Genomic DNA, 226,308 nt, shown 5'->3' on the forward strand with positions numbered 1-226,308 from the left:
AGACGGCTGGTGCGCGCGGTCTCGATTTCCTGAAGGCGGCGCTGCTCTTCCGGGCTGATGCCGGGATTGGGCGTGGCCGTCCCGGGTGTGGGCACCGGCTGTCCGCGATCCTGGGTACTAAGGATCGGCCGGCCGAGGTCACCGGGAAGAGGGGGACCGAGCTGTGGCACGCCACTGTAATCTCGCGGCAGGCCGGCCAGTCCGTCAGCGGTCGAGCGGTTCTCGGTCGAATAGAGTTCGTCGTTCGGCCGACCGGCGTCGCGGGTCTGAAGCGCGTAGATCAGCGCACCTCCGAGCCCGACGCTGGCGACAAGACCGAGGCCGGCGAGAACCTTCCGCGACAACCGGGTGACGCGGGGCGGTTCGGCCCGCAGCCGCATCGGCGCAGGCCCGACCGGCTCGCCGGTCAGGGGCTGCGCATCGTCGTCCGGCACTTCCTCAATCCGGGGCGGGTTCTCGCTCACGAGGTCGGCCTCCCGTCTGTGCGGACGATCCTGACGCGCTTCTGCTCGCGGCCGGAGCCGAAGCGAAGTTCGGCAGCCGCGAACAGACGATCAACGATCATGTGGTGGCCGCGAACGCGATAGTTCACGAGCTCAGAGGTGTTGCCCTCGGGGCCGACGACGAAGAGTGGCGGCATCTCGCCCTGACCGATGCCGCGCGGAAACTCGATAAAGACCTGGCGTCCGTCGTCGAAGGCGCGCAGCGGCCGCCACGGCGCACGGTCGCCCTCGATCGCATAGCGGAAGTTGACGTTCGCGAGATCGACGCCGCTCGCCACCGGCTGGGCCGCCTGCGCCTCGGCGTTCTGACGGCGCAGCGCAATGAGCTGGTCTTGCGGATACTGCCATGAGACCGACGCCATATAGGTGCGCTCTGTCGAGCGCAGCTCCATGTGATAGGTGCGCATGTTGGTGTTGATGACGAGGTTTGTCATCAGGTCGGCGCGGGTGGGCTTTACTAGGATGTGGATCTGGCGCGTTGCCCCCGATCCGCTCTCGGTGTCGCCGATGATCCAGCGCACTGTGTCGCCGGCGGCCACCGGGCCTGCGCCGACAAGCTGCTCCCCGGGTTGGAGCGCGATGTCGGTGATCTGCCCGACGGCGGTATAGACTTGATAAAGCGCCCCTTGAGTCCACGGGTAGACCTGCATCGAGTTAATGAAGCCGTCGCGCACCGGCTGGACTCGTGCCGCCTCGTTTGCCTGGTTGACGCGAGCGGTCGGATTAGAAGGCTCCGGGGCACGCCGCGTCTCCTCCACACGCTGCAATTGGCCAGGCAGCGGCAGCGGCCGGGGCAGCTCGACCACGGTGACCGGCGCGGGTGGATCGACGGTCTGCACCGCCGGAGCCGCATTGTCGTAGGAAATCTCCGGCGGCGGATTGGTGGTCGCGCAGCCCGCGAGCGCGGTCGCCGCTAGCAGAACGACCGGGAATGCGGCTCTACGGAGAGCCGGGAGTACGTGTGTGTGTGAAGCCGGGTTTCCGGCTTTACGGAAATACGGCTTCATTGCCCAAGCTCCCGTGACCAGTTGATGGCGTTGACGTAGATGCCGAGCGGGTTCGCCCTGAGCCGGTCGGCGTTTCGGGGGATCTGCACGACGATCGTCAGGATCGCGGTCCAGCGCGTGGTCTCGGCGAGCTGGCCATTTTCGTATCGGCGCTCGACCCAGGCGACGCGGAAGCTGTCCGGGGACGCGCGGATGACGCTGGAGACGTCGACAGCGACCTGCTGCCGGCCGACCCGTGTAAAGGGGTCGTTGGAGCGGGCGTAGTCATTGAGCGCCATGGCGCCGCGGTCAGTCGTGAAGTCGTAGGCGCGCAGCCAGTTCTGCCGGACGATGATCGCATCGGCCGGAATGCTCCGGACCTGCTCGATGAAGCGCGCTAGGTGGAAGGCAATCTGCGGATCGGTCGGACGATAGTCGGCCTCGGCGGGCGCGACGGCCTGCGCCTGACCGATGCGATCGACTTGGACCACCCAGGGTACGATCGTCCCGCGTGCTGACTGCACGACGAGCGCGATGGCGAACCCGGCCGATAGGATCAGCGAGCCGAACGCCATGAGCCGCCAGTTCTTGGCCTGCACGCGCGAGGCGCCGATGCGCTCATCCCAGACCTGGGTGGCGCGTTGATAGGGCGTCGCCGGCTCGGGGGCCTTGCCATAATGGGTAGAGGGTCGTTTGAACATCAGCGATCGCCTTCGGAAAGATTGATGGAAGAGCCGCCGCCGTGGGCGTCGCCGGAGCGGACGGCATGGGCCGTGGCCTGGACGGCATGGGTCACGTGCTGGGATCGGCGCATCCGCTGCGCCCAGGCCGGCGGACCGCCGGCGTTCGCGGAACCGGCGGCAGCGGCGCCATCACCGGCCGCGTCACCGCCGATCGAGCCCATGGTGGAAGTGCCGCCTGTCGCCTCAAAGGCGGCCTTGCCGCCAGCGTTGAAGCTTGAGCGCATGCTTTCGGCGGCACGCGATGCGGCGCGACGCAGAGGTGAGACGGCGGCGCTGCCGCCGGCACGCACGACCCCGCCGAGACCGGAAGCGACACCGACCGCGCCGGCCTGCCCGGCTGAGCCAAGGCTGTAAGCGGTGGACGCGCCGCCGGCGATCGCAGCACCGCCACGAGCGGCGGCGGCGGCACCACCGGCCAGCGCAGCACCACCCGACGCAGCGGCGCCGACGGCGCCAGCGCCGAGCGCGACCATGCCGCCTGCGGCCAGGCCAGTGCCGACTGCTGCTCCGGCGCTGAGCTGGGGACCACCGGAGACGATGCCGCTTGCAATACCGGGACCGAAGATACCGAGGCCGAGCAGCGACAGCGCGGCGAGCACGATCGCCATCGCTTCGTCGATTGTCGGGTTCTGGCCGCCGAAACCGGATGTGAATTCTGAGAAGAGCGTCGAGCCGATGCCGATGATGACGGCCAGCACCAGCACCTTGATGCCGGAGGAGATGACGTTGCCGAGCACGCGTTCGGCCATGAAGGCCGACTTGCCGAACAGGCCGAACGGGATCAGCACGAAGCCGGCGAGCGTCGTCAGCTTGAACTCGATGAGCGTGACGAAGAGCTGGATGGCGAGGATGAAAAAAGCGAGCAGCACCAGCGCCCAGGCCAGGAACATGCAGGCGATCTGGATGAAGTTCTCGAAGAACGACCAGTAGCCCATGAGGCTGGAGATGGAATCGAGCAGCGGCCGTCCGGCGTCGAGCCCGGTCTGAGCGACCTTGCCAGGGCGCAAGAGGTCGGCCGTGGTGAACCCGGTGCCGCTAGCCTTCAGGCCGAGGCCGGCGAAGCTCTCGAAAATGATCCGGGCGAGGTTGTTCCAATTACCGATGATGTAGGCGAACACGCCGACGAACAGCGTCTTCTTCACCAGGCGGGCCATGATGTCGTCGTCGGCGCCCCAGCTCCAGAACAGCGCCGCCAGCGTCACGTCGATGACGATCAGGGTGGTGGCGATGAAGGCGACTTCGCCGCTGAGTAGCCCGAATCCGCTGTCGATGTAGCGGGTGAAGACCTCAAGAAAATGGTCAATGACGCCGGTGCCGCCCATGATCTTATCTCGCCTCGTCGAGCTGCGGCGGCGCGATCGGTGCGGCGGGCTCGAAGGCCGGCTGATCGGTGCGGTCCGATTGGGGTATGAGAGTGTTTCGCGGCGCTGGCGGGATGTCCGGCAAGCGCTCGGTAGGTCGCGCGCCGGGCGCGAGGAAGCGGTTGCGGTTTTCGGCCCAGGCCCGCAGGCACGCCGGATCGCGCGGCCCCGCTTCGCCGAGCACCTGGCAGCGGATCATTTCGTCGCGCAACGGATCGCCCTGCGCTTGGGTGGTCCGGTCGGACGGCCACGCCTCCCGCACTTCCTCTTTCCGGTTCATCTCGATCGCGGTCGCAGTGATCGCGACGGCCACGAACACCACAGCGCCGAGCCGTGCGAGCATCTTGCCGTCCATGGCCGCGCCCTCAGTTGCCGTTCGGGAACATGCGGGCGTTGCCGGGCTGATAGCCGGTGCCCGGCGTCAGGAACCGTCGGCGCTGTTCGCGACCCTGTTCGGCCGCGGCAGATCGCTCGGCCTCGGACAGGCTTTGCGCCCGGCCGTTGGCGGCAACGACGGCGGTGAGATCGGCAAGCTGCTGCGCTTGCAGCGCGAGAAGCTGGTTGCCGGCCTGCGTCGCCTGCAGCGCTCCCGTCGCGCCCTGGCTCTGGCCGACCAGTGACGACATCTCGGCGCGGTTGGTGTCGATGTTGCCGACCACGCCGGCCTGGACGCGCATGGCGTCCTGCAGGCCGCCGACCGTGTTCTGCCAGCGCTCCCGCGCCTGCGCCACGAGCGCCTGGTCGGAGGCGGACATGGAGGCGTTGCCGTAGGTCGACGTGAACGCCTGGTCGATGCGCTGGACGTCGTAGGCGATTCCCTGCGCCTGTTGCAGGAGCTGCTGGGTGCGCTGAACCGACTGCTGAAGCTGCTGGAGCGAGGAGTATGGCAGGCTGGCGAGGTTGCGGGCCTGGTTGATCAGCATCGTCGCTTCGTTCTGAAGCTGGGTGATCTGCTGATTGACCTGCTGGAGGGTGCGCGCCGCCGTCAGGACGTTCTGCGCATAGTTGGTCGGATCGTAGACGATCCATTGCGCAGCGGCGGGAGTGCTGAGGATCGGCGAAAGCGCGATCGGCGCGGCAAGCAGCGCTGCGGTGATACGCAGTGCAAGCGAGCGGGATTGAGTAGAACGGGTCATGGGCGTGTCTCCGGATCGGTTTGGGGGATGACATTGGTGAGGTCGGCGATGAGGTCCGCGGCCCAGGCAAGCCGGTTCTCGGCGAGCCACTCAGCGAGGAAGCCATCCGTGCCGCTGCGGGCGTGAACGTCCGCGATCAGCGCCTGGTGCTGCTTGGACGACGCGGCGCAGAGCGCGAGCGCCACGTCCGACAGCCCCAGCTCGAACAGCCGGTTGCCGCGCCGCGACTGGCAGTAATAGTCGCGCTTAGGCATCGCCCGCGCGAGGATCTCGATCTGGCGATCGTTGAGCCCAAAGCGGCGATAGATGGCGGTGATCTGCGGCTCGATCGCGCGTTCGTTCGGCAGCAGGATGCGAGTCTGACAGCTCTCGATGATGGCTGGCGCGATCGCTGAGCCGTCGATGTCGGAGAGCGACTGCGTCGCGAAGATGACGCTGGCGTTCTTCTTGCGCAGCGTCTTCAGCCACTCGCGGAGCTGACCGGCGAAACCCTCGTCGTCTAGCGCCAGCCAGCCTTCATCGACGATCAGCAGCGTGGGGCGACCGTCGAGGCGGTCCTCGATGCGGTGGAAGAGATAGGCGAGCACGGCGGCGGCGGCGCCCGTGCCGATCAACCCTTCTGTTTCGAAGACCTGGACATTCGCTTCGCCCAGATGCTCGGCCTCGGCGTCGAGCAACCGGCCATAGGGACCGCCGACGCAATAGGGCCGAAGCGCCTGCTTCAGGTCGTTGGACTGCAGCAGGACGGACAGGCCGGTGAGCGTCCGCTCGTTGATCGGCGCGGACGCCAGCGAGGAGAGCGCCGACCAGAGATGCTCCTTCACCTCGGGCGTGACCGGCATGCTCTCTCGCCCCAGGATCGCGACCAGCCAGTCGGCGGCCCAGGCACGTTCGGCGACATCGTCGATCCGGGCCAGCGGCTGAAGCGACACGCTGTCGTCGGCGCCTTCGGTCAGGCCGCCGCCGAGATCGTGCCAGTCGCCCCGCATGGCGAGCGCGGCTGCTCGGATCGATCCCCCGAAGTCGAAGGCGAAGACCTGGGATTGTGGATAGCGCCGGAACTGAAGCGCCATCAGCGCGAGCAAAACGGATTTTCCGGCGCCGGTCGGACCGACGATCAGCGTATGGCCGACATCGCCGACATGGATGGAAAGCCGGAACGGGGTCGAGCCTTCGGTTCTGCCGTAAAGCAGTGGGGGTGCATCGAAGTGCTCGTCCCGTTCCGGTCCCGCCCACACCGCCGACAGCGGGATCATGTGGGCGAGATTCAATGTGGAGATCGGAGGTTGCCTGACATTGGCGTAGACATGGCCGGGCAGCGAGCCGAGCCAGGCGTCCACGGCGTTGATCGTCTCGGGCATGGCGGTGAAGTCGCGGCCCTGGATGACCTTCTCGACCATCCGCAGCTTCTCGGCTGCAATGCGCGGATCATCGTCCCAGACGGTGATCGTCGCGGTGACATAGGCCTGGCCGGCGTAGTCGGCGCCCAGCTCCTGCAACGCCATATCGGCGTCGGCGGCCTTGTTGGCCGCATCGGTATCGACCAGCGCAGAGGCCTCGTTGGTCATCACCTCCTTGAGGATGGCGGCGATCGACTTGCGCTTGGCGAACCACTGACGCCTGATCTTCGTCAGCAGCTTGGTGGCGTCGGTCTTGTCGAGCAGGACGGCGCGTGTTGACCAGCGATAGGGAAAGGCCAGCCGGTTCAGCTCATCGAGGATGCCGGGCGTGGTCGCGGTCGGGAAGCCGACAATGGTGAGGATGCGGACATGTGCGTCGCCGAGCCGGGGTTCGAGCCCACCGGTCAGGGGCTGATCGGCCAGCAGCGCATCGAGATATATCGGCGTCTCGGGCACGCGGACGCGGTGCCGCTTGGTCGAGACGGTCGAATGCAGATAGGTCAGCGTCTCGCCGTCATCGAGCCAGGCGCATTCCGGCATGAAGGCGTCGATGAGCTGAAGGATGCGATCGGTGCGGTCTGCGAAGCCGCGCAGGATCTCGTGCGCATCGACGCCAGCGTGATCGCGACCCTCATAGAGCCAGGTCTCTGCGCGCGCCGCGTCTTCGGCCGGGGGAAGGTAGAGGAAGGTGAGGAAGTAGCTCGATTCGAAGTGCGCGCCGGCTTCCTCGAAGTCGGCTTTCCGTTCGGCGTCGACCAAGGCCGACGCGCTGTCGGCGAACACGCTGGCCGGATAGGTCGCGGCACCATGGCGCTGCGCCTCGACGAAGATGGCCCAGCCGGAGCCCAGGCGACGGAAGGCGTTGTTGAGGCGCCCGGCGACCGCGACCAGCTCGGCCGGAACGGCACTGTCGAGGTCGGGTCCGCGAAACCGTGCAGTTCGCTGCAAGCTGCCGTCCTTGTTCAGGACGATGCCTTCGCCGACCAGAGCGACCCAGGGCAGGAAGTCGGCGAGACGGGTATTGCGGTTGCGATATTCGGCGAGGTTCATCATCGGCGTCGCTCCTCAAACCGACAGGTGGCCGGGGATGCGCAGATGTTTGCGCACGACATCGACGAACTGCGGATCGCGCTTGGCCGCCCAGACGGCCGCGAAATGACCGAGAGCCCAAAGGCCCAGGCCGACCAGCCAGAGGCGGAGGCCAAGGCCGAGCGCGGCTGCCAGCGTGCCGTTGAGAATGGCGATCGAGCGCGGAGCGCCGCCGAGCAGGATGTGCTCGGTCAGCGACCGATGGACCGGGACCGAGAAGCCCGCCAGCTCGCCATGATGATCTGCGCCGTTGGCCATCAGACGAGCGCCCCGCCGCCGAACGAGAAGAAGGACAGGAAGAAGCTGGACGCAGCGAAGGCGATCGACAGGCCGAAGACGATTTGGATGAGCTTGCGCGCGCCGCCCGACGTGTCGCCGAAGGCCAGCGTCAGGCCGGTGATGATGATGATCATCACCGCGATAATTTTGGCGACCGGGCCCTCGATGGATTCGAGGATGGACTGTAGCGGGGCCTCCCAGGGCATTTGGGAGCCGGAAGCGTGAGCGGCAGGCGCGAGCGCCAGCGAGACGAAGGTGACGGATACCGCAGTCGCGATATGGCGGCGGAAACGCAGGGCATGCTGGATCATGACGGACCTCCTGTGAGGGGCTGGCTTGCGGGCGTGACGCGGTAGTCGCCGTCGGGGCCAAGGCCCTCGATGCGGGCGAGTTCGGCGAGGCGGCGCGACGTGCCCCGGCCGGAAAGCACGGCGACGAGATCGATCGTCTCGGCGATCAGGGCGCGCGGGACGGTGACGACGGCTTCCTGGATGAGCTGCTCCATCCGACGCAGCGCGCCGATGCCCGTACCCGCGTGGATGGTTCCGACACCGCCGGGGTGTCCTGTGCCCCAGGCCTTCAGCAGATCGAGGGCCTCGGCTCCCCGGACCTCGCCGATCGGAATCCGATCAGGGCGCAGGCGAAGAGAGGAGCGGACAAGATCGGAGAGCGAGGCGACGCCGTCTTTGGTCCGCATGGCGACGAGGTTCGGCGCGGCGCATTGCAGTTCGCGCGTGTCTTCGATCAGGACGACGCGGTCGGAGGTCTTCGAGACCTCAGCCAGCAAAGCGTTGGTGAGGGTCGTCTTGCCGGTCGAGGTGCCGCCGGCGACGAGGATGTTGCGCCGATCGGCGACGGCCTGGCGCAGCGTCTCGGCCTGATGCGCCGCCATGATCCCGGCGGCGACATAGTCGTCGAGCGTGAACACGGCGACGGCCGGCTTGCGGATCGCGAAGGCCGGGGCGGACACGACGGGCGGCAACAGCCCCTCGAACCGCTCCCCCGTTTCGGGCAACTCGGCTGAGACACGTGGGGCGCCGGGATGAACCTCGGCCCCGACATGATGGGCGACGAGGCGGATGATCCGCTCGCCGTCTGACGGCGACAACAGTTCACCCGTGTCGGAAAGTCCTTCGGAAAGCCGGTCGACCCAGAGCCGCCCAACGGGGTTGAGCATCACCTCGACGATCGCGGGGTCTTCCAGAAACCGGGCGATCGCCGGCCCGAGGGCCGTGCGCAGCATGCGCGCGCCGCGAAGGATCGCCTCCGATTTCTGGTGAGTGGCCGCCACGTCGTCCCCGTTCTCTTGCGGGACCGCGACATGCGGCCCTGGATCGGGGATGAGTAGAAGAGGCAGAAATCATGGCCTGACAACAACCATAATGTGGTCGTCGTACTGTAGCGTACAAATACAGGGAAACGGCGGAACGCCGGAATACTTGAAGTGGACGTGGCCGTGATTAATCCGCGTCGTGCGCGGGCGTGATGTCCTCGGAAATTTCCTGCCTAAGCTTCGGCCCGTGAGCGAGTCGCCGGCCGAGCGCGGTGACGAACGCTTCGTAGCGTTCGCCGGCTTTGGCGCGCGCCGCTGCCTGGGCGGGCTCGGGGAGCGGCGGGTTCGTCGTCAGCCAGAATCGGATGAAGACGGCCAGCGTTTCGACGGCGATTCCAAGGTCACGCTCCATACGCGCCATTCGCCGGTCGAGCTGGTCGAGCCGTTTCGTCGTAGCCGCCTCCTGCCGTTCGGCAGCGTCGGGCGACAGGAAGGAGGCGATGCCAGCTTCCGCGATCAGCGAGAGGGATTGATCGCGCCGGGCGGCGTGCGCGGCGAGCGCCTTCATGACGTCGGGTTCGAGATACACCGATAGCCGCTGCTTTTTGGGAGGCTTTGCCATGGTGCCTCCTAAAGCTCGATACCGTCGCCGGGATCGAGCGATGCTTGGCGTGCGACCTGGCGCATGGTCTGATTCATGCGCGAGAGGCGAGCGGCGTCCTCATCGGCATCGTCGCGGGGATCGATCTCGAATTCGTTTTCGATGGGCTGCATTGGCTCGACGGGCTTTGCGCGGCTCAGTTCCGGCTGATGCCGGCGCTCGGAGTCGGTCGTATCCTCATCCTCCGATCCGCGCTCGCCGTCGGTCGCGATCGACACGGTCGGCGCCGCTGGAAGCGGCAGCGCGCTCCAGTCATCGGGCCGTGCCGTTGTCCGTTTCACCAGGTTCGGCGGCGTTACGATGCGCTCCTGAAACCGGCGATCCTCATAGTACCGCGCTTTCTTCGCGCGGATCGGTGGCGTACCGGCGACCATGACGATCTCGTCGGCGGGCGGGAGCTGCATGATCTCGCCGGGCGTCATCAGTTGCCGCGCCGTTTCCGAGCGCGACACCATCATGTGGCCGAGCCAGGGCGACAGGCGATGGCCGGCGTAGTTCTTCATCGCCCGCATCTCGGTTGCGGTGCCGAGTGCGTCCGAGACCCGCTTGGCGGTCCGCTCATCGTTGGTGGCGAAGCTAACCCGGACATGGCAGTTATCGAGGATCGAGTTGTTCGGGCCGTAGGCCTTCTCGATCTGGTTCAACGACTGGGCGATGAGAAAGGCCTTGAGGCCGTAGCCCGCCATGAAGGCGAGAGCGCTCTCGAAGAAGTCGAGACGACCGAGGGCGGGAAACTCGTCGAGCATGAGGAGCAGCCGGTGGCGGTTTCCGTTCGCCTGCAGGTCCTCGGTCAGCCGGCGGCCGACCTGATTGAGGATCAGGCGGATCAGCGGCTTGGTCCGGTTGATGTCCGACGGCGGCACCACGAGGTAGAGCGTCGTCGGATGCTTGCCGCCGACGATATCCACGATGCGCCAGTCGCAGCGGCGTGTGACCTCGGCGACGACGGGATCACGATAGAGGCCGAGGAACGACATCGCTGTCGACAGCACGCCTGATCGCTCGTTGTCGGATTTGTTCAGCAGCTCGCGCGCGGCGCTGGCGATCACCGGATGCGGTCCGGCCTCGCCGAGATGGGCTGTCTTCATCATGGCGGCGAGCGTCGACTCGATCGGCCGCTTCGGATCGGAGAGGAACGCCGCGACGCCGGCAAGCGTCTTATCAGCCTCGGCGTAGAGGACATGCAGGATTGCGCCTACCAGCAATGCGTGGCTGGTTTTCTCCCAGTGGTTCCGTTTCTCCAGCGAGCCCTCCGGATCGACGAGGATGTCGGCGATGTTCTGGACGTCGCGGACCTCCCATTCGCCGCGGCGCACCTCGAGAAGCGGATTGTAGGCGGCAGATTTCGTGTTGGTTGGATCGAACAGCAGCACGCGACCATGACGCGCGCGATAGCCGGCGGTGAGCGTCCAATTTTCCCCCTTGATGTCATGGACGATCGCGGAGCCCGGCCAGGTCAGCAGCGACGGCACGACCAGGCCGACGCCCTTGCCGGATCGCGTGGGCGCGAAGCACAGCACATGCTCGGGGCCGTCATGGCGGAGATAGTCGCGGTCGAACTTCCCGAGCACGACGCCGTCCGCGCCCAGCAAGCCGGCGGCGCGGACTTCCGCGGCGACCGCCCAGCGGGCGGAGCCGAACGTCTCGGCATTCCTAGCTTCACGCGCCCGCCAGACCGACATGCCGATCGCGACGGCGATGGAAATGAAGCCACCGGACGCCGCGATATAGGCTCCCTCGATGAAAATCGGAGGTGCATAGGCGTCGTAGAAGTACCACCACCAGAAGAAGGCGGGCGGATAGTAGATCGGCCAGCCGGCCAGTTCGAACCACGGAAGTCCGAGCTGCGGCTGGAAGCCGAGCCGATAGGCCGTCCACTGCGTCGCCGCCCAGGTCGTCATCAGCACGATCAGGAAGACAGTGAGGATTTGGCCCCAGAGGATTTTGGTCGCCGACATGGCGGGCACTCCTTTCTTGATTGGGCTACATGCCGAGGCCGCGATTGCGGCCGAAGCTCCAGTCGACGCCACCGGCGCCGCGCGACACGCCGGAGACGTGCTGACCGATCTGACGCTCGATCGACGGCGACCAGGGCACGAGCTGGAAGCCGAGGCCGTCGTCGATCATGGCGAAGCGGCCCGACGCGAGCGCAAAGCGCTGGCGATAGGTGCCGGCCACATATTCGCCCGCCGCGGCCTTCGAGAATTGCCGACCGGTCTCGGCCGCAAGCTTCTCGCCAAGGGCGTCGACCTCGCGCTGGCGCAGCGTGTCGATCAGCCCGGGGGAGAAACTGACACCGCGCGTCTGCCGCTCGGCAAGGCCCTGACCAACGAGGTGCTCGGCCCGCCTGTCCATCGCGTGACGAACCTCCGCGCCGAATCCGCCGCCGCCGAGCGCGACGGGATCGCGGGCGATCGCCTGCCGGTCGAGCCAGGTGGCGCCGGTCGCATGGACCTGCCGCTCGATTTCGAGATCGGAGCGGACGGCGAGCGCGACGCGCCTGCGCCCCTGCGCGTCGTCAAATTTGCGCAGCTCCACGATCGAGCCCGGCGCGCTGTCGCCAGCGGCGTCGAGGTCGGGCAGCTTGATGTGATGGGTGCGTCCGTCGGTGCCGTCGACCACGGCATAGGCGGTGCCCTTCAACTCGTCGTCGAGACCACGGTCGACCAGCCGGCCGATGACCGGATCGTCGAGGCTCTCACCGGCAAGCACGTAGCTGGCCGCGCCGCGCTGGATGCCGCGCTCGGTCAGGCCACGGTGAATGCGCTTGATGATGTCGCCACGCTCGCCCAGCTCCCGCAGCGTCGCCTCGGCATTCTCGGACACGACCCATTGTCCGGGGCCGACCTGATCGGCGAGGCCGAGGGTCTCCAGCTTGCGGAGGCGGCCGACCTTCATCGCATGGAATTCGTCGGGCTGGCGGTCAGGGAGCGGGGCGAGATCGACGACGCCGGTGCGATAGCTGTCGCGGGCAAGCTGGCGGTCAAGATTGGTCCAGCGCTCCGCGTCGATCTGCCGTTCGAGATTGCGGCGGATCTCGTGATCGGTGCGCGGCCCCAGCTCCTGGGTGACGAGGTCCTGCGCGCGGGCGCGCATGCCTTCCTTGATATAGTCGCGCGAGATGACGAGGTCCTGACCGTCATCGGTGCGCCCGCGCAGGATGATATGGACATGTGGATTATCCGTGTTCCAGTGATCGACGCCGACCCAGTCGAGCTTGGTGCCGAGGTCTGTCTCCATCTGCCCCATCAGCTCGCGGGCGAAAGTCTTGAGGTCGGACATCTCGGTCGCGTCCTCAGGTGAGACGATGAAGCGGAAGTGATGTCGGTCGTCCTGAGTGCGCTCGGCGAAAGCCTTGGCGTCGGCCGCCTCCGTCTCCGGCCCGAACAACTTCGCCTTCTCCCCATCCCGGGTGACGCCTTCGCGCTGCAGATAGCTGAGGTGGGCGTTGAGCGGCGCCGAGCGAGCGGTGTGCCGGACGACGCGCGTCTTGATCACGGTGTTGCGCGATCGGTTGGTGAGCAGTCGATTGGCCTGGACGGTCGCTCGCTGGCCGCGCCCGAAACGCGAGCGGTTGCCCGAGCTGATCTTGCCGGAGCGCGAGACCCTGCCGCCGGCACGCTGGGCGGCGGCGAGGGCCTGGGCGATGAAGGGCCGCGTTTGCTGTGCGCGGGTGGAGCGGATACGGCCTGGCCGGATGCGGAAGTCGTCCTCGCCGCTCATGGCCGAGGCTCCGCACATCGCGCAAACGCGCGGAAATCCCTCGCGAAATGGCGAATGCGCAGGCTGCGTCGATCAGGCGCACCTCGCGCCAATTCGCCATAAGTCTCTGAAAACACACGACCGCACCAAGCCGCACATCGCGCGCTTTTATCTCGCCATCGTGCGGTTGTGTTGCCTGCTCTCCGTCCTCGGACCGCCATCCCTGCGCCAGAGCACGCCATTCCACGAAATGCCGCGAACACCGTCATCGCGGCCCCCGATCGGCGTTTCGGGCGACAAACAGGCCTGCGGATTGCGGAGCGATGGCTGTGACATCGCGCACCGGAATGGCGGCCGGAGTGTCCTCGGAAGCGCCATTGTTGGACGTCGGAACGGCGGTCGTCGCGTGTTCGGACTGCGCGATGAAGAGCGGAGACCGCGTCCAGGCGTTGGGATCGGCTGCCGCGACCGTAACGGGAGCAAGCGCGTCTGCGCCGCCGATGACGGGTGCGAGCGCGGCGACATAGGCGCGAGTTTCGGCCGGCAAAGGACGGCCGGCGAGATACTCTTCATAGCGGCCGGGACCAGCATTATAGGCCGCGAGAAACCCCGGCGAACCGTAGCGGTCGTGCATCTCGCGCAGATACGCAGTGCCCGCCAGAATGTTGTCGCGTGGATCGTAAGGATTCGCGCCGAGCCGGTGACGGACGCGCAGATCGGCCCATGTGGCGGGCATGACCTGCTTCAGTCCCATCGCGCCGGCCGACGAGATCGCCCGCACGTCGCCAGCGCTTTCGATGCGCATGACGGCACGAATCCAGTGCTCTGGAACGCCGAACCGTTGCGCTGCCTCGGTGATGAATGTGGCGTAGGAATCGGCGCGAGAGGGCCCCTCGACCGACACCGTCTGCGCAGTCGCGGTGGCGCAAAGCGGCGCGGAAAGCAGGAGGCCGGAAAGGAGAAGGAGGGCTGTGCGCCGGGCGGCGTTGGACCGCCCGACGACAGCTTTGAGGTGCGGAGCCGACATCGCTCAGTCCCGCTCGGCCCGCTTGGGCGGGCGGTTCCAGTGCAGGCCCCAGGCGGACTTGTCGTCGGCCGACTGGAAGAGGTTGGCGCGGATCGGATGCCCGAAGGTCGGATCATCGATCTGAAGCGAAACGTAGTCGCCGGCCTTCTCGCCGGTGCGCTTCCAGCCGGCGCCGATCTCCGCGCCGGTTTCGTTGTTCATGCTGTCGAGCACATGGACGCGGAAGTCGGGCGCGTTCTCGGCATCGGACGGTTCGGCCGGAACGATGATGATGTCCTGGTGCAGTGACAGCGTCGTCAGGTGGCCGACGAAGCCATCATTTTCGCGCGTGAATTGACCGATCACGGACATGGGTCGTCTCCTTCAGATTGCGGTGGACAAGGTCATGGGCGTGCCGTCACCGCGTCGGCGCGCGCCAGACGAAGCGGCCATCGCCGTCCTCGTCGGTGTAGAGGGGTGTGGCCCGGCCGATGACCGAGTTGGCGGGGAGAGGCCCGAAATAGCGGCCGTCGAGGCTGTCGCGGACCTGCCAGTTCATCAGGAACAGTTCGCCGTCCGCGACCATGCGGCAGCCCTGCCAGATCGGCAGCGAGCGACCGCGACGATCGCGGTCCAGCGCATCGCCCATCGGCACGGCATCGACCGTGATGGCGAGCCCGGTTCTGCACACACGTTGCCCGGGAAGCGCAGCAACGTGCTTCATCAGCGGAACGCCGCGCGGCAGATATCCGCCATCCGAAAGGAAGGTGGCGAGCGGCTCTGGCGCGCGCACGGCGACCAGATCCGTCACGTCGACCCGGCCGGGTTCGCCGATCGCATACAGACCGATCGGCGTGCTGGCCGAGGCATTCCAGACCAGCTTTGGTGCGAATGACGCGATCGACGTGATGCCGAGCAGCGATACGGCGGCAGTCGTCGCGAAGGCATAGCCGAGGCGGGTCATGCGCCAATCTCCCGGCGCAGGAGGAAGGCGCGATGCTGCTGCATGTCATAGGCGCGGGGCGCTTCACCGACCGTCAGACGGTTGTGGGGGAACCGCAGAATTCGGAAAAAATCGTACGCTAAGCTAACGGTGTTCTCGTGACAGCTCTTTGACTAAATAACTGATCCCAATAGTGCTACACCTTCGCTGTGCCATAGCCATTCCCCGGGAAAGGAGACACGGTATCCATGAAGTGTTTCACTCGGGCCAGCAGGTTTGCCATCCCTCTGCATTGATGATTGCGCGTGATGGTTTCATGTAACTTGTGCCATAGCCGTTCTATGTGATTAACCCAAGGGCTGTAAACTGGCTGGAACACCAGGCAGAACTTGGGATTCTTCTTCAACCATCGCTCGGTCTGTTTGCTTTTGTGAATGATGTAGTTATCGAGGATCAACGTGATGGTTTTGGCTCGTCGGTAGTGGTGGCGCAGCTTTTCCAGCATGGCAATAAACAGCGATGAGTTTTTCTTGATCCCGCTGACGTAAAGTACCCTTCCGTTGCCTGCGTGGAGAACGCCTGCCAGATAATGCTTGGCATTCTGCCCCGGTGTGACAACCCGCTTTTGCTGCGCTCTGAACATCCAGTCGGCTCCTAATTTGGGATTGAGGTCTATATCGACTTCATCCTCATAAAACACCGGATTATCGGCATCACAGCGGGCCAGCGCGGCGTCGATATTCGCCATTTTTTCCTGATAGGCTGGGTCTTTTATCCGCAAGGTCGGCACGGGCCTGCGCCAGACAATGCCCATACGAGGTAACCATCGGCGGAGCGTGGAGGCTGCCACATTGAGCCCTGTTAACCGATTGATTTTTATAGCCAATAGTTCAGTACACCAACGGCTGCGCTGATAACCAAAATCTTGCGGAGAAAACTGCATGAGCAGCACCAGTAGGGTGACAATCTTGGCGATAGGTAAGACTGGGGCACGGCCAGCCGGTAAGGCTTCTAGCGCATCTATGCCTTCATCTCGATACCACCGAAGCCAACGACCGATGGTCGAGCGCGCAGCGCCGGTAAGGTGATGAACATCGGTGATCGTGCGTCCTTCATGTAACAGCAAGATGGCCATCAAGCGACGAGCATGTCCTTTATCACGGGTGGCATGGATGATTTTGTGAATGCGGCGCCGTTGTGGTCGTGGCAGAGGTGGTAGGATAGGCATCAACTCAGTCCTTTGGGTGTGGCTTGTTTTGTTTAGCGACTAATCAGATCGCACAAACTGGACTGAGTTCCCTTCCTCCGGTGATCTACTATTCGGAACAGCTATTTAGGCTTTCTAAGGCCATTCTGATAGCCCTGACTTCCTGAAAAGCCATGGCTAAAATTTGTGCGGCTAAAAGGGATAACCGATGGTAAAGTAAGTTATCCCTGTCGAGATACTGAAAAGCGTTATCCTCGTTTTTCCCAAAACTGTTTTGCCAGTTCGCTCAGAGCGCTAGTTAACTGAGCGACAGATTTCGCACTTTGCAAATTATTCTGCCCGGTCTGTACATTGGTATCAGCAGCATCGCGTATATTGATAATACTGCGGTTTATGTCTTCACTTACTGCTCCCTGCTGCTCGACCGCAGTCGCTATTTGCGCGTTCATGTCGGTAATTTCGTTAACGCGTTGGCCAATTCCATCAAGAGCTGTAGCTGCTTCCTCTGCGTGAGCTACACTCGTGTGCGCTTGCCGACTACTTTGCTCCATGACTGTAACAGCGGATTGCGCTCGCTCTTGTAGAGCGCTGATCATGCTTTGAATATCCGTTGTCGATTGCTGTGTGCGAGCAGCAAGACTGCGAACCTCATCGGCGACAACAGCAAAACCACGCCCCTGCTCACCAGCACGTGCGGCCTCAATTGCTGCGTTGAGTGCCAACAAATTCGTTTGCTCGGCGATCCCTCGTATAACGTCAAGAACTTTTGATATCTCGTTACTTTGACCTTCAAGCTCATGAATAACCTGAGCGGCTTGCCTAATTTCACCTTCAAGGGCAGTGATTGACTGGCTTGTGTAGGCTACCAGACGCTGGCCAGATGCCGTCTCAGTGTCTGCTCTTCCGGCCGCATCTGCAGCATGCTGTGCATTGCTCGCAACCTCTTGAATGCTTGCCACCATTTGGTTTACTGCCGTTGCTATTTGATCTGTCTCTGCCTGCTGCTCAACTGTAAGTACATTGCTTGACTCAATATCCTTTAGTAGGCCTCGGGTGTGTTCGCTAAGCCGATTTGATGCATCACCTATGCGACCTACTATGGCGCCTGTTTCAGCTTGCATCATTCGTAAAGCAAACTCTATTTGGCCAAACTCATCGGTGCGCCCAGTGTAGAGGGATTGACTTAATGGGTTATTGGAAATATTCCTGGCTCTTTCAACCAGTCTTCCAAGAGGAGAGAGAATAGCCAAAACACTAACAGAGCTTAAGCTTCCTGACATTAAAGTGGCTAACAATAAGCTGCTTATTGATGTATCAGTAAGCATGCCGGCAGCCATTGCGCTTGATATAATACTACCCCATATGAGCAAGAGTATTTTCACGGAAAAGCTAGCAGCCAATTTCGGCCTCGCGGCCTTCCCGCTTCTCAATTGAGCATATAATTTTTCCGCAGCCAAAACCTGCTCAGGTTCAGGCTTGGTCCTTACAGACTGGTATTCAACAATCGAACCATTCTTAGCTATTGGCGTTACATAAGCACTTACCCAATAGTGGTCGCCATTTTTACAGCGATTTTTTACTAGCCCCATCCATGAGCGGCCAGATTTTAATGTACTCCACATATGCTCAAATGCAGCAGGCGGCATATCTGGGTGTCTTACGATGTTGTGAGGCTGGCCTAATAGTTCTTCCTCAGTGAAACCACTGATTTTAATGAAGTCAGGATTAACGTACGTGATATGGCTTTGAGGGGAGGTAGTCGAAAGAATATTGGCATCTTTTGGGAGTTCTAAGTTTCGACCCGTCACTGGTAAATTCTGGCGCATAAGAACCTCAAGGGTTGGCTGTTTTATTTTATTGTTTTCGGCATTAAGCCCAATTTCTTGAGCGTTACGATAAAGCTAGCATGGAAACGATAGGTGCAAGCAAGTTAAGGGTTGCATCGCGCATGTCAATCTAGGCTATACCCTAACTGGATGTCAGGCAGAACCGCGCAGCTCCGTCAGAATAGAGTCTTCTTTCGCATTCTTTGACACATGCCCGCAAAGGTCATAGATTTCAGCCTGACAAAAGCAGGGCTTGAGGCGCAACGGAACAGAAAGTGCACTTAGCCCCCTTGCTCACCTTCAACGCGGAGTTGTTCTGATGACCTTTCTATGGGTTGGATTAGGGTTGGTAGTCGCCGGGCTGTGGTGGGGAACGGTTGTCTGGCGGCGGGAGCAGGCAGACCCTTGGATAAATCCACCAACTCCCGAGGCGCGGCGTTTGCTTCGAGCCGCGAGCCTGCATTTGCATTGCCACATTCTCGGCAGGCCTGCGGTAGACCAGGACGCGCCGTCGTTCGTTGGGGTAGATGCCCTCCAGGCACTTTATCTACGTGACGGGGTGATCTTTTTCGAGAAGGGGATCGCCACCTTGCCGGATGGAACCCAAGTCGAGCTGGGGGCACTCACTCATGAAGTGCTCGAAGTGCTTCGAGAAACCTACAGCGCCTTGGATGCCGCTTCAGCAGTGATCACTGACTATGCCACCACCTTCAATACTCCCGAAGAGTTAGAGAAGAGCGAGAATGAAATCCTGCGAAAGATCGCTGGCTACGGGAACATGTACCCGATGCAGAGCGCGATCGCTCGACTGGCATTGTTACTCAATCTCGATCCCGACAAGAACGATGTTGGGATTGGCGGCAAAGTGTTGTGGGAGCGCATCCGCCGTTGGCGTTGGCCCGAGCGCCATTTCTCGGCGGAGCAGTAGGCGTGCAGGGACATCGCATTGGCTACGTCCGGGTCAGCAGCTTCGACCAGAACCCGGAACGCCAGCTGGAGGAGACCGAGGTGAGCAAGGTGTTCACCGACAAGGCCTCGGGCAAGGACACTCAGCGCCCCCAGCTCGAAGCGCTGCTGAGCTTCGTCCGCGAAGGTGACACCGTGGTAGTGCACAGCATGGATCGCCTGGCGCGCAACCTCGATGACCTGCGCCGCCTTGTGCAGAAGCTGACCCAGCGCGGCGTGCGTATCGAATTCCTGAAAGAGGGCCTAGTCTTCACCGGCGAGGACTCGCCGATGGCCAACCTCATGCTGTCGGTGATGGGTGCCTTCGCCGAGTTCGAGCGCGCCCTGATCCGCGAGCGGCAGCGTGAGGGTATCGCCTTGGCCAAGCAGCGTGGCGCGTACCGAGGCCGCAAGAAAGCCCTGTCCGATGAGCAGGCTGCTACCCTGCGGCAGCGAGCGACGGCCGGCGAGCCCAAGGCGCAGCTTGCCCGCGAGTTCAACATCAGCCGGGAAACCCTCTACCAGTACCTCCGCACGGACGACTGATACATGCCGCGTCGCTTGATCCTCTCGGCCACGGAGCGGGACACCCTGCTTGCGTTGCCAGAAAGCCAGGATGACATGATCCGCTACTACACCTTCAACGACTCCGACCTGTCGCTGATCCGCCAGCGGCGCGGCGACGCCAACCGCCTAGGCTTCGCGGTGCAGCTCAGCCTGCTGCGCTACCCCGGCTATGCGTTGGGCACCGACAGCGAGCCGCCCGAGCCGGTCATCCTGTGGGTGGCCAAGCAGGTTCAGGCCGACCCGGCGAGTTGGGCGAAGTACGGCGAACGCGACGTGACCCGCCGCGAGCACGCCCATGAACTGCGCACCTACCTGCAACTGGCCCCGTTTGGCCTGTCCGACTTCCGCAACCTCGTGCGCGAGCTGACCGAGTTGGCCCAGCAGACCGACAAGGGCTTGCTGCTGGCCAGCCAGGCTCTGGAGAGCCTGCGGCAGAAGCGGCGCATCCTGCCGGCGCTGAGCGTAATTGATCGGGCCTGCTCGGAGGCCATTGCGCGGGCTAATCGGCGGGTCTACCGCGCCCTGGTCGAACCACTCACGGACTCGCACCGTGCCAAGCTGGACGAACTGCTGAAGCTCAAGGCCGGCAGCAGCATCACCTGGTTGACCTGGCTGCGCCAGGCACCGCTGAAACCCAACTCTCGGCACATGCTTAAGCACATCGAGCGGCTGAAGACATTTCAGCTGGTGGACTTGCCCGAAGGGCTGGGCCGGCACATCCACCAGAACCGCCTGCTCAAGCTGGCCCGCGAAGGGGGGCAGATGACGCCCAAAGACCTTGGCAAGTTCGAGCCGCAGCGGCGCTACGCGACCCTGGCCGCCGTAGTGCTGGAGAGCACCGCGACTGTGATTGATGAGTTGGTCGATCTGCACGACCGCATCCTGGTCAAGCTGTTCAGCGGCGCGAAGCACAAGCATCAGCAGCAGTTCCAGAAGCAGGGCAAGGCGATCAATGACAAGGTGCGCCTGTACTCGAAGATCGGCCAGGCTCTGCTGGAGGCAAAGGAAAACGGCAGCGATCCGTACGCCGCCATCGAGGCGGTGATTCCCTGGGACGAATTCACCGAGAGCGTCAGCGAGGCCGAGCTGCTGGCCCGGCCGGAGGGCTTCGACCACCTACACCTGGTCGGCGAGAACTTCGCCACCCTGCGCCGTTACACGCCGGCCCTGCTGGAGGTGCTGGAACTGCGCGCTGCACCGGCCGCGCAAGGCGTGCTGGCGGCCGTGCAGACCCTGCGCGAGATGAACGCCGACAACCTGCGCAAGGTGCCGGCGGATGCCCCTACCGCCTTCATCAAGCCGCGCTGGAAGCCGCTGGTGATCACCCCGGAAGGCCACGACCGACGCTTCTACGAAATCTGCGCGCTGTCCGAGCTGAAGAACGCCCTGCGCTCCGGTGACATCTGGGTCAAGGGTTCACGGCAGTTCCGCGACTTCGACGACTACCTGCTGCCGGCAGAGAAGTTCGCCGCGCTCAAGCGGGAACAGGCCCTGCCCCTGGCGATCAACCCGAACAGCGACCAGTACCTGGAAGAGCGCTTACAGCTGCTGGACGAGCAGTTGGCCACCGTAACCCGGCTGGCCAAGGACAACGAGCTGCCCGATGCCATCCTCACCGAGTCCGGGCTGAAGATCACCCCGCTGGATTCTGCGGTGCCCAATACCGCGCAGGCGCTGATCGACCAGACCAGTCAGCTGTTGCCGCGCATCAAGATCACCGAACTGCTGATGGATGTGGACGACTGGACGGGTTTCAGCCGCCACTTCACCCACCTGAAGGACGGTGCCGAGGCCAAAGACAGGACATTGCTGCTGTCAGCAATCCTGGGCGATGCGATTAACCTCGGGCTGACCAAGATGGCCGAGTCGAGCCCCGGCCTGACCTACGCCAAGCTGTCCTGGCTGCAAGCCTGGCACATCCGCGACGAAACCTATTCGGCGGCCCTGGCCGAGCTGGTCAACCACCAGTACCGCCATGCCTTCGCCGCCCACTGGGGCGACGGCACCACCTCATCCTCCGATGGCCAGCGCTTCCGGGCGGGCGGCCGGGGCGAAAGCACCGGGCACGTCAACCCGAAGTACGGCAGCGAGCCGGGGCGACTGTTCTACACCCATATCTCCGACCAGTACGCACCGTTCAGCACCCGCGTGGTGAATGTCGGCGTGCGTGACTCCACCTATGTGCTCGACGGCCTGCTGTACCACGAGTCCGACTTGCGGATCGAGGAGCACTACACCGACACGGCCGGTTTCACCGATCACGTCTTCGCCCTGATGCACCTGCTGGGCTTCCGCTTCGCACCGCGCATCCGCGACCTCGGCGAAACCAAGCTGTATGTGCCGAATAGCGTCCAGGACTACCCGACATTGCGCCCAATGGTTGGTGGCACCCTGAACATCAAGCACGTCCGCGCCCATTGGGACGACATCCTGCGCCTCGCCAGCTCGATCAAGCAGGGCACCGTCACTGCCTCGCTGATGCTGCGAAAGCTCGGCAGCTATCCACGCCAGAATGGCCTTGCCGTGGCCCTGCGCGAGCTGGGCCGGATCGAACGCACCCTGTTCATCCTCGACTGGCTGCAAAGCGTCGAACTGCGCCGCCGCGTGCATGCTGGACTGAACAAGGGTGAAGCGCGCAACTCCCTGGCCAGGGCGGTGTTCTTTAACCGCCTCGGCGAGATCAGGGATCGGAGCTTCGAGCAGCAGCGCTACCGGGCCAGCGGCCTGAACCTGGTGACGGCCGCCATTGTGTTGTGGAACACGGTGTACCTGGAGCGCGCCACTCAGGGGTTGGTCGAGGTCGGCAAGCCGGTGAACGGTGAGTTGCTGCAATACCTGTCGCCGCTGGGCTGGGAACACATCAACCTGACCGGCGATTACGTCTGGCGGCAGAGCCGCAGGCTGGAGGACGGGAAGTTCAGGCCGCTACGGTTGCCCGGAAAACCTTAGCGTACGATTTTTTCCGAATTCTGCGGGCTCCCCATCTACAACCGTCTGCGCGACGAGTCGAGCTGGGGCACGGCCTTTGCCGAGCGACTGGATGATGATGTCCTGTCCCGCCTGCAAGCCTTGCCACCGCGCAGTGTGCGTCTGGTTCTGCAGCGGGCCTTGGGTTCGGCAGCTCGTGATGACCGAGGAATCGTCCAGGTGCAAGACATCAGACCGCTGGTCGAGATCAGCCGCCGTGGCGTTGGCTTTGTCAGCGAGGGATGGAATTGAGGTTGCTCAGCGTTGTCCGGATAGCCAGGCCGCACCGGCGGCCAGTGCATCGGCCACGCTGGGGTAAGTGGTCGATGGGCCGCTGATGATGCAGGGCTGGGTTTCGCCGTCGCCTTCCACCGTCCACAGCTCCCAGGTTCCATCGTTTTTCCAGCTGGGGATGGCGGTGTAAGGTTTGTCTTTCAGCGCAGCCAGCGCGGCATCCACTTCGGGGCGGATCTGCAGCTCACCCGAATAGATATAAGGTGTCGCGCAGCGGGCGTCAGATGGGTTCATGTTCCGTGCTCCAAAAAAGCGCCAGTAGTGCGCTCGCCTGCAAGTAAATACCGGGGTTGCGAGCTTCACTCGGGCCAGCAATGTTGAGAATAGCGATGGGATGGCTAACCAACCAGTCTTGCCATGCCGCCAACAGCTCTTCTGTAGGGGCATGCAAATCGCACAGCAGCAGCGGCTTGCCGTGTCCCGCCGCCAGATCGCGAGTGAGCAGGCTGCCACCTTCGAGCCTGTCCCAGTAAATGATCAGCGTGGCGTCAGCGTCCAGCACATTGCGCTTGGTACGCTGGCGATAACCGCTGGATTCGGTCTCCATCAACTGGTAGCGAGCATCCAGTACGCCATCAGCGGCCCGTCGGCCTGCCGGGCAACAGCCTCCATGCGGAATGTGCTGGGCAATGGCGAAATCCAGCGCAGCCCTGTCTACGCCGGTTTGGCCGCCGGAGATGATGCGCTGAATGTTCACCCTTGCCCCGTTGCGGTGACCGTGCAACTCACTTGAACCTCTGCGCCGGGCTGATCTGCCGAGAGCTGGCCGATGCGTCCGCGCTGGCTGGCAAGTGTCAGTTGCTTGCGCACCTGTGCCAGGCTGCGCTTTTCGATCACTGCGGTATAGCTCGCACCCAATTCACCATCCGGGTCGATGAACAGCTCGATCCGCTTCACCGGCAGGCCGAATGCCGTGAAGCTGCGCGCCGGCGTCAGCGACCAACTGCCGGGAGCATTGGGCGCAATGCCGTCCAGTACGTGCAACGGCAAGGCTTGACGGCATTCCACGGCGGCTACGATGGCTGGCTCGATCCGCAACCAGTGGTTGAGGTCTGGGGCAGTGCCATCCATCAGCACCACCGGCATGGCTGCCAGTAGCAACGCTTTCATCCCTTGATGTTCCTGATCCAGAAGCGGCGGTCATCGACCGTGAAGTTGGGGTCATAGCCGACCAGGGTCAGCAGCGAACCGACATAGTAAAGGCCGAACTGATTCATCAGCCAGCGCTCCATCGCCGGGTCGCTTGGCAGCTTACTGTACGGTGGGATTGGCCCGTCACTGCGAACCTGGCCGCTGGTTTTGCCGGAGATGGAAAAGCGCTTCCAGGTCAGCACGAAATTATTCGACTGTTTCGGCAGCTCCGGCGCGCAAAGCGACAGATTGCTGAAGCGCTCGGGGCGCTTGGCGTCGTGCCAGAGCACTGCGTCAAAGCGAATGCAATCACTGGCTTTGAGCGTGAGGCTACGGGTCAGGGTCATCTGATCAGCCGGAATTTGCAGATTGCTGATCACCACCTTGGGCCACTCCGGGGCGCGACCGTCGGTAGACAGATTCTGGCGCAAGGCGTTATGCAGTGGAGTGCCCAGCAAGCTGTTGCGGTTTGCCGCGCTTGCGGGCGTAGCCGCTTGCGACAGACTGGCCCCAATGGATTGTCCCAGTCCGTTCAGGGAGCCCAGCGCTCCCTGCATGTCAGTTGTGGCACAACCCGTCAATACAAAAGGCAGAAGCAATAAGCTCCGGTAGTGTTTCATCGCAGTTCCTCGCGAGGTTATCCGTTGAAGATGGTATTGAGCCGGGCGCACCAGGTTTCCGCCGCCCGACGGCTCATGGGAAAACTGAGTACTGGTCGTTGCGGATCGGCGGTTTGCAGCTCGATGGCGAAGTCTTTCGCGCGTACCGTGCGCTCGAAGGTCGGCACGCTCATGCCGCTGGCGTTGACCTGACGGCTACCGCCGTTCATCTCCATGCTCTCGACCTCGCGCCAGGTCATCCGCCAACCAAGCAGCCAGGAGAAGTCGTGCAGTTTGTATGCGTCATTAACCACATCACAGGCCGCGATCTTGCGATTCTGAGAGTCAAAAACAAGGAATGCCGGTGCGGGATAACCCAGGAGATGTCCAGCATCGAATGACAGGCCCTGCTGGCCGTTGATCCTGGCGACAAGGGCCTGGCAGCGGGCCTGCAAGCGCGCGAGAAAGCGGAAGGACAGCGTGAAGATCGCCAGCGAAATCAGTAGATACAGCGCCCATTCGCTGGTCATCAAGGCCCACCAACTTGGCCTCCCCCACAGAGAGCCAGCTGGCCCCATGTTGGATAGCCCAGCCTGCACGATGATGAGCACAAACACCGCCGCCATCAGCCCAGCTATTCCCGCCACCGGAACTGCCAGCCCCGCCGCCGCGCCCATCCCCGCAGACTTCCAGACGCTTGCCATACGTCATTCCCTCCATTTTGCTACTCATAGAGGTCATTTTATGGCACATGCATTCAATTGTCACTCATAGTGCGGGTACTTATCGGGCGTAGCCCTATAGAGGGGGTACTTATAGAGTCATTTCTCTTTAAGAAGAGAAAAATATGGCCCTTGATCCCCGACTACGCTTCGGCCTGAAGCTGATAGAAATCAGAAAGACCAGAGGGTGGTCGCAAGAACGCCTGGCACTGGAAAGTGGCTTGGCACGCAGCTATCTGGGGGGTGTTGAGCGTGGGCAGCGCAACATCGCATTGCTCAACATTTTCAAGCTGGCCGAGGCGCTGGGGGTGGAGCCTTCAGTACTGCTGGAGGCACCGGCGGCTGGACAGGAACCTGCACCCTAACATCGTAGCGTTACGATGCCAGATAGTTGTCTCCTCAGGCCACATGGTGTAGCACCGTGAGTGCGTGGAGGTGGAGTCGTCTTGCCAATCGCTGACTGCAGGTGGTTGATGCGTCCCAGATTCCGGTTTTTCCACAGAATGCAAGGCTTTTATAGGCTACTCATTTAAAGGAAATATCTTAAAGGCAAGAACTACAGGTTTTGGGAGGTGCCGATTCAGCATGGTGCAGGGTTCCGATTCGGCACGCTTTCTGGGGGGCTTGGGGTTCCGATTCGGCACACGGCAGGGGTGCCGAATCGGCATGAATAAGTGCGTTATCCACAGGCATATCTGGCTCCTTGCTCACAGCCCTTACGGCGCGGCTAGGTTATCGTGCAGGCACTCTTCAAAACTCGTTCTCTCTGATTTGCGCCTCGCGCCACTACTGTCGCCTCATTGGTTATTCAGGTTCAGTGAGGAGCACGATGGACGATCAGCAAGGGCAAGAGGTTGCCATTCTTCGCAGGCCGCAGGTTGAAAAGAGAACCGGCCTTACCAAATCAGGCATCTATTTTCTGATCAGGGAGGGTGATTTTCCTCGTCCAGTACGGTTGGGGAAGCGGGCTGTCGGGTGGATTGAGTCGGAGATCACGACTTGGCTTCGCGAGAAGACCAGCCATCGCTCGTTGGTCGTTCGGGGTTGAGTTGTTTCCGCATGCCGAGCCCATCCTCCAACAGTGCCCGCCTTGCGCTGGCAGAGCTACGACGGATCGTTGATCCGAGCCCCAGTGGTCAAGCAGCGAGGAGTGAGCCTCCTGTTCGCAGAAAGGAGTGCGTCCTCTCGATTCGTGACCGCAAGCTGCTTGACTCTGCCGCCGACATTGCTCTCGGCTCAACGTCTGAGAACGCGGTGTTCATGCATACTGTTCTCTGCCAGGTTGGCTTGCCGCGCCGTGCTGTTGATGGCACTTCATTTGAGCGACGATCAGGAGGGGCGGCACTCCTTGTCGAGGCTGGAAAACTGTGGGATGGCGAAAAGTTTGTGCAGCAGCCGATTCCGTATGGCACAAAGCCTCGACTCATACTTGCCTACTTGAATACCTATGCCGTTCGCCATCGAACGCAGGAGATCGAGGCGGGGAAGAGTGCGTCGGCATTTCTGAAGATGCTTGGCATTCAACCGAATGGCGGCAAACGCGGGAGCTATACCGAGTTCAAGAAGCAGATGACTGCACTGGCCGCCTGCAAGGTGACCCTGGGATTGAATGTGGGAAATAGTCCCACTACACGATATGCAAACCCGATAAATGAGTTTCAGGCATGGGCATCGAATGATGGCTGTCAAAACAATTTATGGCCAAAAAAAATCATTCTATCGCCAGAATACTTTGACGCTCTGGTAACTGATCGGCATGCCGTTCCTATGGACATTCGAGCGTTTCACGCGCTATCAGGCTCCGCGCTAGCGATGGACATCTATGTCATGCTCGCGGAAAGGCTGCACAGAATAGGAAGCAGGCCAGTGAGGTTGAATTGGGCAAATTTGCGCGAGCAGTTCGGGCAGGAGTATGCGACTGACACCAATGGAAAGAAAAACTTCAAGACGAAGTTTTTGAAGGCGCTTGTTTCTGTTCAGGCCGTCTACCCCAAGGCGAAAATCAGTCAGGTTAGGGGCGGGATTCAACTGTTTTCTTCGCCGCCTCCGATCCCCAAACTGGTATAAATTATGTCTGCCCAAGGCCGATTTCCAGTTCTGGGTAGCGCTTTCTCAGGGCGGCGTATGAAGCCATCAACCTCGTATGCTCACGCTGCTCAATTGCTTCCAGTGCAGAGAAGAAGCTCTGCTTGGCTGCATCGAGCAAGGCAAAGCTCTCGCCAGACGACAAAACCTCACAGAAAGCTTCCCAGGCGTTGATCTGCGACCAAAGTGGCATCAAGACCATTTCATGTCTTAGCAAGGCCCTGACGAGTTGTCGGCCACGATTCTGCTCGTCATTGATTCTTGCTGCGTCTTCAAGTGCCTTTTGAATGAGTATCGCAGACCAGCGCTTTACTATTTCCCGCAATAATCCAAAGCTCATGGCTCGGCCATCATGGGGCAGTGCCTTCATCAACGGTCGATTTGGCTCGGAGGGGGGCGGCATTGGTGGCGCGGCTTCCGTCGGTGGCAGCGGCGGAGCCTGAATGCCGAAAGCATCTTCTACCGGTCTTGGAGGGATGGTGTCTTTCTTTCCATGTCTTCCGTACCATGTTCGCCACAGCCTTTTCTCCGTGACGCTGCGATGTCGGTGAGCCACGTAAGCGCGCCATTCTGCACCTGCGTGGTCGCTCCCTAGCAACATTCGCTCCAACTCATACTGAGAAGTTCCCGCCATCGAATTCTCGATATGTCGAAGAACTTCGGCAACCAGCGCTCCGGGTACGCTTTTGTGCAGTCGGCTACGGCCTTCGTTCAATAGGGCCTGCCCATAGCGCAAGCCCTCAAGGAACCGCGCGTCGTCATTTCCCATCATCGTCTGCGCTCTTGATCTCATCAGCAGCTCTCAGATAATCGGCCCATGCCTGCATGATCTCGCGCCGCTCATTCAGCAGCAGGGCCTTGTTGTAAGTAGCTCGCACCTTGTTGCTTTCGACGTGGGCGAGCTGGCGTTCAATGGCATCTGGCCTGAACCCCTGTTCATTGGCCCACGTCGAGAAAGTGGTACGCCAGCAGTGAGGTGTTGTGCGCTCTCCGAGCTTCATGTCACGCATGGCGTAAGTGAGCCTATTCGGCGTCGTGAACCCTTCCCCGCTGCGATGAGGGAAGAGGTAGCGTCCAGCCCCTGTGATTGGTCGCAGGGTTTCCAGCAGTTCCAAAGCCTGCTCTGACAGCGGTGACACGTGGTCGCGGCGTGCTTTCATCTTGGCCGCAGGCCGTCGCCAGAGCTTCGCCTCGATGTCGAACTCGCTCCACTCAGCATCGGCAGCTTCTCCGGGGCGGCAAGCTGTGAATGCGATCAGGCGCAGGCATATAGCGGTCTCGGGATAGCCGCGATAGGCGCGAAGAGCGCGGTAGAAGGCGCGGATTTGATCAGCGGTCAGTACGGCTTTGCTTTTGCTGACCGGAATTTTCAGCAGGCCGCGAAGTCCCGGAATCGGGTTGGAATCGACCAATCCGCGGATAACCGCATACTGGAAAATAGCCGATAGGTCGCCTTTGACGTGGATGCCTGCCCACGCCCCGTGGTCTTCGCACGCTTCTGCGTATTCCGGCGAAGTTGAACAGCCATTCCGGCCAACGTGAACACCCTGATCCTTAACGCGCTCACGTCATCCCGTTTCTAACTCGACTGTTCAGATTGGGTCAACTCACTTCTCCTCTTTCTCATCGATTCTCCCTTCAGTGACAGCCGGTGAGCGTTGTGCATCAGCCGGTCCAGGATCGCATCTGCCAGGGTGTTGTCCCCCAAGCTCGCGTACCACTCTTCCGTTGGCAACTGACTGACCACGACCGTCGAGTATTTCCCATACCGATCATCCATGATCTCCAGCAGTGCGTTGCGTTGCTCGGCATTCACCGCTTCCAGTCCCCAGTCATCAAGGACCAGTAGCTCTATCCTTGCCAGTTGACCCAGCAGTCTGGCGTAACTGCCATCTACCTTGGCCTGGCTCAGTTCAAGCAGCAGACGTGGCAGCCGGTAGTAACGAGTGCTATGCCCTTGCTGACAGGCTTGGTAGCCCAGCGCACAAGCCAGGTAGGTTTTTCCACAGCCACAGGGGCCGGTAATGAGCAGGTTCTGGCCTCGGCGCAGCCACTCTCCTTGGGCCAGGTTTGCAACCTGTGACCGCTCCAGGTTGCGTGCAGACTGGTAGTCCACCTCTTGCACCGTGGCTTGGAGTTTGAGCCGCGCCTGCTTGACTAGCCGAGCTTGTTTACGTTGCTCCCGGCTCAGTTGTTCGTGTTCGACCAGCAGGCTTAGACGCTCGATGAAGGGCAGCCCTTCGTAGGTACTGGCCTGTTCCAGTTGTTGTTGCACTGCATCCGCCATGCCGGTCAGTTTCAGGTTTCTCAGGCGGGTCAGGGTTTGTTGGGTCATGGGGCGTATCCTCTTTAGTGGAAGCTCTGGGGGCCACGGATGTTCTCGTGCTCTTGCGATAACTCTGGGTAGCTCAGCGGGCTTGCGGGCAGTTTGTCGCGGCCACTGCTCAGCACCGACTTGAGCTGTTTGAGTCGCACCAGTCCTTCCCGATTAGCCAACTGGCAGCAGGCCTCGACCCGTGATGGCGGATACTCCCGGCTAAGACTCAGTAGCCCCAGGCAGAGTCGGTATGCCTGCTCGGCATGGGCTTTCTCTTCCAGCCGTTCGCTAACCCAGCACAAGGTGCCCGGTCCGATGTCAGCAGCCCATTGCTTGAGACGGCCTGGCGTCCAGCGTTGCTGTTTGCTGTGGCGTTCCGGCATATGTTCCGGGAGCGTGCTCATCCCCGGGATGGTTTTACGCGGATGGCTCGCGACCAGATGTTGCTGGTGATAGACCTGAAGCAAAGTGTCGCCAGCATGGAGCTCCAGTTGCTGGCCCACATACTGGTGTGGCACCGAGTAGTGGTGCTGCTCATAGCTGACGTGATAGTCGATGTTGACCTTGACCGTTTTGATGGCGACATAGCGATAGGGATGCACCGGCAGTGGTCCCAGCGCCGGGCGGTCCAACTGCTCAAACGCCTCGCGCCGGTTACCGGGCAGTTGCTTGAACGGGCGCTCGTTGAGTTCGTCCAGCAAGGCCCGGATGCACTGGTTGAGCTCGGCCAGCGAGAAAAAGGTCTGGTGGCGCAAGCGGGCGAGGATCCAGCGCTCGACGATCTGCACACCCACCTCAGCCTTGGCTTTATCCTTGGGCTTGTAAGGGCGAGCTGGCATCACTGCCACCTGATAGTGCTCGGCCAACTGCTGGTAGCTGGGGTTGAGCTCGGGATCGTATCGGCAAGCCTTGCTGACACCGCTTTTGAGGTTGTCGGGGATCAGCAGTGCCGGTGTACCGCCGAAAAACTCAAAGGCACGGACATGGCTTTGCAACCAGTCCGGCAGTGACTGTGACCAGGTAGCCTCGGCAAAGGTGTAGTTGGACGCACCAAGCACGGCGACAAAGATCTGGGCCTGACGGACCTCCCCCGTGGAGGGCGAGGCGATGGGCACCGTGGGCCCGCAGTAGTCGATAAAGAGCTTTTCCCCCGCCTTGTGGATCTGGCGCATGGAGCGCTTTTGCAACTGACACCAGGATTTGTAACGGTCGCAGAACTGGGAGTAGCTGTAACAGCTGTTGGGATAGCGCTGGGTGTACTCCTCCCAGAGCAGTTGTTTGGAGACCCCCTTACGCTTGAGCTCCTGATGGACAGAGGGCCAATCCGGTACAACATGGCGGGCCGAGATGGTGGTATCGGCCTGCGGATAGAACAGGGCCGCCAGTTGGCCATCATCAAGCTGGCTAGGTAAGGGCCAGGTCAGGCCGAGCGTCTGGGCACTTTTGAGGAGTTTCTGGATGGAGCCAACGCTGACCTTGGTGCAGCAACTTATCTGGCGAACAGAGAGGTCAGCTTCCAGCCGCAGTCGCAGCACTTCACGAATTTTACGCATTGCAATCCTCTTGGCAGACATAGGCTCTTCCCTGGCAAAAGGGAGAGCGTATCAAAGGTTGTTAAATCAATGCGTTAAGGATGATTCCGGTGAATGTGAACAGTGATTCCGGGATGTTGAACACTGTTTCCGGAAAGGAGGAGCAAAGTGTTCAGGTTGAGCCGGAATGAGCGTTCACATTGGTCCGGAAATGGTGTTCACGTTGAACCGGAATCGGTGTTCATGATCGGCCGGAATATGCACTTCTAAGATCGGGCGGATTTCCTTGGGACCGATCTCGGTGATCGGGAGCGTGTCGAGCTTGGGGGACAGGTACTTTCTGATCCGTGATTCCTTCGACCGATAGGAGCCGGGGGTGTAGTCGGGCTTCACCTTGGCCAGATAGGCTGCTGACACCTTGGCGAAGGACAACTCCTGAGCCAGTGCCTCTGCATGCTTTCGCGCTGCTGCGGCTTTGATGTTCCGCTGCCGTTCATCTTTCCGGTGCTGAGAGGGATTGATTCCTTGCTTGACGAGTTCGCGGGCTGCATCTCGGGCCGCTCTGGCTTCAGCAAGGCTTACTTCGGGGTAGGAGCCAATGGCAAAAAGGTTCTCTTTCCCGTCGAGTCGGAACTTCCAGCGCCAGAGCTTGCTACCCGTCTTTTCGACGGAGAGAAAAAGCCCGCCGCCATCGCCGAGTTTGTATCGGTTGGCTGCGGGCTTGGCTGTCCTGATCTTGGCGTCAGAGAGAAGGTCTTTGGGCATCTGGGTATCCTGCTAGCGAGTGGGATACCCCCACTCATAACATCACATACCCCGAATCCTACCCCATGTTTTTCTGGAATTCCATGAACTCTACTGAACCACCATGAGCAATATGGCATTTCTCAATCCCTTGTGCAGCCTGGGAAAATCATGGGCTGCGGCTTGTTGATTGTTCACCATGGTTCAGTGAGGTTTAGGCGGATAAGTCAGACGTTAAACAGGAAGTTTGGCTGAAAAGCATTTGTAGAAGCGGCATCCACCTTGTTTTCTCTAATCTTGTAGTCACTTCTATATACACTTTGGCCGCTGCTACCCGGAACGAGGCCCGCGTATCGCTTGCCTGTCCCGCATCGCCGCCTTCGGATTTTTTGCTGCAAAAATTCTCTTCTGGGAATCCGTGACCTAGACCGGCCCGCCGTCCGAGACTGCCTGCATTCAGTCGAAATGCAGGAGTGAAGACGATGAAGATTTTACGCAAGAAGGCAGTCTGCGAGAAGCTGGGCGACATCAATGAGACGACTCTCTGGCGCATCTCGCGTGGTGATCCGTCATTTCCTGTATCCATCCAACTCAACAAACGAGTCGTTGGCTGGCTTGAACACGAGCTTGATGCGTGGCTCGAACAGAAGGCCGCTGCCGCCCGCGCTGCCAACAATAACGTTGTCTATCCCTGATCGCCGCGATCCCGTAGGTCAAGGTTCAGGGTTCGATGATGCGCAGCTTGGGCAACTTGCTGGATGCTGGCGTGGCAGAAGCCACGGCCAAGCGCGATCCGCTGGCGTGGATCAAGCAGAAAGCTGCCGAGGTAGCAGAGCAGGCAGAGCAGCGGGCAGCAAATGAACCCCGCCAGATGTTCTTGCCCGGCTTCGATATTGGAGCCTTTCCAAACCATTTGAACAGATCAAGCCTCATTGCTCCCATCGCACGAGGGAAACGCAAATTCCATCGGCAAGCTGTGATGGTGACGCGGCGGGATTGCGTGCTGGAGTACACCGGGGAGCAACTGGACGAAGCAGACGGCGACCTCATCATGGCATTGATCGCTTTCGCTCAACCGTTTCCGCTAGGTACACCTGTGCCGCTGAACCGCAAGGAGCTGTTGAGAAAGATCAAACCGGGCAGTATTGGCAGCACCCAATACGATTGGCTCTATCGGAGCATGAAGCGACTGCGCGAAGGCATCTTGTTCCTTGAGGCACGCAAGCGAGACGGTTCAACCCGCTACACCGTGGGCAAGATGGAGTCCTTCAATGTCCTGAAAAGTCTCAACTACGACGGTGGGAGCGAGACGTACACCTACATTCTTGACCCTCGCTGGGTAGTGATGTTTGGCAACCGGGAATACAGTCTGATCGACTGGGACAAGCGGATGCAGATCGGGCGCGGGCTGGACATGGCCAAGACCTTGCAACGGCTGATCGCCACCAGCGCCGACCCGGTTCAACGGTACGGGCTGGACAGACTCAAAACGCAGATGGAATACGCTAGCCCCATGCGCAAGTTCAAGGAGTCGCTAACCTCTGCCTGCGCCGAATTGGAGCGACTGGAGATCATCACGACACACAAGATCGAAGAAAGCACACGGGGCAAGCCGCAGCTTGCTTTATGGCTCCAAGAAGCAGTGGCATAGCGTTCCGCCCTCAGTGGCATAGCGTTCCGTTTCGGTGGCATAGCATTCCGCTTTAGTGGCATAGCATTCCATCAAGGTGCTACAACCGTTTGATTTATAAGTATAAAAACGGCGTTTTTCCGCTTCTACCTTTCTTCTACCCTTCTTCTACCAGCAGAGCACTGTGGATAACTCGCAAGCGAGTTCCCCACAGTCTTCGCTCCCTCCGGTCGCTGCGCGTCAGCCCGTGGATAACGGCGAGCCGTTACCCACCGGCCTCCTTACGGCTACTCGTCATTCAAAGAATGACAGGGGCTACTTGGCGTCGGCTGTTTTCAAATATGCCTCCGGCGGCCCTGCCGGGAGCCACTCGCCGCCGTGAGGCTCGGGGAGCAGGGGTGGCGGGCTTCGCCCTTCGTCCCTGCCCCCACTCGCTCAGGCTGTCCGCTACGGTTCAGCGTCAAGGGGCCGTGTCCTCGCCCTTTGGGCTGCGGGCCGCACCAACCCCTTGACCCTGCCCCTTCGCTGAAACACCTCAGAAAAGCCCGTAAACGCACGATATGGCGTTTTTTGGTGAAAGCCATGCCTACCCCACTGCCTGCGCAGAATTGATTGTTGTGGGTCGTTTACGGCTGTTTCCCAGTGGAGCCGGTCGGCAAGGCGGGAATGCGCAGCTTTCCGCGCTTGTCGGCTGGCCGACAACGAGCGCAGCGAGGCGTCAGCAAGTAGCCCATCCAGCATTTGAAAAATGCGAGTAGCCCCAGCAAGGGAGCCGGTGGGCATACCTGCGCACCCGCCATCGGCGGGCCGTCCATAGCCTTGCGCTGTGGGCGGGCAGGTTGTCCACGGGCTGACGCGCAGCGACCGGAGGGAGCGAAGGCTGTTCCACCTTGGCCTTCCCTTATCGTTACGTTATCATAACGTAACACGTTACGATGTTACGATAAAAAGGAGGGAGCCATGCAGCAGGTCGTCACTCAACAAGCGGTTGATGCAGCCGCTGACGCCATCGTCGCCGCAGGTGGCAAACCCACCTTCCGGCTGATCCAGCAGCGGGTCGGCGGATCATTCACCACACTCAAGCCGATGCTGGCCGACTGGGAAGCACGGCGCGAGAAAGGCGAAGAAACTGCCGTGGAAGTGCCTGATGCCCTGCTGGTACGCGGCGCAGACCTCGTGCGCAGCATCTACGCCGAGGTAGCCCAGCAGGCGCGGGTGGAATCCGAGGCTGTGCGCAAGGATGCCGAAGCCCGCGTGAGCACGATGAAGGCCGAACTGGCCGAAGCAACCGAGGAAATCGTCCGGCTGGAGGCGCAGGACGCCGTCCGCACCGATGAACTTGTCGGGCAACGAGAGGCGAACCGGGCGCTGGAATTGAAGGTTAGCCGTCTGGAAGAGCGTGCCGAGCACGCAACGCGCATGGAGGCCGAACTGCGGGAAGCCCGTGCTGCTCTTGCCAAGGCTGAGCAGCAGGTGATCGACCTGCAAGGCCAGCTTGCCAAGGCTGGCGATGTCCAGCAGCAACTTGCCAGTCTCGAAGCGCGGCTGGCAGTGGCTGGCGTTGCGCCGAAGGCTGTCAGGAAAAGCAGGAGCGAGTGATGCCGACCGCCGCCGAATATCAGAAGCTCGCTGACGAATTGCGCCAGTTGGGCGCGGTGTTCACTCAGGCTATCAATCTGGGCGATCAGGAACTTGCATTGTGGGCAGCCGGGGCGCTGTCGAGTGCTGCCGCCCAGCCAGCTTGGTGGGCGCGTGAGGCTGCCGACAACGAAGCGGCGGCTGTTGCTGCCGCCGCCATCGAGAAAGCCCGGCTGGAGTAGGCTTACCGCCCCTCCATAACAGCCTGTTCGATCCGCATCTGGAGCATCGAGATGTACGCCAGCAGCGTGATTTTCTCGACGAGATCAAACTGGTCGCAGCAGATAACCAGTTCCTCGCGGCGGTATTCCCTCTGCCGTCGGCAACTGGACGGAATCAGCACAATCCGAGGCTCCGGCCTGCGCTTTCTGGGCGCGAAGGGTAGCATTTCCAGAATCACGCCGGGGCACGAGCGCATCGCCTGGACAAACCTCTGCCGTTCTTCCTTCTCCATGCAGAAACGCTCCATTACGTCAGGGTGTAGAAACACAAACATGTTGCCTCCCTCTTCCGCTACTGGATGTTGCGCGACACACCGCCGCGTTGCGCCCGATCATGTGCTGCGGCAGTCTGCTTGCGCAGCCGCTCAGTCTTCTGTGACGTGTAGATAGCTAGCAGGGCTTCGACGCGCTCCTTTTTCCGATAGATCGCTTCGGCCATGTAGTTGCTGACGCCTACTGCGCGGTTGTAGTCAACCCAGAGCGCACGGCTCGATACCTTGGTGATGTTGTTGTTCCATTCGGCGTCGCTGAACCGACGCCCCGCCTCTGTCAGTAGCATTTCGTGAGTGGACATCGTGTCGTAACCACCAATCGGCGCGGTCGGCAGCGTGCCGTAGCCATCCTTGTCAGACAGCCACTCGGCGGGAGACTTGCCCTCGGCAGCGGCCAGCGCCGCGTCCGCATTCGCCGCCGCGACTTGTGCTGGCTCGAACTTGACGTTCGGGGCCACGCCGCCCGGAGGGACGCTACCAAACAGGATCGCGTGCTGTTCCTTGGTGTCCTTGCCCAGAATCGGGTAGTGCTGCGGGTTGCCGTCTTGGATCGGGAAAGTCGCGCAGAAATACGGGGCTGGGTCGGTCTTCCAGCCGATCCCCTGTTGCTGGTTGAAGGCGGACGGGAGTTGGCCGGGGTTGAAGGTGCCTTTCGATGCGCTCTGAGTGAAAGCCTTGGCGCGGGCCTCATCTTTCTGAGCGGTGCCGTAGGTGAAGTGCAGGTGCTTCACCATCGCGTCGCTGGGTGTGTTGCCGGACAGGCCGATGTACTGCCCGGCTTTGACCTCCATCCCCTGTTTCAAGCCGGTGGCAAAGCCGCTCATGTGGTAGTACGCCACCACGTCGCCATTGCTGCGCTCGATGAGGATCGCGTTGCCTGCCGAGCGCCGGTTGCCGATGAAGGTGATCTTGCCGTCCGTGGTGGCGTACAGGGGCTGCGATGCGCCGCTGGTCGAGAAGTCCAGACCATCGTGCATGTGCGGCTTCTGGTTGGCGCTACCGAAGTTCCCTGCACCGCCGCCCCGGAATTTGCCGAAGCGCCCGGAGACGGTCTGTTTCTCGGTGGGCGGCACCATGCAGGTGTCGGCCAGTGCCGGAGTCACGGCCACCAGTGCAGCCAAAGCAAGTAGCTTGTTGCGCATGGTCATGGCTCCCGGTACTCGTTTTCGTGGGCGGCGTAGCTGCCGTCAATGGTGCAGGTCAGTTGCACCGATACCGGCCCGAAGGGCTGATCGGCCATCAGGCCACCCATCGGGGTTTTGCGGTTGGGGAAGCTCTTGCCCTTGTTCAGCTTGGCAGCCTTGGCGACCTCGGCCAACGTCTTGCCTCGGATGTGCGAGGTGTAGCCGTGGCCCAGTTCGCCGCTGCCGTCATCGACCCAGACCTCAATCTCGGCCACAGGCAGGCCGAATACCTTGAACCCGCTGGGCGGTGTCAGCCGGTAGTGCTGTTCCTCGCCTGCCAGTTTGCGTGGCAGCAGGGCGCGGGTGGCTGGATGGTCGGGCAGGTCTTCGCGGCATTCCAGCGCCGCTTGCAGCATCGGGCCAGCCACGGCCCAGAGTGCTGCGTTGGGTGCGGCTGGCTCGTTGTCGAGCAGCGGGACGGGCATCTGGGCGCAGACGATGCTCGACAACGCCGCCGCAGCAATTGTGATGAAGTGCTTGCTACGCATGGGCATGGCTCCTGATGTCGCTGTTGTGCTGTGCCCTGATGCGCATGGGCTTGGTGGGCTTGGGGGCAGGCTGCTGCTTGGCCTGCCGGTCGAGCCACAGCTCGACCAGCTCGCCGATGGCCTGATCGTGCTCGCGCAGCCACGAGACACGCAGTACGAGATAGCTGTCAGCGGTTTTCATGGGCGGGCCTCACTAGGTAGCGGTAAACGAGCCAAACAAGCGGTGTCAGGTAGAGGATGGGGACAGCTATGGCGAGGCTGATCGTTCCGAGCTGGGTAGCGGGTGGGCCATTCATCAGCGCATCGCGCTCGACGAACAAGGCGAGACATGTCCCGAGTACGCAGCAGATGTTGGTGACACGCTCGCGGCCAAGGCGAAGTAGGAGGGAGTGGATCATCTGGGCCATCACTGAATCCCCCGAATCCAGAGCATGTCGCGGACGTAGCGGCCAAACGCGCCTTCAACGAACAGCGTGCCGGAGCGCACTTGCCACGCCCGATAGCTCCAGCGGATTGCATGGACAGAGAACGGCAGGCACATGCACAGCACGCTCAGGACAACCATCATTGGAGCGCCTATAGCCAGTTGCCATGCGGCCATCAAAAAGACGAGGGCGACCACCACCCAATAGGCGCGGGACTTGCGCAGATGGCTGGTGATGAGCTTGTCGCGCTCAGGGTCGCCGAGAAACGCCAGTCGCTGCTTGCCGCGTGTCTCCGATCGCGCCTGCACGATGTGGCGAATCTCTGCCGGGTCTTGCGGGGCCAGTACGCCGAACCCACATTTGGCGGAGCACACCCACGGATAAAGCGCCTTTTCGTCGGGTTGAGCGTCGGCGGGCAGGTGCATGACGCCACGACCGCACTCGGGGCATTGTGGGTGACGCAGCGTGCGCCACAGGTCGCGGATGTAGCCGTTGTTGGCCTTGAGTTGTCGCCAGCCGAGGATCGAAAGCGGCATCTCGACGAACGTGAATTTGGCTGCGCGTTTCGCGCCGTTCTTGAGGTTCATACGAAATCCCTCCGGGTGTGTTTGCGGCGTTTTCGCTTGGCCAGCACGGTGTCAGCGACAGCCAGCAGGATGGCCAGCACGGTAGCGTCGGGGATCAGGGAATGGGTCAGCATCTGCGGCTCTCCTTATGGACTGGGGGATTGATCTGCGTTCGCTGCCTTCTTGGCGTGGTGGAGGACTTGATCCCACCACCCTTGAAGCTGGTCAGCGGTTGGGCGGGCGCGTGAGCGCAGGACGCTGTTTTCCTGCGGCATCGAGTCGATCCAGCCCTTGTCTTTCATGTACTCTGCACGTTTGGCGTAATCGAGGATCATCCGAGTGCGCATGTCCTGCGGTGCGTGCTGTAGCACGTCCATTGCGCTATCGAGGGCGCACAGCACGCTGTAGAAAGCGTTGTGCCATTTGCGGGTTTGCTGGCCTGCATGGCGTACCTGCTCCAGCAGTTCATCGCGGGCGCGGATGGCCTCGTCACGCTCAGCAGTCAGCCGATCAACGAGCGGTTCCCACTGATCTTTTATCTGTGCATTCCACTGGGCTACCGCATCGTTCCAGCCGTGATCGTGGCCTGTCGCGTGTCCCTGTTCGTATCCACGTCGAAGCCCGATGACGTGGCCGGTGGCCTCAGCGTTGTAGTCGTACTGGTAGCTCATGCCGGTTGTCCTCCGTTTGCGGTGGTCTCTCCGTGGTTGATGACGCTTGAGGCGTCAGCAGTCGGCGGGGTGTAGCTGTAGCGGCTGTCATACTCGGTATTGATGGCCCCGGAGCCGTTGTCATCGTCCGCCGAAAACCCGCTGATAACGCCTGCGCTGCCAAGGGCCAGCACGGCATTGCCGGTGCCCTTGTCGGCGCTGCTTTTGCTGCGCGGCGCGGTGTCCTTCACTTCGATGAAGTCGGCGTCGGTAATGTCATTGCTGGCCCAGCGGCTGCCGACAACGCCTTGCGATCCCGTATTGACCGAACTGGAGACGCTGCTGCTGCTGCTGCGAGCCGGGCCGCTGGCCGCTGCTGTGCTGGTCGATGCGGACGTGGGCGGGGTGTCGTGCTGCTGGGGTGCCACGCCTTGGCTGTTGGCATTGAGCAGGCGGGGATGGTTGCCGCCGCTGCTGCGGCCACCACCGCCGCCGCCCGTGGGGCCGCTTGGCCCGCTGAGACTGCCTGCGCCTCCAGAGTCGCCGTTCAGGCGGTTGCTGCCACCTGCGCCGCCCTTGCCCGGTGGGGTAGCCCCGCCCTGTAACGCACTGGGGCCGTACATTGCTGCGTTACTACGCATCTGCTCAGTAGCTTGGGTTTCGCCCATCGAGCTGATACCAGCGCCGATCCAGCGCAGCACGGTGTCCGGCAAGCTCTGCGACAGCCCGAAGATCATGTACATCACGGGCAGCAGCACGAAGCCATAGACGATGAGCCAGTTCTTCCACTGCAAAAATTCAATGAACCAACCCAGCGATTCCGCCGACGTGACGTTGGCGTGATACATCGCCCAGAACGCTTTGCTGATGTACCCAACCACCGGATTGGCTACCATCATCGCGGCGAACAGGCCGGTGATGATGAGCGCCGGACGGATGAAGAGCGACAGCAGGAGCAGATAGCCTTGCGTCTGACTTCCGACGAAGGTGCGGTCAGGCGTCATGTGCATGACCGCCCACAGGGGCGCGGCAATGATCGACTGGAGCACTGCCATCAACCAGCCAACAAACGCGATCATGAAAATCGTGTACGGCAGGCTCGGCAGGAACACGCCGAAGTAGAAAGCCAGTCGGCCCAGCCACGTTGTGACTTCGGCCAGTGGGGTCAAGAAGTTGTAAATGACCCAATTCAGGAAGGTGTCGGCCAGCGGGGTGGCATCGACCTTATTGCCCATGAAACTGACGCTGCCCACCGCTGCTGCTGCGGCTTTCAGACCGGACAGCGAGGTGTGGATCAGCCGGTCGGCGGCAAAACCCGTCGATTGCAGCAGCGCGAGCACATCGCCCGTGGTTTTGATGCGGGCAATGGCGTCCACGTCGCCATCGGTGCCGATCATGGTGCTGGTCACGCGCTCCATGCCCCACTGCACAAAACCGCTCATGAAGCTGTCACCCCGGCTGCCCAATGTGTCGATGCTGAGATCGTCGAGGGACGATGGGATCAGGTTCGACTTGAGATCGGCAGCCCGAGGAGTGTCGGGCGTGGTGTAGCTTCCCCCGATCAGTGACTTGCTGATGATGGTGTTGTAGACGGTGGTGTAGCTGTTGGCCGCAAGAGAGGAATGCGGCCCTTGCGGCAGGGTGTTGAGGTTCGGTGCGGTGGCCTGTGCGACGTTCTCGGCATAGATGCGGCCCAGCTCTTCCTTGATGCCGCCGAGGCGCTGATAGAAGCCGCCTGCCATTGCCCAGCCATCCTTGGTGATGTCGCTGACGTACTTCTGCATGATCTGTTGCAGCGTGGTGTCGGCTGCAATCTGAGCCGTCAGGCTTGCGGTCAGGGTGCTTTGTGCTTGATTGACGATCTGGTTGAAACGGTCGCTCGTGACATTCTCCCAGCCGGATTCGTTGATGGTCGCGGGCCATTCGCCAACCCACTGCTCGATGTCTGCCATCACCTTGTTGACAGCGGTCGCCTTTGCGTTCAGTGCGGCGACACGGATTGCCGACATGGCCGTGGCGTTATCTTGAATCTTGGCCGGGTCGAAGATGGATGCCGCTGAGGTGGTGGTTTCAGCGGCGATAGCAGCCGGAGCCGAATAGCTATAGACCTTGACCGAGCCGCAAAGCGGGACGCCACCGCCCAAGTTGGTGACGGTGTTGCGATCCTTGGCCTGATAGATCATCGCCTTCTTGCTGCCGCCTTCGGCAATGCTCTGGTCAGGTGTTCCGGCTGCGCTGACGTTCGGCGTGCCGCCGCCGAAATCGGCGAACGAGGCGTTCACGGTGCGCTTGCACCATGCGACAGCCAGGTATTCCTGCGCAAACTGGCGGATGTCGTAGAGCGGATAGTTCGGGTTCGGCTTTGCGCCGCTTCCGAGTCCCATCTGGGCGCTGGTCGCAGTCAGTGCGCCGTTGATGATCCCGTTCTCTGTGCCGATCTTGAACAGGGTGTTGGCGAAGCCCACTCCCCACAAGGCAAACATCATCACGATGAGCTGGATGAAGCTGTATCCGCTGGTGGTCGGCAGCAGCACACTGCCGCCCGAAACGATCCGCACGGGCGTCCAGAGTGACGACCAGTTGCGGCCCATCGCTTCGCCCTCGTTGGCCGTGTTGGTTACGCCCATGACGGCGACGTAGCTGACGATCAAGCTGGCGACAACCAGCAGGCCGGAATTAAAGACCGAGAAGATCGAGGCCATCACGCTAACGCTGGCATCAACAGCGTCAGGGCTTGCTCCTTGAGTCAGCTTCTCGACGACCGGCCCGAAGATCCACTGAAGGATTCCGACCGATACGTCGGTACATGACCCTGCTGCTGGATCGCAGGGCGAGAACGGCATTGATGGATCGGCGGCAGCCATTTAGTGCGCTCCTTCCTGATAGCGGGATTCCTCGACAGACGCGGCTGCCGAGTCGAACTCCACGTCCTCGTCATCGTCGTCGTCCGTGGGCTTGCGCCGCTTGCGAGCGGCAGCACGCTCGGCCAGCACCTGATCGCCACGGTGCTTGTACTTCTCGAATACCGCGCTGGGCCATGTGCCGTCGCGATCACGCTGTTCCGCCGCTTCCAGCATCAGACCCAGTACGAAACCGGGATCGGCTTCCAGTAGCCCGGCAATCTGCGCCAGACCGCCCACCGCATACTTGCGCTGGTTGATGTAGGTTCGCCTTGCGGCCTTCTGCGCCCGGCGCTGAGCCTCTTTCAGCTCTTCAAGCCGCTTTTTCTGCCGAGCCACCGTGGCTGCCAGCGCAGCTATTTCCCGCTCACGCTGTTCTGCTAGTTCGTTGGCTGGGCGGCGTCCCCGTCCTCGCTTCTGTTCCTCTTCCTGCTGCACGTTCGTTCTGCTCCATGTGGCATGTCTCAGATCGAACTATCAGTTAGCAATAGAGTTGCGTCAAGGTGTGCAAGCAATGAGGAAATATGGCCTATTCTCCATGTAAGACGATGATCGAATCACTGCAATTGCAGGCGACAAAAGCGCCTATAGCCCAATAATCACAGGGACTATAGTCCATTAAAGGCTACAAATTATTTTTGATGCTCGTCGCTTGCGAGCAACTGCGGACGTGCCGCCATCGAGATTTCAACTTGCGGAAATGCCGCCAATAAATACTATTTTTTGAGGACAAAAACGCGCCTTGTCGGTATCATCTCCGTGTGTCTCGTGCGCCTCGCGTGAGGCCAAGATGGTGGCGGTTTTCATCTGTTGCGCCTGCCGCAACAGCGCAGTTACGCATCGCTACGCGACGCCTGCGCAATGGGCTGTGCCCCTTGACCCCCTTCAAGCTGCTTTCAATAGGGGAGACGGTGACAACAGGTTTTCAATGGAGGTGGCGGCATGTACCGGCTGGAGCTGAACTACATATCCCGCGACGGCGGCAAGAAGGGCAAGCAGCGGGATGCCGCCAAGCAAGGCCACGGCTTTTCGGCCACAGCCGCCGCTGCCTACCGCAGTGGCGGCATCGTCACGGACTACCGCGCGGGCGAAGTGCATGACTACACGCGCAAGCGCAGGATCGGTCACACGGAAATCGTTGTGCCGCCCGGTGCGCCGTCCTGGGCCAGCCACCGCGAAGCACTATGGAATGCAGTAGAGGTGGCGGAGGCACGAAAGGATGCGCGGCTGGCACATGAGTTCATCGTGGCACTGCCGCATGGACTCACGAAAGAGCAGGAAATCGAGATGGTGCGCGACCTTGCCCAAAGCGTGGCCGACCGGCATGGCCTGCCTGTGGACTTCGCAATCCACGGTGATGATCCGAAGACGTGGGATGGCTCTTTGAAGGGCCTTGTCGGTAGCCACGCGCATCTTCTGATGCCGACACGTGAACTGACGCCAGAGGGCTTCTCGAAGGTCAAAGGACGTGAGTTCACTGACCGGAAACTTGGGCCGCAAACACTCCGATATTGGCGCGAGCAATGGGCGTTGATCGGCAACAAGCATCTGGAGCTAGCGGGACTGGATGAGCGGTGGGATCACCGCACGCTGTCAGTGCAGCGCGAAGATGCACTGGAACGGGGAGACATGGCCTCTGCCGAAGAGCTTGATCGGGTGCCCGGCGTTCACATCGGCGCTGCGGCCACCGCTTTGGAGCGCCAAGGGATCGACACCTACTGGGGCAACTTGAACCGGATCATCCTCGCCCAGAATGCGGAGCGCAGGCTGGGGCACGAGCGCAAGCGCATTGAAGAGTCGATGGCCGCGCTAGAGCGCCGTCTGGCGGAACTGAGAGCTGCACAGGAGGCTGATGCCAATCAGTCAGAGCATAGTAATGATGATCCTCGCTGGGCAGCATTTGAACGCACCTTCATGCACGCCGCCCAGTTTGAGCATGGCCTGAGCTTGACTGGGTTGGCGGCTCCTTTGGCCGGACTCAAAGCCCGCTTCACCGCCTACATGGACACCGCTGCGGAGCAAGGCATGACGCCAGAAATGTTCGCTCAAGCCTGCGCAAAAGGCATGGCCGAACAGGAGCGCCGGGCTATGCAGGAAGAGGCGGCGAGAGATACCGATCCCCAACCGCCACAAGAGAACTCCCCCGATGCTGCTCCGGCCCCATGATGCGGTCGGCGATGGTGGCAACAGTGTGGAAAGACGGTGGTGGCATGGTGTCAATAACAACGGCAACAAGGTGGTGACATGGTGGAACGATGGTGGCGGGATATTGGTAAGACGGTGGCGACACTGTGGCGGCTGTGTGTGCGCATGGTGGTAATAGCGTGGCACTTCACCACAATGCAGCCACATTCCCGCCACCACCCTTTGCCGAAAAGGAAGGGGTGCGCATGAGAATCTGGGCGTTTGATGAGAACCGGGCCGACTTTGTAGAGGCGTCGCCGGAGCGGATGACCGCTGATCCGACCGGGTGCTACATCATCCGACGCGGCGATAATGTGCTCGTCTGCGAACACGGCCAGGAACGGCCCATGCCTGAGCGGCTGACCGTGGCTGGGATGACATTCGACCGAGAGCAGTTCGAGGGTGCCCATCTCCCGTCTTTGCGGGCTGAAATGAAGCGGGACGGCCAATGGGCGCGGTCACAGTTGCAGGCCCGTGACCGTGGCGAAGTCAGTCTGCCGCTGGAGTTGCCGATCTGGGTGACGAAAGGGGAGGCAGATTAAACAACCGCCAACTGAAGCTGGTGGTTGTTTATTCCCATATGGTTTTCTGCTCGGCCGGAATTGTCCAATGTGGTAACTTGCGGGGCTATGGCAAGAAAACCAAAAGACCTTACGCCAAGATTCGGAATCGGGGAGTGGTACGGGTACAACCTGACCCAGCTCTCGGGCGCAGAGCGGCAGCAGCTCGCAGCCGAAACCCTGAAACCGAAGAAAGAGCGGACACCACAACTCTGCCCCTTCCAAGCCCGCAAGCAAGGCGCGGTTTGCTCGAAGGATGGCGGGGTGTGCTCGCTGCGGCTGTATTCGTATGCCCCCCACCCGGAAACGGGCCGGGCGATGGGCCTTCCCGTGGAAGGCAAGCAAGGCGACCTGCGGGCCACCTGTCCCTACCGCTTCCACGAGGAACTGGACGTGTTCAAGTGGGTGGGCGAAACCATCCTCGGCGACCCTGACCCGCTGCTCGTCGGTGAAGTCGGCTTCCTCGAAGCCGGGGCCACCACGGACAACGAAGGCGGCGATGACGTGGGCCGGATCGACATGGTGCTGGTCAGCACCAAGACCCAGCAGGGCGCACCGATGGCATGGGCGGCGCTTGAGATTCAGGCCGTCTATTTCTCGGGCAACGCCATGAAGGGCGAATTCGAGGCGTTCAACGACGCGGCCGTGGATTGGGTGGTGTTCCCGGCAGGCCGCCGCCGCCCGGACTACCGCAGCAGCGGGCCGAAGCGGCTGATGCCTCAACTCCAGATCAAGGTGCCGACGCTCCGGCGCTGGGGCAAGAAGATGGCCGTGGTCGTGGATCGCGCCTTCTTCGATTCCATCGGCGAAATGGACAACGTGCCCGACATCTCGAATGCCGACATCGCGTGGTTCATCGTCCGGTTCGAGGAAGTGGAAGGCCAGAACCGCACCCGCATCGTGCGCGATGAAGTCCGCTACACGACGCTGGAGCGTTCGGTCGAAGGGCTGACGGGCGGCAAGCCTGTGCCGCTGCCGACCTTCGAGGGCCGCATCAACGAAAAGCTGTTCCTGCCGATGACCCAAGGGGCCGTGGCGGGCTTGCTCACCTTCGATGACGCGGAGCCGCCCGCCGCCGATGAAGGCGAGGGCGGCGAAGCGTAATCAAGCCACTTGCGCGGCGCGGGCCTTCGTCCGCGCTGCCTTGACGGGCTTCTCTGCGGCGGTCTCGGTCTGCTGCGCTTCCAGATGGGACTGGAGCTGAACCGCGATGGCCTTTGCCATCAGCACCGGCACGGCGTTGCCGACCTGCTCATACTGCGACACACGGGAGCCGACAAACTTGTACGTGTCCGGGAACGACTGGAAGCGTGCCGCCTCGCGGACAGTCAGCGTCCGGTCTTGATCCGGCAGGAACACGGTTCCCCAATGCGGGTCGCACTTGGTCAGCATCGTTCCTGACAGCCCATCATTGCGCAGACGGCCGTAGCGTTTGGTGTGGTCGGTCTTGCGGGCACGCTGCATCCCCTTGGGCAGCAGCTCATGCGGGATGTCGCGCCACGATCCGCCCGGCTTCACATGCTTCATGCGCTCGGCGTTCTGCTTCGAGAGCTTGGCGGCATAGTGGTTGTAGGTCACTTCCGTTCCATTGCGCATCATCTGCGCATAGGGGCTGTGGGGATCGGTCGTGTAGCCGATCACCTCGGCCCCTTCGCCCATTTCGAGGCGCGGCAGGTCGCCGATAGCCTCGCCAACGGTCACACACGGCAGCAGGCGTTCGCGGTCGGTGTCGGTAAGCTGAAAGGTCATCGTGCCGCCGCCCCGGAAGTTGGCCCGGCCGGATGCGTAATGCGTCGGCTCCGGGTGCGGCACCTCGGCGAAGCGCGAACCCAGCAGGATCAGACGCCACCGCTCCTGTGGCACGCCGTAGTGGGCCGCAAACAGAATCTTGGCCGTGACGTGGTAGCCCAGCCCGGTGAAGATTTTGACGATCTGGCGGAACACCTTGCCGTCACCCAGCGACATCAGGCCCGGCACGTTCTCGAATAGAAACGTCTTGGGGCGGAACTCTTCCAGAAACCGCTCGTAGTGCGTGAACAGCTTGTTGCGCGGGTCATTGAGGAAGCGTTCGGGCGCGTTGATCGAGAAGCCTTGGCACGGCGGGCCGCCCACAAGCACGTCCAGTTCGCCCGGCTCCAAGCCCAGCTTGGCCCGGATTTCGGCGGGATCGGCCTCCTCGATCGGGCGGCAGTCCGCGATGGCCTCGGGGTGGTTGAGCTTGAATGTCTCGATGGCCTCGGGCATCACGTCGTTGCCGTACAGGCTCACATAGCCCGCCTGCCGGAAGCCCTCAGTGATTCCGCCCGCACCACAGAACAGGTCGATGGTGCGCAGGGGAGCGCCTTTCTTTGCCTTGCCGGTGGCCCGCTTCACAGCGGCCGGCTTCTTCGTCTTGGGGGCCGTGCCGCCCATGCCAGCGTCTGCGTATGTCGCGCTGCGTGCCTCAATTGCCATATCATGCTCACTAGCCATGACTCTACTCCATGCAGTAGGGTTGTTGGTCAGGCGTCGCCGGGGCCGCAATCCCCGGCAGCGCCGCTTTCTTCTTCACTGCGGCGGTCATCGCCACAGCCTCTCAAACCGCGCCGGATTCGACGCCGTGTATTGCACGGTGTGCTGGATGTTCCGGTGCCCCAAGTAGTCCTGAATCAACCGCGTATCCGCCCCTTGATTAGCCAGCTCGTAGCCGCAGGCGTGCCGCAGCATGTGCGGGTGGGCGGCCAGCGGCAGGCCCGCTTTCTCGCCATAGCGGCGGATCGCATCCCATGCCGTGCGCCGGTTCAGCGGGTTGCGCCGCTCGGACACGAAAAAGGCGTCGCAGTCGTCCGGCTTCATGCGCCCGCGCTCGGCCAGCCATGCCTTGATGGCCCGCAGCTCGTCGGTGCGCAGCGGGTGGGTGGTGGATAGCCCCTTTTTCAGCCGGGACACATGCAGCACCCGGCTTTCGACATCGACCTGGGAGAGCTGCATTCCGCACGCCTCGGACACCCGCAGGCCATGCCGGAACATCAGCAGCAGCAGGCAGCGGTCGCGGGCCTCGTGGCGGCTTCCCTTGGTGGCAGCAATCAGGCGCTCGACTTCGTTCTGCGTCAGGTGTTTCCGTTCGGTCATCGTTTTGTCCAATGTTGGGGGCAAAACAAGCGGCGCAAACCCGCGCCGTATATGGGAAGCATATCACCGAATTGGACAAAAGGATTCATTTTGTCCGATCTCCCCGCGCTATCGCTTTCCGTGGCCGGTCAGGAATGAAATCCGGCAGTGCCGCCATCCGTTCAGCCATTTCTTCCTGCTCGGCAGCCAGCATCGGATCATCGTAGGGGCTAGCAAGGAGATCATCCGGCGTCGGCGTCTCACTCTTCGACGGACGCCCGCGTGCTCGAACCGGCCTTGGGTGCCCGGCCTTCTCAAGCACTTTTGCCAGCACGTCCAGCGCATCCCAAATCCGTCCGGGCTGGACTGGCTCCACTCCGGCAACCAGTGCTTTTGCCGCCCATCCCATGTGTTCGGCGACGTGCAGCAGATGATGTTTCTGAGTAAGTTCGGCAAGCTGCCGGTCTCTCTCCGCAGCCCACTCCCTGAATTCTTCGCGCTCGGTGTCGGTCAGGATGGCGTCAATGTCAGGCGGCAGAGCCGTTGCCCAGCGATCTACCGTGCCGATGATGACCTGCTTGGAGCGCCGTTTTTCTGGGTCATAGGCGTAGCGCAGCAGAGAAACGGACTTGCCCGGCTTGGGGTGCCCGTCCTTTCCCTTGTAGGTCTGTACCCGAATTTGCATGAACCTTGCTTACCTTATCTGCTAATTTTCAAGATGATAAGGCGGTTTTGTCGATCAGCGGAAGCCCTTTGGTTACTCCACCAGTTTGATGCCGTTGAACTCAGGGGCTTCACGCAGAAATAGTCGGAAGTTCTCAGCATCCCCCGCCGTTACTGATATTTTTCCCTCTGAAAACACGGCCTTCTCTTGGCTTGGATCGGTCAGCATCTGAAAGCCCAGCTTGATGATGGCGGCGGTTGTGCCCCAGTTCAGTTTCGTTGCACCGGCTTCCAGCATGGCGAACATCACGCAGCGCATAGCCGTCGTTACGTTGCACTCATCTACATCCCAGTCATTGCGCGTACTGAACGGGATTCCGAACATGGAAAGTGTGTTGGCCAGCCCTTTTGCCGTCTGCCGTTTCCGCAGCCGCATGATGTCCGCCTGTTCGCCCTTGATGACGCGGGCCAGAGCATCAGCATCGTGGGCCAGTTCCTCCAAGGCAAGCAGACGGGTTGAGAGCGGGATGGTCTGGCTGTAGTTGAAGTCCAAACTGGCTGCATCCTTCGGGTCGAGGCCGTCAAGCGCAGCCCGCAGCCGACGGGCATCGGATGCAGCCTTTTCAAGCGCCCGGATGCGCGATGTATCGGGTGGGGTATCGGTGATGCTCCAACCGTTCGCCAACAGCCGAAAAAGCCGCTTTTTGTGGTCATGAGGGAGCTTCCTGACCGACTCGCAGCGCAGGATGTCCTTCACAAGCGCGAAGCGGAACTGACGCCGTTCATCAGCCTTTGCCATTGAGCGCCTCCCGCTTCCAGAGTTCGAGCTTGTCTGCCCACGCCTGCATCATGCCCCGACGCTCTTCGAGGTAGGTGGCATGGTTGTAGGTGCGGCGCACTGAGTTGGGTTCCGCATGGGCAAGCTGCGCCTCAATGGCATCCGGGCGATAGCCCATCTCGTTCAGGCGGGTGCTGCCTGTGGTTCTGGTGCCGTGCGGGCTGTAGGTGCCGCTCCAGCCCAGCACCTTGAGCGCCTGCCGGATCGAATGCGCCGACATCGGCCTGTTGCGGTCATCCCTGCCGGGAAAGATGTGCGTCCTGTCACCGCTGATGGCGTGCAGGCGGCGCAGCATCTCCACTGCCTGAGTCGGTAGCGGCACCACATGCTCTCGGCGAGCTTTCATGCGTCGGGCAGGGATCGTCCAAAGGGCGGCATCAAGGTCGAATTCGGCCCACTCCGCCTCTGCCGCTTCGCTCGGGCGTGCCAGTGTCCACCACATCAATTGGATGCAGAAGTTCACCTGATAGCCGCAACGGTGGTTGTCGAAGTCGTTGAGCAGCTTGCCGATCTGCGCGGTGGTCAGTGCGGTTTTGTGCTGCGTCTTGTTGGCAGGTAGCGCCTTGCGGACGGGCCAGACAGGATCGTTGTCAGCCCGCAGGGTGGCAACCGCCAACTCGAAGATGCCGGACATGGTGCGCTTGGCTTCGGCGGCGACGGTCGGCGCACCGCGTTTGACAGTTTTGGTGAGGATGTCGAGGACGTGTGCAGGGGTGATGTCGCGCACCGGGAGCTTGCCGATGCTGGGGAAGACGACCCGCTCAAGCATGTCCAAACGGCGCTTCTTGGTAACGTCCTCCCAATCCCGCAAGGCCAGCCACTCTTTGGCGACCGTCTCGAAGGTATTGGTGGAGTCTTCCTCGCGTTTGAGGCGCTCAAGTTGCCGGTTCTGAACGGGATTGATGCCTTGCTTGACCAGCTTTCGCGCTTCCTCGCTCTTGTCCCGAGCTTGGGCAAGGCTCACTGCTGGGTAGTCGCCCAGCGCAAACCACGACCCCTTGCCACCCAGCTTGAATCGGTAGCGCCAAGCCTTCACACCATTGGGCTTCACTTCGAGGTAGAGGCCGCGAAGATCATTCAGACGGTAGAGCTGCTCCTTCGGTTTGGCAGCACGGCAGTGGGCATCTGTAAGCACGGTGTCACGGGATCGGCAATGAGGAACGATAGAAGGATCATATACACCTTCTGCTACTTCGTCCAATCTTCATATACACCTGCATAGTCACTTTGCGCAGGAAAGGCCGAGCAATCCCATGCAATCAAATGAAAAGAAAAACCCCGGAGTTTCCGGGGTTCTAGCGTTGTTTCAAGGCTCCAAAGCAATCTTGTGAAATGCTGTGAAATGGCTTATTTGACTCAGACGTTGAACAGGAAGTTCATGATATCGCCATCCTTGACGATGTAGTCTTTCCCTTCCGCGCGCATCTTGCCTGCTTCCTTGGCGCCTTGCTCACCCTTGTAGGTGATAAAGTCGTCGAAGGCGATGGTCTGGGCGCGAATAAAGCCTTTTTCGAAGTCGGTGTGGATCTTGCCAGCGGCCTGCGGGGCGGTGGCGCCTACCGGAATGGTCCAGGCGCGCACTTCTTTCACACCGGCGGTGAAGTAGGTCTGCAACTTGAGCAGCTCGTATCCGGAGCGGATCACCCGGTTCAGGCCCGGCTCCTCGATGCCCAGATCCGCCATGAACTCGGCGCGGTCTTCGTCGTCCAGCTCGGCGATGTCCGCCTCGATGGCGCAGCAGACGACCACGACAACGGCGTTCTCGGCGGCGGCTATCTCACGGACCTGATCCAGGTAGGGGTTGTTCTCGAAGCCATCTTCCGCCACGTTGGCGATGTACATGGTGGGTTTCAGGGTCAGGAAATTGAGGTGGCTGACGGCGTCCAGCTCATCCTTGTCCAGCTTCATGCCGCGGATCATCTGGCCGTTTTCTAGGGCAACCTTGATCTTCTCCAGCACTTCCACTTCCAGCTTGGCATCCTTGTCGCCGCCCTTGGCACGCTTGGACTGGCGATTGATGGCGCGCTCGCAGGCATCCAGGTCGGAGAGGGCCAGCTCGGTGTTGATCACCTCGATGTCGTCGGCCGGGGAGACCTTGCCCGCCACGTGGACGATGTTCTCGTCCTCGAAGCAGCGCACCACGTGACCGATGGCTTCGGTTTCACGGATGTTGGCCAGGAACTGGTTGCCAAGGCCTTCGCCCTTGGAGGCACCGGCCACCAGGCCGGCGATGTCCACGAACTCCATGGTGGTCGGCACGACACGCTGCGGATTGATGATGGCCGCCAGCTGGTCGAGGCGGGGATCCGGCATGGGGACCACACCCGTGTTCGGCTCAATGGTGCAGAACGGGAAGTTGGCGGCTTCGATGCCGGCCTTGGTCAGCGCATTGAACAGGGTGGATTTGCCTACATTGGGCAGGCCCACGATACCGCATTTAAAACCCATGGATTGTTACCTTGTTGATGGATGCTTCAAGGGGCCGCGCGGGCGGCCCGTGTCGTGTTGCTTGACCCCGAGGCGAGGGATCTCGCCAGAGGCCGGTCATCTTGAACAGCCTGGTCATGCAGGCTGAAGGCCTAGACTTTCTCGGCCTTGAAACTGTGCAGGCGATTCATGGCCTTGGTCATGTCCTGCTTGAACAGGATGTCGGTGGCGCGCAGGGATTCGTCCAGCGCGGCCTCAATCAGACTCTGCTCACTGCTGGGCGCCTTGGTCAGCACGAAGCCGGCGACCAGCTCCTTGGCGCCCGGATGGCCGATGCCAAGGCGCAGCCGGAAGAAGTTATTGTTGTTGCCCATCCTGGCGATGATGTCCTTGAGGCCGTTATGGCCGCCGTGACCGCCCCCTTGCTTGAACTTGGCGATGCCGGGAGGCAGGTCCAGCTCGTCGTGGGCCACCAGGATCTCTTCCGGGGCGATCTGGTAGAAGCGCGCGAGCGCCGCCACGGCCTTGCCGGAGAGATTCATGTAGGTGTTCGGGATGAGCAGCCGCACATCCTGCCCGTCCACCAGGAAGCGGGCGGTGTGGCCGAAGAACTTGGGCTCTTCGCGCAGGCTGACATTGTGCCAGCGTGCCAGTTGCTCCACATACCAGGCGCCCGCATTGTGGCGGGTCTTGGCATATTCGGGGCCGGGATTACCCAGCCCGACAATCAGTTTGATTTGACTTGTCACGCTTGATGTCTTCACTCGCTACTTGCCATGGGCGGATGACCCGGGGCAATGGGACGCAATATTCTAGCCGCCGAGTGGCGATCACTCAACCAAAGTGCGGCAAGGTCGGGGAAAAGCCGGACAGAAGGGCTCGGGTGGGGTGGCTCGTCCGAGGTTTTCGTTTCTTGCCGAGTGGAGGCTGGCGGTTGGCGCCAGGCACCCAAAAAAACAAAAACCGCCATTCGGCGGTTTTTGTCACGACAGGGTCTATCAATGCTCGAACATGGCAGAGATGGACTCTTCGTTGCTGATGCGGCGAATCGCTTCGGCCAGCACGGAGGAGAGGGTCAGCTGCTTGACCTTGCCGACTGCCTTCATCTCCGGGGTGAGCGGGATGGAGTCGGTGATGATCAGCTCGTCGATGACCGAATTCTTGATGTTTTCAACGGCGGTGCCGGAGAAGACAGGGTGGGTCGCATAGGCGAATACGCGCTTGGCACCACGCTCTTTCAGCGCTTCGGCCGCTTTGCACAGGGTGCCGCCGGTGTCGATCATGTCGTCGACGATGACGCAGTCACGACCGGCCACGTCGCCGATCAGGTGCATGACCTGGGAGACGTTCGGACGGGGACGACGCTTGTCGATGATGGCGATGTCGGTGTCGTCCAGCAGCTTGGCGATGGCACGGGCACGGACCACGCCGCCGATGTCCGGTGACACGACCACGGGGGATTCGAGGTTCTTGGCCTTCATGTCTTCCAGCAGCACCGGGCTGCCGAACACGTTGTCGACGGGGACGTCGAAGAAGCCCTGGATCTGCTCGGCATGCAGGTCAACGGTCAGCACACGGTCCACACCCACGCTGGAGAGGAAGTCGGCGACGACCTTGGCGGTGATGGGCACACGGGCGGAGCGGACGCGGCGGTCCTGACGGGCATAACCAAAGTAGGGGATAACGGCAGTGATACGGCCAGCTGAAGCACGACGCAGTGCATCCACCATGACGATCAATTCCATCAAATTGTCGTTGGTCGGGGCACAGGTGGATTGAATGATGAAGATATCGCCACCGCGTACATTCTCGTTGATCTGTACGCTGATCTCGCCGTCGCTAAAGCGACCTACGGCAGCATTGCCGAGTTTGATAAACAGGCGATCTGCGATCTTCTGGGCTAGTTCCGGCGTTGCGTTACCAGCAAACAGCTTCATGTCAGGCACGGTTTGAAACCTCGGGGTTGCATCCAGTATGTGGGGAGTCTGATTTTAGACCCGTATCGTTTGGGGGCAAACGATTTAGCAAGATGACGGACAAGGTCTCTGGGCGATGTCGAGGATGGCGTCTCATCACCCGCAGGGTGGGTGGACGGGAATCCACCTTGAGCGCCATCGCGTCAGATTGGCCCAAGACACATCGACGAGGTCAACACCTCCCGATGCGGCCTCAACAAGGAGAGAGTTGGCTGGGGTACTAGGATTCGAACCTAGGAATGGCGAGATCAAAACCCGCTGCCTTACCGCTTGGCGATACCCCAATCACTCACTTGTTGCAAAGTGACGAAGAGTGGTGATATGTTCTCGCCCTTGGCGACAAACCCATCCCAGCCTTCCGGCACTCTTGCCAACACCTTCCGAGCAGCCATTTCGTCTTCAAATCGAGCAAAGACGCAGGCGCCAGTGCCCGTCATTCTTGACGGCGCGTATTCTAGCAACCAGCCGAGCGCATTGGCAACCTCGGGGTGGCGCTTTTTCACCAGCAGCTCGCAATCGTTTTTCCACTCTCCTGCCAGCAGATTGTCCAGGGTCATCTTGGGGGTGTTGCGGGGCAGGTCGGGATCCTGGAACACGGCGGCGGTGGCCACATGGCAATCCGGCTTGAGTACCAGGTACCAGGCATCCGGCACCTCGATCTGTTGCAACCGCTCCCCCACGCCTTCGGCGAAGGCGGCCTTGCCCCGCACGAACACCGGCACGTCGGCGCCCAGCTGCACGCCGAGCTCGGCCAGCTCGTCTTCACTCAAGCCGGCTTGCCAGAGGTGGTTCAAGGCCACGAGGGTGGTGGCCGCGTCCGACGAGCCGCCCCCGATGCCACCGCCCATGGGCAGTACCTTCTCCAGCCGGATATGGGCTCCCTGCGGACTGGCCAACCGGCTCTGCAACAGTCGCGCAGCCCGGATGATGAGGTTCTGTTCATCGGGCACGCCGGGAATGGCCGGGCTCAAGGTGAGCTGGTCGCTGCCGGGGATCGGCTCGAATTCGAGCCAGTCGCCGTGGTTGAGGAAGATGAAGAGGGTCTGCAGTTCGTGGTAGCCATCGGGGCGGCGGCCGTTGACGTGCAGGAAGAGGTTGAGCTTGGCCGGGGCGGGCCAGCGGATCGGCGTCTGGTCGTGCATCATGGTGCCAGGGTCCACTCGTTGATCTGCAGCTTGAGACGGCTCTCCTGCCCGGTCATGGTGAGCAGGTGGGGCAGGCGATAGCCGTCCTGATCCCGATAGTCCCCGTAGACGATCTGCCACTGGCCGTCGCGCACGCTGGCGAGGCTGGCATCGGGGTTGAGCTCGAATTCGGCCTGCCCCGGCAATCCCTTGATCCACTCAGGCAGCCCGGCCACCGGAATGTGCCAGCCGGTGAGCTGATAGACCAGGAGCTCGGCATCCTGGCTCTGGTGCTGTTTTCCGTCGTTGTCGAGCAGAGTCACCTCGCCGCCGGTGCGGGAGAGTTCCAGAATATGGGTGCCGATGAGGCTGGTGAGGTTGAGGCGATAGTCGTCGCCGTTTTGCTGCCAGTTGAGGCGGGCGCTGCCCTTCTGGCGGGCGGTGATGATGGCCATCTTGCCCGACAACTGCCAGTGTGTGAGGCGTTCGAGGCGGGCGCGCTCCTGCTGCCAGTTGACCTGATCCCGCTGGGGTTGGGTGGTGGTACAGCCCGCCAGCACCAGCAGGCAGGCGAGGGAGAAGATACGCAACAACAAGGTGGAGCTCCGCAGATGAGGTTTGCGACAGTATAAGGGGCGGCCGTATTGCTTTTAAAGACTTACCCTTTCTCGTACAATTGTCGGCCTCTACACCCTGTGCATGAAACGATCATCACCCACCCATGAGTCTGCTTGCCCTCGGAATCAACCACAACACCGCCAGTGTCGCCTTGCGGGAGCGGGTCGCCTTTGGCCCGGACCGCATCGATCGCGCCCTGCGTGAGCTGGTGGAGCAGCCTGGCGTCAGCGAGGCGGTGATCGTCTCCACCTGCAACCGCACCGAGCTCTATTGCAGCCTGGAGCAGGGGCAGGGGGAGCAGGTGCTGAACTGGTTGCAGCGGTTCCACGCGCTGGAGGCGAGCGAGGTGCTCTCAGCCATCTACCGGCACCAGGACGAGGAAGCGGTGCGGCACCTGATGCGGGTGGCCTGCGGCCTCGACTCCCTGGTGCTGGGGGAGCCGCAGATCCTGGGGCAGATCAAGCAATCCTACGCCCACGCCCAGCAGGCGGATGCGGTGAAAGGATCCCTGGAGCGCTTGTTCCAGAAATCCTTCTCGGTGGCCAAACGGGTGCGCACCGACACCGAGATCGGCGCCAGCGCGGTGTCGGTGGCCTTTGCCGCCGTGAGCCTGGCCCGCCGTATCTTCTCCGATCTCTCCCAGACCAAGGTGCTGCTGGTGGGCGCCGGCGAAACCATCGAACTGGTGGCCCGCCACCTGCGCGAGCAGAGCGTGACCCGGATGATGGTGGCGAACCGGACCCTGCAACGGGCCCAGTTGCTGGCAGAGGAGTTCGGTGCCCAGGTCATGACCCTGGAGGAGATCCCGGACTATCTGCACGAGGCGGACATCGTCATCAGCTCCACGGCAAGCCCCCTGCCCATCATCGGCAAGGGCATGGTGGAGCGGGCGCTCAAGGCGCGTCGCTTCAAGCCCATGTTCCTGGTGGATATCGCCGTGCCCCGCGACATCGAAGCTGAGGTGGACGAGCTCTCCGATGCCTATCTCTACACGGTGGACGATCTGCAGGGCATCATCGAGCAGAACCTGGAGACCCGCAAGCGGGCGGCCGCCGAGGCGGAACTCATCGTGCAGGAAGAGCGCGACGAGTTCATGGGCTGGTATCGCAGCCAGCACTCGGTGGATCTCATTCGCGATTATCGCCATCAGTCACAGCAGGTCGCGGACGAAGAGTTGCAGCGGGCCCTGCTGGCCCTGCAACAGGGTGAAAATGCCGAGCTGGCGCTCAAGGCCATGGCCCATCGCCTCACCAACAAGCTGATCCACGCACCGACCCAGGCCCTGCGCCAGGCCGCCGCCCAGGGGGACAGCCACAAGCTGGCCCAACTGCGTCAGGTGCTGGGATTGTCACAAGAATCATAGTGTTGGGACGGCCCTTTGCCGTCCCGTCCTCCATCGAGAATCCAAGAGTCATGAACCCCTCATTGATCAGAAAGCTGGAAGGCCTCATCGAGCGCCATGAAGAAGTACAGGCCCTGCTCGGGGAGCCCGGGGTCGCCTCGGATCAGGACAGATACCGCGCCCTGACCCGGGAATACGCCCAGCTGGAAGATATCGTTCACGCCTTCCAGCGTTTCCGCCAGGCCGAAGAGAACCTCGAGACCACCCGGCTGATGCTGGAGGAAGAGGATGCCGAGCTGCGGGAGATGGCGCAAGAGGAACTGCCGCTCGCCAAGGCGACCTTCGAGGAGCAGGAGCAGGCGCTTCAGGTGATGCTGTTGCCGCGCGACCCCAAGGATGACAACAACTGCTATCTGGAGATCCGCGCCGGTGCCGGTGGCGACGAGGCGGCCATTTTCGCGGGGGATCTGTTCCGCATGTACTCCCGCTACGCCGAGCGTCAGGGGTGGCGTGTCTCCATCGTCAGCTGCAATGACGGCGAACACGGCGGCTACAAGGAGGTGATCGCCAAGGTGGACGGTGAGCACGTCTACGGCCGCCTCAAGTTCGAGTCCGGCGGCCACCGGGTGCAGCGAGTCCCCGAGACCGAATCCCAGGGCCGGGTGCACACCTCCGCCTGTACCGTGGCCGTGCTGCCGGAAGTGCCGGAAGCCGAGCAGGTGGAGATCAACCCCTCCGAGCTGAAGATCGACACCTTCCGCGCCTCCGGTGCCGGCGGCCAGCACGTCAACAAGACCGACTCCGCCATCCGCATCACCCACCTGCCCACCGGGCTGGTGGTGGAGTGCCAGGACGAGCGCTCCCAGCACAAGAACCGCGCCAAGGCGATGTCGGTGCTCTCCGCTCGCCTGCAGGCGGCCGAGGACGAACGCCATCGCGCCGCCGAGCAGAGTACCCGCCGCAACCTGGTGGGCTCCGGGGATCGCTCCGAGCGCATCCGCACCTACAACTATCCCCAGGGGCGTCTCTCCGAGCACCGGATCAACCTCACCCTCTATCGTCTGGGCGACATCCTGGAAGGGGATCTGGACTGCGTGATCACCCCCCTGGTGCAGGAGTATCAGGCGGATCAGCTCGCCTCCCTGGCCGAGAGCAACTGATGCAGATCCAGCAGGCTCGTGCCCATATCATGGCGACCCTGGCCTCCGGGGAATCCCCCCGTGCCGACGCCGATGCCCTGCTCTGTCATCTGCTGGATTGCCGGCGCAGCTATCTGATGACCTGGCCGGAGCACGAGCTCGATGCCGCCCAGCAGGCGACCCTGGCGGGCTGGCTTGCCCGTCGCCTCAATGGTGAGCCCATTGCCCACCTCATCGGCGAGCGGGAGTTCTGGTCGCTGCCGCTGAAAGTGAGCCCGGCCACCCTGATCCCGCGCCCGGATACCGAGGTGCTGGTGGAACAGGCGCTGGCACGCCTGCCGGGTGGCCCCTGCGCCCTGCTGGATCTGGGCACGGGCACCGGTGCCATCGCCCTTGCGCTCAAGTCTGAGCGACCGGATGCCGATGTATGGGCAGTGGACAGGATGCCGGCCGCTGCCGCGTTGGCCCGCACCAACAGCGCAGCCCTGGGGTTGCCCATCGAGGTGCGCGACGGCAGCTGGTTTGCGCCGCTGTCGGATGCACCGCGCTTTGCGATGATCGTCTCCAACCCGCCCTATATCGACGGGACGGACCCCCATCTTCACGAGGGGGACGTGCGCTTCGAGCCGCGCTCCGCCCTGGTGGCGGAGGAGCAGGGGCTGGCGGATATCCGCCTCATCGTCACCCAGGCGCCCGCCCATCTGGTGCCTGGTGGCTGGCTGTTGCTGGAACACGGCTGGGATCAGGGGGAGGCGGTGCGTCAACTCCTGCTGCAACAAGGCTACGTCCAGGTGGAAACCGTGCGCGATTACGGCGATAACGAGCGGGTGACCCTGGGGCGCCTGGCTCAGTGATATGACGGGCGGGCCCGGTCTGCCCCTGTTCAAGGAAATCTTATGTATGTTGTTCTCAAGCATCTGCACCTCACCCTGATTGCCGGGGCCGTGCTGATGTTTATCCTGCGCTTTTACTGGTTGCAGACCGGCTCCGCGCTGGCAGGGGGCGCCCGCACCCTCAAGATCAGAGGCTGGCTCAACGGCCTGGTGGTGCTCTCCGGTGTGCTGCTCTGCATGGTGCTGGGTCTCAACCCCCTCAACAACGCCATTCCCTGGCTGGCCGAGAAGCTGACGTCCATCCTGGTGGTGGCGTTTCTGGCCATGATGGCGCTGCGTCTGGCCCGCAGCAACGGCATCCGCTGGTTTGCCTTCTTGGGCGCACTGGGGTGGATCTTCTTTATCGCCAAGCTTGCGGTGCAAAAGCAGGCCAGCCTGTTCGGCTAGGAAGGATGACGATGATACGTGTGGATGAGTGGACCGACTTCGAGGCTCACGATCTGGCCGAGCTGGCGCTGTCGGTGAGCGACGAGATCCGGGGCCATGGCGGCACGGGAGAGGCCGAGCTTGCCCTCCTCGATGCCTGGCTGGACGAAACGATTGCCGAGGGAGACTGCGACGAGGTGCGCCGTCAGCTGTTGCAGGGTTTCTACCAGACCCTGGGCTTTCGTGGCGACTGGCAGGATTACTTCTCGTCCGCCAACTGCGATCTGGACCAGGTGCTGGCAAGGCGCAAGGGGATCCCGGTCAGTCTCGGCATCCTCCTCATCCAGCTGGGTCGCAAGATAGGGCTGGATGTGGAGGGGATCTGCTTCCCCGGCCATTTCCTCCTGAGTTTTGCCGGTCTGGACGGGGAGGTCTATGTGGACCCCTTCAACGGTGATGAACTGAGCCGGCACCGCATCGAACTGCTGCTGCGCGGTGCCCTCGGCAACCTGGCGAGTCTGAGCGATGATCATCTGCAGCCATCGGGGCAGTGGGAGATCATCGAGCGCTTGCTCAATGTCAGCAAGGGCGCCCTGCTGCGCGAGGAGCGCATGACGGAGGCGTTGCGCTGCAGCGAGCTGCTGCTGCGCATGAAGCCCGGCGATCCGCTGGAGACGCGGGATCGGGGCTTCATCTATGAGCAACTCGATTGCCCGCGCTTTGCCGCCGACGATTTCGAATACTTTATTGAACAATGCCCTGATGATCCCGTGGCCGATGTGCTGAAAACCCAGCTGGCCACCCTGGACCTCAGTCCCAAACCCCTCCATTAAGGATCCCTGAGATGGAACAGAAGAATATCAAGGTCAACCAGATCGACGTCGCCAACGACAAACCTTTCGTGCTGTTCGGCGGCATGAACGTGCTGGAATCCCGCGACATGGCGATGGCGGTGTGCGAGAAGTACGTGGAAGTGACCAGCAAGCTCGGCATCCCGTTCGTGTTCAAGGCGAGCTGGGACAAGGCCAACCGCTCCTCCATCCACTCCTATCGCGGCCCGGGTCTGGAAGAGGGGATGAAGATCTTCCAGGAGCTGAAAGCGACCTTCGGCATGCCGGTGATCTCCGATCTGCATGAGCCCCATCAGGCCAAACCGGTCGCCGAGGTGGTCGACGTCATCCAACTGCCCGCCTTCCTGGCGCGCCAGACCGATCTGGTGGAGGCCATGGCCCGCACCGGCAACGTCATCAACATCAAGAAGCCGCAATTCCTGAGCCCAAGCCAGATGAAGAACATCACCGACAAGTTCGAGGAGTGTGGCAACGATCGCCTGATCCTCTGCGAGCGCGGTGCCAACTTCGGCTATGACAACCTGGTGGTGGACATGCTGGGTCTGGGCGTCATGAAGAAGAGCACCGGCGGCTATCCGGTCATCTTTGACGTCACCCACTCCCTGCAGTGCCGTGATCCCCTGGGAGCGGCCTCCGGTGGTCGCCGCGAGCAGGTGACCGAGCTGGCCCGTGCCGGCATGGCGGTGGGCCTGGCCGGTCTCTTTATCGAATCCCACCCGGATCCGAAAATTGCCCGCTGCGACGGCCCGAGCGCCCTGCCGCTGGAGAAGCTGGAAGGCTTCCTCAAGCAGATGAAGGCCATCGACGATCTCGTCAAGGGCTTCGAGCCCCTCGATACCTCCGCCTGATCGCGATTTTTACTATCAAAAATGCCCCGCCATGCGGGGCATTTTTATTTCCGTCATTTTCATTTGGTGCTCTTCGGCGTCCATTGCGACCATGTTTTCGTGGTGTTAATGATGTTAAATATATTGTGTGATTGATGTCTCTTATTTGCTTCTTATGACATGCAAAAGTAGCGACCGTCAGGATGGCAAAAAGGTATGAAGCGGGTGAGATAACCCTATTTCTCGCCGCAGAGTGCTGCATGCGTTATTTGCTGTCAGTGGAGTCACACTTATTAACAGGACGTTGAGCATGCACAAGAAAATTGTCAGTAGCCTCTATTTTCAGGTGATATTGGCAATCACCATCGGAATATGTCTGGGACATGTCTATCCGAGTCTGGGCGCAGATATGAAACCCCTTGGTGATGGCTTCGTTAAATTAATCAAGATGATCATCGCCCCCGTCATTTTCTGTACCGTGGTCACCGGCATTGCCGGCATGGAAAGCATGAAGGCGGTGGGCAAAACCGGTGCCATTGCGCTGATCTATTTTGAAGTGGTGAGCACCCTGGCCCTGATCATCGGTCTGTGCGTGGTCAACGTGCTGCAGCCGGGGGCCGGTATGAATGTGGATCCCTCCTCACTCGACGCCAGCGCCATCTCCGTCTATGCGGATCAGGCCCAGTCCCAGGGGATAATTCCCTTCCTGCTGGATGTGATACCGGCCAGCGTCATCGGTGCCTTTGCCGGCGGAAATATACTCCAGGTGTTGCTGTTTGCCGTCCTGTTCGGATTTTCCCTGCATCATATCGGGGAGAAGGGAAAACCCATCTTCAATATCATCGATGGTTTCTCCCAGGTTATTTTCGGCATCATCAACATGATCATGAAACTGGCGCCGATCGGGGCATTTGGCGCCATGGCATTCACCATAGGGAAATACGGTATTGGTTCTTTGGTGCAGCTGGGACAATTAATTGCTAGCTTCTATCTGACCTGCCTGTTGTTTATTTTTCTGGTGCTCGGCAGTATCGCCAAAGCCAATGGCTTCAGCATTGTGCGCTTTATTGCCTATATCCGGGAAGAGCTGTTGATCGTGCTCGGCACTTCCTCATCGGAATCCGTATTGCCGCGCATGCTGGTGAAAATGGAGGCGCTGGGCTGCAAGAAGTCAGTGGTGGGTCTGGTGATCCCGACCGGTTACTCCTTCAACCTGGACGGCACCTCCATCTATCTGACCATGGCCGCCGTCTTCATCGCCCAGGCGACCAACACCCCACTGGACCTGTTCCATCAGCTTACCCTGCTGGTGGTGCTGCTTATCTCCTCCAAGGGGGCGGCCGGAGTCACGGGGAGTGGCTTCATCGTGCTGGCAGCCACCATCTCGGCGGTAGGGCATCTGCCGCTGGCCGGGCTGGCGCTGATCCTCGGGATTGATCGCTTCATGTCGGAGGCGCGCGCCCTGACCAACCTCATCGGCAACGGGGTGGCGACCCTGGTGGTGGCCCGTTACTGCGATCAGCTCGACGAGGCCACCATGCAGGACGCCCTGGCGAAACCCGTGGTGGCAAGGCCGGTGGACCTGCGAAGCTGACCCAGGTTCCGGCGGTGATCATCACCCATGAAAAACGGCCCGAGGGGGCCGTTTTTTTATCTCTTTACGCAGGGCGCCTTACAGGCTCTGGGTGAAGGTGCGGGTGACCACGTCACGCTGCTGCTCCGGGGTCAGGGCGTTGAAACGCACGGCGTAACCGGAGACGCGGATGGTGAGCTGCGGGTATTTTTCCGGGTTGGCGATGGCGTCTTCCAGGGTTTCGCGGCGCAGTACGTTGACGTTCAGGTGCTGACCCCCTTCGACCACAGGCTCTTGCTGAACCGGCAGTTCACGGTATTCGAATTGACCCAGGTCGGAGAGGCTGACTTCCTGATCGGCGGCAAAGCTGTCGCCCTTGGCGCAGATGCAGCGAGCCTGTTGTTTCTCTTCGTCCAGCAGCCAGAAAGAGTTCAGCAGAGCGGCGTTGGCGGACTGGGTGATTTGGATGCCCTTGATCATGGTATGACTCCTCATAGGAAAGCGGATTCAACGGTAAGCACATTACCCTGATGTTTTTAAACCACCTCTTGGAAGGAATGATTTAACGGGGCCTTGCCTTACACCTTTACTTCGTTGGGGCCATATATACCACGATGGTAATATTACGAAAATTGATCCAAATCAATAAAATCCCATTTTGCGTGCATTGAAAGGGATTAAATCATTGAGTTGAATCAAAAACAGATCATTTTTCTGTTTTTGTAAGATATATGAATTATGCATTTTTTATTATTCATATCTAGTAATTTAACTACACCTTTAGGGTTTATTGCTGGCGTCAGCGAAAACCGGCCTGCCCATGAGGCCTGTCCGAAGAACGTCCTGTTATTCCTGTGTCGACGCAGCCTCGGTCATTGCCCGTGAACGCCGCCGCCACTTCCCAGGCTGGCCAGGCTGAGCCTGACCTCCATGCGGTTGCGTCTTGGGGGCGAGGACCCTATCCTGAGCCCCTTGCTCTATTGACCGAGGAGATAGCGGTGCCAAGCTGGACAGAAGGCGGGGAGTGGGGAGAGGCTGGCATGCCAGCCAGGATGGAAGGAGTGGATTCGCAACGAGAGGAGACGGGTGTGCTGACCTGGAAAGATGTGATTGGTTCGGAGAAAGAGCAGGCGTATTTCATGGACACCCTGGCCACCGTCAGGGCTGAGCGGGAGGCGGGCAAGGTGATCTATCCCCCGGCGACCGAGGTATTCAATGCCTTCAAACTGACCGAGCTGGATGACGTCAAGGTGGTGATTCTGGGGCAGGATCCCTATCACGGCCCGGACCAGGCGCACGGCCTCTGTTTCTCCGTCTTGCCCGGAGTGCGCACGCCGCCGTCCCTCGTCAACATCTACAAGGAGATGCAGCGGGATCTGCCGGGTTTTGTCACACCCAATCACGGATTCCTGGAATCCTGGGCCAGACAGGGAGTGCTGCTGCTCAATACGGTGCTGACGGTACAGGCGGGCATGGCGCACTCTCACGCCCACCTGGGGTGGGAGACCTTTACCGATCGGGTCATCGAGCGGATCAATACCCATTGCCAGGGAGTTGTCTTCCTGCTGTGGGGCGCTCATGCCCAGAAGAAAGGGCGCTTCATCGACCGGTCGCGCCACCATGTGCTGAGCGCCCCCCATCCCAGCCCGCTCTCTGCCCATCGCGGTTTCATCGGTTGCGGCCACTTCTCCGAGGCCAATCGCCTGCTGGTCCAGCAAGGACGCAGTCCCATCGACTGGCTCTCGGTCTGCGCCGATCCGGCGGCCTGACGCCGTGCATGCACAGGGGAAATGGTGTCCCCTGTGCCTCCTGTGGTGAGAGGCTGGTGCAGCCGCTGTCTGCATCCGACTTGATTGAGTGCAAAGTTCAGGCAATAAATGACCGTATACTCGAGACAGACGTTTTCTCATTTCAGTGCAAGGAGTGCCCATGTTATCCAGTCTGCATAAGGACCACCTCAACATCACCCGGTTGCTGACGCTGCTCAAGCAAAAGCTGACGGCCATTCGCAATGAGCAGCCGGTGAGCTACTTCCTGCTGCGGGATGTGGTGGATTATCTGCGCGAGGTATCCGACAAGTACCACCACCCGAAGGAAGACATGATTTATGACTACTACCTGAAATACAGGGTGGTGGAGGGGGAGGTGGCCAACCGGCTGCATGAGGAGCACGCCCGTCTGCTGGATGCAGGGACCGAGCTCAAGGAGATGGTGGAGATGATCCTGATGGATGCGGTCATCCCGCTGGATCAGTTCACCGCTAGGCTGGAGCAGTTCATCGAGCAGCAGGAGGCGCACATGAACTATGAGGAAGGGGTCATCTTCCCCCATCTGCGCGACTCCCTGACCGAGGATGACTGGCGTCATCTCGAACAGCTCTGGCAGAACCGGGCCATCAATGATCCCCTGTTCGGGGCGGAGGTAAGCCAGCACTTCCAGGCGCTGGCCAAACAGCTCTCGCTGCCTGCAGCCTGACAGGAGGTTCACCCATAAAAACAGCGCCCCGGTCAATCCGGGGCGCTGTTTTTATGGCTCCACTCGCTGGAGTGAAACATGGGCGACGTGGGCGTATCAGAGCTCCAGGTCGTCCGATCCTTCATAGGCGATGTCGATGGCCTGCAGCTCCTTTTGCAGGCGGTGCTTGTCTTTAAGCGCCTCAATCTCACGCCATTTGCGTTTTTTTCCCGTTGTCCCGCGGCTACGTGAACCCAGCTCAACGACCTCGTCAAAATCGAAGTTGAACATGTCCATGGCTCCCTCCTTGGTTTTATGGTTTTCACCATCCGTATAACACGACGCCTTTGAAAATAAAACGTTTTTATGACGAAGTTGTGACAACCGGAAACAGGCACAAAAAAACCGGGCTGCCCTTTCGGGAGCCCGGTATTTGCGGCGCCACTTCGCTCTGTGAGAGCCGTGTGGCGAGCGGCCTTACAGGTGGCTTGCCAGCATGGTTTCCAGCTTGCCCTGGTCGATGGCGAACAGGCGGATGCCTTCCCCCAGTTTCTCGACGGCCATGGCGTCCTGGTTCAGCTCCCAGCGGAATTCGGCTTCGGTCATCGGGGCCGGTTTGGCTGTGCGCTCGCCGGTGTAGTCCAGCTTGCGCACCACGGTGCCTTCGGCCTTGCTCAGCTCTTCCAGCAAAGCGGGGCCAATGGTCAGGCGGTCGCAGCCGGCCAGTTCCAGGATTTCGCCAGTGTTGCGGAAGCTCGCGCCCATGACCACGGTCGGGTAGTCGTGCTGCTTGTAGTAGTTGTAGATGGCGGTGACGGAGACCACGCCCGGATCTTCACTGGCGGTGTAGTCACGGCCGTTCTTGGCCTTGTACCAGTCGAGGATGCGGCCCACGAAGGGGGAGATGAGGAAGGCGCCGGCTTCGGCACAGGCGCGGGCCTGGGCGAAGGAGAACAGCAGGGTCAGGTTGCACTGGATACCCTCTTTCTCCAGCACCTCGGCGGCACGGATGCCTTCCCAGGTGGAGGCCAGCTTGATCAGGATGCGATCATTGCTGATACCGGCTTCGTTGTAGAGGCGGATCAGCTTGCGGGCCTTGGCGATGCTGGCGTCGGTGTCGAAGGAGAGGCGGGCGTCCACTTCGGTGGAGATGCGACCCGGGACGATTTTCAGCACTTCCAGGCCGATGTTGACCGCCAGCTTGTCGCCTGCGTCGATGATTTGCTGTGCCTTGTCCTGGCTCTGGGATTTGGCCCAGGCAATGGCGTCCTGGATCAGGGCTGCGTACTCGGGGATCTCGGAGGCCTTGAGTACCAGAGAGGGGTTGGTGGTGGCATCGATGGGCTGGTAGCGCTTGATGGCTTCGATGTCGCCGGTATCGGCAACCACTGTGGTCAGGGCTTTCAGCTGAGTCAATTTATCGGCCATGGCAAATATCATCTCTTTATGAGGGAGCAATCCCAGGGTGGCGGGCATGAGACGGCAGTTCTGAAATTAAATTACAAGATCCCGGCGGCTCAGGCTCAGAAAGGGGCGATGGGCAGGCCCCATCGTCATTGCCTGCCTAATTAATACGGATGTGGCGCATCCTGCAATAGGGGGGCTTGTATGCGAATCAGCCAGGTGGTGAAAGCGGTACCGGCTGTCGGGTGAAAGTGTTTGATAAAAAACGAGTTTTATTCATGGTGTGGCGGCTGGCTCCGACATGGAAAAGCGCAATTATTTTGGTGGATTCATGAATTTGTGCGGGAGGTCACATAAATAGTTCTGTCAGCTACTTGAAATTTAATTACGTGTAAAACGTTTTGCGTTACAACCCCTTGCCGATGAGGCATGAGAAGCAAACGCTTGTCTCCCTGATGTCGTTTCACTCAGCGGTTTTTACCCCCATGGGATGAGTTGCAAAATGGTTCTCTATTGGATCTAATTTGTAAGGGCGCTGGGTAGTGCATCAATTTTTGTTGATTTATTGCGTGCTAAATGAAGCTTTTTTGCATCAAATTGCTCGTTTTTTGTCTCCCCAGTGAGCCCTGTCACTATTCTGAATTCCCTCGCTATGCTAGATTCCGCCCCTTCTGCGCAATGCTGGTTCGGAAATTGACAGAGAGCGGTCAGCGCAGACTGGCCATGGATGTGATAACAACGAGAGAATTATGGACACCTTGATTGCAATGATTAACGACCTGATGTGGGGAGCCGTGCTCATTTACCTGCTGATCGGGGTCGGTATCTTCTTTACCTTCCGCCTGGGCTTTATCCAGATCCGCCACTTCGGCCACATGTTCTCGGTCCTGCGCAACAGTCGCAAATCCGACAGCGCCGGCATCTCCTCCTTCCAGGCTCTGTGTACCAGCCTGGCGGCTCGCGTCGGGACGGGCAATCTGGCCGGTGTGGCCGTCGCCATCTATCTGGGTGGCCCTGGCGCCGTCTTCTGGATGTGGCTGATCGCCTTCATAGGCATGGCCACCGCCTTCGTGGAGAGCACCCTGGCCCAGCTCTACAAGGTCAAGGATGAGGATGGCAACTACCGCGGCGGCCCTGCCTACTACATGGAGCGCGGCCTCGGCATGCGCTGGATGGGGGTGGTCTTCTCCCTCTGCCTGCTGCTGGCCTTCGGTCTGGTGTTCAACGCGGTGCAGGCCAACTCCATCAGCTTGGCCATGAACGTCGCCTTCGGCATCCCTGACTGGGTGAGCGGTCTGGCCCTGGTGGTGCTCTCCGGTCTCATCATCTTCGGCGGCATTCGCGGCATCGCCCGCTTTGCCGAGCTGGTGGTGCCCTTCATGGCGATCGCCTATATCCTGATGGCGCTGTTCGTGGTGTTCATGAACATCAGCGAGCTGCCGGGTATCTTCGCCCTCATCATCAAGTCTGCGTTCGGTATCGAGCAGGCAGGTTCCGGCGCCATGGGCTATGCCATCTCCCAGGCGATGATCAACGGCATCAAGCGCGGCCTCTTCTCCAACGAGGCCGGCATGGGCTCTGCCCCCAATGCTGCCGCCACTGCCACCCCCTATCCGCCGCACCCGGCCTCCCAGGGTTATGTGCAGATGCTGGGGGTCTTCCTCGATACCATCGTCATCTGTACCTGTACTGCCGCCATCATCCTGATGTCCGGCCAGTTTGAGCCGGGCTCCGGCGTGACCGGTGTCGAGCTGACCCAGCGCGCGCTCTCCTCCCAGGTGGGCGGCGGTGGCAACATCTTCATCGCAGCGGCCATCTTCTTCTTCGCCTTCACCTCCATCGTGGCGAACTACTCCTATGCGGAGACCAACCTGGTGTTCCTCGAGCACAACCACAAGGGTGGCCTGATGCTGTTCCGGATGTTCGTGCTGGGCATGGTGATGTTCGGATCCGTGGGCGAACTGCCGACCGTGTGGGCTCTGGCGGATGTCTCCATGGGGCTGATGGCCATCGTCAACCTGGTGGCCATCCTGCTGCTCTCCGGCGTCGCCATCAAGCTGGCCAAGGACTACAACGACCAGCTCAAGGTGGGCCGCGTGCCGACCTTCGATGCCAACAAATACCCCGAGCTGCGCAGCCAGCTGGAAGAGGGGATCTGGGACAACCCGGGCAAGAAATAAGCCCGCGTTGCAAGGTGATTGAAGGGGAGCCATGGCTCCCCTTTTTCATGGGTAAAAAGAGGGGGCGGCTTCACACTGACTTCACAGAGCCTCATCGGCAGCACACCTCGTGGGACTATGCTGGGTTCATCACTCGCCGCCATGGCGATACCTTGCTAACGACAGTCAGGAGACATGCAATGCAACAACGACAATCCATCCTGTGGGGCGCTCTGGCCACCCTGATGTGGGCCGGCCTGGCTCATGCCGGTGACAAGGCGGCGACCGATCCCCTGCGCCCCGTGGTGGATGCCAGCATCCGGCCGCTGCTCAAGGAGCACAGGATCCCGGGCATGGCGGTGGCCGTGCTCAAGGATGGCAAGGCCCACTATTTCAACTACGGTGTGGCCGATCGGGAGCGCGCAGTCGGTGTCAGCGAGCAGACCCTGTTCGAGATAGGTTCCGTGAGCAAGACCCTGACCGCGACGCTGGGGGCCTACGCCGTGGTGCAGGGGAGCTTCGAGCTCGATGACAAGGCGAGTCTGTTCGCCCCCTGGCTCAAGGGATCCGCCTTTGACAACATCACCATGGGGGAGCTGGCTACCTACAGCGCGGGCGGCTTGCCGCTGCAATTCCCCGAGGAGGTGGATTCGCTCGAGAAGATGCAGGCCTACTACCGCCAGTGGACCCCAGCCTACTCGCCGGGTTCCCATCGCCAGTACGCCAACCCCAGCATCGGGCTCTTTGGCTATCTGGCGGCGAGCAGCATGAAGCAGCCGTTCGATCGCCTGATGGAGCAGACGATCCTGCCGGGGCTTGGCCTGTACCATACCTACCTCACTGTGCCCGAGCAGGCCATGGGGCACTACGCCTACGGCTACTCGAAGGAGGACAAGCCCATCCGCGTCACTCCCGGCATGCTGGCGGACGAGGCCTACGGCATCAAGACCAGCTCGGCGGATCTGCTGCGCTTTGTGAAGGCCAACATCAGCGGGGTGGATAATGCGGCCATGCAGCAGGCCATCGATCTGACTCACCAGGGCCAGTATGCGGTGGGGGAGATGACCCAGGGACTGGGCTGGGAGCGTTACGCCTATCCCGTCAGCGAGCAGACGCTGCTGGCGGGCAACTCCCCGGCGATGATTTACAATGCCAACCCGGCGGTGCCCGCGCCCGCTGCAACAGGGCACCCTGTGCTCTTCAACAAGACCGGCTCGACCAACGGCTTCGGGGCCTATGTGGCCTTCGTGCCGGCCAAAGGGATTGGCATCGTCATGCTGGCCAATCGCAACTACCCCAACGAGGCGCGCATCAAGGCGGCTCACGCCATCCTGACGCAACTGGCCAGGTAATGGTGCGCCTTCGCTGAGCCTTGAGGGCACGTCGCATCGCGGCGTGCCCGTTACTTCGGACCCGACCCCTCAAGGGCGACCTGGCAGGGGGCGGGTCGATGAGCATGCTAGTCCGGACCTCTCCTGCGGGAGATGTCCGGATTGGCATCCACCGAGTGCCATCTCGTCACTAGGCCCCGGCAGGCCGCCCGCTCTATAGTGCCCGGCATCTTCCTCTGCTTTTGCAGGATTGAGTTGTCAATCTCGCTGACAGCGCACCTGTGATGGTGAAACCTGCTGCTATGGAGCCTTCATGGGTATGTTTCTGCTGTGTACTTTTCTGATGATCATCCTCTATCCCCTCGGGATCGATCTCTATCTGGTGGCCGTCCCCCGCATTGCGCAAACCCTGCAGGGGAGCGAGGCGCAGATCCACACCGCTTTTTCCATCTATCTGCTGGGCATGGCGGCTACCGTGCTGCCGGGGGGCATGCTGGCGGATCGCCATGGCAGGCGCCCCGTGGTGCTGGGGGGCGCCCTCATCTTCGTGGTCGCCTCCCTGGTGGCGGCGGAGGCGACCGGCATCGCCCAGTTTTATCTGGGGCGTTTCTGGCAAGGGGTGGGCGCTGGAGCGCTCTACATCATGACCTTCACCGTGCTGCGGGATGTGCTGAGCCAGGCGCGCCTCACGATGGCTCTCTCCCTCATCAACGGCGTGATCTGCATCATTCCGGTGCTGGCTCCCGTACTCGGTTATCTCATCCTGTCGCACTTCGAGTGGCGCGGCATCTTCGTGGGCATGGCGCTGGTGGCCGCCATCAGTGCCCTGGTCAACCTGCGACTGCTCAAGGAGACCCGCCCCGCCCGCCAGCCTGCGGGGGCATCGCCGCTGGCCCTGCTGGGCACGGCCCCCTTCATGCAGCGCGCCTTGCTGACCAGCGCCAGCGTGGCCGCCATTCTGGTCTATGTGAGCGTCTCGCCCCTCGTCCTGATGACCACGTTCGGCCTGCCTCCCGAGCAGTACACCCGGCTGATGATGGCGATGGCCGGGGTGAGCATGTCCGCTTCCTTCCTGACCCCCTTGCTGCTGCGCTGGCTCGGCAAGGCAAGGGTGCTGGCGCTCTCCCATCTCGCCTACCTGCTGGCTTTGCTCGCCCTGTTGTGCAGCAGCGGGCCCGAAGGCGGCCTGTCCTGGCTGCTGGCGGGGTGTGCCCTGGTCTGCATCGGGTTTTCCTGCGGGTTCGGGGTGGCGATGGGGGAGGCGCTGGATGTGTGCGGGGATCAGGTGGCATCGGCCAGTGCCCTGCTCTGCATCATGCAGATAGGGTTGTCCGGGCTCTTCATCTGGGGGATGGGCTATCTGGGGATGCCTGCGCTCTGGATGCTGATCCTGGCACTCCTGCTGGCGCTGCTCGGTTACCTGGTGGTCAAGGTGCTGCTACCATGGCGTGCGGTACGGCGAGTCCGGGCTCGGGGATAGGAGAGACGCGATGCGCAATCTGGGTGAACTCGATTTGAACCTGCTGGTGGTCTTCAGGCACCTGATGCAGGAGCGCAGCGTGGCGGGGGCGGCCAAGAAGCTGTGTGTCACCCCGTCGGCGGTGAGCAAGGCGCTTGGCAAGCTGCGGGACTGGTTCGGGGATCCCCTCTTCGTGCGCGTGCGCCAGGGTTTGCAGCCGACCAACCTCTCCCTGACCCTGGCGGAGGAGCTCAAGACTTGGTTCCAGCTCACCGAGAGCATCAGCACCCTCAACAGCGAGGCGATCCCTGAGGGGGCCCGCTTCAGTCTGGTGATGGAGTCCCCCTTTGGCATCAGCTTCCTGAGCGAGCTGCCCACGACCATCTACCAGAAGTACCCCCACTCCGTGGTCAGGATGCTGGGCTGGGATCACCACTCTCTCAACGACATCGTCAACGGGGAGGCGGATCTCGGCTTCTGCGCCCGGGAGACCCACGGCCGCTCCCATGCCAGGGTCAACCGGCTGCCCTATTACATCGATCACGAGGTGCTGTTCTGCGATCGTCCCGTGGTGTTCCTGCGCAAGGATCACCCCTTGCTCGGGCAGACGTGGTCGCTGACCCGCTTTCTGGCCTGCCCCCAGGTGAGCATGGTGTGGGAGGCCAGCGACAGCTGGGCACTGGATGATCTGCTGGAGGACGAAGGCCACAGGCGGCAGGTGCCCATCATGGTGGCGAGCTTCGAGCAGGCGCTGCACATCGCCGCCCAAAAGAGCCACGAGCTGATCGCCGTGGTGCCTTCATATTGCGCGGACTATGCCGCCAGACACCACCCCGACCTCATCCCCATGCCGTTGCCGCTGGAAGAGTCCCTCTATGCCCAGCTGGAGATCGCCTTCATCCTGCTGTGGCACAAGCGCCACAATCAGGATGCCAAGGTGATGTGGTTGCGGGGGGAGATCCGGCGGCTCTATGGACTGGCCGCGGCGGGGAGGACGCGTTTTGCCTGGGGCGGGCCCATGGAGAGCGGGGCGGCGAAAGAGAAGCAAGGGGGAGGAGGCACCCCGGTTTAGTCGTACTGCTCTTCCATCCAGGCTTCGACGATGAGCTGGGCGGAGACGCCGTCCACGCTCCCCTTGTCCAGCGCCTTGTAGCCGCCACGTTCAAACAGGCGGGCGCGGGCATCCGTGGTGGTGAGCCGCTCGTCCTTGAACTCCACCGGCTTGCCGAAGCGACCGTGCAGGCGATTACCGAACTTGCGAGCCCGCACCGTGATCTCCTGGTCCGTGCCATCCATGTTGAGCGGCAGACCGACGATCAGCAGATCCGGTTGCCACTCCTTGATCAGCTTCTCTATCTCGTCCCAGTTGGGGATGCCGTCGTTGGCCTTGAGGGAGCGGAGGGGGCGGGCGCTGCCCGTGAGCTCCTGGCCGATGGCGACGCCGATGCTCTTGGTGCCGTAGTCAAAGCCCATGATGCTGCGTGATGACATGGGGTCTCCTCGAAATGGATGGATAAATGAAGGGGGAAGCCCCCTCCCTGTCTCCCCCTGCTCATGGGGGAGGGCCGGGTGTCAGCTATGGCCCACCTGGCTGGAGAGGTGCAGGGGGTTGACCCCAATGCTCGCTGCGGCTTGCTGCCAGCGCAGGTGGATGGGGGTATCGAAGACCAGCTTGGGATTGGGGGGGATCACCAGCCAGGCGCCATCCACCAGCTCCTGCTCGAGCTGGCCTGCACTCCAGCCGGCGTAACCGAGCGCTACCAGCCAGTGGTCCGGCGCCTCGTCGGTGCCCAGGGTCTCCAGGATGTCCTTGGAGGTGGTGACCATCATCTCGTCGCTCACCTGCAGGGTGGAGTTGAACCCCGGGCGGAAGCTGTGCAGCACGAAGCCGCGATCCCCGTGCACCGGTCCCCCCTGCAACACCGGCTGTTTCATCTCGGCGGTGGCGGGGGGATTGAGGTTGAGCTTGGTCAGCATGGCGTCCAGGGACATGTCGACCGGAATGTTGACCACCAGTCCCATGGCGCCTTCGCTGCTGTGTTCGCACAGATAGACCAGGGAGCGCTGGAAATAGGCGTCCGTGAGGCTCGGCATGGCGAGCAGAAAGTGATTTTGCAGTGTTTGCATGGAGCGTATGTATCTCTTAGCGTGCAAAGGTATTTGGGGTGATTATGGCAGTTGATGGCGGCGGGCAAAACCGCTTTTTGCCGGCAGTCAAAGGGGCCTTCACGGCCCCTTGTGTGTGTTTCCTCGCTGCGGCAACGGGTCGCTGGGGAAGGGGTCAGCGGCCCAGCCGGCGCTCGATGGCGTCCATCAGCATGCCGGTAATGGAGACGTCGAAGGCCGCCTCAATCTCGCGGATGCAGGTAGGGCTGGTGACGTTAATCTCGGTCAGGCGATCGCCGATGATGTCGAGGCCGACGAAGATGAGCCCCTTCTCTTTCAGGGTCGGGCCCACTGCGCGGGCGATGGCCCAGTCCGCCTCGCTCAGGGGGCGCGCCTCGCCACGGCCACCGGCCGCCAGGTTGCCACGGGTCTCCCCTTGCGCCGGGATGCGGGCCAGGCAGTAGGGTACCGGCTCGCCGTCCACCACCAGCACTCGCTTGTCGCCATCCTTGATGGCAGGCAGATAGGTCTGCGCCATGCAGTACTGGCTGCCGTGAGAGGTTAATGTCTCGATGATGACGCCGACGTTGGCGTCATCCTCCTTCATGCGGAAGATGGAGGCGCCGCCCATGCCGTCGAGCGGCTTGAGGATGACGTCCTTGTGCTTGGCGTGGAAAGCCCGCAGCTTGTCGGCTCTGCGAGTGACGAGTGTGGTCGGGGTGTGCTCGGCAAACCAGGCGGTGTAGAGCTTTTCGTTGGCGTCGCGCAGGCTCTGGGGCTTGTTGACGATGAGGCAACCCTCATCCTCGGCTCGCTCCAGCATGTAGGTGGCGTAGATGAACTCGGTGTCGAAGGGGGGATCCTTGCGCATCAGGATCACGTCCAGGCTGGAGAGCGGCTGATCCACCACCTCGCCCAGGCTATACCAGTCGGCATAGTCATATTTGACGGTGAGCGGACGCATGGTACCGAAGGCGCGACCGGCCTCCATGTAGAGATCCTTCATCTCCAGATAGAACAGCTCGTAGCCGCGCTTTTGCGCCTCTTCGAGCATGGCGAAGCTGGAGTCCTTCTTGATGTTGATGGCCGAGATGGGGTCCATCACGATGCCGAGTTTAATGGTCATCCGAGTTTCCTTCCTAATGGCTCGATGGGGTTGTAGGGTCGATTAGCGCAGCGTAATCGGCCGTTTGAGGCTGCCATGATGTGATGCGCCACGCGGCTTATCGACACCGCCAGATAGTATCAAGCGAGATCGCCAAAGCGGCACTGAAGCGCAGTAATCGCCGTCAGGGCGGCGGTTTCGGTACGCAGCACCCGCGGCCCCAGCAGCATCTCCTTGAAATCTTCCTGCACGGTACGGGCGATCTCGTCGCCGGACAAGCCCCCTTCCGGGCCGATCAGCAGGCGCACGCCGTGCTCGGGGATGGGCAGGGTGTTGATGCTGTAAGGGGCGCGCGGGTGCAGGTTGAGCTTGAGCTCCTGGGTCTCTTCCGCCAGCCAGGCGTCCAGCTCCATCGGCATGCGCACCTCGGGCACGGTATTGCGACCGCACTGCTCGCAGGCACTGATCACCACTTTTTGCCACTGCTCGCGTTTTTTCTCCAGCCGATCGGCGGGCAGCTTGACGCCGCAGCGCTCGGAGAAGAGGGGCGTGATGCAGGTGACGCCGAGCTCCACGGATTTCTGGATGGTGAAGTCCATCTTGTCGCCGCGGCTGATCACCTGACCCAGGTGGATGGCGAGCGGGGACTCCACCGAGCGGGTCTCGCAACTGTCGATGGTCACCTCAACGGACTTCTTGCCCACACTGGTGATGGTGGCGGGGTACTGGTGGCCGTCGCCGTTGAACAGCTCGAGCTGCTGGCCCGGCTGCATGCGCAGCACGCGGCCGATGTGATTGGCACCGTCTTCCGACAGGGCGAGGGTCTGGCCCACCTGCAGGCTGGCCGGTTCATAGATACGTGGAATGCGCATGGCTGATAGTCAGTCTCTTGCTTGGAAACCCTTCAATACCCTACTGCACGGCGGCGAGCAAGGCTCGCGAGACAGAGAGTGAAGGGATTCAGGAGGAGGGGGACGCTCCCCCTCCCTGGTCAAATGGGGTTATTGGCACTGCTTTTCAATGAAGGGATTGGTATTGCCCTGCAGCTTGCCGATACGGCGGTTGCGCTCGCACTCCCAGCGATCAGCCGGATACTGCCTGTCCCAGGCTTCGTAAAGCTTGCGCTGCTGGGCCGCCAGACGCAGTCCGTACTGCTGGCTCATGTAGAGGTAGGCGCGGGCGATCTGGCCACGCACCGGCCCCTTGGGCGGCTGCACCTGGCGCTCCTTGAAGTCCACCAGCATCTGGCACTTGCCGTACTGGTTCGGTTTGCCGTTCCAGTCGCTGAAGCGGAAGTTCGCCCGATCACCGTTCACCTCGCCGATGGCGGGGAAGAGGTTGTGCATGTCTCCCTCCATCCTGTTGAACTCGTCGCTCTTGCCGCAATTCTTACGACCCCCGTCCTGCCAGCACTGGAGCTGGTGGCCGAACTCCCAGGCGGGCACCACGTGCTCCCATTCGATGCGGGAGGCCCGCTCGGCCTGCTTGCGTGGCAGGTAGCCGCAGCTCTCCCAGTCGGGGGCCATCTTCTTGCCGCTGAACTTGATGTTGCAGCCGCAGTAGAAGGTGACGGGGTGGCTCTGGTAGAGCTTGTTCAGATCCTGCTTGGCGGCGCGAAAGGTCTGGATGTTGTCGGCATGGGCCGGGGCGCTGACCAGCAGGGCCAGGCAGAGGGAGAGCAGAGGGCGAAACATGAATATCCTTGGCAATGAGACAGTTGAATGAAGTAAGCGCGCACCCTATCACAGGAGCGCGACACGGGGTGACTCAATCCGCCGTCGTGTCGCGCTGCCACACCAGGGGCTGGCGACAGCGGCGGCAGTGATAGCGGGCCTCGCCGCGTATCACCTTGTTGTGGCGGCGCACGGAGAGGGGATGCTGCTGGCAGGCGCAGGCATACACGAAGGTGCGCTGGGCCAGCACCCCCAGATCGAAGCTGTGGGTGGTGCTGGGTTCGAGACCGAACAGCTCCCGCATCACCGATTGCCACTGGTGGCCGTGGGGCAGTACCCGGCTCTTGCCGCGCCCCTCTCCCCAGAGCGCATAGACCAGCAGGTGCGCCACCTCGTGGGGCACCACTTCCCTGAGAAACGCCCGCTGATTGGCCTGATAGAGCGCCGGATTGAAACGCAGCTCCCAGGTTTGCAGCCGCGCCGACCCTGCCGCCCGGCCCCGCATGTTGCAATGGACTTGCGGGCGGGGGAAGGTGCGGCCAAGGCGCGTTTCGGCCTGCACAAAGCAGGCTTCGACGCGCGCGAGCAGCGTCTCGATGAGGGCGGGGTCAAGCCGGGTGGCAGTGGCAGGCATGGGATCCTCGGGACAGGACACAAAAGCAAAAGGGGAGCCAGGCTCCCCTTTTATCACAACCTCGAGTCTTACAGGCCAGCGGCAGCGCGCAGCAGCTCGGCCTTGTCGGTCTTCTCCCAGGGGAACTCGTCGCGGCCGAAGTGGCCGTAAGCGGCGGTTGCCTGGTAGATCGGGCGCTTCAGATCCAGCATCTCGATGAGACCATAGGGGCGCAGCTCGAAGAACTCGCGCACCAGCTTGACCAGCAGGGCTTCGGCCACCTTGCCGGTACCGAAGGTTTCGACGCTGATGGAGGTGGGCTCGGCCACGCCGATGGCGTAGGAGACCTGCACTTCACAGCGATCTGCGAGACCTGCGGCCACGATGTTCTTGGCCACGTAGCGGGCGGCGTAGGCGGCGGAGCGGTCCACCTTGGACGGATCCTTGCCGGAGAAGGCGCCACCACCGTGACGGGCCATGCCGCCGTAGGTGTCGACGATGATCTTGCGACCGGTCAGACCGCAGTCACCCATGGGGCCGCCGATGACGAAACGGCCGGTCGGGTTGATGAAGTACTTGGTGTCCTTGTTGATCCACTCGGCGGGCAGCACCGGCTTGATGATCTCTTCGCGCACCGCTTCCACCAGATCGCTGTGGCTGATGGAGTCGCAATGCTGGGTGGAGAGCACCACGGCATCGACACCCAGGATCTTGCCTGCGTCGTCGTAGGCGAAGGTCAGCTGGCTCTTGGCGTCCGGACGCAGCCACGGCAGGGTGCCGTTCTTGCGCACTTCTGCCTGACGCTTCACCAGCAGGTGAGAGTAGGTGATGGGCGCGGGCATCAGCACGTCGGTTTCGTTGGTGGCGTAGCCGAACATCAGGCCCTGGTCACCGGCACCTTGCTCCAGCGGGTCGGTACGGTCGACGCCCTGGTTGATGTCCGGAGACTGTTTGCCGATGGCGTTCAGCACGGCGCAGGAGTCGGCGTCGAAGCCCATGTCGGAGTGGGTGTAACCAATCTCGCGCACGGTGTCGCGCACGATCTGTTCGATGTCGACCCAGGCAGAGGTGGTCACTTCGCCGGCTACCATCACCATGCCGGTCTTGACCAGGGTTTCGCAGGCGACGCGCGCCTTGGTGTCCTGCTGCAGGATGGCGTCCAGCACCGCATCGGAGATCTGGTCGGCGATTTTATCGGGATGGCCTTCGGAGACCGACTCGGAAGTAAACAGCTTTGCCATGTTTGGTTCTCGATTCGTAAGGGTTATCGCCTTGGCCATAACCGGATAATGACAGGATGACTGTAGAGGTATCTACATCTGGACGTCTATTTTAAATAGGTCATCCGGTGATTGCCAGCACTATTTGGGGGTGGAGCCGCCCGGGGCGGGATGGGGAAGGGATCCACCTCCATGGAGGTAAGGCAGGGGGCGGATTGAATCGTTTTCCCCGCCCAGAAAAGCGATTGTGCTCCCAAAGCCACTTTATTCGCCCAGATAATATTTGCACGCCGCGCCCCCTGCTGGGACAATAACGCGCCTTAATCTTGGCCATCAAATGAAGCAATCGCAGGAGATACAGATGCCTTCTCGTAAAGAGCTTGCCAATGCCATTCGTGCATTGAGTATGGATGCCGTTCAAAAAGCCAACTCCGGTCACCCGGGCGCCCCCATGGGAATGGCGGATATCGCTGAAGTGCTGTGGCGCAGCCACCTCAAACACAACCCGAACAACCCCAAGTGGGCCGACCGCGACCGTTTCATTCTCTCCAACGGCCACGGCTCCATGCTGCTGTACTCCCTGCTGCACCTCTCCGGTTATGACCTCTCCATCGACGATCTGAAAAACTTCCGCCAACTGCACTCTCGCACCCCGGGTCACCCGGAGTACGGTTATGCGCCGGGCGTTGAAACCACCACCGGTCCGCTGGGTCAGGGCATCACCAACGCCGTGGGCATGGCGATCGCCGAGAAGGCCATGGCCGAGCAGTTCAACCAGCCGGGTCACGACATCGTCGACCACTACACCTACGCCTTCATGGGCGACGGCTGCCTGATGGAAGGTATCTCCCACGAAGCCTGCTCCCTGGCCGGCACCCTGGGCCTGGGCAAGCTGATCGCGTTCTGGGATGACAACGGCATCTCCATCGACGGTCACGTAGAAGGCTGGTTCACCGACGACACTCCCAAGCGCTTCGAAGCCTACGGCTGGCACGTCATCCCGGCCGTTGACGGTCACAATCCGGAAGCCATCAACGCCGCCATCGAAGCCGCCAAGGCCGAGACCGGCAAGCCGACCCTGATCTGCTGCCGCACCATCATCGGTTACGGTTCCCCGAACAAGTCCGGCTCCCACGACTGCCACGGCGCACCGCTGGGCAACGACGAGATCGCCGCCGCCCGTGCCTTCCTGAAGTGGGACCACGCGCCGTTCGTCATCCCGTCCGACATCGCCGCCGAGTGGAACGGTCAGGAAAAGGGCGCCAAGCTCGAATCCGACTGGGCTGCCAAGTTCGCCGCCTATGAAGCCGCTCACCCGGCCCTGGCTGCCGAGTTCAAGCGCCGCACCGCAGGCGAGCTGCCGGCCAACTGGGCTGCTGAATCCGCCAAGATCATCGAAACCCTGCAGGCCAACCCGGCCAAGATCGCGACCCGTAAAGCGTCCCAGAACTCCCTGGAAGCCTTCGGCAAGCTGCTGCCGGAATTCATGGGCGGCTCCGCAGATCTCGCGCCGTCCAACCTGACCATGTGGTCCGGCTCCAAGTCCCTGACTCCCGAGAGCGCCGCAGGCAACTACATCCACTACGGCGTGCGCGAGTTCGGCATGTCCGCCATCATGAACGGCATCGCCCTGCACGGTGGTTTCATCCCCTACGGCGCCACCTTCCTGATGTTCATGGAGTACGCCCGCAACGCCCTGCGCATGGCCGCCCTGATGAAGCAGCGCGCCATCTTCGTCTACACCCACGACTCCATCGGTCTGGGTGAAGATGGCCCGACCCACCAGCCGGTGGAGCAGATCGCCTCCCTGCGTCTGACCCCGAACATGAGCACCTGGCGCCCGTGTGACCAGGTAGAGTCCGCCATCGCCTGGAAACACGCCATCGAGCGTACCGACGGCCCGACCTCCCTGATCTTCTCCCGTCAGAACCTGGCCCAGATGGACCGCACCGCCCAGCAACTGGCCGATGCCGCCAAGGGTGGTTATGTGCTGAAGGATTGCGCCGGTACCCCGGAACTGATCCTGATCGCCACCGGTTCCGAAGTGGAGCTGGCCGTGGCTGCCTATGAGCAGCTGACTGCCAAGGGCCGTGCCGTGCGCGTGGTCTCCATCCCGTCTACCGACGTGTTCGACGCTCAATCTGCCGAGTACAAAGAGTCCGTCCTGCCGGCCGCCGTCACCAAGCGTGTGGCCATCGAAGCGGGCATCGCCGACTACTGGTACAAGTACGTCGGTTTCGGCGGCAAGATCATCGGTATGACCACCTTCGGTGAGTCCGCCCCGGCCGAGCTGCTGTTCAAGGAATTCGGCTTTACCGTGGAAAACGTGGTTGCGACCGCTGAATCCCTGTAATCGCTGAACATTGGGCCACTCTGGCCCAATAGTCAGAAAATAAAAACGCCCTCCATCGCAAGATGGGGGGCGTTTTTTGTTAGTTCGTCATTGTTTATTTGATAAGGTAATTTTTATGGGGTTAGGGAAGGTGCGAATAAGTCATATGGCACGAGAGCATTTACTGGTAACCCATTGATATTAAATGACTAAAATTTTCATTTTTTGTTCGTGGGATACTTGTTCGCACTTTCCTTAGATCATCTGAATTCATATCCAAATGATGATGAAAGCATGCAAAAAATTTGGGAGGAAAAGCGAAATGATCAGCTGTCTGATCTCTTGTATGAAATGGGTGAGTCCTTAGGTTTTGATTTCGATAAGGTTCATATCAAGAAAGCTGGATATTTTCCAAAGGCGTACGCTGATCAAGAGACTGAGCAAAAATACATCCGAAGTCAATTGGTGGATGTATTTCTTGGTAAGAAGTCTATCCCAATGTCGATTGTTTATTTTCCTAGTGATGATGAGGCTCTAAAAACTCAAAAGGAGCTTCATTGCTTGATGAAGGAGCATTTTGAAGGTAAGCGTTCAATTCCCGTTACAATAAAGGATGAAGTTAACGGAAAGTTGTAATCACAGCTTGTACAGATATAGCTATTACCTGACACCGGCCTAAGCCGGTGTCTTTTCATTATTTAAAGCGAGCTTTAAACCTGCGGCGGGGTACTTTCCGCATTGGACATCACCGCATCCATCTGCACCAGGGCGCCGGCGGGCAGCTCGCTCACGCCAATCACGGTGCGGGCAGGCAGATAGCCCGGGAAATATTTGGCGTAGATGGCATCCACGTCCGCCAGATCCGCGATGTTCTTCACCTGGATATTGACCTTGACGATATCGTCCATCACATGGCCGATGCTCTCGACGATGGTCTTGATATGGCCGAGGCACTGGGCGGTCTGTTCACGGACGCAACCGGTCAGCACTTTGTCTGTGGTCATGTCGAGCGGCAGCTGGCCCGCGATATGGTTGTAGTGGGAGAAGGCGACGCTCTGGCAATGCAGCGGGCTTCTCGGTGCCTTGTCGGTATTGCGGGCGCGGATCACCAGATTGTGTCTGTCTTCCACCAGCTGGGGCGGGGTGCCGTCACCGTGGGAGATGACCGCATCCATCTGCACCCGGGCACCCAGCGGCAGGGCAGAGGCCGCGATCACGCTGCGGGCCGGCAGATAGGCGACGGCACGGGCGATGGCGGAGTCCGGGAAGAAGGTGGTGTAGACCTCGTTGACGGCGTCGAGATCCGCCAGATTGGTCAGATAGACGGTCACCTTGACGATGTCGTCAAAGGGCACGTCGATGCTCTCCAGCACGGTTTTGATATTGCGCAGGCACTGGGCCGCCTGCTCGCGAATACCACCCTCAACCAGGGCGCCGGAGGCGGGGTCGAGGGGCAGCTGGGCACCGATATTGTTGTAATGGGAGAAGGCGACGCTCTGGCTGGAGAGCGGATCCTGCGGGGCGTGGTCGCTATTGCGGGCGAGTTTGAGCAGCGGGCAGGGAGCCTGGGGGAAGGTGCCTTCCCCGTTGGAGAGCAGGGCGTCCATCTGCACCCTGGCGCCGAGCGGCAGACCGGCCACCGCTAGCACTGTGCGGGTCGGCAGCGAGTGGGGGAAGAATTCCCGATAGACGGCGTTGACGGCATCGAGGTCGGCTATGTCCGCGAGGAACAGGGTCACCTTCACCATGTCCTCCATGCCGTGGCCAATGCTCTGGACGATGGCCTGGATATTGGTGAGACACTGCCTGGCCTGCGCCTGGATATCCCCTGCGACCAGCGCGCCCGTTTTCGGATCGACCGGCAGCTGGGCGGCAATATTGTTGTAGTGGGAGAAGGCCACGCTCTGGGTATAGGGCCCCAGATCCTGAGGCGCATTGGGGGTATTTCTGGCGGATTTGATGATGGTACCACTCATGGCGATACTCCTTTTTCGTTTTTGATGTAGGGTCCGGGCCGCATTGCTCTTCCCTGACCGAATGCGGCACGCTGATGACTCGTGATATTGCGGCAACAGTTGCCCGTTCCCGCCGCAGGGCGACGGAGAAAAGGAGAACGATCATCACAGTGTCGAGCCCTGTTTCGATGCAGACAGCGCGTGCAACAGACAAGGGAGAGAAGTTGGCCTGGTGATTCAGACGGGAGAATTCTAGGGGGCGGTTATACGGGGATGCAAACCGGGATCCTGTTTCTATGAAGTGGCTCAACAGAGTGAAATATATTCATTTTGCGATTCAATTCATGACGGGCATTGCAAATAAAGGTGATGATGATCCCGCTTTACCATGAAAGTGGAACCAGATAGCGCCATATTGTCGCGCATCAGGGTTACAGCCTGTGAATCCTCCGTTAATACTTTTGGCGACATTGCAGCTTATTCTCCCGGTTTTGCATAGCTATCTATTTATCGCTCTCTCGACGCCCTGTTCAGCGCCGCCAAAATATGCTGCGGTGAGCACACTGAAATAACATTCACCCTCTTTGCATGGCCACAGGTCATGACATAAATACGGGAGAAAGAGAGGGCGCTTTTTAGCCCCTGCAGCGGAGGCTGACATGGGCGGGTCACCGCGCCGCCTATGCCATATCTTTTCAGCGGCGCGAACGCAGCCCGCCAACAAGGCTCATACGCAAGGGGAGGGGGCCTTCCCCTTGCCTGGCCCGACTTGCCGCCCCCCGATGCATATCACTCCTGTCATGACCTTTCCTGTGAGGGGGCCCCGGAGTCCGCCCTGCTTTGCCGCCCTGACGTATCCCGCACTCCTTGCGATGCAGCCGGCTCATCTTCCCCGCACACCCTTATTTGTGCTCTTTATCATCAACTGCCGTTATTGCGACCTGGGTCGGGGTTTGGGTGGATTATTAACTGTATGATTAATAATGAAATCAGGGACCCTGCCGACGAGCAGCACGGATCGGCACTCATCTGCCCGGGAGTGGCACATGCGATCGCATCGCGATCCCCGTCATCTGACTTCGGAGGTTTTATGCTTGGATTCATTCTGGGTGACATGTACAGCCGCACCAGCGGGTTTCGGCCACCCCCCCGCCTAGGCAAGCACTTCCCCCTCGCCCCCGACTATCAACTGCGTGGTCGCACCGGCGCCGCCATCCTGACCATGGAGACCCTGCTCGATACCCCCTATCCCCAGAAGAAGTTCAGAGCCCTGATCTATGGCGCCTTTATCGAGCGCCAGCGTCGCCTCTTTGCCGAGCAGGTGGTCATCGGCCGGATGGAGGAGGGCCAGGACCTGGCGATCGCCATTGACCTCGCCTTTATCAGCACGGCGGTGCCCATCGGTCTGCTCGCCATCTCGGAGGAGATCGCGCTGCTGACCACCCCCCGTCCCACCCAGACCCATCCCCATCAGGCGGCCTTGAGCCAGGTGCTCGACTGCACCGCCATGCTGATGTTCTATGCCAAGGTCATTCGCCAGCGCAATGCGGTGCTTGAGCACATCGGCCACCAGTTCGGCTACAGGCCGCAGGCCGGGCTGGTGGCCAGGGTGGGCCACGGCGGGGAAGATGACTATGCCGCCTTCATGGTCAATGTGATGACCTGCATCGCCCATTCGGGCTCCTTCAAGGAGGCGCTGGAGAATGGCGTCAGGATGGGCATGCACGAGCCCGCCTTCTTCTGTATCGTCGGCGCCCTGGCCTCGACCCTGTGGGGAGTCCCCAAACCCTGGGCCCATGAGATCTCTCGATTCATCCAGCGCCAGCACCCCCACTATCTCCAGATCCTGCTGCGGGGCGAAGCCAGGGTGGGCCGCAGACAGATCAACCTGGAGCCTCCCAAACCGCCGCTCTGTGCACCGGTCAAGCGCCAGGTACACCGCTTCCTGAAGTGGGCCTTCTAGGGCCATGGGAGTGCTCTCGAGGTGCGGGCCCATGGTGCCATCCCATCGGCCCGCCCCTCCTGAGGGTCATCACGGGGCTGTTATCTCAATGACCCCTGCTCCCCGGCTACCTTACCCAAGAGGGGATGGCCAGAAAAGCCAACGGCTGCACGGGGGACAAGGGGCGGGTAGAAGGTGATCCACCTCGCCTTTTGATGTGAACGTCTTTTGATGTTTGGCGCCATACGCATACCATGCGCAGCGTGTGTTCCTGTTGGGGGAGGTGCCGCCCATCGCCCCGTGGCTGGCCGCTGGTCCTGTCATGATCACGGGATGCACAATCCGGGGCCGCCACGGCAACCCCTTATCGCCATAGCCAACAGGACGGAGTATCAGGATGGCCATTGCCATTGAACAGTCGGACAACACACTGAGGGTCAACAAGGATTGCTACGATCTGGGCCGCATCGTCGGCGTGCAGGTAAAAGCTCTCGGCTGGATGGATCGGCTCAAGAAGAGCTTGTTGCTGGGGGTGGTCACCTCCAGTGTGCTCTTTTACTTCACCCCTTCCTACGAGCAAGCGGGCAACTGGCTCATCGTGCTCTTACTGCCCCTGGTGGGTTTTCTGTCTGGCGCCCTGATGGGGCTGCTCTCCAGCGCGAAATATGAGTTTTGCATCGAATTTTCCCACGCCGACGAGACGGGCGTGCAGTGGATCACCGCCGCCAGGAGCCGGCATGTCGCCGATTATGAGACCTTCAAGGCGCAGGCGGCCAGGTTGCAAGAGCGGCTCGGGTAGGGAGCACAGAGTGACGGGTCTGCGCCATCTGGCGTCAGGCACAACAACAAGCCCGATCAGGTGCACCTGTTCGGGCTTGTTCCATTAGAGGGAGGGCGCTCGGGGAGCGGTTCAGGCGGGATAGAGGGCGCCCAGCACCGCCGGGCGGCTCGCCCCGGTCACCGCAGGCAGGTTGCCCGGCTTTCGCTGGATAAATCGCTGCGCCAGCCAGGCAAAGGCGGCCCCTTCCACCCAGTCCGGTGCAAGGCCGAGCTGGGCGGTGCTGGTCAAATGCCAGTCGGGCAGCAGGTTGGCCAGCTCCGCCAGCAGCGGGGCGTTGTGGGCGCCGCCGCCGCAGACAAACAGCTCGGGCCGGGTTGGCGCGCCACTGTGGGCGGGCAACTGGCGGGCGATGCTGTGGCAGGTGAGGGATTGCAGGGTACGCTGCACATCAGCGGGGGCGTATGCGCAGCCGTCCAGCTCGCCGTCGAGCCACTCCAGGGTGAACATCTCACGCCCCGTGCTCTTGGGGGCGGGGGCGGCGAAGTAGGGGTGAGCCAGCAACTGCTCCAGCAGCGCAGGAACAAGCTTGCCGCTGGCGGCCCACTGGCCACCGGCATCATAGCTGCCACCGTGGGGCTGGTGGCGGCGATACCAGCCGTCGAGCAGGGTGTTGGCGGGGCCGGTATCGAAGCCATATACCCCTGAACCCGCCCCCCCGTCGGTCTGGCCGGGCAGCACCGAGATATTGGCAATGCCGCCGAGGTTCAGCACCACCCGAAGGGCGCCGGGGCGGGCAAAGAGCGCCTGATGGAAGGCGGGCACCAGGGGGGCCCCCTGACCGCCGAGGGCCATGTCCATGGTGCGAAAATCGGCCACCACGTCGATGCCGGTCAGGGCCGCCAGCAGGGCCGCGTTGCCTATTTGCAGGGTAAAGCCGAGGGCAGGGCGGTGGCGTATGGTCTGGCCGTGACTGCCGATGGCGCGAATCTCCTTGGGAGTCAGCGCCGCCTTGGCGAGCAGGGCCTGGGTGGCGGCGGCAAATTCGCGGGCCACCAGGTTGTCGGCGACCCCCATGCGGTCGATTTCGTTGTCGCCCGGGGTGCAAAGCTCATGCAGGGTGCGAGCCGTATCGACAGGCCAGGGATGGCAGAGGGCCGCCTCGACCCGCAGTGCATCCCCCTCGAGCTGCACCAGCACGGCGTCGATACCGTCCATGCTGGTACCGGACATCAAGCCTATATAGCGCTCAGTCATGACAACCCTCTTTCAATGATGCAGAGGAACGGTTCGATACCATGCCCCGCTCTGGTACCGGGCATCCAGCCTATATAGCGTTCCGTCATGACAACCCCCTTTCAATGATGCAGAGGAACGGTCCGATGCTGTGTTCCGCCTTGGTTCCCGACATCAATCGGATATATGGCCCGCTCATGACATCACCTCTTCAGTGGTGCAGAGGAACGGTCTGATACCGTGTTCCACCTTGGTCGACAGCGCTCAGCTGTCGTCGCCGTTGCCCTTGTTTCTGGCCAGTTGCAGCTCGGGGCTGTCCAGCTTGGCCAGCTGGGGCATGGCCTGGGCCTTGAAGCTGGCCAGCGCCCGCCCGCTGAGAGACTCCGCCTGGGGCAGGTTGAGGGTGCGCGGGTTCTTGTGCACGCCGCCCACCACGAATTCATAGTGCAGGTGCGGGCCTGTGACCCGGCCGGTGCCACCGAGCAGGCCGATGGTCTGCCCCTGCTTCACTCGCTGCCCCTTGTTGACGGTGCGCTTGGAGAGGTGCAGGTACTTGGTCACGTAGTTGCCCGCGTGCTTGATGAAGACGTAGTTGCCGTTGAACTGGTTGTAGCCGGCGGCCACCACGCTGCCGCCGCCCGCCGCCATGATGGGGGTCCCCACCGGCGCTACGTAGTCGATGCCGTTGTGGGGACGCACCTTGCCGGTGACCGGGTGAAGGCGGCGCGGATTGAAGTTGGAGCTGATGTATTTGAAGTTGACCGGCGCGCGCAGGAAGCTCTTGCGCATCGCCTTGCCGTCCGGGGTGTAGTAGTTGCCATCCTGGTTCAGCACGGCGCGGTAGATGGCCCCCTGGTTGACGAACTCGGCGGCCAGGATGTCGCCGGAGGCAACCCGCTCGTCATCCTGGTATTTGTCCTGGTAGACCACCCGGAAGCTGTCCCCCGGTTGCAGGTCCTGGGCAAAGTCGATGTCCCAGCCGAAGATGGCGGCGAGATCCATGATCTGGTCTTCCGTCATGCCCGCTTCGACGGCGGCGCCCCAGAAGCTGGAGCGGATCTCCCCCTGGGCCACCTGTTCGCGGGTGTCGAGCTCGATCTTCACCGGCCTGGCCACGAAGCCGTCATCCAGGCGGTTCACCTTGAGCGCCTGCTCCAGGCTGTGGGGGTAATAGAGGCTGTGCAGCTCGCCGCCCTTGGTGAGCTTGAAGGTGAGCTCCTGACCGGGTTTGAGCAGGCGCAGGGTATCCGTGCCCTCGAGCTGGTCGATGAGGTGCAGATCCGTGGTGCTGAGGCCCAGGCGCTGGAAGATGACCCCCATGTTGTCGCCGCTGCGCACCTTCACCTGTCTGTTGACATAGCGCGGTTTGGGCGGGGTGACGGGCTCGGCCCGTGCCAGCTGCGCCTCCTCGTCGACCTGCTGCTCGACGGCCAGTTCGTTGTCGTTGTCATCGACCCGGGTGGCGACTGCCTGTTCGCTCGGCCAGGCCGCCAGCATCATCACCATGATGCTCAGGATAAGCACCATCTTGCGGTGCCAGTGAGGGAGAGAGTTGAAGGCGTGCCAAAGGACCATGAGAAGCAGACAAAGTTGAACCCGGAAGAAGGTCGGAGTTTACCGCCTTTCCAATTGGCCCGCCATTCCAGTAATATGTCTGGCCCTGTGGAATCGTGATTGGAGAGTCAAAAAATGTCCCAGCTCGAGGTGGCGCTAGCCGAGATCAAGCGCGGAGCGGAAGAAATTCTGGTTGAAGAAGAACTGATCGCCAAGTTGAAGGAAGGGCGCCCCCTGCGCATCAAGCTGGGGATGGACCCGACCGCGCCGGACATCCACCTGGGTCATACCGTGATCCTCAACAAGCTGAAGACCTTCCAGGATCTGGGCCATGAAGTGATCCTGCTGATCGGTGACTTCACCGCCATGGTGGGTGACCCCTCCGGCAAGAACGCCACCCGTCCGCCGCTCTCCGAAGAGGCCATCAAGCACAACGCCCTCACCTATGCCGAGCAGGCGTTCAAGATCCTCGACCCGGCCAAGACCCGCATCGAGTACAACTCCACCTGGCTGAGTGAGCTGGGCGCGACCGGCATGATCAAGCTGGCGGCCAAGCAGACCGTGGCCCGCATGATGGAGCGCGACGACTTCAAGAAGCGCTACTCGGGCGGCCAGTCCATCGCCATTCACGAATTCCTCTATCCGCTGCTGCAAGGCTATGACTCGGTCGCGCTGAAGGCGGACGTCGAGCTCGGCGGTACCGATCAGAAGTTCAACCTGCTGATGGGGCGCGAGCTGCAAAAAGATGCGGGCATGGCGACCCAGTGCGTGCTGATGATGCCGCTGCTGGTAGGCCTGGACGGTGTCAAGAAGATGTCCAAGTCCGCTGCCAACTACATCGGCGTACACGATGCCCCGGGGGAGATGTTCGGCAAGATCATGTCCATCACCGACGATCTGATGTGGAACTACTACGAGCTGCTCTCCTTCCGTCCGCTGGCTGAAATCGAAGAGTTCAAGGCAGGTATTGCTGCCGGCACTCTCAACCCGCGCGACGTGAAGATCTGGCTGGCCAAAGAGATCATCGCCCGTTATCACGATGAAGCGGCGGCCGAAGCGGCCCACGAAGACTTCACCCAGCGCTTCTCCAAGAACGCCATTCCGGACGACATGCCGGAAGTCGAACTGGCACTGGAAGGGGAAGGGCTGGCCATCGCCAACCTGCTCAAAGACGCCGATCTGGTGGCCACCACCTCCGAAGCGCTGCGCATGATCAAGCAGGGCGCGGTGAAGGTCGATGGCGAGAAGCTGGACGATGGCAAGGCCCTCATCGGTGCCGGTACCGCCGTCTACCAGGTCGGCAAGCGCAAGTTTGCCCGGGTGACCGTGAAGTAAGTCGCCACCTGCGGCGCTGCCATAAGAAAGGCCTCCCTTGCGGAGGCCTTTTTGTTGGCTCATTGCTGCAAAGAGGGATCAGCCCTCTGTTTTCAGGAAGTTGCGATAGAGCATGTAGAGGTGGGCCGAGCTCCAGCTGAAGTTGCTGGCCCCCTGCATGGCGCCGGTCTCCGGGTTGTAGTTTTCGCGGATGGGGCCGCTGCCCGCCAGCCCCTCGGCATTGCTAAACAGCTTGTTGACGAGCTGTTGGGCATCGCTGCGATAGCCGTAGTTCTCCAGCCCCTTCACCCCGAAGTAGAACTGATCCAGCCAGACCCGGCCGCGCCAGTAGATGTCGGGGTCGTAGGCCGGGTTGGTCAGCGCCGCCGTGCCGAGCGGCACCCTGGTGTTGAACTCCTGGGCATTGAGCATCACCTCGCGCACCCGCGCCGCCTTCTCTTTGTCCGCCACCTCGGCCCAGAGCGGGCTCCACCCTTCCGGGCCACGGCCGCGGGCGGTCAACAGCTTGCCGACGCAGCCGTTGGCGTCGGGCAGATCCCCCTGGGCTATCTGGCGGTCGTAATAGAAGCCGGAGGCCTCATCGAACAGGCAGCTGTTGATGTAATCGGCCAGCTGGGTCGCCCCTTCGCGGTAGCGGCTCGCCTCGTCCGGCTTGCCGAGCAGCTCGGCCATGTCGGCCAGGATGCGTTTCTCCTTGGCGAGGAAGGCGTTGAGCTCCACCGACTCCTGATCGATGGAGAAGCCGATGAGGCTGCCGTCGTCCTGATGGTTTTCAAAGAAGAAGACGTTCCAGTCCTGGCGCGCCCTGGCCATGTCGCCGCCATAGGTCTTGTCGGCATAGCGCTTGAGCTGCTCCGGTTCGATAAAGCCGAAGCGGGCGGCGTTGTCCATGCCGGACTCCCAGCCGGCACCGTGCTGGGCGCCGATATCCATGTCGGTGTAGCCGCCAACGCTCAATACCTGCTGATAGAGCGCCATGCCGGCGCAGCCATACCAGCCATCTCCCTCATTGGTACAGCTCGACAGATCCAGCCCGACCGGTGCCCCCGTCGGGTACTGCACCTTGAAGGTGATGTTGCCGAACTCGTCGTTGTGCTCGACGTGACGGGTGGCGCCATATTCGATGATGCCGTTGCGGTTGTTGTCCCGCGCCCGGTACCACCAGTCGTGATAGGCCTGGATCTTCGGGTACATCTCGGCGATGAAGGCCTTGTCCTGGGTGGCGCTGTAGATCTCCCAGATGGCCCAGGCGGAGAGGGGCGGCTTGGTGTCGCGCTCGTTCCAGTTGCCGCCATCACCGCCCCGATCGGCGAGCTTGTTGTAGAAGATGGCGTCGATCACCATGCCGGCATCCTGCGGCCGGACCGGGTCATCGGCCTGGATCTGGTAGTCATACATGGCACGTACGTTGTTCTTGGCCACTTCCGGGTTGAAGTGGGCCATGGCATAGGCGTGTTTCCAGCTGTCCCAGGCCCAGACCCCGTCGAACCAGCGGGCGGTGTTGGAGGGGGTCACCCCGTCGTGCAGGATGGCACCGGCCGGCGAGCGCCAGTTGCCGTTGAGTGTCTCCATCGCCTTGACCGCGATGCGCCGCTCCGACTCCGGGATCCCCTGATTGGAGAGGCCGCGCGCCAGGTAATCCTCCCAGCGGCGGATGGCGTCGTCGAAATGGCTGGCGGGGTCGGCCAGCAGCGCCTGGCGGCTCTGCTCGAAGCGACTCGCGTCAGCACTGCTGTGGACATAGCTCTGCAGGGTGTAGATATCCTGCTGGCCCTTGGCGGCCAGGGTGAGGCTGGCCTCGCTCACGTAGCCGAGGCCCTGTTCGTCGAGGGTGGTGCGACTGGGCAGGGTGCGATCGATGCGGTAGCTGGCGCTGCCGCTTTGCATGATGTTCCAGGTGCTGCGCAGCTTGCCGAACTGGAATGCCACGCCGCGCTCGGTCTGGCTGATGGTGCGGGTCCAGGCGGGGTACTGCTCGGCGACCGTCTTGTTGGCATCCCACTGGTTGAGCAGCTCCCCCTGCCAGTTGAGCTTGAGGGTGAGGGGGGCGTCAGTGTGGTTGATGAGGCGGGTGCGAACCAGCGCAGTGCGGGCATCGCCGTAGCGCAGCTCCAGCTCCAGGGTGAAGGGGTCGAATTCGAAGCGTTGCACCAGCGCCCCCGGGATGGCGTACAGCGCCTGCTTGCTGGCGCTGGTGAGCGGAAAGGCGTGGCCGCTCTCGTCGCTCAGGGTCAGCTTGTCCAATTCCCTTGCGAAGAACAGGCTGTACTCCTCGGCGATGACCATGGGGCCGGTAAAGCCGCCCCACTCGCTGTCGCTGGCGGGCAGCAGGAAGCCGTGCCAGGCACCGAGATCGAGCAGCGGGTTGTATTTGAGGTTGGCGTAGCTGTCAAAGTCACGGAACTGGAGCGGGGTGCCGCTGCGGTCGATCACGTTCTGATACTGGTTCGCCAGGGTGGCGCTGGGGGCGGCCGGGCTGCTGGAGTCATTGCCGTTGCAGGCAGTGAGGCCGAACAGGGCGACGCTCAGGGTGATGGAAAGTGAATTTTTACGAAACATCTCTCGCTCCAATGGCAGTTTTTGTAGGTTAAGGAATGTGTTTTTTAGTGATTATTTTAGTGAAAGCGTTTGCGAGAGCCATTATAGGGCGATTTTGACGGGGTTATTGGCGCTGTGTCACAGTGCAGGAGGGGCGAGTGTGAGCCTGATCACCCGGTTACACGAGGTTACATAATCTTATATTTTAGTAATTATTTACTTTTGTGGTGGCAGTCAGCGAGAGAGAGGAGGGGCAGGTACGCAGGTATTGGTGGGGGGTCAGGCCGAACTCCTCCTTGAAGCGCGCGGCAAAGCGGCCGGGGGAGTCGTAGCCACAGGCGAGGGCGGTCTGAAGCGGCGTGAGCCCCTGTTGCAGCAGGGTGAGGGCGTGCCCCAGGCGTACCTGGGTCAGCACCTGGCGAAAGCTGCGCCCTTCGGCGGCCAGTTTGCGGACCAGGGAGGCGCGGCTCATGGCGAAGTGGGTCGCTACCGTCTCCAGCCGGTGATCAAGACCAGGCTCCACGCTGAGGTAACGGGCCAGCCGCTCCCCCAGGGTCATGGTGGTGGCAGGAAAGAGCAGGCCAAGGCCCCCCGCTTCCCTGAGCTCGCCATAAAACCCTTGCAGCAGCTGGGTCTGGGCCGTCTCGCAGAGCTGCCGCTGCGCCATGGTGGTGACGAGATCGAAGCAGAAGGCGAGGGCCGGCGTCACCCTGATGGCCGGTGGCTTGAGGAGATCGAGGGGGCTCTCTGCCAGCCACTCGGCTGGTGGCGGGGCCAGCAGGGTGAGCGCCTGGGAGCGAAACGTGCCCTGCTCCGGCTGGTTGACGAAGGTGAGCCGGTGACCCGCCGGGATCAGCAGCCAGCTCTCCTTGTCAAAGGAGAGGCGTTGCTCCCGCCACCACAGCTGCTTGCGGCCCTGCTGCACCCAGATGAGGGTCGGCGCGTAGATGAGCACCCGGCGCAGGGGCTGCTGGCGGATCCCGAAGTAGTGATTCAGTTGCAGCAGGGGCGTGCTCATCGGGCGGGCTCCTAGGGGGTGGTGAAGGTGGCGGTCAGGGTGGCCTTGCCAAGGGCCAGGCTGTTGAGCATGTAGCCTACCATGGCGGGCGGGGTGTTGGCCTTCACCTCCAGTGCCTTGGGCAGGGCCCAGACGGTGAACTGGTAGCGGTGCATGCCGTGACCGGCGGGCGGGCAGGGGCCGCCATAACCCTGGGTACCGTAGTCGGTGCCAAGCTCCAGCCCCTGCTTGAGCTTGCCGGAGGCATTGCTCGGCAGCTCGCTCTGGCTGGCCGGCAGGTTCACCACCAGCCAGTGCCACCAGCCGCTGCCGGTGGGGGCGTCCGGGTCATAGGCGGTGATGGCGACGCTCTGGGTGCCGGCGGGCAGGCTCTGCCAGCTCAACTGGGGGGAGCGGTTCTCGCCGCTGCAACCAAAGCCGTTGAAGCTGAAGACCTTGTCCATGGGTTCACCCTCGCGGATGTCGGTACTCTTGAGGGTCATGGCGCTGGCGGGCAGGGCCGCGAGGCAGAACAGGGGCAGCAGCGGGATAATGGGGGATCTCATGATGGGCACTCCTTTGTGTGAATATGGCATTCACTCTAAGGGGGCTGGCTCAAAACAGAGTGCCCGTATGGCTCAAATTATGCCATAGAGGTGGCTTTTGTGAGCTGTTCGGGGCTTTTGAGGGGCATAAAAAAACCGGCATCCTGGGATGCCGGTTTTTGGGAGAGGCGAGGGGCCTTAGCGCAGGATCATCTCGTCACGGCCCGGGCCGACGGAGACCATGGGCACCGGCACGCCCAGCAGGGCTTCGATGCGCAGCACATAGTCCTGGGCAGCCTTGGGCAGCTCGGCGAAGGTGCGGCAGCCGCTGATGTCTTCGCTCCAGCTCTCCATCTTCTCGTAGACGGGGGTGAGGGCGGCGGTCTGCGGCCAGATCGGGTTCTCGGTGTGGGCACCTTCGTAGGCCACGCAGATCTTCAGATCCGGCAGACCGGTCAGGCAGTCCAGCTTGGTCAGGGCCACTTCGGTGGCAGCCTGCAGCTCGACGCCGTTCTTGGTGGCGACGGCATCGAAGTAACCCACGTCACGGGGACGGCCGGTGGTGGCGCCGAACTCGTTGGTGATCTTGCGGAACTCGTCCTGGTTCTCCATGGCGGTCAGCAGGGTGCCGGTACCGACGGAGGAGCTGAAGGCCTTGGCCACGGCGATGACGCGCTCCGGGCGCAGGCCCGGCAGACCGCCACCGATGCCGGCGTAGGCGCCGGAAACGTGGGAGGAGGTGACCCAGGGGTATTCGCCGTAGATGAGATCACGGCCGGCACCCAGCTGGGCTTCGAACAGCAGGGTCTTGCCTTCGGCTTGCAGTGCCTTGAGGGGCATGCTGACGTTGCAGACGGCGTCCAGCCAGGGAGCGGACACTTCCAGCAGCCAGTCGGCCATCTCCTGGGCGGTCTGGGTGAATTCGAAGTCCGGATAGAGAGCCTTCATCTGCGGCAGTTTCCAGTCCAGCATGAACTGGATGCGCTCGACCAGCACGTCCGGCTGTTTCAGCCAGCCCACCAGGATCGCCTTTTTCATGACCCGATCACCGTAAGCCGGGGCGATGCCCTGACGGGTGGAGCCGTAGGCGCCGTCACCCAGGCGTTGCTCTTCCAGGGTGTCTTCCAGCGCATGCAGCGGCAGGCAGAGGGTGGCACGGTCAGAGATGGCGAGCTTGGGAATGACGCCGGAGGCCTTGACCTCTTCCAGCTCGACGGTGAGCTTCTCGGGGCTGATCACCATGCCAGGGCCCAGCACGACCAGGCAATCCGGGTTGAAGACGCCGCTCGGCACCTGGTGCAGCTTGAAGGTGCCCAGATCGTTGACCACGGTGTGGCCGGCGTTGTTGCCGCCCTGGAAACGAATACTGGCGCCAGCCTGGCCTGCCAGATAATCGACGATGCGGCCTTTGCCTTCATCACCCCAGTTAGCACCTACGACTACGATAGACGACATGACTCTTTCTCCTAAGACGTTAGGCGTCCATCCTAGGAGCCCCGTGAGGATTAGAAAAATTAATTATCTTTATAATTCCGATAAGGAAGCCATATAATTCCGGTGCAATTATCGACACCGCGCTCCCTTTTGTGGTGACCGTGCCCTGGCGGCGCTGGCCCTGCCACCGACCCGGGAGAAGAGGAACCCCATGCTGGACATTCACTGGCTGCACACCTTCGTCACCCTGGCCCGGTTGCAGCACTTCGGCCAGACGGCCACCGAACTGCACATGACGCAACCCAATGTGAGCCTGCACCTCAAGAACCTGGAGCAGGCGACCCGGGTCAAGCTGGTGGAGCGCAGCCCGTTTCGCCTGACCCAGGCGGGGGAGCGGCTGCTGCAAAGCGCCGAGCGCGCCATCAACGAGTTGCAGCTCTGCCAGTCCGATCTCAATGCCCTGAGCCAGTTGAGCCAGGGGACGCTCGCCATCGCCGCCAGCGACATCATCTCGCGCCTGCTGCTCATCCAGCCGTTCCAGCGCTTCAAGCAGGCCTTCCCCGGCATCGACCTCACCCTGTTCAACACCACCTCGGATCAGGCGGCGGATCTGGTGCGGGCGGGCAAGGCGGATCTGGGCTTCGTGATGGCACAAAAGCGCAGCGAGCCGCTCTTCTACACCGAGTTGCAGCAGGTGACCTGGTGTGCCCTGGGGCACGGCCTGGCCCGCTGGCAGGCGCGGGCCAGCTCGGGGGAGAGCGATCCTCTGGACGAGCCGACCCTGATCCTGCTGGGGCACGACACCCGGACCCGGGCATTGATCGACCCCTCCCTGCCCCTGCTCGGCCTGCCGAGCTGCCGCATCATGGAGGTGGGGAGCGTGGATGCCCAGCTCGACTGGGCCGAGGCGGGCTTTGGCGTCGCCATCGTGCCGGATTTCTCCCTTCACCCCAGGCTCAAGCTGACCGCCCCGGTGACCCGGCTCACCGATTTTCCCGGTACCAGCCTGGGGTACGTGGTGCGCCAGAACCAGGTGCTGTCCCGGGCCATCAAGCAGCTGCTGCACTGGGTGGAGGAGGAGATCCAGAATCCGGCGCTGCTGCTGGCGCCGTGACAGGCCAGGCGCCCGTTCCCGATAACCAAGAGGCCACCCCTGGGGTGGCCTCTTGGTTGGTGTTCATTGCCCGGCGGGGGCTGTGGTCTCCACCGCGTGGCTGGGCGGGCTGGCCGGCATGGCCTCCGGTGATGGCGCCTCCAGCGGCGTTGCCGACGAGGCGGGCGCCTCAGGCGGGGTCAGGGGATGACCTGGTGCCAGGGTTGCGCTGCCCGGTGTGGGCGGCTCGGTCAGTGCCGGGGCCTGGTTGGTGGAGGCCGCCCCCGAACTGGTTGAGAGGGTCGCGGCGGCCGGCTGCTCCGGCAAGGTGTCGGACCCCTCCAGTGGCGCGGTGCCTTCCAGGGGGCCTGTCCCATCGGTCGGTGTGGCCGCGCTGCTCGCCGGGGACAAGGTCGGCAAGGCACCCGATGTCGCCCCGGCACCGGATGCCGTGAGGGTGTCCGCCGGGAGGGTGGGCACGGCATCCAGCATGCCGGGATGGAGCAGGGCGATGCTACCCGCCTGCATGCCTTCCCAGGTGAGGGTGGTCAGTGCCGGATGCAGCCGGGTGAACTGCTTGAGCCGCTCGTTCAGCACGTCCCGCAGGGTGTGCACCTCGCTCTCGGGCAGACTGGCCAGCGCCACCAGTTCGGCGGTGACGGCGAAGGTATTGACGCCGCTTGTCTGCCCCGGATAGAGGTTGGCGCCAATGCGGCTGCGATCATAGTAGGGGTGCTGCTTGAGCAGCTTGTCCACCTGTTCCCCCTCGATGGGAATGAGGCGGGCCTGACAGCGGCCGGTGAGATCGCCGATGGCCTGATTGGGGTGACCGGCGACCACGAAGGCGGCATCCAGGGTGCCGTCACAGAGCCCCTCCAGCCGGTTGCCCGCGGAGATCACGGGCGGGCGGCTGAAGTCGGCGATCCGCCACCCCATGGCATCGAGCAGGGCCCGGCTGGTGACCCTGTCCCCGGAGTTGGGGGCGCCGACATCGACCCGCTTGCCCTTGATGTCGGCCAGGGTGGTGATGTTGCTGGTGGCGCTGGCAATCAGGGTCAGGGACTCCTTGTGGAGCCGCAAGAGGCTGCGCAGCTGATCGTCCGGGGCCTGGCCCGCGAAGGGGCCGCTGCCGTGCACCGCATGGTAGAGCACATCCGACTGCATCAGGGCGAGCTGTACCTCTCCCTTGGCGAGCGCCGCCAGATTGGCGATGGAGCCCGAGGTACTCTGCACCGTGCAGTGCAGGCCGTGGCGGGCACTCTCCTCGTTGAGCAGGCGGCAGATGGCCCCCCCTGTGGGGTAGTAGACGCCGTTGAGGGCTCCCGTACCGATGGTGACATAGGCGGGGGAGGCGAAGAGGGAGGGCGCCAGCACGGCCGCAAGCCAGGGCAGGGCGGTACGTGGCAGACGCAACAGGGCAGAGAAGGCGAATGGGCGCATAGTGGACCGAAACCGTGGCTGAACATAAGGAGGAGGCGGGCTCATCCGGTGATGAGCCTCATCTTATCCGTATCAGACGGGAAGCTGAACGGATTTTACCGCTTTTGCGCACACCGGGCGGCCTGGGGCCGCCGCCCGGGACGGTTCGCTAGCGGGTCTGGAGAATGGCTTTCTCCATGCGGGCCAGGGCCTCGGTGAGACGGGCCCGGGTGCAGCCAAAGTTGAGCCGCACGAACTGGCCGTTGCCGAACTGGGCACCGGGGGAGAGACCCACGCCCGCCTGTTCGAAGAAGGCGACGGGATCGTCCAGGCCCAGGGCGCTCATGTCGATCCAGGCGAGGTAGGTGGCCTGGTTGCGGGCCAGCTTGACGCCGGGCCAGCGGGCCACGGCCTGCTCGATCAGGGCCAGGTTGCCGGCCAGGTAGTCGAGCTGTTCATTCAGCCACTGCTCGCCCCCCTCATAGGCCGCCTCGGCCGCCACGAACCCCAGCAGATTGACGTCGGCGCTGATGCCGCGCATCGCCTGTTGCAGCTTGAGTCGCAGGCGGGCATTGGGGATCACGGCGAAGGAGCAGCACAGCCCCGCGATGTTGAAGGTCTTGCTCGGCGCCATCATGACGGCGGAGCGTTCGGCCGCCTCCGGGCTCAGGGCACCATAGGGGATGTGGCGGGCATCTTTGTCCAGCAGCAGGTCGCAGTGGATTTCGTCGGAGCAGATCACCAGGTTGTGGCGCTCGGCGATGGCGTCGATGGCCAGCAGCTCTTCCCGGGTGAAGACGGTGCCACCCGGGTTGTGGGGGTTGCACAGCAGCAGCAGATCCGCCGAGGGGGCCTGACGCTCAAGCTCTTCGAGATCCAGCACCCAGCGGCCTTCTTCCTCCACCACGGGGACGGTGAGCAGGGGGCGGTCATTGAAGCCCGGTGCCTGCAGGAAGGGGTAGTAGACCGGCTTGGGGGTGATGATGCCGCGCCCGTGCTGGCTCCAGGCCTTGCAGGCGAGATTGAGGCCCGGCACCACCCCGGGCAGGAAGACGAGCCATTCGGGCTGGATGGTCCAGCCATAGCGGCTGGCCAGACGCGATACGATCAGTTCGATGAGCCGGGGAGAGGGGCGCGAATAGCCGAAGATGCCGTGGGCGACCCGTTTGGTAAGGGCCTCCAGTACGGCGGGGGGAGAGACGAAGTCGGTGTCTGCGACCCACATGGGCAGGACATCCTGACCCTTGTATTTGTCCCATTTCAGGCTCATGGTACCGCTGCGATCTATTTCCCGGTCAAAATCAAACATGTTAAATCCTTGTACTGGCGCTGGATGGGCTTCCAATGTACGGACTTGGACGCCCCCCCGCAACCCTTGAGGTGGCTGTTGATAATGACATAAAATAGCCGCCGCCATACGCCAAGCCCGCCCGCATCTGGCTCCTTTTTTTCTTCCATATCAATGGTATCTCTATGAGTTTGCTGTCTGTTGCCCGCAAGAGGCCGGATCCCGTCTCTCTCTCGTTTCTCGCCGTGACCTTCATGACCGGGGTGGCGGTGGCGCTGCAGGTGCCGACCTTGAGCCTGTTTCTGGCCGAGGAGGTGCAGGTGCGCCCCTTCCTGGTGGGGCTCTTCTACACGGTGAACGCGGTGATCGGCATCCTCATCAGCCAGTGGCTCGGCCACCGCTCCGACAACAAGGGGGATCGCAAGCAGCTGATCCTGCGCTGCTGCTTTGCCGGCATCGTGCTCTCCCTGCTGTTTGCCTGGAACCGGCAGTACTGGTTGCTGGTGAGCCTGGGGGTGCTGCTGGCGAGCCTGACCGCCACCGCCAGCCCGCAGCTGTTCGCCCTGGCGCGGGAATACGCCGACAGCCGCAACAAACAGGCCGACATGTTTAGCTCGGTGCTGCGGGCCCAGTTCTCCCTGGCCTGGGTGATAGGGCCGCCCATCGCCTTCGCGCTCGCCATCGGCTACGGCTTCAAGGTGATGTATCTGGCCTCGGCGCTGGCCTATGTCATCTGCGCCTTCGTGGTGTGGCGCTGGCTTCCCTCCCTGCCGCTGCCGGTGATGGACAGCGAGGTGGAGCGGGTGAGCAGCTGGCGGGATCCGTCGGTGCGGGCGCTCTTCATCGCCTCCACCCTGATGTGGACCTGCAACAGCATGTACCTCATCAACATGCCCCTCTACATCACCCGCGAGCTGGGGCTGGAGGAAAAACTGGCCGGTTTGCTGATGGGCACGGCGGCGGCCCTGGAGATCCCCTTCATGCTGCTGGCGGGCTACTACACCCGGCGCTTTGGCAAGCGGCCCATGATGCTGCTGGCGGTGCTGGCCGGGGTCGGTTTCTATGGCGGTCTCGTGACCCTGTCGAGCCAGCATGCCCTCATTGCGCTGCAACTGCTCAATGCCATCTTCATCGGCATCGTGGCCGGCATCGGCATGTCCTATTTCCAGGACTTGATGCCGGGGCGCGCCGGGGTGGCGACCACGCTCTTTTCCAACAGCATACGCACCGGTTCCATCATGGCGGGGGCCATCGCGGGGACGGTGGCGGAGCTCTGGAGCTTCCACGGGGTCTTCATGGTGGCGGCGGCCCTGGCGCTGATGGCGCTGGCCGCCTGCTGGCGGGTCCCCAACGTATAGGGGATGCAAAAGGGAGCCGATGCCCGGCTGTGCCGGCACCAGTGCCCCGGTCGTGCGGGGAAGAAGCGGCCTTACCTGGGGTTGTCTCCCTGGTATTCGATGCGCAGGCAGCGCAGCAACAGCTCGGCCGCCGGCCCCAGCGCCTCCACCGAGGGGGTGAGCAGGTAGGTGTAGAGATAGCGTTCGTTGCCGCCGGTGAGATCGAGCTGCACCAGCGAGCCCTCGGCGAGCTCCTCCTGCACCAGGTGGCGGGGCACCCAGGCGTAACCCATGCCAAGGCGCACCATGTTGAGCACCTCATGATAGTGGGTCGCCTTCCAGCCGGTGTCGTCCGCATCGTTCCAGTCCACCGAGCGGTGGATGGGGGGATGCAGGCTTATCTGGTTGTGGCTGGCCAGCACCTCGGCGGTGATGGGCTCTCCCTGCTCCGCAAGGGGGTGGCCCGCTGCGCACAGAGGAAGCAGACAGACTTCGTCCAGCGGCAGGCCGGTGCGATCCTGGGGCAGGTGCTCGGAGAGCATCAGATCTCCCGCCTGCAGCGCATTGAAGTGGCAGTGGATCCGCTCGTGCAGGTTGATGCGGCAACCGCGGCTGCGGGGATAGAAGTGGGCCAGCGCCCGGTAGAGGCGCTCCCGCGGCTGGACCACGGACACATAGAGGTTGATCTGCGGCTCCCACTGCCGCTCCAGGTTGTTGGCCAGGTTCTCCAGCTCTTCCACCTGCTGGCTGAGCTGGCGCGCCCGCTTGAGGAAGATCTCCCCCGCCGGCGTCAGCACCGCCTTGCGCCCCCGCACCTCCAGCAGGGCCACCCCCAGACTCTGTTGCAGCTTGGCAACCGCATGATTGAGGGAGGATTGGCTCTTGTTCAGCGCCTCGGCAGCCTGGGCATAACCGCCGCAGTCCACCACCGCCTGAAAGATCCGCCATTGCTCAAACGTGCTCTTGGGACGAAACATAGTGCAACCTGTCTGGGGCCGATGGGATTCAACAGGGCGCGCCTTGGCACCCCCTCTTCACTGTAATCCCATCCGGTTGATTTGTTGATTTATTTGGGCTGGGCCACGAAGGTCTTGCCGCTCTGGCCCTGACTGTCACGCCCCATCAGGTAGAGATAGAGGGGCATCAGATCGGCCGGGGTCTTGAGGGTTTGCGGATCTTCCGCCGGGAAGGCGCTGGCCCGCATCCTGGTGCGGGTGCCGCCCGGGTTCAGGGTGTTGACCCGCACCCTGGTGTTCTCCAGCTCGTCCGCCAGCACCTCCATCATGCCTTCGACGGCGAACTTGGAAATGGCATAGGTGCCCCAGTAGGCGCGCCCCTTGCGGCCCACGCTGGAGGAGGTGTAGACGATGGACGCCTCGCCGTGCTCCTTGGCGGTCTGGCGAAGGAGGGGCAGCAGCGCCTGGGTCAGCAGGAATTCGGATTTGACGTTGACCTGCATCACCTCGTCCCACTCCTGCTCCTGAATGTGTTCGAACGGCGACAGGGTGCCGAGCAGCCCGGCGTTGAACAGCACGCCGTCGAGGCGGCCGAACTGCTGAGCGAAGGTCTCCGCCATGCCGCGGTAGTGGGCGGCAGTAGCCCCTTTCAAGTCCACCGGCACGATGGCGGGCAGGGGGTGACCGGCCGCTTCAATCTGGTCGTAGACCGCCTCCAGCTTGGCACTGGTACGCCCGAGCAGGATCACGGTGGCGCCGTGGGCCGCATAGGTGAGGGCCGCTTCGCGGCCGATGCCGTCACCGGCACCCGTCACCAGAATGACCTTGTCCTTGAGCAGATCACGGGGGGCCTGATAGTCGAGCATGTGGACTCCTGTTAACAATGCCTGGCGGCTTGGCGCAACGAATCGAGTGGGCAAGTGTACTGACCCGGCCCGGCAGTTGACCAGTATGAGACGGCAAAAATGTGAATAAAACAGGGCGATAGCGTCGATCCCTCCGTCCTTGGCACGGGAGATGGCAGAGTTTTTGCGCGAGGGGGGCAAACTCCTTACTATGTGAAAAAACCGGACATAGCGCGGAGCATCAAGTGGCATTTTTGACCGAATACGGCCTGTTTCTGGCCAAGACCCTCACCTTCCTGCTGGCCATCGGCGCCGTCATCCTGATGGTGGCGAGCAGCCGCCAGCCCAAATCCCGCAAGGGGGAGCTGGTGGTGACCGATCTCTCCGGCGAGCTGGAGCAGGGGCGCCATCAACTGCAGGCAGCCCTGGCGGGCAAGGCCGAGCGCAAGCAGATGGAGAAGACCCGCAAGGCCGAGCACAAGGCCAAAGCCAAGGGAGAGGATGAGCGCAGCCGGCTGTTCGTCATCGACTTCAACGGCAGCATGGATGCCAAGGAAGTGGCCTCCCTGCGGGAAGAGGTGAGTGCCGTGATAGGCGTGGCCCGGCCCGGGGACGAGGTGCTGCTGCGCCTCGAATCCGGCGGCGGCGTGGTGCATGGCTACGGCCTGGCCGCCTCCCAGTTGCAGCGGCTGCGGGACAAGGACATCACGCTGACCGTGGCCATCGACAAGGTGGCGGCGAGCGGTGGCTACATGATGGCCTGCGTCGCGGACAAGATCCTGGCGGCGCCGTTCGCCATCGTCGGCTCCATCGGGGTGATTGCCCAGATGCCGAACTTCAACAAGCTGCTCAAGAAGCACGACATCGAATTCGAGATGCACACCGCAGGCCAGTACAAGCGCACCATCACCATGTTCGGCGAGAACGACGATCTGGGGCGGGAGAAGTTTCGCGAGGAGCTGGGGGCCATCCACGAACAGTTCAAGGCCTTCGTGGCCGAGCACAGACCCGGTCTCGACATCGATAAGGTGACCACCGGCGAGCATTGGCTGGCGAGCCAGGCCAAGCAGCTCGGACTGGTGGATGCGCTTTGCACCAGCGATGACTACCTGCTGGCCCAGGCCAGCCATCACAAGGTGGTCGGCATCCGCTACAGCAAACCCAGGAGCCTGACCCAGAAGCTTGGCAAGCAGGCGGCACTGGGGCTGGAGGGGGCCCTCGGCCGCCTGTGGCAGCAGAGCCCCTGGCGCTGAGAACCTGTTTCGAGCTTACTGCGAGGTCGTGATCAAGGCTCATGTGCTGCTCGGAATCCTCATGTGTATCTACACACTCCGGTTCCTGCGCTGCTCTTCACCTTGCTGACGATCTCTCGCTACAGCTCATGAACAGGTTTTATAGCTCAGTGCAAAGGACTAAAAAGAGAGCCGGGCATTGCCCGGCTCTCTTTTTTTATTGCGTCGGCTCTGCAGGCCAATGGCGCACCTCAGCGCTGGAAGGGGTAGACGGAACCCAGTTTCAGGATCTGGGTCAGCTCGTCCAGGGCGGTGCGGGTCTCCAGCACCAGGGAGGGGTCGCGCAGATCGTCCAGCGCCAGGCTGTCGCGATAGTGCTTCTCGACCCACTGATCCAGGCGGGCAAACTGGTTGTCGGTGATGAGGCAGGCCGGGTTGACCGCGGCGAGCTCGGTGTCGTTCATGGCAACCCGCAGGCGCAGACAGGCGGGGCCGCCGCCGTTTCTCATGCTCTGCTTCACGTCCATGTAGTGGACGTCCTTGATGGGGGTGCCCAGGGTCACCAGCCTGGCCAGATAGGCGGACACCGCCGGGTTGTCGCGGCATTCGGTGGGGGCGATGATCGCCATCTCGCCGGATGGCAGGGTGAGGATCTGGGTGTTGAACAGGTAGGATTTCACCGCATCCTGCACCGACACTTCGCTGGTCGGCACTTCGATGAAGTGCAGCTCACCGTCGCCGAACTTGGTACGCACCTCGGCCAGCGCCGCCTCGGTATGGAGGAACGCCTGCTGGTGGAAGAAGAGCACGTTCTGGTTGCCCACCGCGATGACGTCGTTGTGGAACACCCCCTGATCGATCACGTCCGGGTTCTGCTGGATGAAGACCGCACTCTCATCCCCAAGGCCATGCAGGCGGGCGATGGCCTGGCTCGCTTCCAGGGTCTGGCGGGCCGGATAGCGTTTGGGGGCGGGCTGGGAGACGTCGAAGGCGCTGCGGCCGTAGACGAACAGCTCGACCCCCGCTTCGCCATAGGCGCGGCACAGCCGGGTGTGGTTGGCGGCGCCTTCGTCACCGAAGTGGTCGTTCTCCGGCAGATGTTGGTGGTGATAGAAGTGGCGATCGTTGTTGAACACGGCCCGCAGGATGCGCCCGGTCACCTCGGGCTCCAGGGAGCGGTGGAACTTGTTGGTCAGGTTGGCGGGGGTGAAGTGAATGCGGCCATCCTGGGTGTCGGCGCTCGGCGAGACGGTGGCGGCGTTGGCAGTCCACATGCTGGAGGCCGAATAGCAGGCGGCCAGCACGGCGGGGGCCTGTCTGGCCGCCTGGGTCAGGACGCTGGCATCGTTGCCGGTGAAGCCCAGGCGGCGCAGGGTCGCGAGATCCGGTCTCTCCTGTGGCGCCAGCACGCCCTGCACCATGCCGAGGTCGGTCAGCGCCTTCATCTTGCGCAGCCCCTGCTTGGCCGCTTCCTTGGGGTTGGAGGCCTCTTTGGCGTTGCTCTGGGAGGCGACGTTGCCATAGGAGAGGCCGGCATAGTTGTGGGTGGGGCCGACCAGGCCGTCGAAGTTGACCTCGAAGTGCTTCATGATCACATCCTTTCGATTTTTATATGGGGAGCGGTTCCTTCCGCGCACAAAGCTGCGGTGTGCGGCCATTATAAAGAGATTTCATCCTTTGTAACAAGCTGATAACCAGAATGGGTTTTTATGTCACAAGGGTGGCTGGATATGTCATTTCCAATCTAAAAAAGGGGGGGATATAGCATAAAAACAAAAAAGCGGTTGCTTCCCGCGCCCCGGCTTCGCATTAATAAATAAAGAAGCAGGGCGGTTCGGGCTGTCGGGCAAATTGACCCGCAAGATTGCTTTTTCCCGTCAAATCTCTTATACAGCCCCACAAAACCGCACGCCAACCCCGTCGGGTGCAATGAGGATAATAGTTACAGCATGGGCAAATCACTGGTCATCGTGGAGTCTCCGGCCAAGGCCAAGACCATCAACAAATATTTGGGCAAGGACTACGTGGTGAAATCCAGCGTAGGCCACGTGCGCGATCTGCCGACCAGCGGCAGCGCCAGCACCGAGCCCAAAAAACCTGTCATTCGCGGCATCAAGCTCAGCGAATCCGAGAAGGCGGCCAAGGATCGCAACGCCCTGTTCTCAAGGATGGGCATCAACCCGACCGCAGGCTGGCAGGCCAACTACCAGATTTTGCCCGGCAAGGAAAAAGTGGTCAGCGAGTTGCAAAGTCTGGCCGCCAAGGCTGACACCATCTATCTCGCAACCGACTTGGATAGAGAGGGGGAAGCGATCGCCTGGCACCTGCGCGAGATCATCGGTGGCGACGACAGCCGCTACAAGCGCGTGGTGTTCAACGAGATCACCAAGAGCGCCATCCAGGAGGCGTTCGCCCAGCCGTCCGAGCTGAACATTCATCGCGTCAATGCCCAGCAGGCCCGTCGTTTCCTCGACAGGGTGGTGGGCTACATGGTCTCCCCGCTCTTGTGGAAGAAGCTGGCCCGCGGCCTCTCCGCCGGTCGGGTGCAATCCGTCGCGGTGCGCCTCATCGTCGACAAGGAGCGGGAGATCAAGGCGTTCGTGCCGGTGGAGTTCTGGGATCTCAACGCCGACCTGCTCACCGCCGAGAAGAGCGAGCTGCGCATGGAGGTGGTCAGCCGCAACGGAGCCGACTTCAAGCCGGTGACCCAGGCCGAGACCTTCGCCGCCGTGGCGGCCCTGGAAGGGGTCGACTACAAGGTGGTCAACCGTGAAGACAAGCCGACCGGCTCCAAGCCGTCCGCTCCCTTCATCACCTCCACCCTGCAGCAGGCGGCTTCTACCCGTCTGAGCTTCGGGGTCAAGAAGACCATGATGATGGCCCAGCGTCTCTATGAAGCGGGTTACATCACCTATATGCGTACCGACTCCACCAACCTCAGCAAAGAGGCGGTGGACGCGGTGCGGGAATACATCGGCGAGCAGTATGGCGCAGCCTACCTGCCGAGCGATCCGAACCTCTACGGCGCCAAGGCCAATGCCCAGGAGGCCCACGAGGCGATCCGCCCCTCCAGCGTCCAGGTGACTGCCGAGATGCTGGAAGGGATGGAGCCCGATGCCATGCGGCTCTATGACCTCATCTGGCGCCAATTTGTCGCCTGCCAGATGACCCCGGCCCAGTACGACTCCTCCACCCTGACCGTCAAGGCAGGGGAGTTCGAGCTCAAGGCGCGCGGTCGCACCCTGCGCTTCGCCGGCTGGACCAAGGCCCTGCCGCCCATGGGCCGCAAGGGTGAAGACAGCCAGCTGCCGGCGGTGACCGTCGGCGAGGTGCTGAAACTGGTCAAGCTGGATCCGCGCCAGCACTTCACCAAGCCGCCCGCCCGCTTCACCGAAGCGGCCCTGGTACGCGAGCTGGAAAAGCGCGGCATCGGCCGTCCGTCCACTTACGCCTCCATCATCTCCACCATCGTCGACCGTGGGTATGTGCGGGTCGAGAGCCGCCGCTTCTTCGCCGAGAAGATGGGGGAGATCGTCACCGACCGCCTGGTGGAAAACTTCGTCGAGCTGATGAACTACGAGTTCACCGCCAAGATGGAAGACAAGCTCGACGGCATTGCCGAGGGGAGCCTGGAGTGGAAGAAGGTGCTCGACGCCTTCTACGCGGAGTTCACCCAGGCGCTGGAGCAGGCCGACAAGCCCCATGAAGAGGGAGGCATGCGTGCCAACCAGATGGTGCTGACCGACATCGACTGCCCGGATTGTGGCCGCAAGATGGGTATCCGTACCGCCACCACCGGCGTCTTCCTCGGCTGCTCCGGCTATGCCCTGCCGCCCAAGGAGCGCTGCAAGAAGACCATCAACCTGGTCAGTGCGGACGAGTTCGTCTCCGCCACCGACGGGGACGAGGCGGAAACCGATGCCCTGCGTGCCAAGCATCGCTGCGGGATCTGCGGCACCGCCATGGACGCCTACATCATCGACGACAGCCGCAAGCTGCACGTCTGCGGTCGCAACCCGGATTGCGATGGCTACGAGGTGGAGCAGGGGCAGTTCAAGCTCAAGGGCTACGAAGGGCCGAGCATCGAGTGCGATCGCTGCGGCTCGGAGATGCAGCTCAAGAACGGCCGTTTCGGCAAATACATGGGTTGCACCAACGAGAGCTGCAAGAACACCCGCAAGATCCTGAAAAATGGCGACATTGCGCCGCCGAAAGAGGATCCGGTACCCCTGCCCGAGCTGAAATGCACCCAGTCCGACGCCCACTTCGTGCTGCGTGACGGCGCCGCCGGCCTCTTCCTGGCCGCCAGCAACTTCCCCAAATCCCGCGAGACCCGTGCGCCCCTGGTGGAGGAGCTCAAGCGCTTCCGCGATCGCCTCTCCCCCAAGCACCAGTACCTGGCGGACGCCCCGGCGTCAGATCCTGACGGAAACGCCTCCGTGGTGCGCTTCAGCCGCAAGACCAAGGAGCAGTACGTGATGACCGAGGTCAACGGCAAGGCGACCGGCTGGACAGCCCATTACGACAACGGAAAATGGCAGGAGAGCCTGCCCAAGGCGAAGAAAGCCTGATGGCGACGCCGCTCACAGCATGATGAAAGAGGCCCCTTGCGAGGGGCTTCTTTGTTGGTGGATGGCGATATACTGGAATGGCTGCATGGATGGCAGCGCAAGACAGGGAGTTGTCATGGAGATACATGAAATACGGCCGGGCATGACCTGCCTGACCCGTGAAGGGACGGCCTATGTGCTGGAGGTGGACAGACAGAGTCTGCTGGTGCTCTTGCAACGGGAGGATGAGACCATCCCGGTACAGGTGCGCAGCGATGACATTCTGGGACCCATTGCCGGCGACTAGAGAAGAGAATGTGACGGAGGGCGACCACAGAGGCCCTCCCTTTGTTGCAAGAACGCCCATCCCTTCGGGACGTGCCAGCCTCGTCAGAAGGGAACCAGAAAGAGCAGCTCGGCCAGGTCGGGCTGCCACTGCCACTCCCGCATTCTGACCCGCCCGCCAATCACGGGCACCCCCTCCTCCTGCAGCAGCCCCGCTTGCTTGTCAAAGCCTGCGGATCCTTTTGGCAGCGAAATGGTGCCTGCCGCCCCCAGCACCCGATGCCAGGGCAGCACCTTGTCGGTTTCCCGCAACACCTTGCCCACCAGTCGTGCTCGTCCGGGCAGGCCCGCGAGATCCGCCACCTGGCCGTAGCTCACCACGCGGCCGGGGGGGATCAGGGCGAGGATCGCCTCGATGCGGGCCGTCTTGTCCAGGGGGGGCGCGTTCGTTCTCATGATGATGGCTCGTCAAAAACAGCAGAAGCGCCATTGTGGCGCTTCTGTCATGGGGCTTGCAATCTGTCAGCCGAAGGTCTGGCTCAGTCCCCTGAGCTCGCGGGCCCGCCTGAGCAGCTCCTGGCTGGAGTCGTCCACCGCCTGGATCTTCTGGCTGTTGGCGCGGGAGTATTCGGAGATCTGGTGGATGTTGCGGCTGATCTCCTCCACCACCACCTGCTGCTGCTCCGCGGCGGCGGCGATCTGGGTGGAGAATTCGGTCACCTGATCGATTTCACCCAGCACCAGGTGCAGGTTGCCTGATCCCTTGCGGGTCATCTCGACGCATTCCCGGGTCTGGGCCAGGTTGTCCTGCATCATGCCCTGCCAGCGCTCCAGGGTGTGCTGGATCTGGCTGATGCTGCCCTGGATCTGCTCGGTCGCCTTGTGGGTACGGGTCGACAGGGTGCGCACCTCGTCCGCCACCACCGCAAAGCCGCGCCCCTGCTCGCCGGCACGGGCGGCCTCGATGGCGGCGTTGAGGGCCAGCAGGTTGGTCTGCTCGGCGATGCCCTGGATTTCACCCATCACGCTGCCAATGCGCTCCGACTCGCTGGCGAGCTCCACCGCGGAGTGGAAGGCCTGCTCCGCCTGGCTGGCCAGCCTGGTCATCTGCTGCTGGGTCTGGTCCAGCTGTTCCACCGTGCTCTGGCAACTGATGCGTGCCTCGGTCACCTGGCCGTTGGTGTCCTGGATGTTGCGGGCAATCTCGTGTGCGGTGCTGGCCATCTGGGTCATGGCGGCCGCCATCTGCTGGGTCTGGGCATCCTGCTCGTTGATGTCGAGGAAGGCGCGGTGTGAGGAGTCCTGCAGATCGGTTGCCAGGGCCTGAAGCGGATGGGTGGCATCGTCGACCCGCCCCAGCACGGTGCGGATCCGGGCTTGCAGCATCTTCAGGTGAAAATCGGCGATGGCCCCCGGGGCATCCCCCGAATAGACCAGCCGGGTCAGGCTGTCATATTGCTGACCGAGCTGCCTGAGATAGCGGGGCAGGGCGATGAGCTCGCGCCAGTAGGCGCCCGCGATGGCGAGGGGGGGGAGCAGCATCAGCAGCGCGGTGAGGGGGCCCTGGGTGAGGGCGGCCCAGACCAGCAGCGCCAGCAGCGGCAGGCCGAGCATCAGCGGCCTGAAACGGCGCAGCGAGGGGCGGGCCGGGGTGCCCCGTTGCTCGGCCGAAAGCAGGGCCCGATAGGCCTGGGCGGCAGCCTGCTTGAGCTGGGGGTCGGGCTTGCAGCGCACCGACTGGTAGCCGCTTATCTTGCCGTGCTCGTAGATGGGGGTGACGTAGGCGTCGACCCAGTAATAGCGGCCATCCTTGCAGCGGTTTTTCACCACTCCCCGCCAGGGGTTGCCCTCCTTGAGGCGATCCCAGAGATCGGCGAAGGCGGCCTTGGGCATGTCGGGGTGGCGAACCAGGTTGTGGTTGTGGCCGACCAGTTCATCGACCTGGTAACCGGCGATGCGGCAGAAGGCGGGGTTGGCGTAGGTAATGACGCCGCGCAGATCCGTGGTGGAGACGAGTTGCACGTCGGCGGGAAATTCCACTTCACTGTCCACGACCTGGGCGTGTTTGCGGGCCATAAGGGTAAGCTCCGATCTGTTTGCTGATTGTTATTGTGGCGGAACCGCAGGGAGATGCATCCCCTGTCTGGTTTCATCGGGGGCCTTATTTTGCCAACAAAGGCAGATGAAAAGTAGGGGCTAGGTTGGGTTTTTGTTGTTGATGGGTAAAAAAACGGCGACCAAAAGGTCGCCGAAAAGAAAAAGATAACACTACCTCTGTGGCACCCGGTAACGCACTTGCAACTGGTCGAGGATGTGCAGCTGGCCGGGCAGACGGGCGACGAAGTGCTCCCACACCTTGCGGGCGGGAGTGCTCCAGGCCACCTCTGCCGTGGCCAGCATGCGCGGGAACAACATGTAGTCGAGACGATCGCGAGAGGTGATCAGTTCCGACCACAAGGGGCTCAGCACCCCCAGGATGTTATCGTTGGCATGGAAATCGGCCGGGGCAGGATCGCATGCATGCACCTGCGCCAGGTTGAGGGTACCCGCCCAGTAGAGTCCCGGCTCGTGGATGTCCTGACTCCAGGCGAGATCCAGATAGAGGTGCTGGGCAGGCGCCATCACCACTGGGTAACCGGATGCGGCGGCATCCAGGCCGGCCTGGAAGCTGGTCCAGGCGAAGACGGTGGCCTCCCGGCTCACCTTGTCACCGTGCAGTATCTCCTCCCACCCCAGCATCTGCTTGCCCTTGCCAGCCAGGTATTGCTGGCAGTGGCGCAGCAGGTGGCCCTGCAGCTCGCGGCAATCCTGATACCCTTGCTCGGCCATCAGCTGCTGGCAGGCGGGACTGTCGGTCCAGACGCCGGTGGGCACTTCGTCCCCCCCCATGTGCACCTGACCCCCGGGGAAGAGATCGCACACCTCGTCCATCACGGCGTCCAAGAACCGGTAGGTGCCGGGCAGGGCCGGGTTGAGCACGTTGTCGTCGAAATATTGCACCGAGAGGTAGCGGGAGCGGTCTGCCTCTTCCACCAGCAGCTCGGGCAGCGCCTTGATGGCGGCGTGACAGTGCCCCGGGATGTCTATTTCCGGAATGATGGTGATGCCAAGCCCGGCGGCGTAGGCGACCAGCTCGCGCACCTCGCTCTGGGTGTAGTAGCCGCCGTAGGGATCGGGGCCGCCGCTCAGCTGAGGCCCCACCGCCAGGCCATGCCCGCGCCAGGCTCCCACGGCGGTCAGCTGGGGGAAGGCCTTGATCTCAAGGCGCCACCCCTCGTCATCGGTGAGGTGCCAGTGGAAGCGGTTGAACTTGTAGAGGCTCATCTGCTTGAGCAGGCGCTTGAGGGTGGCGATGGAGTGGAAGTGGCGGGCACAGTCGAGGAAGATGCCGCGAAAACCGAAGCGCGGTGTATCCCGCACCGTCAGGCAGGGCAAGCTCTCTCCGTGTTGCAGCGCCCACTGGGCCAGGCTCACCAGCCCGTGGCGCCAGCCCGCCTCGCCGGCGGCCCGGATGACGATCTCCTCAGGGGTGATGGTGAGCTCATACCCCTCGGGGGGAAGTGTCGCCTCGACGAGGTGGATCTCCGCATCGTGATCCTGGGTCAGGGCCAGGCCTGTCAGCTCGTTGAAATGGACGAGCAGGGAGGCGAGGGGAATGGGGCCGTCGACGTGGGCCCGCTCGGCCAGCCGGAAGTTGCCTTCTGTATAAATCAGGTGGGCGGGCTGGGGCACGAGGCCGTTGACGGCCTCCACCTGTGGCAGGTCGGGGCCCGGGGAGGGCGGGTTGGTCAGGCCAAGGTCTTCCCCCTCCAGCACCAGGGGTTGCAGCTGTCCCTTGCTCTCCAGGCTCAGGAAGAAACCCTTGGGCATATCGGAGTCATGCTTGAGCGGGGTGTTGCGACAGCAGAAGCGCAGCTCGCTCACCCCCTCGTGGGGCACCATGACCTTGTAACAGCCGCTCTGGCGCTCCAGGGCGCCCCCTTCGATCGAGTGGGGATCGATCTGGCGGGCGAGGCAGAAGTGGAGTTTCCAGGGGGTGTCCGGGAGTTGGCTCAGGGTGAAGCGAAACCAGACATCGTCACCGTCACGGTGATCGACCCGGGTGTGGATCAGGGGTGCGGACATGGGAATTCCTCTGATGGGGTGAAGGAAACGGGAACCTGTCCCGCAGGTGTTGTCGGCCCGACCAGGCTCAGGGATGCAGACATGGCAGCGCCTCCGTCCTGGCAAACAGGATGGCCCCCTCCAGCGCGTCGCGCTTGGGGGCGACCAGATGGAAGTGGCCCAGACGGGGGGCGAGGCGCGTGCCGATGCCGCCCAGCAGGGCGATCCGGTCTGCCCCGAGCTGGGTCATGCCCTCCAGCAGCATGCCGAGCTGGGCACAGGTCTCATCCAGCAGGGCGGTGGCGAGCTCGTCTCCGTCGCTCGCGGCATCGAATACCCAGGGGGCGAAGCGGCCATAGTCGGCCGGAATGGCGCGCGCAGCCCAGCGCACCACCTCGGCCTGATCCCGTTTGAAGTGATCCATCAGGCGCACCGCCAGGGTGCTGGGGGGCAGGATGCCGTCGTGGCAGAGCAGGGACTGCTGGATGGCGCGCAGCCCCAGCCAGGCGCCGCTGCCGAGATCCGAGACGGGGAAGCCGCGACCCGAGCAGGTGCGAAGACGTCCCTCCCGGTAGATGAGCCCCGCCGAGCCGGTGCCCGCGATCAGGATGGCCCCCTCCTGGCCGTCGAAGGCGCCGAGGCAGGCACCAAAGGCATCGGAGGTGAGCTTCACCCGCGCAAACGGGAAGGGCATGGTCAGCATGGCGTGGTAGCAGTCGGCGAGCTCGGCGGAGGCGAGTGCGAGCCCGACTCCCATCCGCTGTTCGCTCTCCCTGGGCAGACCCGCGTCGATGCGGGCCTGATCGATGGCAGCCAGCACATGGCCGTGGGCGAGGGCGATGCCCAGCTCCAGATTGGAGCCGGCGGCGCGCCCCTCGCCGAGCAGCTTGCCTGCGTTGTTGCGAATGCGGGCCCGGGTGTGGGTGCCGCCGCCGTCCACCCCGACCCAGAACTCAATCATGGGGGCCTCCCTGCGCGCTTTGCCAGGTGACGGCCAGGGTAAACTTGGCTGGCGGTATGGAGGATCCAGGGCTCTCCCCGATGCCAGTGATGTGTGAACCGCTCTCAATCATGGTGGCCTCCTTGTGCGCTCTGCCAGGTGATGGCCAGGGCGAACCAGGCGGCGTGCGGGATCCATTGCTCCCCCCAGCGCCAGTTCTGATCCAGCCGATCCTTGTACGCCTCTGGAATAAAGGCCACGTCATTTTCGTCATCGAAGCCGGCGGTGATGCCGTTGCAGATCCCCCCCTGCGCATTGGGATAACCGGCGGTATAGGCGGGATTGTTGATGCCGTGACCCGCCAGCATGCAGGTGTTGAAGGGGTTTCTCCCCAGGATCCAGTCGAGCTGCTGCTGGCCGAAGGTGCTCAGCAGTGCGCTCTGCCCGGGCAGGTGCTGTGCGGCAGCAAACGCCATGGTGGCGAGCGATGCCAGCCGGGCGTTCTCCCCTTGCCACCAGTAACCGGATTCGTTGTGGTGGGGCATGAAAAAGCTCACCCGGGGCGCTTCATCGACCCCTTTCACATACTGGCGGGCGAGAGCGAAGGGATTGCCTGCCCGGGCCACGAGGGCCAGCTCGGCGGCCAGGGCCTGCTCGGCGACGGTCCGGGCCGCCCACTGGCGCGCCGGATCCGGCTCGATGGCGAGATACTCCAGCAGCGCCAGCACCGGCAGGCCGGCCTCGGCGGCGTGGTAGTAGGGGCGAGAGCCATCGTTGTTGGCGGCCCAATGGTGGCCGAGATCGGGGTGGGCGCGCTGGCGGGCGCACAGCCGGCCGGCCCGATCCCGCGCCTCGGCGAGCCACTCGGCGCCCAGCGTTCTGGTGAGCTCGACCGCCGCCAGCAGGGCGCAGTAGTCGTCGATGATGTTCTCGACCCCGTCGTCCAGGTAGGCGAGGTTGTGCTCGCGCAGGTGCAGGTAGCCGCGGCTGGCCGCTTCGGCGTACTGGCTTGTGTCAAGGTCGCCGCCACTCGGTTCCCGGGCGGCGCGGGCCAGGGCGGCGATGGCCATGCCACCCCCCTGGCGAAAACCCGCCTGCCAGCGGGCGGACTTGATCCCCTGCTGGGTCGCATAGGCGCACAGCTCCCGCTGCTCGGGATCCTTGCTCCACTTGTCGAACAGGGTCATGTAGAAAAAGCCGCTCTCGTCCTGCATCCGGCAGAGAAAATCCGCCCCGTGCAACCCCTCGTCATTGAGCCGTTTGCACAGGTTCACCCCGTCGATGTCACTACGTGTCGCCAGGAGTTCCCGGCACTTGAGCAGGGACCAGACCACCATGGGGGTCTGCTGGGGATTGAGGTAGTTGGCGTAGGATAGATGGCTCAGGTACTTGCTCATGTCGCCGCTGGCGTCGAACCAGCCGCCATGTACGTCCCGGCGCTGATCGGTGCCAAACAGGCGTGCCCTGCGGTCGGCCCGGTCGAAGGTGCCGCTGGCGCGTTGTCCCTTGAAGTAGTGGATGACATCGGAGAGGCAGCGGCGCGCCAGCAGCCCCCGGCCGATGGCAAAGGGGGTGGAGCGCACCAGGCGCTCCTGCGCTCCCGTGGTCACGACGGCCTCCAGCCGGTAGTGGCCGGGCTCGGTGAAGGCGGTGAAATCGGCCCGCCAGTAGTGGCGCCCCTGCCAGCCGGGGACGCTCCCCGCCGCCACCAGCGGCGTCTCCAACAGGAGGTGGTCGTCCTCCTGGCGCAGCAACCTGACGTGGCCGCGGATATCGAGGTCGGCGCCGCACTGCAGCAGGGCGCTCTTCTCCCCGTCACATTCGTAACCCACCTGGTTGATCAAAAGTTCCATCAAGGTCTTACTCCGAAGGCTCGCCCCTGGCGGGCGAGGCTCATTGCGGGGCCTTGCGGCCCCGACGCGAGGCATGGCCGGGCGACGGTGCCCGGCCGCGGGCCTGCTTACCCCTGTTCGTGGAGGTAGCAGCGCACGAAGTGGTTGTCGGCGAGCCGGGTCACCGGGGGCAGGCTCTCCTTGCAGCGGGGCATGGCCTGATGGCAGCGCCCGGCAAAGGGGCAGCCACGGGATTCCGGGGTCCAGAGCGGGATCTCCCCCTTGCGGCCTCCCTCCAGCTCGGCGTGGATGCTCTTCTCGGGATCCGGCACCGCCGAGATGAGCAACTGGGTGTAGGGGTGCTGGGGGTGGTGCAGGATCTCGTCCACCTCTCCCCACTCCACCATGTGACCCACGTACATCACCGCCAGATCTTCCGCCACGTAGCGGGCGGTGGCGATGTCGTGGGTGATATAGAGCATGGAGACGCCGAGCTCGTTCTTCATCTGCTCCATCAGGTTGAGGATGCCGATGCGAATGGAGACGTCGAGCATGGAGGTGGGCTCGTCCGCCAGCACCACTTCCGCCTCCACCGCCAGGTTGCGGGCGATGTTGACCCGCTGGCGCTGGCCGCCGGAGAGCTGGTGCGGGTACTTGGCCGCGGTCGCCTTGGCGGGGGGCAGCCCCACCTTTTCAAGGAGGCCATAGACCATGTCGGGCAGATCCCGCTTGTCACTCACCTTGCTGTGCAGCAGCAGGGGGCGGGCGATGTGGTGGTAGATGGTGTGAGTCGGATTCAACGAACCGAACGGATCCTGCCACACCATCTGCACGCTCTGGCGGTAGTCCAGCAGGGCGGTGCCCTTGTTGAACTCCTCCAGATCCCGGCCGCGATAGAGGATGCGGCCGTTGGAGAGCTTGTACATCTTGGCGATGATCTTGGCGATGGTGCTCTTGCCGGAGCCGGATTCCCCCACCACTGCCAGGGCGCGGCCCCGGTGCAGGTTGAAGGTGATGTCGGACAGCGCCCGCATCTTGCCGCTCTTGATGGCGTTGGAGTTGACGGCGAAGTCCTTGTAGAGGTGCTGGACCTCGATGATGGGCGCGTCGGTTTGGGCGATTTGCATGACAGACATCCTTAACAGCCAGCGGCCTTGTCCAGATGGATCGGAAGATCCTGTTGTTCCTCTGCCGCCTCATGAAGATGGCAGGCAGCCTGTTGGCCGGGCCGGATCTCGGCCAGCCGGGTGTATTCCTGGCGGCAGCGCTCGTGCACCTTGGCGCAGCGTGCCTGGAAGCGGCAGCCCACCGGCACCTCCAGCAGGTTGAGCGGGCTGCCCGGGATCCCTTCCAGCACGGTCTTGGGGCCGTGCAGGGGCGGGAAGGAGTTGCCAAGGCCCTTGGTATAGGGGTGCAGCGGTGCGGTCAGGATCGCCTTGGCCGGCGCCACCTCCACCAGTTCCCCCGCGTACATGATGCCGATGCGATCGCAGAACTCGACCATCAAGGAGAGGTCGTGAGTGATGAAGAGGATGGAGAAGTTGAACTTCTCTTTCAGTGCATAGACCTTCTGCAAAATCTCCCGCTGCACCACCACATCGAGCGCCGTGGTGGGCTCGTCCATGATCAGCAGCTCGGGGTTGAGTGCCATGGCGATGGCGATCACCAGCCGCTGGCGCATGCCGCCGGAGAACTGGTGCGGGTAGTCCTTGAGCCGGCTCGGGTGGATGTCGACGATGGCGAGCAGCTCCTGGGCGCGCTTGATCGCTTCATAGCGGGTCAGCCCAGGGTTGTGGGCCAGCAGCACGTCGCAGAACTGCTCCTCCATGCGCAGCACGGGGTTGAGCGCATTCATGGCGGACTGGAACACCACGCTCGCCTGGCGCCAGCGGTAGCTGCGCAGCCGCTCGTCATCGAAGCCGAGGATGTTCTCTCCCTTGAACAGGATCTCGCCGCCGCTGATGTAGGCGGGCGGCTTGTGCAGGCGCGCCACCGAGAAGGCGACCGTGGACTTGCCGCAGCCGGACTCGCCGGCGAGGCCGAACACCTCACCCGGCATGATGTCAAAACTGACCGAATTGACGGCGCGCACGTCGCCGCTCTCGGTGATGTAGTCGACGCAGAGCTGGCGCACCGACAGCAGGGGTTGTTGCGGCTTCATGCTGTCTTCTCCTGAGCAGTGATGGGAGTGGCAAGCTGCTTCCAGCGGCGCAGGCCCTTGTGGGAACGAAGCTGCGGGTTGGCGATTTCGTCGATGGCGAAGTTGAGCATGGCCAGACCCGCCCCCAGGGTGGCGATGGCGAAGCAGGGGGCCAGGATCTCCCACCAGGCGCCCACCAGGATGGCGCTCGAGGTCTGGGCGTTGTAGAGCATGATGCCCCAGCTCACGACGGTGGGGTCGCCAAGGCCCAGGAACTCCAGGGTCGCCTCGGTGACGATGGCGTAGATGATGGACCCGATGAAGCTCACCCCGATGATGGAGATGAGGTTCGGCAATATCTCTACCAGGATGATGCGCCAGGCCGGTTCACCCAGCACCTCGGCGGCGATGACGAACTCCTTCTCCCGCAGGGCCAGGGTCTGGGCGCGGATGACCCGGGCACCATAGGCCCAGGAGGTCAACCCTATGATGAGGGCGATCACCATGGGGGAGGCCTCTCCGATGAAGCTCGCCAGCACCAGCAACAGGGGGAGGTTCGGGATCACCAGCACCACGTTCATCAGGAAGGTGAGGCACTCGTCCACCACGCCGCCGAAGTAGCCGGCGGTGATGCCCACCGTGATGGCCAGGGCGCACACCAGCAGGCCTGCCCCGAAGCCCACCATCAGGGAGATGCGGGCGCCGTTGGTGAACTGGGCCCAGAGATCGTGGCCCATGCGGTTCGATCCCATCACCAGCTCCACGCTGGGGGGCTGGTGGGGGCGGGCGACCCGCTTGGTGGGTTCGTTGCTGGCGAGCAGCGGGGCGAACAGGGCCATCAGCACGAAGGTGACCACGATGGCGAGGCCGAAGGCGGCCTTCTTGTTGCCCAGCAGGATTTTCAAGATAGTCGGCATACGCATCTTATTTGCCTCCTGTACGCAGACGGGGATCCAGGAAGACGTAGAGCACGTCCGCCAGGAAATTGAAGCTGAGCATGGTGATGGTCATGATGAGCAGTTGCCCCTGGATAAGGGGGTAGTCACGGGCCAGGATGCCCTGATAGAGGGTCAGTCCCAGACCGGGGTAGTTGAAGATCACCTCGGTGATGAGGGATCCGCCGATGACAAAACCGAGCGCCATGGAGAGGGCGGTGACGCTGGGCAGCACGGCGTTGCGGGCGCCGTAGTTGAAGATCACCCGGTTGCTGGAGAGCCCCTTGGCCTTGGCCATGGTGATGTAGTCCTCGCCCAGGAGGTTGATCATGTTGTTGCGCATGGTGATGAGAAAGCCCCCTACCTGCACCGCGGCCAGGGTGCCCACCGGCATGATGGCGTGCAGCAGGATGCTCTTGATGTGTTCCCAGCCAAAATCGGCGGGGATCTCGGGGCTGTAGGCGTAGCCGATGGGCAGCCAGCCGAGGCTGACCCCGAACAGGAAGAGGGCGAGCAGGGAGACCACCACGGGGGGGATGGCCTGCATCACCAGGGTGAGCGGGGAGAGGATGCTGTCCATGCGTCCGCCCCGGTACCAGGCGGCGAAGATGCCGACGATGGAGCCGATGGAGAAGCTCAGAATGGTGGAGGTGCCCACCAGGAACAGGGTCCAGCCGATGGCGCGGCCGAGGACGTCGGCAACCGGTTGGGGGTAGTAGCGCACCGAGGTGCCGAGATCCCAGGTGAAGACGCTCTTCACATAGGTGAGAAACTGGGTGCCGATGGGGCCGTCCACGAAACCGAAGGTGGCTTTGAGGGCTTCCAGCGCGGCGGGTTCCATCATGGCGCCGGCCCGGGCAAACATGACGGAGACGGGGTCCCCCGGCATGGCTCTGGGTAGCAGGAAGTTGATGGTGGCGGCCACCAGGAAGGCGACCAGATAGAAGGAGAAGCGTCTAAGTATAAATCCCATGGTGATACCTTTTACTGCAAGCCTGCCCCGCGCCGGGCAAAGCTCCCCCAACCCCGGCAGGTGCGGGGGATGGAAGACATGGCGGGGAAGAGGGCCCCCCGCAGGGGGCCGGGGTGATTAGCTGTTTGGCTTGAGTGACAGCACGTGCAGCAGACGCTCCGGAGTGTCCGGGTGAACCTGCGGCTTGGCGACCGGGTTGTCGGCACTGAACCAGCCATTGAAGCGCTTGGTGCTGTATTCGTACCAGGTCGGGTTGTTGAACACCGGGATGATGGTCTGGTTGGCCCCGACACGCTCCTGGATGGCGAACATGATCTCCTTCTGCTTGGCCGCATCGGCGGTCTGGGTGAAGTCGTCGATCAGCTTGTCGAGCTCGGGATCCTTGTAGCGGGGCGCCGCGAAGCGGTTGCCGCGCTCACCCATGTTGCGGGAGTGGAAGGCGGTCTCGAAGTACTTGTGCGGGTTGGCACCGGCAAAGTAACCCTGCAGGGCGACGTCGAAGTCACCGGTGATCAGGGACTCGGTCCAGACGGTGGCTTCCGGGGTGGCGGTCTTGGCGTTCAGGCCCAGGGCCTGCAGGCCTTCGACCCCGATCTGGACGGTGTTGACCCAGTCGGTCCAGCCGTTCGGTACCAGCACCTTGAACTCGATCTTCTTGCAGCTCGGGGTGTCGAGGAACTTGTCGCCGTCACAGTCCTTGTAGCCCGCCTGTTTCAGCAGGGCCTTGGCCCCTTCCAGGTCGAACTTGTTGTACTTGCCGTACTTCTTCTCGACGTTCGGGTTGTCCCAGGAGGCGAATGCCTTGCCAAGCCCTGACGGGTACTCGTTGACGGTGGGGTAGCCGTAGCCCGCAATGTCCACCATGGACTGGCGGTCCATGGCCATGGAGAAGGCGCGGCGGAAGTTGATGTCATTGAAGGCTTCGTGGTTGCCCGGGTTCTTGCTCTGGAAGTTGACGTTGAACGCCACTGTGCCGGAGGCGGGGAACCAGTACTTGTTGTTCTTGGGATCGTTGCCGACGTAGAGACGCTCGATGTCCGGCACGAAGGAGCCGAACCAGTCCACGTCACCCTTCATCACGGCGGCCAGTACCTGGTCGTTGGTGGCCATCTGCGGCATGCGCAGGCAGTCGATGGAGAGGCTGGCGTTGTCCCAGTAGTGCGGGTTGCGGCACTGGGTGTAGAGCTGGGCGGAGAAGTTGTCCACTTCGGTGAAGGGACCGGTCCCGACCGGCTTGTCGTTGGTGAAGGCCACCGGGTCTTTCACCGACTTCCACTGGTGCTCCGGTACGATGGGCACCAGCACCAGGTCGTTCACCACGTTGGTGTTGACCTCGGCCAGGTCGAATTTGACCTTGTGGTCACCCAGCTTCTCGACACCCTTGATCTGAGTCCAGATGGAGCGCTCGTCCAGCGCCTTGTTGGCCTTGACCAGGTTGAAGGAGAAGAGGATGTCGTCGGCGGTGAAGGCTTCACCATCGGACCACTTGACCCCTTCGCGCAGGTCGAAGGTGACGGATTTCAGATCATCGCTGAAGGCGTAGTGGGTAGCCAGACGATAGACGGGTTTGCCACCCTGCATATCGTTGAAGATCACCAGCGGCTCATAGATGAAGTGACGGGTGGTGTGGAGCAGACCCGCTTGCAGGAAGGGGTTGAAGTTCTTGACCCATGCGGTTTCCTGCTGGGCAACCAGGGTCAGCACCGTCTTGTTGTCGGCGGCCATGGCTGTGCCGGTGGCACCGGCAAGCAGAGTTCCCAGCATGACTGAGGTTGCGATTTTGGATACTTTGGCAAGCATATTTTTTCCTTTCTTATTGGTCTTCCATGGTTTTGGAATGGAGCACCGACATCGCATGCTTGGATACCGGCCCTCGCTGTTGGTCAGGTTTTGCACCCTTGTAGTTGTGTCGTCCAACGCCCTTAGAAAAGCAGAATTAACAGGAAAACAACAACTCTTCATTTCGTCGATATCGTAAAAATTGCACGGCGCACGTCATTATCGTCAAAATGTATTTTTAATCCTTTTAAATTATACAGTTGCATTAATTCTCACAAAGTAAAAAGTCTCCTTGCCACTCCCTGTGACAACGATAATGTGAGCTGGATCGTGCTCGTTTTTTCCCCGTTGACACGGCTTATTTTTGCGCAGGAAACAAGCGGCTCATGTGGCAGGAGAGAAGTGTGCGCTGGTTCACGGGCGCGTGCGAAAAGAGGGAGGGGAGGGAGATCGGTGATGAGGGGCGGGACAGGGGATGACAGGGGGCATGCAAGAGCCTGAGGGGCGGCGGACATTAAAAAAGCCAGTCGGTGAGACCGACTGGCTTTGAGGGGGAGTGGCGTGATTATTCCACCAGGCTGGCCCAGAGGTCGTACTCGTCCGCTTCGTCGATGCGGACCTTGACCATGTCGCCGGGCTTGAGGCCGGTTTCACCGTTCAGGTAGACCAGGCCGTCGATCTCGGGGGCATCGGCGGCGGAGCGGCCGGTGGCGCCCTCTTCGTCCACCTCGTCGATCAGCACCAGCATCTCTTTGCCCACTTTACGGGCCAGCTTGCGGATGGAGACCTGCTGTTGCAGCTCCATGAAGCGCTGGAAGCGTTCTTCCTGCACCTCGGCCGGCACGGGATCCGGCAGCTCGTTGGCCTTGGCACCCTCGACCGGGCTGTATTTGAAGCAGCCAACCCTGTCCAGCTCCGCCTTGTCGATGAAGTCCAGCAGCATCTGGAACTCTTCTTCGGTCTCGCCGGGGAAGCCGACGATGAAGGTGGAGCGCAGGGTGATCTCGGGGCAGATCTCGCGCCACTTCTGGATGCGCTCCAGGGTGCGCTCGACGGAGCCGGGGCGCTTCATCAATTTGAGGATGCGCGGGCTGGCGTGCTGCAGCGGGATGTCGAGGTAGGGGAGGATCTTGCCGTCGCGCATCAGGGGGATGACGTCATCCACGTGCGGGTACGGGTAGACGTAGTGCAGGCGCACCCACATACCGAGCTTGGCCAGCTCTTCGCACAGGGCCACCATGCTGGTCTTGACCGGCATGCCGTCGTAGAAACCGGTGCGGTGCTTGACGTCCACGCCGTAGGCGGAGGTGTCTTGGGAGATCACCAGGATCTCCTTCACGCCAGCCTCTTTCAGGCGCTTGGCCTCGGCCAGTACTTCGCCGATGGGGCGGCTCACCAGATCCCCGCGCATGGAGGGGATGATGCAGAAGGTGCAGCGGTGGTTGCAGCCTTCGGAAATCTTGAGATAGGCGTAGTGGCGCGGGGTCAGCTTGACACCCTGGGCCGGCACCAGGCTGGTGAAGGGGTTGTGGGTGGGTTTTTCCACGTATTTGTGGACGTGGCCCAGCACCTCTTCATAGGCGTGGGGACCGGTGATCTCGAGCACCTTGGGGTGGATCTCGCGGATCTGGTTCTCTTTGGCACCCAGGCAGCCGGTGACGATCACCTTGCCGTTCTCGGCCAGGGCCTCGCCGATGGCTTCCAGGGACTCCTGCACCGCGCTGTCGATGAAGCCGCAGGTGTTGACCACCACCAGCTCCGCATCGTCATAGCTGGGCACCACGTCGTACCCTTCGGTACGCAGCTGGGTCAGGATGCGTTCGGAATCGACCAGGTTTTTGGGGCATCCCAAGCTCACAAAACCAATCCTTGGGGGATGAGACCTAATAATGCTGGAAGTCGCTTGTTGGACAGGTTGGTTGTCCAATGGCTGAGCCTGCGTGGTTGCAGGCGTCAGGCTGTCTGAGCTGGGGTCAAAACGGTTGACAGTCATAGGGGGTCGCTGGTCACTGATGCAAAAAAAGATGGCGGATTATACCTGATGAGCAGGAAAGAGGAAGAAGTGATGTGTGTATTTTTTGACCTGCCATATTAGGTTTCAATACACGATATTTTGTGTCTTTTCCTGAGAGATGAAGATGATGCGCTCATCAACGACAGGGGCCTCGGTTACGAGTTCTGCCTCTAAGTCTTCAAGCCATCTTCGGCCGCCAGCATGTGCGGGAGACCTACATCAAGCAGTCCAGTACTGCCGTTGATTGCGACCGGCAAAATGAATCGCAGCTTGCTGATGATCCTAGCGTTGTTTCCTGATACCACGATTCGGAACATCCTCAATAGTTCAGCCCTCTAGGGTCGCTACTAGTTCAGATATGGCGATGGAGGGCGTTGTTAATGGGATGGTCGCCCCTACCCAAAACGGCATCTGAAGTGCCAAAGTGGCGAATGTACGTTCCCACTGATGAGAGAGGCGACCACCATGAAGGCTACGACAATCGGCATAGATTTGGCAAAAGAGGTATTCCAGGTTCACGGGGTGGGCGAGCACGGTAAGCGGTTGTTCAACAAGCAACTCAAGCGTTCACAAATGACCTCCTTTTTTGCCAATATCCCACCCTGTTTGATCGGCATGGAGGCCTGTGCCTCTGCCCACTTTTGGGCCAACAAGCTGAGCGCATTGGGTCATCGCGTCAAACTGATGGCTCCCCAGTTCGTCAAACCCTATGTCAAAACCAACAAACATGATGCTGCTGATGCAGAAGCAATCTGCGAAGCCGTCACTCGACCCAACATGCGGTTCGTGCCTATCAAGACCCCTGAACAGCAAGCAGTGCTGGCACTTCATCGGAGCCGTCAGGGATTCATCAAGCAGCGGACTGCACAAGCCAATCAAATCCGGGGTCTATTGGCTGAATTTGGCATCATCGTGCCCCGAGGGATCCATCAACTACAGCAACGGTTACCGGAGATTCTGGAGGATGCCGATAATTCGTTACCCAGCCTGTTTCGCGTGCAATTGAGTTTGTTACAGAAACATATGGAGTACTTGTTTGATGTTGTGGCTACGCTCGACAAGCAGATTGAGCAGTGCCATCAGCAAAATGCGCTATGCCAGCGTATCGGTAAGATCCCTGGCATCGGCCCTATCACTGCCAGTGCGTTGATTGCGACTATCGGCAACGCCAACAATTTCGAGAATGGCAGACAACTTGCGGCCTGGCTTGGCTTGGTGCCACGCCAGCATTCCAGTGGTGGTAAGCAAGTACTGCTAGGGATCAGCAAACGAGGCGATACCTATTTGCGGACTTTGCTTATCCATGGCGCCAGGGCGGTGTTGCAGTCAGTCAAACGTAAACAGGATACTGTATCGGGCTGGGCCAGTCGGCTATTGGAGCGCCGGAATAACAACATTGCCTCGGTAGCATTGGCCAACAAGAATGCACGGATTGTGTGGGCGCTCTTGGCCAAAGACCAGGAGTACTGTGCGCCAGTGATGAGCATTTAAGCTTCTGAGCCAGTGAGACAGAAAAAACACCACCGATTGCTCAGGCAAGTATGAAGTGATGGCAGGACAGGTCAGACCGTGATGGGGAAAACCCGGTTTAGGCAAGGCTCTTGAGAGAGCGCGTTGTTGATAGAGGCCTCCATCAGCACATTCCATCAGGGACAGAGGTGTTTCATCACCTCAGAAAAGTCCGGATCTATGGCTGCAACTGATGACCCGTAAACCACCACAGCATATTAGCTTGGCAAACTGGGGGCGACCATCTATGCCCAAATCAGCGATCCAGTAATGACTTCTCCAGCCCCAGGTGACAGCTACATTCAGGGCCTTCTGACAGGCGGGCCCAGCATATTCAGTTTGTTTATGTGTATGGAGATGGTATTCACCTGACAGTTGCCCACAAAAGGGAGTGGTCATACGGCTTCAAACCGGATAACAAAACGGTACCCCTACCGTGTTATCCGGAGTCACCGTATGACCACCAACGAGAAAGTAGCACGTCGTAAACTCAGCCTGCTAGAGCTCGCCAAATAGCTCAATAACGTCAGCAAAGCCTGCAAGCTTATCGGCTACAGCCGTCAGCAGTTCTACGAAATTCGCCGTAACTATCAGACCTATGGCGCCGAGGGCTTGCTCGACAAACTACCCGGCTGTAAAGGGGCGCATCCCAACCGGGTCGCTCCCGAGATTGAACAGGCCATCCTCGATTACTCTCTCACCAGACCAACCCATGGCCCGCTGCGGGTCGCGCAAGAACTGGCTCTGCAAGGCATCAACGTCAGTGCGGGCGGTGTGCGTGGCGTGTGGCAACGTCATGACTTGCTCTCCAAACATGACCGTTTGTTGCGCCTCGAGAAAACCCATAGGGAACAGACCATTGAGCTCAATGACGAGCAAATTCGCCTGCTCGAGCGCTTCAGTCCCGAGTTCCGCGAACGCCAGATAGAGGTCCACTACACCGGGGAACTGGTGGCGGTCGATACCTTCTTCGTCGGTGCACTCAAGGGGGTAGGCAAGGTGTATCTGCAAACCGTGCTGGACTGCTACAGCCGCCACGCCTGGGGACGACTCTACACCAGCAAGCTGCCGGTGACTTCGGTCTATGTACTCAACGAAACGGTGCTGCCGTTCTTCGAGGCTCATGAGGCACGGGTCTATACCATCCTGTCGGACAATGGGCGCGAGTTCTGCGGGCGCCCTGACCATCATCCCTACGAGATGTTCCTGCAACTGGAGGGGATTGAGCACCGGACCACCAAGGTACGCAGGCCGCAGAGCAACGGCTTTATCGAACGGCTGCATCGAACCTTGTTGGATGAACACTTCCGTATCAAAGGGAGGACAACCTGGTATGAGTCGGTGGAGCAGATGCAGACAGACCTGGATAGCTATCTGGATCACTACAACAACCAGCGACCACATCAGGGCAGGATGATGGAGGGTCAGACCCCCTACAGCATGTTCAAAAAGGGTCTGAAATTGATACCGAAGGAAGTGCGCTCTAAAGTAGCGTAAACAAGACACCGGTTTGAGGCCGGTGTCAGGTGATAACTAGATCTGTACATTGCCGAATTGAGCACTGCACTTACAGGCATAGCAAGACTGCGGCTTGAAGTTCGTCAGCCAGAATCCCGACTGGCCTTGTAAGGACAAATATTCATCTTGAACAGCTAACAGTAGTTCGTGCGTGGGAGACAAATAAAATTCTTAACCAACTATGCTGCCGCTTCTATCCGTTGATTGGCTGTGAGGTTATTCCATGCTCGGTGAGCCCAAACTAACTCTACTGAATAAACAACACTAGGACACTTTCACAATGATTACTGCATGGCGTAGGAGTTTCTGGGTGCTGCTAGGTGCTGCATTGATTCTTTTCTTGTCATTAGGCACTCGTCATGGCTTCGGTCTGTTTCTTTCGCCGATGAGTATGGAATTCGGATGGGGCCGCGAGATTTTCGCCTTCGCCATGGCACTTCAGAACCTAGTGTGGGGGATCTTCCAGCCCATTACCGGTGCTTTGGCTGACCGCTTTGGTGCACGGCGAACCATCGTCGTGGGGGGACTCCTATACACAGTCGGCCTAGTCTTGATGAGCTTTGCAAGCTCTCCACTATCGCTGTCCATTAGTGCGGGGGTTCTAATCGGAATAGGTCTGTCGGGAACTTCATTCTCCGTAATATTGGGCGTTGTTGGTCGTGTCGTACCACCGGAAAAACGCAGTATGGCGATGGGTATCGCCGCAGCAGCAGGATCTTTAGGTCAATTTGCCATGCTGCCAGGATCATTGGGGCTGATCGAGTGGCTTGGCTGGTCGGCCGCATTGATTGTGCTTGGTATAACTGCTGCGTTCATAATGCCGCTTGCCGTAATGATTAAGGATAGCCCCCCCATCTCGCACGGACCACAACAAACACTAGAAGAAGCTCTGCGGGAAGCATGCAACCATTCGGGCTTCTGGTTATTGGCATTTGGATTTTTCGTCTGTGGCTTCCAGGTAGTGTTTATCGGTGTACATTTACCAGCCTACTTGGTCGATCAGCAATTGCCGGTGATCGTCGGCACTACTGCACTTGCACTCGTGGGGCTGTTCAATGTGTTCGGTACCTATATAGCTGGCTGGCTCGGCAGCAAACATTCCAAACCGCGTCTGCTGAGTGCCTTGTATCTGGTGCGTGCTGTTGTGATCGCGTTGTTCATTACGTTTCCTGTCACAACCTGGACTGCCTATGCGTTTAGCATTGCAATGGGGCTGCTGTGGCTCTCCACTGTTCCGCTGACCAATGGAACCGTGGCTACGATGTTTGGTGTCCGGAATCTCTCCATGCTCGGGGGCATTGTGTTCTTTTTCCACCAAATAGGTTCATTCCTCGGTGGATGGCTGGGTGGTTACCTGTTCGATCGTACCGGCAGCTATGAACTGGTCTGGTACATCTCCATCGCGTTGAGCTTTGTTGCTGCCGCATTGAACTGGCCGGTGAAAGAGCAGTCGGTGGCACGCATCGAGAGGGCGCAAGCATGACGATTCGCAAAGTCTGGTTCGTCCTCGCCGCCTGCGCGGCAATGGCGGTGTTAAGCTTAATCCTCTACGGCTGGCGCCAGGGGGGATTAGCTCTTCTCCAGTTGGACATGGGCCTGTGCTGAAACACGTGAAGTGTCTGGATCTATGGGGGCAAATCCAGCCCCCCTGAATTGTCCTCAGTTTCAGTTTCAGTTACATACAAGACATCACGTTCAGGCTAAAGTTAGGTGACAACTAGTTATTGTATAGATTAGGCATTATCGACCATGGGTGATGAACGAACACATGCTGAGGAGCAAAGTTCTGGAGATTGGCTGCAACTACAGCATGACAAGGAGACTGGGATAGAAAGCGTACAAGCCCATTTTCGTGGGCACGCTTATGATGCACACGACCATGATGAGATGTTAGTTGGCATTACCTTACAGGGCGTTCAGCGCTTTCATTGCAGAAGTGCTCTACACACTAGTCAGCCGGGACGAGTCATACTGATCGAGCCTGGTGCCGTACATGATGGTCACGCACCTGAAGAGCAAGGTTTCACCTATTCAATGCTCTATCTGCCACAGCCATGGGTCAACACCGCCTTGATAGCACGAGGTGGCAATGATGTTTCACAGCTCCAAGCTACCTTCCGTGATACACTGACTGATGATCGTCAACTTGCAAGTGCTATTCAACAAGCATTCATAGCCATTCACGGTCGAGAAGGGCGTTTGGCTCGCGATTTGAGCTTGGATTTACTCATGTCCCACCTAGCACAGCATGTCCAGCTCCATCCGAGCTCTGTGCGCTCCAATTCACAGCAACAAGTCCTACGTGCTCGTGACTTTTTACATGATCAGATGGCTAGAGATGTCAGCCTGGATGAATTAGCCTTATATACAGGAATCGACCGTTTTCGCTTAAATAGGCAGTTCAAACAAGTTTTTAACTTGTCCCCCCATGCCTACCTAGTGCGTTTGCGGCTACGTGTTGCCCGCCAGCGCCTAGCCCAAGGTGCCTTACCTTCACAAGTAGCCCTAGAGGTTGGCTTTGCTGATCAAAGCCATCTTGGGCGCTGGTTTCAACGTGCTTATCGCTTGTCGCCTGCAAGTTACCAGCGACTGTGCACAAATGTTCTAGATTAACCCTGCCCTGATCTCCGAACATTACCCTATGGTAAATGCAAAGGAGAAGATTGAATGTTTGATACCAAAATCGCCTTGATAGTTCGTGATGATCTTGCTATTTGGCAGCGTTTGAATGTAGTGGCATTTTTATCTAGTGGAATTGCCGCAGCATCCCCAGAGGTTATGGGGAAACCCTATATTGATGCCCTTGGTCGTCAGTATGGGAACATGCTTGGCCAACCTATGTTGGTGTTCCAGGCAAATTTGGCTGGATTACAAAAAGCACACAAAAAAGGGATTGTTGAGGATATATCTATCATTCCCTATGTCCATGCTATGTTTTCTACTGGCCATGATGAGGCGAATCGACAAGTGTTCCTAGCTGAGGATGCGAATAACTTGGATTTAGTTGGTCTTGCACTACGAGGTCCTAAAAAGATCATCGACAAGGCCATTAAAGGCTTGGCATTGCATAAATAAAATTTTATTGCGGTATATTCTATGTCTTGGGATTTGCTTGTCTCATTTTGGGCCTTTTCACTGGTATTTGTTGTAACTCCTGGAATCGATTGGTCTTTTGCTATAGCAGCAGGAATTCGAGGTCAAGGAGTTCTGATTAGCATAGCAGGGTTGTTGGTTGGCTATTTGGCCTTGACGGCGTTTGTTGCGTTTGGTGTCGGTACGGTGCTTGCTCAGCATGACTATCTAATGCGATTAATGACACTTGGTGGGGCACTTTACATTGGCTGGCTAGGGGTAGGTATGATCCGGCAACCCACTTATATCCAACTTGGTGCAGAGAGTGTTGCAGCAGTTGATAGATGGAGGAGTTTTAGACATGGCATTGGTGTCAGTGGGTTGAATCCCAAGGCGTTGTTATTCTTTGTGGCGTTCTTGCCGCCTTTTACTTCTCCTCACTACCACTGGAGTTTGGTCCAACAAATTATGGTGATGGGGTCGATCCACACGGCCAGCTGTGCAGTTGTCTACACCTGTGTAGGCTATTCTAGGGAAAGTGCGAACAAGTATCCCAAGAACAAAAAATGAAAATTTTAGTCATTTAATATCAATGGGTTACCAGTAAATGCTCTCGTGCCATATGACTTATTCGCACCTTCCCTAGCACGTTGGATGAGGAAATAATGGAACCATTTTGGATTTGGCAACAAGCTGACTGGCCCCATTTTCGTTGGCGGGATAGCGAGATATTGCCCAGATTACGGCATGCTCAACGCAGGCTGGGAATGCTAATAGGTAGTCATTCCAGATTGGGGAACTCCGACCAAACGTTGGATACGTTACTGGCTAACATCATCTCCTCATCCGCTATCGAAGGCGAACGTCTCAATGCCCAATCCGTGCGATCTTCCCTGGCTAGGCGGTTAGGGAGCTCACAAACTCAGTCCTATCCAGTATCAGAGCGCTCAGAGGGGCTCGCGGCCATGATGCTGGATGCCATCGACAACCATGAACAACCACTGACAATTGAACGACTTTACCAATGGCATCGTTGGCTGTTCCCTGTCAACGAATGGTCGGTACAGCCAATGAACGTAGGGCAGTTGCGAGGAGATGAGCCGATGCTGGTTGTCTCTGGGCGTGTTGATCGCCCTACCGTGCATTTTGAGGCACCGCCCAGAGCAACTCTGGACGATCAACTGGCCGAGTTCATCCCCTGGTTTAACCAGACTCAGCATGACCCCACGATGGATCCACTGCTTCGTGCGGCGATCTGTCATTTCTGGTTCGTGACCCTGCATCCCGTTGATGATGGCAATGGGCGGCTCACGCGGGCATTGACCGATCTCGCGCTGTCACAGGCTGACAGCCACAGCATCCGTTTGTATGCCATGTCAGTTGCTATTCTAGAACGGCGGGCTGACTACTATTGGGCACTGGAGTCAACACAGAAGGGCACGCTGGATATTACGTCCTGGCTATGTTGGTTCCTCGACACACTGGATTACTCCATAGAGCTGGCATTACAGGTTATTGCTCGTTCTCTTGCCAAGGCTCATTTTTGGTTGCGGCACTGTCATGACAGTCTGAGTCCAGAGCAAACCAAAGTGCTGAATCGTTTACTGGATGGCGGCGAACAGGGTTTTGAAAATGGCATCAGTGCCAGTCAATATCAAAAAGTCGCCGGAGTCAGCAAGGCGACTGCCACACGCCATCTGGCTGAACTGGTGGAGAGGGGATGCATTGAGAAATTACCTGGTGGCGGACGCAATACACGCTATCAGATCTGCTTGCACACCGAGGGAGTTTGAAAAAGCATCGCCATGGGGCGTTAATTTCATCTGGTAGATGAGAGCTGCGATTGGTGTACAAATGACGCTATTTAGTTAAATGTTGACGCCATGATGTGTGCCGTCAGGCATATGAACGAATAGACTTAAGGAAAGTGCGAACAAGTATCCCACGAACAAAAATGAAAATTTTAGTCATTTAATATCAATGGGTTACCAGTAAATGCTCTCGTGCCATATGACTTATTCGCACCTTCCTTAACCGACAGTCATGGCTCTCAACTAATCTTTTGAGTGATAACAAACTATCGAGAACATCGGGATCTATTGCAGGAACATCACCAGGCCCGAGATTTGAAAGCAGTTTGGTCACACTGAGACGTACCAGTTGCTCTTCGGCCAGCGCCTTGGCTCTCTGGACAACCTCGGGTGATTCGGATGAAATCATATCCTCCAATGTCCTCCCCATACGGTGCTCCTACTACAGATAGAATTAAAGGCCCACGCCGAGCAGGCATGGGCTCTCAGCATTAGATCAAGAAGTCATCCAGTGCTTTTCCAGCCGCAACAGCGTCTGCAATGGCCTTGGGCATGCGCCCCTGGCCAGTCCATGTCTTCTCCTGACCGCCTTCGGTGTACTTGTATTTTGCAGGACGGGGAGCGCGTTTGGCTTTGTTGGCTGAACCATCAGCTTTCGCTGGAGCCGCAGTGCCAACCAGCTCACTCGGATCTATGCCCGCTTGTTTCAGCAGCTCGGTAAACTCAGCCAGTTTTTGCAGGCGTTCAGCTGACTCTTCTCTCAATTTGCTCTCTTGCTGCTCACGTTCGGCATAGATTTCGTCAAATTTGTCTTTAGCCTCGACCAACTGCTCATAAGACAACTCACGCAGTACAGCTCGCAGACTACGAATATTCATCAGTGTTTTCAAAAAATCGTTCATTGATAGCCTCATGTATCACATTTTTATATCATGAAAATTATCTCTCAATCTCAGCATCAGCTCCACTGTTTTTTGCACCAAGATAGTTTGGAAATAGAATCATTCAAAAATCGTGAGCTAAATTGCGCTTGAATCTATTTAATAGCCTAGCTCCAATCTGCTATGAAACTATGTAGCCAAAAATTAAATCTAGGTGGTAGTGAGCGTTGAGACCATCTCACCAGATGAGCCGATGAAGGATCTTGTTCGGCTCACGAAATGAGCCGATTGAAAAGTATCATTGGCTCACAGAATGAGTCGATGATAAGAGATTTTTATCTCCATACAAACTAGAGTATGGGAGCATATTACTCATATTATTTCCCTATTAGAATAATCACGCCCAAATGTGTCTGGGTTTGCAGCCTCATAGTCATCGTCAAACATATGTTCCCCGCGATGCATCTCCCTCACTGTTGCGAGTGTACCGAAAAAGCACATTTCACACAGATGCACCTTATAACGTTCACCATCGTGACGGGAACCATAGCCAAAATCCGCCGATAACGAGCCGTATTGATTGGTTCCAAAATTCGTTTTTGTACTACGACCACAGACATCACAGAGAATGTCAACGACCTGCTCTGTTGGCACAATTTCTTTTACGAGCATGCTACGCTCCTAATCTGATGAGAATAGGAGTTATCATACGCGGACACACTATATATATTGCAACTTGTTTTGGTTACTTTCTGGTATCCATGCGAATGAGAGCTTTCACTTCGACAACAGTGGCGCCGATAGGAACACCTATCGAACTCAATAACTCGCCATTTTCAGTTCTGGTAACCTCGGGATCACCCTTATACCAACACCATTCTCGGCCAGTTTTTGTGTCGGCTGCCTCTAAGATGCCACAACGATAATCAAAATTGATGGTCACTGAATGTTCTCTCGGCTAGCTAGTGGTTATAGCATAGTAAATATATGAGAATTCAAGTCTCATAAAGACCCCAGATAGAATTATGCACAGAGATTCACGAAAAAGTTGGTATTGCCCGAATGGGGCGCTTCAACCTCTGTATCCTGTGCCTCATCCAACAAAGTCCTCAGACCCATCGCCATCGCCATCGCCACATGGAACAGATAGGATAAGGTAATCTGGTATCGTAGGTTCAGGGGAGATTTCATCATGTCCTATGCGAGTTATCATCCAGGTAAGGCTACGGCCTCTACTAAGACAATATTTGACTCTCTTGGCATACCGAGTGACCCGTTGGGGGCACATCTATGGATCGTGGCTGGCGTAGCTCCTGGCATCATTCATCGACTAGCTGAATTGATGAACACAGACTCAGGTTTGATATGCCGCTTAGCAGGCATTAGCCGGAGCACTGTTGCTCGCAAGCTGAGGATTGAGGCTCCCCTATCAATCTCGCAGGGCACCAGGGTATACGGCGTTGTACAGGCCCTAGATGCGGTTCTCTCCCTCCATGAGCACGACACCACCAGAGCGATTTCATGGTTAAGCCGCCCAGCCTGGGGCTTAGGTGGCATAGCTCCAGCTGAGGTATTGACGACACAAATGGGGGTTCTGGCTGTTGTCGATCTGGTGGGACGGATTAGGCATGGGGTTTGCGTATAAGCAATAAGTCGGGGGGCGGTGAGAATAAAACCATCCAGATTGGCTAAATTTCCACCAAACAGAATTATTTTCAAACTTTTTCACATCCCCCCACTTGAAAAATTCGGAAAATTGTCCATTTACTAATTATGAGAGCTATAAATTAATTTTTTCCATTTCAACATTCCGCTGCTGCGCAGCGAAGAGAAACCAGTTTTACTACCCCCCCCATAAGCTATTTTTTTAAATAAATGAAATTTAAAGAGCACTGATAAATTAAAGTTCCTTAACTTAGCTTAAGATATCAATGCTCCATCACTCAGTAATAAATTAGATTCATATAAACAGAAAACAGAAAACAGAAAACAGAAAACAGAAAACAGAAAACAGAAAACAGAAAACAGAAATGTAACCTCAGTTAAGATGTGGTTATATTCGCCCTGTAGGGCGGAAATTTAAAAGGTGTTTTTGCTAGGGAAGGTGCGAATAAGCGGGGAAATTCTTCTCGGCTGACTCAGTCATTTCATTTTTTCAGTTTGAGCCGATCTTTTCTCCCGTAAATGCCTTGAATCAGCCTATTTAGACCGTTTCTTCGCCATTTAAGGCGTTATTCCCAGTTTTTAGTGAGATCTCTCCCACTGACGTATCATTTGGTCCGCCCGAAACAGGTTGGCCAGCGTGAATAACATCGCCAGTTGGTTATCGTTTTTCAGTAAGTTGATGACTCATGATGAACCCTTTTTCATGGCTCCAGATGACAAACATGATCTCATATCAGGGACTTGTTCGCACCTTCCCTAGGTTAAATGAAAGGCATCAGTGCAAAACTGATGCCTATTGAAAAATAGATTACACACAACTACCTTAAATTAACTAAACCATTATCAATATCAATTATTTCTTTTTTACCTAAAGACCCTGAATTTAATTTCAATGTGGCAACGTTGACTATGTAACTATATCTAGAAATAGCTAACTTTGTCTTTGCATCATACAATTTTCTATTAGCATCCAATACATCAATGATAGTCCTAGTGCCAACCTCATATCCTGCCTCGGTCGCTTTTAAAGCACTTTCAGCAGAAACTACAGCTTGTTGGTATGCTCGAACGGATCCTATGCTTGCATTAACATTGTTATATGAAGACTTAACTGCACTCATGACCGAGCGATAACTTTTCTCCAGCTGCTCACTGGCAGCAACATAGTCAAAAGAAGATTGTTTGACTTGTGATGCTGTTGCACCACCTGTATATAGTGGCAATGAAAATTTAATACCAATGTCGCCTTGATTGGAATAACCGTCCGTATTAACTGTATTATCTTTGTAGTTATTATAAGTTGAAGATAACCCCATAGTAAGATCAACTAATGGCTTATGTCCTGACTTAGATAAATCGATCTGCATCTTCGCAAGTTCTTTTTTAATCCGAGCCTGATGTAATGCCAAATTTTTTTCAATTGCTGCATCAGTCCACTTATCAATTTTCCATAAAGTTTTTTGAGGACTGAAACGCTCTGTATCAAGCTTATTAAGCTTTCTATGCTCAAGACCAGTTAACTCACGTAGAGCCTCATAGCTATTTTCAAGCGTGTTCTCTGCATAGATCTCATCGGCAAAAGACTGATCGAAGGCGGCCTCTGCCTCATGTACATCAGTAATCGCGGCCAAACCTACCTCAAAACGCTGCTGGGTTTGAGCAAGCTGCCTCTGAATTGCCTTTTTCGTTGCCTGAGAATAAATCAGCGAATCTTCAGCCTGGAGAACATTAAAATATGTCTGTATTGTACGAAGCACTAAGTTTTGATGCTCAAGAACATAAGAAACATCTGATAGTGTCGCATTCTTCGCAGCTAAATCAAGATTAATCCAATTAGCACTGTTGTAGAGAGATTGCTCTAGATTGATTGCACTATTCGTTGCGCTCCCAGTTTGCATATCCAGATTATCGTAAACATAGTTAGCACTAAGACCAAGATTTATCTTTGGTAGAAATGATGCTTGCTCTTCATTGATTTTTTCGAATGATTGGTCACGCATTGCCTTTGACTCAAGAAGTTGCGGATCCTTTTGCTTCGCCAAGTTATAAATATCTAGCAAGCCCTCCGCATGCGTGTAACTACTAAGAAGAGCGAGTATAGGTAAAAACATTTTGTTCATCATGATAGATACCAACAGATTGTAAATAAAGAAAACGAAAGTAGCGGATGCATATTCATATAATGCATCCGCCTGTGCACCAACCGTTATTCAGGCATATCAACACCTGTAGTATTAGTGATGCTCTTCAGAGTACGTCTACGCCATAAGTAAAATGCCGCAGGTAGAACTAAGAGAGTTAAAACGAGTGCGCTTACCATCCCACCAATCATTGGCGCGGCTATTCGTTGCATAACCTCAGAGCCAGTCCCATGACTCCACATGATAGGTAATAGGCCAGCAATTATCGTTACCACTGTCATCATTTTAGGACGTAGTCGCATTGCAGCTCCATGGATAACGGCACCATGTAATCCTGCATTATCAAGTTTATCGTTCTTAACGAGATCATCCCAAGCATGGTTGAGATAGATCAACATCAATACACCTGTTTCTACAGCGACACCTGCAAGTGCTATGAATCCAACTCCAACGGCCACTGACATATTAAATCCAGCTAGCCACACGTACCAAATGCCACCAACTACAGCAAGAGGCAAGGTCGTAAGAATAAGAAGCACTTCTTGAACACGCCGAAACGCCAAGTAAAGCAATAGAACTATGATGGCAACGGTTAATGGGACTACATAGGTAAGGCGAGCTTTAGCTCGTTCCATATATTCGTATTGACCAGACCAAGTAATAGAGTACCCAGCAGGAAGAACTAATTGTTCTCCGACCATTTTTTTTGCATCCGCGACAAATGATCCAATATCTCTATTACTAATATCAACATATACCCAACCATTTAACCTAGCATTTTCACTTCGCAACATTGGGGCTTCATCGCTAATATAAATTCGAGCAACATCAGCTAGAGCAATTCGTTCACCTTTGGGAGTGATCAAAGGAAGCAACTCTAGACTAGCGACTGAGTCGCGATAGCTTTGTGGATAGCGTATATTGATTGGATATCGCTCTCGCCCCTCTATCGTCTGTCCAACATCCATGCCGCCCACAGCCGTTGCTAGTACTGCTTGAACATCCGCAATATTGAGTCCATATCGGGCAGCCTTCAGTCTATCGATATCAACTTTGACATAACGACCACCGGCGACACGCTCAGCATACACGGATGATGCCCCCTCTACACTGCCAACAATTTTCTCAAGTTGCTGTCCTATTTTTTGTATCACTTTAAGATCTGGACCAGCAATCTTGATCCCAACAGGTGTTTTAATTCCTGTTGCGAGCATATCTGTTCGAGTCTTGATTGGGGGGACCCACGCATTTGTCAAACCAGGAAATTGAATTAATGAGTCTAGCTCTTCCCGTAATTTCTCTGGTGTCATCCCAGGACGCCACTCTGATTGAGGCTTCAGCTGAATAGTGGTTTCCATCATAACAAGATCAGCTGGATCTGTTGCACTATCCGCACGGCCAGCCTTACCGAATACATTCTTTACCTCAGGGACAGTTCTAATCAGCTTATCTGTTTGTTGTAATATCTCTCGCGTTTTCCCTACCGAGATATTTGTTGCCGTTGTCGGCATATACATCAGATCCCCCTCATCAAGTGGAGGAATAAACTCAGACCCTAAATATTTTAAAGGCAAGAAACCAACAACGGTCACGATAAATGCTAAAGTAAGAGTCACCTTCGGCCATGCTAAGACGCATTTCAGCAAAGGTATATAACCCTGACTTAGCCATCTATTAATTGGGTTCGCTTGTTCAGCAAGTACCTTACCACGAATAAAGTACCCCATTACAACAGGGACTAACGTTATTGCAAGTGCAGCAGCTGCGGCCATAGCATAAGTCTTAGTATATGCGAGCGGAGCAAACATCCGCCCTTCTTGTGCTTCAAGAGCAAATACTGGTAAAAAGCTCATGGTAATAATTAATAGAGAGAAAAATATAGCAGGGCCGACTTCTGCACTGGCCTCTCCAATTACCTTCCATCTGTTTTCATTAGTTAGGGGTGTCTGTTCCATATGCTTATGGACATTTTCAATCATTACAATTGCACCATCAACCATTGCTCCAATTGCGATGGCTATCCCTCCCAAAGACATTATGTTGGCGTTGACACCCTGTATATTCATTATTATAAATGCAACTAGAATTGCAATTGGTAGGGTAATAATCACTACTAACGATGACCGTAGGTGGAATAAAAATGCTAAACAAACTAATACAACAACAATAAACTCTTCCAGTAACTTCCCTGAAAGGTTGTCGATTGCTCTTTGGATTAGATCTGAGCGGTCATATACAGTTATTATCTCAACCCCATCTGGTAGACTACTTTTTAATTCATCAAGACGAGTCTTAACTCCATCAATAGTGTGTTGTGCATTTTCGCCATAACGCATGACGATAATGCCCCCAACGACTTCACCTTCACCATTGAGCTCTGCGATGCCTCGACGTGCTTGAGGGCCAGTTACCACATCCGCTACATCACCTAGCAATAGTGGAGCACCACGTACATTTGTTCCTAATGGAATGTTTTTTAGATCAGAGACATTTTTCAAATACCCATTGGAGCGAACCATATACTCAGCTTCGGCCATCTCGATAACTGAAGCACCTGTTTCCTGGTTACCTTGTTCTATTGCTGTCTGAATTAAAGACAAAGGTACACCATATGCACGCAGCTTATTGGGGTCTACACGAACCTGATACTGACGAACCATTCCTCCAACCGTAGCGACTTCAGAAACCCCCTCTACAGTCTGTAATTCATACTTTAAAAACCAGTTTTGCAGTGAGGTTAATTCACTTAAGTCATGCTTACCTGTTCTATCGATCAGTGCATACTGATAGACCCAACCAACACCAGTTGCATCAGGCCCAAGCTGGGGCCTCGCAGAAGATGGTAAATTAGGAGCAACTTGGCTCAAGTATTCTAAAACTCGCGCCCGCGCCCAATACAAATCCGTATTGTCATCGAATAGAACATAAACGAAAGAATCACCAAAGAAAGAATAACCACGGACGGTAGTTGCACCAGGAACAGCAAGCATGGCGGTGGTTAATGGGTAAGTTACTTGGTCTTCAACTACTTGTGGTGCTTGCCCAGGATAACTTGTTTTGATAATAACTTGAACATCCGACAAATCAGGCAGCGCATCAACAGGAGTTTGCTTGACTGACCATATTCCCCATGCAGTGAGCAACACACTTAACAAAAGAACAAGGAATCGATTGCCAATAGACCATCGAATTATTGATGTGATCATTTCTGACCTCCTATCTCATCCATTTCGGCCATATCATGCTTGGAATGGTCCAATTGTGGAGCAGATGGAGCCTTACCTTTCCCGTTGCTACTATTTGAATCTGAATTTTTAATATTTGTTTTAGCAATCGGCTCCTTGATACCAGTTATAATGTATCGTTCCCCATCCTGCCTTAGCAAAACACTCACGGAGTGACCCATCTTTAAACTTGAAGGAGCAATACTCTTATCAAGTTCAAAGCTCATACGCATTGCTGGCCATTGCCATTCTGGTACTTGTTGGTGTGCAATTGTGATCTGCCTATTCTGACCAATATCAACGATGTCAGCATTGACCCAGACTTGAGCAGGACGAAATGCAGTCATGCGCTGGAAGTCGGAACTGATACTTGACTCAGAGTCTAATAAAAACTGAGCAGACCTTACTATCTCATCACCTTCTTCAACTCCAGATGTAACAACGATATGTTCCCTAAACTGAGAACCGAGAGTGACTTCAACAGATTTGAAGCGCCCATCACCTAATGACAGCACTACTCGATTCTGCGTTCCTGTTCTAATAATAGCCTCACTAGGCACCACAAGATTAGACTCGGTTCCACCGGCTTTTATGTTGATCTGAGCAAACATATTCGGCTTAAGGAACTCGTCTGGATTATCAAAGCGTAGCCTGACCTTAAGCGTTCTAGTTGATGCGTCTAGGGTGGGATATAAATAATCAACTTTACCGACCCAAGTTCTGCTTGGCGCATAATCAAGAGTCATGGTAACTGGATCTCCCAATTTCAATACGGTAGCTTGGCGCTCAAAAATTTCTGCACTGACCCAAACTTGTTGTAATGTGCTGATATTAAATAGCGCCTCAGCTGGTTCTACGTACTGTCCCTCTCGAATTTTTAGCTCAGAAATATATCCATCACTAGGTGCATAGAAATTAATTGTTTCACGCACTTTCCTAGTTCGCTTTAAAATAGATATTTGATCACTTGGAATTTGTAGCGCCTTGAGTTTCCCTTCTGCGGCTCGAATCAACAAAGGGTTACTGCTATTCATGGCCAACAAGTATTCATGCTGCGCATTTACTAAATCAGGGGCATATAATGCGTAAATAAAACTACCTTTGGTAACCCTTTGCCCCTCACTTTTAATTGCAAGGGTTCGTACCCAGCCAGCCATACGTGAGTTGATAGCTTCAAGACGGTCTTCATCATATCCAACATATCCAACAGTATCAATTTCCTGATAAGTAGGAGCTCGTTTGACTTGATCGAGACGAACACCAAGATTCTGCTGTATTTCCGGTGATATTGTAACTGTGCCAGCTGACCCTTGACCTTGAGCTTTCTCTTCATAAACAGGAATGAAATCCATTCCCATTGTGTCCTTGGCTGGAGAAGGTCTCTTATCAGCTGGATCCATCGGGTTTACCCAATAAAGAGGTTGTTTTTCCTTTAATGTATTTACATCTTTAAAATTTGTGAGCAGGTAGACACTACCGCCTCCTGCGACAAAAACTAACAACATTGCAATAAATTTCATCATGCCATGCCCCTTAAGATATATTCAAAATATGGAAAACCAGGTGGTGTAAAATCATCTCTCATACCCCAATAGGGTGAATCATACATACTCGCCCTCTTAAAGATCTATATCCTTACGGTAATGTAATCTTGCTGACAGCAGCATGTAATGTTGATTGTATATAGTGATTAGCGATAACCGTGCAATAACAACGAAATGAGGTAATCGAATGAAAATCAAGACCATCTTAGCTGCGCTCACCATGTTGATTAGTAGTTCAGCGGCTTTCGCTAATGCCCCAATGCCTTTCGATCTTAGAGCAGGGCATGGAGTAGTCTATGTAGAATGGAAAATATCTGCATTGCCTACTGACTCCGTGGACGTATCCACCCCCGATGGCACGAAACTGGGCGTTGTGAAGGCTCTCCCTGGTAAGACCAAGCAGTTAACACTTCCTTCTGATAAAAATATTACAGAAGTTATCGTGGACTATAAAGGAACCATTCATAACGTCTCTCTCCCGCATGGTATGGGAAGCGGTAGTAACCGTTAAGATCTTCCACATGTAAAAAACGGCCAGCTTATGCTGGCCGTTTTTTAAACATTAAAAATAATCATTCTAGATTTTATAATTTCGATATAACCTTCATTGAAACTCTTGATGCAGCTGGATTTTTTTTATTTTTTAGTGTATGTAGTAGCATAGACTACTGACTATCTTAATACTGCATATTGGAGAACATAATGAATATTTTAGTTGTTGAAGATGAGCCAAAGATAGGTGAGTATTTAAAGAAAGGACTCACTGAGTCAGGCTACATTGTTACTCTCGCCACAAATGGAATTGATGGTCGCTTTTATATACTTAGCCATGAATTTGACTTAATAATACTAGATATTATGTTACCTGGGATTAACGGATGGCAGCTTCTTGAGGAAATTAGAAATATAAACATTCAAGTACCTGTCATGTTCCTGACGGCAAAAGATGGTGTCGGAGATAGAGTAAAGGGGCTAGAGTCTGGAGCTGATGATTATCTTTCAAAACCATTTGCATTCACTGAACTACTAGCCAGAATAAAAAACCTTCTTAGGCGATCCAAAGACAATCATATTGAAGAGGTTATATCAATTTCAGATTTGATTATAAACATCAAATCAAGAACAGTTAAGCGGTCGGGTAAAAAACTACATCTCACCCCTAAAGAATATCTATTACTTGAGTTATTAGCTCGGCGGCATGGTGAAGTATTACCTCGCTCATTAATTGCCTCTTTGGTATGGGATATGAATTTTGACAGCGATACAAATGTAATAGATGTTGCAATCAGAAGATTAAGAGCCAAGGTTGATGATGATTATCAAATAAAATTAATTCATACTATTCGAGGAATGGGATATAAATTAGAAGGTGCTGGCGATGAAGAGTAACATGCCTATAACTATACGTGCTATGCTTTTTGTTTCTGTCGCCATAACGATCAGTATGATTTCCTTGTTATTTTTGGTAGAGACATCTATCAAAAATCATTTCTTAGACCTTGATAATGAAACGATAGATAACAAAACGATTATTATCGAGCAGTTTTCAAAGCGCATAGATGCAGTTCAAAGAATTATCAATTGGGATACAATCAATCCTGACTCTAATTTTTATATCGAGATATTAAAAGATGGTAAAAATATATATAGGAGTAAACGAGACAGCTTTAATTTGAGAAAGTTCAGCAATACACTAATTCATGTATCTGAAACTGACACTTCCGCTCCACATAAATATCTCAGTAAAAACATTAATTTTAAAAAAAATGATAACTCCTATTCAGTCGTGTTCTATTTAGACTCAAGTGTTCACTCTCATTTTTTGTCTGACTTTAGGATGCAGCTATTAATCATAGTCTTTGGTGTTTGGGCGATCATAATATTGTCTACATACTTGGGTATAAGGCAAGGCCACAAACCTATTTATATATTAAGCAAACATATGTCGACTATTCAGGCTGAACAGTTGAGCTCAACATTAGAACCCAACCAATATCCGAGAGAGTTAAGGGAGTTGGTTGACTCATTCAATACCATGCTATCTAAACTAAACAATAGTTTCGTTAAGTTATCTGATTTTTCAGATGATGTAGCGCATGAACTAAGAACCCCATTAACCAATATAATCATGCAGGCTCAAGTTGGGTTAAATCAAGACAGGAGCATCTCCGAATATAAAGAGTTCCTATATTCAATTCTGGAAGAGCTTGAGCGTTTGGCAAAGATGGTTAGCGATATGCTGTGGATTGCCAGGTCAGACAAAGGTTTGATTTCTGCAAATAAAGAATTTTTAGATTCAGAGAATGAACTTTCTTCTATTTTAGATTTCTTTATGTATTTAGCAGAAGAAAAAAGCCTTACGTTTAACGTTGCAAATACTAATAAGATTATATTTGCTGACAAAATAATGTTTCGTCGTTCGATATCCAATCTGATATCTAACGCAATAAAATACTCAGAGAGCAACTCTGCCATTAGCATCTCAATATCAAACGATGAAGGAAATAATTCTATCATTGAAATAAAGAACAAATGCAAAGATATATCTTACGATGAATCCTTGAGAATGTTTGATCGATTTTATAGGGCAGATTTATCAAGATCTAGCAATAACGATAGTGTCGGGTTGGGTCTATCGATTGTTAAATCGATAACCGAAGTTAATGGAGGAAAGGCTTGGAATAAATTAAGTGGTGACTACATTTCATTTTATTTATTATTCCCAGCTCGGCGTTTTTCAAGATAGTTGTCGCGCAAAGCTGTTTTAAGCAGCCTCTTTTTGCTCCGGCTCGGGTTTCTCGGGCCGCTCCGGATTTAGCATCACGGCACCGATAGGTGTCCAGTATCGCGTCTTGCCACTCCACCTCGCTGGGTGTTGTGCTCGGGCGGCCTGGTACACAGCATCCCGTTTCGCCAGCAGGGCTTTATCGTCACCCCGATGCCGCTCGTTGGGTGTGACGAAGCGGATACGGCTATGCCGGTGCTCTTCGTTATACCAGGCCATAAAGTCGCGCACCCACTCCCTGGCCGCTTCCAGACTGGCAAAGCCGTCTGATGGCCACTGCGGACAGTACTTCAGCGTCCTGAACAATGACTCCGAGTACGGATTATCGTTGCTGACCCGAGGCCGTCCCCGCGAGGGCGTGTCACCCAGGTCATGCATCTTGGTCAGCAGCGTGACTGACTTCATTGGCGCGCCGTTGTCCGAGTGCAAGACCAGCGGCTGCTTCCAGCACTGCTCGCGGATGATGCTCCGTTGCAGCAACGCCGCCGCCCGTTCACCGCACTCTTGCTCATGCACTTCCCAGCCCACCCCTTTGCGGCGGTAGATGTCCTCTATCAGATAGAGGTAGTAATACTGGCCGCGCACGAGTGACGGCAAGTAGGTGATATCCCAGGACCACACTTGATTGGGCCCAGTCGCGGTATGGCTGGTTGGTACCGGCACATGACGCGGTGGCTGGCTCCGGCCACGCCTGTGCTGCTGGTCAGCCGCCCGCAAGATGCGATAGAAGCTCGACTCACTGGCCAAGTAGCGCCCCTGGTCGGCCAGCCGTGGCACAATTTGACTCGGCGGCAACGAGGCGAACTCCTGGCTATTGCAGACGTCCAGCACGGCCTGCCGCTCCTCTGGGCTCAATGCATGAGCAGGTATGGAACGAACCGCATCCGGTCGCCTATCGGCACTCAGCTCAGGCCCGGCCAACCAGCGCTGGAGCGTGCGCAGACTCAGCCCCAACACCTCGGCCGCAGGATGCTTGCGGGCGCCAGCTTCAAGCGCTTCGCGCCACCATGCAACGTATTGCTGCCGCTCTGGCAACGAGGTCAGTTGTCCTCGTCGACGTTGCTCCAGTAGGCATCGAGCTTTTTTTGCAATATCAGCAGAGCTGCCGCCTCGGCCAGGGCCTTGTCTTTGCGCCGCAGCTCTTGCTCCAGTTGCCGGATACGCTTCTTGTCCGCTTTGGCCTGTGCCTTCTCCGCCTGTTGTAAGGTACGAGCGGATTGCTGGCCCAGAATACAGGCTTGGCGCCATTGCTGGACTTGCTCGGGATAGAGACCCTTACGGCGGCAGTACTCACTGAGTTCAATCTCGGAAAGCGCAGCGGTTTCCAGCACGACGGCGAACTTGGCCTCGGCGGGCCATTCATCGGTCAGTTTGTTGTCCCCGGGCACAGGAGACCCTCCGTCTTTGGCGTGTTTGCGCCAATTATACAGAGTGACCTCGCTGATGTTTTCCTGCCGAGCCAACTCGGCCACCGACATATTGATGGGCGGCAGCAGCTTCTTGAGCAAAGCAGCCTTGCGCTCACTTGAATAACGAGCCATTCGACACTCTTTATCCGCCCCCGGTCTTCACATTTAGATTATTCAGATTAGGCGACAACTATTCTGACACCGGGGGACTGAAACGGGTAAGCGGATTAAATGGTTGATCTTACCTTTGCATGAGAGTGAGACAGACCGGCATCTCATCGGATTATCTGGTTGATGCTTCACCTACTGCTGGTGCATGTTTCCTTCGCTAATTCCAGCAAGAACCCCACACGCCTCAACTTCCCGGTCATCGTTGCAACTCGCTCTCAGTGAAACGAGTTGTTTCTCAAGCGCTTGCAGAGCGGTTATCTGCGACCGCACATGAGAGATGTGATCATCGAGCAAGGCGTTGACAGCGGTACAGGACTGATGAGGGTCGTCCTGATAGCGCTTTAGTTCGTGAATTTCTGCCAGTGACAGATCCAGGATGCGGCAGCGACGAATAAAGGCCAGCCGCTCAACGTGTTTCTCGGTATAGACACGGTAACCGTTCTCCTGCCGACCAGGCGGCGGCAACAAGCCCTGCCGTTCGTAGAAGCGGATCGTCTGTGTATCTACCCCTACTGACTGTGCCAACTGACCAATACGCATCGGGTTCCTCCGCAACGGATTCTCTACGCTATTGACCTTATAGCGACTATATAGTTTTAAATGAAAACCCGATCACATTCAAGTGGAGTCATATCATGAGTAAAAACTGCGGAGGCCCCTGTGGCGACCATGCAAGGCCTGCGGCGGATACCGATATGCAGGCCTCCTCCGATGCGTCGGGGGAATGGGTCAGTGTTTATGCCGTGCCGAAGATGGACTGTCCATCAGAAGAACGAATGATTCGCCTAGCCCTGAACGGCTTTGAGGAGATTCGGGCGCTGTCCTTCGACTTGTCGAACCGCCGGCTGAAGGTCGTGCATGACGGCGAGGTCGAGCCCGTCACCTCGAAACTGAAGACCTTGGGGCTAGGCGCCTCGCTTCAGGAAACCGTCGCTGCAAATCCGGAGACCATCAAGGCCGCCGAGTTTTCGGCAGCTTCTGCTAAGCAAGAATCCGGGACCCTGCGCTGGTTGCTCGGCATCAATGCACTTCTGTTCGTGGTGGAAATGACCGCCGGTCTGATCGCCCGGTCCACCGGCCTGATTGGAGAATCCCTGGACAATTTTGCCGATGCGGCGGTGTACGGGCTTGCCCTTTATGCGGTTGGACATAGCGTGAAAATGCAGGTACGTGCCGCGCATCTTGCTGGTGTACTGCAACTGATCTTGGCTGTGGGCGTACTCATAGAGGTGGTGAGACGCTTTGTATTCGGTAGTGAGCCTGAATCGCTGGTGATGATGGCTATCGCATTCGTCGCATTGATTGCCAATACCAGTTGTCTGCTGCTCATATCCAAACATCGGGAGGGCGGGGCGCACATGAAGGCAAGCTGGATATTCTCGGCCAACGACGTGGTGATCAACCTGGGGGTCATCACCGCCGGCGCTCTGGTCGCGTGGACCGGGTCCAATTATCCGGATCTGATTATCGGCACCATCGCGGGGGTAATTGTACTTAACGGTGCTAGACGCATTCTGGCGCTCAAGGATTAAGCAATGTCCATTTTTGGCAAACATCTGTCACCGTACGCTCTGTTGTCCATCTCCGGCCTGCTGGCAGCGTCTGATCAGGCCGTAAAATGGCTGGTGCAACAATCAATGGCATATGGCGAGTCTATTTCAGTGACCTCATTCTTTAACTGGGTACACGTATGGAATACCGGTGCCGCATTCAGTCTTTTTGCGAATGGTGGAGGCTGGCAGCGCTACTTTTTTATCGGAATCGCGGTAGTGGTCTCGATTTTTCTGATCAAGCTGATCCTTGAAAATCGTCATAAAGGAGAAGCCATCGCTTACAGTCTTATCCTCGGTGGCGCCATGGGCAACCTGATTGACCGGGTCTTTCGCGGCTATGTTGTGGATTCCTTTGATTTCTATTGGCGAGACTGGCATTGGCCGGCCTTCAACCTGGCTGATATTGCAATTGTCCTCGGTGCCTTACTTTTAGTTTCCAGCAGCTTGTTGGGTAAAAAAGCAAACACCAATGCCGAGTCGGATGGATCTGACTGACACCTACGCCTATACAACACCATGACCGAACTTCCCGACAACATCCTTCACCTGCCGCAATACCAAGTACTGGGCTGCAAATCAACCGACGACGAAATGCACTTCCAGGTGGACGTGCCCGATCCCATCGCCTGCGAGGAATGCGGCGTGCAGGGTGAGTTCGTACGGTTCGGCAAGCGTGACGTTCCCTATCGTGATCTGCCCATCCACGGCAAGCGGGTCACTCTCTGGGTGGTCCGCCGCCGATACACCTGCCGGGCCTGCAAGACAACATTCAGGCCCCAGCTACCGGAGATGGTGGACGGATTCCGTATGACACTGCGGCTGCATGAGTACGTGGAGAAGGAATCCTTCAACCACCCCTACACCTTTGTGGCGGCACAGACCGGCCTGGACGAGAAGACGGTGCGCGACATCTTCAACGCCCGCGCCGAGTTCCTGGGGCGCTGGCACCGCTTCGAGACGCCCCGCATCCTGGGCATTGACGAGCTATACCTGAACAAGCGCTACCGCTGCATTCTGACCAACATTGAGGAGCGAACCCTGCTCGACCTGCTGGCCACCCGCCGCCAGGACGTGGTGACCAACTACCTGATGAAGCTGAAAGACCGGCAGAAGGTCGAGATCGTCAGCATGGACATGTGGAACCCCTACCGGGCAGCGGTCAAGGCTGTGCTGCCCCAGGCCCGTATCGTGGTCGATAAGTTCCATGTGGTGCGCATGGCCAACGATGCCCTAGAGAGAGTGCGCAAGGGCCTCAGAAAGGAGCTGAAACCGTCCCAGAGCCGGACTCTCAAGGGAGACCGGAAAATCCTGCTGAAACGCGCTCACGAAGTCTCAGACCGGGAGCGCCTCATCATGGAGACCTGGACAGGCGCGTTCCCGCAACTGCTGGCCGCCTACGAGCACAAGGAGCGCTTCTACGGCATCTGGGACGCCACCACACGGCTCCAGGCAGAAGCCGCCCTGGACGAGTGGATAGCCACCATCCCGAAGGGCCAAAAGGAAGTCTGGAGCGATCTGGTCAGGGCAGTGGGAAACTGGCGCGAAGAGACCATGACCTACTTCGAGACGGACATGCCCGTCACCAACGCTTACACGGAGTCCATCAACCGACTGGCCAAGGACAAGAACCGTGAAGGGCGCGGTTACTCCTTCGAGGTGATGCGGGCACGAATGCTCTACACCACGAAGCACAAGAAGAAGGCACCGACTGCGAAGGTCTCTCCTTTCTACAAGAAAACCATCGGTTACGGACTGCCGGACTTCGCAGAGGAACTCAACTACGGAGTCGATCTATCAACCATCTCGCGAATTCAACTTCGAAGTGCGACACTCGCCTATGCCGCCTGACGGTACTCTTCGAATACCTTGACAGGCTGCCTGAATCCGAGACATTTCCGAGGTCGTAGGTTGAGCCACTGCTCCGCTCTCCTGACATCCTCGTCCGTGACCTCTCTCAGGTCTGTTCCCTTTGGGATAAACTGCCTCAACAGCCCATTGTTGTTCTCGTTCAGACCGCGCTCCCACGAAGAGTAAGGGTGCGCAAAGTAAGTCTCGGCACCCAGCGCTTCCTCTATCGCCTTGTGTTCGGCAAACTCGCCGCCGTTGTCAAAGGTGATGGTATGCACCTGCTCGATGTAGGGCGTTAACATCTCGATTATCGCATCCCGCACCACCCCAGCCTGTTTGCTCGCGACCCGCTTGACCAGATAGAGCCGGCTCTTGCGCTCCACCAGGGTGGTAATCCCCCCATTTTTTGGAGCACTCAAAAGTAGAGGTCATGCGGCCTGTGCCAAGCGCTGTTTCGGCGTGTAGCCGCCCAGCGCCATATTGGGCCGCTCATGGTTATAAACCCACAGCCAGTTCGTGGCAAATTCCTGTAACTCATTCAGTGACTCAAACAGGTAATGGCCCAACCAGTCGTAACGCACAGTGCGGTTAAATCGCTCTATGTAGGCATTCTGCTGCGGGTTGCCTGGCTGGATATACCTCAGCGCAATCCTCTTCTGCTGCGCCCATTGCTTGAGCTCTTCGCTGATGTATTCCGGACCATTATCACAGCGGATTGCGGCTGGTTTGCCCCGCCACTCGATGACCTGCTCCAGCACCCGTTTGACTCGCGAGGCAGGCAAGGAAAAATCCACCTCGATGCACAGTGCTTCGCGATTGAAGTCATCGATCACATTAAACAACCGCACCGAACGACCATCGCTGAGCTGGTCATGCATAAAGTCCATCGACCAACAGTGATTCGGTTGGTCAGGGACTGCCAACGGCTCCGGCTTGGCGCGTACTAGCCGCTTCTTGGGTTTTATCCGCAGATTGAGCTCTAGCGCCCGATAGATCCGGTAGACCCGCTTGTGGTTCCAGCCAAAGCCTTTGACGTTACGCAGGTACAGGAAGCACAGTCCGAAACCCCAGTTGCGCTGGTTGGCGGTGAGGCGCAGTAGCCAGTCGGCAATCTCCTGGTTTTCATCAGCCAGCACGGGCTGATAACGGTAGCAACCCTCGCTCACCTTGAACACCTGGCAAGCCAGACGGATAGAAATGGCGTAATGAGCCACAGCCTTGGTCGCCATCTCCCTGCGGGCAGATGGCGTCACCACTTTTTTGCCATCGCCTCGGAGATGATCTCAGCCTTTAGGCGCTCCTCGGCATACATCTTCTTAAGGCGACGATTTTCCTCTTCCAGCTCTTTGAGGCGCGCCATGAGAGAGGCATCCATGCCACCGAATTTGGAGCGCCACTTGTAGAAGGTGGCGGAGCTGATGCCATGCTCACGGCAGAGCTCAGGGACGGGTGAACCAGACTCGGCCTGCTTGAGGATGGCGATGATCTGTGCATCGCTAAAGCGTGATGTTTTCATGTAGAACCTCCTGCGTTCAAGATACGAGAAAATTCTACTTATGAGCACCTCAGTTTTTCGGGGGGATTACCCAGCGAGGAGAAGTAGCGGTTTTGGCGCAGGTTTCATTCAATTGTTGATGTGGCCACCTATCAGCTGAGGCCCGCCTGGAGACGGTTGTACCGACCTTGCTCAATCACTTGCGGCGCAAGATAGAGCAGGTTAGTGTTGATGGTTACCATGGCACCAAAGCGTGTCACCTCCTTCTGAAAAATAGGGAGCAGGGCCATTTTTTCTCACAGTAGCTCTATTTATTAACTTCAATGTATGTTCTTCCTGCTTCTTATAAAAAGCAGTTGATTATGTTAATTTTTATCATTATCCGTAAAGTTTAGAACTGAATTATGAAAATCAAAGAGGGGCCTGAACAGGCCCCTCTTTGATTTTCATATAGGCTCAGATAGCCTCTTATTTAACGACAACCTCTCCAACCATACCAGCTTCCATATGCCCAGGTACAAGACAAGCAAATGATACTGTACCTGCTTTATCAAATTTCCATAGCACTGCACTCTTCTGACTGGGTGCAAGAGAGATCATGTTTGGCATGCTATGTTTCATCTGCATACCTTGCATTTGTTGCATCATTCCCGCATGCTCTTTGAGCTCTGAGGTTGTTCCGAGAACGAACTCATGTGGTAGTTTTCCATTATTCTTTATAAAGAATCGGATTGTTTCACCTTGTTTGACCGATATCGTTTTCGGTGTAAACCGCATGGTGTCATCCATAGATACGTCAATGGTTCTAGACACATCTTTGGCAACACCAGGGGAACCAGCCATACTCCCCATGTCATGCCCCATAGGAGCTGGATTCCCCTTCATTGAACTCATGTCATGGTTCATGCCATTCTTCATTGAGTTCATGTCATGACCTTGCTCAGAAGCCATCACACCCGTAGAAATTACTATCACAGCAGCAGTAATCATTTTGAATTTCATACATTACCTTCCTTATGTAATCAGAACCAGAATCTGGCACCTGCAATAAATCTCGTATCAGATGTACTCTCCCCATGATCTTTTGCTAGATCGTATGTATTGCCAGCGAGAGTTTTCCATTCAACGCCTATGTAAGGAGCAAACTGCCTACTTATTTCATAACGTAACCGCAAGCCAGTGCTGATGTCTGAGATACCTCGCCCAACAGACATATCATCATTATCTTTACTGTAAATATTCATTGCAGCTTGGGGCTGTAGTATCAATTTCTGAGTAAGTAAGAGGTCATATTCCGCCTCTAGGCTTAAAAGCATTAGACCATGCTGATCTACAAATAAAGAGGAGTCAACCTCAAACCAATATGGCGCTAATCCTTGTAGGCCAAGGGCAAGCCATCCTTTATCGCTTCTAGATTGATATGTATCATATCTTGCTCCAAAAAGGATGTCCCAGTATGCAGATGTAGCATACCCATAAAGAACTTGGTTTTCTGTATCCTGTAATGAATTTTTATATTCACCTTCAGATTTAAACCATATTTTTTGATAGTCTTTCCCTACCCAAGCAAGGGCTTTGTAGGAAGCATAATTTTCCTCTCGTCCATTTGAATATTCAAGCCTGTCAATTAACAGAGAAGAAAAGGTATGTTCATCTGCTAAGGAAAGCTGCTCTCTGCCTTCAAAAAGGCTTGGGCCTGAACTAAGTGTGAGTCCATCAGAATATTCATCAGGGCTTCTTTGTTCGCTATCCTCAGATGCGGTTAAATCAGGGTGATAGCCGCTAACAGCATCTTTTGACTCCTCAGAAAAAGAAAGAGAAGCAAATAACCCAAGGCTGATCAACCATATTCCATTTTTTACTATACTTTGAATTAGCATTATTTATTTCCTCAAGAAACCACTACTTCACGGAACATTCCAGCATCCATATGGAACATAATATGACAGTGCCAAGCCCAACGGCCAATGGCATCAGCGGTCACAAGAAAACTAATTCGTTGTGCTGGCTGCACAGGTATTGTGTGCTTTCTTGCCAAAAAGGAGCCATCTTCATTCTCAAGTTCACTCCACATACCATGTAAATGCATGGGATGGGTCATCATGGTGTCATTGTGGAGAGTAATTCTAACTCTTTCTCCATAATTAAAATGAATTGGTGTTGATTTACCGAACTCAACGCCATCAAACGACCATGTATAGCGTTCCATATTTCCAGTCAAATGAAGTTCAATTTCGCGTTCTGCTGGTCTTGGATCTATGGGCCCACCTTTAGTTTTCAGGTCTGCTAACGTAAGCACTCTTCTCCCATTATTACGTAGCCCTACACCAGGGTCATTCAGATTGCGTCTTGGTGTATCTACCCTCGCATCAACACTGGGCCCAAACTCTGTACTGGCATGCCTAACCTTGCTTGGCGGTGTAGCATTACTCATACCAGCCATGGAGCTATGATCCATCGTTGGCATTGCCCCCGATGCCATGCCAGGCATTGAGCCATGATCCATACCTGCCATAGAGCTATGATCCATCGCTGGCATTGCCCCCGATGCCATGCCAGGCATTGAGCCATGATCCATACCTGCCATAGAGCTATGATCCATCGCTGGCATTGCACCTGATGCCATACCAGGCATTGAGCCATGATCCATACCTGCCATGGAGCCGTGATCCATTCCGTCCATGGAGCCCATCATATCTTCCATTGAAAGAGGCTCAGGTTTGTCTACAGTAGGAATCGGAGCTGAAAGGCCAATCGCCGTCGACAACGTACCTCGGGCAAAACCAGTACGATCCATCGACTGTGCGAAAATCGTATGGGCGTTATCGATGGGTTGAACAATGACATCGTAAGTTTCACCAGGGCCGAAACGAAACTCATCTACGTCTATAGGTTCAATATCAACACCATCGGTTTGTACAACCGTCATTTTTATGCCTGGAATTCTGACATCGTAAAAAGACCCTCCAGCACCATTTATAAATCTAAGTCTGATCTTCTCACCTTTATTAAAGACACCAGTCCAATTTCCATTAGGGGTTGTCCCATTCATTAGATAGGTTAAAGTTGCGGAGGATAAGTCAGCCAAATCTGTAGAATTCATTCTCATTTCATTCCACATCTGGCGTTTGGTGAAGGCAACTTTTAATCCACTGTTGCTGACATCATTAATGAAGTCGATAGCTGTAGGCTGATTAAAATTATAGTAATCACTTTGCGATTTCAATTTTGATAAAATTCGCATCGGGTGCTCATCTGTCCAGTCTGACAAGAGAACAACATAATCTCTATCGGCTGATATAATCTCGCCTTCTTTTGGCTCTATAATTAAAGCGCCATACATTCCCGTCTGTTCTTGAGAACCAGAGTGAGAGTGATACCAATATGTACCGGACTGTTCCAACGTGAATTTATATGTGAATGTCTCTCCTGGTTTAATACCATTGAAACTAATACCAGGTACGCCATCCATTTCAAATGGGAGTATTATACCATGCCAATGAATAGAGGTAGGCTCACTGAGCTTATTGGTAACACGAAGAGTAACCTCATCGCCTTCCTTTAAGCGTAATGTCGGTGCAGGTATGGAGCGATTGACAACCGTGGCAATTCTTGTACTTCCAGTAAAGTTGACAACAACTTCTTCAACTACCAGATCGATTACTGTTCCACTTAAAACTGAGCTGTAAACCTTTTGCGGCAGTTCTTCTTTAGCGTTAATTGACATAGGAATCGATGCCACAACTCCGCCAGCAGCAATCCCTTGAACAAACTTTCTTCTTGAGATAGAAGGATTAAATCCATTTTTACTATGAACATCATTCATAAGCGCCTCCATTTCATCACAGCTGTGATGTGTGATGATGCTCATTATAGAAATCAATGTACAATTACAATACTGTCATTTTTCTCAATGCGTAGAAAGAAATGCGCCAAACTTACGTTAAGCGCATGATTTTATTTGCTTTATCTGTTTCGCCCACTACCCATTCCATGCTGAAGTGCAATCACATGGACATCACCGTTGTAGCTGACTTTGACTGTGTTGATACTTTTGCCCATGGGGAGTTGCAGTTGCTTTGTCTTCCCAGGAGTAGCCATTACAGTACCCAGTTTAGTGTCATCCAGGGTAGATACACTTACAGTGTCGGTACTAAGTGCGTTGGCACTCCAATCCATATATATAATGTTGTGCCCAGCACGAACGTTATAAGGCACCGGAGCCTGAGCAAAAGCGGAGAAGCTTCCGACGACCAGCGTACATGCCATTAATGCACCAATTTTAATATTCATAAACCACCTCATTTAATTATGACTCAAGTTACGTGACTAACTATAAACTCTGAGTCATTACATGAAGCTGTCACAAAAATTACAAATTAGTAATAAACCTATTGAAGAGCGCTTGGGGAAAGCTGGATGACTGGATCAGGACATACCCTATTTTTGGCCTGCTCAGATAGAGATTCGGTTCATGCAGCATGAATCGCCCGGCTTCTCTAGGGAAGGTGCGAATAAGCGGGGAAATTCTTCTCGGCTGACTCAGTCATTTCATTTCTTCATGTTTGAGCCGATTTTTTCTCCCGTAAATGCCTTGAATCAGCCTATTTAGACCGTTTCTTCGCCATTTAAGGCGCTATTCCCAGTTTTTAGTGAGATCTCTCCCACTGACGTATCATTTGGTCCGCCCGAAACAGGTTGGCCAGCGTGAATAACATCGCCAGTTGGTTATCGTTTTTCAGCAACCCCTTGTATCTGGCTTTCACGAAGCCGAACTGTCGCTTGATGATGCGAAATGGGTGCTCCACCTTGGCCCGGATGCTGGCTTTCATGTATTCGATGTTGATGGCCGTTTTGTTCTTGCGTGGATGCTGTTTCAAGGTTCTTACCTTGCCGGGGCGCTCGGCGATCAGCCAGTCCACATCCACCTCGGCCAGCTCCTCGCGCTGTGGCGCCCCTTGGTAGCCGGCATCGGCTGAGACAAATTGCTCCTCTCCATGCAGCAGATTACCCAGCTGATTGAGGTCATGCTCGTTGGCCGCGGTGGTGACTAGGCTGTGGGTCAGGCCACTCTTGGCATCGACACCAATGTGGGCCTTCATGCCAAAGTGCCACTGATTGCCTTTCTTGGTCTGATGCATCTGCGGATCGCGTTGCTGCTCTTTGTTCTTGGTCGAGCTGGGTGCCTCAATGATGGTGGCATCGACCAAGGTGCCTTGAGTCATCATGACGCCTGCTTCGGCCAGCCAGCGATTGATGGTCTTGAACAATTGGCGGGCCAGTTGATGCTGCTCCAGCAGGTGGCGGAAATTCATGATGGTGGTGCGGTCCGGCAAGGCGCTATCCAGGGATAACCGGGCAAACAGACGCATGGAGGCGATTTCGTACAGAGCATCTTCCATCGCGCCATCGCTCAGGTTGTACCAATGCTGCATGCAGTGAATGCGTAGCATGGTTTCCAGCGGATAAGGTCGCCGGCCATTACCAGCCTTGGGATAAAACGGCTCGATGACTTCCACCATGTTTTGCCATGGCAGGATCTGCTCCATGCGGGACAAGAAAATCTCTTTTCTGGTCTGACGGTGCTTACTGCTGAATTCACTGTCGGCGAAGGTAAGTTGATGACTCATGATGAACCCTGCTCCATGGCTCCAGATGACAAACATGATCTCATATCAGGGACTTGTTCGCACCTTCCCTAGGGTATACGGCGTTGTACAGGCCCTCAATGCGGCACTATCCCTCAACAAGAACGATACTGCCAAGGCGTTGTCATGGATAAACAGACCAGCTTGGGGCCTCGGTGGCGTGGCTCCAGCCACATTGCTGAATAGACCGATGGGGGTTCAGGCTGTTGTGAATTTGGTGGGACGGATTCAGCATGGGGTGTGCAACTAAATCGAGGGTTGTGGTAGGCGAACCCCCACAGAATGCTTCAAAAACAACCAATCTCATCATTTTTTGAAATTTATTTCATTCACCCCACTTGAAAAATTCGGAAAACTGTCCATTTATTAATTATGAGAGCTATAAATTAATTTTTCCATTTCAACATTCCGCTGCGACGCAGCGAAGAGAAACCAGGTTTTACTTTCCCACCTTGTTTTCTCTTCCAAATTAAATATAAACATGGAATGTAGAAATTAAATCCATCTTCATAAAAATCAATACTCCTTGAGAAGACCATCAAGCAATGAATACACTCTAGAAAAGTAGAAATAGTACACGCTTGATGAAAGTAATAAATATCTGGTTGCATTCTCCGCCAAGGGCGGAATTATAAATATGCATTTTCAGAAATAAACTTTCTACCAAGAGCGGTTAGGGAAAGTGCGAACAAGTATCCCAAGAACAAAAAATGAAAATTTTAGTCATTTAATATCAATGGGTTACCAGTAAATGCTCTCGTGCCATATGACTTATTCGCACCTTCCCTAAGGCGCTAGCGCCGAGCAAAAAGCCCCGTCTGGAAATTAGAAATTCTTGTTTGTGACCCGACATAGCATCAACCATCCATTGTGTCCCTAGATGGTTAGCTTTGCAGGCATTTAAGAAATACGCATTTGACCAATATCAAGCAATGTTAACAATCCTTTATTCGTTGTTTAATTCTTGCTACGCATCAAATAAATCCACTCACGACAGTGATTTATATCACATTGAATTACGATGTAGAGGATCTACCCGACATTCCGCACCTGATTTAGGAATAAATTTGCCGATAGCGCTCACCCAATACCTCCAAAATGATCTGCTGGTCTCCTGTTAGCTCCGTTACTTGTGGCGGAGCTTCTCCCAGTCGATATTCATGGATGCCACCAAAGCGCAAAAAGATCCAACGGGCCGTCGGCTGCTGGGTCGGTTTCTTTTTCATATCCGCCACACTGCGATTCTGCTCCACTAATCCCTGCCGGATCCGGTGCTCCAACGCTGCGTAAATCATCAGGCTACAGGTCATCACCATGAGCAACGCTTCAATCCGCTCCGGCTTTTTCAGGTACAGTGAGGAGGTTAAAAACTCCGGGCTCTTGAGAAAACGAAAGCCCCGTTCGACATTCTGCTGCGCTTTATAGGTGGCCAAAAGTTCGGCCATGGTCAGCGTATCGCTGTGGTCATTGGTCGCCAGGATGAACACCCCGGTCTGGTTGTGGGCCTCTTCAACGCAAGCCAGGCTAGTTGCCGCCAACCCAGTGATTTGAAACTGATGGCCAATTGGCTCTTCGCCACGCTTGGGTCTGCCACGTCCTGTATAAACGGGTTCACCTACCACTTCGGCATCCAGTTGCAGCAGCATCAAGCTGGCGGTAAAACAGCTCAACTCAGCTTGGGCATCCGCCTCACAAGCAAAGCGTCGGGCACACAATTTGGCGAAGGCTTTGAGCTCGCGGGTACTGTCTTTGAGCAGGTTTTTGGCCAATGTCTGCTGCTCGCGGTGGCTGGCTTGTTCGCTGCGCACCAGCAACCAACGTTGCGCGACCCCGGCATAATTCGCGTGTTGCCAACGGCCATGATAGCCATTGCCCAGAGCGGTCAGCGGTTGTGCACCTATGGTTGCCACGGCCTGCTTTGCCTCATTGAGAGTGACGGGCACCCGGGTCACAAATAGTTGCTGCTGTTGCGCCAGTAATTGCAAGGTATCGGCGCAGTACAGTGCGGCATCGCCGACCAGATAACGGCACTCCTGCGCGGCCTTGAGACTGCTCAAATGGCGACGAACGGTCTGGGCAAAGGCTTTGGTGTCATTACTATTGCCGCTCAGGGCCTGCATATAGACAGGTAGGCCGGCCTGATTTTCACAGATGAGCTCAAGGATCACTTGATTCAGCTCTGGCCGGTGATCACGACTATAACCACGCACCAGTTGCAGCTTACCGACCAGATCCCCATCGGCACAGTCATAGGCGCCATCGACGTGGAAGCTGGTAATATCGAGGTGCACTGCGGTGCTTTTGAGCCCCAGCCGCTCGACAACTTGCGCCGCCATCACCTGATACAAGGCGCTGACATCGGCCTCAAAGAGGGCATCGAGACAGCGACCGAGCACATCATCATTGAGGTCATCAGCACAGATCCCGGGGCCAATCAGGCGCTCAACCGGCTTGTTAGCGAAGAATTGCGGGAACATGTGCAGGGTGCTGCTGTGAAAGCCGAGGCCGTTCACTATCATGGCGACCAAGGCTTCACCATGTGAGACCTTGAAAGGCGGGGTTTTGGGGAGCAAGGCATCGATCATGCGGGCAATGCCCAGTTCCTGGCAGAGTGCGGCGACCAAACCAAGGTGATCGAGGTTACGGATCGAGATAGCGGGTGCGGCCATGATGATCTACCTGCAAAAGAGAGTAATAGATCAGAACGGCCGATCGCCGTCAAGCACTGAAAATAGCAAAATCAGGTGCGGAATGACGGATCTACGATCACATAATTCAGTAAATAATAACTATTTGTAGTTACGTGGCAGGTAGAGGAACTACATTCTTGCAGACCCATAGAACTTGTACGCTATGTGGCGTGCTCTTGAGGTCAGGTGCTATCAGTCTGTCGTTGAATAGAATGCGGTTTTCAGGTGAGAACCATGTCTGCACGACCTGTATATGAAAATCATGGAATTTTGATAAATGAACTATATTTTCTTCTTAAATCATCAATATCTTTTCTTGCTTTCCTTTCTTTTTCTTCCAGTGTTTTAATCTCATTTGACTTTTCTTTTAGCAACTGCTCAAACATTACTTTAGCCAGCTCTCTTGATTTAATATCCACGATGTTTGCCAAGTCTTTGGATTTTTCTGTTAAGGCATCTTCTCGTGCTTGTAGTGAGATGAGGCTATCATTTAAATTTTTCTGTATTAAATCTAAGGAAGCTGAACGCCTGCGTATTTCGACTTCATTAGCATCAAGCTGAGCCTCTTTGGCTTTAATGGTTATATTTACATCATCAACCTGTGAATAAAACTCTGCCTTAAGTTCATCTAAATTGAGAAGGTCGCTTAGTAGGTCTTGCTTTTGAGTAATTTCATCTTGTATATGATAGAGGCGGTCTTTCAATTCTATTTCGAAGCTTCTGTATTGGTCTTCCAATAGGATTATCTTTTCCTGTGCCTCTAAAATGGACGACTCTTTTTCATTTAATACTCTCTCCCATCTTTTTAAAATTGCGTTAGCCTTGCCTTCTGCATGCCGAGATTGTTGAATTACTCGCTGCATAAATAACTGATCCCAATAGTGCTACACCTTCGCTGTGCCATAGCCATTCCCCGGGAAAGGAGACACGGTATCCATGAAGTGTTTCACTCGGGCCAGCAGGTTTGCCATCCCTCTGCATTGATGATTGCGCGTGATGGTTTCATGTAACTTGTGCCATAGCCGTTCTATGTGATTAACCCAAGGGCTGTAAACTGGCTGGAACACCAGGCAGAACTTGGGATTCTTCTTCAACCATCGCTCGGTCTGTTTGCTTTTGTGAATGATGTAGTTATCGAGGATCAACGTGATGGTTTTGGCTCGTCGGTAGTGGTGGCGCAGCTTTTCCAGCATGGCAATAAACAGCGATGAGTTTTTCTTGATCCCGCTGACGTAAAGTACCCTTCCGTTGCCTGCGTGGAGAACGCCTGCCAGATAATGCTTGGCATTCTGCCCCGGTGTGACAACCCGCTTTTGCTGCGCTCTGAACATCCAGTCGGCTCCTAATTTGGGATTGAGGTCTATATCGACTTCATCCTCATAAAACACCGGATTATCGGCATCACAGCGGGCCAGCGCGGCGTCGATATTCGCCATTTTTTCCTGATAGGCTGGGTCTTTTATCCGCAAGGTCGGCACGGGCCTGCGCCAGACAATGCCCATACGAGGTAACCATCGGCGGAGCGTGGAGGCTGCCACATTGAGCCCTGTTAACCGATTGATTTTTATAGCCAATAGTTCAGTACACCAACGGCTGCGCTGATAACCAAAATCTTGCGGAGAAAACTGCATGAGCAGCACCAGTAGGGTGACAATCTTGGCGATAGGTAAGACTGGGGCACGGCCAGCCGGTAAGGCTTCTAGCGCATCTATGCCTTCATCTCGATACCACCGAAGCCAACGACCGATGGTCGAGCGCGCAGCGCCGGTAAGGTGATGAACATCGGTGATCGTGCGTCCTTCATGTAACAGCAAGATGGCCATCAAGCGACGAGCATGTCCTTTATCACGGGTGGCATGGATGATTTTGTGAATGCGGCGCCGTTGTGGTCGTGGCAGAGGTGGTAGGATAGGCATCAACTCAGTCCTTTGGGTGTGGCTTGTTTTGTTTAGCGACTAATCAGATCGCACAAACTGGACTGAGTTCCCTTCCTCCGGTGATCTACTATTCGGAACAGCTATTTATCACTTAGCTCAGATTGACTCGTATTTTTTATCGCGTTGTATTCTGCATTAAGCCTCTTAACCTCTGCATCATGCTTTGAACTCAAAGATGAATACTGATGCTGTAAAGATAATAATTGTTGTCTATTATGGGAGTAAATCATTTCGGAGAAGTTGCCAACAGGAGCTACAGACACCCATTTTTTAGGGCACTTTTTAAGATAATCTCTAATCTCTTCTTTTGAGATTATCTCTCCTTTCACACGAAATCCACTAAGGTCAAGCTCAACGCAGGTTGCATTCACCCTTTTTAATTCTTTAATTTTTCCTCGATCACAAAAGTGCGTAACTGCAACTTCGATGAGAACCTTCTCTCCCTCGATAAACCCAATAACATCAGGTATAACTCTGCCCTCATAAACCTCACATACCATCTCATCAAAGGATATATTTTGATGTATTGGATTTATAGTTCCAATAGGCAGTAACAACAGCCTATCCGTTGCTAAAACCTCTTTAGCTAGGATATGTATTTCCGTTTCCGGCTTCCAGGTACAGGCATTCTGTTCGACTGAATTAGGCTCATGAGAGAAATAATGGGCTTTAACTTGCCCTTTCATTGCCCAGACAGCCCCCTGGCAACCGATGCATGTGCAATTGCATGCTTTTCCACTCACAACCTCTTTGACATCAACTATATGGCCGTTGTCGTCAAGGGCGCGAGTCATCAGGATTCTTGCCATCTCTATCCTACCCACAAATGGATCTATGTATAAAATCACATCAGTTTATTCAGTTAAATTGGATGCTTTAACTACATCAGTAGTTACAACACTTTCATGAAAAATCATACACTTACATTTGATTGTTTTGAACTTCGTCAAGTTCCAATTGGATTTAGATGTATGACCACTCCCCAGGTGAGCTCATTGAGCTTTAGAGGGTGCGTAGGAGCGGGCTGGTAATCAGGGAGGGGGGATGGATGCAGTACGGTGGAAGGCTCTGATATTGATACCAAAGGAAGGGCGCACGAAAGTAGCGTAAACAAGACACCGATTTTAGGTCGGTGTCAGGTGATAACTAGAACTGTATAAATATTCTCTACTGCTTATTATAACGTAAATGAGAAGTCCAGCGTTTCATTGTCAGATACTCTGCGCATCGCTTTAGCTCTATCCTTATCACCGTAGGTCTTAATTATTTGCTCCACGTCATCATTGAGCTTCGCTGCTGCACCAATAAAATCACCAGGATGTTCCTCGAGATGCGTTTCTGCAACAAGGTGTCTTAAATAGCTGTTCCGAATAGTAGATCACCGGAGGAAGGGAACTCAGTCCAGTTTGTGCGATCTGATTAGTCGCTAAACAAAACAAGCCACACCCAAAGGACTGAGTTGATGCCTATCCTACCACCTCTGCCACGACCACAACGGCGCCGCATTCACAAAATCATCCATGCCACCCGTGATAAAGGACATGCTCGTCGCTTGATGGCCATCTTGCTGTTACATGAAGGACGCACGATCACCGATGTTCATCACCTTACCGGCGCTGCGCGCTCGACCATCGGTCGTTGGCTTCGGTGGTATCGAGATGAAGGCATAGATGCGCTAGAAGCCTTACCGGCTGGCCGTGCCCCAGTCTTACCTATCGCCAAGATTGTCACCCTACTGGTGCTGCTCATGCAGTTTTCTCCGCAAGATTTTGGTTATCAGCGCAGCCGTTGGTGTACTGAACTATTGGCTATAAAAATCAATCGGTTAACAGGGCTCAATGTGGCAGCCTCCACGCTCCGCCGATGGTTACCTCGTATGGGCATTGTCTGGCGCAGGCCCGTGCCGACCTTGCGGATAAAAGACCCAGCCTATCAGGAAAAAATGGCGAATATCGACGCCGCGCTGGCCCGCTGTGATGCCGATAATCCGGTGTTTTATGAGGATGAAGTCGATATAGACCTCAATCCCAAATTAGGAGCCGACTGGATGTTCAGAGCGCAGCAAAAGCGGGTTGTCACACCGGGGCAGAATGCCAAGCATTATCTGGCAGGCGTTCTCCACGCAGGCAACGGAAGGGTACTTTACGTCAGCGGGATCAAGAAAAACTCATCGCTGTTTATTGCCATGCTGGAAAAGCTGCGCCACCACTACCGACGAGCCAAAACCATCACGTTGATCCTCGATAACTACATCATTCACAAAAGCAAACAGACCGAGCGATGGTTGAAGAAGAATCCCAAGTTCTGCCTGGTGTTCCAGCCAGTTTACAGCCCTTGGGTTAATCACATAGAACGGCTATGGCACAAGTTACATGAAACCATCACGCGCAATCATCAATGCAGAGGGATGGCAAACCTGCTGGCCCGAGTGAAACACTTCATGGATACCGTGTCTCCTTTCCCGGGGAATGGCTATGGCACAGCGAAGGTGTAGCACTATTGGGATCAGTTATTTAACGCATGAATGTTGATACCATGTTGTTTATCATGAGGCATCGTCATCAGATAGGCCTGATATGTCAGTGATTTGAAATTATCTGACAGTTTTGATGATACTTCTATATATTTACTTCTTATTTTAAGGTTTTCCTCGTTGTTTACTTGGCTTTGTCGAATGCTACGCCAAGGGAAAAAGATATCAATATCGTCAATTGACTGAACGCCCGCAAAGGTCATGAGATCAAACTCAATATAGCTGCGCCTTATGTTCAAATACTCTTTGATCAGCGGGGTAAGCTGTTCTGGTAACTCAACATCAACATCCACGCTATTTTTTGCATTTGCGTTTTTAAGATATCTGTACTTTGTGTTATCGTCACTAACCATCGATGTACCAAAACATGGGATATATAGTTGGAATCGGTTACGCTGACGATGATATGTTATACTTGCATAGTTTTTGTTCTGTGATGTCGCATTAGGGTAAAATTTCAATTCAGTCCAGTTTGCGCTGCGTGGAGATTGATAAAAACTGATTGTTTGTATCAGTCCTGCTCTAAAATACTGCAACGCACGGCCAATCTGAGATGCTGCACTTTTTCTATGCGCCAGCTCTAGTTTTTTATCGTCTGTGTTATTCGAAAGTAAATTTTTTTGCTCAGCATTGGTCTTGTATACTTTTGCTTTATCGAATAACCACTGGCTGGCCCTATAAACCGCATTTCGGCGATCTGACGCAGGTATGTTGAGTAAGAATTGAATGTTCAGTTTCCCTTTCTTGCCCGCTTGGCCGCGACTGTTGATGCCTTTCTCTGCCATCTTAAACCAATTAGGATATTCCTCGATAATAAAATCTAGGTCTTTAAAAAACTCCTCGATTGTTCTGCTACCACGATCGGCACAAAACCTTAGGTAGCCCTTCGACTCCGACCCTCGTTTTACAAAATTTAGCATTCTAGAGAATTGGCTTGTACCCGTTTGCAATCCTTCCGAATATTCAGCCATAGCCTGCATAATCTCAGGTATTGTCAAGTGATAACTGCTAACAGACATGTAATCAATAGCTAATTCAGTATGACAAAAATGTTGAAATGACAGTAGCTGACTTTTAAATGCGATAGCAGAGCCGCATTCGCCCTTCGCGTTGATTGTCCATTCATTGTTTCTTCTGCTTTTTTCATTGACTCTTGCTCGCAACTCATAGCGTCGATCTGACCTAAGTTCGTCAGAAACATTTATTATATCTGGTTGTTTTTTGTTTATTTTATATTCACAATACTCATCATAAACCTTCTGTAGATTTGGGTTCAGCGATGAGCTAATGAATGTGCTGCGATTGATAGCGGACCGATCAAGATCTGACGAGGTTTTCCCTCTGCGTTGATGATCAACTTTCCTATGAATCTTATCTAGCAGTAAGTTTTTGGGCAAACTCAAAAATCTTTCAATGAAATTAATGCGAACATCAGGCACTCGCTCGGCAGGGTGTGATGTACCCATCATATAATCGCGCAAAACTTTTGTCGCGCTGCCAATTGCTTGTGGGCTACTTTTCAGAATCGGCCAGGCCTCTGGGCAGTTAGATAATGATGCGTTGATAATTTCACGTGCTACTTCTCTGTATGTAACGAAATTTTTTTTAATATAATTCTGCGTCTTAGGGGTGACCTCATCGAGCCAGAGACGCTCACCATATTTCCTCTGTACTGCTGCTGCCAGAGCCTCACAAAAAGTCATTCGACTGAAATCTATGTTGTTTATCTCAGCGTAGAACTCTGCCAACCGACGCACTCGTGTCAGTGGGCTTCGCGTGTCACTCTTGCCCTGGTAATCCCCCCATTTTTTGGAGCACTCAAAAGTAGAGGTCATGCGGCCTGTGCCAAGCGCTGTTTCGGCGTGTAGCCGCCCAGCGCCATATTGGGCCGCTCATGGTTATAAACCCACAGCCAGTTCGTGGCAAATTCCTGTAACTCATTCAGTGACTCAAACAGGTAATGGCCCAACCAGTCGTAACGCACAGTGCGGTTAAATCGCTCTATGTAGGCATTCTGCTGCGGGTTGCCTGGCTGGATATACCTCAGCGCAATCCTCTTCTGCTGCGCCCATTGCTTGAGCTCTTCGCTGATGTATTCCGGACCATTATCACAGCGGATTGCGGCTGGTTTGCCCCGCCACTCGATGACCTGCTCCAGCACCCGTTTGACTCGCGAGGCAGGCAAGGAAAAATCCACCTCGATGCACAGTGCTTCGCGATTGAAGTCATCGATCACATTAAACAACCGCACCGAACGACCATCGCTGAGCTGGTCATGCATAAAGTCCATCGACCAACAGTGATTCGGTTGGTCAGGGACTGCCAACGGCTCCGGCTTGGCGCGTACTAGCCGCTTCTTGGGTTTTATCCGCAGATTGAGCTCTAGCGCCCGATAGATCCGGTAGACCCGCTTGTGGTTCCAGCCAAAGCCTTTGACGTTACGCAGGTACAGGAAGCACAGTCCGAAACCCCAGTTGCGCTGGTTGGCGGTGAGGCGCAGTAGCCAGTCGGCAATCTCCTGGTTTTCATCAGCCAGCACGGGCTGATAACGGTAGCAACCCTCGCTCACCTTGAACACCTGGCAAGCCAGACGGATAGAAATGGCGTAATGAGCCACAGCCTTGGTCGCCATCTCCCTGCGGGCAGATGGCGTCACCACTTTTTTGCCATCGCCTCGGAGATGATCTCAGCCTTTAGGCGCTCCTCGGCATACATCTTCTTAAGGCGACGATTTTCCTCTTCCAGCTCTTTGAGGCGCGCCATGAGAGAGGCATCCATGCCACCGAATTTGGAGCGCCACTTGTAGAAGGTGGCGGAGCTGATGCCATGCTCACGGCAGAGCTCAGGGACGGGTGAACCAGACTCGGCCTGCTTGAGGATGGCGATGATCTGTGCATCGCTAAAGCGTGATGTTTTCATGTAGAACCTCCTGCGTTCAAGATACGAGAAAATTCTACTTATGAGCACCTCAGTTTTTCGGGGGGATTACCCCCTGACGTTCCAGTGTCATTCTTAGCTTTTCTATTGTTTCACTGAGATTTTCTGACAGTGCCTGTTCCAGCTCATCCTCGGACAGCACAATTGATGTTTTCAGTAACATGTTGAGTGCTGTCTGATGGTGTCTATAACGCGAGCTTTCAGTCCTGTCGCTACTCTCGATGCCCTGAATGATCCGTTCTCTCAAATGCCTAATACTCATAATTGCCACTCCATAAAAATACAACAATCAGCCTTTTTGTTCATTATAGTGCTGGAAATCACAATGGCCACACCAAAACGAAAATCATCATAAATCGGCGTTTGACTTATTTAAAAATACTTATATATCAATGCCTTTTTTCTTTTGGAGCGAGTTTCTATGAGGGGGTTCATGATTTTAAAAATTGGCAATACTGCAAAGATTGATTAGGTTACAATCAGCATTACACATTAATTTGCGTGATTTACAACAATTATAAATAACTATTTAAAATCAGATGTTTAGTGAGTTTTATTGATTTTTAAATTGGAAAAACAGAAGTGGTCCTTCCATAAATTGTTGTAATTATGGTGTGGGAGATGTAGTTGGAAGGACATTTTGTTGTAAAAGTAAAAGAATAATAAAAACATATGGTTAGATAAACAAATGTCAACAAATCATATGATTATAAGTTGTTGATTTGCATGTTGCTTTCTATTTTTACAACAAAATCTCTTGGATTATAGAGAATCACAATACCTGCTTGCTCGAACCCTCTTTATATCAAGCAAAAAGTGGGCTGTCTGCCCGCGTTGTAAATGGTAAAACGAAGATGACTGCACAATGTCTCTACCTATGATTGTATCTGACATGAAAATATGTGACCTAGGATGCAAGAGTGCTCCAACGCCGTTTCGCTCTGCGTTGCAGTCCTATCTATTTCAGCCGGTAGGATCGTTCCCCATAGTTATTCGTCGCTGTACTGGTGGCAGAGTAGAAATGAGAGCTACGGGGTTGTGTATATGATTAAAACGAAATGTTAGCCAGCCCAGCTTGGCTGCACACTCAGAACTGGCTAACTATGAGCCAGAATACATTTTTTGGTGATATGGATAGGGCTTGAGATGGCAGATTGGATGATGCTGTACGATGCGGTGTAGCGATTCATACCGGTCGAGCTAAATTAATTTCAGCGCTCGATACGCTGTGTAATGCCTGTGCAGTCGAGTCTGAGTACACCAACCTCAGTATCATCGATATTTTCAGAATGCCCCCAAGCTCAGGGTTATTGTTTTCAATGGTTTTGTTGTGGTCAACAATGAGGGGATTGAGAAACCTGCCGGTTTCTAGTTGGCCGTCTGGACGATGCTTCTGATGACAACGAATGTGGTTTCGCCTGGCACTGGCTGAAACTGTACCAGACCAGACCAGACCAGACCAGACCAGACCAGACCAGACCAGACCAGACCAGACCAGACCAGACCAGACCAGACCAGACCAGACCAGACCAGACCAGACCAGACTTGGGTGGTTTGTATGCAGTTATAAGGTTAGGTGTTTGGCATGTTCGAGTTTATTGGCAGGCCATTTGGTTAGAGCAACAGCTATGGTTATGGCAGCAATGATGCAGGCGAGACCCCTAGGGCCTTGGCGATCTGATAAACTTTTTCCAGGGTTACCCTAGTTTCCCCACGTTCGATTTTTCCCATATGACCACGGTCTATACCAGCAATTAGTGCTAGTTTTTCCTGTTGCATACCTCGTGCAGACCGCAGCTCTCGTACATTTTTACCGAATGCAGTTGCGAGCATCGCCAGCTCAAACTCGTCAGAATCCATTTTATCTCCTCACTAGAGGATCTATGGTCTACGTTATACGGCGTGCTGTACACGGCTGTGAGTACACGCATATAATGACACTGCATATAAGCATCATTTCGAGGTGGAAAATGTCCAATCAGCAGATCGTTCTGAGCCAGAATCAAAAAAGTGGCACAGTGACACTAACCTTTCAAGATGCGGATTTCCTAGCCGCAGTAGGAGATTCTTTGAGAGTGGAGTCATTCGTACATGTCACTATCAATCAATCCGTATATGATGAATTTGTTAAGAGCATTATGGTTTCGTTTGTTGCCGAATTTATGGATTTTAAGCAGCAATGGCCGATACCTCAGGAGCTAAGAAAGTGAACAAGTCTCTGACATGATGGAGGGCATTCGGGTCTTTCTCGCGGTTTGCTGTATTGGTGGACTTATTTGTCGCTCATCCTCGTAAAGTAATGCCAACGTAGCCTCAGCTTCTTTGGATTATAACCGGCGCCAATTAGCATTTTTATCGCCTTATGAGTCTCCATAGAGACGGACGTCATTAAGCACCTCTTTAATATCGGTAAACCCAACATAACATCCTAGCCTAGGCGTTCAGTCAGGATCCCATGCTCGATGCGGCTGAGGAGGTCGAGCACAGCCTGAGCGAGTTCGGGCGTATCCTGATGGTTGAACGGACGAACACCTCCTAGGTAACGGGATATATGATCCTGTGTTGAGCAACATGTCAGTACTACAGCTTGCAACTCCGGCACCGGTACAGTGATGGGAGCCCGCCAGCACAAGCCTTACTGACAGTATTAGCCATGGATTGGTCTTGTTGCTTTGGGTCAACCCAAGGAGACGAATCCTACTTTGGGGGCCTGTTTTGTGTTGGACATCGCTCAATCACTCTTAGGTGGCTCTTCTTCAAGGGCGCGGATTTTACCGGAATGGCTAACCAAAAACTATACAGCCGACACGTCGGAAGCGAACAATCTCTTTGTCCGGGGACGCGGGGTGGGGCGGGCGTGACATGACCACGGGCAGGGAGGGGGCCGTCGCCGGTGCGGGCGGGATCACGATCCCTGTGCGCCGTCACCATTTGGCAGGAGGGGCAAAACGGGTGTCACTATACTCCCAACAGGCCTATCAGAAGGATGTGCGGGATGGAGAGTTCATTTGGTGAGAAAGTGCAGAACGTGCACGCCACCCTCAGGCAGCGGTTTGACAAGTTGAGCCGGGTGGCGATCGCCATCTACGACCCGCAGACGGACCAGCTCAAGACCTTTGCCCACAGCACGGACGGGGGCTCGCCGCTGTTGCAGTACGAGGTCAGGCTGAGCGAGGTGCCTTCCCTGCGCTACCTGGCCGAGCACCAGCAGCCCAGGGTGCTCGATACCCTGGATTCCCTGCTGGGCTCCCCCTCCGAGCACAGCCGCAAAGTGCTGGCGGCCGGTTACGCGTCGAGCTATACCGAGCCGCTGCTGCTCAACAGTCGCTTGTTCGGCTTTCTGTTTTGCGATGCCAAAGAGCCCGGTTACTTCGATGGCGCCATTTGCGGTGAGCTGGCGGCCTATGACCAGATCCTGGCGGCCATCATCGCGGTGGAGTTCTTCTCCATCCAGACCCTGAACGGGGCCCTGACCACGGTGCGGGAGTTCAGCCGCTACCGGGACGAGGAGACCGCCAATCACCTGCACCGCATGTCGGCCTATTCGCGGCTCATCGCCCGGGAGGTGGCGGCCCATTACCCCTTGAGTGACGAGGAGGTGGAGTTCATTCACCTCTTCTCCGAGCTGCACGATATCGGCAAGATTGCGGTGCCCGACGCCATCCTGCTCAAGCCGGGCAAGCTCACGGCCGAGGAGTACGGGGTGATGAAGACCCACCCCTTCAAGGGGCGGGAGATGATCGCCCTGATGATCCGCGAGTTCGGCCTGGACGGCATCCATCACACCGACATGCTGAAGAACATCATCGCCTACCACCACGAGCGTTTCGACGGTCAGGGCTACCCGGAAGGACTGGCGGGGGAGGCGATCCCCCTGGAAGCCCGCATCGTCGCGGTGGCGGATGTGTTTGACGCCCTCACCAGCGAGCGCCCCTACAAGCAGGCCTGGCCCCTCGAAACGGCTTTTGAATACCTCAAGACCCATGCCGGCAGCCAGTTCGACCCTGTCTGCGTCGCGGCGGCGCTGCAAAGCCGGGAGGCGTTTTGTGCCATCCATCGGCAATATCGGGATCCCGTGATCACCTGATTGCGCCCCCCTCTCTCCTCCCCGGCTTCTCCCGGATTCCCCAGGCCCCGTCATCTGATGGCGGGGCCTGGGGCCATTTCTCGTTTCATCGCCTTTTGGTGCATCCGGCGCCGGGGTTGTTCTGCTGCATTGCGGCTTTGCGGCTTTGCGGCTTTGCGGCGGGGCAGGGCGCCGCGGTGGGCGGGGCGGCCAACGGGAGGATTGTCCAGGGTACGGTCATAAGAGTGCCTTATAAAGAGAGGCCAGATATTAGCCGTATGACTGGCATGAGGCCGCTGGCGGGCACGATATGGCCGGGGCGGCGCCTCTGGCGGCACGTCCCGTCGCGATGTCGGCTCGGTGGTGACACTTTGATCATTTCAATAATTCTTGTATAGTTGAAATGAAGCATCCAAGGGGGGAGACCCATGAACAAAGAGATGGCCACCAAGGTCTTTGAATCGCTGGCTTCCGGCATCCGGCTCGAGGTGTGGCGGCTGCTGGTCAAGGCCGGGCTGGAGGGGCGGGTCGCGGGGGAGCTGGCTGGCGAGCTCGACATCGCCCCCAATACCCTCTCGTTTCACCTCAAGGGGATGCTCAACGCCGGGTTGCTGTCGGTGGAGCAGGAGGGGCGCTTTCTGCGCTATCGCGCCAACATCCCCCTGATGCTGGGGGTGATCGCCTACCTCACCGAGGAGTGCTGCGCCGGTCATCCCGAGGCGTGCGGCCTGCTGCCCGCCGGGCCCGGCAGCGCTTCCCGCGCCGAGGGGCCGTCGCCCTGCTGCGGCGAGTCGTAACGGGCCAGGGCTGTCGATGCCCATGTGCCGTGTCATTCATCTATTCAACCTGGGGTGCGAGCGTGGATCGCACCGGGAGTCATCATGTCTGCAAGCTGTGAGGCCAAGGCAGCCCCTGCCATCGGCTTTTTTGAACGTTATCTGACCGCCTGGGTCGCCCTCTGCATCCTGGTGGGCATTGGTCTGGGGCAGGGGTTGCCGAGTCTCTTCAAGGCCATCGGCGCCATGGAGGTGGCCAGGGTCAACCTGCCGGTGGGGCTGCTTATCTGGGTGATGATCATCCCCATGCTGCTCAAGATAGATTTTGGCGCCCTGCATCAGGTGAGGGGGCACCTCAAGGGGATTGGGGTCACCCTCTTCATCAACTGGCTGGTCAAGCCCTTCTCCATGGCCTTCCTCGGCTGGCTCTTCATCCGCGTGCTGTTTGCCGACTGGCTGCCGGCGGATCAGCTGGACAGCTACGTGGCGGGCCTCATCCTGCTGGCAGCGGCCCCCTGCACCGCCATGGTGTTTGTCTGGAGTCGCCTCACCAACGGCGATCCCTACTTCACCCTGTCGCAGGTGGCGGTGAACGACCTCATCATGGTGTTTGCTTTTGCTCCGCTGGTGGCGCTGCTGCTCGGGGTCTCCAGCATAGTCGTGCCCTGGGATACCCTGCTCACCTCGGTGGTGCTCTACATCGTCATCCCCGTCATCCTCGCCCAGCTGCTGCGCAAGGCCTTGCTGAGAAAGGGGCAGGCCCATTTTGACGGCGTCATGACCCGCATCCAGCCCTGGTCGGTGGCGGCCCTGCTGCTCACCCTGGTGCTGCTGTTCGCCTTCCAAGGCAACGCCATCATCGAGCAGCCGCTGGTCATCGCCCTCCTGGCGGTGCCCATCCTGATCCAGGTGCTGTTCAACTCCGGGCTCGCCTACTGGCTCAACCGCAAGGTGGGGGAGAAGCACTCGGTGGCCTGCCCTTCCGCCCTGATCGGGGCCTCCAACTTCTTCGAGCTGGCGGTGGCCGCCGCCATCAGCCTGTTCGGCTTTCATTCGGGCGCGGCGCTCGCCACCGTGGTCGGGGTGCTCATCGAGGTGCCGGTCATGCTGCTGGTGGTGCGCGTGGTCAACGCCAGCAAACCCTGGTACGAGGCGGGACTAAGGCGCTAACGGATGGCCACTAACCCATTTCTATTCACTTGAGTCATGAGAGACAGGCAAATGAGTGCAATCACCCTCTATCACAATCCAGAGTGCGGCACCTCCCGCAACACCCTCGCGCTGATTCGCAACAGCGGTGTGGAGCCCACCATCATTCACTATCTGGAGACACCACCCTCCCGCGACGAGCTGGTGGCCCTGATCGCCGCCATGGGCATGCCGGTGCGCGATCTGCTGCGAAAGAACGTGCCCCCCTACGAGGCACTGGGGCTGGCAGAAGATCGCTTCAGCGATGACGAACTGATCGACGCCATGCTGACCCACCCCATCCTCATCAACCGGCCCATCGTGGTCACCCCCCTCGGCACCCGGCTGTGCCGCCCGTCGGAGGTGGTGCTCGATATCCTGCCTGACCCGCAGCAAGGGGCGTTTGCCAAGGAGGATGGCGAGCAGGTGGTGGACGGTCAGGGTAAACGGCTTCGTTGAGCCCCTGCGCGTCAGCGTCTGACCCGCGCCGGGGGGATGCCCTTAACGGGCAGGCGCCAGATCTGCTACTGTGACCTTCGACTCATCACAGAGGGTGGAAACAATGAAGATTCGATTCCTGGTGATAGCCACGGCACTGGCGCTGGCCTCAACCCCCGGTCTGGCCGACTGGGCAAAGCTGAAGGAGGCCGCCTCCGACCTCGGTACCGCGGTGAGCGATACCAGCAAGGAGGCGTGGAAGGGGATCACCGATTTTTCCAAGGAGACCTGGGAGTCGGTGTCCAGCTGGGGGGCCGAGGCCTACAACAAGGCGGGGGCCTGGACGGCAGAGAGCGCGGCCACCGGCAAGGAGTGGCTGACCGCCGCCGACAAGAAGCTCGACACCATGCTCGAGCCCAAGACCCCGGAGGAGGCGAGAACCGCCCTCGATACCATGGCCGATACCGCCCTGGTGCGGCTGTTCAACGAACAGCCCTCGGCCAAGTTGCTGTTTGACAAGGCTTATGGCTATGCGGTGTTCGACTCGCGCAAGTTCTCCCTGATGATCCACACCAATCAGGGGGCCGGGGTGGCCGTCAATCGCACCAGTGGCAAGCACACCTACATGAAGATGTTCGGTGCCGGTCTTGCGGCCGGGATCGGCGGCAAGTTCTACCAGCAGGTGATCCTGTTCGAGGACAAGGCGAGGTTCGATGCCTTCGTCAGCAAGGGGTGGGAAGCCACCTCCGAGGTGGGCGCCGTGGCGGGCAAGGAGAGCGCCGAGCTCACCGCCAAATACAATGGCGGCATGGCTATCTACCAGATTGGCGAGAAGGGACTGTTGCTTGACGCCAACATCTCGGGATCCAAGTACTGGCTGGATGATGACCTGAACAAGTGATCCCTGCCAATCTGACCCGGCATTTCATGGATGGCTAGAGATGCACCCTGTTTACTTGTCGGGATTTGCAGTAAAAAGAGGGCCCAAGGCCCTCTTTTTCATAGGCGCCGCACAGAGTCCGGCGACCAGGAGAGCAAGATGACCCATGAGGCCGAGCAGGATCGGATGGCTGCCCAGCGCCGGGAGTGGGACAAGCAGAGCATCTACCTGCGGCTGCTGCTGGGCGATCCCCCCGGCTCTCCGGCCTGATCCCCGGATGGCCGGTGCCCGTCGACCTGATCGCGCCCCGCTTTTATCCCTGATCTCGAGATCTCGCTCTGGTTGGCACCTTTATTGCTTCAAGCTAGTCAGTGTCAATGATTTGTCTGGGAAGGGAAGATGGAAATTAGCGCAAGCAGCCTGATGCAAGAGATGCAGGCCCTCAAGGTGGAAGCCGGTGCCACGCCGTTGACCCAGCCCGGTCGTCCGGTCAGCTCGGATTTCGGCCAGATGCTGCAACAGGCCCTGGACAACGTCAACGAGTTGCAGGGCACCGCCAACGATCTGCGTACCCGCTTCGATCTCGGCGACAAGTCGGTGGATCTCTCCCAGGTGATGATCGCCGGCCAGAAATCCTCCATCGCCTTCGAGGCGACGGTGCAGGTGCGCAACAAGATGGTCGATGCCTACAAGACCATCATGAACATGCCGGTGTAACTCGGGCCCATGGCGACCGAGCATCATGAAGATGTCAGCAACAAGGACATAAACCGTGGCAACTGATCAAAACGGCGATCTGCTGATCAACAACGAGGGGGCGGCCGCCCTCGACGAGCACGAGCAGAAGAGCTCGGCGCTGGGCTTCCTGTCCAACACCGATGTGTTGCGCCAGATCACCCTGATCCTGGGGCTGACCATCTGTCTGGCCATCGCTGTCTTCATCCTCTTGTGGGGCAAGGAGCCGGAGATGCGTCCCCTCGGCACCTTCACCACCCAGGAGCTGGTCTCCACCCTGGATTACCTGGATCAGCAGAAGATCCCCTATCAGGTGGATGGCAAGAGCGTGCTGGTCAGTGCCGAAAACTATGCGGACATCCGGTTGCGCCTGACCCGCGCCGGTCTGGCCAACAACAGCGACGCCAGCAACGACGGCGAAGCCATCCTGCTCAAGGACTCCAGCTTCGGCGTCAGCCAGCGCATGGAGAGCGAGCGCCTGAAACTGAGCCGCGAGCGCCAGCTGGCGAGCGCCATCGAGCAGTTCCAGAACGTCGCCAAGGCCCAGGTGCTGCTGGCCATCCCGAAAGACAACGTGTTCGCCCGCAACGAACGCAAGCCCAGCGCCACCGTGGTCCTGAGCCTCAAGGGCAACGCCCTGGGCCAGGGTGAGGTGGACTCCATCGTCGACATGGTCGCCTCCGCCGTTCACGGTCTGGAGCCGACCCGCGTCACCGTGACCGACCAGAACGGTCGCCTGCTCAACTCCGGCTCCCAGGATCCCCTCTCTGCCCAGACCCGCAAGGAGTTTGCGATGCAGCAGAAGCAGGAGCTCGAATACAAACAAAAAATTGACGCCATCCTGATCCCGGTGCTGGGGGCCGACAACTATACGGCGGAGGTGGATCTCTCCCTCGACTTCTCCCAGCAGGAGCAGACCCGCAAGACCTACAACCCGGACCTGCCGGCGGTGCGCTCCGAAATGACCATGGAAGAGAACAGCGCCAGCGGCAGCAACGGCGGGGTGCCCGGCGCCCTCTCCAACCAGCCGCCCGCCGCGTCCAACATTCCCGAGCAGGCAGCCGGCGGGGAAGGAACCGCCTCTTCCGGCCGTTCCCGCAAGGAAGCGACCCGCAACTTCGAACTGGACACCACCGTCAGCCACATCCGGCGACAGCAGGGCGGCATTCGCCGCATGACGGTGTCGGTGGCGGTGGATTACAAGGCCATCCCCGGCGCCGACGGTGCCGTGACCCGGGAAGCCCGCAGCCAGGCCGAACTCGATACCCTGCGCCGTCTGCTGAGCGGCGGTCTGGGTTTTGACGTGACCCGGGGGGATACCCTGGAGGTGGTCGCCATTCCGTTCAACCGCCCGGAACTCGAGACCGTTGCCGACATTCCTCTCTACGAGCAGCCCTGGTTCTGGCGCGCGGTGCGCATCGCCGCCTCCGTGCTGGTCATCATAGTGCTCATCGTCACCGTGGTGCGGCCCATGCTCAAGCGCCTGCTCTACCCGGACGCCAAGCCGGAAGGGGAGCTGGACTTCGACAACCACACCGTGCTGGGTGGCGACGACGAACTGAGCCTGCTGGCCGCCCAGGCCGAGGCCGAACCGGTATTCGGTCTGCGGGATGGTCAGCTCAAGCTGCCTGACCTGCACCGTGACGAGGATCTGCTCAAGGCCGTGCGCGCCCTGGTAGCGAACGAACCTGACCTGGCCGCCCAGGTCATCAAAGAATGGGTAACCAAAGATGCCTGAAGAGAATAAAAGCCAGGTCACCGGCAACGACATCACCGAAAGCCAGCGTCTGATCCTGGATCAGATGGGGGGCATGGAGATGGCGGCGGTGCTGATGCTGAGCCTCAACGAGGAGGATGCGGCCCAGATCTTCCGCCACCTCGAGCCCAAGCAGGTGCAGCGGCTCGGCATGTCCATGGCCTCCATGTCGGATTTCAGCCACGATCGGGTGGCGGCGGTGCATCGTCAATTTATCGACGACATCCAGAAGTACACCAACATCGGCATCGGCAGTGAAGACTTCGTGCGCAAGGCCCTGGTGGCGGCGCTCGGGGAGGACAAGGCCAGCAACCTGGTGGATCAGATCATCCTGGGGTCAGGCGCCCGCGGCCTCGACTCCCTCAAGTGGATGGATGCCCGCCAGGTGGCCAGCATCATCCAGAACGAGCACCCGCAGATCCAGACCATCGTCCTCTCCTATCTGGAGCCGGAGCAGTCCGCCGAGATCCTGAGCCAGTTCCCGGAGCAGGTGCGCCTGGATCTGGTGATGCGCATCGCCAACCTCGAAGAGGTGCAACCGGCGGCGCTGCAGGAGCTCAACGACATCATGGAGAAACAGTTCGCCGGTGCGGCCGGTGCCCAGGCGGCCAAGATGGGCGGCCTGAAGGCGGCGGCCAACATCATGAACTACCTGGACACCAACATCGAAGGGCAGCTGATGGACTCCATCCGCGAGTCGGACGAGGAGATGAGCCAGCAGATCCAGGATCTGATGTTCGTGTTCGAAAACCTCATCGACGTGGACGATCGGGGCATCCAGACCCTGTTGCGTGAAGTGCCCGGGGATCTGCTGCAACGGGCCCTCAAGGGGTCGGACGACCAGATGCGGGAAAAAGTCTTCAAGAACATGTCCAAGCGGGCCGCCGAGATGCTGGCGGACGACCTCGAGGCCATGGGGCCGATCCGGGTCTCCGAGGTGGAAGCCGCCCAGAAGGAGATCCTCTCCACCGCACGCCGCCTGGCGGATGCGGGCGAGATCATGCTGGGGGCGGGTGGTGGCGAAGAGTTCCTCTAAGCCATGGGCCATGGAATGTGCGATGATGTCGGCCCCTGTACCCGGCCCTCGATAGGAGTCTCTTCGGCACATGAATGACAAGAACAGCAAACTGCGCGGCTATCTGAGGCCCGAGTCCGACACGGCGCAGATTGAGACCTGGGGCTGGCCAGAGATGGAGACCGAAGCCGAGGTCGAGACCAATGCCCTGGGGCTGGCTCCTGACTGGTATCGTCAGGAGCAGGCCGATGCGGCCCTGCCGGAAGAACAACCCGAAGAACCCGCCCCCAGCATCACCGCCGAAGAGGTGGAGGCGATTCGTCAGGCCGCCTGGGAAGAGGGGATGCGCGATGGGCGCGAGGCCGGTTTTGCCAAGGGGCTGGAAGAGGGCAAGCTCGAAGGCTTGCAGCAGGGCCACCAGGCCGGGCTGGAGCAGGGCAGGGAAGAGGGACTCGCCATGGGGCGGGAGCAGGTGGAGCTGGAGATAGCCCGCTGGCAAGCCCTGGTCTCACGCCTGGCCACTCCCCTTGGCGAGATGGACGAGGCGGTGGAGCAGCAGCTCATCGCCCTGGTGCAACAGCTCGCCCGCGCCCTCATCCGCCATGAGGCGCAAACCTCCCCCACGCTGCTGCTGGAGGCCCTCAAGCAGGGGTTGGCCCTGCTCCCTACCGCCGAGCAGGGGGTCACCCTGATGCTGCACCCGGAGGATGTGATCCGGGTAGAGGCCGCCTTTGGCGCCGAGGAGTGCGCGAGGCGCCACTGGCGGCTGCAAAGCGAGCCCACCTTCTCCCCCGGCGATCTGCAACTGGCCACCGAGCTTTCCAGCATCGATCTCACCCTCTCCGGGCGCATCGATCAGCTGCTGCGCAACTTCCTGCGTGACAACGCGAGCTGAGCCATGGCCCGGTTCGAACCCGTCGTGCAGCGCCCTGCTGACGGCATCATCAGGCACTCATCGTCGGAGGCGACATGACGGAACCCCTTCTTGATCGGCTTAAAGGCTACCGGGTTCGCGAGCAGGCCCCCATACCGCCGGTGGCGGGCAAGCTCACCCGGGTGGTGGGGTTGACCCTGGAAGCCATCGGCTGCCGCGCCGCCATCGGCTCCCTGTGCCGCATCGATACCCAGGATGGGGCCCTGGAGGCCGAGGTGGTGGGGTTTGCCGGGGATCGCCTGTTCTTGATGCCGAGCGAGCAGCTCAAGGGGGTCATTCCCGGCGCCCGGGTGGTGCCCGTCACCGAAGATCACGGCATCCCGGTGGGCATGAGTCTGCTTGGCCGGGTCATCGACGGCATCGGCCAGCCCCTGGACGGGCTCGGCCCCATCCTCTCGTCCCAGACGGTGCAGTTCGCCCAGCACCGCATCAATCCCCTGGCCCGTCGCCCCATCCATCAACCCATGGACGTGGGGGTACGGGCCATCAATGCCGTGCTTACCGTGGGCCGGGGTCAGCGCATGGGTCTGTTCGCCGGCTCCGGTGTCGGTAAATCCGTGCTGCTTGGCATGATGACCCGGGGCTCGGTGGCGGATGTCGTCGTGGTGGGCCTCATCGGCGAGCGGGGCCGGGAGGTGAAGGAGTTCATCGAGGAGATCCTCGGCGCCGAGGGGCGCGAGCGCGCCGTGGTGGTGGCCGCCCCTGCCGATGCCTCGCCGCTGATGCGCCTCAAGGGGTGCGAGACGGCGCTCGCCATCGCCGAGTATTTCCGCGAGCAGGGGCTCAACGTGCTGCTGCTGATGGACTCCCTCACCCGCTACGCCCAGGCACAGCGGGAAATTGCACTGGCGGTGGGGGAGCCGCCGGCCACCAAGGGTTATCCCCCCTCGGTGTTTGCCAAATTGCCGGCGCTGGTGGAGCGGGCCGGCAACGGCAGCGACGGCCAGGGCTCCATCACCGCCTTTTTCACCGTGCTGACGGAGGGGGACGATCTGCAGGATCCCATCGCCGACGCGGCCCGGGCCATCCTCGATGGCCACATCGTGCTGGCGCGGGAGCTGGCGGATGCGGGCCACTATCCGGCCATCGACATCGAAAAATCCATCAGCCGGGTCATGCCCATGGTGACCTCACCGGAGCACATGGAGCTGGCGCGCACCTTCAAGCAGTTCTACTCCCTCTACCAGCAGAACCGGGACCTCATCACCATCGGCGCCTACAGTCAGGGATCGGATCCGCGCATCGACCGGGCCATCATCCAGAAACCCTATCTGGATCAGTTCTTGCAGCAGAAAATGCGCGAGGTCATTCACTACGATGAAGGCCTGCAATCCCTGCAACTGGTGGCCATGCCCCTGATGCGTTGACCGGTGGAGAGCCCTTATGAGTAAAGGATTGACGTTGCTGGCGAGTCGGCTGGAGGAGGCCGAACAGCAGGCCGCCATGGCGCTGGCCAAGGCCCAGCAGGATCTCAAGCTGTTCATGGATCAGCAAAACGCCCTCAACCAGTACCGCCAGATCTACCACCAGCAGTGGACGGAGCGCGGTCTGCAGGGGATCAGCCCCCAGCAGAACAGCCAGTATCACGCCTTCATCAACAAGCTCGAAAACGCGGCGACCCAGCAGTACCAAGGGGTGTTGCAGGTGCGCGAGGCACTGGCCGAGTGCCGCACCCAGTGGCTCGAAGCCCAGCAGCGGCGCAAGGCGGTCGAGCTGCTGCTGGAGAAGAAGGCGGACAAGGTGCGCCAGAAGGCCCAGCGCCAGGAGCAGAAGATGCTGGATGACTACGCCATCCTGCGTCGTTATCACCAATCTGGCCTGTAATTTGCTTTCTTCCGGTCATGCGAGGCCGATGGGCCAAGCCATGACCGCACGTGCGGCCGTCACCGAATCGTCGTCAGGGATCCCAGCATGATACAGACCCCCTTGATTAGCACTCTCCCCCAGGCGCCTTCTGCCGATGGCAGCGCCACCCTGCTGGCTCCCACCATTGGGGGCGAAGGGGGCGTGCAGCCGTCAGGCGAGGGCAAGGCCGCCTTCTCGCAAGCCATGGCCATGGCCCAGCTGATGGGCAAGGCGCCAGCCAGTCAGGGCAACCCACCGCTCCAGGGCCCCGCCGAGGGCACCCGGGAGGGGCTTGCCCCGGCTGCCAAATCTTTGGCGTCTGACGAGCCCGCCACCGAGTCCGCGTCTTCCTCGAAGGGGGCGGACGACGAGGGCGAGCAGCCTCCCGACGACTTCCTGCAACAGTTGCAAGCCTCCCTGCGCCAGGATGTGAGCCTGGTGGTGCCCCCGACATCGCCCGCCATGGCCGGTGAGGCGGCGGTGCCTGTGGACGGCAACCCCTTGCCGCCTGGCGCCGCAGCGCCTGGGATGGCAGAGAGCGTGGAGGCGGCAGAGGGGAGCGTCTCCCTGCCGCAGATGACGCCAGAGCGTCAGCAGGAAGGGAACAAAACGAAAGCCATCCCCGGTGCGGCCCAAGGCGCCAGCGCCGTGCCGAGCGGTCAGGGTGCTCTGCCGCTGGGGGCCGAAGAGCCCGCCTTGGCCGATGACATTGCCGTGGCCGACCAGGGCGGAGCGACCCGCCAGCCCATGGCAGGCAAGGGAGCGGAGCCGGATGCCAAGGGGGTCGAGCCCCCTCTCTCGGGTCAGGAGCGTGCCGCCCTGCTCGCCAAAGTGGTGGCAGGAGAAAACGCCCAGGCTCCCACTGTCACCCGGGCTGACTCATCGCAAGAGGCACAGGTGGCCGATCCCCTGGCGTCGGCCGGACAGGGGGCAACCGCTTCCCGTGCCACCAGCGCCTATGGCGATGGCGTGATCCGGACGGTGGCGCAGGGGCCGGCCCCTGTGGCCACACCGGAGTCCGCCCCGCCAGCCACTGCGGCAGGGGCAGAGAAGGACGCCCCTGTCGCCGGTGAGGCCAGACAGGCTGAGGCCGCGAGCGGGCAGGGAGCCCGTGCAGGGGCCGAGCCTGCGGTGAATGCAGGGAGCAGCCAGCCCGTGACGACGGAGGACACGGCCCCCGTGCAGGTGGCGCCGCAGATCCTGGCTCGTCATGAATCCCAGGGGGCACAGGCCCCCCTGACGGCCCTCTCGGCGGGCCTGGACCAGATGGAGAGCGCCCCCGTGGTGGCCGCCGGCGCTGCCGTGTCGGTGAAGCCCGCGGTGGACAAGTCCCGGCTCGATGAGCTGGGCAAACAGCCGGGGATGGAGGTCAAGGGCAGTGAACCCGCCGAGGGGAGCCAGCCTTTGCATCAGGCACAGAGCCAGGTCGGCGAGAACAGACCGCTGGCAGAGGCGACCGTCAGACGGGAGCCCCAGAGCCTGCCCCACCTCAAGCTGGCGACCCCTGAGGCCCCCGAGCAGCTGCACCACAAGGTGAACCTGATGCTGGCGGACAAGCTGCAACAGGCGGAGATCCAGCTAGACCCCCTGGGGCTTGGCAAGATGAAGATCCAAATCCAGATGGATGCCTCCAGCCAGGCCAGCGTGCACTTCGTGGTGCAGCATGGCCAGACCCGTGAGATGCTGGAGCAGGCCATGCCGCGCCTGCGCGACATGCTGGCAGGGCAGGGGATCCAGCTCGGCCAGACCGTGGTGCAACAACAGGCGCAGCAGCAAGCCTTCCAGCAGCAGGGGCAGTCATCCTCCCAGGGTCAGTCCGGTTTCGGTGACCAGGGGCGACAGGGGGGAAATGGCGGCGGCAGCGATGGCAGAGAGGCCGAGGGGAGCGCTCGCAACCTCACGCTGCTGGTGGAATCGGCAAACGATGCCGGAATCGATTTCTATGCTTGATGCATTCTTAAGTAAGTTTATGATACCGAACAAGTTTGAGACTAGGGTGGACAAGGGATGGCAGACGATAACGAACTGACGCTGAAGGATCCGGCGGCAGGCAAGAAAAAGAAACTGATCATGATAGTCGCCCTGGCCGTCGTGCTCCTTGGCGGGGGCGGCGCCGGCGCCTGGTTCATGCTCGCCGGTGGGGATGAGCCCGCGGCCGAAAAGAGCGAGGCCAAGCCGGAGGCGAACACGCCCCAGCCCTCGCTCTATGTGGGCATGCCCCGTCCCTTCGTGTTCAACGTGGCGGGAGGCCAGCGGGATCGGCTGGTGCAGATCAAGATCCAGCTGATGGTGCGCGGCACCGCCGACGAAACCCTGGCCAAACAGAACATTCCCCTGATCGAAGGCACCTTGCTGCGGGTCTTCAGCTCGGCGACCGCCGAACAGCTGATGACCTTCGAGGGCAAGGAGAAGCTGCGTCAGGATTCGCTGGAAGAGTGCCGCCGGGTGCTGAACGACCTGGTCTCTTCTCCCGTAATCGAACAAGTGCTGTTTACCGGCTTTGTCATGCAATGAAAGGTGAAGCGTGAGCGATCTGTTAAGTCAGGACGAGATTGATGCCCTGCTGCACGGCGTCGACGATGTCGAGGAGGAGGAGCTGGGATCAGCCGGGGATCCCGGTATCGCCCAGTTCGACTTCTCCTCCCAGGACCGCATCGTCCGCGGCCGCATGCCGACCCTGGAGCTGGTGAACGAACGGTTTGCCCGCCACATGCGCATCAGCCTGTTCAACATGATGCGACGCACCGCCGAGGTCTCCATCAACGGCGTGCAGATGCTCAAGTTCGGCGAATATGTTCACACCCTGTTTGTGCCCACCAGCCTGAACATGGTGCGTTTCCGCCCCCTCAAGGGGACGGCGCTGATCACCATGGAGGCGCGGCTCGTCTTCATCCTGGTGGAGAACTTCTTTGGCGGTGATGGCCGCTACCACGCCAAGATCGAGGGGCGGGAATTCACCCCCACCGAGCGGCGCATCATCCAGATGCTGCTCAAGCTGGTGTTCGAGGACTACAAGGATGCCTGGGCGCCGGTGATGGACGTGGGCTTTGAATACCTCGACTCCGAAGTGAACCCGGCCATGGCGAACATCGTCAGTCCCACCGAGGTGATCGTGGTGAGCTCCTTCCACATCGAGCTGGACGGCGGCGGCGGCGACTTCCACGTGGCCATGCCCTACTCCATGCTGGAACCCATCCGCGAACTGCTGGATGCGGGGGTGCAGAGCGACAAGGGGGATACCGACGTGCGCTGGAGCAAGGCCCTGCGCGACGAGATCATGGACGTCAAGGTGGAGCTCAAGGCCAAGCTGCTGGAGACCGAGCTCTCCTTGCGTGAGCTGATGGAGCTCAGACCCGGGGACATCATCCCGGTGGAGATGCCGGAGAACCTGCTGGTCTTTGTGGAGGATCTGCCCACCTTCCACGCCAAGATGGGGCGCACCAAGGAGAACGTGGCGCTCAAGATCACCGACAAAATCAAGCGCCCTGACGGGGTCAAGACAGAGATGCATCTGGTGACCCGCGGGGGCGTGCGCATTGATGGCGAAGCCGAGCTGGAAGAGCTCGAGCGAAGCATCTCTGACAAACACCCTGATTGATCCTCCCCCCGGGGAGGTGTTGCAACACTGAGGAATTGAAGATGAGCGGAACCGATGACGAGCAGGATTTGATGGCTGACGCCTGGGCGGCCGCACTGGAGGAGCAGGTCACGGCCGAAGCCAAGCCTGCCCCCCTGGAGGAGTTGAAGGACGAAGCCCCCATCAGCGCCGAAGAGCGGCGCAAGCTGGACACCATTCTGGACATCCCGGTGACCATCGCCATGGAAGTGGGCCGCAGCCAGATCAGCATTCGCAACCTGCTGCAACTGAACCAGGGCTCGGTGGTGGAGCTGGATCGGGTGGCGGGTGAACCCCTGGACGTGCTGGTCAACGGCACCCTGATCGCCCACGGCGAGGTGGTGGTGGTGAACGACAAGTTCGGTATCCGCCTTACCGACGTCATCAGCCAAATCGAAAGGATCAAGAAGCTCAAATGATCCGTGTGCTCCCGTTGTGGCTGTTTTCCCTGCCTGCCCTGGCCAATCCGGGGGTAGGGGCCAATCCCCCCAGCCTCACCTCCTGGCTGCTCTCCAGCCTGATGGTGATCGGCCTCATCCTGGTGCTCGGCTTCCTGCTCAAGAAGAGCAAGCTTTCCCAGGTGATGGGAGGGGGCCAGATGAAGGTCATCGCCACCCTGCCCCTTGGCTACAAGGAGAAGCTGATGGTGGTCAAGGTGGGCGGCCAGCAACTGCTGGTCGGGGTGACGCCGCAGCAGGTCAACTTCCTCTATCGCCTGGAGGAGCCGCTGGACGAGAGCCAGCCTCAGGCGTTCTCCGAGCAACTGGGCAAACTGATGGGCAAGCATGAAAAACGTTAACTGGATCGGGTGGCTGGCACTGCTCTCTCTGGTGCTCTCGCCCCTGGCGATGGCCCAGGACGGCATGTCTGCACTCACCGTCAAGACCATGGCGGATGGCAGTCAGGAGTACAGCCTGACCCTGCAGGTGCTGGCGCTGATGACCGCGCTCTCCTTCCTGCCGGCCATGGTGATCATGATGACCTCCTTCACCCGGATCATCGTGGTGCTCGGCATCCTGCGCCAGGCCATCGGTCTGCAGCAGAGCCCCTCCAACCAGGTGCTGATCGGCATCGCCCTCTTCATGTCGTTTTTCATCATGTCGCCGGTGCTGGATCGCATCAACAACGAGGCGTTGCAGCCCTATCTGGCCGAGACCATCGGGGCCAAGGAGGCCCTGGAGAAGGCGGAGCTGCCCATTCACCAGTTCATGCTGGCCCAGACCCGGGTCAAGGATCTCAATACTTTCATGGAGATAGCGAACGTGCAGGTGGCCGAGCCTGCGGACGTGCCGCTACGGGTGCTGATCCCGGCCTTTGTCACCAGCGAGCTCAAGACCGCTTTCCAGATAGGCTTCATGTTGTTTCTGCCTTTCCTGGTCATCGATCTGGTGGTCGCCAGTATCCTGATGGCCATGGGGATGATGATGCTCTCCCCCATGCTGGTCTCCCTGCCGTTCAAGCTGATGCTGTTCGTCATGGTGGATGGCTGGAACCTCATTCTGGGTTCCCTGGCCACCAGCTTCGGGCTGGGCTCGGGTGGTTAGGGGAGGGCAGACCCTCCCCCCGGCTCTCCCCTTCACTCGGGGAGGAAGCGAAGAGGCCTCTCTTTCTTTCGAAGGAGGAGGCCAGGAGGATGCGGCCCTGGGCAAACCCATCAAAAGGAGCGAGCAATGAGTCCTGAAACCTTCGTCGACGTCTTTCGCGAGGCGCTTTGGCTGGTGACGATCATGGTGTGCGCCGTGATCCTGCCGAGCCTGATGGTGGGGTTGGTGGTCGCCATCTTCCAGGCCGCCACCTCCATCAACGAACAGACCTTGAGCTTCCTGCCCCGTCTGGTGGTCACCCTGCTGGCCTTGGGGGCGGGGGCTCACTGGGGATTGCAGAGTCTGATGGACTTCTTCCAGCTGATGGTGAGCCAGATCCCCGAGGTGGTGGGCTGATGCCAGCCAAGGGCCACCCTTTCGCTCTGGCCGAGGCAGACCGGGGCCTGCGTCCTCCCGTTGGCTTGCCCCTGCCGGGAGTGCCGCTGTCATGACCTACACCACGGCGCTCATCATGGAGTGGCTCTCCTCCATCCTCTGGCCCCTGGCCCGGGTGAGCAGTCTCCTGATGGTGATGGCGGTCTTCGGCAGCCGGCTCGCCCCCGCCCATATCCGTATCGGCCTGGCGCTGGCGATCACCCTCATCATCGCCCCCCTGCTGCCCCCGATGCCGAAGATCGAGCTCTTCTCTCTCGGCAGCTTCCTGGTGCTGGGGCAGCAACTGCTCATCGGCATCGCGCTCGGCCTCATGACCCAGTTCCTGCTGGAGACCTTCGTGATGGCGGGTCAGGTCATCGCCATGCAGACCAGCCTGGGCTTTGCCACCCTGGTGGATCCCATGAACGGCCAGTCGGCTCCCGTGGTGGGCCAGTTCTACCTGATGCTGGCGACCCTGGTGTTTCTCGCGGTGGACGGCCACCTGCTGATGCTGCGCATGGTGGTGCTGAGTTTCGAAACCCTGCCGGTATCTGACAGCGGGCTCACCCTGCCTGCCATCCGCAGCCTGGTGAGCTTTCTCGGGGTCATGTATCAGGCTTCTCTGGTGATGGCGCTTTCGGCCATCATCGCCCTGCTGCTGATCAACTTCGCGTTCGGGGTGATGACCCGTGCGGCCCCCCAGCTCAACATCTTCAGCATCGGCTTTGCGGTCAGCATGATGTCGGGCCTGTTCATCCTCTGGCTCACCATCGGTGGCTTCATGGGGCACTTCGACGCGCTCTGGGAGCGGGTGCAGGAGACCAGCTGCGAGCTCATCAACGTCCAGTGCTTCGGGGGCCAGCATGACTGAGGCCCTCCCGGTTGCGACCCTTTTGCCGCCAGTCTGGCGGGCTGCCAGCCGGCTGATGCCGGCAGGAGGCCAGCATGGCTGATACCGATCAGGAACGCACAGAACAACCCACGGGCAAACGACTGCAACAGGCCCGGGAAAAAGGGCAGATTGCACGCTCCAAGGAGCTGGGTACCGCCAGCGTCCTGCTGGCGACCGTGTTCGGCCTCCTGATGATCAAGGAGAGTCTGGCAGGGGCCATGATCAAGGTACTCACCATGGGCTTTACCCTGGACCGGGATCAGGCGTTCGACCCCAATGCCATGGGGGCCATGGTGCCTGCCCTGCTGGGGGAGCTGATCCAGCCTCTGGGGCTGCTGTTCATGCTGGTGATCATCGCCGCCTTCGTCGGCAACACCCTGCTCGGCGGGATGAACTTCTCCTCCGAGGCCATGTTGCCCAAGTGGAGCAAGCTGAGCCCCCTGAGCGGCATCAAAAGGATGTTCGGGGTGCAATCCCTGGTGGAACTTGTCAAATCCATCGCAAAAGTGGTGTTTATTAGTCTGTTCGCCTGGTGGATGCTGTCGAGCCAGTTCAACCATCTGCTGAATCTCTCTCTTGAGGGCTTTCCCGGCGGCATCGTCGATGCCCTGGACCTGCTGCTCTGGATGCTGATCATCCTCTGCTGCGCCCTGATCCCCATTGTCGCCATCGATGTGCCGTTCCAGAGCTGGAACCACAATCGCCAGCTGAAGATGACCAAGCAGGAGATCAAGGACGAGTTCAAGGACAGCGAAGGCAAGCCCGAGGTCAAGGGGCGAATACGCCAGTTGCAGATGCAGATGGCCATGCGCCGCATGATGGGGGATGTCCCCAAGGCCGATGTGATCATCACCAACCCGACCCACTACTCGGTGGCGCTCAAATACGATGCGGGCAAGCCGGGGGCGGCGCCCAAGGTACTGGCCAAGGGGGTCGACGAGGTGGCGATGAAGATCCGGGAGATCGGGCGCGAATACGACATCCCCGTCATGTCCTCCCCGCCGCTCACCCGGGCCCTTTACCACGCCACCGAGATTGGCCAGGAGATCCCGGAGGGGCTCTTCGCCGCCGTCGCCCAGGTGCTGGCCTATGTCTATCAGCTCAAGAAGTTCCGCCGTGGCCGCGGCCGGCGCCCGACCCCCATCGCCAAGGATCTGCCCATTCCACCCGAGTTTCGCAAATAACGCAGTGGTGGCAGCCTGATCCCGGGTGCTCTCCCTTGCGCCCCCGCGTTTCGCAAATAAAGCGGTGGGATGGCCCCACCATCCGATCTCTCCCTTGTGTCGCAAACAAGGCCGCAATCTCCCTGTCGAGGCGCGGCGCCTCGCCCCATGGCCTTTGGCCTGCTTGGTGAAGGCAGCTTCCCCCTGTCACCATTTCCCGTGACGCCAACGACGGACTTCTGACAGTGTTAAAATAAAAACCATATAGATCAATACATTGAATCCTTGGCTTGATATTTGCTTTAATCCGTCATTGGCAGTTTATCATTGAGAAGCACGATGGGATTCAAAGCGGGACTGGGCCGTTTCAAAGAGTACAAGTGGCTGCTCAGCAGAGGGGTAGGGACGCCGCTGCTGGTATTGGCCTCTCTGGGGATGGTGGTACTCCCCATTCCGCCCCTGATGCTGGATATCCTCTTCTCCTTCAACATCGCCCTCTCCATCGTGGTGCTGCTGGTGGCGGTCTATACCCGCCGCCCCCTGGAATTTGCCGCCTTCCCCACCGTCTTGCTGATCGCCACCCTGCTGCGGCTCGCCCTCAACGTTGCCTCCACCCGGGTGGTGTTGCTGGAAGGCCACAACGGCAGCGCGGCGGCAGGCCATGTGATCGAGGCGTTCGGCAACGTGGTGATCGGCGGCAACTATGCCGTGGGCATCATCGTCTTCATGATCCTGGTGATCATCAACTTCGTGGTGGTCACCAAGGGTGCGGGCCGGATCTCCGAGGTGAGCGCCCGCTTCACCCTTGACGCCATGCCAGGCAAGCAGATGGCCATCGATGCGGACCTGAACGCCGGTCTCATCAATCAGGAAGAGGCCAAGAAGCGCCGTCAGGACGTGACTCAGGAAGCGGACTTCTACGGCTCCATGGACGGTGCCTCCAAATTCGTGAAAGGGGATGCCATCGCCGGCATCATGATCCTCTTCATCAACATCATCGGCGGCTTCATCATCGGCATGATGCAGCACCAGCTCACCTTCGGCGAAGCGGCCCAGGTCTATACCCTGCTCGCCATCGGTGACGGTCTGGTCGCCCAGATCCCCTCGCTCCTGCTCTCCATTGCCGCGGCCATCATCGTCACCCGTCAGAATACCGACCAGGACATGGGGACAGCGGTACTCGGCCAACTGTTCGAAAATCCCAAGGCGCTGGTGATCTCCGCCGGCATCCTGCTGATGATGGGCAGCGTACCCGGCATGCCGCACCTGGCTTTCCTGAGCCTGGGGGCGGTGGCGGCGGCGGGCGCCTGGTGGCTGCTGCGCCGCGAGAAGCAGAACAAGGCGAAGGCGGCGAGCGGCGAACTCATGCCGACCCAGGGGGATGCCCCGGTGGAGCAGAAGGATCTCAGCTGGGACGACGTCATGCCGGTGGACATCATCGGCCTGGAGGTGGGTTATCAGCTGATCCCGCTGGTGGACAAGAACCAGGGGGGCGAGCTGCTCAACCGGATCAAGGGGGTGCGCAAGAAGCTCTCCCAGGAGCTGGGCTTTCTGGTGCCTGCCGTCCACATTCGCGACAACCTGGATCTTGCCCCCAACCAGTACCGCATCACCCTGATGGGCGTGAGCACGGGGGAAGCCACCGTCTATCACGACAAGGAGATGGCCATCAACCCGGGGCAGGTGTTCGGCCAGATCCACGGTATCGCCACCCAGGACCCGGCGTTCGGGCTGGAGGCGGTCTGGGTCGCCAAGGAGCAGGTCTCCCAGGCCCAGACCCTTGGCTACACCGTGGTCGATGCGGCCACCGTGGTGGCTACCCACCTGAGCCAGATCCTCTCCAACCATGCGGCGCTGCTGCTGGGTCATGACGAGGTGCAACAACTGCTCGACATGATAGGGAAGCATCAGAGCAAGCTGGTGGAAGGACTGGTTCCCGAGGTGATCAGCATGGGCAACCTGGTGAAGGTATTGCAGAATTTGCTCAATGAAGGCGTGCCAATTCGCGATATGCGCACTATCCTGCAGACCCTCGTGGAATATGCGCCCCGCAGCCCGGACCCGGAAGTGCTGACCGCAGCCTGCCGGATCGCCCTGCGCAGATTGATTGTGCAGGAGATTGCCGGTCCCGAACCCGAGCTGCCGGTGATCACCTTGTCACCAGAACTGGAACGTATATTGCATCAATCCCTGCAAGCAGGTGGGGGAGATGGCGCCGGTATCGAACCGGGACTGGCGGAGCGGATGCAACGCTCCCTGGTGGAAGCCACTCAACGACAAGAACTGGAAGGCCAGCCGGCCGTGCTTCTGACATCGGGGATATTGCGCAATACCCTGGCGAAATTTGTCAAGAATGCCATTCCTGGATTACGCGTGCTGTCCTATCAGGAAGTGCCTGACGACAAGCAGATCCGCATCGTCAGTGCGGTGGGACAGGGCTAGTTAGCGGAGATGACGGGTGAAGATTAAGCGGTTTTTTGCCAAAGACATGCGCACGGCGCTGGCCGAGGTCAAGGAGACTCTCGGACCCGATGCCGTCATCATGTCCAACAAAAAGGTCACCGGTGGGGTGGAGATAGTCGCGGCCGTCGATTATCAATCCCAGGTACCGGGGCCCAAAGACGCGCCGGTTCGCCGTCAGTTGAATGAAGAGAGCGTCAATATCTCGTCTGCGGGCAAGCAGATGACGAGGTCGGCGCCACCCAAGGAACAGAACGAATACTACGCCGATACCCTGGCGGCCCTGCTGGCGCGCCAGCAGAAGCTCAATCCGGCCAACCCGGCGGGTGGCAATGGCGCCCCGGGATCATGGTCTGGCAACGGAGGCAACGGTCAGCCAGCTTCGGCCTCCTGGCCCGCCAATGGCGCTGCCGGCACCCAGTCCGCCGGACTGGCGGGCGCGGCCAGTGCTCCCAGAACCCTGGCCGAACAGGGCCAGTGGGGCGCCGCACCCGAGCCCGCCAAGCCCAAGGCCCGTCCTGCCGCCGCCCCGCGCCAGGCCCAGTCCGCCCAGCGAGATCAGGAGATGGAGGGGATGCGCAAGGAGATGGCCAGCATCCGCAAGCTGCTGGAGCACCAGATCTCCGGCCTGATGTGGCAGGAGGTGGAACGCCGCGAACCCATGCGCGCCCTGCTCATCAAGGAGCTCAAGAAGATGGGGTTTGACGACGCCTTCGCCGATCAGCTGGCGGGCCTCATCCCCGAAGACATGCCGATCCATCAGGCCATGGCCCAGCTGGCCGAGGTGCTGACGGCCCAGCTCAAGATCAGCGAGGACGAGATCCTGCGTCAGGGAGGGGCGGTGGCCCTGCTCGGACCGACCGGGGTGGGCAAGACCACCACCATCGCCAAGCTGGCGGCCCGCTTTGCCATGAAGTATGGCGCCGAGCAGGTGGCGCTCATTACCACGGACAACTACCGGATCGGGGCCCACGAACAGCTGCAGACCTATGGTCGCATCATGGGTTGCCCGGTGCGTCAGGTGCGGGACGCCGAAGAGCTGGCCAGTGCCCTCTATCAGTTCCGCCATCGCCGGCTGGTGCTCATCGACACCGCCGGGGTGGGTCAGCGGGATATCCGCCTGACCGAACAGCTCGACACCCTGGTGAAGAATGCCAAGGTGCGTATACGCAGTTATCTGGTCATGTCGGCCACCTCCCAGCGACGGGTGATGCAGGAGGCGGTGGATCACTTCCGGCGCATTCCGCTCTCCGGCTGCATTCTGACCAAGCTAGACGAGAGCCTGAATCTGGGTGAAGTGATCAACGTGTGCATTCAAAACGCCCTGCCCATCAGTTACATCACCGACGGGCAACGGGTGCCGGAAGATATTCAAGTTGCCAACGCGGCGCTGCTGGTCGGTGCCGCCATGGGGTCGCTGGAACGGGAAGCAGAAGATCCCTATTTCTGGGGATCGGGTTTTGGCGAATCCGAAGATTCGGAGTTTTATGAGTAACATGTATATGGATCAGGCGAGTGGTCTGCGCAAAATGCGTCAAAACAATCGAGTGAAAGTGATCGCCGTGTCCGGAGGCAAGGGGGGCGTCGGCAAGACCAACGTGACCCTGAACGTGGCGGGAGCCATGGCCGCCCAGGGCAAGCGGGTGTTGGTGCTGGACGCCGACCTTGGTCTGGCCAACGTCGACGTCATGCTGGGGCTGAGGGTGCATCGCAACCTCTCCCATGTGCTGGCCGGGGAGTGCACCATAGACGACATCATCGTCGAGGGGCCCTACGGCATGATGATAGTGCCGGCCACCTCGGGCACTCAGTCCATGGTCGAGCTCTCCCCGGTACAACATGCCGAGCTCATCCGCGCCTTCAGCGAGATGAAGACCCAGGTGGACGTGTTGCTGGTGGACACGGCGGCGGGGATTTCCGACATGGTGCTGAGTTTCACCCGTGCCGCCCAGGACATCATGGTGGTGGTGTGCGATGAACCCACCTCCATCACCGATGCCTACGCGCTCATCAAGATCCTCTCCAAGGATCACGGTGTGTTCCGCTTCAAGGTGGTGGCCAACATGGTCCGCTCCCTGCGCGAGGGACAGGAGCTGTTCGCCAAGCTGACCCGGGTCACCGACCGCTTCCTGGATACCTCCCTGGAGCTGGTGGCCTGCGTGCCTTACGACACCAACCTGCGGGCCGCGGTGCGCAAGCAGAAACTGATAGTTGAGGCGTTTCCAAAATCCCCTGCCGCCCTGGTATTTCGTGCCCTGGCGAACAAGGCGGCGAGCTGGCCCATCCCGAATCAGCCGGGCGGCCACCTCGAATTTTTCCTGGAAAACTTGTTGCAAAAGCCGGTCATAACACAGGAAGACTCCCGTGAATAAAGCCCAAGCATACTTGCGTCATCAGGATTCCTACGTGCTGGTCGAGCGACACGCTCCGCTGGTCAAGCGGATTGCCCAGCATTTATTGGCTCGCCTGCCAAGCAGTGTCTTGCTGGATGACCTGATCCAGGCAGGTATGATTGGGCTGCTCGAAGCTTCCCGCAACTTTGACGGCAGCAAGGGCGCCAGCTTTGAAACCTATGCCGGCATCCGCATCCGTGGTGCCATGCTCGACGAGATCCGCCGTGGGGACTGGGTGCCCCGCTCGGTGCACCGCAACAGCCGTGCCATCGCAGAAGCGATCGAGAACGTGGAGCAGGCCCATGGCCGGGATGCCAGAGACACCGAGGTGGCCGCCAATATGGGGGTGTCCCTCGGGGAGTACCATGCCATGCTGCAGGATGTCTCCTGCGGCAAGATCATCGGCATTGAGGATCTGGGAGTCAGTGAAGATGTCATCGGTCATCCCGATGACGGCAACGGTCAGGGAGGATTCGACGATCTGGCGGCCGAACGCTTCCAGGGGGCTCTGGCCGAGCACATCGCCCGCCTGCCGGAGCGGGAGGCGCTGGTGCTCTCCCTTTATTACGATGAAGAGCTGAATCTGCGCGAGATCGGTGAAGTATTGAGTGTGAGTGAGTCTCGGGTGAGCCAGATTCATAGTCAGGCCATGCACAGGCTGCGCGCCCGTTTGCGAGATTGGAATTTATAAGTGGTTGTACTGGCTACACTGGAGCACAACTCTAAGGCATAATCCGCACCATAAAACCTGCGATCTGCATCATGTAAGTGAGCCGTCTTGGCGGCTATTTAGGAGGAACTTTGGACAAGAACATGAAAATCCTCATCGTCGATGACTTTTCAACGATGCGCCGGATTATCAAGAACTTGCTGCGTGACCTGGGATACAACAATACCCATGAAGCAGACGATGGCAACACGGCGTTGCCGATGCTGAAAAATGGCGACTTCCAGTTCGTGGTCACCGACTGGAACATGCCCGGCATGCAGGGCATCGACCTGCTCAAGGCGATTCGCCTCGACGACAAGCTCAAGCACCTGCCGGTTCTGATGGTGACTGCCGAAGCCAAACGCGAGCAGATCATCGAAGCCGCCCAGGCCGGGGTCAATGGCTATATCGTCAAGCCGTTCACCGCTGCCACCCTCAAAGAGAAGCTCGACAAAATCTTTGAACGTATCGGCTAAGGAGCGGCAGGGATGAAGGCCAAAACGAGTGCCATGATCTCGCTTGACCAGGCAAGGATGCTGGTTGCCCACCTGGAGCGGGAAGAGTTTGAACAGGCCGATACCATCCTCGCCGATGTGTGCGCCCCCAATGCGGCGGCCCTGTTTGACAAGGTGGGGCAGCTGACCCGCCAATTGCACAACTCATTGCAGGATTTTCGCCTGGATCCCAGGATCCCCGACCTGGCCACCCATGAGATCCCGGATGCCCGGGAGCGTCTGAGCTATGTCATCGACATGACGGACAAGGCGGCCAATCGCACCATGGATGCGGTCGAGGCAAGCCTTCCCATCGCCGATCGACTCAACGACAACATTCAGCTGGTCATGCCCAACTGGAATGCCCTGATGAGCCGGGATCTCGAGCTGGGTCAATTCAAGGCGCTGTGCCATCAACTGAATGATTTTATTAAGGCTTCTGAGACGGATGCCGATAAGTTACGACAACTGCTGACGGAAATTCTGATGGCTCAGGATTTCCAGGACCTGACCGGTCAGATGATCCGCAAGGTGATCAAACTGGTGCAGGAAGTTGAAACGAAGTTGATAGAGATGCTGACCATGTTCGGTGAGGGCGTTAGCGACAATTCGGCACGTAGCCTGCCAGCGAGCGGCATCGAGGCGGAAGGCCCCATCATGAACCCGCAGACCCGCTCAGATGTGGTCAATGGTCAAGATGATGTGGACGATCTGCTGTCTAGCCTGGGATTCTAATGGAGTGACGCATGGCCTTCGAAGTTGATGAAGACATACTGCAAGACTTTTTGGTCGAAGCATCAGAAATATTGGAACAGTTGTCTGAACAACTGGTCGACTTGGAAAAGCGGCCCGATGACAAGAACCTGTTGAACGCCATCTTCCGCGGCTTCCACACCGTCAAGGGGGGAGCGGGCTTCCTCTCCCTCACCGAACTGGTGGATGTCTGTCACGGTGCCGAGAACCTGTTCGACATGCTGCGCAACGGCAAGCGGACCCTCAGTGCCGAGCTGATGGATGTCATCTTGCAGGCGCTGGATGCCATCAACGTCATGTTTGCCCAGGTCCAGAACCGCGAAGAGATAAGCCCCGCTTCTCCCGATCTGCTGCACGATCTGCACGAGCTGTGCAAGCCGGAAGGGCAGGAGCAGCTGCGTACCGCCAGCGTGGCGGCCCAGCCAGCACCCGAGCCTGAGCCCGAACCCGTACCAGAACCCGAGGTCATCGCCGAGGTGGCGCCTGTCGCCGTCAATGGCGGTGGCTCCATCGACGAGATCTCCGCCGACGAATTTGAACGCCTGCTCGATGAGCTGCACGGTGTCGGCAAAGCGCCGACGGTCTCTGCCGCCCCCGTGCTGAGCGGGTCAGGTGACATCACAGACGACGAATTCGAAGCCCTGCTCGACCAGCTCCATGGTCAGGGCCAGCACGGTGGTGCCCCCGATCTGGCACCTTTGCAGTCGGTCCAGAAAGAGGTGGACGAGCTCATCGACGACGATGAGTTCGAGCGCCTGCTGGATGAACTGCACGGCCGTGGCCAGGCGCCCCAGCACAGTCTGGCACCTGCTCCTGCGCCCGCTCCCGAACCCAAGGCCCCGGCACCCGCTGCCCCCGCAGCCCCGGTGACGCCGCCCAAGGCGCCAGTGGCCGCCAAACCCGCGCCGGTAGAGCCCCCAGCGCCAGCCAGGGCCGCCCCTGCCAAGCAGGCCGCTCCCGCCGAGAGCAGCGCGGTACAGAGCGATACCACGGTGCGGGTGGATACCAAGACCCTGGACGTCATCATGAACATGGTGGGCGAACTGGTGCTGGTGAGAAACCGCCTGGTGAGCCTCGGCATCGCCAGCAATGACGAAGAGATGTCCAAGGCTGTCGCGAACCTCGACGTCGTGACCGCCGATCTGCAGGGCGCGGTCATGAAGACCCGCATGCAGCCTATCAAGAAAGTATTCGGCCGCTTCCCGCGCGTGGTGCGCGATCTGGCTCGTACCCTCAAGAAGGAGATCGAGCTGGTGATGGTGGGTGAGGACACGGATCTGGACAAGAACCTGGTGGAGGCCCTGGCCGACCCCCTGGTTCACCTGGTGCGCAACTCCTGCGACCATGGCGTCGAGATGCCGGACGTGCGCGAGAAGGCGGGCAAGCCCCGCCAGGGCACCATCACCCTGAGCGCCTCCCAGCAAGGGGACCACATTCTGCTCTGCATCGAGGATGACGGCGCAGGGATGGACCCGGAGAAGCTCAAGTCCATCGCCATCAGCCGTGGCGTGCTCGATGCTGACAGCGCGGCGCGCATGAGCGACAACGATGCCTACAACCTGATCTTCGCCCCCGGCTTCTCCACCAAGTCGGAGATCTCCGACATCTCCGGCCGTGGAGTGGGCATGGACGTGGTGAAGACCAGCATCGTCAGCCTCAATGGCTCGGTACACATCGATTCCACCTGGGGCAAGGGCACCCGTCTCGAGATCAAGGTTCCCCTGACCCTGGCCATTCTGCCGACCCTGATGGTGGAGGTGGGTCAGCAGACCTTCGCCCTGCCCCTCGGTTGCGTGAATGAAATTTTCCACCTGGATCTGAAAAAGGCCAACGTGGTGGATGGCCAGCTCACCATCATCGTCCGTGACAAGGCGATTCCGCTGTTCTACCTGCACAAGTGGCTGGTACGCGGTGCCGGCAAGACGGCCCGCCAGGACCAGGGCCACGTGGTCATCGTCCAGATAGGGACCCAGCAGGTGGGCTTCGTGGTAGACAACCTCATCGGTCAGGAAGAGGTGGTGATAAAGCCCCTGGACAACCTGCTGCAAGGTACCCCCGGCATGGCCGGCGCCACCATTACCAGCGACGGCGGCATCGCCCTCATTCTGGATGTGCCCAGCCTGCTCAAGGCCTATGCCCGTCGCCACTGAGCGCCAGGCTCAAGGAGTTAAAAGAATAACAATGGCAGTCAAGGTATTAGTGGTCGACGATTCGAGTTTCTTCCGCCGTCGGGTCAGCGAAATCATCAATCAGGATCCCCTGATGACGGTGATCGACACGGCCCAGAACGGGCGGGAGGCGGTAGACAAGGCGCAGCAGTTGCGGCCCGACGTCATTACCATGGACATTGAAATGCCGGTGCTCGACGGCATCAGCGCCGTGCGCGAGATCATGGCCAAGTGTCCGACCCCCATCCTGATGTTCTCTTCCCTGACCCACGAGGGAGCCAAGGCAACACTGGATGCGCTGGATGCGGGCGCCCTCGATTTTCTGCCCAAGAAGTTTGAAGACATCGCCCGGGACAAGGACGAAGCAGTCAACTTGCTGCAGCAGCGGGTCAAGGAGATCGCCCGCAAGCGCTTCCTGATGGCGACCCGGCCCCGCGCCCCCGAGCCTGCCGTCCGGCCCGCCGTCACGGGGACCATGAATCGCCCCTTGGCCGAACGCCAGCACGAGCCTGCGCGAGCAGCGGCGGCTCCCGCCGCGTTCAAGCGCAGTGGCAAGAGTTACCAGCTGGTTGCCATCGGTACCTCCACCGGCGGGCCGGTGGCACTGCAGAACGTGCTGACCAAGCTGCCGGGAGATTTCCCTCATCCCATCCTGCTGATCCAGCACATGCCGGCCACCTTCACCGCTGCCTTTGCCGCCCGCCTCAACGGGCTGTGCCAGATAGGGGTCAAGGAGGCGCAGGATGGCGACGTGCTCAAGCCGGGTCAGGCCTATCTTGCCCCCGGTGGCAAGCAGATGTTGCTGGAAGGGCGCGGGCCCGGTGCCCGTCTTCGCATCATCGATGGCAATGACAAGGTCAACTACAAACCCTGCGTGGACATCACCTTCGCCTCCGCCGCCAAGACCTATGGCGACAAGGTGCTGGCCATCGTCCTGACCGGCATGGGCGCGGATGGCCGCGACGGTGCCCGTCTGCTCAAGGAGCAGGGGGCGACCATCTGGGCGCAGGATGAAGCCTCCTGCGTGGTCTATGGCATGCCCCAGGCCGTTGCCAAGGCGGGCATAGCAAGCGAATCCCTGCCGCTGGATCGGGTGGCCCAGCGCATTCTGGTCGAGTTGGGTCGCTGACCATGGGCATGCTCGGCCTGGTGCTGGCGCTGGGGGCCGTCGCCATCGCCCAGTGGTGGCATGGCGGGAGCCTGCTGACCCTGCTGGATGGGCCGGCCTTTGTCATCGTCGTCGGGGGAACCTGGGGGGCGGTGATCTTGCAGACTCCCCGCAGGTACCTGCTCAGTGCCCTGAGGCAGGCAACCTGGATGCTGTTTCCGCCGCAGTTGGATCTTGCGGAGCAGGCCGAGCGCCTGAAGGCGTGGGCCCAGTTCGCCCGCCAGCAAGGCTTGCTGGCGCTGGAAAACCAGGCCGAGGCCGAGCCCGATCCCTTCACCCGCCAGGGGCTTTCCATGATTGTGGATGGCGTCTCCATCGAGGATATCCGCAGCCTGCTGGAGGCGGACATCGACATCGAGCAGGAGCGCAACGAGCACTCGGCCAGGGTGTTCGAGTCCATGGGGGGGTACAGTCCCACCATCGGCATCATCGGGGCCGTGATTGGCCTCATCCAGGCCATGTTTCATCTGGAGGAGCCAGGCACCCTGGGGGCGGGCATTGCCGTAGCCTTCGTCGCCACCATCTACGGGGTGGGCTTTGCCAACTTGCTCTATCTGCCGATTGCGAATCGGCTGCGCGCCTTCCACTACCATTACGGCCTCTATCAGGAGATGACCCTGGAGGGGCTTCTGGCCATCGCCCACGGGGAGAACGGCCCGCAGGTTGAAAGGCGGTTACGGGCTTATCTGAAAGGGGAGTAGCCATGCGCAAGCGCTATCGTTTGCACCTGCAAGGGCGAGAGCATCTCGATCGCTGGCTGGTCTCCTATGCCGATTACATGACGCTCATCTTCGCCCTTTTCGTGGTGCTCTACTCCGTTGCCATCGTCAACAAGGAGGAGTACCGCGCCGTCATCGAGGGCATGACCCAGGCCTTCAACCAGGCGCCGCGAAGCGATGGCCTGCTGGAAGGGCGGGGTAATTCCTTGCTGGACAACTCGGTCTCGGCCGCCCCCAGCCTGCTGGAGAGCCAGGCCTCTGCGTCCCCCTCGCGTGCCCCCATCACGGGTACGCCCGTCTCGCAAGATGGCACGGCTCTTGCGCAGATCGACATGCAGATCCAGGAGTCCATGGGCGCCCTGGTCGATGCGGGGGTGGTGAAGCTTGCGCAGGATGACAACTGGCTGACGGTGGAGCTGAGTTCAGGTCTCCTGTTCAACAGTGGCAGCGCTTTTCTGGGGAGCAATGCCGCACCCGTGCTCGATACGCTTTCAGGTATTCTCAAACCGGTCGATAACTATGTCAGGGTGCGGGGCTACACGGATAACCAACCGATAAACAACGAAATTTTCCGCTCCAACTGGACATTGTCAGCGGCCCGTGCCGAGGCAGTGCTCAATGCCCTGGTGGGCAAGGGGGTGGCTCCCGGTCGGCTCGCCTACGAGGCGTACGGAGAGTTTTCCCCCTTCGTCGACAATGGCACCGAGCAGGGACGATTACAGAATCGCAAGGTGGTGGTCGCCATATCCAGGTTCGCCTGGGTGCCGCCAGCCCCCGTCAAACCGCTGACGGTGGCACCGGTGCAGGACGCACCGCAGAGTGTCGACAGTGAAAAGATCAGGGTGATCGCGCTGCCCGGTGGGGGCATACGCATAACAACAAGGCAGGATTGATACAGTGATTGTTTGGACGGTTGCCAATCAGAAAGGTGGAGTCGGTAAAACCACCACGGTCGTCTCCCTGGCGGGCATTCTGGCCCAGCGTGGCCAGCGGGTACTGCTGATCGACACCGACCCCCACGCCTCCCTGACCTCCTATCTCGATTTCGACTCGGACAGGCTGGAAGGCACCCTGTACGAGTTGTTCCAGGCGGCCAAACCCAGCGCCGAGCTGGTCAACCGGATGACCCTCAAGACCCGATTCGAGAACATCAGCCTGCTGCCCGCCTCGATTACCCTGGCCACGCTGGATCGGGTGATGGGCAACCGGGAAGGGATGGGGCTGGTGCTCAAGCGCGCTCTGCTGCGGGTGCAGGATCAGTTCGACTACGTGCTCATCGACTGTCCGCCGGTGCTGGGGGTCATGATGGTGAACGCGCTGGCGGCCTGCGATCGCATCCTGGTGCCGGTGCAGACCGAATTCCTGGCCCTCAAGGGGCTGGAGCGGATGATGAAAACCTTCGAGATCATGCAGCGCTCCAAGCGGGAGAAGTTCCGCTACACCATCATTCCGACCATGTTTGACAAGCGTACCCGCGCCTCCCTGATGACATTGCAGTCCATCAAGGAGCAGTATGGGGAGGCGGTGTGGAATGCGGTCATTCCCATCGACACCAAATTCAGGGATGCCAGTCTGGTGCACATTCCTCCCTCCATCTATGCACCGGGCAGCCGGGGCACCTATGCCTATGAGACCCTGCTCAACCATCTCGACGCGCTGGAGCGTCAACGGACCCAGGAGGTGATGCCGTGAGAGAGACCACCCAGGTTCGGGCCATGGACGACTATTTCCACTCCCTGCTGCTGGACGATGCCCTGCTGCGGGAAGATCCCGAAGACGAAGCACCGGCCCCAGCGTTGCAACGTCAGACCGTCGCCGTGCCGGAGGTGGCTGCCACCCCCTATCTTGAAGCCGATACCCGACTGGCCCAGCTGAGCGAGCTGCTTGCCCAGGTGGGACAGGTCCAGTTCGAGATGGATGCCCTGAGCCACGAAGAGGTGCATGTCGAGCCATTCCAGCTCGAGGCGGAGGTAGTTGACAGTGAGCCTCTGGTCGCCCTGGCAGAGCCGGTGGTGGAAGCCGAGGTGGAGGAGGTCGAGCCCGTCGCCCTCGCAGTGGCAGAACCCGCACCCGCCCTCGAAGCGGCGCCCGCACCGTCGACCTGGGAGAACCTGGATACCGGCAACGAGTTTCAGGCGCTCTTCTTCGACGTGGCCGGGGTGACGTTTGCGGTGCCTCTGACCGAGTTGGGGGGCATCCATCAACTGGGGGAGGTGACCTCTCTCTTCGGCCAGCCGGGCTGGTACAAGGGGATCATGACCTCCCGCGAGCAGAAGATGAACGTGGTGGACACGGCCCAGTGGGTCATGCCGGGCCAGCATCTGGAGATGGACGATTACAAATATCTGATTATGCTGGGAGAATCACCCTGGGGATTGGCCTGTCACCAGTTGAAGGGCACAGAACTGCTGCACCGGGACCAGGTGAAGTGGCGCCATCAGGAGGGCAAGCGCCCCTGGTTGGCCGGCATGGTCAAGGAGAAGATGTGTGCCCTGCTGCACGTCAGGGAGCTCTTGCTGCTGCTTGGCCGGGGCGTGAACATCGAAGGCCGCTGACAACATCGGCATCGCCATGGTTTTATTGCTAATTTTACCCGTTGACGGGTTCATACAAGGATCAAGAAGATGACAGAGAAGCGCAATATTGCACAGAATCTGGCCGAAGACGAAGTGCTGCAGTGGGTGACCTTCCAGTTGGAAAACGAGACCTATGGCATCAACGTGATGCAGGTTCAGGAAGTGTTGCGCTACACCGAGATCGCTCCGGTCCCGGGTGCACCTGACTACGTGCTGGGTATCATCAACCTGCGTGGCAACGTGGTGACCGTCATCGATACCCGCTCCCGTTTCGGTCTGCCGGCCGGGGACGTGAGCGAGAACTCCCGCATCGTCATCATCGAGGCGGAGAAGCAGGTGATCGGCATCATGGTGGACAGCGTGGCCGAGGTGGTCTATCTGCGCTCCTCCGAGATCGATGCCGCCCCGGCGGTGGGCACCGAGGAGAGCGCCAAGTTCATCCAGGGCGTCAGCAACCGTGACGGCCAACTGCTGATCCTGGTGGATCTCAACAAGCTGCTCTCCGACGAAGAGTGGGAAGACATTGGTTCCCTGTAACAGGGACGGGAACGTGCGGACGGGGGCGATGGCACCTGTCCGCCTCCCTGTGACGGTAAGGTGATGGTTTGATGATTGAATTTGCAGCCTTGGGGTTGTCCTTGCTCGCACTGGTGCTGGCCCTTTACGGGATCCTGGGGCACCGTCGTCGCCAGCGAGAGTCCGAGGCCAGGGTGGAAGCGCTGCAGGGGCAGCTCGAGAGTCTGCGCAAGCAGATGATGGAGTTGCACACGGGCGCCATCGGCATGGGTCAGCGTCTGCAAGCCGCAGAAGGGGCCATGCAGAAGATCCACGACAGCCAGCAGGAGCTGACGTTGCAGGATCCGGAGCGCCGCCTCTACAGCCGCGCCGCCAAGATGGTGGAGCTTGGTGCCGATCTGGACGAGGTGATGAGCGAGTGCGAGTTGCCCCAGGCGGAAGCGGAGCTGCTTATTTCCCTGCGAAAGGGACGCAGCTGACGGATGTGTCGCGGGGAGGCCGGTGCCTCCCCGCTTTCTGTTCGGCCCGTGGCCACCTCTTTTTCGATGCCGGGACGGTGGATAATCCTTTGGCATCAATCTCTTTGGTGGGGGCGCGATCTTCCCCACAAATCCTGTTGATTATTGGCATCTTTGAAAAGACGCCTCCGGATCCTGTGTTAAGATGCAGGCCGCCTCATTTTCAACGATTACATCCCCATGCTGCTTCAAGCGAACAATCTGAGCTGCGTGCGTGAAGATCGCACCCTGTTTGAACATCTCTCCTTCGCGGTGCGTGCCGGGGATTTGATGCAGATTGAGGGTCCCAACGGGGTGGGCAAAACCAGCCTGTTGCGCCTGCTCACCGGCCTCTCCCAGCCCTTTGCTGGCGAGGTGTGCTGGAATGGGGAGAATATCTGCCATTGCCGGGATGAATACCACGCCAGCCTGCTTTACCTGGGCCATCAGCCCGGCGTCAAGGCGACCCTGACCCCCCTTGAGAATCTCTCCTTCTACCAGAAGCTTCATGGCCCTGCCGGGGACGGCGTGGATCTCTGGCGGGTGCTGGCCCAGGTCGGCCTCGCCGGTTTCGAAGACTATCCCGCGGGGCAGCTCTCCGCCGGGCAGCAGCGACGGGTGGCGCTGGCCAGGTTGTGGCTGAGCGAGCGACCGGCGCTCTGGATCCTGGACGAGCCCTTCACCGCCATCGACAAGCAGGGGGTCAGGGTGCTGGAGCAGTTGTTCCTCGCCCACGCGGACAGGGGGGGCATTGTGGTCCTTACGACCCACCAGGATCTGACCCTGATGCAGGGGCGGCTCAAGACCCTCTCCCTGACCTCGCTGTTGCAGGAGTAGCCCATGCTGCGCGCCGTCATACACCTTATTCACCGCGAGTTGCTGATGGCCCTGCGCCAGCGCGCCGACATCTTCAACCCGCTCTGGTTCTTCCTCATCGTCATCACCCTGTTTCCGTTAGGGATCGGGCCCGAGCCCCAGTTGCTGGCCCGCATCGCTCCCGGCATTATCTGGGTGGCGGCCCTGCTGGCGGCCATGCTCTCCCTGGAGCGGCTGTTTCGTGACGACTTCAGTGACGGCGCCCTGGAGCAGATGATGCTGATGCCCCATCCCCTGGGGTTGCTGGCCCTGGCCAAAGTGATCGCTCACTGGTTGCTGACCGGTCTGCCGCTGTTGCTGGTCTCCCCCTTGCTCGCCATCCTGCTCTCCCTGGAGCTGAAGACCTATCTGGCCGTGGTGGCCACCCTGGCGCTCGGTACACCGGTGCTGAGCCTGCTTGGGGCGGTCGGAGTAGCGCTGACCGCAGGGCTGCGCAAGGGGGGCGTGCTGCTCAGCCTGTTGTTGCTGCCGCTCTATATTCCGGTGCTTATCTTCGCCACGTCCGCCATCGACGCGGCGAGCATGGGACTGCCCTATGCCGGTCAGCTCGCCATCCTGGGGGCCATGCTGGTGGGGGCATTGACCCTGACGCCCCTGGCCATCTCGGCGGCGTTGCGGGTGAGTGTCAACTGATTGATTTGGTGAAAAGATTTTCGTTTGAAGCCTTGTTAGGGGCGAGATAGTTGAGATAGATCAAGGGGATGGCTGCTTATTGCTTTCGGGGGATATGATGTTTTTCCCCCATGGGTATGGTAGCCCTCGCCACTTAAAAATTAATAACTGAAAGGTTTCGTGAGCTATGTGGAAATGGTTGCACCCTTATGCCAAACCCGAGCGCGCCTATGGGCTGGCCGGCACCCTGCTGCCCTGGTTTGCCGTGACAAGCCTGCTCGCCTTCATCATCGGCACCGTCTGGGGGCTGGCTTTCGCACCCGCCGATTACCAGCAGGGCGACTCTTTCAGGATCATCTATATCCATGTGCCCTCCGCCATCCTCTCCATGGGCGCCTACTCCACCATGGCGGTGGCCGCCTTCATTGGCCTGGTGTGGCAACTGCGCATGGCAGACATGACGGTGGCGGCCATCGCCCCGGTGGGGGCCGTCTTCACCTTCATTGCCCTCTTTACCGGCGCCGCCTGGGGCAAACCCATGTGGGGCACCTGGTGGGTGTGGGATGCCCGGCTCACCTCCGAGCTCATCCTGCTGTTCCTCTATCTGGGTGTCATCGCCCTCTACAACGCCTTCAGCGACAAGGTGGTGGCGGGCCGCGCCGCCGGCATCCTGGCGCTGGTCGGGGTGATCAACCTGCCCATCATCCACTACTCGGTGGAGTGGTGGAACACCCTGCACCAGGGGGCCACCATCACCAAGTTTGACAAACCCTCCATCTCCCCCGAGATGCTGTGGCCGCTGCTCATCATGATCCTGGCGTTCGCCGCGTTTCTCGGTGCCCTGACCCTGATGCGTTTTCGCAATGAGCTGCTGATGCGGGAGTGGCACCGCCCCTGGGTCGCCGACATCGCCAGGCAGGAGAAGTAAGCATGCACTTTGCCTCGTTCAGTGATTTCATGGCCATGGGAGGTTATGCCTTCTACGTCTGGCTCTCCTTCGGTCTGACCCTGCTCTGTCTGGTCGGCATCGTCATTTCCACCCGGTTGAAGACCCGCAGCCTGCTCGGCGAACTGCGCAACAAGCAGGCTCGGGAGGCACGCCGCAAGGCGGCCCAGCAGATGGAGAATACCCTATGAACCCGCGCCGCAAGAAACGCCTCACCATCATCCTGGCCATCAGCCTGGGCCTTGCCAGCGTGACTGGCCTGGTGCTCTATGCCCTGAGCCAGAACATCGACCTCTTCTACACCCCGAGCGAGCTGGTGGAAGGGAAGGGGCCGGAGAAGATCAGGCCCGAGGAGGGGCAGCGCCTGCGCATCGGTGGCCTGGTGGTGCCGGGGTCTGTGGTGCGGGATCCCCAGAGCCTCAAGGTAGCCTTCAAGCTGGTGGACAACGGCGGCCATCTGGTGACGGTGGAGTTTGACGGCATTCTGCCGGACCTGTTCCGCGAGGGGCAGGGCATTGTCGCTCAGGGCACCCTCAAGGATGCCACCACGGTCGCCGCCTTCGAGGTGCTGGCCAAGCACGACGAGAACTACATGCCGCCGGAAGTGGCCGACGCCACCAACGGCATGCACTTCAAGCCCGAATACACAGAGGCACAGTTGCAGGGAGCCAAGCAATGATGCCGGTATGTGCCAAGAATTCACTTCTTTATGCCGCCAAATCGGCAGGTTTCTCCGTGCAATCGAGAGGGAATAGTCAATGATCCCGGAATTAGGGCAGTTCTCACTGATCCTGGCCTTCGCCACCGCCCTGCTGCTGGGCAGTTACCCGCTGATCGGGGCCCATCTCGGCCGTCTTGGCATGATGTCGGCGGCCCGCCCGCTCGCCTACAGCCAGTTTCTGCTGCTGCTGCTGTCGTTTCTCTGCCTAACCTGGGCCTTTATCGACAACGACTTCACCGTGCAGTACGTGGCCACCAACTCCAACAGCCTGCTGCCCCTGCAATACCGCATCTCGGCGGTGTGGGGAGCCCATGAAGGCTCGCTGCTGCTCTGGGTGCTGACCCTGGGGGGCTGGACGGCGGCGGTGGCCCTGTTCAGTCGTCGCCTGCCGCTCGATGCAGTGGCGCGGGTACTCGGGGTGCTCGGCCTTATCTCGGTGGGCTTCACCGCCTTTGTGCTGTTCACCTCGGATCCTTTCACCCGCACCCTGCCGTATTTCCCGGTGGACGGGCGGGATCTCAATCCGCTGCTGCAGGATCCCGGTCTCATCTTCCACCCCCCCATGCTCTACATGGGCTACGTGGGCTTCTCGGTGGCCTTCGCCTTCGCCATCGCCTCCCTGATGACGGGGCGTCTGGACGCCACCTGGGCGCGCTGGTCCCGTCCCTGGACCATGGCCGCCTGGGTCTTCCTGACCCTGGGCATCGTGCTCGGCTCCTGGTGGGCCTATTACGAGCTCGGCTGGGGCGGCTGGTGGTTCTGGGATCCGGTGGAAAACGCCTCCTTCATGCCCTGGCTGGCGGGCACGGCCCTGCTCCACTCCCTCGCGGTGAGCGAGAAGCGCGCCACCTTCAAGGCCTGGACTGTGCTGCTGGCGCTCTCGGCCTTCTCCCTGAGCCTGCTGGGTACCTTCCTGGTGCGCTCCGGCGTGCTGGTGTCGGTCCATGCGTTTGCCTCCGACCCGACCCGGGGCCTCTTCATCCTGGGCTTCCTGCTGGCGGTGATAGGCAGCTCCCTGCTGCTGTTCGCCTTCAAGGGCTCCCAGGTCAAGAGCCACGGCAAACACGAGCTGTGGAGCCGCGAGACCTTGCTGCTTGGCAATAACATACTGCTGGTGGCGGGCCTGCTCACCGTGCTGCTCGGCACCCTGTTGCCCCTGGTGCACAAGGAGCTGGGGCTTGGCAGCATCTCCATCGGTACCCCCTTCTTCAACCACATCTACAGCTGGCTCATCATCCCCTTCGCCCTGCTGCTGGGGGTGGGCCCCCTGTTCCGCTGGCGCCGCCAGGATCTCGGTGAGCTCAAGGGCAAGGTGATGCTCGCCCTGGTGCTGAGCCTGGCCGCGGCTCTGCTGTTGCCCAAACTCTTTGCCGAGGCGTTCAAACCCTGGGCTGCGCTCGGTATCGGGCTTGGCGTCTGGATCATCGTCACCAGCGTGCAGGAGACCTGGGCGCGGGCCACCCACAAACACGGTTTTGCCACCGGCGTGCGCAAGCTTGGCAACAGCCACTGGGCCATGATCCTGGGGCACGTGGGGCTCGCGGTCAGCATCATCGGCATCGCCTGCACCCAGAACTACAGCATCGAGAAGGACCTGCGGATGCAGGCCGGCGATCGCGTCCAGTTCGCTGATTACGAGTTCGTCTTCACCGGCATCAAGGAGAAGAACGGCCCCAACTACGACGGTTTCAAGGGTGTGCTGGAAGTGCACCGGGATGGCAAGCAGGTTGCCCTGCTCAAACCCGAGAAGCGGATGTACACCGTGAGCCGCATGCCGATGACCGAGGCGGCCATCGATGCGGGGGTTACCCGAGATCTCTATGCGGCGCTCGGCGAGCAGCTCGACAACGGCGCCTGGGCGGTGCGGATCTATTACAAGCCCTTCGTGCGCTGGATCTGGTTCGGCGGCGTCTTCATGGCCCTCGGCGGCGTGCTGGCCATGCTGGACAAGCGCTACCGCTTCGGACGTCGTGACGAGGAGGCCAAGGCATGAGCAAGAAGACCTGGCTCTATCTGCTGCCCTTCATCATCTTCCTGATGGGGGCCGTGTTTCTGTTCAAGGGGCTCTACTCCGATCCCACCAAGCTCGAATCCGTGATGGTGGACAAGGAGGTGCCCGTGTTCACCCTGCAGGACATCTATGACCTGGGCAAGCAGCACGACAGGAGTATCCTCAAGGGGCGCCCCATGCTGCTCAACGTCTGGGCCACCTGGTGCCCGACCTGTTACGGGGAACATACCTACCTCAAGGAGCTGGCGGGGCAGGGGATCTACATCGTCGGCATGAACTACAAGGATGAGCGTGACAAGGCCATCAAGTGGCTGGCGGAGCTTGGCAATCCCTACCAGGTCAACCTCTATGATCCGGACGGCATGCTGGGGCTGGATCTCGGTGTCTATGGCGCGCCCGAGACCTTCTTCATCGACAGCCAGGGCATCATCCGCTATCGCCACGTGGGGGACATCAACCCAGACGTCTGGGCGTCGACCCTCAAACCCATCTTCGATGCCATGAAGTGAGGCCTCCCCGATGAAAACACTGATTGCATCCCTGTTGCTGCTGGCCGGTCTCGTCTGCGCCGGACAGGCCCGCGCCGCCATCGACGTCTACACCTTCGAGAGCGACGCCCAAGAGCAGACCTTTCGCGAGCTGACTAAGGAGCTGCGTTGCCCCAAGTGCCAGAACCAGGACATCGCGGATTCCAACGCCGGGCTCGCCAAGGATCTGCGGGACAAGACCTACCAGATGGTGCGCGAGGGCAAGGAGAAGCAGGAAGTGGTGGACTACATGGTGGCCCGCTACGGCAACTTCATTCTCTATGATCCCCCCCTGATGGCCTCGACCCTTATCCTCTGGCTTGGCCCCTTGCTGGTCATCGTGATTGGCGTCGTCACCGTGGTGGTGCGAAGCCGCCGCCATGCCCCTGCTCCCTTGCAACAGCCTGAAGGCACCCTGAGTGCAGAAGAGCAGGCCAGGCTGTCCGCCCTGCTCAAAGAGGAAGAGAAATCATGACCCCATTCTGGATATTGGGTGCGGCCCTGCTGGTGCTGGCGAGCCTGGCGCTGATCGTGCCGCTGTGGCGTGGCGAGGGCAGGCAGAGCATCAGTCGCTCGGCCCTCAACAAGCAGCTCTATCGCCAACGCCTGCTGGAGATAGGGGAAGAGCGGGAACAGGGGATACTGGCGGAGGAGCCGGAATCCCTGGTGGAGCTGCAGCGCAGCCTCCTGGACGACATTCCCGACGTGGAGCAGACCGCCCGTGGCGGCAAGAGCCTGATCTGGATCCCCGGTGTGCTGGTGCTGGCGGTGGTGAGCATCGGCCTCTACGCCAAGCTCGGCGCCTGGCAGGAGGTGAGCCGCTGGCAGGATGCCAGCAGCCGGTTGGGGGAGCTCAGCAATCGCATCCTGGTGGAGCGCGACGCCCGGGTGACCGAGCAGGATCTGCTGGACTTCACCCTGGCCCTGCGAACCCGGCTGAAACAAGAACCGAACGACTACCGTGGCTGGCTGCTGCTGGGACGTCTGACCCTGGATGGCAATGATCCCGAGATGGCCCGCGAGGCGCTGGAGCGTGCCTACGCTCTCGCGCCCCAGAAGGCCATGGTGGCGGTGCCCTATGCCCAGGCCCTGATGATGACGGGGGAGGAAGCCCGTGCGGATCAACTGTTGCAGGCGGTCATTACCGAGGACCCGGCCAACATCGAGGCTCGCTCCGTCCACGCCTTCATGGCCCTGCAAAAAGAGGATTTCCAGACCGCCCTCGACCGCTGGCAGGGGATGTTGCCGCTGCTGGAGCCGGGCTCGGCCCGCTACACCATGGTGGAGCGCTCCATGGAGTACGCCAGGCAGCAGCTTGGCCAGCGTGGCATCGCCGTGACTACCCCGTCTGCCGAAGGCCAGGCACAAGCCGGGGTGCTGGCGGTGAAAGAGGGGGAGTTCCCCCTGCACATCACCCTGGCGCCGGGTATAAAGATGCCGGAAGATGCCCATCTGTTCGTCTTTGCGGTGATCCCCAACGGTCCGCCCATGCCCATCGCGGTCAAGCGCATTGCAGGCCCGCATCTCCCGCTCACCCTCTCCCTGGGGGACGGGGATGCCATGATGGAGGGGAGCAAGCTGGCGGCCCATGCCGAGCTACAGTTCAAGGCGCGACTCTCCCGGGGCGGCAACGTCATGAACAAGGAAGGCGCCTTTGAAGGGGTTTCGGTCACCGTGCCGACCAGCACCATCCCCACAGCGCCGATTGACATCCGCATCGATCACGCCCTCTAATACGCTTTTGGCCCACCCCTTGGGGTGGGCCCCCTGTATAATTCATATCAATACCCAAAAAAATCTTAGGACTTTCATATGTATCTGCGTTCAGGAGCATTGGCGGTGGCATTGCTGCTCGCGGGCTGTGCGGGCGGCCCTCCCAAGCCGGGCCCGGAGAGCCTGGATCTCGGCGAGACCCCGAGCCGCCCCGGGGCATCCAGCACGGCCAGCGATCCTCGCGACCCCTTCCAGGGGCCCAACCGTGCCATGTGGGCCGTCAACTATGACGTGCTGGAGCCCTATGTGGCGCGCCCCGTGGTACACGGCTATGCCCGCTATGTCCCGCAAGGGGTGAGGGACAGCATCGAGAATTTCGTGGACAACTTCGACGAGCCGAGCAGCATGGTAAACCACCTGCTGGTGGGTGATCTGAAAGGGGCCGGTACCAACCTGGGCCGCTTCACCCTCAACACCACTGTGGGCCTGCTCGGTCTGTTCGATGTGGCCAAGCATGCGGGCCTGGCTCGCAACACGCTGGAGATGGACACCGTGCTCGGCAAGGCCGACATCGGGGATGGCGCCTATCTGATGGTGCCGGTCTACGGTCCCACCACCACCCGGCAACTGGTAGGGGATACCATTGATACCATCTACTTCCCCTATGCCCTGCTGACCTTCCCGCTGAAGGTAGTGCACTGGGCGCTGGATGGCCTCGGTACACGCTCCAAGCTGATCGATCAGGAGCGCATCATCGACAACGCGCTGGATCCTTACGCCCTGACCAAGGACTTCTACTTGCAGTACAACGATGGCAAGGTGACGGGCCGCAAACCCGAGCTCCAGGAGCAGAAACCAGAGGCGGCGGATGATGGCAACCTCGACGATTACATGGACGAGATAGACCAGTAAGCACGGTCATCTTCCACAAGGCGCCTGCGGGCGCCTTTGTTGTCGATGGCAGGTATTCGACCATAAAAAAACGCCCCGCAAGTGCGGGGCGTTTTGGCAAGAAAGGCTTATCAGGCAGCCAGGTTCTTGGCCACGAATTCCCAGTTGACCAGGGCCCAGAAGGTTTCCATGTACTTCGGACGCAGGTTGCGGAAATCGATGTAGTAGGCGTGTTCCCACAGGTCGACGGTCAGCAGCGGGGTGGTACCGGCTTCGGTCAGCGGGCAACCGGCGTTGGAGGTGTTGACGATGGCCAGGGAGCCGTCAGCCTTTTTCACCAGCCAGGTCCAGCTGGAGCCGAAGTTGCCGATGGCAGACTTGGTGAACGCATCCTTGAACTCGGCGAAGGAGCCGAAGGCCTTGGTGATGGCATCGGCCAGGGCGCCAGTGGGTTCGCCACCGCCGTTCGGGGAGAGGCAGTGCCAGTAGAAGGTGTGGTTCCAGATCTGGGCAGCGTTGTTGAAGACGCCACCAGTGGAGGTCTTGATGATCTCTTCCAGAGACTTGCCTTCAAACTCGGTACCCGGCACCAGGTTGTTCAGGTTGACCACGTAGGTGTTGTGGTGCTTGCCATGGTGGTATTCCAGAGTTTCCTGGGAGATGTGCGGTTCCAGAGCATTGATTGCATAGGGCAGAGCGGGAAGTTCGAAAGCCATTTTCTACTCTCCATTGGCTGGTCCGTGCGAAGGCGACGGTTGCAAGACATTGCGTACTCTTTTCTATCTTGAAAAGAATTGTTCTTGAAATGAGGGGGCCAGACGGCCCAAAGCCCGTCGATTGTAGCAGTATCAAAGATGGGCGAACAACCCTTGATTCTTGCCATGATCCGGATCAAGCTGCGGCGTATTGATGCATGACTTCTTTCATTCGCAACGGTTTGCCAGTTTGTGGTCTGCCCGGATTGCAGTAGAATGGCCGCCGAAATCGCTCCAGTGAGGCATTTATGGAAACTATTGAAAAGATCAAACAGCAGTTGGCTGAGAATCCCATCATCCTCTACATGAAGGGATCCCCCAAGCTGCCCAGCTGCGGTTTCTCTGCCCAGGCCTCCCAGGCCCTGATGTCCTGCGGCGAGCCTTTCGCCTATGTCGACATCCTGCAGAACCCGGACATCCGCGCCGAGCTGCCGAAATTCGCCAACTGGCCCACCTTCCCGCAACTGTGGGTCGAGGGCGAGCTGGTCGGTGGTTGCGACATCATGATCGAGATGTTCCAGGCCGGCGAGCTGCAGACCCTGATCAAGGAAACTGCCGCCAAGCACAAGCAGGATGACGCTGCCGCCGAATAAGGCCGCATCCATACCATGCAAAAAGGGGAGCCACTGGCTCCCCTTTTCTTTGTGCCCACGACAGACATCAGGCGATGCGTTCGAGGCGCGCCATGTAGAAGCCGTCGAAGCCGGTCTCGGCCGGGCTGACGTTGTGATCGCCGATCAGGCGGAAGTGCTCGTTGGCGGCGAGGAACTTGTCCACCTGCTGGCGGTTCTCCTCGGGCAGGATGGAGCAGGTGGCGTAGACCAGCAGGCCGCCCACCTTCACCATCTGGCTGTAGCGCTGCAGGATCTCCTCTTGCAGGGCGACCAGCACCGGCAGGCGCTCGGCGGTGTCGCGCCACTTGGCATCCGGGTTGCGCTTGAGCACGCCAAGGCCGGAGCAGGGGACGTCCAGCAGCACGCGATCGGCGCTTTCTTTAAGGCGCTTGACGGTCTTGCTGCTGGTGATGACCCGGGTCTCCACGTTGTGGGCACCGGCGCGGCGGGCGCGCTGCTTGAGGTTCTCCAGTTTCCACTCTTCCACGTCCATGGCCAGCAGACGGCCCTTGCCCTGCATCATGGCGGCCAGGTGCAGGGTCTTGCCGCCGGCACCGGCACAGGCGTCGATGACCCGCATGCCGGGCTTGACGTCGAGGGCCGCGGCCACCAGCTGGGAGCCGGCATCCTGCTGCTCGAAGCAGCCGTCGGCAAAGGCCTGGGTACGGAACAGGGCGGCGTCCGAGGTCACTTGCAGGGCGGTCTCCACTCCGTCGACGGGCACTGTGGTGACATGCTCTTTGGCCAGCATGGCTTGCAGCTCGTCCCGGGTGCACTTGAGGGTGTTGACCCGCAGGTAACGCTTGGGCATCCAGGCCAGGGCGGCACGCTCGGCCGGCCAGGCGTCGCCCAGTTGCTCGCTGCCGAGTTTTTCCAGCCAGGCAGGGCAGCCGTCCATCAGCACGGGGTTCTTCTTGGCCTCGGTCAGGCGGCGGCGGAACGCCTCCTCGTTGAAGCGATCCAGGGTCGGGTGGTTGGGCTGATCTATCTTGTGGAAGGCGTGCCAGCTGTGCAGCAGCGGCCAGACATTCTTCTCCGCCTGACGGACCTGGATGCCGGTGAGGAAGCAGTAGAGGCTGAGGCGGCGCAGCAGATCGCCGGTGACCAGGGCAATCCTTGCCTGTTCTTGCGGTTTGAGTTCGATGCCGGAGAAGTGACGTGCATAGGCGCGGTCGAGGGTAAGACCCTGACCCAGCACATCGTCAACGATGGCAACGACCAGATCCCCGAAACGGGGCAACAGTGGGGACTTGAGCATGAGATTAACCTTGGCCAAAGAAAGAGTGAACCGGCCCCGTCGAAGAGGGGTTCTGGAACGGACAAATCCGCGCCATGATAGGGGCTAGTCTGCATTGGTGCAACCTTCCCCATTCGGGGAATGTACAGAGGATGTTGCTGGACTAATCGGACCAGCGGGCAAATGATGCCGTGGCAGTTCAGGTGAATCCGTTTAAAAAGGAATTAAAAAGATGCAGTTGATGAAATATTCTCCGCTGGCGGTGCTGGTGGCGGGTCTGATGACGTCCGGCAACCTGATGGCCGGCGAGTGGCATACGGTCACGGCGCGGGCCACCGCCGCCGATGGGTACGAGGTGAGGGCCAGCCAGTATCGCATCGTCACCGTCTCTACCGATTACCTGGCTGCCCTGAAGGGGGGCGAGCGCCGCCTGACCTTGCCTCTGCCGGATGGCAAGGAGGTGACCTTCAGCCTGCAACCCTATGATCTGCTGCCGGCGGATCTGGCCGCCAAATATCCCGATATCCTGGCCTTCAAGGGGCACAACGAAGCGGCGCCTGGCGAGACCGGGCGCTTCGATCTCGGTCCCCAGGGATTCCACGCCATGTTCAGCCATGAAGGGAAGATGGTGTTCGTCGATCCCCTTCGCAATGGGGAAGGCTATGCCGTCTATTACCAGCAGGATGCCCACAGCCGGCTGGAAGAAGAGGCGGACAAGGTGATCGGGGGCGAGGCCAAAAAGCTGGCCCGTCAGGTGCTGGTGGATGGCAACGAGCGCAAGCGCTATGTCATCGCCATCTCGGCGGCGGGGGAGTATACCCAGTATCACGGCGGTACCGTGGAGGCGGGTCTTGGCGCCATCACCACCCTGCTCAACCGGGTCAACGAGGTCTACCAGCGTGATGTGGCGGCCGAATTCCAGCTGGCCAGCGGCAACGACACCATCATCTTCACCGACGTGGCGAACGATCCCTTCAACAATGATGACGGCGATATCGATGCCAACATGCAGGTGCAGGCCGATGCCCTGACCAAGGGGCTGGGGGCCTTCGACATCGGCCATGTGGTCAACACCGGTGGCGGCGGCCTGGCGGGGCTGGGCGTACTCTGCACCCCTGACAAATCGGCGGGGATGACGGGCTCCCCCGAGCCGGTGGGGGATGCCTTCTTCATCGACTACGTGGCCCACGAGATCGGTCACCAGTTCGGGGCAGACCACACCTTCAACGGCACCACAGGCAGTTGTGGCGGCGGCAACCGGGAGGCAAGCCAAGCCTGGGAGCCGGGCAGCGGCAGCTCCATCATGGCCTATGCGGGGATCTGCGGAGACGAAGATCTGCAGCCCCACAGCGAGCCCTATTTCCACAGCAAGTCCATCGAGCAGATGCGGGCCCACATGGCCACGGAGCCAAATTGCGGCACCCCGTTGGCGCTGGTCAACAATGCGCCCCAGGTGGCGGCAGGCAATGACTACGTCATCCCTGCGAACACCCCCTTCGTGCTCAAGGGGGCGGGGGCCGATCTTGACAGCGATCCGCTGAATTACACCTGGGAGCAGATCGATCTGGGGACGGAGTCGAGCAGCCCGGCCACCATGGTGGACGACGGCAGCCGTCCGCTGTTCCGTTTCGTGGCGCCGACCAGCGTGCCGGAGCGCACCCTGCCGAGTCTCACCTCCCTGCTCACCAACACCCTGGCAATAGGGGAGGCCTGGCCTGCCACCAACCGGGACCTGAACTTCCGCCTCACGGCGCGGGACGGCAAGGGCGGTGTCGCCAGCGATGACATGAAGATCCAGGTGGTCAACACCGGCAAGGCCTTTGCCCTGACCAGCCCGGTGGTGACCCCCCTGGGGGCGGGCAAGACGCAGACCATCAGTTGGGAAGTGGCCGGCACCAATGCCGCCCCCATCAACTGCAGCAAGGTGGATCTCTTCATGACCCGGGACGAGGGGGCAAACTGGACTTCCCTTGCCAGCGGCAAACCCAACTCGGGCTCGGCGAGCGTCACCATCCCGGCGGGCCAGGATGGCACTGCCCGTTTGAAGGTGGCGTGCAGCGACAACATCTTCTTCGCCATCAGTCCCCTCAAGCTCTCGGTCACCCAGCGCGGTGAAGAGGGGGGAAGCGGTGGCGGCGGTGCCCTCGGCTTCTGGACCCTGGCCCTAGCGTTGCTGGGCTGGCAGCGGAGGCGGGCATGAGACTGGCCGGGGTGCTGCTGCTCACCCTGCTCGGCGGTTGTCAGGCCGATGCAGACACCCTGGAGCAGGCGGTCAGCGCCAGCCTCGCCAGGCAGGATTACCGGCTGATCGTGCGGGCCGGGCGCGGCGAGGTGGCGCCCGGGATCGCGGCGGATCAGCAGGCGGCGGCCAAGGCCCGCTGCGGCGTGCGCTATCTCGACGGATTCGGGGATGTCATCAAGCCGGATCAGAAGGAGGCCCATGCTAGGCTGAGCGCCTATGCGGCGGACTACAACCGGCGCATGCTGGCCCATTGCCCGCCGATTGACGGCAAGCAGTAGGCTGACGGTCATCGGCATAAAGAGGGAGGCATGAGCCTCCCTCTCTTTTTGCTCCGCCATTTGGCCGCCCCGAGGCTTGTACCCATGGCGCGCTCGTCGCACAATGCCTGCACCCATCGCCGCACGGGCGGCAGAGAAAGAGAGAAGGAAAATCAAGATGATGGATGTGGCTGTTCTGCGTCGCGAATACACCAGGGGTGGACTGCACCGGGCCGATCTGCCGGCCGAGCCCCTCACCCTGTTCGAGAAGTGGCTGGCCCAGGCGTGCGAGGCCAAACTGACCGATCCCACCGCCATGGTGGTGGGCACCGTGGATGCCGATGGTCAGCCCTGGCAGCGCACCGTGCTGCTCAAGCACTACGATGCCGAAGGCATGGTGTTCTACACCAACATGGGCAGCCGCAAGGCGCATCAGCTGGAGGGCAACCCCCGTATCAGCCTGCTCTTCCCCTGGCATACCCTGGACAGACAGGTACACGTGACCGGTCGGGTGGAGAAGATGAGCACCTTCGAGGTGATGAAGTATTTCCACAGCCGTCCCAAGGACAGTCAGATCGCCGCCTGGGTCTCCAAACAGTCGACCCGCATCTCGGCCCGTGGCGTGCTGGAGGCCAAGTTCCTCGAACTCAAGCAGAGGTTTGCCAATGGCGAGGTGCCGCTGCCGAGCTTCTGGGGTGGTTTCCGGGTGCGCATCGACACCGTCGAGTTCTGGCAGGGCGGGGAGCACCGTCTGCACGATCGCTTCTATTACACCCGCGAGGGGGACGGCTGGCACATCGAGCGCCTGGCACCCTGATGAACATCGCCCGGCTCAAGAACTTCACCGAGATAGTGAAGAACAACTTCAACATCTCGGCGACGGCGGAGAAGCTCTATACCTCCCAGCCGACCCTCAGCAAGCAGATGAAGATGCTGGAAGAGGAGCTGGGGCTGGCGCTGTTTACCCGCAAGGGCAAGAACCTGTCGGGCCTGACCCCCATGGGGGAGCAGGTGATGGAGCTGGCCAGGGGAGTGGTGGCCCAGGTGGAGCAGATTGGCCAGCTTTCCCTCGGGGATCAGCTGGCCACCAGCGGGGTGCTGCGCATCGCCACCACCCACACCATGGCCCGCTACAAGCTGCCGGCGGTCATTACCGAATTCTCCCGCCGCTACCCCGAGGTGAGCATCCAGCTGCATCAGGGAGCCCCTGCCCAACTGGCGCAGATGGCGCAAAACGGGGATGTGGAGATGGCCATCGCCACCGAGTCCATGCACCTGTTCGACGAGCTGGCGACCGTGCCCTGCTATCGCTGGGGGCGCAGCGTGGTGGTGCCCCACGGCCATCCGCTGCTGGACTGCCAGCCGCTGGCCATGGCGGATCTGGCCCGGTATCCCCTCATCACCTATGTGTTCGGTTTCACCGGCCGATCCAAGATGGACAAGGCGTTCGGTCGCCATGGCCTCAGCCCCCGCATCGTGCTGACGGCCACCGACAGCGACATCATCAAGCACTATGTGCGCCTGGGGATGGGGGTCGGGGTGATCGCCACCTCGGCGTTCGACGAAGGGGACAGGGAGAGCCTGGTCTGCCTCAACATCGATCATCTGATCGCCTCGAGCGTGGCCCATGTGTGCCTGCGCAGGCATGCCCACCTGCGGGACTACATGTACGACTTCATCCACCTCTATGCCCCCCATGTGAACCGGGAGGCGGTGCAGCTGGCGCTGCTCAACCAGGGAACGCCCGCCCCGTCTGCGACCCTGCCCTGGCTCTGAAGGCCGTCAGGGGGAGTCAGATGTGCTGCATAGAGGCAAAAAAGAGAGGCCAGTGGCCTCTCTTTTTGTGGTAAGTGGTGTCCTGTGCTGCCTTTTCCCGGTGATCCCTCTCTCCCGGCTGTCGTGGTCACCAGATTGACGGCGCTCCGGGTGCCGAGCAGCAGATCGCCATCATCCAGCAGGGCCTCGGGGGGCGGCAGCCCCCTTGCTGCTTAGGGGGTACGGGTCGCCAGATTGACGAAAATCTGGGCTCCCACCAGCAGGCAGTCGTCGTCCGGGTAGTAGGGGATTGACGTGGTGCTGGTAGTGGCAGATCCCCCTGGCCCGTCAGTCGACCCTGGTCGCCAGATTGACGAAGATCTGGGCTCCCACCAGCAGGCAGTCGTCGTCCAGGTAATAGGGGTTCGCGTGCAGGTAGTTGCAGATCCCCTTGGCCTGATTGCCGCTGCCGAGGAAGAACATGGCCCCCATGCGGCTTGGCGTGGCGTTGATCATGTAGCTGAAGTCCTCGCTGCCGGTCATGGGCTGGCCCTTTGCGTTGATCCCGTCGCTGGACAACACATCCGAGGCGGCTTGTTGCAGGCGCTCGCAGGCCTGGGGGTGGTTCTCCACTGCCGGGTAGCCGGCATGGACCATGGTGGTCTTGAAGCTGCGCAGCTCGCTCTGGGCGATGATGTCCCTGAAGCTGTTTTTCAGGATCTGGTCGGTTTCGGCGTCCATGGCGCGGATGGTGCCACGGGCCTGCACATGATCGGCGATGGCGTTGGGAATGGTGCCGCCGTTGATCATGCCGCAACCAAAGACCGCCGGGCTGAACGGGCTGGTGCGCTTGGCGACGATGTAGTCCATGTCCTCGATGATCCGCACCGCCTCCCGGATGGCATCCAGCCCCTTGTGGGGGGTGGAGCCGTGGGCGGAGATGCCGTGCACATCGAGCGTCCAGGCAGACCCCCAGGAGGACATGACCCCCTGGTTGAACTTGATGGTGCCCGTCTCCATGGCGCCGTCGTTGTGCAGGGCATAGACCTCGTCCACCCCCTTCATGCAGCCAAGCTCCACCATCTTTTCGGCACCGGGGACGCGCATGTCCTCTTCCGCCATCTGGAAGATGAAGCGGACGTTGTACCGCAGGCGATCGCGGTTGGCGGCCAGACACTTGGCGGCGGTCAGAGCGATCGCCATGTGGGAGTCGTGGCCGCAGTTGTGGGCCATCCCCTCATGGGTGGATTTGAACGCCACCTCGCTCATGTCGTGCATCTCCAGGCCATCCATGTCGGCACGAAAGGCAATGGTGGGCAGGGTGGGGTCGACCGCTAGATCCCCGTGAAAACCGGTGAAGCCGGGATACAGGGTGATCCTGTAGCCGAACTCTTCCATCAACCCACGGCAGTAGGCAGAGGTCTTGAACTCGGCCCCGGAGTATTCCGGGATGCGGTGCAGGTGGTGGCGCACTTCGTAGCTGAAGTCGCGCAGGGCCAACAGGTCAGGTTCGATATGGTAGTGGTTCATCAGATGATCCCTTGAATGGAGAAACCGAGCTGGGCAACCAGGGAGGCGCCAAAGAAGCAGCAGGTGGAGACGATCATGAAGATGAGGATCACCTTCCACGACATCTTCTTGAGCTCCTCCAGCTGACCGCCCACCGAGAGGCCGGCGAAGGCCAGGAGCGGCACGCAGCAGGAGAGGAAGGAGATCTTGGCCACGGCATCGATGAAGAGGCCGCGCACCGGGGTCTCGGGCAGGCAGATGAGAATGCCGATGATGGTGGCATAGGCAAAGGCCGGCAGGGAGGAGGGCAGATAGCGCTTGGTCACCAGGGAGGCGAACACCACCAGGGACATGGCGACGAAGCTGTCCCCCATCTGCCACAGCGGCAGGCCCGAGGTCAGGGTCTGGGTGAACATGGCCAGCAGGATCGCCAGGAAGACGAAGCGCATATCCATCACGATGCTTTTCATGCTTTCTCTCCTTTGGCGGTCAGGGCATAGATTTTTTCAGCGAGCGGCAGACCCAGATAGGTGAGGGAGAGCGCTCCCAGGGCCGACGAGAGCAGGTTCGAGGCGGCGGCGATGCTGAGCACCTGCTGGGCCATCGCCTCATCGAGGCCGTTGATGAGGGCACCGGAGGCGGCGCTCAGCATGGAGCCGGATCCCACGCCGGAACCGGCGGCCAGGGCCAGGGGGTGCAGCCCCGTGAGGGGGGCAATGCTGCCGAGCACGCTGAACCAGAGGGTGCCGATGACGGAGCCGCACAGGTAGATGGCGAGCACGCCGATGTACTCCTGGGAGCCGGTGCCGAACTTGCCCTGGATCACCGCGACCGAGGGTTCACGGCTGATGGAGGAGCAGGCCCCGATGGCGCGGCGGCCAAAGCCGAACTTCACCGCCAGCGGAATGGCGATGAGGATGGGCAGGAGGTTGCCTATCTCCTGCAGGAAGAGCGGTACGCCGACGCTCAGGATCATCTTGAGGTTGGGGATGATCATCCCCGCATACTGGGTCCCGAGGATCAGCAGGCTGAAACCCACCATCTTGCCGCAGAAGCCCTCTTCTCGCTCGGTGAAGAGCCTCTTCCAGCCGGGAATGCGATCCTTGACGGGCTTGGCGGAGACGATCATGCCGATGATGACGGCAAAGAGCATGGGCAGGATGGGGATGATGGCGATGCCGAGTCTGATCTCCTGCTTCCCGATGAGGGATTGGGCCACGAAGATCAGCAGGGCGGTCGCCAGGGTACTGACTACTACCGTTTTGAGTGGGCTGGTTGGCTGCATAGTGTGTTCTCTTGTTATCCGTTGTCCTTCATGGGCGTCTTTGGTCACGCCATGATGGGGGCATGATAGGAAGCGAAGAGAGGAAGGAATGTGACCGCCATCAAGTCAGCCATATGGCATTTTTTCATGGGGTATGCCGTTTAACCATGGTAAACATATGGTTTAACAACTCATTGGCAGCTGCTTATGCTGCCTCAGACAGGAGTGTGGTGCCGCCCGGGCACCCGGTGCCTGATCCGGGGGGGGGATGTGGGGGAAGGAATGGATCTGTTGATAGAGGGCGCGCTCTGGCGCCCCTCCTGGCAAGCGGCGTTGCAGGCCTGGCAGCACCGGGGAAACCGCTGGTGGCTGCTGCTTGGCAAAGGGGAGGCGAGGGAGATGGCACCTTGGGCGGCCAGCCCGCCAGATGGCATTCTCCTTGCCCGCGACCTGCTTGCCGCCTGGCTGGGTGAGGCCGCCTCCCCGCTGATGGCGACACAGCCGGACCGGCAGATCCTGATCGCTGCCTCCGGCTCCCTGCTGACCCTGGCCAGAGAGAGCGGCCTGCTCACCCTGGGGCCCGTGGGGGCGGATCACCGCCTCGGTGCCGATGACGACCTTGGGGTTGCCCTGCAACGCCTGCTTGCCCGCCGCCTGATGACCCCGGTGCTGCGCGAGCCTGGCGGGCAGGACGCGCTGGTGCTGCGCCCCCTGCTGCCCGGCGATGAGAGCGCCATCCTGCGTTATTGTTCGGATGCGGCGCTCGCCCGCTATACCCTCAACATCCCCCACCCCTATTCGCCGGAGGCGGCGCGGGACTGGCTTGCCCTGAGCGGGCGCAAGGCTGCTCTCGGGCTGGGATGCACCTGGGCCCTGACTCTGCCCCAGGGGCGTGGAGACGAGCCCGCTCCCCTGGTCGGCACCCTCTCCCTGCACTGGCACGGGGAGCTGGCATGGTGGGTCGGCGTGCCCTGGCAGAACAGGGGGCTGGCCACCCGGGCCGCGAGCCTGGTCAGGGCGTTTGCCTTCGAACAGTGGCACCTGCCTGCCCTCACCGCCCGCCACATGCCGGGCAACCTCGCCTCAGGCCGGGTGATGGAAAAGACTGGCATGCACCATGACGGGCGTCGGCCAGATCCGGCCGATGGCGCCCTCGAGCTCGATCACTGGCGGCTGGATCGCCCGGCGCGCCTGACGGATGCACGCAAAGAGGCGCTGGCCCCCTGGCTGGATGACGAGGAGGTGGTCGTGGCCATACTGCACGGTGAGGAGGTGGCGCTCTTCATGGCGGGGGAGACGACAGAGGGCGAGCAGACACTCAGCGGGCTGACGGTGCGGCGCTATCCCCTGGCCATGCTGGCGCCAGAGGCGCCCGGGGTGCAGGCCCATGGTGGTGGCGCCCTCCTCAAGGAGTGCGGGGATCTGGGCCTCGCCTATCTGCGGCGATTGCGACAGCCTGACGACGGACGCTGATGGCTTGCGCAAGGGCGGTCATCGCGAAGCCTGGTGCGGGGTCTGTCAGGTGTTTTCCTGAGTCCGTCCTCCCATTTTCAGACAAAGGCAGTGAAGAGGCGCCCCACTTCTGTGGAATAATGGCCGCCCTGCTGTACGAGGAGTAACGCTGTATGTTGAGAACCGAGCGTCCCGGCGACATGCTGCCAGTCTATGAGCTGGTGAGTGCCGCCTTTGGTCGTCCCGACGAGGCCGAACTGGTCAACCGCCTGCGAGAATGTGGGGCCGCCGTGGTCACCATGGTCGAGGAGGAAGAGTACGAGTTCATGGGGCACCTGATGCTGAGCCCGATCACCATTGAGGGACAGGAAGGGCCCTGGCTGGGACTGGCACCCGTGGCCGTGCATCCCGACTGGCAGGGGCAGGGCATTGGCTCGGATCTGGTGCGTGAAGGGCTGGACACGGCACTGGAGATGGACTGGAAGGCGGTGGTGGTGCTCGGGGATCCTGCCTACTACGCCCGTTTCGGCTTTCGGCCTGCCAGCGACTTCGGCCTGCACTGCATCTACGAGGTGCCGACGGAGTGTTTCATGGCGATGGAGTTGCAACCCGGCGGGCTCGACGGGGTAAGGGGCGAGGTGCTCTATCACCCCCTGTTCGATGAAGAGCCGGTGGAGTGACCGCCTGCCTATCCACGAAAAAGGACCCTGAGCGGGTCCTTTTTCGTGCCATGTCCATCGCTTGAATGGACGTCACTGGGCCAGGGATTTCAGCTGCTGCTTGCCCGGCGGGTTGTTCCAGTCGATGGGGCCGTGGGTGAAACGGTACTGAAGCCTTGGCAGACTCAGTTCCAGCCACTCCTCCCGGAAGTAGGCATAACCCTGGTCCCAATCCGGATCCTGCGCCCAGCCGGTCTGCAGGAAGTGGAGCCGGGTGCCCTGGCCCTCCGGCACGAAGCGCAGGCTGACCTGGGTCTTCTGCTGACGAATGTGGGGAAACTGGGGAGGGAAATTCCAGCTGAAGCTGAGCAGATCATGGGGCATGACCGCCATCACCCGGCACCCTTCGCTGCCACGCTCGCCGAGGGGAGCATCGGGTCTGAAATAGATCTCGAACGGTCCGTTGGGTTCCGGGACCATGAGGCACTCCGGCGCCAGAAAACTGCGCAGCCCGCTCTCCGTGGTCCAGGCCCGCCAGACATCGTCAATGTGGGCGGGTACCAGAATACTGCCTTCAATTTGCTTGTTATCCATAAATCAGTGAACCTCAAACCAGTCATGGACGGGACCTCGGCAGTATAGCCCCTGAGGCGATAAAATAGGCAGCCCTGTGTCACACGGTTACGTATTCAAGAGGGTCCACATTGCCGATTTGACAGCACGGCGGGATCCATCGAGAGTGGGAAGCGACAAGCACGCAACGCAAGGATGGTGTCATGATCAGAATGATGACGGAAGCTGACGAGCCCATGCTGGCGCAGCTCTTCCTCAAGGGAAGGCGCCAGGCCTTCCATTGGGTTGATCCCGCCCTGTTCCGGCTCGAGGATTTTGCCGAGCAGACCCGGGGCGAGGAGATCTGGGTGGCGGAGAAAGGGGGCAGCCCGTGCGGATTCGTCTCCATCTGGGGGGCCGAGAGCTTCGTGCATCATCTCTACGTGGTGGCGGACTGGCACGGGCAGGGCATGGGGCGGGCCTTGCTTGCCGCCGGCTTGGCCGGATACCCCTCCCCGGCCTCCCTCAAGGTGGCCATGCGCAACACCACGGCGATGGCTTTCTATCATCGCCTGGGCTGGGAGAACACCGAAGAGACGGGTCATTGCGACATCACGGGCCCCTGGCGCAGGCTGGTGTTGACGCCCGATGCCGCAGGGGAATAAGCCGCTGGCAGACTGCGGCAACCGCACCGCACATTGATCTCCAGCCCTGGCAGGGCATAAAAAAGCCACTTCGCGGGAAGTGGCTCTTCAACACATCCGGGGGAGGGCAGACCTTCCCTCGCTCAACCGATGATCACAGGGCCGCCACGGCCTCTCTTACCAGGGCGGCCAGCTCTTCCCACCTGCCCTCGTCGATGAGCTTGGCCGGCACCATCCAGGTGCCGCCGCAGGCGATCACGGCATTCAGCCCCAGATACTCCTTCAGATTGGCCGGCGTCACGCCGCCGGTGGGCATGAAGCGCACCGGATAGACGGCGCCCAGGGCCTTGAGCATGGCGGTGTCGCCTGACTGCTCTGCCGGGAAGAACTTGAGGTGGCGCAGCCCCATCTCCATGGCCTGCTCCACCAGGCTGGGGTTGTTGACACCGGGGATGATGGTGACGTCCTTGTCCAGGCAGTACTGCACCGTGGTCGGGTTGAAGCCGGGGCTGACGATGAAGTCGGCGCCCGCCGCAACGGCCGCATCCACCTGCTCGCGGTTGAGCACGGTGCCGGCCCCGATCAGCAGATCCGGGTAGGCGGCGCGCATCTGGTGGATGGCCTCTGCGGCGGCGTCGGTGACGTCGGCCCCTTGCAGGCGTGCGGCGAGATAACCGGCGCTGAAGGAGTCGCCCGCCGCCGTGGTGTCGATCACCTGTTTGGCGGACAACCGCAGGGCGGCGATTTCGATCCGCTGCGTTGCCGTGACCACCAGGCAACCTCAGAGCCGCGCTTGACGACGATCTCGCCAACCCCTAAGCCCTGGCTCCCTGGCTGCATTGCGAGCGCAACCCCTACTGGCGCAAGCTCCACGAGCATATCGACGACAAGGCCATCTCCAGCTGGTGCGACGATCACGACCAGATCCTCAAGGCCCTGATGCGCAAGGATCCGCAGGCGGCCAAGCTGGCCATGTGGCAGCACCTGGAGAACACCAAGCAGATGCTCTTCCAGGCCACCATCTTCGATGACGAAATGGGGGATGACCGCTACCTCTTCTCCGAAAATCCCGTCGTTCATCTGACCCAGCCTTCCACTGCCAACGGCTAGTGGAAGGTTCTCGGGGGCGAATCCTCGAGGTTGTTTCAACCCCATGGAGGCGCTGGGCTGATGGCGTGGCCCACAGCGCCCGGGCAAATTGCTGCGCCACTCGCCGGTTTTTGCTGGCGACGCCACCTGGAGCTGGCCCATGTCAAATGCAGCCACCCCCCGCAGAGCCTTTGGCCTCAGGTCTGGAGATGCACAGCACTCGCGGGGCGGATACAACCTCTGAAGGTGAGAAAAAGGATACAAAAAGGGCCACTTCTTGCGAAGTGGCCCTTTCCAAACGTTTGGGCTGGGGGAGTCTGAATTGCGATCTTAAGTCATTGATTTTAAGTGGTTAAATTTTTCATTTTAAGCTTTGGTGGTACATGCAGTGGTACATACTGTAAAACCATCTTGTCTCAAGGAAAATCCAGAATATTTGGTTGACGTGTGATTGTTTCCCAAATCGGCGTTTGAATTGAACTAACTGAGGGAGTGGTGATCATCACCATTCCCTTCATGTTTGCATCAAGTCGCTTCACCCCATCACCAACTGGTCTCAATACATCAAGTTTCTGATCCACTGTGGCTCCCTCGCCTTCTGGGTTGATGCAGATGCAATGGACAATTGGTTCCACCCCGACCATCACGGGCGACGGGGACGTAGCCAGTTTTCACTGGCCAGACCATCTCTACCTTCTGGATTCTCAAGGGGATTTTCAGCCTCTCCCAGCGAGTGACCCAAGGACTACTCGACTCTCTGATTTAGTTGATGAATGTTTCCTCTGTGCGCCCCCGATTACAGCTGTGCCAGCAAGCGAACCCGTACGGTGAAGGTGGCCTATAGGCAACCATCTAAAGGGACGATTACCGACCTAGTTATCGATTTAATTGGCCTGAAGGTGCTTGACGAAGGCGAGTGGAAAGTCAGAAAACACGGCGCCAATTTGGAATCGAACGATTTATATTGATTTCGGATACGATGTTAATCGTAAACTGACAGGAGCGGAGTTATTTATAAAATCATATAAAATACTAGCGGTTATTTATAAGAAGTAATATTTTTCTGTCATTTTAACGGGGTTATTTATGAAGTCTAATAATGTCAATGTTTTTTTATTGTTTTTATGATTTTTCTCTTGTGTATTTTATTATATGTGATTTAATCCTTCTCAAGTTGGAAGGTGAGGTATATATGGTATACGAGCAAGATATTCGTTTGATAAAGATGACTGAGGTGTTAAAAAAAACAGGAATGTCTAAGGAAGGTGCGAATAAGTCATATGGCACGAGAGCATTTACTGGTAACCCATTGATATTAAATGACTAAAATTTTCATTTTTTGTTCGTGGGATACTTGTTCGCACTTTCCCTAAGTCCACAGTTTACAGCTTAATAAGCCACGGAATGTTTCCACAACAAGTAAGCTTGGGTATTCGCTCCGTTGCATTTGTAGAGGCGGAAGTTGATGCTTGGATTAGAAATAAAATCGCCAATAGAAATCGTTGAAACACTTATAGATATACAGATAAAACCTAACTATAAGGGTCATCTATGTATTGATAGAATAGAATGTTGAGCCACAATTTGAATGACTTGTGGTTCCTATGATGAGTAACAGTGTTCATTTATTTTATGACCATATGTTTTGAATTATTTTAATATAATAATGCCTTGAATTTCATCATAAAATTTTTGAATTTTTAAAGTGAAATCGAACCACTCAAATTTCATCATGGGACAATCTGTCCACAAAATATTTGGAGGTGGTTTGTTATCTCTAACAAAATGCTATTCCTGATTACCCATGATTAGCAGTCAGTTACCACGAACTATACTGATCTTACGTACAGTTATCGAGGTGCGAGATCATGGCCAAAAGCAAAATCCAATTCCAGAAAGGCTACAGCCTGTTTGAGTTTCTCAAGGACTATGGCACTGAGGCTCAGTGCGAAAACGCGCTGTTCACTTGGCGTTTTCCTAACGGCTTTGTCTGCCCTGAATGTGCCAACAAGACCTGTTGTCGCCTGAGAAGGCGGCCACGTGTGTGGCAATGCAATCACTGCCGTCACCAGATGTCATTGACTGGAAACACGATTTTCGCAAACACCAAGCTCCCACTGACCAAGTGGTTTCTGGCAATGCACCTGTTGTCACAAACCAAAACAGGCTTGTCAGCGATGGAGCTAAAGCGCCAGTTGGGCGTCAAATATGACACCGCCTGGATGCTCAAGCACAAGCTGCTGCAAGCCATGAAAGAGTCCGATGACAAGCAGCCCATCAGCGGCATCATTCAGCTCGATGATGTCTACTGGGGTGGCGAGCGCCGTGGTGGTAAACGGGGTCGGGGCGCGGCAGGCAAGACGCCGTTTGTGGCAGCAGTGGCCCTGAACAAGGAAGGACATCCAATCAAGATGCGGATGACGGTGGTCGATGGTTTCAAAACCAAGTCCGTTGCTGATTGGGCAAAACGGCATATTGCCAGTGGTAGCGCGGTGATATCCGATGGATTGGCCTGTTTCAAAGCGGTCAAGGAGGCCAATTGTGAGCACCTGGGTGTTGTCACCGGGGGCAACCTGGACTGGCTGGATCATCCGGCATTCAACTGGGTAAACACGATGATAGGAAATGTGAAAAACTCGCTGCGGGGCAGTTGCCATACGCTCGGAGCGAAGCATTTACCAAGGCATCTTGCGGAATACTGCTTCCGGTTTAATCATCGTTTTGACCTCAAGAGCATGTTGGTTGAATTGGGGCATGCAGTCGTGGCAAGCCCTCCGATGCCATATCGGCTCTTGAAGCTGGCTGAGGGTCATGGGTAATCAGGATGCTATTTGTTAACTAACTCGTCTGAGAATTCGATACAACCGTAACTGTACAGTCTAAGCTCTGCATTTCAGATCATGTTGATGGTTCATTTTTGAACTGTTGTTAGTGTGCACTGATGTCGATGACTGTTTAGATGCGTTGTCAGCCGACAATCGAAGTCAGTCAGAGGTCGGAATTCCATTTCACGCTACCTGTAGCGGTTCGGGTCAGTGGGGACTCTGGTGCAGATCAGCCCGTTGTCAGCCGACAATCGAGCTCACTGGGGCCGGATTTCCATTTCACGATACCTGTAGCACTTCGAGCCATTGGTTGCTCTGGTGCAGAACAGCCCGTTGTCAGCCGACAATCGAGTTCGCTGGGAGCAAGATTTCCATTTCACGATACCTGTAGCACTTCGAGCCATTGGGTACTCTGGTGCAGATCACCTCGTTGTCAGCCGACAATCGAGCTCGTTAGGGGCGGGATTCCATTTCACGATACCTTTAGCCGTTCTGGCCTGATGGGGGGTCTGGTGCAGTTCAGCCTGTTGTCAGCCGACAATCGATGTTTGCCAGGGTCATAATTCCATTTCACGCTACCTGTAGCATTGCCGGCCAGCGGGTACTCTGGTGCAGATCAGCCCGTTGTCAGCCGACAATCGATGTTTGCCAGGGGCGGAATTCCATTTCACGATACCTGTAGCAGTTCGGGCCAGCGGGTACTCTGGTGCAGATCA

The 226,308-nt window shown here is 59.1% G+C and carries 216 protein-coding genes, 1 tRNA gene and 5 pseudogenes (1 of these 222 running past the window's edge); 112 read left to right on the plus strand and 110 right to left on the minus strand.

All coding sequences use genetic code 11. The annotated features are described in order from the left end of the window. From C2U37_RS13740 to C2U37_RS13830, 18 genes are all read right to left on the minus strand, one after another. On the minus strand, nt 1-464 hold the start of the coding sequence (locus C2U37_RS13740; RefSeq protein ID WP_103243969.1) for a TrbI/VirB10 family protein. Its footprint begins 757 nt before the window's first position; the window shows 464 of its 1,221 coding nt (coding positions 1-464); it begins with the start codon at nt 462-464; its stop codon lies off the left edge, out of view. Further along, nucleotides 461-1,510: a P-type conjugative transfer protein TrbG gene (gene trbG / locus C2U37_RS13745; protein ID WP_011191356.1), complete on the minus strand. Its 1,050-nt coding sequence runs from the start codon at nt 1,508-1,510 to the stop codon at nt 461-463. Before trbG ends, C2U37_RS13740 begins: the two co-directional genes overlap by 4 nt. Further along, nucleotides 1,507-2,190: a conjugal transfer protein TrbF gene (trbF, locus tag C2U37_RS13750; protein ID WP_103243968.1), complete on the minus strand. Its 684-nt coding sequence runs from the start codon at nt 2,188-2,190 to the stop codon at nt 1,507-1,509. Before trbF ends, trbG begins: the two co-directional genes overlap by 4 nt. Next, complete coding sequence (gene trbL / locus C2U37_RS13755; protein ID WP_103243967.1) at nt 2,190-3,554, minus strand: P-type conjugative transfer protein TrbL; 1,365 nt, start codon at nt 3,552-3,554, stop codon at nt 2,190-2,192. Before trbL ends, trbF begins: the two co-directional genes overlap by 1 nt. A 4-nt stretch (nt 3,555-3,558) precedes the next feature. Further along, nucleotides 3,559-3,948: a putative entry exclusion protein TrbK-alt gene (gene trbK-alt, locus C2U37_RS13760; RefSeq protein ID WP_103243966.1), complete on the minus strand. Its 390-nt coding sequence runs from the start codon at nt 3,946-3,948 to the stop codon at nt 3,559-3,561. Nucleotides 3,949-3,958: 10 nt separating this feature from the next. Continuing rightward, nucleotides 3,959-4,729 carry a P-type conjugative transfer protein TrbJ gene (gene trbJ, locus C2U37_RS13765; RefSeq protein WP_066115942.1) on the minus strand — a complete coding sequence of 257 codons (771 nt, stop codon included), beginning with the start codon at nt 4,727-4,729 and terminating at the stop codon, nt 3,959-3,961. Further along, on the minus strand, nt 4,726-7,182 hold the full coding sequence (gene trbE / locus C2U37_RS13770; RefSeq protein WP_103243965.1) for a conjugal transfer protein TrbE: 2,457 nt from the start codon (nt 7,180-7,182) through the stop codon (nt 4,726-4,728). Before trbE ends, trbJ begins: the two co-directional genes overlap by 4 nt. Nucleotides 7,183-7,194: 12 nt before the next feature. Beyond that, nucleotides 7,195-7,476: a VirB3 family type IV secretion system protein gene (locus C2U37_RS13775; protein WP_103243964.1), complete on the minus strand. Its 282-nt coding sequence runs from the start codon at nt 7,474-7,476 to the stop codon at nt 7,195-7,197. Further along, nucleotides 7,476-7,808 carry a TrbC/VirB2 family protein gene (locus C2U37_RS13780; RefSeq protein ID WP_103243963.1) on the minus strand — a complete coding sequence of 111 codons (333 nt, stop codon included), beginning with the start codon at nt 7,806-7,808 and terminating at the stop codon, nt 7,476-7,478. Before C2U37_RS13780 ends, C2U37_RS13775 begins: the two co-directional genes overlap by 1 nt. Next, nucleotides 7,805-8,788, minus strand: coding sequence for a P-type conjugative transfer ATPase TrbB (gene trbB, locus C2U37_RS13785; protein ID WP_103243962.1), 984 nt, complete (start codon nt 8,786-8,788; stop codon nt 7,805-7,807). The genes C2U37_RS13780 and trbB overlap by 4 nt, the downstream gene beginning before the upstream one ends. Nucleotides 8,789-8,957: 169 nt before the next feature. Then, nucleotides 8,958-9,392, minus strand: coding sequence for a hypothetical protein (locus tag C2U37_RS13790; RefSeq protein WP_044416634.1), 435 nt, complete (start codon nt 9,390-9,392; stop codon nt 8,958-8,960). Between the two features lie 8 nt (nt 9,393-9,400). Further along, complete coding sequence (locus C2U37_RS13795) at nt 9,401-11,389, minus strand: conjugal transfer protein TraG (RefSeq protein ID WP_103243961.1); 1,989 nt, start codon at nt 11,387-11,389, stop codon at nt 9,401-9,403. A 25-nt stretch (nt 11,390-11,414) separates the two neighbouring features. Further along, nucleotides 11,415-13,154, minus strand: coding sequence for a relaxase/mobilization nuclease domain-containing protein (locus C2U37_RS13800; protein WP_103827475.1), 1,740 nt, complete (start codon nt 13,152-13,154; stop codon nt 11,415-11,417). Between the two features lie 244 nt (nt 13,155-13,398). Then, a complete protein-coding gene (locus tag C2U37_RS13805) occupies nt 13,399-14,160 on the minus strand; it encodes a lytic transglycosylase domain-containing protein (protein ID WP_103243960.1) in 762 nt (253 codons plus the stop codon). A 3-nt stretch (nt 14,161-14,163) separates the two neighbouring features. Continuing rightward, the gene (locus tag C2U37_RS13810) at nt 14,164-14,511 is read right to left on the minus strand and encodes a DUF736 domain-containing protein (protein WP_103243959.1); all 348 of its coding nucleotides are present in this window, start codon (nt 14,509-14,511) and stop codon (nt 14,164-14,166) included. A 46-nt stretch (nt 14,512-14,557) separates the two neighbouring features. Then, nucleotides 14,558-15,103: a S26 family signal peptidase gene (locus C2U37_RS13815; protein ID WP_103243958.1), complete on the minus strand. Its 546-nt coding sequence runs from the start codon at nt 15,101-15,103 to the stop codon at nt 14,558-14,560. 175 nt (nt 15,104-15,278) lie between these two features. Beyond that, nucleotides 15,279-16,310, minus strand: a complete 1,032-nt coding sequence (locus tag C2U37_RS13825) for an IS630-like element ISAhy2 family transposase (protein WP_001809438.1) — start codon at nt 16,308-16,310, stop codon at nt 15,279-15,281. A 227-nt stretch (nt 16,311-16,537) separates the two neighbouring features. Further along, on the minus strand, nt 16,538-18,115 hold the full coding sequence (locus tag C2U37_RS13830) for a methyl-accepting chemotaxis protein (protein WP_103243957.1): 1,578 nt from the start codon (nt 18,113-18,115) through the stop codon (nt 16,538-16,540). 319 nt (nt 18,116-18,434) lie between these two features. On the opposite strand from C2U37_RS13830, the gene C2U37_RS13835 reads away from it, so the two are divergent. The 3 genes from C2U37_RS13835 to C2U37_RS13845 are packed head-to-tail and all read left to right on the plus strand — an operon-like array spanning nt 18,435 to nt 22,576. Beyond that, complete coding sequence (locus tag C2U37_RS13835) at nt 18,435-19,043, plus strand: hypothetical protein (protein ID WP_014003956.1); 609 nt, start codon at nt 18,435-18,437, stop codon at nt 19,041-19,043. 2 nt (nt 19,044-19,045) lie between these two features. Beyond that, nucleotides 19,046-19,606 carry a recombinase family protein gene (locus C2U37_RS13840; protein WP_014003957.1) on the plus strand — a complete coding sequence of 187 codons (561 nt, stop codon included), beginning with the start codon at nt 19,046-19,048 and terminating at the stop codon, nt 19,604-19,606. A gap of 3 nt (nt 19,607-19,609) precedes the next feature. Beyond that, complete coding sequence (locus C2U37_RS13845) at nt 19,610-22,576, plus strand: Tn3 family transposase (protein WP_011005944.1); 2,967 nt, start codon at nt 19,610-19,612, stop codon at nt 22,574-22,576. A gap of 276 nt (nt 22,577-22,852) precedes the next feature. Here C2U37_RS13845 and C2U37_RS13855 read toward each other — a convergent pair whose 3' ends face one another. The 5 genes from C2U37_RS13855 to C2U37_RS13875 are packed head-to-tail and all read right to left on the minus strand — an operon-like array spanning nt 22,853 to nt 25,322. Further along, on the minus strand, nt 22,853-23,122 hold the full coding sequence (locus C2U37_RS13855; RefSeq protein WP_104452484.1) for a hypothetical protein: 270 nt from the start codon (nt 23,120-23,122) through the stop codon (nt 22,853-22,855). Continuing rightward, nucleotides 23,109-23,585 carry a putative molybdenum carrier protein gene (locus C2U37_RS13860; RefSeq protein ID WP_104452485.1) on the minus strand — a complete coding sequence of 159 codons (477 nt, stop codon included), beginning with the start codon at nt 23,583-23,585 and terminating at the stop codon, nt 23,109-23,111. Before C2U37_RS13860 ends, C2U37_RS13855 begins: the two co-directional genes overlap by 14 nt. Next, complete coding sequence (locus C2U37_RS13865) at nt 23,582-23,998, minus strand: hypothetical protein (protein ID WP_104452486.1); 417 nt, start codon at nt 23,996-23,998, stop codon at nt 23,582-23,584. Before C2U37_RS13865 ends, C2U37_RS13860 begins: the two co-directional genes overlap by 4 nt. Continuing rightward, nucleotides 23,995-24,639 carry a hypothetical protein gene (locus tag C2U37_RS13870; protein ID WP_104452487.1) on the minus strand — a complete coding sequence of 215 codons (645 nt, stop codon included), beginning with the start codon at nt 24,637-24,639 and terminating at the stop codon, nt 23,995-23,997. Before C2U37_RS13870 ends, C2U37_RS13865 begins: the two co-directional genes overlap by 4 nt. Before the next feature lie 17 nt (nt 24,640-24,656). Continuing rightward, complete coding sequence (locus C2U37_RS13875; protein WP_104452488.1) at nt 24,657-25,322, minus strand: hypothetical protein; 666 nt, start codon at nt 25,320-25,322, stop codon at nt 24,657-24,659. A 143-nt stretch (nt 25,323-25,465) separates the two neighbouring features. On the opposite strand from C2U37_RS13875, the gene C2U37_RS13880 reads away from it, so the two are divergent. The 3 genes from C2U37_RS13880 to C2U37_RS13890 all read left to right on the plus strand — a co-directional run bounded on the left by C2U37_RS13880 (nt 25,466) and on the right by C2U37_RS13890 (nt 27,407). Then, nucleotides 25,466-25,705, plus strand: coding sequence for a helix-turn-helix domain-containing protein (locus C2U37_RS13880; RefSeq protein WP_011806687.1), 240 nt, complete (start codon nt 25,466-25,468; stop codon nt 25,703-25,705). Nucleotides 25,706-26,169: 464 nt separating this feature from the next. Beyond that, on the plus strand, nt 26,170-26,388 hold the full coding sequence (locus C2U37_RS13885) for an AlpA family phage regulatory protein (protein WP_104452489.1): 219 nt from the start codon (nt 26,170-26,172) through the stop codon (nt 26,386-26,388). A gap of 212 nt (nt 26,389-26,600) precedes the next feature. Beyond that, nucleotides 26,601-27,407: a replication protein RepA gene (locus tag C2U37_RS13890; RefSeq protein ID WP_199416233.1), complete on the plus strand. Its 807-nt coding sequence runs from the start codon at nt 26,601-26,603 to the stop codon at nt 27,405-27,407. 1 nt (nt 27,408) lies between these two features. On the opposite strand, the gene C2U37_RS13895 is transcribed toward C2U37_RS13890, so the two are convergent. The 5 genes from C2U37_RS13895 to C2U37_RS13915 all read right to left on the minus strand — a co-directional run bounded on the left by C2U37_RS13895 (nt 27,409) and on the right by C2U37_RS13915 (nt 32,039). Beyond that, complete coding sequence (locus C2U37_RS13895) at nt 27,409-28,197, minus strand: hypothetical protein (protein WP_104452491.1); 789 nt, start codon at nt 28,195-28,197, stop codon at nt 27,409-27,411. Continuing rightward, nucleotides 28,184-28,837, minus strand: coding sequence for a tyrosine-type recombinase/integrase (locus tag C2U37_RS13900; protein WP_199770447.1), 654 nt, complete (start codon nt 28,835-28,837; stop codon nt 28,184-28,186). Before C2U37_RS13900 ends, C2U37_RS13895 begins: the two co-directional genes overlap by 14 nt. A gap of 167 nt (nt 28,838-29,004) precedes the next feature. Then, nucleotides 29,005-29,760, minus strand: coding sequence for an IS21-like element ISAs29 family helper ATPase IstB (gene istB, locus C2U37_RS13905; protein WP_059296348.1), 756 nt, complete (start codon nt 29,758-29,760; stop codon nt 29,005-29,007). Nucleotides 29,761-29,774: 14 nt separating this feature from the next. After that, on the minus strand, nt 29,775-31,316 hold the full coding sequence (gene istA / locus C2U37_RS13910) for an IS21 family transposase (RefSeq protein WP_024944013.1): 1,542 nt from the start codon (nt 31,314-31,316) through the stop codon (nt 29,775-29,777). A gap of 153 nt (nt 31,317-31,469) precedes the next feature. Further along, nucleotides 31,470-32,039, minus strand: a complete 570-nt coding sequence (locus C2U37_RS13915) for an integrase arm-type DNA-binding domain-containing protein (protein WP_199770448.1) — start codon at nt 32,037-32,039, stop codon at nt 31,470-31,472. Nucleotides 32,040-32,500: 461 nt separating this feature from the next. Between C2U37_RS13915 and C2U37_RS13920 the strand changes: the two genes are divergently transcribed. The 4 genes from C2U37_RS13920 to C2U37_RS13940 all read left to right on the plus strand — a co-directional run bounded on the left by C2U37_RS13920 (nt 32,501) and on the right by C2U37_RS13940 (nt 35,468). Further along, complete coding sequence (locus C2U37_RS13920) at nt 32,501-32,713, plus strand: helix-turn-helix transcriptional regulator (RefSeq protein ID WP_101529379.1); 213 nt, start codon at nt 32,501-32,503, stop codon at nt 32,711-32,713. Nucleotides 32,714-32,748: 35 nt separating this feature from the next. Continuing rightward, on the plus strand, nt 32,749-33,669 hold the full coding sequence (locus tag C2U37_RS13930; protein ID WP_199770449.1) for a hypothetical protein: 921 nt from the start codon (nt 32,749-32,751) through the stop codon (nt 33,667-33,669). 939 nt (nt 33,670-34,608) lie between these two features. Next, the gene (locus tag C2U37_RS13935; protein ID WP_104452492.1) at nt 34,609-35,247 is read left to right on the plus strand and encodes a DNA-binding protein; all 639 of its coding nucleotides are present in this window, start codon (nt 34,609-34,611) and stop codon (nt 35,245-35,247) included. Continuing rightward, nucleotides 35,247-35,468: a hypothetical protein gene (locus C2U37_RS13940; protein WP_101529378.1), complete on the plus strand. Its 222-nt coding sequence runs from the start codon at nt 35,247-35,249 to the stop codon at nt 35,466-35,468. The genes C2U37_RS13935 and C2U37_RS13940 overlap by 1 nt, the downstream gene beginning before the upstream one ends. 2 nt (nt 35,469-35,470) lie before the next feature. Here the strand turns inward: C2U37_RS13940 and C2U37_RS13945 are convergent, their stop codons facing one another. The 9 genes from C2U37_RS13945 to traD form a co-directional block, all read right to left on the minus strand. Beyond that, entirely contained in the window at nt 35,471-35,740 is a 270-nt protein-coding gene (locus tag C2U37_RS13945; protein ID WP_124135596.1) for a hypothetical protein, read from the minus strand. Between the two features lie 59 nt (nt 35,741-35,799). Beyond that, entirely contained in the window at nt 35,800-36,921 is a 1,122-nt protein-coding gene (locus C2U37_RS13950; protein WP_233768391.1) for a M23 family metallopeptidase, read from the minus strand. 2 nt (nt 36,922-36,923) lie between these two features. Continuing rightward, on the minus strand, nt 36,924-37,451 hold the full coding sequence (locus C2U37_RS13955; protein ID WP_101529376.1) for a hypothetical protein: 528 nt from the start codon (nt 37,449-37,451) through the stop codon (nt 36,924-36,926). Further along, nucleotides 37,444-37,632, minus strand: a complete 189-nt coding sequence (locus tag C2U37_RS13960) for a hypothetical protein (RefSeq protein WP_025297694.1) — start codon at nt 37,630-37,632, stop codon at nt 37,444-37,446. Before C2U37_RS13960 ends, C2U37_RS13955 begins: the two co-directional genes overlap by 8 nt. After that, entirely contained in the window at nt 37,619-37,858 is a 240-nt protein-coding gene (locus C2U37_RS13965) for a hypothetical protein (protein WP_025297695.1), read from the minus strand. Before C2U37_RS13965 ends, C2U37_RS13960 begins: the two co-directional genes overlap by 14 nt. Next, a complete protein-coding gene (locus C2U37_RS13970) occupies nt 37,858-38,463 on the minus strand; it encodes a hypothetical protein (RefSeq protein ID WP_101529375.1) in 606 nt (201 codons plus the stop codon). The genes C2U37_RS13965 and C2U37_RS13970 overlap by 1 nt, the downstream gene beginning before the upstream one ends. A 125-nt stretch (nt 38,464-38,588) precedes the next feature. Continuing rightward, complete coding sequence (locus C2U37_RS13975) at nt 38,589-39,113, minus strand: hypothetical protein (protein WP_101529374.1); 525 nt, start codon at nt 39,111-39,113, stop codon at nt 38,589-38,591. After that, nucleotides 39,110-41,956, minus strand: coding sequence for a DotA/TraY family protein (locus C2U37_RS13980; protein ID WP_101529373.1), 2,847 nt, complete (start codon nt 41,954-41,956; stop codon nt 39,110-39,112). The genes C2U37_RS13975 and C2U37_RS13980 overlap by 4 nt, the downstream gene beginning before the upstream one ends. Then, a complete protein-coding gene (gene traD, locus C2U37_RS13985) occupies nt 41,957-42,430 on the minus strand; it encodes a conjugal transfer protein TraD (protein ID WP_158656252.1) in 474 nt (157 codons plus the stop codon). A gap of 504 nt (nt 42,431-42,934) precedes the next feature. On the opposite strand from traD, the gene mobQ reads away from it, so the two are divergent. The 3 genes from mobQ to C2U37_RS14000 all read left to right on the plus strand — a co-directional run bounded on the left by mobQ (nt 42,935) and on the right by C2U37_RS14000 (nt 45,840). Beyond that, the gene (mobQ, locus tag C2U37_RS13990; protein WP_101529371.1) at nt 42,935-44,158 is read left to right on the plus strand and encodes a MobQ family relaxase; all 1,224 of its coding nucleotides are present in this window, start codon (nt 42,935-42,937) and stop codon (nt 44,156-44,158) included. Nucleotides 44,159-44,382: 224 nt separating this feature from the next. Next, nucleotides 44,383-44,718 carry a hypothetical protein gene (locus C2U37_RS13995; RefSeq protein WP_101529370.1) on the plus strand — a complete coding sequence of 112 codons (336 nt, stop codon included), beginning with the start codon at nt 44,383-44,385 and terminating at the stop codon, nt 44,716-44,718. 87 nt (nt 44,719-44,805) lie between these two features. After that, nucleotides 44,806-45,840: a NotI family restriction endonuclease gene (locus C2U37_RS14000; RefSeq protein WP_101529369.1), complete on the plus strand. Its 1,035-nt coding sequence runs from the start codon at nt 44,806-44,808 to the stop codon at nt 45,838-45,840. On the opposite strand, the gene C2U37_RS14005 is transcribed toward C2U37_RS14000, so the two are convergent. The 11 genes from C2U37_RS14005 to lolB all read right to left on the minus strand — a co-directional run bounded on the left by C2U37_RS14005 (nt 45,841) and on the right by lolB (nt 55,450). Beyond that, on the minus strand, nt 45,841-47,208 hold the full coding sequence (locus tag C2U37_RS14005; protein WP_199770450.1) for a DNA cytosine methyltransferase: 1,368 nt from the start codon (nt 47,206-47,208) through the stop codon (nt 45,841-45,843). An 87-nt stretch (nt 47,209-47,295) separates the two neighbouring features. Beyond that, complete coding sequence (locus C2U37_RS14010; RefSeq protein WP_101529367.1) at nt 47,296-47,847, minus strand: tyrosine-type DNA invertase; 552 nt, start codon at nt 47,845-47,847, stop codon at nt 47,296-47,298. A gap of 85 nt (nt 47,848-47,932) precedes the next feature. Then, nucleotides 47,933-48,511 carry a hypothetical protein gene (locus C2U37_RS14015; protein WP_101529366.1) on the minus strand — a complete coding sequence of 193 codons (579 nt, stop codon included), beginning with the start codon at nt 48,509-48,511 and terminating at the stop codon, nt 47,933-47,935. Nucleotides 48,512-48,583: 72 nt separating this feature from the next. After that, the gene (locus tag C2U37_RS14020) at nt 48,584-49,288 is read right to left on the minus strand and encodes a hypothetical protein (RefSeq protein WP_101529365.1); all 705 of its coding nucleotides are present in this window, start codon (nt 49,286-49,288) and stop codon (nt 48,584-48,586) included. After that, nucleotides 49,275-50,528, minus strand: coding sequence for a tyrosine-type recombinase/integrase (locus C2U37_RS14025; RefSeq protein ID WP_233768392.1), 1,254 nt, complete (start codon nt 50,526-50,528; stop codon nt 49,275-49,277). The genes C2U37_RS14020 and C2U37_RS14025 overlap by 14 nt, the downstream gene beginning before the upstream one ends. 155 nt (nt 50,529-50,683) lie before the next feature. After that, complete coding sequence (gene ychF, locus C2U37_RS14030; protein WP_010673843.1) at nt 50,684-51,775, minus strand: redox-regulated ATPase YchF; 1,092 nt, start codon at nt 51,773-51,775, stop codon at nt 50,684-50,686. A gap of 131 nt (nt 51,776-51,906) precedes the next feature. Next, a complete protein-coding gene (gene pth / locus C2U37_RS14035; protein ID WP_041215615.1) occupies nt 51,907-52,503 on the minus strand; it encodes an aminoacyl-tRNA hydrolase in 597 nt (198 codons plus the stop codon). A 249-nt stretch (nt 52,504-52,752) separates the two neighbouring features. Then, nucleotides 52,753-53,700: a ribose-phosphate pyrophosphokinase gene (locus C2U37_RS14040; protein ID WP_010673845.1), complete on the minus strand. Its 948-nt coding sequence runs from the start codon at nt 53,698-53,700 to the stop codon at nt 52,753-52,755. 239 nt (nt 53,701-53,939) lie between these two features. Beyond that, nucleotides 53,940-54,014: transfer RNA gene (locus C2U37_RS14045), tRNA-Gln, on the minus strand. Beyond that, nucleotides 53,994-54,872, minus strand: a complete 879-nt coding sequence (ispE, locus tag C2U37_RS14050) for a 4-(cytidine 5'-diphospho)-2-C-methyl-D-erythritol kinase (RefSeq protein ID WP_052814546.1) — start codon at nt 54,870-54,872, stop codon at nt 53,994-53,996. The genes C2U37_RS14045 and ispE overlap by 21 nt, the downstream gene beginning before the upstream one ends. Then, nucleotides 54,872-55,450 carry a lipoprotein insertase outer membrane protein LolB gene (gene lolB, locus C2U37_RS14055; protein WP_039039599.1) on the minus strand — a complete coding sequence of 193 codons (579 nt, stop codon included), beginning with the start codon at nt 55,448-55,450 and terminating at the stop codon, nt 54,872-54,874. Before lolB ends, ispE begins: the two co-directional genes overlap by 1 nt. Before the next feature lie 125 nt (nt 55,451-55,575). On the opposite strand from lolB, the gene hemA reads away from it, so the two are divergent. The 7 genes from hemA (at nt 55,576) to C2U37_RS14090 (ending at nt 62,484) form a co-directional block, all read left to right on the plus strand. Continuing rightward, nucleotides 55,576-56,835 (plus strand): glutamyl-tRNA reductase, encoded by a 1,260-nt coding sequence (gene hemA, locus C2U37_RS14060; protein ID WP_104452493.1) that lies wholly within the window; start codon nt 55,576-55,578, stop codon nt 56,833-56,835. A 50-nt stretch (nt 56,836-56,885) separates the two neighbouring features. Beyond that, nucleotides 56,886-57,974, plus strand: a complete 1,089-nt coding sequence (gene prfA, locus C2U37_RS14065; RefSeq protein ID WP_048207166.1) for a peptide chain release factor 1 — start codon at nt 56,886-56,888, stop codon at nt 57,972-57,974. Beyond that, entirely contained in the window at nt 57,974-58,807 is an 834-nt protein-coding gene (gene prmC / locus C2U37_RS14070) for a peptide chain release factor N(5)-glutamine methyltransferase (RefSeq protein WP_039039602.1), read from the plus strand. Before prfA ends, prmC begins: the two co-directional genes overlap by 1 nt. A 42-nt stretch (nt 58,808-58,849) precedes the next feature. Next, nucleotides 58,850-59,233: a SirB2 family protein gene (locus C2U37_RS14075; RefSeq protein WP_052814542.1), complete on the plus strand. Its 384-nt coding sequence runs from the start codon at nt 58,850-58,852 to the stop codon at nt 59,231-59,233. Nucleotides 59,234-59,244: 11 nt separating this feature from the next. Beyond that, nucleotides 59,245-60,045: a SirB1 family protein gene (locus C2U37_RS14080; RefSeq protein WP_042015581.1), complete on the plus strand. Its 801-nt coding sequence runs from the start codon at nt 59,245-59,247 to the stop codon at nt 60,043-60,045. 11 nt (nt 60,046-60,056) lie between these two features. After that, a complete protein-coding gene (gene kdsA, locus C2U37_RS14085) occupies nt 60,057-60,911 on the plus strand; it encodes a 3-deoxy-8-phosphooctulonate synthase (RefSeq protein ID WP_039039605.1) in 855 nt (284 codons plus the stop codon). 289 nt (nt 60,912-61,200) lie between these two features. Then, the gene (locus C2U37_RS14090; RefSeq protein WP_041212586.1) at nt 61,201-62,484 is read left to right on the plus strand and encodes a dicarboxylate/amino acid:cation symporter; all 1,284 of its coding nucleotides are present in this window, start codon (nt 61,201-61,203) and stop codon (nt 62,482-62,484) included. Nucleotides 62,485-62,562: 78 nt separating this feature from the next. Here the strand turns inward: C2U37_RS14090 and grcA are convergent, their stop codons facing one another. Further along, nucleotides 62,563-62,943, minus strand: a complete 381-nt coding sequence (gene grcA / locus C2U37_RS14095; RefSeq protein WP_010673855.1) for an autonomous glycyl radical cofactor GrcA — start codon at nt 62,941-62,943, stop codon at nt 62,563-62,565. A gap of 608 nt (nt 62,944-63,551) precedes the next feature. Here grcA and ung point away from each other — a divergent pair. Together ung and C2U37_RS14105 are read left to right on the plus strand one after the other, a co-directional pair. Further along, a complete protein-coding gene (ung, locus tag C2U37_RS14100; RefSeq protein WP_104452494.1) occupies nt 63,552-64,232 on the plus strand; it encodes a uracil-DNA glycosylase in 681 nt (226 codons plus the stop codon). 160 nt (nt 64,233-64,392) lie between these two features. Further along, nucleotides 64,393-64,938 (plus strand): hemerythrin domain-containing protein, encoded by a 546-nt coding sequence (locus C2U37_RS14105; protein ID WP_104452495.1) that lies wholly within the window; start codon nt 64,393-64,395, stop codon nt 64,936-64,938. A 96-nt stretch (nt 64,939-65,034) separates the two neighbouring features. Here the strand turns inward: C2U37_RS14105 and C2U37_RS14110 are convergent, their stop codons facing one another. Together C2U37_RS14110 and tal are read right to left on the minus strand one after the other, a co-directional pair. Then, nucleotides 65,035-65,214 (minus strand): DUF3545 family protein, encoded by a 180-nt coding sequence (locus C2U37_RS14110; RefSeq protein WP_010673858.1) that lies wholly within the window; start codon nt 65,212-65,214, stop codon nt 65,035-65,037. A gap of 180 nt (nt 65,215-65,394) precedes the next feature. Further along, a complete protein-coding gene (gene tal / locus C2U37_RS14115; protein ID WP_010673859.1) occupies nt 65,395-66,345 on the minus strand; it encodes a transaldolase in 951 nt (316 codons plus the stop codon). A gap of 725 nt (nt 66,346-67,070) precedes the next feature. On the opposite strand from tal, the gene C2U37_RS14120 reads away from it, so the two are divergent. From C2U37_RS14120 to yidZ, 4 genes are all read left to right on the plus strand, one after another. After that, nucleotides 67,071-68,501 carry an alanine/glycine:cation symporter family protein gene (locus tag C2U37_RS14120; RefSeq protein WP_043155782.1) on the plus strand — a complete coding sequence of 477 codons (1,431 nt, stop codon included), beginning with the start codon at nt 67,071-67,073 and terminating at the stop codon, nt 68,499-68,501. A gap of 179 nt (nt 68,502-68,680) precedes the next feature. Then, nucleotides 68,681-69,832: a CMY-1/MOX family class C beta-lactamase gene (gene blaMOX / locus C2U37_RS14125; RefSeq protein WP_104452496.1), complete on the plus strand. Its 1,152-nt coding sequence runs from the start codon at nt 68,681-68,683 to the stop codon at nt 69,830-69,832. A gap of 292 nt (nt 69,833-70,124) precedes the next feature. After that, nucleotides 70,125-71,291 carry an MdtL family multidrug efflux MFS transporter gene (locus tag C2U37_RS14130; protein ID WP_104452497.1) on the plus strand — a complete coding sequence of 389 codons (1,167 nt, stop codon included), beginning with the start codon at nt 70,125-70,127 and terminating at the stop codon, nt 71,289-71,291. A gap of 10 nt (nt 71,292-71,301) precedes the next feature. Beyond that, nucleotides 71,302-72,342 carry an HTH-type transcriptional regulator YidZ gene (yidZ, locus tag C2U37_RS14135; RefSeq protein ID WP_104452498.1) on the plus strand — a complete coding sequence of 347 codons (1,041 nt, stop codon included), beginning with the start codon at nt 71,302-71,304 and terminating at the stop codon, nt 72,340-72,342. On the opposite strand, the gene ruvX is transcribed toward yidZ, so the two are convergent. The 7 genes from ruvX to metK form a co-directional block, all read right to left on the minus strand. Next, complete coding sequence (gene ruvX / locus C2U37_RS14140; protein ID WP_010673863.1) at nt 72,339-72,761, minus strand: Holliday junction resolvase RuvX; 423 nt, start codon at nt 72,759-72,761, stop codon at nt 72,339-72,341. The two genes, yidZ and ruvX, sit on opposite strands and share 4 nt — an antisense overlap. An 81-nt stretch (nt 72,762-72,842) precedes the next feature. After that, nucleotides 72,843-73,397 (minus strand): YqgE/AlgH family protein, encoded by a 555-nt coding sequence (locus tag C2U37_RS14145; RefSeq protein WP_010673864.1) that lies wholly within the window; start codon nt 73,395-73,397, stop codon nt 72,843-72,845. 154 nt (nt 73,398-73,551) lie between these two features. Beyond that, nucleotides 73,552-74,502, minus strand: coding sequence for a glutathione synthase (gene gshB / locus C2U37_RS14150; RefSeq protein WP_104452499.1), 951 nt, complete (start codon nt 74,500-74,502; stop codon nt 73,552-73,554). Nucleotides 74,503-74,621: 119 nt separating this feature from the next. After that, entirely contained in the window at nt 74,622-75,353 is a 732-nt protein-coding gene (gene rsmE, locus C2U37_RS14155) for a 16S rRNA (uracil(1498)-N(3))-methyltransferase (protein ID WP_041212593.1), read from the minus strand. 129 nt (nt 75,354-75,482) lie between these two features. Then, complete coding sequence (locus tag C2U37_RS14160; protein ID WP_039040144.1) at nt 75,483-76,175, minus strand: endonuclease; 693 nt, start codon at nt 76,173-76,175, stop codon at nt 75,483-75,485. Between the two features lie 73 nt (nt 76,176-76,248). Continuing rightward, nucleotides 76,249-76,788, minus strand: coding sequence for a SprT family zinc-dependent metalloprotease (locus tag C2U37_RS14165; RefSeq protein ID WP_104452500.1), 540 nt, complete (start codon nt 76,786-76,788; stop codon nt 76,249-76,251). Between the two features lie 68 nt (nt 76,789-76,856). Continuing rightward, entirely contained in the window at nt 76,857-78,008 is a 1,152-nt protein-coding gene (metK, locus tag C2U37_RS14170) for a methionine adenosyltransferase (RefSeq protein WP_010673869.1), read from the minus strand. Nucleotides 78,009-78,348: 340 nt separating this feature from the next. Between metK and tkt the strand changes: the two genes are divergently transcribed. Together tkt and C2U37_RS14180 are read left to right on the plus strand one after the other, a co-directional pair. Next, nucleotides 78,349-80,340, plus strand: coding sequence for a transketolase (gene tkt, locus C2U37_RS14175; protein WP_104452501.1), 1,992 nt, complete (start codon nt 78,349-78,351; stop codon nt 80,338-80,340). A gap of 273 nt (nt 80,341-80,613) precedes the next feature. Further along, on the plus strand, nt 80,614-80,955 hold the full coding sequence (locus C2U37_RS14180) for a DUF6680 family protein (RefSeq protein WP_017765043.1): 342 nt from the start codon (nt 80,614-80,616) through the stop codon (nt 80,953-80,955). A 74-nt stretch (nt 80,956-81,029) separates the two neighbouring features. On the opposite strand, the gene C2U37_RS14185 is transcribed toward C2U37_RS14180, so the two are convergent. Next, complete coding sequence (locus tag C2U37_RS14185) at nt 81,030-82,295, minus strand: RidA family protein (RefSeq protein WP_104452502.1); 1,266 nt, start codon at nt 82,293-82,295, stop codon at nt 81,030-81,032. A 1,069-nt stretch (nt 82,296-83,364) separates the two neighbouring features. Between C2U37_RS14185 and C2U37_RS14190 the strand changes: the two genes are divergently transcribed. Together C2U37_RS14190 and C2U37_RS14195 are read left to right on the plus strand one after the other, a co-directional pair. Continuing rightward, on the plus strand, nt 83,365-84,237 hold the full coding sequence (locus C2U37_RS14190) for a hypothetical protein (protein WP_104452503.1): 873 nt from the start codon (nt 83,365-83,367) through the stop codon (nt 84,235-84,237). Between the two features lie 376 nt (nt 84,238-84,613). Further along, on the plus strand, nt 84,614-85,015 hold the full coding sequence (locus C2U37_RS14195) for a hypothetical protein (protein ID WP_232098004.1): 402 nt from the start codon (nt 84,614-84,616) through the stop codon (nt 85,013-85,015). 111 nt (nt 85,016-85,126) lie between these two features. Here C2U37_RS14195 and C2U37_RS14200 read toward each other — a convergent pair whose 3' ends face one another. Together C2U37_RS14200 and C2U37_RS14205 are read right to left on the minus strand one after the other, a co-directional pair. Then, on the minus strand, nt 85,127-86,251 hold the full coding sequence (locus C2U37_RS14200; RefSeq protein ID WP_104452504.1) for an anhydro-N-acetylmuramic acid kinase: 1,125 nt from the start codon (nt 86,249-86,251) through the stop codon (nt 85,127-85,129). Nucleotides 86,252-86,494: 243 nt separating this feature from the next. Continuing rightward, entirely contained in the window at nt 86,495-87,805 is a 1,311-nt protein-coding gene (locus C2U37_RS14205; protein ID WP_104452505.1) for a peptidoglycan DD-metalloendopeptidase family protein, read from the minus strand. 114 nt (nt 87,806-87,919) lie between these two features. Here C2U37_RS14205 and tyrS point away from each other — a divergent pair, with 114 nt between their 5' ends. Continuing rightward, nucleotides 87,920-89,119, plus strand: a complete 1,200-nt coding sequence (tyrS, locus tag C2U37_RS14210) for a tyrosine--tRNA ligase (RefSeq protein ID WP_045525179.1) — start codon at nt 87,920-87,922, stop codon at nt 89,117-89,119. Nucleotides 89,120-89,197: 78 nt separating this feature from the next. On the opposite strand, the gene ygjK is transcribed toward tyrS, so the two are convergent. The 4 genes from ygjK to C2U37_RS14230 all read right to left on the minus strand — a co-directional run bounded on the left by ygjK (nt 89,198) and on the right by C2U37_RS14230 (nt 94,654). Further along, the gene (ygjK, locus tag C2U37_RS14215) at nt 89,198-91,678 is read right to left on the minus strand and encodes an alpha-glucosidase (protein WP_104452506.1); all 2,481 of its coding nucleotides are present in this window, start codon (nt 91,676-91,678) and stop codon (nt 89,198-89,200) included. Between the two features lie 184 nt (nt 91,679-91,862). Next, complete coding sequence (locus tag C2U37_RS14220; protein ID WP_052814363.1) at nt 91,863-92,675, minus strand: helix-turn-helix transcriptional regulator; 813 nt, start codon at nt 92,673-92,675, stop codon at nt 91,863-91,865. Between the two features lie 11 nt (nt 92,676-92,686). Next, nucleotides 92,687-93,220: a YbhB/YbcL family Raf kinase inhibitor-like protein gene (locus C2U37_RS14225; RefSeq protein ID WP_104452507.1), complete on the minus strand. Its 534-nt coding sequence runs from the start codon at nt 93,218-93,220 to the stop codon at nt 92,687-92,689. A gap of 177 nt (nt 93,221-93,397) precedes the next feature. Continuing rightward, nucleotides 93,398-94,654, minus strand: a complete 1,257-nt coding sequence (locus tag C2U37_RS14230; protein WP_010673886.1) for an adenylosuccinate synthetase — start codon at nt 94,652-94,654, stop codon at nt 93,398-93,400. A 190-nt stretch (nt 94,655-94,844) separates the two neighbouring features. Between C2U37_RS14230 and C2U37_RS14235 the strand changes: the two genes are divergently transcribed. Beyond that, complete coding sequence (locus C2U37_RS14235) at nt 94,845-95,747, plus strand: LysR family transcriptional regulator (RefSeq protein WP_041212603.1); 903 nt, start codon at nt 94,845-94,847, stop codon at nt 95,745-95,747. Nucleotides 95,748-95,810: 63 nt separating this feature from the next. Here C2U37_RS14235 and C2U37_RS14240 read toward each other — a convergent pair whose 3' ends face one another. Then, on the minus strand, nt 95,811-97,166 hold the full coding sequence (locus C2U37_RS14240) for a TAXI family TRAP transporter solute-binding subunit (protein ID WP_104452508.1): 1,356 nt from the start codon (nt 97,164-97,166) through the stop codon (nt 95,811-95,813). 148 nt (nt 97,167-97,314) lie between these two features. Continuing rightward, nucleotides 97,315-98,454, minus strand: a complete 1,140-nt coding sequence (locus tag C2U37_RS14245; protein ID WP_010673889.1) for a MalY/PatB family protein — start codon at nt 98,452-98,454, stop codon at nt 97,315-97,317. A 164-nt stretch (nt 98,455-98,618) separates the two neighbouring features. On the opposite strand from C2U37_RS14245, the gene C2U37_RS14250 reads away from it, so the two are divergent. Continuing rightward, nucleotides 98,619-99,791 carry an MFS transporter gene (locus tag C2U37_RS14250; RefSeq protein ID WP_069652864.1) on the plus strand — a complete coding sequence of 391 codons (1,173 nt, stop codon included), beginning with the start codon at nt 98,619-98,621 and terminating at the stop codon, nt 99,789-99,791. Nucleotides 99,792-99,862: 71 nt separating this feature from the next. Here C2U37_RS14250 and C2U37_RS14255 read toward each other — a convergent pair whose 3' ends face one another. Both C2U37_RS14255 and C2U37_RS14260 read right to left on the minus strand, forming a co-directional pair. Beyond that, on the minus strand, nt 99,863-100,747 hold the full coding sequence (locus C2U37_RS14255; RefSeq protein WP_042015608.1) for a LysR family transcriptional regulator: 885 nt from the start codon (nt 100,745-100,747) through the stop codon (nt 99,863-99,865). 89 nt (nt 100,748-100,836) lie between these two features. After that, nucleotides 100,837-101,592: a YciK family oxidoreductase gene (locus C2U37_RS14260; RefSeq protein WP_103261740.1), complete on the minus strand. Its 756-nt coding sequence runs from the start codon at nt 101,590-101,592 to the stop codon at nt 100,837-100,839. Between the two features lie 224 nt (nt 101,593-101,816). On the opposite strand from C2U37_RS14260, the gene sohB reads away from it, so the two are divergent. After that, entirely contained in the window at nt 101,817-102,824 is a 1,008-nt protein-coding gene (gene sohB / locus C2U37_RS14265) for a protease SohB (RefSeq protein ID WP_042880316.1), read from the plus strand. A 230-nt stretch (nt 102,825-103,054) separates the two neighbouring features. On the opposite strand, the gene astB is transcribed toward sohB, so the two are convergent. Beyond that, nucleotides 103,055-104,392, minus strand: coding sequence for an N-succinylarginine dihydrolase (gene astB / locus C2U37_RS14270; RefSeq protein ID WP_104452509.1), 1,338 nt, complete (start codon nt 104,390-104,392; stop codon nt 103,055-103,057). Between the two features lie 360 nt (nt 104,393-104,752). Between astB and topA the strand changes: the two genes are divergently transcribed. Next, nucleotides 104,753-107,374, plus strand: coding sequence for a type I DNA topoisomerase (topA, locus tag C2U37_RS14275; protein ID WP_104452510.1), 2,622 nt, complete (start codon nt 104,753-104,755; stop codon nt 107,372-107,374). 115 nt (nt 107,375-107,489) lie between these two features. Beyond that, nucleotides 107,490-107,660 (plus strand): hypothetical protein, encoded by a 171-nt coding sequence (locus tag C2U37_RS24875; RefSeq protein ID WP_164882955.1) that lies wholly within the window; start codon nt 107,490-107,492, stop codon nt 107,658-107,660. 83 nt (nt 107,661-107,743) lie between these two features. Here C2U37_RS24875 and C2U37_RS14280 read toward each other — a convergent pair whose 3' ends face one another. The 11 genes from C2U37_RS14280 to rimO form a co-directional block, all read right to left on the minus strand. Continuing rightward, a complete protein-coding gene (locus C2U37_RS14280) occupies nt 107,744-108,094 on the minus strand; it encodes an MGMT family protein (RefSeq protein ID WP_039040524.1) in 351 nt (116 codons plus the stop codon). Between the two features lie 66 nt (nt 108,095-108,160). Beyond that, nucleotides 108,161-109,714 carry a methyl-accepting chemotaxis protein gene (locus tag C2U37_RS14285; protein WP_104452511.1) on the minus strand — a complete coding sequence of 518 codons (1,554 nt, stop codon included), beginning with the start codon at nt 109,712-109,714 and terminating at the stop codon, nt 108,161-108,163. Between the two features lie 192 nt (nt 109,715-109,906). Beyond that, nucleotides 109,907-111,763, minus strand: coding sequence for a beta-N-acetylhexosaminidase (locus tag C2U37_RS14290; protein ID WP_104452512.1), 1,857 nt, complete (start codon nt 111,761-111,763; stop codon nt 109,907-109,909). 67 nt (nt 111,764-111,830) lie between these two features. Next, nucleotides 111,831-112,703 carry a BadF/BadG/BcrA/BcrD ATPase family protein gene (locus C2U37_RS14295; protein ID WP_039040527.1) on the minus strand — a complete coding sequence of 291 codons (873 nt, stop codon included), beginning with the start codon at nt 112,701-112,703 and terminating at the stop codon, nt 111,831-111,833. A gap of 104 nt (nt 112,704-112,807) precedes the next feature. Continuing rightward, nucleotides 112,808-114,535: a glycoside hydrolase family 9 protein gene (locus C2U37_RS14300; protein ID WP_104452513.1), complete on the minus strand. Its 1,728-nt coding sequence runs from the start codon at nt 114,533-114,535 to the stop codon at nt 112,808-112,810. A gap of 107 nt (nt 114,536-114,642) precedes the next feature. Continuing rightward, nucleotides 114,643-115,641 carry an ABC transporter ATP-binding protein gene (locus C2U37_RS14305; RefSeq protein WP_104452514.1) on the minus strand — a complete coding sequence of 333 codons (999 nt, stop codon included), beginning with the start codon at nt 115,639-115,641 and terminating at the stop codon, nt 114,643-114,645. 11 nt (nt 115,642-115,652) lie between these two features. Further along, the gene (locus tag C2U37_RS14310) at nt 115,653-116,675 is read right to left on the minus strand and encodes an ABC transporter ATP-binding protein (RefSeq protein ID WP_104452515.1); all 1,023 of its coding nucleotides are present in this window, start codon (nt 116,673-116,675) and stop codon (nt 115,653-115,655) included. After that, a complete protein-coding gene (locus tag C2U37_RS14315) occupies nt 116,672-117,577 on the minus strand; it encodes an ABC transporter permease (RefSeq protein ID WP_010673904.1) in 906 nt (301 codons plus the stop codon). Before C2U37_RS14315 ends, C2U37_RS14310 begins: the two co-directional genes overlap by 4 nt. 1 nt (nt 117,578) lies before the next feature. After that, nucleotides 117,579-118,562, minus strand: coding sequence for an ABC transporter permease (locus C2U37_RS14320; RefSeq protein ID WP_010673905.1), 984 nt, complete (start codon nt 118,560-118,562; stop codon nt 117,579-117,581). A 117-nt stretch (nt 118,563-118,679) separates the two neighbouring features. Continuing rightward, nucleotides 118,680-120,362, minus strand: a complete 1,683-nt coding sequence (locus C2U37_RS14325) for an ABC transporter substrate-binding protein (protein WP_104452516.1) — start codon at nt 120,360-120,362, stop codon at nt 118,680-118,682. Nucleotides 120,363-120,906: 544 nt separating this feature from the next. After that, the gene (gene rimO / locus C2U37_RS14330) at nt 120,907-122,334 is read right to left on the minus strand and encodes a 30S ribosomal protein S12 methylthiotransferase RimO (protein ID WP_233768393.1); all 1,428 of its coding nucleotides are present in this window, start codon (nt 122,332-122,334) and stop codon (nt 120,907-120,909) included. A gap of 486 nt (nt 122,335-122,820) precedes the next feature. On the opposite strand from rimO, the gene C2U37_RS14335 reads away from it, so the two are divergent. The 9 genes and pseudogenes from C2U37_RS14335 (at nt 122,821) to C2U37_RS14365 (ending at nt 130,247) form a co-directional block, all read left to right on the plus strand. Next, nucleotides 122,821-123,846, plus strand: coding sequence for an IS110 family transposase (locus tag C2U37_RS14335; protein ID WP_104453241.1), 1,026 nt, complete (start codon nt 122,821-122,823; stop codon nt 123,844-123,846). A 474-nt stretch (nt 123,847-124,320) separates the two neighbouring features. Then, a pseudogene (locus C2U37_RS14340) lies at nt 124,321-125,361 on the plus strand (IS481 family transposase). Nucleotides 125,362-125,692: 331 nt separating this feature from the next. After that, nucleotides 125,693-126,865 (plus strand): MFS transporter, encoded by a 1,173-nt coding sequence (locus tag C2U37_RS14345; RefSeq protein ID WP_199770451.1) that lies wholly within the window; start codon nt 125,693-125,695, stop codon nt 126,863-126,865. Further along, nucleotides 126,862-126,987 (plus strand): hypothetical protein, encoded by a 126-nt coding sequence (locus C2U37_RS25260; protein WP_267893172.1) that lies wholly within the window; start codon nt 126,862-126,864, stop codon nt 126,985-126,987. Before C2U37_RS14345 ends, C2U37_RS25260 begins: the two co-directional genes overlap by 4 nt. Before the next feature lie 144 nt (nt 126,988-127,131). After that, complete coding sequence (locus C2U37_RS14350) at nt 127,132-127,995, plus strand: AraC family transcriptional regulator (RefSeq protein WP_104452518.1); 864 nt, start codon at nt 127,132-127,134, stop codon at nt 127,993-127,995. A gap of 54 nt (nt 127,996-128,049) precedes the next feature. Beyond that, complete coding sequence (locus C2U37_RS14355; RefSeq protein ID WP_104452519.1) at nt 128,050-128,457, plus strand: DUF2000 domain-containing protein; 408 nt, start codon at nt 128,050-128,052, stop codon at nt 128,455-128,457. Between the two features lie 21 nt (nt 128,458-128,478). Beyond that, nucleotides 128,479-129,024, plus strand: a complete 546-nt coding sequence (locus C2U37_RS14360; protein WP_104452520.1) for a LysE family translocator — start codon at nt 128,479-128,481, stop codon at nt 129,022-129,024. 95 nt (nt 129,025-129,119) lie between these two features. Next, a pseudogene (locus tag C2U37_RS25090) lies at nt 129,120-129,305 on the plus strand (DUF4172 domain-containing protein); the annotation flags it as partial. A 114-nt stretch (nt 129,306-129,419) separates the two neighbouring features. Further along, nucleotides 129,420-130,247, plus strand: coding sequence for a Fic family protein (locus C2U37_RS14365; RefSeq protein ID WP_224481307.1), 828 nt, complete (start codon nt 129,420-129,422; stop codon nt 130,245-130,247). A 509-nt stretch (nt 130,248-130,756) separates the two neighbouring features. Here C2U37_RS14365 and C2U37_RS14375 read toward each other — a convergent pair. Further along, nucleotides 130,757-131,167, minus strand: a complete 411-nt coding sequence (locus C2U37_RS14375) for an H-NS family histone-like protein (RefSeq protein WP_005303890.1) — start codon at nt 131,165-131,167, stop codon at nt 130,757-130,759. Between the two features lie 351 nt (nt 131,168-131,518). Continuing rightward, nucleotides 131,519-131,818 carry a hypothetical protein gene (locus C2U37_RS14380; RefSeq protein ID WP_005303889.1) on the minus strand — a complete coding sequence of 100 codons (300 nt, stop codon included), beginning with the start codon at nt 131,816-131,818 and terminating at the stop codon, nt 131,519-131,521. 520 nt (nt 131,819-132,338) lie between these two features. On the opposite strand from C2U37_RS14380, the gene C2U37_RS14385 reads away from it, so the two are divergent. Continuing rightward, entirely contained in the window at nt 132,339-132,791 is a 453-nt protein-coding gene (locus tag C2U37_RS14385; RefSeq protein WP_010675351.1) for an antitoxin Xre/MbcA/ParS toxin-binding domain-containing protein, read from the plus strand. Nucleotides 132,792-133,629: 838 nt separating this feature from the next. Here the strand turns inward: C2U37_RS14385 and tolC are convergent. The 3 genes from tolC to C2U37_RS14410 form a co-directional block, all read right to left on the minus strand. Continuing rightward, nucleotides 133,630-134,931: an outer membrane channel protein TolC gene (gene tolC / locus C2U37_RS14400; protein ID WP_233768481.1), complete on the minus strand. Its 1,302-nt coding sequence runs from the start codon at nt 134,929-134,931 to the stop codon at nt 133,630-133,632. 86 nt (nt 134,932-135,017) lie between these two features. Beyond that, the gene (locus tag C2U37_RS14405; RefSeq protein ID WP_087756359.1) at nt 135,018-138,158 is read right to left on the minus strand and encodes an efflux RND transporter permease subunit; all 3,141 of its coding nucleotides are present in this window, start codon (nt 138,156-138,158) and stop codon (nt 135,018-135,020) included. Next, entirely contained in the window at nt 138,155-139,699 is a 1,545-nt protein-coding gene (locus C2U37_RS14410; RefSeq protein WP_017778712.1) for an efflux RND transporter periplasmic adaptor subunit, read from the minus strand. Before C2U37_RS14410 ends, C2U37_RS14405 begins: the two co-directional genes overlap by 4 nt. A 208-nt stretch (nt 139,700-139,907) precedes the next feature. On the opposite strand from C2U37_RS14410, the gene C2U37_RS14415 reads away from it, so the two are divergent. From C2U37_RS14415 to C2U37_RS14425, 3 genes are all read left to right on the plus strand, one after another. Next, on the plus strand, nt 139,908-140,231 hold the full coding sequence (locus tag C2U37_RS14415) for a hypothetical protein (protein WP_021140715.1): 324 nt from the start codon (nt 139,908-139,910) through the stop codon (nt 140,229-140,231). Between the two features lie 191 nt (nt 140,232-140,422). Continuing rightward, nucleotides 140,423-141,109: a heavy metal response regulator transcription factor gene (locus C2U37_RS14420; RefSeq protein ID WP_021140716.1), complete on the plus strand. Its 687-nt coding sequence runs from the start codon at nt 140,423-140,425 to the stop codon at nt 141,107-141,109. Further along, complete coding sequence (locus C2U37_RS14425; protein ID WP_087756361.1) at nt 141,099-142,466, plus strand: heavy metal sensor histidine kinase; 1,368 nt, start codon at nt 141,099-141,101, stop codon at nt 142,464-142,466. The genes C2U37_RS14420 and C2U37_RS14425 overlap by 11 nt, the downstream gene beginning before the upstream one ends. An 18-nt stretch (nt 142,467-142,484) precedes the next feature. Here the strand turns inward: C2U37_RS14425 and C2U37_RS14430 are convergent. Both C2U37_RS14430 and cadR read right to left on the minus strand, forming a co-directional pair. Then, a protein-coding gene (locus C2U37_RS14430; protein ID WP_087756362.1) for an IS3-like element ISAs20 family transposase occupies nt 142,485-144,046 on the minus strand; the annotation gives its coding sequence in 2 pieces (ribosomal slippage) (nt 142,485-143,584 and nt 143,584-144,046; 1,563 coding nt in all). A gap of 171 nt (nt 144,047-144,217) precedes the next feature. Next, nucleotides 144,218-144,625 (minus strand): Cd(II)/Pb(II)-responsive transcriptional regulator, encoded by a 408-nt coding sequence (gene cadR / locus C2U37_RS14435; RefSeq protein WP_024126910.1) that lies wholly within the window; start codon nt 144,623-144,625, stop codon nt 144,218-144,220. 95 nt (nt 144,626-144,720) lie between these two features. Between cadR and C2U37_RS14440 the strand changes: the two genes are divergently transcribed. From C2U37_RS14440 to C2U37_RS14450, 3 genes are read left to right on the plus strand one after another with little or no spacing between them, the layout of a single operon-like run. After that, nucleotides 144,721-145,617, plus strand: coding sequence for a cation transporter (locus tag C2U37_RS14440; RefSeq protein ID WP_008985553.1), 897 nt, complete (start codon nt 144,721-144,723; stop codon nt 145,615-145,617). A 3-nt stretch (nt 145,618-145,620) separates the two neighbouring features. Continuing rightward, complete coding sequence (gene lspA / locus C2U37_RS14445) at nt 145,621-146,133, plus strand: signal peptidase II (RefSeq protein ID WP_004813174.1); 513 nt, start codon at nt 145,621-145,623, stop codon at nt 146,131-146,133. A gap of 21 nt (nt 146,134-146,154) precedes the next feature. Beyond that, nucleotides 146,155-147,486 carry an ISL3-like element ISPpu12 family transposase gene (locus C2U37_RS14450; RefSeq protein ID WP_104452523.1) on the plus strand — a complete coding sequence of 444 codons (1,332 nt, stop codon included), beginning with the start codon at nt 146,155-146,157 and terminating at the stop codon, nt 147,484-147,486. On the opposite strand, the pseudogene C2U37_RS14455 reads toward C2U37_RS14450, so the two are convergent. Continuing rightward, a pseudogene (locus C2U37_RS14455) lies at nt 147,474-147,881 on the minus strand (IS30 family transposase); the annotation flags it as partial. The gene C2U37_RS14450 and the pseudogene C2U37_RS14455 overlap by 13 nt on opposite strands. Before the next feature lie 33 nt (nt 147,882-147,914). Then, a protein-coding gene (locus C2U37_RS14460) for an IS3-like element ISAs22 family transposase (protein WP_088821966.1) occupies nt 147,915-149,002 on the minus strand; the annotation gives its coding sequence in 2 pieces (ribosomal slippage) (nt 147,915-148,750 and nt 148,750-149,002; 1,089 coding nt in all). Nucleotides 149,003-149,089: 87 nt separating this feature from the next. On the opposite strand from C2U37_RS14460, the pseudogene C2U37_RS25095 reads away from it, so the two are divergent. Beyond that, nucleotides 149,090-149,259: pseudogene (locus C2U37_RS25095) on the plus strand (IS5/IS1182 family transposase); the annotation flags it as partial. Nucleotides 149,260-149,449: 190 nt separating this feature from the next. On the opposite strand, the gene C2U37_RS14465 reads toward C2U37_RS25095, so the two are convergent. From C2U37_RS14465 to C2U37_RS14485, 5 genes are all read right to left on the minus strand, one after another. After that, a complete protein-coding gene (locus tag C2U37_RS14465) occupies nt 149,450-149,983 on the minus strand; it encodes a cupredoxin family protein (RefSeq protein ID WP_087756363.1) in 534 nt (177 codons plus the stop codon). A 20-nt stretch (nt 149,984-150,003) separates the two neighbouring features. Beyond that, nucleotides 150,004-150,861 carry a copper resistance protein B gene (locus tag C2U37_RS14470; protein WP_005303868.1) on the minus strand — a complete coding sequence of 286 codons (858 nt, stop codon included), beginning with the start codon at nt 150,859-150,861 and terminating at the stop codon, nt 150,004-150,006. A gap of 11 nt (nt 150,862-150,872) precedes the next feature. Continuing rightward, nucleotides 150,873-152,852, minus strand: a complete 1,980-nt coding sequence (locus tag C2U37_RS14475) for a copper resistance system multicopper oxidase (protein ID WP_426010981.1) — start codon at nt 152,850-152,852, stop codon at nt 150,873-150,875. 95 nt (nt 152,853-152,947) lie between these two features. Then, nucleotides 152,948-153,274 carry a hypothetical protein gene (locus C2U37_RS14480; protein ID WP_017778717.1) on the minus strand — a complete coding sequence of 109 codons (327 nt, stop codon included), beginning with the start codon at nt 153,272-153,274 and terminating at the stop codon, nt 152,948-152,950. A 356-nt stretch (nt 153,275-153,630) separates the two neighbouring features. Further along, nucleotides 153,631-154,611: an IS5-like element IS5 family transposase gene (locus tag C2U37_RS14485; RefSeq protein ID WP_041211574.1), complete on the minus strand. Its 981-nt coding sequence runs from the start codon at nt 154,609-154,611 to the stop codon at nt 153,631-153,633. Between the two features lie 178 nt (nt 154,612-154,789). Between C2U37_RS14485 and C2U37_RS25295 the strand changes: the two genes are divergently transcribed. Then, nucleotides 154,790-154,879 (plus strand): hypothetical protein, encoded by a 90-nt coding sequence (locus tag C2U37_RS25295; protein WP_324826347.1) that lies wholly within the window; start codon nt 154,790-154,792, stop codon nt 154,877-154,879. A gap of 805 nt (nt 154,880-155,684) precedes the next feature. On the opposite strand, the gene C2U37_RS14495 is transcribed toward C2U37_RS25295, so the two are convergent. The 4 genes from C2U37_RS14495 to C2U37_RS24645 all read right to left on the minus strand — a co-directional run bounded on the left by C2U37_RS14495 (nt 155,685) and on the right by C2U37_RS24645 (nt 160,065). Further along, nucleotides 155,685-157,298, minus strand: a complete 1,614-nt coding sequence (locus C2U37_RS14495) for an IS1634-like element ISAs25 family transposase (RefSeq protein WP_049636888.1) — start codon at nt 157,296-157,298, stop codon at nt 155,685-155,687. A gap of 281 nt (nt 157,299-157,579) precedes the next feature. Continuing rightward, nucleotides 157,580-158,182, minus strand: coding sequence for a hypothetical protein (locus tag C2U37_RS14500; RefSeq protein ID WP_104452524.1), 603 nt, complete (start codon nt 158,180-158,182; stop codon nt 157,580-157,582). A 21-nt stretch (nt 158,183-158,203) separates the two neighbouring features. Next, nucleotides 158,204-159,235 carry an IS630-like element ISAhy2 family transposase gene (locus C2U37_RS14505; RefSeq protein WP_001809438.1) on the minus strand — a complete coding sequence of 344 codons (1,032 nt, stop codon included), beginning with the start codon at nt 159,233-159,235 and terminating at the stop codon, nt 158,204-158,206. 101 nt (nt 159,236-159,336) lie between these two features. Next, nucleotides 159,337-160,065, minus strand: a complete 729-nt coding sequence (locus tag C2U37_RS24645) for a hypothetical protein (protein ID WP_158656254.1) — start codon at nt 160,063-160,065, stop codon at nt 159,337-159,339. A 653-nt stretch (nt 160,066-160,718) separates the two neighbouring features. On the opposite strand from C2U37_RS24645, the gene C2U37_RS14510 reads away from it, so the two are divergent. Then, a complete protein-coding gene (locus C2U37_RS14510; RefSeq protein ID WP_001809438.1) occupies nt 160,719-161,750 on the plus strand; it encodes an IS630-like element ISAhy2 family transposase in 1,032 nt (343 codons plus the stop codon). Nucleotides 161,751-161,761: 11 nt separating this feature from the next. On the opposite strand, the gene C2U37_RS24650 is transcribed toward C2U37_RS14510, so the two are convergent. From C2U37_RS24650 to C2U37_RS14535, 3 genes are all read right to left on the minus strand, one after another. After that, nucleotides 161,762-163,537, minus strand: coding sequence for a hypothetical protein (locus C2U37_RS24650; protein ID WP_158656255.1), 1,776 nt, complete (start codon nt 163,535-163,537; stop codon nt 161,762-161,764). 83 nt (nt 163,538-163,620) lie between these two features. Next, nucleotides 163,621-164,708, minus strand: a protein-coding gene (locus tag C2U37_RS14520) for an IS3-like element ISAs22 family transposase (RefSeq protein WP_088821966.1) whose coding sequence is annotated in 2 segments (ribosomal slippage) — nt 163,621-164,456 and nt 164,456-164,708 — 1,089 coding nt in all. Because the reading frame shifts where the segments join, the coding sequence is not laid out codon by codon here. A 1,650-nt stretch (nt 164,709-166,358) separates the two neighbouring features. Next, nucleotides 166,359-166,586, minus strand: coding sequence for a helix-turn-helix domain-containing protein (locus C2U37_RS14535; protein WP_080768707.1), 228 nt, complete (start codon nt 166,584-166,586; stop codon nt 166,359-166,361). A 110-nt stretch (nt 166,587-166,696) separates the two neighbouring features. Between C2U37_RS14535 and C2U37_RS14540 the strand changes: the two genes are divergently transcribed. From C2U37_RS14540 to C2U37_RS14760, 45 genes are all read left to right on the plus strand, one after another. Next, nucleotides 166,697-166,936 carry a hypothetical protein gene (locus C2U37_RS14540; RefSeq protein ID WP_042024897.1) on the plus strand — a complete coding sequence of 80 codons (240 nt, stop codon included), beginning with the start codon at nt 166,697-166,699 and terminating at the stop codon, nt 166,934-166,936. A 785-nt stretch (nt 166,937-167,721) separates the two neighbouring features. Beyond that, entirely contained in the window at nt 167,722-168,813 is a 1,092-nt protein-coding gene (locus tag C2U37_RS14545; RefSeq protein WP_104452528.1) for an HD domain-containing phosphohydrolase, read from the plus strand. A gap of 407 nt (nt 168,814-169,220) precedes the next feature. Continuing rightward, the gene (locus tag C2U37_RS14550) at nt 169,221-169,589 is read left to right on the plus strand and encodes an ArsR/SmtB family transcription factor (protein ID WP_104452529.1); all 369 of its coding nucleotides are present in this window, start codon (nt 169,221-169,223) and stop codon (nt 169,587-169,589) included. 84 nt (nt 169,590-169,673) lie between these two features. Continuing rightward, a complete protein-coding gene (gene arsB, locus C2U37_RS14555) occupies nt 169,674-170,738 on the plus strand; it encodes an ACR3 family arsenite efflux transporter (protein WP_010673911.1) in 1,065 nt (354 codons plus the stop codon). 51 nt (nt 170,739-170,789) lie between these two features. Further along, a complete protein-coding gene (gene arsC / locus C2U37_RS14560; RefSeq protein ID WP_102948474.1) occupies nt 170,790-171,215 on the plus strand; it encodes a glutaredoxin-dependent arsenate reductase in 426 nt (141 codons plus the stop codon). A 103-nt stretch (nt 171,216-171,318) separates the two neighbouring features. Then, nucleotides 171,319-172,095, plus strand: coding sequence for a beta cell expansion factor BefA (gene befA, locus C2U37_RS14565; protein WP_052815838.1), 777 nt, complete (start codon nt 171,319-171,321; stop codon nt 172,093-172,095). 378 nt (nt 172,096-172,473) lie between these two features. Continuing rightward, on the plus strand, nt 172,474-172,791 hold the full coding sequence (fliE, locus tag C2U37_RS14570; RefSeq protein ID WP_029314161.1) for a flagellar hook-basal body complex protein FliE: 318 nt from the start codon (nt 172,474-172,476) through the stop codon (nt 172,789-172,791). Between the two features lie 55 nt (nt 172,792-172,846). Next, nucleotides 172,847-174,547: a flagellar basal-body MS-ring/collar protein FliF gene (gene fliF, locus C2U37_RS14575; protein ID WP_041212623.1), complete on the plus strand. Its 1,701-nt coding sequence runs from the start codon at nt 172,847-172,849 to the stop codon at nt 174,545-174,547. Next, nucleotides 174,540-175,601, plus strand: a complete 1,062-nt coding sequence (fliG, locus tag C2U37_RS14580; protein ID WP_010673917.1) for a flagellar motor switch protein FliG — start codon at nt 174,540-174,542, stop codon at nt 175,599-175,601. The genes fliF and fliG overlap by 8 nt, the downstream gene beginning before the upstream one ends. 70 nt (nt 175,602-175,671) lie before the next feature. Next, nucleotides 175,672-176,475 carry a flagellar assembly protein FliH gene (gene fliH / locus C2U37_RS14585; protein ID WP_104452530.1) on the plus strand — a complete coding sequence of 268 codons (804 nt, stop codon included), beginning with the start codon at nt 175,672-175,674 and terminating at the stop codon, nt 176,473-176,475. Between the two features lie 74 nt (nt 176,476-176,549). Next, nucleotides 176,550-177,881: a flagellar protein export ATPase FliI gene (gene fliI / locus C2U37_RS14590; protein ID WP_043154477.1), complete on the plus strand. Its 1,332-nt coding sequence runs from the start codon at nt 176,550-176,552 to the stop codon at nt 177,879-177,881. A gap of 16 nt (nt 177,882-177,897) precedes the next feature. Further along, the gene (gene fliJ, locus C2U37_RS14595; protein WP_039039911.1) at nt 177,898-178,338 is read left to right on the plus strand and encodes a flagellar export protein FliJ; all 441 of its coding nucleotides are present in this window, start codon (nt 177,898-177,900) and stop codon (nt 178,336-178,338) included. A gap of 87 nt (nt 178,339-178,425) precedes the next feature. Beyond that, nucleotides 178,426-180,309, plus strand: coding sequence for a flagellar hook-length control protein FliK (locus C2U37_RS14600; protein ID WP_104452531.1), 1,884 nt, complete (start codon nt 178,426-178,428; stop codon nt 180,307-180,309). A gap of 57 nt (nt 180,310-180,366) precedes the next feature. Then, on the plus strand, nt 180,367-180,873 hold the full coding sequence (fliL, locus tag C2U37_RS14605; RefSeq protein ID WP_010673922.1) for a flagellar basal body-associated protein FliL: 507 nt from the start codon (nt 180,367-180,369) through the stop codon (nt 180,871-180,873). A 10-nt stretch (nt 180,874-180,883) separates the two neighbouring features. Then, nucleotides 180,884-181,957, plus strand: coding sequence for a flagellar motor switch protein FliM (gene fliM, locus C2U37_RS14610; protein ID WP_041212627.1), 1,074 nt, complete (start codon nt 180,884-180,886; stop codon nt 181,955-181,957). A gap of 41 nt (nt 181,958-181,998) precedes the next feature. After that, nucleotides 181,999-182,394: a flagellar motor switch protein FliN gene (gene fliN, locus C2U37_RS14615; protein ID WP_010673924.1), complete on the plus strand. Its 396-nt coding sequence runs from the start codon at nt 181,999-182,001 to the stop codon at nt 182,392-182,394. Beyond that, nucleotides 182,391-182,774, plus strand: a complete 384-nt coding sequence (gene fliO, locus C2U37_RS14620; protein ID WP_010673925.1) for a flagellar biosynthetic protein FliO — start codon at nt 182,391-182,393, stop codon at nt 182,772-182,774. The genes fliN and fliO overlap by 4 nt, the downstream gene beginning before the upstream one ends. Then, nucleotides 182,761-183,519: a flagellar type III secretion system pore protein FliP gene (gene fliP / locus C2U37_RS14625; RefSeq protein ID WP_041212628.1), complete on the plus strand. Its 759-nt coding sequence runs from the start codon at nt 182,761-182,763 to the stop codon at nt 183,517-183,519. The genes fliO and fliP overlap by 14 nt, the downstream gene beginning before the upstream one ends. Nucleotides 183,520-183,645: 126 nt before the next feature. Further along, entirely contained in the window at nt 183,646-183,915 is a 270-nt protein-coding gene (fliQ, locus tag C2U37_RS14630) for a flagellar biosynthesis protein FliQ (RefSeq protein ID WP_010673927.1), read from the plus strand. Nucleotides 183,916-184,006: 91 nt separating this feature from the next. Then, nucleotides 184,007-184,804, plus strand: a complete 798-nt coding sequence (fliR, locus tag C2U37_RS14635) for a flagellar biosynthetic protein FliR (RefSeq protein ID WP_010673928.1) — start codon at nt 184,007-184,009, stop codon at nt 184,802-184,804. 74 nt (nt 184,805-184,878) lie between these two features. After that, nucleotides 184,879-186,009, plus strand: a complete 1,131-nt coding sequence (gene flhB / locus C2U37_RS14640) for a flagellar biosynthesis protein FlhB (protein ID WP_041212629.1) — start codon at nt 184,879-184,881, stop codon at nt 186,007-186,009. Between the two features lie 318 nt (nt 186,010-186,327). Continuing rightward, a complete protein-coding gene (gene flhA / locus C2U37_RS14645) occupies nt 186,328-188,430 on the plus strand; it encodes a flagellar biosynthesis protein FlhA (protein WP_048207234.1) in 2,103 nt (700 codons plus the stop codon). 16 nt (nt 188,431-188,446) lie between these two features. Next, nucleotides 188,447-189,943 (plus strand): flagellar biosynthesis protein FlhF, encoded by a 1,497-nt coding sequence (flhF, locus tag C2U37_RS14650; RefSeq protein ID WP_043154482.1) that lies wholly within the window; start codon nt 188,447-188,449, stop codon nt 189,941-189,943. Between the two features lies 1 nt (nt 189,944). Next, the gene (locus C2U37_RS14655; protein ID WP_199770540.1) at nt 189,945-190,820 is read left to right on the plus strand and encodes a MinD/ParA family protein; all 876 of its coding nucleotides are present in this window, start codon (nt 189,945-189,947) and stop codon (nt 190,818-190,820) included. Continuing rightward, nucleotides 190,813-191,532: an RNA polymerase sigma factor FliA gene (locus tag C2U37_RS14660; protein ID WP_041212632.1), complete on the plus strand. Its 720-nt coding sequence runs from the start codon at nt 190,813-190,815 to the stop codon at nt 191,530-191,532. The genes C2U37_RS14655 and C2U37_RS14660 overlap by 8 nt, the downstream gene beginning before the upstream one ends. Nucleotides 191,533-191,654: 122 nt before the next feature. After that, a complete protein-coding gene (cheY, locus tag C2U37_RS14665) occupies nt 191,655-192,026 on the plus strand; it encodes a chemotaxis response regulator CheY (RefSeq protein ID WP_425278782.1) in 372 nt (123 codons plus the stop codon). A 12-nt stretch (nt 192,027-192,038) separates the two neighbouring features. After that, a complete protein-coding gene (locus tag C2U37_RS14670; protein ID WP_010673935.1) occupies nt 192,039-192,779 on the plus strand; it encodes a protein phosphatase CheZ in 741 nt (246 codons plus the stop codon). An 11-nt stretch (nt 192,780-192,790) separates the two neighbouring features. After that, a complete protein-coding gene (locus tag C2U37_RS14675; RefSeq protein ID WP_104452532.1) occupies nt 192,791-194,947 on the plus strand; it encodes a chemotaxis protein CheA in 2,157 nt (718 codons plus the stop codon). Nucleotides 194,948-194,978: 31 nt separating this feature from the next. Continuing rightward, nucleotides 194,979-196,094, plus strand: a complete 1,116-nt coding sequence (locus C2U37_RS14680) for a protein-glutamate methylesterase/protein-glutamine glutaminase (RefSeq protein WP_104452533.1) — start codon at nt 194,979-194,981, stop codon at nt 196,092-196,094. 2 nt (nt 196,095-196,096) lie between these two features. After that, nucleotides 196,097-196,834 (plus strand): flagellar motor protein, encoded by a 738-nt coding sequence (locus C2U37_RS14685; protein WP_042016381.1) that lies wholly within the window; start codon nt 196,097-196,099, stop codon nt 196,832-196,834. 2 nt (nt 196,835-196,836) lie between these two features. Continuing rightward, entirely contained in the window at nt 196,837-197,745 is a 909-nt protein-coding gene (locus C2U37_RS14690; protein ID WP_104452534.1) for an OmpA family protein, read from the plus strand. A gap of 4 nt (nt 197,746-197,749) precedes the next feature. Next, entirely contained in the window at nt 197,750-198,544 is a 795-nt protein-coding gene (locus C2U37_RS14695; protein ID WP_010673940.1) for a ParA family protein, read from the plus strand. Beyond that, entirely contained in the window at nt 198,541-199,407 is an 867-nt protein-coding gene (locus C2U37_RS14700) for a chemotaxis protein CheW (RefSeq protein ID WP_104452535.1), read from the plus strand. Before C2U37_RS14695 ends, C2U37_RS14700 begins: the two co-directional genes overlap by 4 nt. 69 nt (nt 199,408-199,476) lie before the next feature. Next, nucleotides 199,477-199,965: a chemotaxis protein CheW gene (locus C2U37_RS14705; RefSeq protein ID WP_010673942.1), complete on the plus strand. Its 489-nt coding sequence runs from the start codon at nt 199,477-199,479 to the stop codon at nt 199,963-199,965. A 71-nt stretch (nt 199,966-200,036) separates the two neighbouring features. Beyond that, nucleotides 200,037-200,423 carry a DUF2802 domain-containing protein gene (locus C2U37_RS14710; RefSeq protein ID WP_010673943.1) on the plus strand — a complete coding sequence of 129 codons (387 nt, stop codon included), beginning with the start codon at nt 200,037-200,039 and terminating at the stop codon, nt 200,421-200,423. A 219-nt stretch (nt 200,424-200,642) separates the two neighbouring features. Beyond that, on the plus strand, nt 200,643-201,278 hold the full coding sequence (ccmA, locus tag C2U37_RS14715) for a cytochrome c biogenesis heme-transporting ATPase CcmA (RefSeq protein ID WP_104452536.1): 636 nt from the start codon (nt 200,643-200,645) through the stop codon (nt 201,276-201,278). 3 nt (nt 201,279-201,281) lie between these two features. Continuing rightward, nucleotides 201,282-201,950, plus strand: coding sequence for a heme exporter protein CcmB (gene ccmB / locus C2U37_RS14720; RefSeq protein WP_010673945.1), 669 nt, complete (start codon nt 201,282-201,284; stop codon nt 201,948-201,950). 166 nt (nt 201,951-202,116) lie between these two features. Then, nucleotides 202,117-202,857, plus strand: coding sequence for a heme ABC transporter permease (locus tag C2U37_RS14725; protein ID WP_010673946.1), 741 nt, complete (start codon nt 202,117-202,119; stop codon nt 202,855-202,857). A gap of 2 nt (nt 202,858-202,859) precedes the next feature. After that, a complete protein-coding gene (gene ccmD, locus C2U37_RS14730) occupies nt 202,860-203,066 on the plus strand; it encodes a heme exporter protein CcmD (RefSeq protein ID WP_039039901.1) in 207 nt (68 codons plus the stop codon). Further along, a complete protein-coding gene (ccmE, locus tag C2U37_RS14735; RefSeq protein WP_039039900.1) occupies nt 203,063-203,554 on the plus strand; it encodes a cytochrome c maturation protein CcmE in 492 nt (163 codons plus the stop codon). The genes ccmD and ccmE overlap by 4 nt, the downstream gene beginning before the upstream one ends. Nucleotides 203,555-203,633: 79 nt before the next feature. Continuing rightward, nucleotides 203,634-205,589: a heme lyase CcmF/NrfE family subunit gene (locus C2U37_RS14740; protein WP_041212639.1), complete on the plus strand. Its 1,956-nt coding sequence runs from the start codon at nt 203,634-203,636 to the stop codon at nt 205,587-205,589. Further along, nucleotides 205,586-206,116 carry a DsbE family thiol:disulfide interchange protein gene (locus C2U37_RS14745; RefSeq protein WP_041215578.1) on the plus strand — a complete coding sequence of 177 codons (531 nt, stop codon included), beginning with the start codon at nt 205,586-205,588 and terminating at the stop codon, nt 206,114-206,116. The genes C2U37_RS14740 and C2U37_RS14745 overlap by 4 nt, the downstream gene beginning before the upstream one ends. 10 nt (nt 206,117-206,126) lie before the next feature. Further along, nucleotides 206,127-206,609, plus strand: a complete 483-nt coding sequence (locus C2U37_RS14750; protein ID WP_103259765.1) for a cytochrome c-type biogenesis protein — start codon at nt 206,127-206,129, stop codon at nt 206,607-206,609. After that, nucleotides 206,606-207,868, plus strand: coding sequence for a c-type cytochrome biogenesis protein CcmI (gene ccmI, locus C2U37_RS14755; protein ID WP_104452537.1), 1,263 nt, complete (start codon nt 206,606-206,608; stop codon nt 207,866-207,868). Before C2U37_RS14750 ends, ccmI begins: the two co-directional genes overlap by 4 nt. 78 nt (nt 207,869-207,946) lie before the next feature. Next, nucleotides 207,947-208,759 (plus strand): MlaA family lipoprotein, encoded by an 813-nt coding sequence (locus C2U37_RS14760; protein ID WP_029314176.1) that lies wholly within the window; start codon nt 207,947-207,949, stop codon nt 208,757-208,759. Between the two features lie 110 nt (nt 208,760-208,869). Here C2U37_RS14760 and sodB read toward each other — a convergent pair whose 3' ends face one another. Further along, the gene (sodB, locus tag C2U37_RS14765) at nt 208,870-209,454 is read right to left on the minus strand and encodes a superoxide dismutase [Fe] (RefSeq protein WP_010673954.1); all 585 of its coding nucleotides are present in this window, start codon (nt 209,452-209,454) and stop codon (nt 208,870-208,872) included. A gap of 287 nt (nt 209,455-209,741) precedes the next feature. Here sodB and C2U37_RS14770 point away from each other — a divergent pair, with 287 nt between their 5' ends. Next, nucleotides 209,742-210,086: a Grx4 family monothiol glutaredoxin gene (locus tag C2U37_RS14770; protein WP_010673955.1), complete on the plus strand. Its 345-nt coding sequence runs from the start codon at nt 209,742-209,744 to the stop codon at nt 210,084-210,086. 67 nt (nt 210,087-210,153) lie between these two features. Here C2U37_RS14770 and C2U37_RS14775 read toward each other — a convergent pair whose 3' ends face one another. Beyond that, nucleotides 210,154-211,365, minus strand: a complete 1,212-nt coding sequence (locus tag C2U37_RS14775) for an RsmB/NOP family class I SAM-dependent RNA methyltransferase (RefSeq protein ID WP_010673956.1) — start codon at nt 211,363-211,365, stop codon at nt 210,154-210,156. A 211-nt stretch (nt 211,366-211,576) separates the two neighbouring features. On the opposite strand from C2U37_RS14775, the gene C2U37_RS14780 reads away from it, so the two are divergent. From C2U37_RS14780 to C2U37_RS14795, 4 genes are all read left to right on the plus strand, one after another. After that, nucleotides 211,577-213,544, plus strand: a complete 1,968-nt coding sequence (locus C2U37_RS14780) for a reprolysin-like metallopeptidase (RefSeq protein ID WP_104452538.1) — start codon at nt 211,577-211,579, stop codon at nt 213,542-213,544. Then, nucleotides 213,541-213,864: a hypothetical protein gene (locus C2U37_RS14785; protein ID WP_043154507.1), complete on the plus strand. Its 324-nt coding sequence runs from the start codon at nt 213,541-213,543 to the stop codon at nt 213,862-213,864. The genes C2U37_RS14780 and C2U37_RS14785 overlap by 4 nt, the downstream gene beginning before the upstream one ends. Nucleotides 213,865-214,021: 157 nt before the next feature. Further along, nucleotides 214,022-214,660: a pyridoxamine 5'-phosphate oxidase gene (gene pdxH, locus C2U37_RS14790; protein ID WP_104452539.1), complete on the plus strand. Its 639-nt coding sequence runs from the start codon at nt 214,022-214,024 to the stop codon at nt 214,658-214,660. Then, nucleotides 214,660-215,619, plus strand: a complete 960-nt coding sequence (locus tag C2U37_RS14795) for a LysR substrate-binding domain-containing protein (protein ID WP_104452540.1) — start codon at nt 214,660-214,662, stop codon at nt 215,617-215,619. The genes pdxH and C2U37_RS14795 overlap by 1 nt, the downstream gene beginning before the upstream one ends. A gap of 327 nt (nt 215,620-215,946) precedes the next feature. Here C2U37_RS14795 and C2U37_RS14800 read toward each other — a convergent pair whose 3' ends face one another. From C2U37_RS14800 to C2U37_RS14810, 3 genes are read right to left on the minus strand one after another with little or no spacing between them, the layout of a single operon-like run. After that, nucleotides 215,947-217,128, minus strand: coding sequence for a M20 metallopeptidase family protein (locus C2U37_RS14800; protein ID WP_104452541.1), 1,182 nt, complete (start codon nt 217,126-217,128; stop codon nt 215,947-215,949). After that, complete coding sequence (locus C2U37_RS14805; RefSeq protein WP_042016367.1) at nt 217,128-217,577, minus strand: hypothetical protein; 450 nt, start codon at nt 217,575-217,577, stop codon at nt 217,128-217,130. Before C2U37_RS14805 ends, C2U37_RS14800 begins: the two co-directional genes overlap by 1 nt. After that, nucleotides 217,574-218,392: a DUF3100 domain-containing protein gene (locus tag C2U37_RS14810; protein WP_010673963.1), complete on the minus strand. Its 819-nt coding sequence runs from the start codon at nt 218,390-218,392 to the stop codon at nt 217,574-217,576. Before C2U37_RS14810 ends, C2U37_RS14805 begins: the two co-directional genes overlap by 4 nt. 261 nt (nt 218,393-218,653) lie before the next feature. Here C2U37_RS14810 and C2U37_RS14815 point away from each other — a divergent pair, with 261 nt between their 5' ends. Further along, nucleotides 218,654-219,844: a GNAT family N-acetyltransferase gene (locus tag C2U37_RS14815; protein ID WP_104452542.1), complete on the plus strand. Its 1,191-nt coding sequence runs from the start codon at nt 218,654-218,656 to the stop codon at nt 219,842-219,844. A gap of 152 nt (nt 219,845-219,996) precedes the next feature. Further along, the gene (locus tag C2U37_RS14820; protein ID WP_010673966.1) at nt 219,997-220,503 is read left to right on the plus strand and encodes a GNAT family N-acetyltransferase; all 507 of its coding nucleotides are present in this window, start codon (nt 219,997-219,999) and stop codon (nt 220,501-220,503) included. Between the two features lie 72 nt (nt 220,504-220,575). Here C2U37_RS14820 and C2U37_RS14825 read toward each other — a convergent pair whose 3' ends face one another. After that, nucleotides 220,576-221,076 (minus strand): SRPBCC family protein, encoded by a 501-nt coding sequence (locus tag C2U37_RS14825; RefSeq protein WP_010673967.1) that lies wholly within the window; start codon nt 221,074-221,076, stop codon nt 220,576-220,578. A 182-nt stretch (nt 221,077-221,258) separates the two neighbouring features. Here C2U37_RS14825 and C2U37_RS14830 point away from each other — a divergent pair, with 182 nt between their 5' ends. Beyond that, nucleotides 221,259-221,699: a GNAT family N-acetyltransferase gene (locus tag C2U37_RS14830; protein WP_042880882.1), complete on the plus strand. Its 441-nt coding sequence runs from the start codon at nt 221,259-221,261 to the stop codon at nt 221,697-221,699. A 133-nt stretch (nt 221,700-221,832) separates the two neighbouring features. Here C2U37_RS14830 and eda read toward each other — a convergent pair whose 3' ends face one another. After that, nucleotides 221,833-222,450, minus strand: coding sequence for a bifunctional 4-hydroxy-2-oxoglutarate aldolase/2-dehydro-3-deoxy-phosphogluconate aldolase (eda, locus tag C2U37_RS14835; RefSeq protein ID WP_041215570.1), 618 nt, complete (start codon nt 222,448-222,450; stop codon nt 221,833-221,835). Between the two features lie 167 nt (nt 222,451-222,617). Between eda and C2U37_RS14840 the strand changes: the two genes are divergently transcribed. Continuing rightward, entirely contained in the window at nt 222,618-222,788 is a 171-nt protein-coding gene (locus tag C2U37_RS14840) for a hypothetical protein (protein WP_233768394.1), read from the plus strand. A gap of 395 nt (nt 222,789-223,183) precedes the next feature. Here C2U37_RS14840 and C2U37_RS24655 read toward each other — a convergent pair whose 3' ends face one another. Next, complete coding sequence (locus tag C2U37_RS24655) at nt 223,184-223,348, minus strand: hypothetical protein (RefSeq protein WP_157438624.1); 165 nt, start codon at nt 223,346-223,348, stop codon at nt 223,184-223,186. On the opposite strand from C2U37_RS24655, the pseudogene C2U37_RS14845 reads away from it, so the two are divergent. The 3 genes and pseudogenes from C2U37_RS14845 to C2U37_RS14860 all read left to right on the plus strand — a co-directional run. Continuing rightward, a pseudogene (locus C2U37_RS14845) lies at nt 223,292-223,708 on the plus strand (transposase); the annotation flags it as partial. The gene C2U37_RS24655 and the pseudogene C2U37_RS14845 sit on opposite strands and share 57 nt — an antisense overlap. Nucleotides 223,709-224,171: 463 nt before the next feature. Further along, nucleotides 224,172-224,273 (plus strand): helix-turn-helix transcriptional regulator, encoded by a 102-nt coding sequence (locus C2U37_RS14855; protein ID WP_233768395.1) that lies wholly within the window; start codon nt 224,172-224,174, stop codon nt 224,271-224,273. A 362-nt stretch (nt 224,274-224,635) separates the two neighbouring features. Continuing rightward, on the plus strand, nt 224,636-225,586 hold the full coding sequence (locus C2U37_RS14860) for an IS1595-like element ISKpn3 family transposase (RefSeq protein WP_005342491.1): 951 nt from the start codon (nt 224,636-224,638) through the stop codon (nt 225,584-225,586). The last annotated feature ends 722 nt before the right edge of the window (nt 225,587-226,308 follow it).

The sequence above is a fragment of the Aeromonas sp. ASNIH1 genome (assembly GCF_002934285.1).
GTDB classification, from domain to species: domain Bacteria; phylum Pseudomonadota; class Gammaproteobacteria; order Enterobacterales; family Aeromonadaceae; genus Aeromonas; species Aeromonas caviae.

Excerpts from the sequence above, each read along its gene's own strand:
- trbG (WP_011191356.1), bottom strand. The coding sequence starts at position 1,510 with ATGAAGCCGTATTTCCGTAAAGCCGGAAACCCGGCTTCACACACACAC.
- trbF (WP_103243968.1), bottom strand. The coding sequence starts at position 2,190 with ATGTTCAAACGACCCTCTACCCATTATGGCAAGGCCCCCGAGCCGGCG.
- trbL (WP_103243967.1), bottom strand. The coding sequence starts at position 3,554 with ATGGGCGGCACCGGCGTCATTGACCATTTTCTTGAGGTCTTCACCCGC.
- trbK-alt (WP_103243966.1), bottom strand. The coding sequence starts at position 3,948 with ATGGACGGCAAGATGCTCGCACGGCTCGGCGCTGTGGTGTTCGTGGCC.
- trbJ (WP_066115942.1), bottom strand. The coding sequence starts at position 4,729 with ATGACCCGTTCTACTCAATCCCGCTCGCTTGCACTGCGTATCACCGCA.
- trbE (WP_103243965.1), bottom strand. The coding sequence starts at position 7,182 with ATGATGAACCTCGCCGAATATCGCAACCGCAATACCCGTCTCGCCGAC.
- C2U37_RS13775 (WP_103243964.1), bottom strand. The coding sequence starts at position 7,476 with ATGGCCAACGGCGCAGATCATCATGGCGAGCTGGCGGGCTTCTCGGTC.
- C2U37_RS13780 (WP_103243963.1), bottom strand. The coding sequence starts at position 7,808 with ATGATCCAGCATGCCCTGCGTTTCCGCCGCCATATCGCGACTGCGGTA.
- C2U37_RS13790 (WP_044416634.1), bottom strand. The coding sequence starts at position 9,392 with ATGGCAAAGCCTCCCAAAAAGCAGCGGCTATCGGTGTATCTCGAACCC.
- C2U37_RS13795 (WP_103243961.1), bottom strand. The coding sequence starts at position 11,389 with ATGTCGGCGACCAAAATCCTCTGGGGCCAAATCCTCACTGTCTTCCTG.
- C2U37_RS13800 (WP_103827475.1), bottom strand. The coding sequence starts at position 13,154 with ATGAGCGGCGAGGACGACTTCCGCATCCGGCCAGGCCGTATCCGCTCC.
- C2U37_RS13805 (WP_103243960.1), bottom strand. The coding sequence starts at position 14,160 with ATGTCGGCTCCGCACCTCAAAGCTGTCGTCGGGCGGTCCAACGCCGCC.
- C2U37_RS13810 (WP_103243959.1), bottom strand. The coding sequence starts at position 14,511 with ATGTCCGTGATCGGTCAATTCACGCGCGAAAATGATGGCTTCGTCGGC.
- C2U37_RS13815 (WP_103243958.1), bottom strand. The coding sequence starts at position 15,103 with ATGACCCGCCTCGGCTATGCCTTCGCGACGACTGCCGCCGTATCGCTG.
- C2U37_RS13825 (WP_001809438.1), bottom strand. The coding sequence starts at position 16,310 with ATGCCTATCCTACCACCTCTGCCACGACCACAACGGCGCCGCATTCAC.
- C2U37_RS13830 (WP_103243957.1), bottom strand. The coding sequence starts at position 18,115 with ATGCGCCAGAATTTACCAGTGACGGGTCGAAACTTAGAACTCCCAAAA.
- C2U37_RS13835 (WP_014003956.1), top strand. The coding sequence starts at position 18,435 with ATGACCTTTCTATGGGTTGGATTAGGGTTGGTAGTCGCCGGGCTGTGG.
- C2U37_RS13845 (WP_011005944.1), top strand. The coding sequence starts at position 19,610 with ATGCCGCGTCGCTTGATCCTCTCGGCCACGGAGCGGGACACCCTGCTT.
- C2U37_RS13855 (WP_104452484.1), bottom strand. The coding sequence starts at position 23,122 with ATGAACCCATCTGACGCCCGCTGCGCGACACCTTATATCTATTCGGGT.
- C2U37_RS13865 (WP_104452486.1), bottom strand. The coding sequence starts at position 23,998 with ATGAAAGCGTTGCTACTGGCAGCCATGCCGGTGGTGCTGATGGATGGC.
- C2U37_RS13870 (WP_104452487.1), bottom strand. The coding sequence starts at position 24,639 with ATGAAACACTACCGGAGCTTATTGCTTCTGCCTTTTGTATTGACGGGT.
- C2U37_RS13875 (WP_104452488.1), bottom strand. The coding sequence starts at position 25,322 with ATGGCAAGCGTCTGGAAGTCTGCGGGGATGGGCGCGGCGGCGGGGCTG.
- C2U37_RS13880 (WP_011806687.1), top strand. The coding sequence starts at position 25,466 with ATGGCCCTTGATCCCCGACTACGCTTCGGCCTGAAGCTGATAGAAATC.
- C2U37_RS13885 (WP_104452489.1), top strand. The coding sequence starts at position 26,170 with ATGGACGATCAGCAAGGGCAAGAGGTTGCCATTCTTCGCAGGCCGCAG.
- C2U37_RS13890 (WP_199416233.1), top strand. The coding sequence starts at position 26,601 with ATGCATACTGTTCTCTGCCAGGTTGGCTTGCCGCGCCGTGCTGTTGAT.
- C2U37_RS13895 (WP_104452491.1), bottom strand. The coding sequence starts at position 28,197 with ATGATGGGAAATGACGACGCGCGGTTCCTTGAGGGCTTGCGCTATGGG.
- istB (WP_059296348.1), bottom strand. The coding sequence starts at position 29,760 with ATGACCCAACAAACCCTGACCCGCCTGAGAAACCTGAAACTGACCGGC.
- istA (WP_024944013.1), bottom strand. The coding sequence starts at position 31,316 with ATGTCTGCCAAGAGGATTGCAATGCGTAAAATTCGTGAAGTGCTGCGA.
- C2U37_RS13915 (WP_199770448.1), bottom strand. The coding sequence starts at position 32,039 with ATGCCCAAAGACCTTCTCTCTGACGCCAAGATCAGGACAGCCAAGCCC.
- C2U37_RS13920 (WP_101529379.1), top strand. The coding sequence starts at position 32,501 with ATGAAGATTTTACGCAAGAAGGCAGTCTGCGAGAAGCTGGGCGACATC.
- C2U37_RS13930 (WP_199770449.1), top strand. The coding sequence starts at position 32,749 with ATGATGCGCAGCTTGGGCAACTTGCTGGATGCTGGCGTGGCAGAAGCC.
- C2U37_RS13935 (WP_104452492.1), top strand. The coding sequence starts at position 34,609 with ATGCAGCAGGTCGTCACTCAACAAGCGGTTGATGCAGCCGCTGACGCC.
- C2U37_RS13940 (WP_101529378.1), top strand. The coding sequence starts at position 35,247 with ATGCCGACCGCCGCCGAATATCAGAAGCTCGCTGACGAATTGCGCCAG.
- C2U37_RS13945 (WP_124135596.1), bottom strand. The coding sequence starts at position 35,740 with ATGGAGAAGGAAGAACGGCAGAGGTTTGTCCAGGCGATGCGCTCGTGC.
- C2U37_RS13950 (WP_233768391.1), bottom strand. The coding sequence starts at position 36,921 with ATGCGCAACAAGCTACTTGCTTTGGCTGCACTGGTGGCCGTGACTCCG.
- C2U37_RS13955 (WP_101529376.1), bottom strand. The coding sequence starts at position 37,451 with ATGCGTAGCAAGCACTTCATCACAATTGCTGCGGCGGCGTTGTCGAGC.
- C2U37_RS13960 (WP_025297694.1), bottom strand. The coding sequence starts at position 37,632 with ATGAAAACCGCTGACAGCTATCTCGTACTGCGTGTCTCGTGGCTGCGC.
- C2U37_RS13965 (WP_025297695.1), bottom strand. The coding sequence starts at position 37,858 with ATGGCCCAGATGATCCACTCCCTCCTACTTCGCCTTGGCCGCGAGCGT.
- C2U37_RS13970 (WP_101529375.1), bottom strand. The coding sequence starts at position 38,463 with ATGAACCTCAAGAACGGCGCGAAACGCGCAGCCAAATTCACGTTCGTC.
- C2U37_RS13975 (WP_101529374.1), bottom strand. The coding sequence starts at position 39,113 with ATGAGCTACCAGTACGACTACAACGCTGAGGCCACCGGCCACGTCATC.
- C2U37_RS13980 (WP_101529373.1), bottom strand. The coding sequence starts at position 41,956 with ATGGCTGCCGCCGATCCATCAATGCCGTTCTCGCCCTGCGATCCAGCA.
- mobQ (WP_101529371.1), top strand. The coding sequence starts at position 42,935 with ATGTACCGGCTGGAGCTGAACTACATATCCCGCGACGGCGGCAAGAAG.
- C2U37_RS13995 (WP_101529370.1), top strand. The coding sequence starts at position 44,383 with ATGAGAATCTGGGCGTTTGATGAGAACCGGGCCGACTTTGTAGAGGCG.
- C2U37_RS14000 (WP_101529369.1), top strand. The coding sequence starts at position 44,806 with ATGGCAAGAAAACCAAAAGACCTTACGCCAAGATTCGGAATCGGGGAG.
- C2U37_RS14005 (WP_199770450.1), bottom strand. The coding sequence starts at position 47,208 with ATGGCTAGTGAGCATGATATGGCAATTGAGGCACGCAGCGCGACATAC.
- C2U37_RS14010 (WP_101529367.1), bottom strand. The coding sequence starts at position 47,847 with ATGACCGAACGGAAACACCTGACGCAGAACGAAGTCGAGCGCCTGATT.
- C2U37_RS14015 (WP_101529366.1), bottom strand. The coding sequence starts at position 48,511 with ATGCAAATTCGGGTACAGACCTACAAGGGAAAGGACGGGCACCCCAAG.
- C2U37_RS14020 (WP_101529365.1), bottom strand. The coding sequence starts at position 49,288 with ATGGCAAAGGCTGATGAACGGCGTCAGTTCCGCTTCGCGCTTGTGAAG.
- ychF (WP_010673843.1), bottom strand. The coding sequence starts at position 51,775 with ATGGGTTTTAAATGCGGTATCGTGGGCCTGCCCAATGTAGGCAAATCC.
- ispE (WP_052814546.1), bottom strand. The coding sequence starts at position 54,872 with ATGCACGACCAGACGCCGATCCGCTGGCCCGCCCCGGCCAAGCTCAAC.
- hemA (WP_104452493.1), top strand. The coding sequence starts at position 55,576 with ATGAGTCTGCTTGCCCTCGGAATCAACCACAACACCGCCAGTGTCGCC.
- prfA (WP_048207166.1), top strand. The coding sequence starts at position 56,886 with ATGAACCCCTCATTGATCAGAAAGCTGGAAGGCCTCATCGAGCGCCAT.
- prmC (WP_039039602.1), top strand. The coding sequence starts at position 57,974 with ATGCAGATCCAGCAGGCTCGTGCCCATATCATGGCGACCCTGGCCTCC.
- C2U37_RS14075 (WP_052814542.1), top strand. The coding sequence starts at position 58,850 with ATGTATGTTGTTCTCAAGCATCTGCACCTCACCCTGATTGCCGGGGCC.
- C2U37_RS14080 (WP_042015581.1), top strand. The coding sequence starts at position 59,245 with ATGATACGTGTGGATGAGTGGACCGACTTCGAGGCTCACGATCTGGCC.
- kdsA (WP_039039605.1), top strand. The coding sequence starts at position 60,057 with ATGGAACAGAAGAATATCAAGGTCAACCAGATCGACGTCGCCAACGAC.
- C2U37_RS14090 (WP_041212586.1), top strand. The coding sequence starts at position 61,201 with ATGCACAAGAAAATTGTCAGTAGCCTCTATTTTCAGGTGATATTGGCA.
- grcA (WP_010673855.1), bottom strand. The coding sequence starts at position 62,943 with ATGATCAAGGGCATCCAAATCACCCAGTCCGCCAACGCCGCTCTGCTG.
- C2U37_RS14105 (WP_104452495.1), top strand. The coding sequence starts at position 64,393 with ATGTTATCCAGTCTGCATAAGGACCACCTCAACATCACCCGGTTGCTG.
- C2U37_RS14110 (WP_010673858.1), bottom strand. The coding sequence starts at position 65,214 with ATGGACATGTTCAACTTCGATTTTGACGAGGTCGTTGAGCTGGGTTCA.
- tal (WP_010673859.1), bottom strand. The coding sequence starts at position 66,345 with ATGGCCGATAAATTGACTCAGCTGAAAGCCCTGACCACAGTGGTTGCC.
- C2U37_RS14120 (WP_043155782.1), top strand. The coding sequence starts at position 67,071 with ATGGACACCTTGATTGCAATGATTAACGACCTGATGTGGGGAGCCGTG.
- blaMOX (WP_104452496.1), top strand. The coding sequence starts at position 68,681 with ATGCAACAACGACAATCCATCCTGTGGGGCGCTCTGGCCACCCTGATG.
- C2U37_RS14130 (WP_104452497.1), top strand. The coding sequence starts at position 70,125 with ATGGGTATGTTTCTGCTGTGTACTTTTCTGATGATCATCCTCTATCCC.
- yidZ (WP_104452498.1), top strand. The coding sequence starts at position 71,302 with ATGCGCAATCTGGGTGAACTCGATTTGAACCTGCTGGTGGTCTTCAGG.
- ruvX (WP_010673863.1), bottom strand. The coding sequence starts at position 72,761 with ATGTCATCACGCAGCATCATGGGCTTTGACTACGGCACCAAGAGCATC.
- C2U37_RS14145 (WP_010673864.1), bottom strand. The coding sequence starts at position 73,397 with ATGCAAACACTGCAAAATCACTTTCTGCTCGCCATGCCGAGCCTCACG.
- gshB (WP_104452499.1), bottom strand. The coding sequence starts at position 74,502 with ATGACCATTAAACTCGGCATCGTGATGGACCCCATCTCGGCCATCAAC.
- rsmE (WP_041212593.1), bottom strand. The coding sequence starts at position 75,353 with ATGCGCATTCCACGTATCTATGAACCGGCCAGCCTGCAGGTGGGCCAG.
- C2U37_RS14160 (WP_039040144.1), bottom strand. The coding sequence starts at position 76,175 with ATGTTTCGCCCTCTGCTCTCCCTCTGCCTGGCCCTGCTGGTCAGCGCC.
- C2U37_RS14165 (WP_104452500.1), bottom strand. The coding sequence starts at position 76,788 with ATGCCTGCCACTGCCACCCGGCTTGACCCCGCCCTCATCGAGACGCTG.
- metK (WP_010673869.1), bottom strand. The coding sequence starts at position 78,008 with ATGGCAAAGCTGTTTACTTCCGAGTCGGTCTCCGAAGGCCATCCCGAT.
- tkt (WP_104452501.1), top strand. The coding sequence starts at position 78,349 with ATGCCTTCTCGTAAAGAGCTTGCCAATGCCATTCGTGCATTGAGTATG.
- C2U37_RS14180 (WP_017765043.1), top strand. The coding sequence starts at position 80,614 with ATGCAAAAAATTTGGGAGGAAAAGCGAAATGATCAGCTGTCTGATCTC.
- C2U37_RS14185 (WP_104452502.1), bottom strand. The coding sequence starts at position 82,295 with ATGAGTGGTACCATCATCAAATCCGCCAGAAATACCCCCAATGCGCCT.
- C2U37_RS14190 (WP_104452503.1), top strand. The coding sequence starts at position 83,365 with ATGCTTGGATTCATTCTGGGTGACATGTACAGCCGCACCAGCGGGTTT.
- C2U37_RS14195 (WP_232098004.1), top strand. The coding sequence starts at position 84,614 with ATGGCCATTGCCATTGAACAGTCGGACAACACACTGAGGGTCAACAAG.
- C2U37_RS14200 (WP_104452504.1), bottom strand. The coding sequence starts at position 86,251 with ATGACTGAGCGCTATATAGGCTTGATGTCCGGTACCAGCATGGACGGT.
- C2U37_RS14205 (WP_104452505.1), bottom strand. The coding sequence starts at position 87,805 with ATGGTCCTTTGGCACGCCTTCAACTCTCTCCCTCACTGGCACCGCAAG.
- tyrS (WP_045525179.1), top strand. The coding sequence starts at position 87,920 with ATGTCCCAGCTCGAGGTGGCGCTAGCCGAGATCAAGCGCGGAGCGGAA.
- ygjK (WP_104452506.1), bottom strand. The coding sequence starts at position 91,678 with ATGTTTCGTAAAAATTCACTTTCCATCACCCTGAGCGTCGCCCTGTTC.
- C2U37_RS14220 (WP_052814363.1), bottom strand. The coding sequence starts at position 92,675 with ATGAGCACGCCCCTGCTGCAACTGAATCACTACTTCGGGATCCGCCAG.
- C2U37_RS14225 (WP_104452507.1), bottom strand. The coding sequence starts at position 93,220 with ATGAGATCCCCCATTATCCCGCTGCTGCCCCTGTTCTGCCTCGCGGCC.
- C2U37_RS14230 (WP_010673886.1), bottom strand. The coding sequence starts at position 94,654 with ATGTCGTCTATCGTAGTCGTAGGTGCTAACTGGGGTGATGAAGGCAAA.
- C2U37_RS14235 (WP_041212603.1), top strand. The coding sequence starts at position 94,845 with ATGCTGGACATTCACTGGCTGCACACCTTCGTCACCCTGGCCCGGTTG.
- C2U37_RS14240 (WP_104452508.1), bottom strand. The coding sequence starts at position 97,166 with ATGCGCCCATTCGCCTTCTCTGCCCTGTTGCGTCTGCCACGTACCGCC.
- C2U37_RS14245 (WP_010673889.1), bottom strand. The coding sequence starts at position 98,454 with ATGTTTGATTTTGACCGGGAAATAGATCGCAGCGGTACCATGAGCCTG.
- C2U37_RS14250 (WP_069652864.1), top strand. The coding sequence starts at position 98,619 with ATGAGTTTGCTGTCTGTTGCCCGCAAGAGGCCGGATCCCGTCTCTCTC.
- C2U37_RS14255 (WP_042015608.1), bottom strand. The coding sequence starts at position 100,747 with ATGTTTCGTCCCAAGAGCACGTTTGAGCAATGGCGGATCTTTCAGGCG.
- C2U37_RS14260 (WP_103261740.1), bottom strand. The coding sequence starts at position 101,592 with ATGCTCGACTATCAGGCCCCCCGTGATCTGCTCAAGGACAAGGTCATT.
- astB (WP_104452509.1), bottom strand. The coding sequence starts at position 104,392 with ATGAAGCACTTCGAGGTCAACTTCGACGGCCTGGTCGGCCCCACCCAC.
- topA (WP_104452510.1), top strand. The coding sequence starts at position 104,753 with ATGGGCAAATCACTGGTCATCGTGGAGTCTCCGGCCAAGGCCAAGACC.
- C2U37_RS24875 (WP_164882955.1), top strand. The coding sequence starts at position 107,490 with ATGGAGATACATGAAATACGGCCGGGCATGACCTGCCTGACCCGTGAA.
- C2U37_RS14280 (WP_039040524.1), bottom strand. The coding sequence starts at position 108,094 with ATGAGAACGAACGCGCCCCCCCTGGACAAGACGGCCCGCATCGAGGCG.
- C2U37_RS14285 (WP_104452511.1), bottom strand. The coding sequence starts at position 109,714 with ATGGCCCGCAAACACGCCCAGGTCGTGGACAGTGAAGTGGAATTTCCC.
- C2U37_RS14290 (WP_104452512.1), bottom strand. The coding sequence starts at position 111,763 with ATGTCCGCACCCCTGATCCACACCCGGGTCGATCACCGTGACGGTGAC.
- C2U37_RS14295 (WP_039040527.1), bottom strand. The coding sequence starts at position 112,703 with ATGATTGAGTTCTGGGTCGGGGTGGACGGCGGCGGCACCCACACCCGG.
- C2U37_RS14300 (WP_104452513.1), bottom strand. The coding sequence starts at position 114,535 with ATGGAACTTTTGATCAACCAGGTGGGTTACGAATGTGACGGGGAGAAG.
- C2U37_RS14305 (WP_104452514.1), bottom strand. The coding sequence starts at position 115,641 with ATGCAAATCGCCCAAACCGACGCGCCCATCATCGAGGTCCAGCACCTC.
- C2U37_RS14310 (WP_104452515.1), bottom strand. The coding sequence starts at position 116,675 with ATGAAGCCGCAACAACCCCTGCTGTCGGTGCGCCAGCTCTGCGTCGAC.
- C2U37_RS14315 (WP_010673904.1), bottom strand. The coding sequence starts at position 117,577 with ATGCGTATGCCGACTATCTTGAAAATCCTGCTGGGCAACAAGAAGGCC.
- C2U37_RS14320 (WP_010673905.1), bottom strand. The coding sequence starts at position 118,562 with ATGGGATTTATACTTAGACGCTTCTCCTTCTATCTGGTCGCCTTCCTG.
- C2U37_RS14325 (WP_104452516.1), bottom strand. The coding sequence starts at position 120,362 with ATGCTTGCCAAAGTATCCAAAATCGCAACCTCAGTCATGCTGGGAACT.
- rimO (WP_233768393.1), bottom strand. The coding sequence starts at position 122,334 with ATGACTGTCAACCGTTTTGACCCCAGCTCAGACAGCCTGACGCCTGCA.
- C2U37_RS14335 (WP_104453241.1), top strand. The coding sequence starts at position 122,821 with ATGAAGGCTACGACAATCGGCATAGATTTGGCAAAAGAGGTATTCCAG.
- C2U37_RS25260 (WP_267893172.1), top strand. The coding sequence starts at position 126,862 with ATGACGATTCGCAAAGTCTGGTTCGTCCTCGCCGCCTGCGCGGCAATG.
- C2U37_RS14350 (WP_104452518.1), top strand. The coding sequence starts at position 127,132 with ATGGGTGATGAACGAACACATGCTGAGGAGCAAAGTTCTGGAGATTGG.
- C2U37_RS14355 (WP_104452519.1), top strand. The coding sequence starts at position 128,050 with ATGTTTGATACCAAAATCGCCTTGATAGTTCGTGATGATCTTGCTATT.
- C2U37_RS14360 (WP_104452520.1), top strand. The coding sequence starts at position 128,479 with ATGTCTTGGGATTTGCTTGTCTCATTTTGGGCCTTTTCACTGGTATTT.
- C2U37_RS14365 (WP_224481307.1), top strand. The coding sequence starts at position 129,420 with ATGATGCTGGATGCCATCGACAACCATGAACAACCACTGACAATTGAA.
- C2U37_RS14375 (WP_005303890.1), bottom strand. The coding sequence starts at position 131,167 with ATGAACGATTTTTTGAAAACACTGATGAATATTCGTAGTCTGCGAGCT.
- C2U37_RS14380 (WP_005303889.1), bottom strand. The coding sequence starts at position 131,818 with ATGCTCGTAAAAGAAATTGTGCCAACAGAGCAGGTCGTTGACATTCTC.
- C2U37_RS14385 (WP_010675351.1), top strand. The coding sequence starts at position 132,339 with ATGTCCTATGCGAGTTATCATCCAGGTAAGGCTACGGCCTCTACTAAG.
- tolC (WP_233768481.1), bottom strand. The coding sequence starts at position 134,931 with ATGAACAAAATGTTTTTACCTATACTCGCTCTTCTTAGTAGTTACACG.
- C2U37_RS14405 (WP_087756359.1), bottom strand. The coding sequence starts at position 138,158 with ATGATCACATCAATAATTCGATGGTCTATTGGCAATCGATTCCTTGTT.
- C2U37_RS14410 (WP_017778712.1), bottom strand. The coding sequence starts at position 139,699 with ATGATGAAATTTATTGCAATGTTGTTAGTTTTTGTCGCAGGAGGCGGT.
- C2U37_RS14415 (WP_021140715.1), top strand. The coding sequence starts at position 139,908 with ATGAAAATCAAGACCATCTTAGCTGCGCTCACCATGTTGATTAGTAGT.
- C2U37_RS14420 (WP_021140716.1), top strand. The coding sequence starts at position 140,423 with ATGAATATTTTAGTTGTTGAAGATGAGCCAAAGATAGGTGAGTATTTA.
- C2U37_RS14425 (WP_087756361.1), top strand. The coding sequence starts at position 141,099 with ATGAAGAGTAACATGCCTATAACTATACGTGCTATGCTTTTTGTTTCT.
- cadR (WP_024126910.1), bottom strand. The coding sequence starts at position 144,625 with ATGCGTATTGGTCAGTTGGCACAGTCAGTAGGGGTAGATACACAGACG.
- C2U37_RS14440 (WP_008985553.1), top strand. The coding sequence starts at position 144,721 with ATGAGTAAAAACTGCGGAGGCCCCTGTGGCGACCATGCAAGGCCTGCG.
- lspA (WP_004813174.1), top strand. The coding sequence starts at position 145,621 with ATGTCCATTTTTGGCAAACATCTGTCACCGTACGCTCTGTTGTCCATC.
- C2U37_RS14450 (WP_104452523.1), top strand. The coding sequence starts at position 146,155 with ATGACCGAACTTCCCGACAACATCCTTCACCTGCCGCAATACCAAGTA.
- C2U37_RS14465 (WP_087756363.1), bottom strand. The coding sequence starts at position 149,983 with ATGAAATTCAAAATGATTACTGCTGCTGTGATAGTAATTTCTACGGGT.
- C2U37_RS14470 (WP_005303868.1), bottom strand. The coding sequence starts at position 150,861 with ATGCTAATTCAAAGTATAGTAAAAAATGGAATATGGTTGATCAGCCTT.
- C2U37_RS14475 (WP_426010981.1), bottom strand. The coding sequence starts at position 152,852 with ATGAGCATCATCACACATCACAGCTGTGATGAAATGGAGGCGCTTATG.
- C2U37_RS14480 (WP_017778717.1), bottom strand. The coding sequence starts at position 153,274 with ATGAATATTAAAATTGGTGCATTAATGGCATGTACGCTGGTCGTCGGA.
- C2U37_RS14485 (WP_041211574.1), bottom strand. The coding sequence starts at position 154,611 with ATGAGTCATCAACTTACCTTCGCCGACAGTGAATTCAGCAGTAAGCAC.
- C2U37_RS14495 (WP_049636888.1), bottom strand. The coding sequence starts at position 157,298 with ATGGCCGCACCCGCTATCTCGATCCGTAACCTCGATCACCTTGGTTTG.
- C2U37_RS14500 (WP_104452524.1), bottom strand. The coding sequence starts at position 158,182 with ATGCAGCGAGTAATTCAACAATCTCGGCATGCAGAAGGCAAGGCTAAC.
- C2U37_RS14505 (WP_001809438.1), bottom strand. The coding sequence starts at position 159,235 with ATGCCTATCCTACCACCTCTGCCACGACCACAACGGCGCCGCATTCAC.
- C2U37_RS24645 (WP_158656254.1), bottom strand. The coding sequence starts at position 160,065 with ATGGCAAGAATCCTGATGACTCGCGCCCTTGACGACAACGGCCATATA.
- C2U37_RS14510 (WP_001809438.1), top strand. The coding sequence starts at position 160,719 with ATGCCTATCCTACCACCTCTGCCACGACCACAACGGCGCCGCATTCAC.
- C2U37_RS14535 (WP_080768707.1), bottom strand. The coding sequence starts at position 166,586 with ATGGATTCTGACGAGTTTGAGCTGGCGATGCTCGCAACTGCATTCGGT.
- C2U37_RS14540 (WP_042024897.1), top strand. The coding sequence starts at position 166,697 with ATGTCCAATCAGCAGATCGTTCTGAGCCAGAATCAAAAAAGTGGCACA.
- C2U37_RS14545 (WP_104452528.1), top strand. The coding sequence starts at position 167,722 with ATGGAGAGTTCATTTGGTGAGAAAGTGCAGAACGTGCACGCCACCCTC.
- C2U37_RS14550 (WP_104452529.1), top strand. The coding sequence starts at position 169,221 with ATGAACAAAGAGATGGCCACCAAGGTCTTTGAATCGCTGGCTTCCGGC.
- arsB (WP_010673911.1), top strand. The coding sequence starts at position 169,674 with ATGTCTGCAAGCTGTGAGGCCAAGGCAGCCCCTGCCATCGGCTTTTTT.
- arsC (WP_102948474.1), top strand. The coding sequence starts at position 170,790 with ATGAGTGCAATCACCCTCTATCACAATCCAGAGTGCGGCACCTCCCGC.
- befA (WP_052815838.1), top strand. The coding sequence starts at position 171,319 with ATGAAGATTCGATTCCTGGTGATAGCCACGGCACTGGCGCTGGCCTCA.
- fliE (WP_029314161.1), top strand. The coding sequence starts at position 172,474 with ATGGAAATTAGCGCAAGCAGCCTGATGCAAGAGATGCAGGCCCTCAAG.
- fliG (WP_010673917.1), top strand. The coding sequence starts at position 174,540 with ATGCCTGAAGAGAATAAAAGCCAGGTCACCGGCAACGACATCACCGAA.
- fliH (WP_104452530.1), top strand. The coding sequence starts at position 175,672 with ATGAATGACAAGAACAGCAAACTGCGCGGCTATCTGAGGCCCGAGTCC.
- fliI (WP_043154477.1), top strand. The coding sequence starts at position 176,550 with ATGACGGAACCCCTTCTTGATCGGCTTAAAGGCTACCGGGTTCGCGAG.
- fliJ (WP_039039911.1), top strand. The coding sequence starts at position 177,898 with ATGAGTAAAGGATTGACGTTGCTGGCGAGTCGGCTGGAGGAGGCCGAA.
- C2U37_RS14600 (WP_104452531.1), top strand. The coding sequence starts at position 178,426 with ATGATACAGACCCCCTTGATTAGCACTCTCCCCCAGGCGCCTTCTGCC.
- fliL (WP_010673922.1), top strand. The coding sequence starts at position 180,367 with ATGGCAGACGATAACGAACTGACGCTGAAGGATCCGGCGGCAGGCAAG.
- fliN (WP_010673924.1), top strand. The coding sequence starts at position 181,999 with ATGAGCGGAACCGATGACGAGCAGGATTTGATGGCTGACGCCTGGGCG.
- fliO (WP_010673925.1), top strand. The coding sequence starts at position 182,391 with ATGATCCGTGTGCTCCCGTTGTGGCTGTTTTCCCTGCCTGCCCTGGCC.
- fliP (WP_041212628.1), top strand. The coding sequence starts at position 182,761 with ATGAAAAACGTTAACTGGATCGGGTGGCTGGCACTGCTCTCTCTGGTG.
- fliQ (WP_010673927.1), top strand. The coding sequence starts at position 183,646 with ATGAGTCCTGAAACCTTCGTCGACGTCTTTCGCGAGGCGCTTTGGCTG.
- fliR (WP_010673928.1), top strand. The coding sequence starts at position 184,007 with ATGACCTACACCACGGCGCTCATCATGGAGTGGCTCTCCTCCATCCTC.
- flhB (WP_041212629.1), top strand. The coding sequence starts at position 184,879 with ATGGCTGATACCGATCAGGAACGCACAGAACAACCCACGGGCAAACGA.
- flhA (WP_048207234.1), top strand. The coding sequence starts at position 186,328 with ATGGGATTCAAAGCGGGACTGGGCCGTTTCAAAGAGTACAAGTGGCTG.
- C2U37_RS14655 (WP_199770540.1), top strand. The coding sequence starts at position 189,945 with ATGTATATGGATCAGGCGAGTGGTCTGCGCAAAATGCGTCAAAACAAT.
- cheY (WP_425278782.1), top strand. The coding sequence starts at position 191,655 with ATGAAAATCCTCATCGTCGATGACTTTTCAACGATGCGCCGGATTATC.
- C2U37_RS14670 (WP_010673935.1), top strand. The coding sequence starts at position 192,039 with ATGAAGGCCAAAACGAGTGCCATGATCTCGCTTGACCAGGCAAGGATG.
- C2U37_RS14675 (WP_104452532.1), top strand. The coding sequence starts at position 192,791 with ATGGCCTTCGAAGTTGATGAAGACATACTGCAAGACTTTTTGGTCGAA.
- C2U37_RS14680 (WP_104452533.1), top strand. The coding sequence starts at position 194,979 with ATGGCAGTCAAGGTATTAGTGGTCGACGATTCGAGTTTCTTCCGCCGT.
- C2U37_RS14685 (WP_042016381.1), top strand. The coding sequence starts at position 196,097 with ATGGGCATGCTCGGCCTGGTGCTGGCGCTGGGGGCCGTCGCCATCGCC.
- C2U37_RS14690 (WP_104452534.1), top strand. The coding sequence starts at position 196,837 with ATGCGCAAGCGCTATCGTTTGCACCTGCAAGGGCGAGAGCATCTCGAT.
- C2U37_RS14705 (WP_010673942.1), top strand. The coding sequence starts at position 199,477 with ATGACAGAGAAGCGCAATATTGCACAGAATCTGGCCGAAGACGAAGTG.
- C2U37_RS14710 (WP_010673943.1), top strand. The coding sequence starts at position 200,037 with ATGATTGAATTTGCAGCCTTGGGGTTGTCCTTGCTCGCACTGGTGCTG.
- ccmA (WP_104452536.1), top strand. The coding sequence starts at position 200,643 with ATGCTGCTTCAAGCGAACAATCTGAGCTGCGTGCGTGAAGATCGCACC.
- ccmB (WP_010673945.1), top strand. The coding sequence starts at position 201,282 with ATGCTGCGCGCCGTCATACACCTTATTCACCGCGAGTTGCTGATGGCC.
- C2U37_RS14725 (WP_010673946.1), top strand. The coding sequence starts at position 202,117 with ATGTGGAAATGGTTGCACCCTTATGCCAAACCCGAGCGCGCCTATGGG.
- ccmD (WP_039039901.1), top strand. The coding sequence starts at position 202,860 with ATGCACTTTGCCTCGTTCAGTGATTTCATGGCCATGGGAGGTTATGCC.
- ccmE (WP_039039900.1), top strand. The coding sequence starts at position 203,063 with ATGAACCCGCGCCGCAAGAAACGCCTCACCATCATCCTGGCCATCAGC.
- C2U37_RS14740 (WP_041212639.1), top strand. The coding sequence starts at position 203,634 with ATGATCCCGGAATTAGGGCAGTTCTCACTGATCCTGGCCTTCGCCACC.
- C2U37_RS14745 (WP_041215578.1), top strand. The coding sequence starts at position 205,586 with ATGAGCAAGAAGACCTGGCTCTATCTGCTGCCCTTCATCATCTTCCTG.
- C2U37_RS14750 (WP_103259765.1), top strand. The coding sequence starts at position 206,127 with ATGAAAACACTGATTGCATCCCTGTTGCTGCTGGCCGGTCTCGTCTGC.
- ccmI (WP_104452537.1), top strand. The coding sequence starts at position 206,606 with ATGACCCCATTCTGGATATTGGGTGCGGCCCTGCTGGTGCTGGCGAGC.
- C2U37_RS14760 (WP_029314176.1), top strand. The coding sequence starts at position 207,947 with ATGTATCTGCGTTCAGGAGCATTGGCGGTGGCATTGCTGCTCGCGGGC.
- sodB (WP_010673954.1), bottom strand. The coding sequence starts at position 209,454 with ATGGCTTTCGAACTTCCCGCTCTGCCCTATGCAATCAATGCTCTGGAA.
- C2U37_RS14770 (WP_010673955.1), top strand. The coding sequence starts at position 209,742 with ATGGAAACTATTGAAAAGATCAAACAGCAGTTGGCTGAGAATCCCATC.
- C2U37_RS14775 (WP_010673956.1), bottom strand. The coding sequence starts at position 211,365 with ATGCTCAAGTCCCCACTGTTGCCCCGTTTCGGGGATCTGGTCGTTGCC.
- C2U37_RS14780 (WP_104452538.1), top strand. The coding sequence starts at position 211,577 with ATGCAGTTGATGAAATATTCTCCGCTGGCGGTGCTGGTGGCGGGTCTG.
- C2U37_RS14785 (WP_043154507.1), top strand. The coding sequence starts at position 213,541 with ATGAGACTGGCCGGGGTGCTGCTGCTCACCCTGCTCGGCGGTTGTCAG.
- pdxH (WP_104452539.1), top strand. The coding sequence starts at position 214,022 with ATGATGGATGTGGCTGTTCTGCGTCGCGAATACACCAGGGGTGGACTG.
- C2U37_RS14795 (WP_104452540.1), top strand. The coding sequence starts at position 214,660 with ATGAACATCGCCCGGCTCAAGAACTTCACCGAGATAGTGAAGAACAAC.
- C2U37_RS14800 (WP_104452541.1), bottom strand. The coding sequence starts at position 217,128 with ATGAACCACTACCATATCGAACCTGACCTGTTGGCCCTGCGCGACTTC.
- C2U37_RS14805 (WP_042016367.1), bottom strand. The coding sequence starts at position 217,577 with ATGAAAAGCATCGTGATGGATATGCGCTTCGTCTTCCTGGCGATCCTG.
- C2U37_RS14810 (WP_010673963.1), bottom strand. The coding sequence starts at position 218,392 with ATGCAGCCAACCAGCCCACTCAAAACGGTAGTAGTCAGTACCCTGGCG.
- C2U37_RS14815 (WP_104452542.1), top strand. The coding sequence starts at position 218,654 with ATGGATCTGTTGATAGAGGGCGCGCTCTGGCGCCCCTCCTGGCAAGCG.
- C2U37_RS14820 (WP_010673966.1), top strand. The coding sequence starts at position 219,997 with ATGTTGAGAACCGAGCGTCCCGGCGACATGCTGCCAGTCTATGAGCTG.
- C2U37_RS14825 (WP_010673967.1), bottom strand. The coding sequence starts at position 221,076 with ATGGATAACAAGCAAATTGAAGGCAGTATTCTGGTACCCGCCCACATT.
- C2U37_RS14830 (WP_042880882.1), top strand. The coding sequence starts at position 221,259 with ATGATCAGAATGATGACGGAAGCTGACGAGCCCATGCTGGCGCAGCTC.
- C2U37_RS14840 (WP_233768394.1), top strand. The coding sequence starts at position 222,618 with ATGCGCAAGGATCCGCAGGCGGCCAAGCTGGCCATGTGGCAGCACCTG.
- C2U37_RS14855 (WP_233768395.1), top strand. The coding sequence starts at position 224,172 with ATGTTTCCACAACAAGTAAGCTTGGGTATTCGCTCCGTTGCATTTGTA.
- C2U37_RS14860 (WP_005342491.1), top strand. The coding sequence starts at position 224,636 with ATGGCCAAAAGCAAAATCCAATTCCAGAAAGGCTACAGCCTGTTTGAG.